This is a genomic window from Collinsella aerofaciens, from assembly GCF_039062365.1.
In the GTDB taxonomy this organism is placed as follows: domain Bacteria; phylum Actinomycetota; class Coriobacteriia; order Coriobacteriales; family Coriobacteriaceae; genus Collinsella.
In genome coordinates this window covers 24,615-199,175 of record NZ_JBCJBI010000003.1, presented here as the reverse complement: position 1 = coordinate 199,175, position 174,561 = coordinate 24,615, and the positions used below count along the sequence as shown (strand labels likewise).

The window sequence follows — 174,561 nt, the reverse complement described above, 5'->3', positions numbered from 1 at the left end:
ACGGGGGCGTAGCTCAGCTGGGAGAGCGCTTGACTGGCAGTCAAGAGGTCAGGGGTTCGATCCCCCTCGTCTCCACCCGAGCATTGAATGAGGCTCCAACGCAAGTTGGGGCCTTTTTTCATATAGGCACACAAGGTCAAAGGCGGCACCATGATCCTCCTGGTCGACAAGATCGTGCGTTGAACGGGTGCCGCGTGCATGGTAGTATTTCACGACGTGGTTCATAACGTTGGAAGTAGTTCTTCCAACCCAACCGCGACAACTACTTTATAAGGGCTCTTGGCGCAACGGTTAGCGCAGGGGACTCATAATCCCTGGGTTCTGGGTTCGAATCCCGGAGGGCCCACCAGGTTTTTCAACAGGCCAGGCAATATGTCTGGTCTGTTTTCTTTTACATCGCAGTGGTTTTCACATACAAATAGCGTGTCTGCTCACTTCCGAGCGCCCTCGGTCGGCTGTGCGCGATGCTGCCGCCACGGAACCGGCCCATCTACTACGTTTAGCCCCGGCCCCTCGACCATACCCCGTATTTCGCGAAAACCGCAGGCCGTCTACCTGCGGTTTTATTTTTACCCGTGACGCCATGGTCGGGGGATGCCGCCCAAACGTAGTAGATGGGCCGCATCCGTGGCGGGAGGTCCCCGGGGGTGCCCGGGCGGGTGCCGGGAAGGAGGGCGACGGCCACGCCGCCGGCCCCTCGTTCTTGGGGCCCGTCCCGCATACGCGCTCGCGCCGCCGAAAGTTTTTCCAAAATTGTCCTTGCATCGGCGGGGGAGTTCCCGTATAGTACTTCTTCGCACGGGGGCGTAGCTCAGCTGGGAGAGCGCTTGACTGGCAGTCAAGAGGTCAGGGGTTCGATCCCCCTCGTCTCCACCCGAGCATTGAATGAGGCTCCAACGCAAGTTGGGGCCTTTTTTCATATAGGCACACAAGGTCAAAGGCGGCACCATGATCCTCCTGGTCGACAAGATCGAAAAAAGCTTCGGCGCACGCGTCCTCTTTAGCGGCGCGTCATTCCAGATCAACCCCGGCGAGCGCTTCGCGCTTGTGGGACCCAACGGCGCCGGCAAAACCACCATGCTCAAGATCATCATGGGTATCGACAGCCCCGATGCCGGCCAGGTCCAGTACGCCAAGGACTGCCAGGTGGGCTACCTGGAACAGGAAACCAACCTGGAGCAAAAGGACACCGCCATCCTTGCCGAGGTCATGGCCGCCGCCAAGGAAATCCGCCGCATGGGCGAGCGCGCCAACGAGCTGCAGGCCCAGATCGCCGAGCTCTCCGAGCAGGGCAAGGACGTCGACGCCCTCCTCAACGAGTACGGCCAGGTCCAGGACCGCTTTGAGCATCTGGGCGGTTACGAACTCGAGAGCAACGCCCGCAAAATCCTATCCGGCCTGGGCTTTAAGGTCACCGACTTTGAGCGCCCTTGCTCCGAGTTCTCGGGCGGCTGGCAGATGCGTATCGCGCTCGCCAAGCTCTTCCTGCGCCACCCCGACCTGCTGCTGCTGGACGAGCCCACCAACCACTTGGACCTCGAAAGCGTCCAGTGGCTGCGCGGCTTTATCGCCAACTACGACGGCGCCGTCCTCATCGTCAGCCACGACCGCGCCTTCATGAACGCCTGCGTCGACCATGTCGCCGCACTCGAAAACCGTCGCGTGACCACCTACACCGGCAACTACAGCAGCTACCTTAAGCAGCGCGAGGACAACCTGGAGCAAATGCGCGCCAAGCGCGCCGCCCAGGAGCGCGACATCGCCCACATGCAGGTCTTCGTCGATAAGTTCCGCTACAAGCCCACCAAGGCCGCCCAGGCCCAGGAGCGCATCCGCAAGATCGAGCAGATCAAAAAGGAGCTTGTCATCCTGCCCGAGGGTCACAAGCACATCGACTTTAAGTTCCCCGACCCACCGCGCTCCGGCGACATGGTCGTAGGGCTCGAGGGCGTGTCCAAGTCCTACGGCGACAAGCACATCTACAGTGACATCGACCTCAAGCTCTACCGCGGCGAGCATGTTGCGCTCGTCGGCCCCAACGGCGCCGGCAAGTCCACGCTCATGAAGATCCTCGCCGGCCTGGAGCCGCCCACCACCGGCACCCGCGACCTGGGCACCAACGTGGGCGTCGCCTACTACGCCCAGCACGCGCTCGAGGGCATGACCGAGTCCAATACCGTCCTCCAAGAGATCGACACCGTCACGCCCAAATGGACCGTGCCGCAGCAGCGCAGCCTGCTGGGTGCCTTCCTGTTTAGCGACAACGATTCCATCGAGAAGCAGGTACGCGTCCTCTCCGGCGGCGAAAAGGCGCGTCTGGCCCTGGCAAAGATGCTCGTGGCCCCCGAGGCGCTCCTGTGCCTGGACGAGCCCACCAACCACCTAGACATCGACTCGGTGGACATGCTCGAGAACGCCCTGCAGAACTTCCCCGGAACCATCGTGCTGATCAGCCACGACGAGCACCTGGTACGCGCCGTTGCCAACCGCGTCATAGACATCCGCGATGGCAAGGTCACGGTCTACGACGGCGACTACGACTACTACCTCTACAAGCGCGAGGACCTCGCAGCCCGCGCCGCCGCCGAGGCGGCAGGGGAGAGTGCACCGGCCACGGCCAAGTCCACCAAAGCCTGCGCCGCCCAGGCCGACACCCCCGCAGCTGCCCCCAAGCCTGCCGAGGGCAAAAAGACCAAGGAGCAAAAGCGCGCCGAGGCCCAGGCCCGCGCTGCGCTCAACAAAAAGCTCAAGGGCGTGCGCAACCATCTCAAGAAGATCGAAGCCGAGCTCGACAAAAAGCGCGCCCGCTATGACGAGCTTATGGAATTGATGGCAAGCGAAGAGCTTTATGCCGATCAGGACAAGTTCAACGCCGCGCTGGGGGAATATAACGGCCTTAAGCAAGAGCTACCCAAGCTGGAGGACGAATGGCTGGAACTTTCCACCCAGATCGAAGAGGAGACCGCGCGTGAACTCTCGTAAGGCCGCTGCCGTGGCGATGAGCATCACCGCCATCGCCTGTCGCATCTGCGGCATCTTCATGAGCGCGATGACCGTGCTGCTGTGCTTCAGCGGCCTGACCGCCAAGCTGCAGATCGTGGGCTTTGTCGTCGAGCTTTCGCGCGCACTGCCGAGCGCCATCGCCGGCTACGGCGTCATCACCTCACCGTTTGGCGGCGTCTTCCGCCTGGATTACGCCATCGTCGCTGTGGTTCTGTTTGTAATTGACTACCTGCTCACGCGCGCCTCGCGCCGCGTCCGCTAGGGGAGTGCCATGTCCAGCAGCTACCTCATGAACCTGCTCGCCAGCGCGGTCGCCGTCATCCTGGGCATCGTGATCCACGAGAGCGCGCACGCCGCCGCGGCCTGGGCACTCGGCGATAAGACGGCTCGCTCGCGCGGCCGCGTCTCGCTCAACCCGATCAACCATATCGACCCGTTTGGCACCATCATCCTGCCGCTGCTCATGCTCGCAGCCGGTGGCCCGGTGTTTGCCTTCGCCAAGCCCGTGCCCGTCTACCTCAACAACCTTAAGCACCCCAAACGCGACGAGGTCCTGGTGAGCGCGGCCGGCCCCGCATCGAACATCGCGCTCGCGTGCCTGGCCGCAGCCCTCATGCACCTGGCCTATGGCAACCTCTATGTCAGCATGTCCTTTACCGTGGCGTCGCAAATCATGAACTTCGGTGCCACGTTTATCGTGGTCAACCTGTCGCTCGCGTTCTTCAACCTCATCCCGATCCCGCCGCTTGACGGCTCGTCGATCATCGTGCCCTTCCTCAAGGGCAAGGCGCTCAACAACTATTACCGTCTGCAACAATACGCTATGCCCATCCTCATCCTTGTGCTGTACCTGCTGCCTATGTGGACCGGCATCGACGTAATCGGCCGCTATTTCGACGTTACCGTGTATCCGCTCGCTGAGCAGCTGCTTAACTTCGCAATCGCCGGCATCTAAGGTAAACTAACAGGTCGACCATGCAAAACGGTCGTAACATGCACCCAAACCGCGCCGCGAAGGCGCCGTCAAAGGAGGTCGAAGATGTCGTATCGCGTGTCGACGCAGGTCTACAGCGGACCGTTCGACCTGCTGCTGCAGCTGGTAACCCGTCAAAAAGTAGACATCGGCGCCATCTCTATCAGCGAGGTGGCCGAGCAGTACCTTGCCGAGGCCGAGCGCATCGAGGCGCTGGACCTAGACGTGGCGAGCGACTTTTTGCTGGTCGCGGCAACCCTTTTGGACATCAAGGCCGCCTCTCTGGTGCCGCAGGAGGCCCCGCACAAAGTCGATGACGACGATGACGAGTTCGACGAAGACCTCGAGGAACTCAGCGCGCTCGACGGCGACGCCTTGCGCGAGGTCCTGATCCAGCGCCTGATTGCCTACAAGCAGTTTAAAGGCGCGGCTGCGGCCCTCGGTGCCCGCATGCAAGCCGAGAGCCGCATGCACCCGCGTGTGGCCGGCCCCGATCCCGAGTTCCTAGGCCTTATGCCCGACTATCTGGCCGGCATTACCCTGCGCGGTCTCGCTGTCATCTGTGCCGACCTGGACGGCAAGCGCCAAACCTTCCTGCTGGAGGCCGAGCATGTGGCACCGCATCGCGTGCCGCTCGACCTGACCGTGGCCTCAGTCGACCGCTTTACCATGGCGCACCAAACCTGCACCTTCCGCGAGCTACTGGACGGCGATGCCACCACCGAGCAGCTCGTCGTCACCTTCCTGGCCATGCTCGAGCTCGCCAAGCGCGGCTCGCTCACGCTGAGCCAGGACGAGATTTTTGGAACCATCCGCATCAACCGCGTCGAGGGCGCCGGGGCCTATGTGCCCGGCGAGGGCCCCGAGCTCACCGAATAGGAGCCGCAACCATGTCAACCCTTTCCACGCTGGAGGCAAACAGCCTCAAAGGCGCCCTCGAGGCACTGCTGGTGGTGTCGAGCGACCCGGTGAGCGCGCCCGCGCTGGCAGGCGCGCTGGATATCGCCCCCGGCGAGTGCGCGTCGCTGCTCGCCGAGCTCAAGGTTGAGTACGAGGAGGCCAACCGCGGCTTTCAGCTGCGCGAGGTCGCCGGCGGCTGGCGCCTGTTTACGCACCCCGCCTACCACGACGTGGTCGAGGCCTATGTGCTGAGCTGGGACACGCAAAAACTTTCGCAGGCGGCACTCGAGACCCTGGCCGTCATCGCATACCACCAACCCGTGACACGCGAGGTGGTGAAGGGCATCCGCGGCGTCAATTCCGACGGCGTCATCGCGTCGCTCGTGGACAAGGGTCTGGTGCGTGAGCTCGGCCGCGATCCCCAGCGCGGTCAAGCCATCATCTACGGCACGACCAACGCCTTCTTGGAAAAGTTCGGCCTGCGCTCAACCCGCGACCTGCCCGACCTGGAGCAGTTTGCCCCCGACGAGCAATCGCGTCAGTTTATCCGCGAGCGCCTGAGCGGCCGCAGTATTCAGTCCACGCTCGAGGAGCAGGCCGAGGACCTGGACGAAGAGCGTGAACTGCTCGATACCGATGTTGAGGCAGTCGAAGATGAGGGCACCCTGGTCGTCGACGAGACCTCGGAGGATTTACATGACGAGGACTAACGAAGCAGGGGAGACGCGCACCGCCGGCGTCCCGGGCGCGCCCGGGACCGACGCCCAGCCCGTCTATCCGCACACTATGCGCCTGCAGCGCTTTTTGGCGCGCGCGGGCGTGGCGAGCCGCCGCGGCTCGGAGGACCTGATGACCGCCGGCCGCGTGACCGTCAACGGCCAGGTCGCGACCGAACTGGGCACCAAGGTCGACGTCGACCGCGACCATATCGAGGTCGACGGCATGCCCGTCAAGCTCAACCAGGGCGCCGTGTACCTGATGCTCTATAAACCGACCGGCTACCTCACCACCATGAGCGACCCGCAGGAGCGCCCTTGCGTGGCCGATCTGGTCCCCCGCGACCGCTTTCCGGGACTTTTCCCGGTGGGTCGTCTGGACCGCGACACCACGGGCCTTTTGCTCTTTACCACCGACGGCGACCTGTCGCAGGACCTGCTGCACCCCAGTAAGCACGTCTACAAGACCTACCAGGCGCTGGTGGACGGGCAGCTGGCCGACCGCGATCTAGACCCGCTCCGCCGTGGCATCGAGCTCGACGACGGCCTATGCCAGCCGGCAATCTGCCGCGTCATCACCGCGCGCGAGGCCGAGGCTGTGGCGCCACAGGGCGTCAAGCCCGACACCACCGCCGTGGAGGTCATTATCCGCGAGGGACGCAAGAACCAGGTCAAGCGCATGCTGAGCAAGATTCATCATCCGGTGATCCGCCTGCATCGCTGCAACTTTGCCGGCCTTGAGCTCGAGGGCGTGGCCAAGGGCTCGTGGCGCGAGCTCACCGACCGCGAGGTGCAGATCCTCAAAAGCGGTGGCATCCTGCCCAAGCAGGCGAGCGCCAAGCGCAACAGCGGCAAGCCCCAAGACACGCCCGCGGCACGCACGCGCCACCATGGTAGCCACGGCTCCGCGCCCAAGCGCAACACCTACCGCGAGCGCTACACGGGCTAGGCGATCCGCCAAGCAGCAGCGCCCGCGTCCCATACCAGCACGTCAACCACCGAAAGGAAGCATTGCATGATCGTCGCCATCGACGGCCCCGCCGGTTCCGGCAAGTCCACTATCGCCAAGGAGATCGCCCGCCAGCTGGGCTTTAACAAGCTCGACACGGGCGCCATGTATCGCGCCGTCACCTTCGCCGCGCTCGACCGCGGCATCGACCTGGATGACGAGGCGGCCATCGACGCCCTCGCCGAGCAGATCGAGATTCGCTTTACCAACGGCACCGGCGAGGACACGCGCCTGACCATCGACGGCCAGGACGCCTCGGCTGCCATCCGCACCCCGCAGGTGGACGCCAACGTCTCCAAGGTCTCGGCCTACCCGGGCGTGCGCGCCGCCATGCTTATCCATCAGCGCCGCGCCGCTGAGGACCGCGACATTGTCGCCGAGGGTCGCGACATCGGCACCGTCGTGTTCCCCAACGCACAGGTCAAGGTCTTCCTGACCGCCGACCCGCGCGAACGTGCCCGCCGTCGCGTGCTGCAGCGCCACCAAAACGACGCCCAGCCCCTCACCGAAGAGCAGCTCGAGGCCGAGGTCGACGAGACCCTCGATGCCCTCAAGCAGCGCGACAAGCTCGACAGCAGCCGCGAGGTCGCACCGCTCGTGCCTGCCGAGGACGCCGTGCACGTCGACTCCACCGCCCACACCATCGACGAGGTCGTCTCGATAATCGAGGACCTCATCAACCAAAGGAGGTAGCCCATGCGCCTGTTTAAGCAGACGCCCGAGGATTACTACAACGCCCCCTACGCCGAGTTCCCAGCGCTCATCCGCGGCACCGTTGCCGTGGTCATGGGCATCCTGTGGGCCTTCTCCAAGCTCATGTGGCGCTGGAAAGTCGAGGACAGCGACTTGCTGTTTGAGCGCCAGGAAGGCCGCGGCAGTGTGGTCATCTGTAACCACACCTCGATGGCTGAACTCTTGGCCGTGGAGACGGCACTGTTCTTTAGCGGCCGCCGCATTCGACCTATCTTTAAATCCGAGTTTGCCACGAGCAAGATCGTGCGCTGGGCCTTTAGCCGTGTGGGCGGTATTCCCGTCGAGCGCGGCACCGCCGACATGAAGTGCCTGCGCGCCGCCCAGCATGCGCTGCAGCGCGGCGAGGACGTCCTGATCTTCCCCGAGGGCACGCGCATCCGCTCGCGCGAGATCAAGCCCGAGGTCCACGGCGGATTTGCGCTCATCGCTCAGATGGGCAAGGCGCCCGTCAACCCGCTCGCCATCTGCGGCTGGTCCGATATCACGCCTGCGGGCAAAAAGCTCATGCGCCCCAAAAAGTGCTGGATCCGCGCCGGCAAGGCCATCTCACTATCCGATGCGCCGGCTGAGCTCAAGCGCAAGGAACGCCTGGCCTGGTTTGAGTCCGAGGCCATGAACCGCGTCTACGCCATGCGAGACGATCTATGCGACGAGCATCCGGGCAGGTTCTAGCCATGAGCGAGAACGTGACGAACACCGCCGCGACTGCGTCCGACCAGGCCACCGCGCCTTCCATCGAGATCGCCGCCCACGCCGGCACTTGCTACGGCGTACAGCGCGCGCTCGACATGGCGCTGGCCGCCGCGCCGCAGGCAGGGGAGAGCACTCAGGTCCATACCTTGGGTCCGCTCATCCATAACCCCATCGTGGTACGCGAGCTCGCTAAGGCAGGCGTTGGCTTGGCCGAGAACCTGGATAATGCCGCAACTGGCACCGTGATCATCCGCGCCCACGGTGTGGTGCCGCAGGTCATCGATGCTGCCCGCAAGCGTAGCCTTAACGTCGTCGACGCCACCTGCCCTTACGTCAAGAAGGTCCACGTGGCCGCCGAGCGGCTGGTGCGCGAGGGCTACCGCGTACTCGTCGTGGGCGAGCCGGGCCATCCCGAGGTGGAGGGCATCCTGGGCCACGCTGGTGATAACGCGCAGGTCGTGAGTTGCGCTGCCGATGCGGACGCGCTGCCGCTCAAGGGCAAGGTGGGCCTGGTTGTGCAGACCACCCAGACCGCGCAGAACCTCGCCGAGGTCGTGGCCGCCATCACCCCGCGCGTGCAGGAGCTGCGTGTGATCAACACGATCTGCGCCGCCACGAGCGAGCGTCAGCAGGCGGCCGCATCACTGGCCAACCGCTGTGATTGCATGGTCGTTGTGGGCGGAAAGAACTCGGGCAACACCCGCCGCTTGGCACAGATCTGCGCCGATGTCTGTGAGCACACGCATCACATCGAGGAGGCAAGTGAGCTCCAGGCCGCGTGGTTTACCGACGCTCACCACATCGGCATCACCGCCGGAGCCTCCACCCCGCAAGAACACATCGAGCGCGCCGTCACGCGCATCAAGGAGCTTTGCCGCTAATCATGGACCAGACCGTACCCGCATACGCCGCCGAGGTGGCCGATTACGGGCGCAGCCGCGACCCCGAGCCGGGTGAGGGCGCGCTCGTAAAGAACGTGCGTCCCGAATCGCCCGCGTGGGATGTGGGTATCGAGCCGGGCATGCGCGTACTTACGGTCAACGGCGAGCAGCTTACCGATATGATCGTGTGGCTCTGGGAGGCAGATGACGACACCGTCGATCTGGAGGTATTCGACCCGCGCGACAACAGCGTCACCCCCGTCGAGCTCGACCGCTTCCCGGGCGAAGACTGGGGGCTAGAGTTCGACGGCCCCATCTTCGATGGCATGCGCACCTGCGTAAACGCCTGCGTGTTCTGCTTTATGACGATGCTCCCCAAGGGCGGCCGTTCAACGCTCTATATTCGCGACGACGACTATCGCCTAAGCTTTTTGCAGGGCAACTTCGTCACGCTCACGAACCTCACCGACGAAGATGTTCAAAACGTCATCCAACGCAACATGAGTCCCATGAACGTGTCGGTCCATGCCGTGAGCCCCGACGTCCGCCGCCGCATGATGGGCCGCAACGCCCAGCGAGGCATGGACGTGCTCGAAGCCATCATGGCCGCCGGCATAGAGATTCATGCGCAGATCGTGTTGTGCCCCGGCATGAACGACGGCGAGGAGCTGGAAAAGACCCTGCGCTTTTGCGAGGAGCACGAGCAAATCACCAGCCTGGGCATTGTGCCGCTCGGTTTTACCAAGCATCAGAACCGTTTTAGCTGGTCCTACAGCGACAAACCCGAGCTGGCGCGCGAGACCATTGCCATGATCCGTCCCTTCCAGGACCGTGCCTTCGAGCGCTTTGGCCGCCACACCTTCCAGATGAGCGACGAGTTCTACTTGGATGCCGGCATCGAGCCGCCCGAGGCGGACTTTTACGACGGCTACCCGCAGTACTACGACGGCATTGGCATGATCCGCTCGTATCTAGACGAGACCGACGACGTGCTTGCCGCCGACGCCGAGCGTCTGGCCCGCGTCCGCGCTGGCATCGCCGAGCGCAACCAGCGCCTTCTATGCCTCTCGGGCGCCAGCGCACGCGACACGGTGGCCCGCTTTGTGGAGTCGCCGCATGGCCTCGGCGGTACCGTCACTGCCATCAAGAACCGCTACTTTGGCGGCAACGTGGACGTGACCGGCCTCATCGTCGCGTGTGACATTCTGGAGCAGCTGCCCCAAGATCTGTCGGGGGTTATGCTCTTTGTGCCTAAGCTCATGTTCAACGCTGACGGCATGACGCTCGACGAGTATCATCGTGACGATTTACTCGCGAGCCTTACCAGTCGCGGCGCCGAGGTTCATGTGGTATCGACCATGCCGCATGAGCTGCTCGATACCCTGGAGCATATCCTTGGCATTGTGCCTGCCGACTCTACTAATTCCACTGACCCTACCCATTAAAGGAGAGCAGATGAAACCTATCGTCGCCGTCGTCGGACGCCCCAACGTGGGCAAGTCCACGCTCGTTAACCGCCTGGCCCAGACCTCGGACGCCATCGTCCACGAGTCCCGCGGCGTCACGCGCGACCGCTCGTATCACACGGCCGATTGGAACGGTCGTGAGTTCACCATCGTCGACACGGGCGGTATCGAGCCGCTCAAGAGCGACGACGTGTTTGCCACGTCCATCCGCGACCAGGCGCTCGCCGCCGCCGAGGAAGCCGCCGTCATCCTGTTTGTGGTCGACGGCCGCACCGGCGTCACCGAGGAGGACGAGTCGGTCGCCCGCATGCTCAAGCGCTGCGACAAGCCGGTCTTTCTGCTGGTGAACAAGCTCGACAACCCCGATCGCGAAAACGACAGCATCTGGGAGTTCTATTCGCTCGGCATCGGCGAGCCCACGCCGCTCTCGGCCCTGCATGGCCACGGCACGGGCGACCTGCTCGATGACATCGTGGCCCTGCTTCCGGAGGAAGAGGACGAGGTCGCCGATGAGTTCCCCGACGCGCTGAACGTCGCCATCATCGGCCGTCCCAACGCCGGTAAGTCGTCGCTGTTCAACCGCATCCTGGGCGCCGACCGCTCTATCGTGTCCAACATTGCCGGCACGACGCGCGACGCCATCGACACCGTCGTGGAGCGCAACGGCAAGCACTACCGCATGGTCGACACCGCGGGCATTCGCAAGAAGAGCACCGTGTACGAGAACATCGAGTACTACTCCATGGTCCGCGGCCTGCGCGCCATCGACCGCGCCGACGTGGCGCTGCTCGTCGTCGACGCCTCCGTGGGCGTTACCGAGCAGGACCAGAAGGTCATGGGTCTTGCCATCGAGCGCGGCTGCGCCATCGTGGTGCTGCTCAACAAGTGGGACCTGCTCGACGATGACCGCAAGCGCGAGGCCTGCATGGAGACCGTCGACCGCCGTCTGGGCGTCATGGCTCCCTGGGCCCAGTACCTGCGCATCTCAGCCCTGACCGGCCGTAGCGTCGAGAAGATCTGGTCGATGGTCGACGCGGCCGAAAAGACGCGCTCGCAAAAGATCAGTACCTCACGCCTCAACACGTTCCTCACCGACCTGCGCGAGTTCGGTCATACCGTGGTGGACGGCAAGCGCCGCCTGCGTATGCACTACGTGACCCAGACGGGCGTCAACCCGCCGACGTTCACGTTCTTCGTCAACCACAGTGACCTGGTCAACGACACCTACCAGCGCTACGTGGAGAACCGCATGCGCTCGACCTTCGACTTTGCCGGCACGCCCATTCGACTCTTCTTTAGGAAGAAGGAGCAAAAGGATGCATAATCCGATTCTTCTGACCGCCATCTGCGCCGTGGTCTCGTTCTTTATCGGGGCGATTCCGTTCGGTCTGATCCTGGGCCGCGTGTTCAACCACACGGACATTCGTAAGGCGGGCTCCGGCAACATCGGCACCACCAACGCCCTGCGCGTGGCCGGCCCCAAGGTGGCCGCGCTCACGCTGCTGCTCGACTGCCTTAAGGGCGCCATCTGCGTCCTTATCGCGCGTCCGCTCATTGCCGACTTGGGCTATGGCTTCCCCGTGAGCATTATGGCCCCCGGTGCCACCGGCGACTGGATGCTCGGCGTCATCTGCCTGGCAGCCGTGTGGGGCCATATCTTCTCGCCCTACCTCAACTTCCATGGCGGCAAGGGCATCGCAGTTGGTCTGGGCGTCATCCTCGCCTGGTACTGGCCCATCGGACTTTCGCTGCTGGGCATGTTTATCGTGGCCGTCGCCATCACCAAGTTTGTGTCGGTGGGCTCGCTTGCCGCTGCCATCGGTCTTCCCATCGCTGCTTGCGCGGTCTTTCCGTATAGCAGCCTGGGACTTAAGTTTTGCATGGCGCTGATCGGCATTACCGTGGTGTGGGCCCATCGTGCGAACATCAAAAAGCTCATGACGGGTAAGGAGTCCAAGCTCTCGTTTACCAAGCGCGTCACCGAGCCCGACGATAAGTAGGAGAGAGTCATGAATGTTGCGCTGATTGGCTCCGGCTCCTGGGGAACGGCCGTCGCCGGCCTTGCCGCCGCGCGAGCCGAGCGCGTGACCATGTGGGCCCATAGCGAGCAGACGGCCGCCGGCATTAACGGCGAGCACCGTAATCCCCGCTATCTTGTGGACTACGTGCTGCCGGAAAACGTTGTCGCCACGACGGACTTGGCCCAGGCGCTCGACGGCGCGGAGGCCATCATCTTTGTCGTGCCTTCGACGCACCTGCGCGATGTCTGCCACCAGGCGGCACCGTTCATCGCGGACGAGACGCCGGTTCTGTGCCTCACCAAGGGCATCGAGCCCGAGTCCGGCCTGCTCATGAGCGAGGTCATTGCCAGCGAAATCGGCAACGAGGCGCGCGTGGCGGCGCTCTCGGGCCCCAACCATGCCGAGGAAATCTGCCGCGGCGGGCTCTCTGCCGCCGTCATCGCCAGTGAAGACCAGCAGGTGGGGGAGACCTTTAAGGAGCTTCTGCTTTCCACGGCCTTCCGCATCTACCTGTCGCAAGACATGACCGGTGTCGAGGTCTGCGGCGCCATGAAAAATGTCATCGCCATCGTGTGCGGCATCTCCGCCGGCACCGGCGCGGGCGACAACACGCTCGCCCTCATCATGACGCGCGGCCTAGTCGAGATCAGCCGTCTGGTGCACGCCCGCGGCGGTCAAGCTATGACCTGCATGGGACTTGCCGGCATGGGCGACCTCATTGCCACCTGCACCTCGGAGCATTCGCGCAACCGCACCTTTGGCTACGAGTTTGCCCACGGCGTGTCGCTCGACGAGTATCAGACGCGCACGCATATGGTGGTCGAAGGCGCCGTCGCGGCCCGCAGCGTCAGCGAGCTCGCCCGTTCACTGGGCGTAGACATTCCGCTCACCTTTGCCGTGGAGCAAACGCTCTACAACGGTGTTACTTTGGATAGGGCACTCGAGATTCTTACCGATCGCGTCCCTTCTCAAGAGTTCTACGGACTCACCGACTAACGCAGAAAGGCTTCTACCATGGGTTCCATTAAAATCGCTCCGTCTGTCCTTTCGGCCGACATGGCCAACCTCAAGGGCGAGCTCGACAAGATCGCCGGCGCCGACTTTGTGCACTTCGACGTCATGGACGGTCATTTTACCGGCAACCTCACCTTTGGCGTCGATATCCTCAAGGCCGTCAAGCGATCCACCGACGTGCCGGTCGACGCGCACCTGATGGTGTCGAACCCCGACGAGACGGTCAATTGGTACGCCGACGCCGGTGCAGACATGATCACCGTGCACTACGAGGCCTCCACGCACCTGCACCGCACGCTCACGCACCTGCAGCAGCGCGGCGTCAAGGCCGGTGTGGTGCTCAACCCCGCCACGCCCGTCTGCGTGCTCGAGAGCATCATCGACGTTGTCGACATGGTGCTGCTCATGAGCGTGAACCCTGGCTTTGGCGGCCAGAGCTTTATCCCGGGCACTCTGCATAAGCTCCACGAGCTCAAGGCCATGTGTGAGCGCCACGGCGTGTCGCCCCTGATCGAGGTTGACGGTGGCATCTCTTCCAAGAACATTGCCGAGGTCGTCAAGGCTGGCGCCAACGTCCTGGTGGCCGGTTCCGCCGTATTTAAGTCCGAAGACCCCGCTGCCGAGGTTGCGCTGCTGCAGAAGCTGGGCAACGAGGCCGCACAGGAGGCATAAACCCTTATGACCGCAGGTCAAAACCGCATACCCGTGAATCTTGACTATGCCGCCTCGACGCCCATGCGCGCCGAGGCGCTCCTTGCGCAGCGCGAGTACGACGACAGCGAGCTTGCCGGCGTCAACCCCAACTCGCTGCACTCGCTTGGACGCAAGGCCGCCGCACGCCTGGAAGTTGCCCGTCGCGAGATCGCCCGAAGCTTTGGCGCACGCGTCCGCCCGTCCGAGATCGTCCTGACCAACGGCGGCACCGAGGCAAACCAGCTGGCGCTCCTCGGACTTGCCGAGGGCGCTCGTCAGCGCGATCGCAAGCGCGACCGCGTGATCGTGTCGGCGATTGAGCACGATTCGATCCTTGACAACCTGCCGCTGCTGTGCGCCGCCGGCTTTACCGTCGATCTGGTGCAGCCCTGCCGTGCGGGCTACATCGAGACCGCCGCGCTGAGCGACTTGCTCGGCGACGACGTCGCGCTCGTGAGTATCATGGCCGCCAACAACGAGACCGGCGTGGTACAGCCTATCCGCGAGCTTGCCGCGGCTGCGCACACCGCAGGCGCCCTGTTCCACACCGATGCCATCCAAGGCTATTTGCATATTCCGCTCGATGTCACCAAGCTGGGCGTCGATGCCATGTCCGTTGCCGCGCATAAGATCGGCGGCCCTGTGGCATCCGGCGCGCTCTACCTTAAGAACCGCACGCCGCTGCGCCCCCGAATCTTTGGCGGTGGACAGGAAGCCGGACGACGTGCCGGCACGCAGGACCTGCGCACGCAGCTCGCCTTTGCCGCTGCCGCCCGCACGCTGACGCCCCATGTGGCCGAGGAGCGCGAGAAGCTGCAAGCCCTTTCCGACAAGCTCTACGCCACGCTTACGGCCCATCCGCGCATTCACGCCACGATGGGCGACTACACGCAGACCGACCGTCTGCCCGGCATGGTATCGATCCACATTGACGGCATGGACTCCGAGGAGCTCATCATCAAGCTCGACGCTGCCGGCTTTGAGGTATCGGCAGGCTCGGCGTGCTCGAGCGGCAGTATGGACCCCAGCCACGTTTTGAGCGCGATGGGCATCGGTCGCGAGCAAGCTCTCGGCGCTCTTCGCATCTCGTTCGATGACCGCGTGAATCCGGACGATCTGGACGAGTTTGCCCAGACGCTGCTCTCGATCGTAGGCGCCGCATGATCGTCGCCGAGCTTGAGCGCGCGCTGCTGGCACGCTATCCCAAGACTGATGCCGAGAGTTGGGACCATGTTGGGCTATCTGTGGGAGATCCGGCCGCGGAGATTACCGGCGTTGTCTGCGCGCTCGATGCGACCGAAGCCAATGTGCACCGCGCCCAGGAGGCCGGCGCCAACGTGCTGCTGACGCATCATCCCATATACATCAAGGCGCCTGAGGCCTTTTGTCCGGCGGATGCCGCACGCCCCCAATGCAGCGCGGCGCTCTACGAGGCAGCGCGTTGCGGCGTGAGCATCATATCGCTCCACACCAACCTGGACCGCTCGCACGAAGCCCGTGTCTTCCTGAGCAAGCTGCTGGGTGCCGCACCCGTGAGCTCACTGGAGCACGTGGACGACCCCGAGGCCACCGGCCTGGGCGCGCTTGCAACGCTCAACGACCCGTGCACACTGCGCGATCTTGCTACCCGTGCTGCCACGGCCTTCGGCAGCGACCCGCGTGTGTGGGGCGAAGCCGAGCACGCATGCCGTACCGTCGCTATTTTGGGCGGCTCCGTGGGCGACTTTGGAGAGCTCGCCATCGACGCGGGCGCAGATGTCATCGTAACCGGCGAGGCGGGCTACCACGTGGCGCAAGACCTTGCCTTGCGCGGGCTGCCGGTGATTTTGCTCGGCCACGACCGCTCCGAAGAGCCGTTCGTTGATATATTGATGAACTCTGCAGTTGACGCCGGGGTCGACCCCCGTCATGCGATTAAAATACTGAACCCTTGCCAATGGTGGACTGTGACAAAAGGAGAGAACTTATGAGCGCCGGCGCTACGCTACTCAAGCTGCAACAGATCGATTTGGAGCTCGCCCGCAACAAGAGCGAACTTGCCAATATGCCGGAGCTCAAGGAGCTCGCTTCCAAGCGTAAGACCTATGTGAAGCTCAAGTCCGAGATGACCAAGCTCTACGCCCAGCGCAAGGATCTGGACATTGAGCTCGACGATCTCAACACCACCGAGATTCAAACCAACAACGCCATCGAGGCTGCCAAGAAGCGCCACGTCGACGGCTCCGACTACCGCGAGGTTCAGGACCTGGAGAATGAACTCGCCACCCTGGCCAAGCGTCTGGACAAGATTGAGCACACCCGCAAGGACGTCGTTGTTGCCCATAAGGAGGCGCTCGACCGCGAGGCCCGCGCGCAGGCAATCATCGCCAAGTTCGAGGAGGGCGTGAAGGCCGATACCAAGGCTGCCCGCGCCAAGGCTGCCGACCTGCAGGCTCAGATTGACGCCGCCACTAAGGAGCGCACCGCGCTTGCCGCCACGCTGCCGACCGTCGTGCTCACCGACTACGAGCGTCTGCTCAAGCAGTTCCGCGGCCTGGCCGTCGAGACCATCCAGGGCAACATCCCCACGGTCTGCCACACAGCGCTGCAGGCATCGTCCATGAGCGACCTCAACCACGACGGTAGTGAGATTACGCACTGCCCGTACTGCCACCGCCTCCTGGTACTCCCGAGCAAGGAAGCCTAGCGATGACGGCGGCATCCAACAATTCAATGCAACTTGAGGGAAAAACGATCCTGCTGGGCATTACCGGCGGGATCGCCGCCTATAAGTCGTGCAATATCGTGCGCCAGCTCCAAAAGCGCGGCGCGCGCGTCAAGGTCGTTATGAGCGAGCATGCCACCGAGTTTGTCGGCCCGCTCACCTTCCGTGCGCTCACCAACGAGCCCGTCGCCGTAGGCCTGTTCGACGACCCCTCCGACCCCATCCACCACATTTCGCTGGCGCAAGAGCCCGATCTGGTGGTCGTGGCGCCCGCGACGGCCAATATCATCGCCAAGATGGCCAACGGCATCGCCGACGACCTCATCTCCACCACGCTACTTGCGACGCCGCGACCCATCGTGATCGCACCCGCTATGAACAACGGCATGTGGAAGGCGCCGGCGACACAGGCCAACATGTCCACGCTGCGCGAGCGCGGTGTCCATGTGGTGGGACCCGGCAGCGGCTACCTTGCCTGCGGCGACGTGGACACGGGACGCATGAGCGAGCCCGAGGACATCGTCGAGGCTGTATGCGAGGTGCTCAACCCCGCGCCTCAGGACCTGGCAGGTAAGCGCATCGTGATTACCGCCGGCCCCACGCACGAGCCGATCGACCCGGTGCGCTTCATTGGCAACCGCTCTTCGGGCAAGATGGGCATCGCCCTATCGGGGGAGGCTGCTCGCCGCGGTGCTGCGGTCACGCTCGTGCTGGGACCGACATCGCTCGATGTTCCCCGCGGCGTGGCGTGCGTACGCGTGCAGACCGCCGCAGAGATGCTCCGGGCGGCGCTGAGCGCCTTCCAGACGGCCGATGCGGCCATTTGCGCGGCCGCCGTCGCCGACTACACCCCCGCCGCTCCTGCCGACCATAAGCTCAAAAAGTCCAACGAGCCCTTGGATCGCATCGAACTGGTCGAAACGGTCGATATTTTGGCCGAGCTCTCGCGCCAGAAGGGCGAGCGATGCGTGATCGGATTTGCGGCCGAGACCGATAACGTTGTCGGGTACGCCGAGCGCAAATTGGCCCGCAAGGGTTGCGATGCCATTATCGCCAACGATGTCTCGCGCGCCGATTCAGGCTTTGGTACCGACACTAACAAGGCCTGGATTGTGAGCACAGCGGGTACACAGGAACTTCCCGTGCTAACAAAACCCCAGCTCGCAGATACAATTTTGGACTTGCTTCAAAAATTGTAAAAAAGTTCTTGCACAAGTCTAAAGTTTCGGGTTAATATACTCCCTGTTGCGAGCGAGAGCAGAGCAACAAACAAAAGCTTCGGGACGTGGCGCAGCTTGGTAGCGCACTTGACTGGGGGTCAAGGGGTCGCTGGTTCGAATCCAGTCGTCCCGACCAGAAGTTTGCAGGTCAGGCACCTAGTGCCTGACCTTTTTTGTTTTAAGCAATTGCTTAATTTTGTTTAAGCAACAGGGTGCCAAAAATCTACCTGCGCGACAATCGCCTTTTGCGGCTACTTGCGCGTTTTGCACGCGCTTGAGCCGATTTATTAACGCGATATGAATCTACATACGCGTAGCTGGTATACAGTCGAGTACGGGCTGTATCTATCGCGGCGATTTACACAGATATAGCGACTGTAACGAACAAGCGTGTCGCTGTATTTATTCCAGTACTTCACTTGATCGGTGGACAAGTGAGCGGTTGCAACGAAACACCAAGCAGGATGGACGCCATACGAGGACATCGCAGGGGTAATGGCGGGGGAGTGCGGCAGGCGCTCTGAGAGCCGCTGTGTGACCCCATGTCTCCTTAACTCGATTATTTGGTTTCAAGCCACGAATCGGTCGAGCAATTGCCAAAAGAAAGGCCCATGCAGGATTGCACGGGCCTTACATAAGATCAAATTTGAGCTAGAAGCACCAAACGGGGCAGACGCAACACCATCTCGTCGCGGCCTCGGCGAGCGACATATCGCAGTCGAGGAAGACATCGAGGAAGTCGTCAGACCCTGCACAGGGGGACCGCGATGGTGGCCACCGCGCCGCCCGAAGGGCCGTTGGCGAGCGAGACGGAGCCCCCGTGGGCGCTCGCGGCCTCGGAGGCGACGTGGAGGCCGAGCCCGTAGTGGCGGCCTCCGTCGCGCGAGGAGCGGGAGGAGTCGTCTGTGAAGAGGCGCTCGCAGCCGCGTTCGAGGGCGGCGGGAGAAAAGCCCGGTCCGTCATCGGCGACCTCGATGACGAGGTATCCACCAGCGACGTCGCAGGAGACCACCACGCGCGAGCGCGCGTGCTCGGCGGCGTTGGCCACGAGGTTCGCGGCGGCTCGCGCCAGGGTGGTTCGGTCGAGTGGGGCCTCGGGCGCGCCCGCGACAGCGGGGCCCGTGGCTGCGTCGAGCGTCACGCCTCGCGCCCGGGCGATCTGGGCGGCCTCGGCGAGGACCTGCTCGCAGAGCTCGGCCGGCCGCATGGGGGCCCTCTCCGCCCCGCCGGACCCGCGCGAGGCCTCGATGAGCAGACGTACGTAGCCGTCAAGCCTTTCGACACTGCCGGCTATGTCGCGCGCGGCGGCCGCGAGGTCGGCGTCTTTCTCGTCTTCCAGCTCCTCCGCCACGAAGTCGGCGTTGGCGCGCAGCACGGTGAGCGGCGTCTTGAGATCGTGGGCGAGCGACGCCATCTGCTCCCGTTGCCCCCGCTCCGCGGCCCAGCGGGCCTCGAGCGACTCGGCGAGGGAGGCCCGCATGGCGTCCATCGCGGCGAGGACGTCGTTCACCTCGCGCACGTTGGTGCTGCCGACCGCGAAGTCGAGCTCCCCCGCGCCGACGCGCCCCGCCGCCTCCGCGAGCGGCGCCATCTTGCGCGAGATCACGCGGCTCGCGCGGCGCGCCACGAGCGCGAGCGCGAGCGCGCTTCCCGCCGTGGCGCCGACGAGCATGAGGCTCTGCGGGTTGGGAAGCAGGCCGGCGAGATCGCGCGAGACCCACTGCGGCAGGTACTCGCTGACAAGTGCGCAGGCCCCGCCGCCCTTGAGCGGAAACGCGGCGTAGGTGAGGCCCGAACCCCCGCCCTCGATCTCCACTGTGCCCGGATCCGCGGCGAGTGCCGTACGGGCCATTTCCGTCGCGTCCTCGAGCCGCGTGCCCTCGAGGTCTGTCATCAGCACGTATCCGTCCTTGTTCAGGATAAGGTAGCGGTACGCCGTCGGCACGTCCTGCTGCCCGCAGACGCCGTCGCGTGCCAGGCCCTCCGCGACCTCGCGCGCATTGGCCGGCCCCCAGCTTGCCTCGTAGACGAAGCCCGCATTGATCGCCGCGGAGAGCGCCATGAACGAGGCGAGCCACGCCGTAGCAACCGCAGCGAACGCGTAGGCGAAGTAGCGTGCGATGACGAAGGAGAGCGGCATGCCCCCGCGACCTCGCGCTCCTGTCCTCAGAGCTGCCACTTGTACCCCATCCCCCAGACGGTCGCGATCGGATCGGCGCCGGCCTCGGAGAGTTTCCTCCGGGCGCGGCTGACCTGCATGGATATGGCCGCGTCGTCGGCGTCGCTCTCCCAGCCGAGCACCGCCTCGCGTATCTGCGCGCGGCTCATGACCTGCCCGGGGTGGCGGGCGAGGTACTCGCAGATGGCATACTCGGTGGGCGTGAGCGGCACGGCCTCGCCGCCCACGGCGAGACCGCGCGCCCCGAGGTCGATCCGCACCTCCCCGAAGGAGAGGGCGTGCGAGCGCGGCCGGCGCTCACGGCGCAGATGGGCCGCGACCTTGGCGCGCAGTTCCGCGGCCCCGAAGGGCTTGCGGACGTAGTCGTCGGCGCCCAGGCCGTAGGCGGCCACGGCATCCTCCTCGGCCACGCGCGCGGTCAGGAAGACGATGGGCCCGTCGAAGTCCGGGCGGATCTGCCGCACGAGCTCGAAGCCGTCGAGCCCCGGCATCATGACGTCGCAGAGCACGAGGTCGAAGCGCGAGAGGTCCATCCCCGGGACCGACGTCGGGTCCGTCGCCCTGACGACCTCATGGCCGTCGCGGCCGAGGACGCGCGCGAGCGCGTCGAGGATCGCCCGTTCATCATCCACTGCCAGTATCCTCGCCATGTTCGACCTCCTGAAATTCTCGTCGGAATTGTACTAGCGCCGCGCTCAGCGGTCCAGAGCCCTGCGCGCAGCGCCGACCCCCAGCCGGCGTCGAGCAGGGCATTCCCGCCTAGGACGAGCGCTGCGGAGAGGAGGACGAGCATGGCGGCGAGCGGCCTCCTACGCATCTGCCCTCCCGTCCTCGAAGCGGCAGAACCAGGCAAGAAGGACGGCGTCGGCTGCCAGGGTGAGCACGAGGCTAGCGAGCGCAGTCGTGAGGAGAGGGCCCGCCGCGCGTGCGGCGTCGATGAAGGCCTCCACCCCGAGCGACCCCAGGCGCGCGGGCCAGGCGAGCGGCACCCAGCTCAGGGGCGTCGCCAAGGCACCGGTGAGCTCGCCGGTCATGAGGCCGTGCGCAAGTCCGCCCACTGAGAAGAACGCGAGGAGCATACCCGCCGCGCCGGCGCCGATGGCGGCGTTGCGGCCGAGGCGCAGGGCCACGCCGAGCCCCAGCGCGTAGAGGGGCAGGCTGCCCAGCACGATGCCCGCCCAAGCGGCCGCAAGCGGAGCGGGCCCGAGCGGCAGGCGCCCGGCAACGGCGAGCACGGCCCCGAACACGCCGAGCGCCACGGCCAGCGCGCCCGCGCCGAGCGCCGCAAGGGCGAGTAGCTTCGCCGCGACGGCGCGCCCGCGCGAGGGGACCGCCGTGAGGTTGGCGAGACGCCCGGCAGCGCGCTCATCGTCCACGGCGAGCCCGCAGACGATGGCGGACATGAGCGGCATGAGGGCGCCGAGGAACTGGACGTAGGCGTCCGCGCCCAGCGCCGGGTCCCATCGGGCTATGGAGAAGTACTCGCCGCAGGCAAGACCGGCCGCCAGGCCGCAGACGAGGTGCACCACTGCGAGCGGGGAGCGCGCAAGGCGCAGGGCCTCGGAGAGCAGGGCCCGCGAGAGAGTCATGCGCGGCGTCGGGTCGGAGAGTCGTGTCACGGCCATCACCTCTCCTCGGAGCGCGCGAACCAGGCCGCGCCCGCCGCCGTGAGCGCGGCGAACGCGAGCGCGCTGACCGCAAGGCCCGCCAGCGTGAGCATGCCATCCGCCGCGAGCGCCCCGCCGAGCGCCATGTCCGCCGCGAGTGGCTCGCCGCTCGGCAGCACGGGGATGAAGCTCGTGGGGATGACCATGCTCGCCGACGGCGGAAAGAGCTGCGGCAGCGGCACCAACGACCAGGCGAACCCACCCACGAGCTGCGCGGCGAGCGGGCAGAAGATGCCCGCGAGCAATCCGAGCCGCGCCGTGAGAAAGAGCCCTGCGGGGATCATCCACGCCGCGGTCACCGTGTTGGCGAGCGCGCAGAGGAGCATCGTGAGCGTGCCCGCGGCCGTGAGGCCCTGCGAGGAGAACGCCGATCCCGCGAGGTAGATGCCGAAGACCACGAGGTTCGAGAGCGTGCAGAGCGCGAGGCACCAGAGTGCCTTGGCCCACCAGGCGCGCCCGAGCGGGAAGCCCAGGCCCAGAAGCCCCCGCATCCGCGCGCGAGCGTCCGCCCGCGCGACGCACGCCACCACGAGCGAGAGAGACACGGGCAGGAAGAGCGCGTACCAGTAGTTCCACGCGCTGAAGATCTGCACGCCCCGATAGGGCATCGCGCCGAGCAGCGGCATCGGCAGCGCCATGAGCACGGCCAGGCGAACCGGTGCCGCGTGGCGCGACTTCAGGGCCTCGGCGCGCAGGCCCGCGAGCAGGCCGCCTTTCTCGCCCGTCATGCCGCCACCTCCCCGCGTGCTCGTCGCCCTTCCCGACAGAAGCTCATGAAGAGTTCCTCGAGGTCCTGCCCGGGCCGAAGCGCATCCTCGTAGGCGAGGCGCCCCCCGCAGATGATGCCGATGGTGTCCGCCATCTGCTGCACCTCGGAGAGGATGTGGCTCGAGACGATCACCGTCGTACCCGCCGCTGCGAAGCCGCGGATCTGGTCGCGCAGCTCCTCGATGCCGATGGGGTCGAGGCCGTTGGTGGGCTCGTCGAGCACGAGCAGGCGTGGCCGGGCGATCAGCGCCAGCGCGAGCCCCAGGCGCTGCCGCATGCCCATCGAGAAGCGCCCGGCGCGCTTCTTCCCGGTGTCCGCGAGGTCCACGGCGGCGAGTACCTCATCTATGCGGCTCTCGGGAAGGCCCAGCAGCGTGGTGCGCACGCGCAGGTTCTCGCGCGCGGTGAGGTTGGGGTAGAGTGGCGCCTCCTCGATGAGGCTGCCGATTGCGTAGAGGTCCTCGCGGCGCCAGGCGTGCCCGGCAAAGAGGATCTCCCCGGCCGTCGGCCGCAGCATCCCGCAGATCATCTTGAGCGTTGTCGACTTGCCGGCGCCGTTGGGACCGAGCAGCCCGTACACCTCGCCCTCGCGGATATGAAGGCTCACGTCGGCCACGGCATCCTGCGCCTGGTCGCCGCGGCCGAAGCGCTTGGTGAGCCCGCGCGTCTCGAGCATGTAACCCATGGGTTTATCCTTTCTCTTCCGGGCGCGCGGGCCGATTCACCGTGCCCGCGCGTCTTACCTTTCGGGTTCACCATCCATGGTGGGGCGCGTTTCTAACGAAGCCGTAACGGCCGTTGGGCTCTTTTGGCGCCAGCCAATCTCGACCCGCACGCATTTGCTTAAAGCAACAACTTTCCCGATCGATATAATCACCGAATCAAAACGTGTACACCAGCCACCAAAGATGCCGAAAAATGTCGCTTTTGGAGGCTGATGTACACAAATGCAGAATCCAGCGCAGCCCAGAGGCGCCCTCCACATGTCTGGACTCTCTATGCTTACGCTGGATAGACATCGCCGGAACGGGTATAGTATCGAAAGTTTTGTCGTTAACCAGCGGGGGAGTCCTGTGGGCATCAAAAAGAAGATCAAAAAGGAGCTTATCGGCACTTCCGATTACCCGTCGAATAAGATCTTTACGATCTCCAATTTCATCACCTTTACGCGCCTGATCCTCACCCTGGTATTTCTGTACCTGTTTGTGACGGATAACAACCGTATCATCGCCATCGTTATCTACGCCGTCGCCGCCTCCACCGACTGGATGGACGGTCAGATCGCCCGTATGACTAAGACGGTCTCGTGGCTCGGCAAGGTCATGGATCCCATTTGCGACCGCGCGCTGCTGTTCACCGGCGTACTGGGACTGGTGGTCCGCGGAGAGCTGCCCATCTGGGTCTGCGTGCTCATTATTGGCCGCGACATCTATCTGGGCATCGGCACGCTTATCGTGCGTCATTATCACCGTCGCCCCATCGATGTCGTCTTCCCCGGAAAGATTGCCACAGCGCTGCTCATGACCGGCTTCTCGCTCATGCTGCTCGGTTTCCCCGTTATTGACGGCCTGCATCTTTTACCTTCAACCCTTAAGGCCTTCCCGGGCCTCAACGGAAGCTCGGTGCCCCTCGGCATCTTCTTTGTGTACGGCGGCGTGATCTTCTCCATGCTCACGGCTGTCATCTACTCCATTAAGGGCGGAGTGGCCATTAAACAGGCTCTCGCGCATCCCGAGGACGAGGACATCGACTTTCTGAACCCTGAAATCGAAGACTGATTCGTTGGGGTATGATTACGTACGGTTCATTATTTGCGGCACGTCCGCGATAAGTTAGGGGTTGTCATGGACAACATGGTTAACAATATGCCTCAGAATGATAAGACTGCTGACGCTACCTGCGTATTCCGCGTGCCTTCAAGCGACGTCACCGTTCCCGACCTCATGGCCAACGTGCGCATCACCGCCCCCGTTCTGTCCATCGTCAAGGGTCCGCAGACTGGTGCCGCTTTTGAGCTCGAGGACGATGTGACCACCATCGGCCGCGATCCCGCGAACGGAATCTTCCTCAATGACATGACCGTTTCGCGCAGCCATGCGCGCATTATTCGCGAGGGCCTCGGCGCTCGCATCGAGGACTTGGGCTCGCTCAATGGCACCTGGGTCGACGGTGCCATCGTCAATGCAGCCCCGCTGCACGACGGTTCTTCCGTGCAGATCGGTACGTTTACGCTCATCTACCACGAGAGCACGCCGGAGCGCATCGAAACCGGTGAGTAGGGCATGGCCGAACGCAACTATCTGAGTATCGGCCAAGTCGTCAACCTACTTCGAGGCGCATACCCCGATCTTTCGAACTCAAAAATTAGATTTCTAGAGGATGAGGGGCTCATTACCCCTCATCGTACGCCTAAGGGATACCGTCAGTACTCCAAGGAGGACGTTGATCGCCTAGAGGTCATTCTGCACTTGCAGAAGACCCGCTACATGCCGCTCAACGTGATTAAGCAGCGCTTGGAAAACGCCACGGACCTGTCAACGCTCGCCTACGAGGTGGGCTTGCTGTCCGATGTTCCGCTCAAGACGGAGCCCAAGGAGACTAAACAAAAGCTGCATCCCATCGAGACCATTCCCGATATGCTGGGCGTCGAGATTTCGTTTATCCGCTCGCTCGCCGAGAACGACCTCATTCGCATCATCAAGAGTCCGCAGAATCGCGAGCTTGTCGATGGCCGCGATTTTCCGATCATCCGCTACTGCTCCGAGCTGTCACGCTTCCATATCGAGCCGCGCAACCTGCGTCAGTACGTGTCTTCCGCCAACCGCGAGTCCTCGATGTTTGAGCAGGTGCTCGTGAGCATGCTCGGCATGGATACCTCCGATGACGAGCGCGATGCCAAGCTCGAGCGTGCGTTTAAGAAGCTTCACGACCTGACGGAAGGTGTGCACACCGCGCTGCTCAAGAACCGCGTTTTTGAGTCGCTCAACGCCGTGGTCGAGGACGCCGACATCGATGCACTCGATGAGGAAATCACTCGCTCCGAGTCCACCAAGGCCAAAAACGAAGAGACAGCCGCTCCGGCTTCGCACGAGGATTCTCTCGTAAAACCGCTCAAGGTCGTCGCCCCTTCGCAATCCGGCACCGCCACCGCGGGCAAATAACCGCTGCCGAAGTTTCGGCAACCCATTGAAAGGTCATGTAATGTACGACTTCGAATCTCAAATCGTCGACATCCCCGACTATCCCGAGCCCGGAGTCATCTTTAAAGACATCACGCCGCTCTTCGGCAATCCCGAGGCGCTCAAAGCCATGACCGATGCCCTCGCCGAGCACTTTGCCGGCATGGGAATCACCAAGGTCGTGGGTCCCGAGGCTCGCGGCTTTATGGTTGGTGTACCGGTGGCCGTAGCCCTTGGCGCCGGCTTTGTTCCCGCACGTAAACCGGGCAAGCTGCCGCGCGAGACCGTAAGCCAGAGCTACGAGCTCGAGTACGGCACCGATTCAATAGAGATCCATGCCGACGCTATCAGCTCTAAAGATACCGTGTTGATTCTGGACGACTTGGTCGCGACGGGCGGAACCGTCGAGGCAACAGGTAAACTGGTGCGAGATATGGGCGCAAAGCTTGTCGGTTACGGTTGTATCCTTGAGCTTGCGTTTCTCAACCCGCGCGAGAAGCTCACGCCGTCTAATGACGATGTGGAGCTCTTTAGCCTGGTGACGGTGGACTAGCCGTTACCCTTAGTTACTGGAAAGGAAGCTACATGCGCACAGCAAACACGCACAAAAACATGGCACGCTGCGCTGCTACGGCAACCCTCGCTTGTGTTTTGGGCTTGGGCCTCGCGGCTCCTGCCTACGCCGATACCGCATCCGACCTTGCCGCTGCTCGTACGAAGCTCGAGCAGATCGGTACCCAAACTCAGCAGATTTACGATGAGCTCGCCACGCAGACGCAGGCGCTCGATCAGACTGCCGGCGAGATCACGCAAAAGCAGCAGGAGATCGCCGATGGTCAGGCCAAGCTCTCGACCTATGTCGCCGGCGAGTACAAAACCGGCGGTCTGAGCCTGCTTCAGGTTCTGACGGGTGTCGATGATCTGAGCGATATGCTCAACCGTCTGTTCTACTACGGCAAAGTTTCTGATAAGCAAGCTCAGACCATTCAAGAGGTCAAGGAGCTTAAGCAGCAGCTCACCGATAAGCAGTCCGAGCAGGAAAAGAACGTCGCCGCCACGCAAAAGAAGGTCGACGAGCTTAACGCCCAGCAGGCTGAAGCCCAGAACGTCGTAAACTCCCTGGATTCGCAGCTGCAGGCCGAGCTTGCCGCAGAGGCCGAGGCCAACGCCGCGCTGCAGGCCGGCATCAACGCCAGTACTGCCGAGAAGGCCACGGTGAGCAACGAGACTGCCGGTACGACCGAGAACACCAACAACGGTGGTCAGACCAACAATAACAACAACCAGGGCGGCAACACTCCGGCTCCTACGCCGACACCTGCTCCAACGCCGCAGCCCTCCACGCCTCCTCCGGCTCCGACGCCTTCTGCTCCGAGCCAGTCCGTCGATGGCGGTTCTGTTGTCTCGCGTGCATACAGCAAGCTTGGCTGCGCCTATTCCTGGGGCGGAATTGGCCCGAACAGTTTCGACTGCTCTGGTTTTGTTAGCTATTGCCTCACTGGTCGCTATTGCCGCCTGGGCACCACGGGTACCTTTATGGGCTGGACGCGTGTGTCCGATCCGCAGCCCGGTGACGTTGTGGTCAATTCGTACCACACCGGCATTTACATCGGTGGTGGTCAGATGATTCATGCTTCCGACTACAACACGGGTGTTATCATCAGCTCCGTTGCCGCCGGCATGAACAACAACTATATCTTCGTTCGCTACTAAGTATTCAGATAAAGCAAACGGATATGGACCTCGTGACTTTGAGTCATGGGGTCCATTCTTTTGCCTTTAGTGCAGGCCGCTATCTAGTTTTGAATACTAGATAGCGGCCCAATCGGTCAGCAATAAGGCTATAATTGTTAGGGAACAATTAGAAAGGACCCTCTATGAGCTGGGCACTTATCTCCGATTCAAGCTGTAACCTCCGCGATTGGCAACCGACCGCACCCCATGCCACCTTTGCATTTGCGCCCCTCAAAATTCGAGTGGGGGAGCGTGAATTCATCGATGACCTTTCGCTCGATGTACATGAGCTCAACTGCGCTGTTCAGGCGGAGACGAACGCTTCTTCGAGCGCTTGTCCCAGCGTAGGGGAGTGGGCCGAGCTCTTCAAATTGGCAGACAAGACCATCTGCATGCCGATCTCTGAGGGCGTGTCGGGCAGCTACAACGCGGCAGCCACGGCTCGCGATATGGTTCTTGCCGAGGAGCCCGACCGGCAGATTCATCTAGTCAATTCACGCGCAGCTGGCGGCAAAATGGACCTCATTTTCATGCTGTTCGACCGCTATCTTGCAAGCAATCCGGATGTCACATTCGAGGACGCTTGCGCATACTTCGATAGCCTTGAACAGAACAGCAAAATCCTCTTCAGCTTGTGCAATTACGAAAACCTCGCCAAAGCCGGACGTATCCCTAAGGCAGCCGGCGTCATTGCCAACAAGCTCAATATCCGCATTTTGGGCACAGCGAGTGAGGCCGGTAAAATCGAACTCGTCGGGCACACGCGTGGCGAAAAGAAGATGCTCAACAAGATCATCGACACCATGGAAGCCGAGGGTTTTACGGGCGGCGAGGTCATCATCGATCACGTTGAGAACAAAGCTGGAGCCCAGGCGCTTGCTGACCGCATAGTCGAGCATTGGCCCGGCTCCAAGACCATCATCATGCCCTGCAACGGCCTAGATTCCTATTACGCCGAGATGCACGGCCTCATCATCGGCTACGGTATGGGCGTAGCTTCGGGCAAATAAAGTCCAACCAAGCAATAAAACGGGCGGGACAAAGCGACAGATGGCTCTTTGTCCCGCCCGTTTTATACGTCGGCTAGCTATTAAACCCGTTGAACTTGAGATAGCTCATCAAGTAAGCCTTCGAAACAAAGGATGAAACCGCGCTGCGCACAAGCAGCGACTCACGCGTTACCTGATGCGCCGTATCAGGAACCGGCGTCTGCTCGACAGAAAACGCCGAACGAATCGATGCCTCGAGCTGATCGACCACATAATCAAAGGCCGTCGGGGCATCGTAGCTCAAACGCTGAATGTTAAAGAGTGCCTGCACCGCAGCAATAGGCAGCACCTGCTTAAAGGTGCAGATAGCGATCAGGCGGGCAATCTGCTCGCGGCCATATTGCTTTCTGACCGGAGCAGGCACCAAGCCGACCTTCACGTAGTTATTGATCATCGATGGCGTAATGACAGGCTGCTCAACGCAAATGGACAGCGGCTCCATCCACAGTGCAACATACTCAATAACCTGGTCGCGATAGAGCGTCACATTGGGCAACTGGTTATAGCGCGGCAGACTCAACGTATTGAGTTTGCGAACGATATCGGACTGAATAAATGCATCGGGCAGCACAGTGGGCTGAATATCCTCAGGCTTAATGCTGACCGACGAATCGGACATCGGAATAACGTGTTTAACGTGGTTCATAAAGGTCCTCCGTTCATTATCTATATTGTATTCTAGATTATCTAGTTTTGCATACCACATAGCCGACAAGAAAATTGGCGGGACAGCGCACAGATGCATCGTCCCGCCATTTAGTTAATTGATAACAACCTTACATAAGATATATTATCGTACTTATCCGCGGAGAAATGCATATGCGCTTGTTGCCGCTATGGCTCCATCAGAAACAGCGGTCACAACCTGGCGTAAACGTTTGGAACGGATATCGCCAGCGGCAAATAGACCTGGCGTGCGGGTCGCCATGGATTCATCAGTCAGAATGCCGCCATCAGGCGCCAGATCAACTAGATGCTCAACAATCTCGGTATGGGGCTGCGTTCCGGTAAAGACAAAGATGCCAAACGAGCCGGGCTCAAATGACTCGGTATGAGTCTCGCCGGATGCATTGTCCTTAAAGGTAATCGTCGTTGGCATGGCTTCGCCCGATAGCTCCACAATACTAGTTTGGTACCTAACTGTAATATTGTCCTTTGCGAGTACTTTCTGAACAACACCATCGGGCGCACGGAACTGGTCGCGGCGCAGCACGATGGTCACACTGCTGGCGATTTCTGACAAGAACAGGGCTTCCTCGCAGGCGGCATTGCCGCCACCGATGACAAAGACCTGTTTACCGCGAAAGAACATGCCATCGCACGTCGCGCAATACGAAACACCGCGACCGCGATACGTATCCTCGCCAACAAAACCAGCAGATCGCGGCGTAGCACCCATGCAAGCGATAACACTCGAGGCCAGCGTATCGCCCATATCATGATGCACCGTAAACAGCGCTGTATCGGCATCGTAATCGATACCCGTAACCATGCTCCATGCAACCTGCGCTCCCATGCCCTCTGCATGTTGCTGAAAACGCTCGCCGAGTTCGACACCACTCAAGAGCGGAATGCCCGGATAGTTCTCGACCTCATTGGTTGTGGCGATCTGCCCTCCCGACATGCCCTGTTCAATCACGGTCGTCGTTAGGTTGGAGCGCGCAGCGTAAATGGCGGCAGCATAGCCCGCGGGGCCGCCACCGATAATAGCAACATCGATCGGCTGATGGGTAGTCATGAAGAGACCTCCTGTCGAAAGATTGGCGTTCTTTGCGCTCATACCCAAATTTACGTGAACATGACACTCATGCACTACAATGATAAATCGCGTAACAAGGCTGAAGGGGAGTTATCGATGGATCAAACGCAGACGAGCAATAGCGCTCCCCTGCCCATGCAAGCCACTCCCCAACCGGAGCAAATGACCGTTTCACCTGCACAAAAACCCTTGGTAACCATCGTGCACGCCTCCGTCGGCTCGGGCCACAAAGCCGCCGCAAATGCGATTGCGCAGGCATTCGACCTCATCCGCGGCACCAAGGGAATCCCTGAGGATGTTGAGATCGAAGTCCTGGATATCCTCGATTTTGGACGCATTAGGTTCGATGGTAATAAAACAGCAGCTTCGTTTACCGGCGCCACGCGTCCCATATATGACCTAACCTGGCGATACACGTTTACGGGACATCTGCTCTGGGGCGGAGGCACGGCATGGTCACGTATTATGTTCCCTGCCTTCAACGAATATGTCCGCACCCGCAGGCCCATAGCCGTGGTCGCAACACACATCACGGCGGCCAACGTCGCTGTGGGTGCCCGCGTCATCACGGGTATCGATTATCCGGTCATCTGCGTACCAACAGACTATGAAGTCGAAGGCTTTTGGCCCCACAAGGACACCGACCTGTTCTGCGTAGCCAACGAATTTATGGCCGAGACACTTCGCCCCCGTAAAGTTCCCGAGACCAAAATCCGCATTACAGGCATCCCCATTCGCGCCGGGTTTGATACGGACTACAATCGCGGGGAAGAACTCGAGAAGTTCAATCTCCCCGCTGACAAGACCGTTGTGCTGGTGATGGCCGGTGCCAGTTTGCCTCAACCGTACGTTCGCTTTCGCGCGGAGATGGACCGCACACTCCCCTTCCTGCGCAGCTTCGAGGACATGCACTTTGTCTTTTTGCCGGGCAAGGATGAGGAATACGCCACCCGCCTCAAGACGCTCTTCGACGCCATGAAGCTCGAAAACGTCACGGTTCTGGACTACGTGGACGACATGGCAGCCCTCATGCACGGCTGCGACCTGGCAATCCTCAAATCGGGCGGGCTCACCGTCACCGAGTGCCTGTGCGCTCATCTGCCGATGATCCTGCTGGGCAAATCATACGGCCAGGAAAAGGCCAACACCACGATGCTCACCGGCATGGGCGCCAGCATGCACGTCACCACCGCACGAGAACTCATCGTAACCCTACGTCACTTGCACGACCATCCCGAATCACTCAAAGCCCTACTCATCAACGGCGAAGTGCTACGCCGCCCCCGCGCAGCCGAGGACATCGCCATCGCAGCCATGGAGCTCGTAGACAAACCCCAGAAAAGAAAACGCGCATTCTGCCGCTTCTACTGGGGCGGAAAACCCGCGCATATCAGGTAGCGTCTTAATTTCCGCTTACCTGTGGGAGGCCCCTATATATCATCCCGTGCTCAAACATTCTCGCTTCGCTGCGAAACTGCGCGCGGGACGATATATAGGGGCCTCCCACAGGTAAGCTGCGTTAACGTACTAGCGGCTATACCAGATTCCCCACCAGTAGAAACTGCGAAGGGAAACCAGAAAATATAAATACAGTAAGCCGATGCGACAAAGGAGGCGTCCCTTTATCGCATCGGCTTACTAGAAGAGTAAGTATTTTTTCAAGCGAGTAGCCGCCCGCCTCTCTCACATATCGTTCCACGCGCAGTTTCGCAGCGAGCGAAGCGAAGCGAGAATGTTTGAGCATGGAATGATATGTGTGAGAGGCGGGCGGGAGGGATACGAGCGCCCCTAGGCGACGCCGGAGGAGCCGAAGCCTCCGTTGCCTCGGTCGGTTTTATCCAGTTCGTCTACCTCTATGAGGTTGACCGTGGGGACTTCTTGGATGACGAGTTGGGCTATGCGGTCGCCTTTGTTGATTTGGATGTTGTTGGAGGGATCCAGGTTGATGAGGATAACCTTGAGTTCTCCTCGGTAGTGGGCGTCGATGAGGCCCGGCGTGTTGACTATAGACAGGCCCTGCTTGATGGCCAAGCCGCTGCGGGGCTGGACGAAGCCGGCGTAGCCATCGGGCAGGGCGATGGCCAGCCCAGTGGAGACCAGACGGCGTTCAAAGGGCTTCAGGACGCAGTCCTCGTTGGAGCGCAAATCCAAGCCGGCATCGGTGGGATGGGCGTATTTGGGAAGCTCGACGGTGGGGTCGAGACGCTTTATGTTGACGGTAATGTTGGACATGGAATCACCTTAGCTTGTCGAGCTCTTGCAGAAACTCATCGACGTCTTTGAAATCGCGGTAGACCGAGGCAAAGCGGATGTACGCCACCTTGTCGATCTTGGCCAAGCGCTTGAGCACCATGTCACCCAACTCATGCGACGTGACGGCCGTCAGCGTGCGGGAGCGCAACTCGACCTCGATGTCATCGATAATCTCATTGAGCTTCTTAGTGTCGATATCGCGTTTGATGGTGGCGCGCATCAAGCCGACGAGCAGCTTATTGCGATCGAACCGCTGCTTGGTTCCGTCTGACTTAATGACCTCGATTGGGTCTTCGCATCGCTCGAACGTTGTAAAGCGGTAGTTACACGAGCAACATTCGCGACGGCGCTTGATGGTGTTATTTGACTCCTGCATACGGGAATCAACGACGCGGGTATGTGCCTTGCCGCATTTGGGACAGCGCATGGTACCTCCTCTTAAACGATAACAAGGGTACCATGCGCAGCGCGATAATGATTACGAACGAGCAGGAACCTTAAGATGCGCACCGGCGGCGAGCGAACCATGCTCCAGATGATTGACGTTACGGATCATGTCGGAAGTCTCTTGCGTGGAAAGGCCTTCGATTGGATATTCCTCGGCAAGCGACCAAAGAGAATCGCCAGGCTGAACGCGAATAGTCTCGTAGGTAATGTTGGAAACGGACTCGGCATACGCGGCGTGACGAGCGCTAAAGACCGACATAGCGAGGACAAAGAAGAGCGTAAGCGCAACGGCAACGGCGACAATCGTCGGAACCTTCAGGGCAACGCGAGCCGGCGCGACTACAGCCTGCTGATTGCGAGCAGGCTTTACGGTCAAAGGCTGAAAGCCGGAGCGGCCACCCTGAACAACCGTAAAAGTGGGTTCTGCAGGCGTCTCGAGCTTAAGGGCGAGGTTTCCCTGGACCATATTCGTTGCGTTCATCATGTTCTCCTCTCGCGTGTTTTGCTGAGAACAGTTTTATCAAGCCGCGCGGACAAAAATGTCTAGCGCGAGAACGAATGTTCGGTTATTATTATCTTCGAACAGTTGTTCCTGTCAAGCAAAATTCGAACATTTGTTTGACATGGGTAGAGAGGATGCCCTGATGGCTCGCAAAATTACCAAGCGTCAGCAGCAAATTTACGACTTCATCAAGGAATATCAGCAGGAGAAGGGTTATCCGCCCAGCGTGCGCGAGATGGCTTCTGCCGTGGGCCTTTCCTCCCCCAGCACCGTGCACGCCCATCTATCTGCCCTGGAGGCGCGCGGGCTACTCAAGCGCGATGCAACCAAACCGCGCGCCCTGGAACTCTTTAACGAGGACGGTTCCTCTGTCTCAATTTCTAAATCTGACGAGCCCACCGCACCTCGCGGAACGGTCTCGCTACCGCTCGTTGGTCGCGTCGCGGCTGGGATTCCCATTCTGGCCGAGCAGAATATCGAAGACACTTTTACTATCCCGACCGAAATCGCCACTGATCAGGGTTCCTTTATCCTTGAGGTACATGGGAGCTCAATGATCAATGTCGGCATCTTCAATGGCGATTACATCATCGTCCGTGAACAAAAGAGTGCCATGAACGGCGAAATTGTCGTGGCCATGATTGATGGTTCAGCGACCGTCAAGACGTTCTACAAGGAGCAGGGACGCGTACGCCTGCAGCCTGAGAATGACACCATGGAGCCTATCTATGCAACGAATCCCGTTATCCTGGGCAAAGTCGTCGGCTTGATGCGCCGGTTCTCGTAATGCAAAAACGCATCACCATCTTTGACACCGTCCGCGGGTTTACGATGATTTCAATGGCAGGTTTTCACGCTTGCTACGATCTCGCCTACCTGTACGGTTGGGATATGCCCTGGTTTACACAGACCGTCTTTCAAGACATCTGGCGTGCCAGCATCAGCTGGGTATTCTTGTTTATCGCGGGGTGGATGTGCACGCTCTCACGCAACAATATCAAACGTGCCGCCAAATACGCCTTAGCAGCACTCGTCGTCTGGTTGGCAACAACACTTGTCTCAGTAGACGATTCGGTTAATTTTGGCATCATCTACTGCATGGCCGCATGTACCGGCATCGTGGCGTTGACCGATCCCGTCCTTAAGAAGATATCGGCGAGATGGGGCATGTCCCTATGCCTTGTGTTGTTCGCCCTCACCTGGAGTATCCCCAAAACGATCTATCCTGTCCCCTACCTGGCGTGGCTGGGATTTCCGAGCCCTGGGTTTGTTTCAGGTGATTACTACCCCATCATCCCGTTTATCTTTATGTATCTTGCAGGATACTTCGCCGCACATATAGCGCAGGGAATCGATAAGACCGCCCCAATCTGGGCCTACGCCAACCCCCTGCCGGCGCTCGCCAGGCTTGGACGTCATGCACTCCCCTTTTATCTGCTGCATCAGCCCATCATTCTGGGCATTTTGGAGCTCGTCTACTCGGTGCGATAACGCTCGAGCCGCGGCGCGATACGGGCCGGCAGCTTCGCCACAATACGAACGCCGTCCTCAAGATATTCCTCGTGCAAAAGGGTTCCCTGCTCATGCACCAGCGTGATGAGGGCACCCTCGCGATACGGGATATCAGCAGAGAGCAACACATCGGTAGCAGCCGCCTCACGAGCAATACGGTCGACGAGATCGTCGAGTCCCTCGCCCGTCTGGGCCGAGAACAACACGGCCTCGGGATAGCGACGCCGGAAGCTCAGTCGATCAACGCTATCGAGAAGATCGATTTTATTGAATACGGTCAGCGTTAAACGCTCTCCAGCGCCGATCTCATCAAGCACGCGGTCGACAGCCTCCAGCTGTCGCTCATAGTCCTCGTCAGACGCATCTACGACTTTGAGAATTAGATCGGCACCCAACACCTCGGACAGCGTCGATTTAAAGGCATCGACCAAACCATGCGGCAGCTTTTGAATAAAGCCGACGGTGTCGGTGATCGTCATGCCGCGACCGCCGGGCAGGCGATACGAACGCGTCGTCGGGTCGAGCGTAGCAAACAGCTTGTCCTGCGAAAGTACCGTAGAGCCGGTCAGACGATTGAGCAACGTCGATTTACCGGCATTAGTATAACCGGCTAACGCGACGCGAAACGCCGGTGACTCAATGCGACTCTTGGATTGAACATCGCGACGCTGTTCAACCTGCTTGAGCTCACGACGAAGCGCGGCAATCTTGTTGCGAATCAAGCGACGGTCGACCTCGAGCTGACTTTCACCCTGTCCAAAGCGCGAACCGATGCCGCCGCGCGTCTGCTCCTTGGCAAGATGGCTCCACATGCCACGCAGGCGAGGTAACAGATATTGAAGCTGTGCCAGCTGTACCTGCAGGCGTCCCTCACGCGTCTGAGCATGCAGGCCAAAGATATCAAGGATCAGTGCCGTACGATCGATAATCTTTACCGGCTCGCCCACGGCTTTCTCCAAATAAGATTGTTGCGAGGGCGTAAGGTCATCGTCAAAAATAACGACATCGGCATCCATGCGATGCACCAGGCCGCACAACTCTTCAACCTTACCGGAACCGATAAACGATTTAGGATACGGCTTTACCAAACGCTGTGACAAGCGTGCAACGCACTGGGCACCAGCCGTATGGGCAAGACGCTCCAGCTCATCGAGCGAGCGATCGAGCGGCCATGCATTGTCGCGCCATTCAACACCAACCAAAATGGCACGCTCGGGCTCGGGTGCCGTGGGAACAAGGGGAAAACGGGCCATTAGACAGCCTCAATACGATGCAGGATATCCTCAACGACATCATCGATCGTAAATTCATCCATATCAAACCACACGATGCGATCATCGCGTTTAAACCACGAAAGCTGACGTTTGGCATAGCGACGCGAACGCATCTTGATGAGTTCGCGAGCCTCATCCATAGAAATCACGCCATTGAAAGCATCGATGATCTCTTTATAGCCAATTGCCTGCATCGAAGTCAGGGCATCTCCCAGCCCCTGGTCCATAAGACCGCGAACCTCATCAACAAGACCCTGCTCAAACATCAGATCGACGCGCAGGTTAATGCGCTCATAGAGCACCTCGCGATTACGCGTCAGACCAAACCACAGAGCGTGATAATGCTCGCGCGGAACACTAAACTGCGACTTTTGCTGCGCATAGGAGACGCCATCATCGTGCATTTCGAGCGCACGAATCACGCGGCGAACATTATGGGGGTGGATGACCGCAGCGGACTCGGGGTCACGCTCGGCAAGCAGGGCATGCAGTTCTTCATCACCAATACGCTCGGCAAGCTCCTGATAGCCCGCACGGCGATCGTCCTCAAGTTCGCCCGAGGGAAAGTCCATCTCATCGAGGGCGGCCTTGAGATACAGCCCCGTACCTCCGCAAAAAACCGGCAGGCAACCCGAACCAAGGAGACGTCCAACATGCGCGCGAGCGTCAGCCTGATAAAGCGCAGCAGAATATGCCACACCCGGATCTACAATGTCGACGAGACGCAGCGGCGCCGTACACTCATCGGGCGTCATCTTTGCGGTACCGATGTCCATGCCGCGATAGATTTGCATCGCATCGCACGACAGCACTTCGGACGAAAGACGAGCGGCCAAACGGTCGGCAACATCACTCTTACCAACCGCCGTCGGACCGACGATCGCAACGGCGGAAAGACCTGCCCCGGAAGAAACCATTAGCGCGGCTCGCCCACAACGGAGCCGGACAAATACCAGGTCTTGGCAACATCAACGTCAATATCAACGATCTTGCCAACAAGCTGATCGATGCTGTAACCCTCGGGGATAGGCGCATGAACGGTCTGATTCTTAGGACTCTTGCCCAGCAGGACCGCATCGTTCTTCTTGCTCGTGCCCTCAATGAGCGCCGGCACCACAGTATGAAGCTCACCCTGGTTATACTCATGTGCCGTGGTCTCGATAACCTTAACCAGGCGGTTGAAACGCTCGAGAATAACCTCATGCGGCGTAGGATCGTCAATCTCGGCGGCCGGGGTACCGGCGCGCTTGGAATAGATGAAGGTATAGGCCTGAGCATAGCGGACCGTCTCGGCAAGTGAGAGCGTCTGCTCAAAGTCTTCTTCAGTCTCGCCCGGAAAGCCAACGATAATGTCAGTCGAGAGCGCGATATCGGGCATGCGATTGCGGATGCGATCGACCAGACCCAGATAGTCCTCGCGTGTATAACGGCGATTCATCTCTTTGAGGATCCGTGTCGAACCTGACTGGACGGCCAGGTGCAGCTGCGGCATAACGGCAGGCGTCTCGGCCATGGCGTCGATGGTCTCGGGCAGCAGATCCTTGGGATGCGAAGACGTAAAGAAGATGCGCTCCACACCCGTATCGCCCACGGCACGCAGCAGATCGGCAAAACGCGGCTTGCCAAACAGATCGCGACCATATGAGTTAACGTTTTGGCCCAGCAGCGTAATCTCACGCACGCCCTGGCGCACCAAACCGGTCACCTCGTCGACAATCTCCTCGAAGGGGCGGCTCTTTTCGCGACCGCGCACGTACGGCACGATGCAATAGGTGCAGAAATTATTGCAGCCCGTCATGATGGGCACCCAGGCGTGATACTGGGTCTCGCGATGCCACGGCATACTCATGGCATCCGTATCCTCATGCTCATTGGTGCGGATATGACGCTTGCCGTCAAGGAACGCCTCGGCAATGAGCTCGGCCACATGTGCGATAGAATGCGTGCCAAAGATGACATTGACGTTATCGACGTTGGTGAGCAGGCCCTCGCCATCACGCTGCGCAATGCAGCCGCCCACGGCAACCACACGCTTGCCCGAAGGCGAAGGCGGCAGGCTTTTGCAGGAATTGCACTGACCGTACAGGCGAGTATCGGCGGCCTCACGCACACAGCATGTCATGAAGACAACGATATCGGCATGCTCGGGATCTAGCGCCATGAGACAGCCATACGAATCAAGCAGACCGCTCACGCGCTCGGAATCGTGCTGATTCATCTGGCAGCCAAAGGTGCGGATAAAGTAGGTTTTACCGGCAAGAATATCGCGTACGGAACGCTGGTCCATGTGCATAAGTCCTAACGATGGAAGGGAGGCGAATCGAGGCAAGCAGAAGCTATGCCACAGGCTTAACATCATCCATGACGACGTTATCCATAGCAGCTCGATTGATCTGGTGAACGTAGATAGAAAGGCGGATGGCCGTGCGCGACTCCCCGTTAATGAGGATGTCGGAGAACACGGGCGCGCAGGAAATATCAAAACCGGTTGGAATCAAAAAACCGCGCGCGATAGCCACGGCCTTAATGGCCTGGTTGACAGCACCGGCGCCGACACACTGGATGTTGACGGGTACACCATCCTTGACCATGCCGGCGATGGCGCCGGCAACGGACGCGGGCGATGATTTGCTTGATACCTTCAGGCAATCCATGAAGAAACTCCTGCGTTTAAAAGTACGTTTTAACTGCAATAACTGTATCGTACCGAGTGGACTCGGTAAAGGCACTATTCCTCTTTGGCAAGATCGAAAGTCACAGTGATTCGATCACGCGAAACACGAATCTTTGGGTCGCCGCAAAGGTTGAGATAGTACCGGGCGGCAAGGTCATTAAAGTCACGCTCCACAGCACGCGAAAACTGTGCCATATCATCCTTGGCAATACGTAGCCCGCGACGATCCTTCGCAAGATCGACAGGAGCCGGCGCATGCGAGGACGAATCACGCTCGCGCAGCAGACGCGCGGTCACACCGCGAACGGGCTTAATCTGCCCTGCCAAAATGCGATGGGCCGTGCGCTCGGACATCTCAAGACCCAAACCCGAACAAATACGGATAAAGTCCTCGGCATCAGAGGCAAGGCCTAAACGGTCGACAACCGGAAGCTCGCTCTCGTCATCAATAAACAGGAGACGAGACGTATCGAGCCTACTTGACGCCTGAGCATAAAGGGTCGCGGCAATCTCAGACGGAGAACCAAGATAGACATCGCAACCACGCAACTCCTCGAGCGCAAACTCACAAGCAGCGCGAATAATATTATGCGGGCCGCGAGCACAGACATAACGTCCGTCCTCATCCTTGACGGCCTGGGGCCAGCTGGACTGATCGGCACGCTCACTGAGGCGATCGGCCGCAACGCTCACCTTAAAGGCCGAGCCAAGGTCGACACCTGACGTGACCACACGGGCATCGTCGGTGTTCTGCTTGATCGAAAACAATGCCATGCCACGACCGTGAACACCCCAACGGTCCATCTTCATGCTCTCGAGCTTGGAGGTAACGCGGGCATCGAAGATTCGCTCTTGCATATCCTGCGGAACGCCCGAACCGTTATCCAGAAAGACAAGCGTGCGGACGCCATCTTCCTTAGTCGTGGCGAGATAGACTTTGTCGGCGCCGGCATCGCGAGCATTACGGAGCATTTCGATGACGATATCCTCGACATGCTGAATGTCGTGCTTTGCCTGGCGCCGCTCGGCCTCCGAAACGCGGAGGCGGAAATACCCCTCGCCAAGGTTCTCCTCGACGCGAAGGTTGCCCTCCCCCGACATCGACGCGATAAATGAGATGAGCTCGTTCGCGTCGCTCATGTTATTTAGCGATATCGACAGCGCGGCTCTCGCGAATCACGACGACGCGCACCTGACCGGGATACTCCATCTCTTCCTCGATCTGATGGGCGATATCGTGAGCCAGGACCGTGGACTGGGCATCGGAGATCTTGTCCGGCTGAACCATGACGTGGACCTCACGACCAGCCTGCATGGCATAGGTACGCTCGACACCGTCATGGGAGTTGGCGATCTCCTCGAGCTTCTCAAGACGCTTGATGTAGTTCTCGGCAGACTCGCGACGGGCACCGGGGCGAGAGGCGGAGACGGCATCGGCGGCCTGTACCAGGACATCGAGCACCGTGTTGGGGTCGACATCGGCATGGTGAGCCTCGATAGCGTGAACGATAACGGGCTTCTCGCCATAACGTCGGGCAAGCTCGGCGCCGATGACGGCATGCGGGCCCTCGACGTCGTGGTCGATTGCCTTGCCCAGGTCGTGCAGCAGGCCGGCGCGCTTAGCGGTCACAACGTCCAGGCCAAGCTCGGAAGCCATCACGCCGCACAGATCGGAAACCTCGAGGGAGTGCTGAAGCACATTCTGACCAAACGAGGTACGGTAGCGCAGGGCACCAAGGGTCTTGACGATCTCGGGGTGCAGGTCGTGGATACCGGTATCAAAGGCAGCCTGCTCGCCAGCCTCGCGCACGCGCTGCTGAACCAGACCGGCAGCCTTGTGATACATCTCCTCAATACGGGCGGGGTGAATGCGGCCGTCGGCGATGAGGTTCTCGAGGGCGACACGGGCGGTCTCACGACGGACCGGGTCGAAGCTCGAAAGAACGACGGTCTCAGGCGTGTCGTCGATCACGAGGTTGACGCCGGAAACCTGCTCGAAGGTCCGGATGTTGCGACCCTCGCGACCGATGATACGGCCCTTGAGGTCATCAGAGGGAATGTGCACGGAGGTAACGGTGACCTCGGCTGTGTGGTCGGCAGCGCAGCGCTGAATCGCCAGGGACAGAATCTCCTGGGCGGTCTTGTGGCACTCGGCGCGAACCTGCTGCTCGGACTCGCGAATGATCGTGGCAGCCTCGTGGGTGACCTCGCCGCGAACCTTATCGAGGAGCTCCTTGTGGGCGTCCTCACGGGTCAGGTCGGCGATACGCTCGAGCTCGGAGGTCTGCTTGGCGCAGAGCTCCTCAAGCTCGCGGGAGCGCTTCTCGACCTGACCGGCCTGGCTGGACAGCTGGTGCTCACGCTTGTCGAGAGCGTCGTTTCGGCGATCAAGGGACTCCTCGCGCTGCATCACACGGTTCTCGAGCGTACGAATCTCGCTCTTACGCTGCTTGTCCTCGGCCTCGGCGGCCTGCTTGTTCTTGATGATCTCCTCTTTAGCCTCGAGCAGAGCCTCTTTTTTGAGGGTCTCGGCCTGACGCTTAGCATCACCGATCAGGGACTCAGCCTGTGCGTGTGCCGACTGGATCTTTTCGTCGGCCTCGTGAAGACTACCCTGCTTGGCGGTGCGCATGTAGGCAATGGCGGCGATGGCACCCAAAACGATGCCAACGAGCGCTGCGATGATAGGCATGCTCACTCCTTTTTATGGATTCGTTACACAACAAAGCGAACCGTCCTTACGAACGGCTCGCGACATTTGAGTAATATGGGCGCAGCTTATGCGGGTCGGATACAGATAAACATATAAACAAACTCATCACAGATGAGCACATATCACAAAGCAAATGACAGTGTTTATCGTACGTTGAACCACAACAACTGTCAAATAAATGGCCCCGGCACGGCGGCTAAAACGCGGTGAACGGCAGGGCCACAAAACGCATACGCCTAAACCGCACATTCCTCGCGTTCGGCATCGAGACGTGCCTTAACGGCATCGGCGGCGATGTGATACGAGAAGCCCTTGCCCATCAAAAACCGAACCAGTTTTTCGAATCCGCGCGTCTCTGGAACACGCCGCTTGGCGAGCAGGGCTGACGCACGCGCCAAATCATCTTCGACGGCAAAATAATCCTCGGGATAACCGGGAATGTCATCGAGCACGACATGACGGCGCTTGAGCTCGGTCTCGATTTTGCGCTGTCCCCAACCGCGCCGCTTGCGCTCCTCGATAAAGTACGAGCAAAAGCGGTTCTCGTCTAAAAAGTGATACTCGGTGGCGCGCTCGACGGCGAAATCGATCGCGGGCTGGTGAAAGCCGTAGCGAGCCAGCTTGTCACGGACCTCACCCGTCGCATGGTCGCGGCGCGATAACATCTCGGTCACCATGGTAAGCGCACATTTACGCTCGAGGAGCTGCACCGCCTCACGAAAGTTATCCCAATCGCAGGGCAGATCGGGGCGATTTTTGACATACAGGCGCGCGACCCGCACGGGAATCCAAATGGACCGCTCAAAACCGCCCTCAAGCTCACAATCGAAATGTGCGCAAGGCTTTTTGGACGCATACCCGCTCGAGAACGAGGAGGCCGCCTTCTTATCGGGAAAGACGACCGTGGCCTCGGTCACCGTATACGACATGAGCGTAACCGCTACTCGTCGTCATCATCGAGCATGGCGGAACCATCGATGGCGTAAAGCTCGTCAAACTCCTCAGGCGCAGGCTGATCGGTCAGCTCGACCTCGGACGGAGCATCGTCATCAAACTCAAGTCCGCAGGCAAGGCGGACCTTATGCTCAATCTCGTCAGCGCAATCGGGGTGTTCGCGCAGGAACGCCTTGGCGGCCTCGCGACCGTTGCCGAGCTTGTCCTCGCCATAGGCAAACCAGGAGCCCATCTTCTTGCAGATGCCGCACTCGACAGCCATGTCCAGAATCGAGCCCTCCTTAGAGATGCCCGTACCGTACATGATGTCGAACTCAGCAGAACGGAACGGAGCTGCCACCTTGTTCTTAACGACCTTGGCGCGCACGCGGTTACCGATAACCTCGTCCTTAAGCTTAATGCTGTCGATACGGCGAATGTCGATACGCACCGAAGAGAAGAACTTAAGGGCGCGGCCGCCCGTCGTAGTCTCGGGGTTGCCGAACATGACGCCGATCTTCTCACGCAGCTGGTTAATGAAGATGCACGTCGTGTTGGACTTGGACAGCGAGCCGGCGAGCTTGCGGAGCGCCTGGCTCATCAGGCGAGCCTGAAGACCGACCGTAGTGTCGCCGATTTCTCCCTCGATCTCGGCACGCGGGGTCAGCGCGGCGACGGAGTCGACGACGATGGCATCGATGGCGCCGGAACGCACGAGCATGTCAACAATCTCGAGCGCCTGCTCGCCCGTATCGGGCTGGGAAATGAGCACCTCGTCGATATCCACGCCGATGCGCGCGGCATACGTGGGATCAAGCGCGTGCTCGGCATCGATAAATGCCACAACGCCACCCATTGCCTGGGCCTCGGCCAGGATCTCGAGCGAAAGCGTCGTCTTACCGGAGGACTCAGGACCGTAAATCTCGACGATACGGCCGCGCGGCACGCCGCCGATACCCAGCGCGGCATCGAGGGCCAGGGCGCCCGTGGGAATGGCCTCGACCTCGAGCTCGGGACCACCGTCGCCGTACCTCATGATGGAACCCTGGCCGAATTTCTTCTCGATCTCGGCCTTGGTGGTGGCGATCATCTCATCGCGCTCTTTACCCGTCGTGCGAGCATGAACGGTACGTACGGGACCTGAATTCTTGGCCATGAATAGCCCTCCTCTTAACAACCTGCATCGATAATAAACGAACGGCTGTTCGTGGTCAACCGTTCAGGCCAATCATATGCAGGCGGTCTTTCCAAAACCCAACCAAACGCCGACCAAACACTGACCAAATGCTTGACCACAAAGGACCAAATATGAACAAGGCAGGCAAAAATACATCTACAACCAGCACAAACGCCAAATGAGCCTAAGGTCCCTATCTCCACAATTAAGGGGCTCGGAGGCCCCTTAAAACACGTCTATTCCATAGAGTTGAGCACAAGGGCAATGCGACCCAATGCCTCCGTGACCGCATGGGCACGAACACACGAACGGTCACCCTCATAGTGGCAGCGCACAGAGTCCACGACCGGCACGCCCCCATCGGCGGAACGATGCGCCCAGCCAATATAGAAAGTGCCCGCCGGATCGTCCTCAGTGCCACCGCCGGGGCCGGCATAACCCGTTGCGCTCACTGCAATATCGCTCTGGTACAGCTCCAGCGAACCCACCGCCATCTCGCGCGCGGTCTGATGCGACACCGCGGTATAGCGGTCGAGCGTCTCCTGCTCAACACCAAGAACACGATGCTTAATCTCATCGCAATAGGTCACCGCACCGCCACGCAGCACCGCCGAGGCGCCCGGGATATCGGCAATCGTCGAGGCGATCATACCCGCCGTCAGCGACTCAGCCGTCGAAACAGTCACGCCCCGAGCGCTCGCGCGCTCGACAATATCACGCGCCAGCTCCTCGTTATGTGCGGAAATCTGCTCAAAAGAGTCCGTCATACCCACCAGGACCTAGACCGAAAAGACGATCTTGCGGCAGTTCCAGAAGTACTGGGCGCCCGAGATAACGGTCAGGACAACGGCAACGGCGTACAGGAAGCGCGACACCGAGTAGATGCCGAGCGTCAGCGCCACCGGGCCAAGGTGCAAGCCGGCCATAGCAAAAACGCACAGGTAACCGCAAATGGAGACCATCGTGGTTGCCGTCTTATACTTGCCGAGCTTATCGGCCGCAACGACCACACCGGCCGCACTCGCGACCATGCGAAGGGCGCTCACCAGAAGCTCACGGAACAGGATAATGAACACGGACCACACGGTCACCGCGCCAAAATCCAAGAACAGCAGCAGGGCCGAGAACACGAGCAGCTTATCGGCGATGGGGTCCAAGAACTTACCGAAGTCGGTGATCTCGTTGCGCGAACGCGCCAGATAACCGTCGACCTTATCGGTGCACGACAGGATCACATACAGAATGAAGGCAGCAGCGGCGAGCGGGCCGTCGAAGGTGCTCCAATCCGTACCGGCAACACTCGTGTGAGAAAGCGCCGACACAATCATGAACACCGGGATAAAGACGATGCGAACGCACGTCACGATGTTGGCGGGCGTCCAGACACTCGTCAGTTCCTTATTACTCTCGTTAGCCACGACGCTCTCCTACTCCACAACATGACCGATAAGCTCATAGCAGAAGCTATCGGTAAACTCGACGGTCAGAATATCGCCCACGGACGCCTCGCTGGCGTCCAGATGCACCGCGCCATCGGAATCGGGCGCCTGGAACCAGGCATGGCCGATCAGCTCGGCGCCATCCTCGGTCTCTTCGATACCGTCGACGATTACCTGGGCGCGCTCGCCCACATGTGCGGCGGTGGCGGCAAAACCGAGCGACTCGGCCAGGTCCATGGCCTCCTGGGCGCGCTCGAGCTTGACCTCTTCGTCGACCTGACCCTCCATCTTAGCGGCCAGGCTGCCCTCCTCCTGCGAGTAGGCAAAGACACTCGTGTAGTCAAAGCCGACGGTGTCCATAAAGTCGATAAGATCGCGGAACTCGTCGTCGGTCTCGGTCGGGAAGCCGACCATGGCCGTGGAACGAATCACGATGCCGGGGATGCGCTCGCGAAGGTCGCGGAACAGATCCTCGAGCTCCTGGCGCGAACCGGAGCGACGCATGGCCTTAAGGATGCGCGCGTCGCAGTGCTGCACGGGGATATCGATATAGGGCAGCACCTCGGGCGTATCGCGAATCGTCTCGATGAGTTCGTCAGTCATGCCCTCGGGCTGCAGATAGAGCACGCGGACCCAGACGTTGTGCGGGCGCACGGCCTCGGCGACGGCACGCAGCAGCTGCGCCAGATTGCGCGGCGAGCCATCGGCGACGTCCTCGTCGGCAAAGTCGGTACCCCAGATGCCCGTGTCCTGGCCGATCAGCACGATCTCGCGCACACCGCCGGCAACCAGGTCGCGCACCTCGGAGATGATGCTCTCGGAATTGCGCGAATGATAGCGGCCGCGGATGTAGGGAATCATGCAGAAGCTGCAGAAGCGGTTGCAGCCATCGGAAATCTTGACGTAGGCGACAGCACCCTCGACGGTACGTTTGACCTGCGGGATATAGGCTGCAATCTCACGCTCGACACCCAGCACGCCATCGATGACCGCCACGATGCCGTCCTCCTCGTCGGCCTTCACAAAGGCAGCGACCTCGGGCAGCTCGTCAGGCAGGTCATCGCCATAGCGCGACGGCACGCAGCCGCACATGACGATGGGGCAAGAACGAACGCCGTCCTGAACCTCGTTGGCGAGCTCGAGCGTGGTCTCGATGCTCTCGGACGTTGCGGAGGCGAGGAACGAGCAAGTATTGACGATGGCGATATCGGCATCCTGCGGGTCGAATGCCTCCTCGTAGCCCGCGGCGGTCAAAAGAGAACGCATGCGGTCGGTGTCAACCTCGTTCTTAGCGCACCCGAGGGTGATGTAGAGCACGGAGCCCAACGGTGTATCCATGTTGGAGAGCAGTCCTTTCGATTGATATTAGCGGTAGTTGGTGAACTGCAGCGGCTGGCCGTAGTCCTGGTCGCGCAGGAACTGGATCACGGTCTGCAACGCGTCCTTCGAAGCAGAGGAAACACGCAGCTTGTCGGCCTCGATGGTCACCTTGACTTTGAGCTTTTGGTCCTTGATGTCCTTGTTGATCTTCTTGGCGGTCGCCTGGTCGATACCCTCGACGATATGGCCGAGCACGCGCACGGTACCGCCCGATGCCGCCTGCGGAGCATCCCACGAGACAGCCTTGAGGTCAATGCCGCGCTTGATGAGCTTGGAGCTCAGCACGTCGATAATCTGCTTGGAGACAAAGTCGGCCGGGGCGTTGATCGTAAAGAGCTTGTCGCCCTTCGAAAGCTCGATCGTGGCGCCGGAATCCTTAAGGTCATAGCGCTGGGAAATCTCGCGCGTGGTCTGCTGGAAGGCGTTGTCGACCTCTTGCATGTTGACCTCGGACACGACGTCGAAGCTGGAATCTTTAGCCATGATGTTTCCTTTCGCGTACGAGCGGCTTAGTAGCTATCGTACGAATAGTCGGTAGAATCGGTGGGCGTCTGACCGTCAGGTGCGGTATCGGCGCCATCCGTGGACTGGGCATCGGTGCCGTCGGTGGTGTCGGTACCATCGGCGGTGTCGGCACTATCAGAACTTTCACCATTCTCGGAATCAGTCGTCTTCTTCTTGGGAACGGTGATCGTCACACGCGCCACGCCCGAGGTCTTGGTATCGTAACGGACCTTTTCGCCGTTCTTGGTAACGGTGACATCGGAAGGCTTGGACGTGGTGATCTCGATCGAGGACTCGGGCGTGTACTCCTGCTCAAAGGGGCCAGTCGCCTGGGCGCCATAGACCGACTTTCCGTCGACCTTGACCTCAATCCACGCGGTCTTTCCCTTGGCAACGGAGACTTTGACCTTCGTGACCTCGTTCTCTTCCTTCTTTGCCGTCGTCTTGGTAGCGTCCGAATCAGTCGACTCATCCGTCGCCTCATCGGTGTCTTCGTCCTCGTCGACCGTTTCGGTCTTCTTAGAAGACTTCTTGGTCGTAGTCTTGGTAGCAGTGGGCGTCTCGGGCGTGGTCTCGGGCGCCGAAGATGCGCAGCCGCGCAGAAGCACCACGATGAGCACGATCAGCAGCAACGCCACGGCACCGATGCCGGCGTAGACGATACGCGGATCGAGCCCGTTGTTTTGAGGAGTACGGGATCCGCCGCGTCCACGACTGGAACTGCTGCGGCCGCCTCCCTGAGGCATACGACCACGATTGCTATCGGAACGGCCGCGATAGCCGCCCTGGCCCTGAAGGCTGCGCTGACCCGAGCGAGGCGCAAGTTCACCGCGGCCTTGATAGCCACGCTGGCCCGAACGCGGAGCCGAAGAGCGCTGGCCATACGGCTGTGATTGAGAGCGAAGACGCGGCGTCACCTGCGTGGTATCGGCATCCGCATAGCCACCGCGAGAGCGTCCCGTAGAGACACCACGGTAACCGCGATCGGAATAGCCGCCGTCGCCGTAGCCGGCACGAGGGTCACGCGCCACGCCGCGAGCAGCGGGAAGTGCACGGTCCTCGGGCATCGGTGTGCTGCGGAACCGGTCACGCTGTGAGCGAATCTCCTCGCCCGAACCCGTCTCGGTGATATAACCGGCCTGCTGAGGACGCTGTCCATAGCGGGTCGAACGACCGCCCTGAACCATCAGGAAGCGCCCGTTATCGACCGAGGAACGCGAATTGACGTAGCCGGCGGCGTCCTGAAAACGACCGCCCTGCTGCGACGTCTCGCGTTCGTATGCCATCAGGTCGTCAAAGTAGGCATTGACGACCTCGCGCGGATTGAGGCCCAAAAAGCGAGCATAGCTCGAAATCATGCCCTGCGCATAGCCGCGCGGCGGCATCGAAGCAAAGTTACCGGTCTCGAAAAACTCGATGATCTGCGGCCTGATTTTGATGGTGTTGGCGACCTGCTGAATGGAAAGGCCCATTCGGCGACGCTGCTCGAGCAGCATGTCACCAAAGCGTGCAGCCATCAGAATCCTCCAAACTCACGATCTTCACGTGCCATCTCGGCGTCGACAGATTCCAGCGCGGCAAGCCCCTCCTCGTCCAACAGGACCTCGCGCGGCTTGGAACCGTCGGGCGGGCCGACGACACCCTTTTCTTCCAGCATGTCCATAATACGCCCGGCACGCGCATAGCCAACCTTCAGACGACGTTGCAGGCCAGATGTGGAGCCAAGCTGCGATTCCACCACAATATGAGCAGCTTCCCAGATAAGCGGGTCGTCGTCCTGAGGCTCGGCAACGCCGGTACGGACAATGCCGCCGCCACCCGCCATGGACATGGAAGCGGGCGCCACGGCAGACAGGATCTCCTCGTGGTAGTCGGGCTCGCTCTGCGACTTGACGAAATCGACAATCTCATTGATTTCATCGTCCGAGACAAAGCAGCCCTGAATACGGCGAGGCTTACCCCAGTCGACCTTGGAGAACAGCATGTCGCCCAAACCGGTGAGCTTTTCGGCACCCATCTGGTCGATGATGACGCGCGAGTCGATGCCCGTGGCGACGTTAAAGGCGATGCGGTTGGTAATGTTGGCCTTGATAAGGCCCGTCACCACATTGGAACTGGGTCGCTGCGTGGCCACGATAAGGTGGATACCGGCGGCACGGCCCAGCTGTGCAATACGCACGATCGAGGCCTCGACATCCTTACCGGCGACCATCATCAGGTCCGAGAGCTCGTCAATGATGATGACCAGATAGGGCATCTTTTGCGGCGGATTGTCGTAATGCTCAAACTCGCCGGCGGCCTGCTTTTCGTTGTAGGTCGAAATCTTACGCACGTTAAGGCGCTCGAAGACCTTCAGGCGACGCTCCATCTCGGACACGGCCCATTGCAGGGCGCTCGCAGCCTGCTTGGGTTCGGTAACGACCGGTACGTAAAGATGCGGCAGGCCGTTATAGCCCGCGAGCTCGACGCGCTTGGGGTCGACCATGATCAGGCGAACGTCCTCGGGAAGCGCGCGCATGAGCAGGGTCGTGATGATGGAGTTGATCATGACCGACTTACCGGAACCGGTCGTACCGGCAATCAACAGGTGAGGCATCTTGGCAAGGTCGGCGACAACCGGCGTGCCCTCGGCATCGCGGCCGATGGCGAGCTCGAGCGGACCGCCCTTCACATAGGGCAGCACGTCGCCCAGATTGACGTTTTGGCGCTTGCGATTGGGAATCTCGATGCCCACGAGCGAGGTGCCGGGGATCGGGGCAAAGATACGTACCGACTGGGCAGCGAGCGAAAGCGCGATATCGTCCTCGAGGCTCGAAATCTTGCTCACGCGCTCGCCCTCACCAGGCTGCAGCTTAAAGGTCGTCACCGTGGGGCCGGCGATCCAGCCGACCACACGGGCACTGCGGCCAAACTCAAGCAAGGTGGATTGCAGTGACTCAGCGGTCTGCTCCAGCTCCTTGTCCGAAGACGCGGCGGAAGCCGACTGAGGGTTGGCATGCAGGATTTCGAGCGGCGGAAGCTTGAGGCCGTCCTCTTCTTCGCCCTCGTTATCTGCGGCGCCACCGTCTGCTCCCCCATCGCTAGAAGTAGACACCTCGACAGCGCCCGCGACAGCCGTATCGGCAACCTTGGGATGCTTCAGGAAATCGGGGATCTGCGGAGCTGCCGAGACAGGATTAACGGCAAACGGCGGCTCGGACTCGTCGATCTTATCGGGGTCGTCTTCCATCGAAAGCTGGCCGGTTACCTGGTCGCGCTTTGCATGGCAACGCGACAGCAAAGTTGTCTTTGCGGTCTCAATCGGAGCCTCGTCGTCCCCGTCATCGCCCTCGGTGAGCTCAATCTCGCTATCGGACCAGGACGGGTCGGGCTCACTCGTATTGAGCTTAGGCGCAGCCTTGCCCTTCTTGGCATGGCGGCGCGGTAACAATGTGGTCTTGGCCCGCTCAGCTTCCACTGCCTCGGACACGTCGACAAACGGATCCTCGTCCTCGTCGTCATCGTCCAAAACCGGGTCCACATCGTTGCCCATGACTGTGGTCACGGCAGCATCGGAGCCCTTTTGACGAAGAATGCTCAGGTGCGGACGGGCAACGCCGGGCACCGACAGGGCTTCGTCGTCACCCCACGGACTCGCGTTAACATCGGCACGACGGCGCTCGGCAAAATCGGCCGCGCGGTCGCGAGCAGAGCGCAAAACGCCGCCAACCGAAAAGCCGATGATGACCAAGCCCACGACGACAAGGCCCAACAGGACTACCATCGCGATAGGCTTACCCAGGGCATTCTGCAGCGCACTCGCAATAAACGCACCGATGTAGCCACCCGAGGCGGACAGATTTTGCGGCGTAAACATGAGGTCGCACGAATCGCTCGTGCCCGGCACCATCAGCGAAAGAATGGAGACGACGGCGATAAAGACCACGGCGCCGCCCGCAACAGAGCGCACGTTGAGCGGCGAGTCCTCGCCTAAAAAGAGCGTGGCGGCAAACAGCAAGATGACGATCGGCAGCACGTAGGCGCCCAGACCAAAGCCCAGGTGGTAGAAACCGGCAACCGCAGCCGTCACGGGCGCTGTTGCCGGAGAGATCACGGCAATGAAGGACGCAATCGCCAAAACGGCGATGACCACGCCGGCGATATCGCGGTTGGCCGAAGGCTCGACCAGGGGCTCGAACTCATCGAAGTCCGCCTCGTGGCCCTTATTGGCACGCAGATGGGAACCGGCACCCTTAGCAGATGCCGGTTGGTTATTGGCCTTATTGCCTTTGGCGTTTTGTGCAGATCCGCGCGCCAAACTAAACCTCCATGACGACCGGGATGATCATCGGACGGGTGCGCGTACGGCTCCAGATAAAGTTAGAGAGCGAATCGCGCACGGCCTTGCGAATGGCATCGGAACCGCTGCTCGTAAAGCTGAACTTGCCCTTCTCGATCGTCTTCATGATGGACGCGGAGGCATCCTCGGAGAACTGGTCGTCGATGGCAAACGAGACGCCACGGCCCGAGAACTCGATGGCCTCAATCTTCTTGTGCTTGAGCGAGACGATGGCAACGGCCGTGACCATACCGTCGTTGGCGAGCTTCTGACGATCGCGCAGGACGATGGGGTCGGTATCGCCGATACGCAGGCCGTCGACGTAGACGACGCCGGACTCGACGGGCGTACCGCGCTTGACGATACCGCCGCGCATCTCGAGCGTGTCGCCGTTATCGAGGATAAAGATATGATCGTCCTTGATGCCCATCTTGCGGGCCAGCTGGGCATGGGCGCGCAGATGCACGGCCTCACCGTGAACCGGCATAAAGTACGTGGGCTTGGCCATGGCCATCAGGAGCTTGAGTTCCTCCTGGCTACCGTGACCGGAGACGTGGACGAGAGCGCGGTTCTTATCCCACACGTCGCAGCCGAGCTTGGCCAGGCTGTTGACGACCTGCTGGACGGCCTTCTCGTTACCAGGAACGGGAGTTGCCGAGAGGATGACGGTATCGCCCTCGTGGATAGAGAGCGTCTTGTGCTCGCCGTTGGCCATGCGAGACAGGGCCGACAGCGGCTCGCCCTGCGAACCGGTGCACATGACAACGATCTTGTCGTCAGGCAGGTTATCGATATCGAAGGCATCGATGATATCGGCATCGTCGATGTTGAGGTAGCCCAGCTCGCGCGCGACGCGGGTGTTCGTGAGCATGGAGCGACCGGTCACAACGACCTTACGGCCGCACTTGCGGGCAGCATCGCAGATCTGCTGCAAACGATGAATGTGGCTCGAGAACGACGCGACGAACACGCGACCCGGGGCGTTCTTGATGGCGTGCAGCAAGTTGGGACCGACCTCGGCCTCGGACTTGGTAAAGCCGGGAACCGTGGCGTTGGTGGAGTCGGACAGCAGCAGGTCGATGCCCTGCTTGGCAAAGCGGCTGATAGCGGCATAGTCAGGCGTGACACCATCGATGGGCGTCTGGTCGAGCTTAAAGTCGCCGGTGTGCATAACGGTGCCCTGGTTGGTACGAATGAACACGCCCAGAGCGCCGGGGATGGAGTGCGTCATAGAGAAGAAGTCGAGCGAGATGCCGCCGAGGTTGACATGGCTGCCGCCCTTGACCTCGCGGAACTTGGGTGCGCGGATGCGGAACTCGGAGAGCTTGCCCTCGATAAAGCCAAGCGTCAGCTTGCTCGAGAAGATGGGCACCTTATTGTTGAGGTCCTGCAGCAGATACGGAAGCGAACCGGTGTGGTCCTCGTGGCCGTGGGTGACGACGATACCGCGGAGCTTCTCCTCGTTCTCCAGGACATAGGTGTAGTCAGGAAGCACCAGGTCGATACCGGGCTGGGAGTCATCCGGGAACATGAGACCAGCGTCGACGAGCACCATGTCGTCGCCGCACTCGAAGACCGTCATGTTCTTGCCGATGCCGTCAAGGCCGCCGAGCGGAATGATCTTCAAGGGAGATGATTTTTTAGCTGCCATAGGTTAGTGTGGTTTCCTTTCTTCGAAACGGGTCTGGAACAACCGACGGGGCGCTTCTGGCAAACCGACCGCCGGGAACGTACAAACATGCATCACAGAGTCGACGCAGTAACCACAGTATGATACCCATTTGCCCACCAACAGACCACCCATGCATCAAAGCCCCATCTGAACCCGTCTATCCCGCCGGTTTCCCGTGGGGCGGGCACTGATGAAGTTTCCTGCTCTACAGTCCTGCTCACGACGGAGGCCACATTAAGTGGCCTCCTGTTCGTGCGGAACTCGCGATAAACTTCATCAGTGCCCGCCCCACGGGAAACCTGTAAAAAAGGGACAGGTTTATTTTGGTCGGTTTTATCTGGGAAGATGCTGCTGCGGCTATCTACAGATCTGAAATCTGACTACTAAATAGACTGTCTAACTCAATAGCGAGCGGCACTAACCAGCCCTTTTGCTTGCGCCCGGGAGGGCCGCATGTGAAGTTTATCGCGAGTTCCGCACGCAAAGGAAAGCACTTAATGTGCTTTCCGTCTTGCGCAGGACTGTAGAGCAGGAAACTTCATATGCGGCCCTTCCGGGCGCAAGCAAAAGGGCGACCCCTGTCCGGAGTCGCCCTTGTTGAGCTGCTTATGTGTAGCTGTTACTCGGCGTCGTGGTGACGGCGGGGCTTGCGGCCTCCGTTGTCGCCGGGACGGCGCGGACGGTCGCTGCGCTCGGAGCGCTCGCGACGCGGACGCTCACGGCGCTGGAAGTGCTCGCCGTCGCCCTCAGAGGCACCCTCGGCGCGAGCCGGGGCCTCGGGCTTGTCAAGACGATCGAGCGAGATCTTGCCGCGATCGTCGACCTCGATGACGACGACCTTGACCTCGTCACCCACGTTGAGGACGTCCTCGACCTTCTCCACGCGGCCCTTGGCAACGCGGGAGATGTGCAGCAGGCCGTCCTTGCCGGGCAGCAGGTTAACGAAGGCGCCGAAGGGCTGGATGGAGACCACGCGACCGGTGTACTCCTCGCCCGGCTCGGGAACCTTGATGATGAGCTTGATGCGCTCGACAGCCTGGTCGACGGACTCGCCGGTGCCGCCGACAAAGACGGTGCCGTCCTCCTGGATGTCGACCGAAGCGCCGGTCTCATCCTGGATACCACGGATGACCTTGCCGCCGGAACCGATGACGTCGCGGATCTTGTCGGTCGGAACCTGGATGGAAACGATGCGCGGAGCGGTGCTGCGCGTGGTGCGGCGCGGCTCGGGGATAACATCGAGCATCTTCTGCAGGATGAAGGCGCGACCCTCCTTGGCCTGCTGCAGAGCGCGGGCCAGGATATCGAAGGTGAGGCCGGTGGCCTTGTTGTCCATCTGCAGGGCGGTGATACCCTCGGTGGTGCCGGTGACCTTAAAGTCCATGTCGCCCAGGAAGTCCTCGAGACCCTGGATGTCGGACAGGACCACGGTCTTGCCCTCCTCCTGGATCAGGCCCATGGCGATACCGGAGACCGGGCGCTTAATGGGCACGCCGCCGTCCATAAGGGCGAGCGTGGAGCCGCAGGTCGAAGCCATCGAAGAGGAACCGTTGGACTCCATGACCTCGGAGACGACGCGGATGGCATAAGGGAACTCGTTCTCGTCGGGGAGCACCGGAAGCAGGGCGCGCTCGGCCAGGTTGCCATGGCCGATCTCGCGGCGCTTGGGGCTGCCCATACGGCCGGTCTCGCCGGTGCAGAAAGGCGGGAAGTTGTAGTGGTGCATGTAGCGCTTGCCCTCAGTGGGCTCAATGGTATCCAGACGCTGGCCCTCGTTGAGCATACCGAGCGACAGGACGGAGAGCACCTGGGTCTGGCCGCGCTGGAACAGGCCGGAGCCGTGAACGAGCGGCAGGTAGTTATCCTTCACCATGATGGGACGGATCTCGTCGGCGGCACGGCCGTCGACGCGCTCACCAGTCTCGACGACCATGGTGCGCATGGCCTTCTTCTCGAGCTTCTTGAGCGCCACGGGGATCTCGCGCTCCCAAGCATCCTGCTCCTCCTCGGTGAACTCGGCGCGGATGGACTCCTTCAGAGCCTCGACCTTGCCGATACGGGAGAGCTTGTCGGCGTCGCGAAGGGCGGCTGCCATCTCGTCGTAGTGGGCGAAGATGCGCTCCTGGACCTCCTCGACGGGCTGGTCGAGCGGGTACTCCTTCTTGACGATGGCGCCGTTGACCTGCTCCCACTCGGCGACGAACTCGTCCTGAGCCTGGCAGAAGGCAGCAAGGGCCTCCTGGCCAAACTTCATAGCGGCGAGCATGTCGTCCTCGGAGATCTCCTCGGCGCCGGCCTCGACCATCGAGATGAAGTCGGCAGAGCCGCCCAGCTCCAGGTCCAGATCGGAGTTCTCGCGCTCCTCATAGGTGGGGTTGACGATAAACTCGCCGGTCTCCACGTTGCGGCCGATGCGCACACAGGCAAGCGGGCCCTCGAAGGGCACGCCGCCGAGCGTCATGGCCAAGGAGGCGCCCATGACGTTGATGACGTCGAAGGGGTTGACCTGGTCAGCGACGAGTGAGGTAGCGACGATGTGCACCTCGTTACGGAAGCCGTCCGGGAAGCTCGGGCGGATCGGGCGGTCGATCATGCGCGCAGTGAGCGTGGCCTTCTCGCTGGGACGGCCCTCGCGCTTGAGGTAACCACCCGGGATGCGGCCGGCGGCGTACATCTTCTCGTTGAAGTCGACGGTCAGCGGGAAGAAGTCGTAGTTCTTGCGCTCCTTGGAGACGACCACGGTGTCGAGCATCGTGGTGTCGCCCTGCTTGACCAGGCACGCGCCGGTGGCCTGCTTGGCAAGCTCGCCCGACTCAAAGGTGTAGGTCTTGCCGTACAGCTCAAAGGTCTTGGATACGAGTGTCATTGTTCTCCTTTACCCCGCAGACCCCTTGCCTGCGGGCTTCTCATGTGACGCGAGCCCCCTGCCCCCGCCACGCTTCAGAGCGTGATTGTTCACGCCCTTACACAAAAAGAGCGCCCCGCTGCGCAGGACGCTCTTAGCATGTACAAATCCTTACTGGATGTTGTCGCGGATGCCCAGAGCCTTGATGAGCTCACGGTACTCGACGATGTCGTTCTTCTTGATGTAGGAGAGAAGACGACGACGACGGCCGACGAGCATGAGCAGGCCACGACGGGTGTGGAAGTCCTTCTGGTGGGACTTCATGTGCTCGGTCAGCTCCTTGATGCGCTCGGTCAGGATGGCGACCTGAACCTTGGGGTTGCCGGTGTCGACCGGGGTGTTACCGAACTGGGCAGTCAGCTCCGCCTTGCGCTCTTTGGAAACAGTCATTGTTTCACCTTTCATTTTACGTCGCCCGCGGGCGACTCGATTCGCCTCGGACTGGGAAGCCGCCGGTGGAGCGAGCATCCAAGGTCGAGGTACCAACAGGTCGGTATGTTACCACAAGCAGCCCGCGCCTGCGCATCATCACCGACCCAACATGAATTCCATCGCACGGAGGCGCTGATCGGTGTGCGTCGCCGCCCACACATGCGAAAGCCCGAGCAAGAACGCCGCCGTATGCGGGTCGATTCGCTCGGCCATGAGTGCATCGAAGGTCATGGACATGAGGGCGCGCAGCCATGCGACCTCGCCGGTCGACACCAGCTCGGCACCCGGAACGCTCGACGCGCACGACCCGCACATGAGCCCGCCCGCCTGTGGTGAAAAATACGACAGCATGGGGTCTCCGCACAGCACGCAGGCCGAAAAATCGGGTCGATAGCCAACGTGCGACAACAGCTTAAAGACATATGCCGCCACGAGCAGGTCCATATGTGCCGAGTCGAGCCCGCTGCCGACAAGTGTGAGCGCCCGCTGCGTGATGGCAAAGGTAAACGGGTCCTCGGCGTCCTCGAACGAGCACACGCGCGCGACCTCGGCAATCGCGCTTGCGGCGCAAGTCGTCTCGTAATCGGGCGCAGCGCCGAGCGGCGCTTCCATAAGCTCGGCCTGAGAAACCACGTCGAGCGAGCGTCCATGTGCGAGCAGCATATCGACGGTACAGAACAGCTCGCAGCGCGCCGCCAACCGCCCGCCGGGTTTGCGGGCACCCTTAGCCACGGCACGAACCTGCCGACCCCGCTCGTCAAGCATCGTCAGGATCAGGTCGGTCTCTTTGAGCTTCGTCTTGTCGAGGACGAGCACCTTGGTGCGATATGTCCGGGAGCCTGCCATGCGTGCCGCGCGCCCTTAGTCCTCGGCGTTGTAGCCGAAGCGGCGAATCTGGGCCTCGTCGTCACGCCAGCCGGCCTTGACCTTCACGTCCAGCTCCAAAAAGACCTGCGTGCCAAAGATGCGTTCAAGGTCGCGACGGGCGTCGATGCCGATATGTTTGATCATCTCGCCGCCCTTTCCAATGATGATGCCCTTTTGGCCCTCACGCTCGACGTAAATGGTGGCGTGCACGCGCAGCACCTTCTTGGTCTGCTCGAGCGCATCGCAGATCACGCCCACGGAGTGCGGGATCTCGTCACGGGTGCGGCGCAAGACCTTCTCGCGCACAAACTCGGCAACGAGCGTCTCGTCGGAAGCGTCGGTACCCATGTCCTCGGGGAACCAACGCGGACCTTCGGGCAAAAAGTGCGCAACGGTCTCGATAAAGGCATCGACGTTGAAGTTCTTGACCGACGACGTCACGATCTCGTCGTCATACTCCATGAGCTCGTGGGCGGCCTTGAGCTGTTCCATAACCTGTGCGGGGTCGGCCTCATCGGCCTTAGTGAGTACCAGAACCTTCTTGGAACGAGCGTTCTTGACGCGCTCGGCAACCCAAGCGTCTCCCCTGCCGATCGGTTTGGTGGCATCAATCAAAAACGCGACGACATCGACATCGTTCAGCTCGAACAACGCGCTCTTGTTGAGCTCGGATCCCAGACCGTCCTTGGGCTTATGAATGCCCGGGGTATCGACAAAGACCAGCTGGTAGCCGGGACGGTTGACGACGGCGCGCATGCGGCGGCGGGTCGTCTGGGCCACCGGCGAGGTGATGGCGACCTTTTTGCCATAGCAGGCGTTGAGCAGCGTGGACTTACCGGCGTTGGGACGACCGACCAGGGCCACGAAGCCGCTGCGGAAACCAGGCTCAACGTCGCCAAAGCCCGCGAGGCTGTCGTCCTCGTCGCACAGGGCGTCGAGCTCCTCATCGCTCATGCCCTCAAACGGGTCGAACTCCTCGGCCTCGTCAAACGAATCGGCACCTTCAGCCTCGTCCAGGACCTCGTCATCCAAAACTTCATCGGCAGACTGCATATTGTCGGACATGGGAATCCCTTTCTAAATAAAGCCGAGCGCGTGGGCAAATACCAGCAAGCCCACAATCGCGGCGGTGATGGAAAGAACGTATACAGAGGCGGCGGCGATGTCCTTCGCACGCTTGGCCAGCGGATGGAGCTCCTGGGTCGCTAGGTCGACGATAGCCTCCATAGCGGTGTTGCACAGCTCGCCGTGAATCACCAGGCCACAACAGATGATAATCGTGGCCCACTCGGCAATGTCGAGGCCCACGATACAGCCGGCAATGACGGTGCACACGCCCGCCACGAGCATGACCTTAATGTTGCGCTCGGTCTTGACGGCGGTGACGAAGCCCTCCATGGCGTAGGAAAACGACTTTAAGAAGGACGGATGGTCCTTGTTCGATCCGGGAATCATAGACGGCTCCTAGTCGTGGGCGTGGTTGGTGATGGGGCCGACGTGGACTAGCTTGGGGTCCTCGCCGCGCTCGAGCGCCAGATCGCGCAGGATGGCGTCCTCGCGGGCCTCCATGACCTCGGCCTCGTCGTCCTCGATATGGTCATAGCCCAGCAGGTGCAGCATGCCGTGTACGAGCATCAGACGACACTCGTCAGCGGGGCTATTGCCAAAACCGGGGGCCTGACGGGCAATAACCTGCGGGGCCAAGATGATATCGCCGAGCTCGAGCGTCTCGTCGGCGGGAATATCCTCGTCAAAGGCCGAGTCGCATTCAAACGAGAGCACATCGGTGGTGCGGTCGATACCGCGCCACTCGTGGTTGAGCTCGTGCATCTCGTCCTCGTCGACATACGAAAGGGAAATCTCGACTTCACGCTCAACGCCCTCGGCGGCAAGCACAACCTCGCAGATGTGCTCCACCTCATGCGCGTCGAGCAGCGTATCGAGCTCGGCATCGTTGCTGATCAATACACTCAACGGGACTCCTTTCGGTCACGTACGCGCTTCTCGCGCACATCATCATAAGTATCGTATGCCTCGACGATACGTCCCACCAAGGCATGGCGCACCACGTCGGCACGCTCGAGGTGCGAAAATGCGACATCATCGACACGGCCCAAAATCTTCTCGACATCCGCCAAGCCACCACGACGACCCACCAGGTCACGCTGGCTCAGGTCGCCGGTAATCACGAACTTGGAGTTGAAGCCCAGGCGCGTCAGGAACATCTTCATCTGCTCGGGCGTGGTATTTTGCGCCTCGTCGAGCACCACGAAGGCATCACTCAGCGTGCGGCCGCGCATGTAGGCAAGCGGGGCGATCTCGATCACGCCGCGCTCCATAAGCTCATCGGTGCGCTCGCGATCCATCATGTCAAAAAGGGCGTCGTAAAGCGGACGCATGTAGGGATCGATCTTTTCCTCGAGGGTGCCGGGCAAAAAGCCCAGATTCTCCCCCGCCTCGACAACCGGACGCGTCAAGATCAGACGGCCCACCTCGTGACGCTTGAGCGCGGCAAGGGCGAGCGCCATGGCCAGATAGGTCTTACCGGTGCCGGCAGGACCCAGGCCAAACGTGATGGTATGCGTGCGGATGGCATCCACATAGCGCTTTTGGCCGAGCGTCTTGGGGCGAATGACGCGGCCGCGATACGAAAGCAGCACGTCATCGCGAAGCGACGTAGCCTCGTGCTCACCGTCGCGCAAGACGGCCAGGCAGCGAGAGACATCGTCGGCAGACAGAGTGCGCCCGGCGGCCGCCTCGCGAAAAGCGTGCTCGAAAAAGCGCGCCACGAGTTCGACCTCGTCCGGGTCGCCGCTCACGGAGATGCTATCGCCACGGGCGACCACATGAGCGCGAACCAAGCTCTCGAGCGCACGAAGGACGCCGTCGCCGGCGCCCAAAACGCGCGAGGGATCAATCCCCTCGGGAACGGTAAGTCTAATCTTCGAGGCTTCCATGAACCTCCCTGCGTGCATGGACCAAGCCGGAATCATCGACTCCGATGATAGCAACATCGAGCAGGCACGGAGCTGTAAGTCCACAGGTATCGTCAAGACGGGCATGATGGAACGAGCCGAGCGTCAGGTTGTCACCATACTCGAGCACGGCACGCTCGACCGTGCCCACGCGAAGACGAGCGTCGGCAATGGCGAGCTCCTGTGCGGCGGCCCGCATACGGCGGCTGCGCTCGGCCATAACCTCGGGCGGCACCTGGTCGGGCATCTCGGCAGCAAGGGTGCCGGGACGCTTGCTGTAGCGGAACACGTGCATACGCGAGAAACCCACACGGCGGCACAGCGCCAGCGACTCCTCGAACTCCTCGTCCGTCTCGCCAGGGAAGCCGACAATAACGTCGCAAGAAAGTGACGCCTGTGGCAGATTGGCGCGAATCATACGCACCGTGTCCTCAAAGGCCTCGGCACTATAGGGACGGCCCATGCGATGCAGGGTCGCCGTGCAGCCGGACTGCACGGGCAGGTGCAAAAACGGGGCGACACGCTGCGGGTAGCGCGCCATAACCTTAAGCAGGCGCTCGGAGATATCCATAGGCTCGACCGAGGAAATGCGCACATGCGGAATAGACGTGCGCTCCATGATGGCCTCGAGCAGCTCATCGATTTCGACGTGCTCGTCGGTCGCGCTCTTGCCATCGTAGGCACCCAAGTTCACACCGGTCAGCACCACCTCGGGCACGCCGGCCTCCTGGGCCTCGCGAACTTGCTCGAGCACGGACTCGACGGGCACGGAGCGCTCGGGGCCGCGTGCCTTCCACACAATGCAATAGGTGCAGCGATGGTTGCAGCCGTCCTGAATCTTCACGCCCAGGCGAGAGCGACCAAGCACATCGACCACCTCGCCATCGCTGCAGGCGGGAACGTTATCGGACTCAACGCCCAGCACCTCGCAGACACGTTCGGCGACATCGATCTTGGACGGCTCGGCGATCACGCGATCCGAAAGCTCCAGCAGCTCCTCAGGATGCAAATTGACCACGCATCCGGTCACGACCACATAGGGCTCGTTTGGATAGGCCAGCGCATGACGGACGGCCTTACGGGTCTTGGCCTCGGCCTCGCCCGTAACGGCACAGGTGTTAATGACGATCAGGTCGGCATCCTGGGGCTCCACCATAGCAAAGCCCAGACGCATAAGATCGGCAGTGATACGGTCAGATTCAACCCGGTTGACACGGCAGCCGAGGTTGACGACGGAAATATGGGGTGCGAGCACGCGGGCTCCTTAATCGAGGATATCGTCGAGGGCACTCTTGATACGGTCGGTCACCGACTTCTTACCGGAAGCGACGTCATCGCCCATCTCATCGGCAAAAGCACGGAGCAGCTCGCGCTGCTTATTGGAAAGATTGGTGGGAACGACCACGCGCAGTTGCACGATCAGGCGGCCACGCGAACCGCCACCGCCAATGCGCGGCATGCCGTAATTATTGACGCTCACGGTGTCGCCGTACTGGGCACCGGCGGGGACGAACACCTTAACGACCTCGTCCGGCATAATGCCCTCGACCTCGATCTCGCAGCCGAGCGCAGCCTGCGCAATCGAGATATCGCTCACCAGGTACAGATCGTCACCGTTGCGCTTAAAGCGCTCATGGTCGGCAACGCGCACGTTGACAATCAGGTCGCCCGAAGGCTCGCCGCGAAGGCCGGCCTCGCCAAAGCCGCTCACACGCAGCTGGCGACCGGTCGAAACGCCGGCGGGAATGTCGATGTCGATCTTTTCGTGCGAAGGCGTGCGGCCCTGACCGTCGCAGGTCTCGCAGGGATGGTCGACAACCGTACCCTCGCCATGGCAGTCGGGGCAAGGAGAGGAAGACTGAACCTGGCCCAGGAACGAACGCTGGACCGTCGTGACATAGCCCGTACCGTGGCAGCGGCCGCACTGCATTTCCTGTGCGCCCTCTGCCCTACCGGTGCCATTGCAGTCCTCGCAAGGAGCGAGGCGGTCATAACTAATCGTCTTTTTGCAACCGAGCGCCGCCTCCTCAAGGGTCACCGAAAGAGAGATGGCCATATCGCGGCCGCGACGACGCTCACGACGGCTGCGGGCGCCACCGCCGGCACCGCCGCCAAAGAACGACGAGAACAAGTCGTCCATGCCCATGCCGCCAAAGATATCGTTGATATCGACGTAACCCGAACCACCAGGGCCGTCAGCAGTGCCGTAACGGTCGTAGTTAGCACGCTTCTGCTCATCGGAAAGAACGGAATAGGCCTCGTTGAGCTCCTTGAACTTGGCCTCGGCCTCGGGGTCGTCCGAAACATCCGGATGTACGGTACGGGCCTTCTTTAGAAACGCACGCTTAATCGTCCGCGCGTCGGCATCCTTGTCGACGCCAAGCACCTCGTAGTAATCCCTATTTTCCGACACGACCGAATCCTTCCGACTTTCATTATTGTCACAGTGCGTCCTATACCCAAGCTGGGCCGACCGCAAACAGAGGGTTTGATGTTATTGCATTGCGTAGGGCGAAAGCATGGCACGTTGCGAGCAGCTCGCAAACCAAACCGACACGAGCGCAAACATAAATCCGTTGGCAAAACCATTGGCAAACTGCATCGCGCCGCGCTTCCACCACAGCAGGCTGCGATGCAGTACGCCGTCCGAGAGCACCATGAACAGGCCCATGGCAAACGGAATAAAGCACATCACAGCAAAGGCCGAGAACACACCTGAGATGGCCGACAGCACCAAAAACGGCGCCACAATGCCCATCAGGTAAAAACCGGTACGGGCCTTGCCTTCCAGGCGCTCAGCCTCGACATGGGCGCGACCGACCAGATCGCCACCCGAGGCACCGTTGGTGCCGGCATGACCCATGCCGGCAATACGGACCTCGTCGCCATCGTGCGTGCCGGCAGGAAACTCAATTGTCTGCTCGGAGGTCACACGAGTCCGCCCGCTGCCGCCGCAATCGGGGCAGGGGTCGGCGACAACCTTACCGGAACCGCCGCACTCGGGGCAGACCGACTGGAACGTGCCGGCACCAAACAGGAAGGACAGGTCGACATCGATATGACCGCGACCGCCGCAGCTCGGACAGGTATGTGCATGCTCGGACGAAACAGATCCCGAGCCGCCGCAATGTCCGCACGTATCGAAACGCGTGTAGCGGACGGTCTTGCGGGCGCCGCCCTTGGCCTCCTTGGCGTCGAGTTTGATATCGACGACCACGTTGGCACCGTTCTCGGGATTGTAGGCAGCCTGCCCACGACGCTGCTGGCCCCAGGCACCGCCAAAAGGAAAGCCGCCCTCAAAGGGATTGCCATAGCCCGTGTTGCCGGCATAGCCGCCACCATAGGGCGAAGCCGTAGGGGCACCGGCAAAGGGATTGCCAGAACGCATGGCATCGTAGCGCGCACGTTTTTGCTCATCCGATAGCACGGCATAGGCCTCGGAAACCTCTTTAAACTTATCCTCGGCATCCGGCTCTTTGTTGACGTCCGGATGGAGCTTACGGGCCTTTTGCTGGAAGGCCTTTTGAATATCACGCGAGGTGGCATCCTTGGAGACACCTAGAATCTCGTAGTAATCTTTTTCATTCATCGTCGCCATGCGCGGCAACCTCCTGCTCACAGCAGCGTATATATTTCGGTAATTCTACCCGAGCGGCCTAAGCTAGATCCCAAAACAGCTCGAACAGAACATTTCCATCGAGCCAGCCCAGGTGTGTCGGTGCTAAACGAGCTCGAACATGGGCCGCGACGACATCTGCCGAAGTGAAGGGTCCCTCATGGACCCCGAGCGTCTCGGGCACCCAAGTGGCAAGACCCAATTCGAGCGCGCGATCGCAAGCGGCTGTCAGCCCATCGGCCGGGATGACACGGGCCGCGCGAACCAACAGGTCGGACGCGACACCGCGCGTCATGCGACAAGCAAGCATCAGGTCTTCGGCCGCAGCCTCGCGCTGCGAGAGATATTCGGCCTCGAACGCCGTCGCGTCATCGTCACGTTGCACCAGACGCACGCGGTACGCATCGCCTCGAGAAGACACGCTGGGGAACAAACCTGCAAGACGGTCGAAATCCTCGGCGTCGAGCATGCCCGCGGCAGAACGGCCCAGGCCCAGGTAGCCCCGTCCGGTCCAGTAGGCAATGTTATGGGCGCACTCATGGCCGTCGAGTGCGTAGCTCGCCACCTCATACGGGTGATAGCCGGCGGCGCCCAGGAGCTTGCGCGCCACGTCCATGCAGGCGGCTTGGAAATCCTCATCGGGCTCGAGCGACTCGTCACGGCACGCCATGCGATAAAGGGGCGTCCCCTCCTCGAGCGTGAGCGGGTACACCGAAACATGGTGTGGAGCCACCGCGAGCACGCCATCGAGCGTGCGCTGCCAACTCGCCGCCGTCTGCCCGGGGAGGCCACACATAAGGTCGCACGACACATCGAGGCCAGCGTCCTTCACCGTCGCGATGGCAGCGAGCGCCCGATCGGCATCGTGAATACGGCCAATAGCAGCCAGTTCGGTGTTATCGAGCGTCTGCACGCCCAGAGAGATGCGCGTGACACCCGCCTCGGCAAGCGCGGTGGCGAGCTCGGCGGTCAGCGACTCGGGATTGGCTTCGCAAGTAAATTCAACGGGCTTGCACCACATGGAGATACGACGGGCAAGTTTCACCAGGCGCTCCCCTGCCAGCGACGGCGTGCCGCCGCCTACGTAGACGGTGCGGATCCGCCCGAGTGCCCCGGCGCTGCCAAAGGCATCGAGCCGCGCATACAGTTGCTCAAAATAGGCATCGAGCGCAGCGTCCAGATCGCACGGGGCAAAGCTGTGCGAGTCGAAGTCGCAGTAGCGGCACTTTTGGGCACAGAACGGCACGTGCACGTACAGCGCGGTAACGGCCACCCTTAAGCCTCCAGCGGATGAGCGGGCACCGACTCACCGGCGGCAAGCGCGGCCTCGCAGGCCACCACATCGTGCTCGATATCATCGACCAGCGACATGAACTCCTCGTACGTAGAGCAACGCACCACCTGAGCGCGCCAGGCGGCGGCATGGGGCATGCCTTTTAAGTACCAGCTTGCGTACGTGCGGGCGCGCGACATGAGCGGCAGAAGCTCGTGCGTCAACGTCAGGTGCTCGCGCAGAGCCTCCAGGCGCTCGACCGAGGAGCGAGAAGGAACCGGCGTGCCATCGAGTGCAAGGGCTCGGGCATCGCCGAACACCCACGGATTGCCGTAGATGCCGCGCGCGATAAACACCGCGCTGGCACCCGAGCCGTGCAGATGCTCAGCAGCGTCCTCGGCCGAGAACACATCGCCCGAACCAATAACGGGAATCTCGACAGCGTCGGCAACCTCATCGACGACCGACCAATCGGCCTGGCCCGTGTAGAGCTGCGTGGCGCAACGACCATGCACGGCGACTGCGGCAGCCCCTGCGCCCTCAAGCATCTGGGCAAACGTCGCGGCATTACGGTCCTCGGCATAAAAGCCCTTGCGGATCTTGACGGTCACGGGCACGTGCGCCGCGCCCACCGTGGCCTCGACGATCTTCTCCGCCAGATCGGGCGTGCGCATGAGCGCCGATCCCTCGCCCTTGGTAACGACCTTGCGGGCGGGGCATGCCATATTGATGTCGATGAGCGACAGGCGATCGCCAACGCGCTCCTCGACGGCGGCGACGGCGCTCGCAAACTGATCAGGTTTGGAGCCAAAGAGCTGCACGCAAATCTGCTGCTCCTCGTCGGCCGGCAGCACCAGGCGCCACGTTTTGTTGCTGGCATAGGCAAGGCCTGCCACGCTCACCATCTCGCTGTAGGCAAGGTTGGCACCGCGGCGGCGACACATGATGCGATAGGCGGGGTCGGTAACGCCCGCCATGGGAGCCATAAGGAACGGCTGCTCGGCATAGGCACCCAGCAGCCGCTTGCTGTATTCAGAAAGCGCCATAGACCTACTCGTCCACCTTGAGGATCGCCATAAACGCCTCCTGCGGGACCTCGACCGAGCCGATAGCCTTCATGCGCTTCTTGCCCTCTTTCTGCTTCTCAAGCAGTTTGCGCTTACGCGAGATATCGCCGCCGTAGCACTTGGCAAGAACGTCCTTGCGACGCGCCTTGACGGTGGAACGGGCGATGATCTTGTTGCCGATAGCACCCTGGATGGGCACCTCGAACAGCTGACGCGGGATGATCTCCTTGAGCTTGTCGCACAGGCCACGGGCCAGGCCATATGCCTTGTCCTTATGGACGATAAACGACAGCGCGTCCACCTCGTCGCCCGAAAGCAGGATGTCGAGCTTGACGAGCTCGGAGGGGCGATATTCGTTGAACTCGTAGTCCAACGAGGCGTAACCCTTGGTGCGACTCTTGAGCTGGTCAAAGAAGTCCAAGATGAGTTCGGCGAGCGGCATATCGAAGCGCATCTCGACCGATTTGCTCGTCAGGTGGATCATGTCGGTTGTGACGCCGCGGTGCTCGATGGCGAGCTGCATGACGGCACCCGTGTACTCAGGCGGGCAGATGATCTTTGCCTTGAGGTAGGGTTCCTCGATACGATCGATGCGTGTGGCCTCGGGAAGGTCCTGCGGACTGCGGACATCGATCATTTCGCCGTCGGTCTTGTAGACGTGATAGTCAACCGAGGGACTCGTGGCAATGAGGTCCAGGTTGAACTCGCGCTCCAGGCGTTCCTTGACGACTTCCATGTGCAGCAGGCCCAGGAAGCCCACGCGGAAACCAAAGCCAAGCGCCACCGAGGTCTCGGGCTCCCACACCAACGACGGGTCGTTAACGTGCAGTTTATCGAGCGCGTCGCGCAGGTTCTCGTAGTCCTTGTTGTCGATCGGGAACAGGCCCGTATAGACCATGGGCTTGGCCTCGCGATAACCGGGAAGCGGCTCGGGGCAGGGGTTCGACGCCCACGTAAGGGTATCGCCCACGCGAACGGCCTCGGGGTCCTTCAAGCCCGTGACCACGTAGCCGACCTCGCCGACCGTCAGCGCGTCGACCGGGGTCTCGGCAGGACGCTTGACGCCCACGCCGTCGACCAAAAAGTCGCCCTTGGCCTGCATCATAAGCAGGGTATCGCCCTTTTTGATGGAACCATCGAAGACGCGCACCGTAGCCACCACACCGCGATACTCGTCAAAGTACGAATCCAAAATGAGCGCTTTGAGCGGAGCGTTTGCATCGCCCTTAGGCGGAGAGATCAAAAAGACAATGGACTCCAGCAGATCGTGGATGCCCTCGCCGGTCTTGCCCGATACGCACACAGCATCATCGGCAGGGATCGCCAGGTCATCCTCGATCTCGGTCTTAACCTCATCGGGATGGGCCGAGGGCAGGTCGATCTTGTTGATGGCCGGCACAATGTCCAGATTGGCGTTCATGGCGAGCGTCGCGTTGGAAACGGTCTGCGCCTCGACGCCCTGCGTGGCGTCGACGACGAGCACAGCGCCCTCACAGGCTGCCAGCGAGCGCGAGACCTCATAGGTAAAGTCCACGTGGCCCGGCGTATCGATCAGATTGAACTGATACGTCTCACCATCGTCGGCGTCATAGGAAACGCGGACGGCATTGGACTTGATCGTAATGCCGCGCTCGCGCTCGATATCCATGGTGTCGAGCAGCTGCGACTCCATGTCGCGTTCGTCGACGGTATGGGTGAGCTCGAGGATGCGGTCACTGATCGTGGACTTGCCATGGTCGATGTGCGCAACGATCGAGAAGTTGCGGATGTGGGAAATGTCAATTGAAGTATTCATGCGGACTATCTTACCCGAGCGGTACAAAAAATGGAGCCTGTTCCATAAAACAGGCTCCATTTATGCGCGTAATCTGTGTGGTGTGAAATTTACAACTTAGGCGTTGATGCTGTTCACGAGCTTGGCAAGACCGGACTTGCGGTTGGAAGCCTGGTTCTTGTGGATAACATGCTTGGCGGCAGCCATGTCGAGACGCTTGGTGACGGTCTTGAGGGCAGCCTGGGCCTTCTCGGCGTCGCCCTCGGCGACGGCGGACTGGACGTGCTTGGTCAGCGTCTTGAGCTCGGACTTGACAGCCTTGTTACGCATGCGAGCTGCCTCATTGGTGCGGATACGCTTCTTCTGAGACTTGATGTTTGCCACTTCTGGAGTTCCTTTCGAGTTCCTTGCAAAAAATGTATGACACCTCTGAGACACGGTGAGGTCATGCAAGCGCCTACTATAGCACGCTCCCACTCAAAGGGATAGAACGAATTTGTCAAATAGGCAGGTATCATCACGATTTTCTCAAGATGTTCGTAATCCAGAGCAAAAGCGCCGTCTGAGAATCGGCCGAACCCTTGAGCGCAAGCTCCACATCGACCGCACCCTCGAGCGCCGCAATGAGCTCTGCCATCGAAAAGCGACGTGCCCAGGTCAGGTGATTCTTGACCTGCCAGGACTGGAGCTTGAGCGTTGCGGCCAGCTCACGACCCTGTCCGCGCGCATCGAGCGCCTTGGCAACGATCAGCTCGCGGATGCGGCCGCACAGCAATGTGTAAGTCCACACGTAGCTCTTGGAGGGCAAAAGCTTAAAGAGCTCGAGCGATCGCCGCATATCGCGAGCCGAGACGGCGTTGAGGAAGTCCCAGGGCTGAACCTCGGCCGTACGTACAATCCAGCGCTCAACGTCGGCAAGCTCAATCTGGGGTGCCTCGACCATCTGGGCAAGCTTAGCCAAGTCGTTATCGAGCATGCGAGTGTTTTCACCCGAACGCGAGACGAGCTCCTCGGCGGCCGCCGTCGAGATCGACTTGCCGTGCTGCGTCGCCATCTGCTGCACGCGGCGCGGAAGCTCCCAGCGCTTGGTGCCGGAGCAATCGATCACGGCCTTCTTGTCGATCTTGGCGATCGCCTTATACAGGCGCGTGTTCTTGGCAAGCGAGTCAGCAATGATGAGGCAGACCGTTGTGGGGCTGGGACTCGCCAAATACTCGACAAGCGGCTCCGAGACCGCCTTGGCGAGCTTTGAGCAGCCGTCAAGGATTACCAGGCGAAACTCGCTGCCCATCGGAAAGGTGTTAAGCGATCCGATAATGGACTCGATATCGGGGTCCTTGGTCATGTCGCGCTCGTCGAGGTTGAACTCGACCATGCCCGTCTTTTCCAGACGCGCTTTCATACGCGAGACGGCGTGATCGCGCTTGACTCCGTCGGTACCGACGATCAGATATGCCGGCAGCAGACCGATTTCGGACATTGCGCTCCCCTCCCGCAGGTCTTCGTATTCGTTCCGTGCCATTCTAGCCCAGGGGCCCACCACACGCCAACGACGTCGTCACGGTCGCTGGCATCGCATCGCAAAGCCATTCTCAGTCGGCGTAACGGTAATGTCGCCGTGTTCGATGGTGCACGCGAACACGCCGCCCGCTTCCTTCACGGCATCGATGCAGGCATCGGACGGATGACCGTATCGATTCCCCTCGCCCGCGCTCGCGAGGGAAAGATCGGGCTTCAGGACGTCCAGCAACTCACCATCAACTGAAACCTTGGAGCCGTGATGCCCAAGTTTAAGTACATCGATATCCCCCACCTCCTGCACGAATTCCCGTTCTTGGTCGAGCTCGGCATCGCCGGTGAGGAGCATACGCAGGCCCTTGCCTTCCTGAACATAAGAGAGTAGCAGGACAAGCGAGTCCTCATTTCCCTCGCCATCCACGGACTCGAATGGCCACATCACGCGAGCGCAAAATGAGCCGATGTCAACCGTATCCCCACGGCGCACCTGCCGATACTCCACGCCAGGTCGGTTCAATACTTCGGCAGGAGCATCCTCCAGCGCATCAGCCGCCACGGCAATCGTTCCAACCGAAAACTGTTCGAGCACGGCAGGCAGACCACCCCAGTGGTCCTCATCCCAATGCGTAACAAAGACGGCATCGATATGGTGCACGTTATTGCGAACCAACGCTGCCACCACGCGCTCGTCGAGCCCGCAGTCGACGAGCGCTACTACGCCGCCCTGGCGGATAAGAATCGCATCCGCCTGGCCCACATCGAGCACCGTCACCGAAGGCGGAGCGAATCGATCCCAGTAGACGTACGGAATCGCAGCCAAGAGCACCAGGCATGCAAGCCCCACCGCCATAGGACGTGCACGGGGACGCGGCCACCAGACCAGCAGAACCGCCAGCAAACACGGCACTAGGTAAATCCACATGCTATCGGGCGGCACGCTCACGGATGCACCCGGCACGGCGGCAAACAGCTGCTCGAAAAACAGCGCGCAACGGGCGGCAATCATGGGCACAACGAGCGCCCAAGTCCGCAACGGTGCCACGAGCGAAAAGGGAACCAGCACGATGGACACAGCAAGCAGTACGCTCACCACCGGACCGATGACCGCATTTGCCAACGGAGCAATGAGCGAGAACGTACCGAAGGCGGGAATGGTAATGGGAAGAGTCGCCAGTTGCGAGCACAGCGTGACGGAAAGCATGCTTGCAACGCCCGATGGCACACTCAGCTCACCCAAAGCGAAGGTCGCATAGGGGCAAAAGCACAGAATGGCAAAGACGCTGGCACATGAAAGCTGAAAGCCCATCTCGAACAGCACCGTCGGCCGCAGTAGCACAAAGATGGACATGGTTACGAAGAGTGCCGATGCGCCGTGCCGGCGACGCCCCGCGCCGTTTACGACAAGCGTCGCGAACACCATGCAGCACGCGCGCACGGCCGAGGGAGACGCGCCCGTAAAGACAGCGTAGCCCACAAGCGTTATCGCCAATATCGCCCGCTGAAGACCACGTGAGCAGCGAGTCTTTTGCAATACACCCTCGATTACAAACCCCACGATAGCCAAATGGCTGCCGGAGACGGCTATAAGATGCGCCGTTCCCGTCACCGAAAACCAATCGCCCGCCGACTGGGCGCGCAGCTCGGCCGAACGACCGCAGACGACACCGGCTATGAGTGCACGCGCCGGGTCGGTCGCAGGCGCGATGGACGCAAGCAGCCCATTTCGCAGCCGAAGCAGCGGCCCCGGAGAGCCCTCATCGACCGACACAATCCGAACGGCTTTTACCTTGCATACCTCGCCTCGGAGCACGCGCGATCGTCCATACGCATCGTTCTCAAAACGTGAAACGCGACCGATAACACGCACGTGCGCCCCGACCTTGAGCTCGCGGTCGCACGATAGGCGAACCGTTGCCAAGTTCTTACCGTCCGCGCGTGCCTCGCAGGTATAGGAATACACGTCGTCGTTTATGGATGGATCGCCCTGCACGATAAACTCGAGGCCGCTTGCCGCTCGACCGTCGAGCGCCTTCGAGGCGCTGAGCGCACCCACAGCCCACCACGCCGAGACGACCGCTCCCGCCACGAGACCGACGGACGCGGCATACAACCACCACTTCAAAGGGGCAAGCCGCGCACAAGATTGAGCCAGCACAACGAATACCGCCGCCGCAACGGGAATGGCCCATAGCAGCCCGACCGCCGGCGCCCGCTCCCTCAGCAGCGCATCAGCGGCCACGTTGAGCACCGAGGCGCAGCTCATGCACATGCCGGCACACAGGGCCATCGTCCACGGCATCAGGGGCCGCGGAGGCATCACATGATCGCGCTCGGTCGCACTCATACGCAGATGCAATCTTTGATTTTGGCAAGCTTCTTCTCGCCGATTCCCGACACACGCATCAGATCGTCAACCGAGGCAAAAGCACCGTTCTTTGTCCGCTCATCGATAATCGACTGTGCCATGGAGGGACCGATGCCCGAGAGCGTCTGCAGCTCTGCCGCGCTTGCCGTATTGATGTTGACTAGGCCCGTTGCGCCACTCACGCCCAATGATGCGGAAGCCCCACCATCAACACCGGCTTCCGCAATGGACGCCTGCTGCTCCCCCACCGTTGGAACGTTGATTTTTTGTCCATCAGTGACCTTGGATGCCCGGTTAAGCCCCGTAACGTCTGCCTCGGGCGTAAGCCCGCCGGCGGCATCAATCGCCTGAGCCACCCGCGCGCCGTCCTTGAGACGATATACACCGGGCGACACAACGGCGCCGTCGACATCGACATAGACCTCTGCCGCGGCAGAAGCCTTAGCCGAAGAACCTTCGGATGTCTTTCCGCTCGAGGCATCACCGGATCCCGGCTCCACCAACGAGCCTGAACCGTCAGTGCGCTCAAACGACACGCCACCGGCACCGCCGCCAAGGTTCGCCATCGCCAGTCCACTCGCCATCGCAATGACGACCAGTATCGCCATCACCACTGCCTTATGACCGAACAGCTTGTCCGCCAAGCGGTCCATCCGTTTGACTCGTTCGTGTTGTTCGCGCTGCGCCATAGCAAAACCTCCCAACACCATCGTGTCAGGAAAGGAGCTCCACAACAGCCACGCTCCAAAACCGGTTTTAACGGTCAAACCAAAAACCGACCAAAACCTTGCACAAATCTGTCCATTTATTCAGGCACACGTCAGCAAATGAACACTTAGCCGCAAAATGCCCAGATAGCAAAAGGCCGACGATGCAGGCGCATCGTCGGTCTATGCACAAATTTACTCGTGATCTTGGTAAATCTCACGCGGAGCAAGCTCCGAATGTTTGCGTTTTAAGGTCTTAGGGGCCTTATACGTGTTGCTGGAGAAGTCAATGTACTCGGTCTGCTTAAGCAGACGCTCGATCATCTCCTCGTGGTCGAACAGCTCCCAGGCCTCGTGCACGGCATCGAGTTTGGCGTGCGTCTCGGGACGACGCGGCATAAACAGCGTGCAGCAGTCGGGCGCCGCCTCGGTGGAAATATCGAACGTGCCGATCTCCTGAGCGCGCGCAATGATCTCCTGCTTGTCGGACCCGATGAGCGGACGGAACACGGGAATCTTCACGGCCTCGTTGACGGCCATGATATTCTCGAGCGTCTGGGAGGCAACCTGACCGAGCGACTCGCCGGTCACGATGGCCTTGGCGCCCTCGATATGCGCGATACGCTCGGCAACCGAATACATGATGCGGCGATACATGATCACGCGCAGGTTGCTGGGACAGGTGACCGAAATCTCACGCTGGCAGTCGCCAAACGGCACCACGTACAGGCGGCCGATCTGGACACCCGGCTCAAGCGCACGAATGATGTCCTGCACCAAATACTCGCTCGTGTCGGGCGTCTGCGGACGACCTGAGAAATGTACCGGCACGCACACCGCGCCGCGACGCGCGAGCATCCAGGTTGCCACCGGAGAATCAATACCCGACGACAGCAGCGTCACGACCTTGCCGGCAGAACCCACCGGCAGACCGCCCACGCCGCGCTCGGAGCGCGCGTACACATAAACGCTACCCTGGACCACCAGTACGTGCACCATCGCATCGGGGTCGTGCATTTGAACCTTTTTATCGGGGAAGGCCTCGCACAGCACCTCGCCCACCTGACGATTGATGTCAATCGAGGTGAGCTCATAATCGGTATTGGAGCGCTTGGCGTGCACCTTAAACGAATCGAAGGAACCAAACTCGCGCAGCGCCTTCACGGCGGCGGCGCAGTACTCCTGAGGGTCGCGATTGGTGTGATACGCCAAAGACACACGAGCAACGCCGGGAACGGTGCGAATGACACGCGCCGCCTCGTCGGCCTGATGCTCGTTAAAGGTCACGAGGATATAACCGGAAATTCGAGACACGGCATTCACGGAAAAGGCGGCCAAGGCCGCCTTGATGTTATCCATGAGGATATGCTCAAAATGTGCGCGGTTCTTACCCTTCAGTCCAACCTCGTGATAGTGGACCAGGCAGACGCGAGCCGCCATTTAGGCTTCAGCAACCTTGTGGCCGAGCGCCTTCTCGTAACGGGCCTCGTCGTAAGAGATGTCGCCGTCGACAATCTCGTCCATAGCCATCGAAATGGTATCGGCACCGGAAAGCCCGATGGTGATGTCATCGACATCCTGGACGGCAAGCACGCGGTTGTGCTGGCCACGCAGCATGCTGTTAATATCGCAGGCGCGCTTGGAGGCAAGCGAAGCGAGCAGGAAGCGGTTGTGATCGGTCTTCTCCAGAAGATCGTCAATGCAAGGCTTTACAACGGACACGGACCTCAGATCCTTTCATGCATATCGAGAACGCGAACGAGCTCATCGGTCGCGCGGTCGAGATCGTCATTAACCACGACGTCGTCGTAGCGGTCGGCAAGGGCAAGCTCATCGGCGGCGTTTGCCATACGCAGCTCAATCGTCTCGGGCGTCTCGGTACCGCGACCGACTAGACGCTCGCGGAGTACCTCAAGCGAAGGCGGCTTGATAAAGATCAGCACGGCCTCGGGAAAACGTTCCTTCACCTGCAGGGCGCCCTGGACATCGATCTCCAAAATCAGAGACGCGCCCGAGGCGAGCTTGGATGTGACCTCGCTCACCAACGTGCCGTAGCAGTTACCGTGGACCTCGGCCCACTCAACAAACTCACCGTTTGCCACGCGGCGGTCGAACTCCTCGCGCGTCAGAAAAAAGTAGTTGACGCCGTCGACCTCACCTTTTCGTGGTGCTCGCGTGGTAGCCGAAACCGTCAGGCCCAGGTTCGAGCGGCGCTCGCGCACACGAGTGACGAGCGTACCCTTGCCTGCGCCTGACGGTCCAGAAATCACAAAGAGCTTGGAATCCTGAGCGCTCACTTATTTGGTCAGCTGCTCGAGGAGCTGCTCGCGCTGACGGACGCCGAGGCCCTGGACGCGACGGGTAGCGGAGATGCCGAGCTCCTCCATGATCTTGGCGGCCTTGGCCTTGCCATAACCAGGGAGAGACTCGATGAGGGTGGAAACCTTCATGCGGGAAGCGATGGGGTCATCGGAGTTGAGCACGGACTCGAGGGACTTCTCGCCCTTCTTGATCTGCTCGCGAAGCTCAGCGCGGGCGTGACGTGCGGCAGCAGCCTTCTCAAGAGCCTGCTTGCGCTGCTCATCGGTAAGCTGAGGGAGTGCCATTCGTACCTCCAAATAGTTGGGTTATATCTGATTCAATAATTGGCATTTTAGCACGTAGAACGTACAAAATGCCCAATCGCGGCTCCATAGGTTAGACGATACCCGCAAAAAGTGCAATATACTGCGCCCAAAGTTAAGCCCCTGACCTGCGATTCCACACAAAGGATGGGAAAGTTTACGCAGGCACAGGGGCTATTTTGTGCTAATGAAACCCAAAAGTGGTGACTTAGGGGAATCTTTTACGCGACGTTTTCGACCAGCTCGGCGACAATGGCGTCAAAGGCGGCAACCGGATCGTCGGCACCGGTGATGGGACGGCCCACCACAATGTGGCTTGCGCCACGCTCGATAGCCTGGGAAGGCGTCGCCACGCGGGACTGGTCACCAAGGGCGGCACCCACCGGACGCACACCCGGAGTCACGATCAGGGCATCAGGGCCCAGCAGCTCACGCATGTCGTGAGCCTCCATCGGCGAGCACACGATGCCATCGATGCCGTTGGCCTGAGCGAGCTTTGCCAGGCGGGCGGCCTCCTCGGCCACGGGCGACTCGACGCCGATCTCGCTCAAGGCATCCTGATTCATGCTCGTGAGCACGGTGATGGCGACGAGCTTGGCGCGGTCCTCGCGCGCCTCCTCGGCACCCTCGCGGCAGGCAGCGAGCATGGCGCCCGAACCCAAGCCGTGAACCGAGAGCAGGTCGGCACCGGCAAGCGAGGCCGAACGGGCGGCACCGCGAACCTGATGCGGAATATCATGGAACTTAAGGTCAAGGAAGACCTTAAAGCCCAGGTCCTTAAAGGTCTTGACGATCTCGGGGCCCTCAGCGTAATAGAGCGTCATGCCAACCTTAAGCCAGGCGGCATGGCCCGAAAGCTCGTGGGCGAGCTCGAGCGCACGCTCGCGGTCGCAGTCGAGAGCGACGATTACGCGGTCGCGGGCATCGGTCTCTAGCATTCGAAAGCACCTACCAGTTCGTTGATGTCCTTCACGCCTTGGGACTCAGCCCAGGCCTCGAGCTCGTGCGCGATCTTGAGCGAAGCGCACGGATCGACGAAGTTGGCCATGCCGACCGACACGCAGGTGGCGCCGGCCAGGATAAACTCGGCCGCATCCTCGCCGGTCATGACACCGCCGACGCCGTTGATGGGGATATCGACGGCCTGGGCAACCTCCCAGACCATGCGCACGGCGATGTGGTGGCACAGCGGGCCCGAAAGGCCGCCCTTGGGCTTGGCCACGCGGGACTTGCGGGTATGGACGTCGATGGCCATGCCCTGAATGGAGTTGATGACCGAAAGGCCGTCGGCGCCGGCAGCCTCGAGGGCCTTGGCAATCTCGGCGACGTTGACCGGCGCCATCTTCACGAACAGCGGCTTATCGGTCACCTTGCGGCAGGCAGCCATAACGGATGAGGCGCCCTCGGGCGTAGAGCCCATGGCGGCACCGCCGGCGGCGATATTAGGGCAGCTCACGTTGATCTCGTAGCCGGCAGCCCAGGGACACAGCTCGACATACATCTCGAGCGCGCGGACAAACTCGTCAACGGAGTGGCCGCCAACCTGACAGATGACCTGGCAGCCGTCCTTGGACAGCTGTTCGAGCCACGGACCGGACTCGCGGGCAAAGGCGGCCACGCCGGGGTTCTGAAGGCCCACGGAGTTGATCATACCGCCGGGGATCTCGGCCATGCGGGGCGCGGGGTTGCCGGGCCAGGGCTCGGCAGCGCAACCCTTGGTGGTGATGGCGCCCAGCTGGGAAACATCAAAGAAGTTCTGGAACTGCCAACCGTAACCAAAAGTACCGGCTGCGGTGTTGATGGGGTTCTGCATCTTGACGCCGCCGAAATCGACGGCCATGTTCACGGTACCCACTAGAAGACCACCACCTTGGAAGCATCGAACACGGGGCCGCACATGCAAGCACCCTTCATACCGTCGACCGTCTCGACATTGCAGGTGTTGCAGGCGCCAAAGCCACAGCTCATCATGCGCTCAAGCGACACCTCGCAGTACGCACCGGCCTCGGCGGCAGCGGCGGCGACTTTCTTCATCATGACAGCGGGGCCGCAGCTGGCGACGTAGTCGTAGCCGCCCTCGCCGAGCAGCTCGGCGGCAGGATCGGTGCAAAAACCGTGCGTGCCGAGCGAGCCGTCGTCGGTGCAAACGTTGACCGTGGCGCCCAGCGCGCGAAACTCATCGACACCCACGGCCTTGGAAGCGGTGCCAAAGCCCAGGCACACGTCAACATCCACGCCCTGCTCGGCAAGCATACCGGCAAGACACAGCACAGGCGGAACGCCGATGCCACCGGCGACGAGCAGGGCCTTCCTGGTGCCCTCGGGAACAAGCCAGCCGCGGCCGCCAGGGCCCAACAGGTTGGACTTGGAGCCGGGGGCCATCTGCGACAGACGACGGGTGTCGTCACCCACGACGGCGTACCACAGCTCGACGGTACCGGCCTGGGCGTCGGCGCGATAGAAGCTCAGGGGCACGCGAAGCAGCGAGGACGCATCGCCGGGCACGGCAATGTTCACAAACTGACCGGGCTTGAGCGCACTTGCAAGCTTGGGGGCCGAGATGACGAGCGAGAAGATGCCGTCGGCGATCTCCTGGTTCGAGACGACCTCGAAGTCGTGCATGCGTGCAGTGGAAGGTGTGGGCATAGACGCTCCAATCCCCCATGCGGTTGCATGGTCAAAACGAACAGAAAGCGCGGCACCGCAAGGGCACCGCGCACAAAAGCGATAAGGCTATGCTAGCAGATGCAGCCGTCGGCGAGCGTCTGCTTACCGCCGACAAACACATCGGTGGCACGACCGGTAAGCGTGCGGCCGGCAAAACCGGAGTTCTCGGCGCGCGACTCGTAACCGTCCTCGCCGACCGTCCAGGTGGCAGAGGGGTCGAACACGGTCAGGTCGGCAACGGAGCCCGCCTTGACCTGAACCTGGTCGAGGCCCAGGATCTCACGCGGCTTGATGGCCATGAGCTCGACCATACGGCCCATGCTCATCTTGCCCGTGTTGACCAGCTCGGTGAGCACGAGCGACAGCGAGGTCTCGAGACCGATCATGCCAAAGGGCGCAAGCTCGAACTCGCGGGCCTTCTCCCACGGGGTGTGGGGAGCGTGATCGGTGACGATAACGTCGACGGTGCCGTCGATGACGCCCTGACGGATGGCCTCGGCATCCTCCTCGGTACGCAGCGGCGGATTGACCTTGAGCGAGGTGTTGTAGGTCTCGTCCAGGTCGTTCTCGGTCAGGAACATGTGATGCGGGGTGGCCTCACAGGTAACCTGAACGCCAGCGGCCTTACCGGCACGCACGATCTCCAGGCCATGGGCGGTGGAGATGTGCTGAATGTGCAGCTTGGCACCAGTCAGCTTGGCGATCTCGATGTCGCGGGCGATCTGGAGCTCCTCGCCGGCAGCCGGCCAACCCTCGAGAGCCAGACGGGTCGAGACCTTGCCCTCGTTGATCTGGCCGTGGCCGACCAGATCCTCGTCCTGGCAGTGGCTCATAAAGACCTTGCCGAACATCTTGCCGTAGTCCATGCAGCGACGGAGCATGCCCGCACCCTGCACGCCGCGACCGTCGTCGGTGAAGGCGACGGCGCCGTGGGCGACCATATCGCCCATCTCGGACATGGCCTCGCCCTTAAGACCGCGGGTCATGGCACCCGACGGATAGACGCGGCAGTGACCGACCTCGGCAGCACGGGACTTGACGAACTCCACGACGGTGCCGTTATCGGTGACGGGATCGGTGTTGGGCATGGAGCACACACCGGTAAAGCCGCCCTTGGCAGCTGCGCGGGTACCGCTCTCGATGTCCTCTTTGACCTCGTAGCCGGGCTCGCGAAGGTGAACGTGCATATCCACCAGGCCGGGGACGAGGTACTTGCCGGAAAGGTCGCGGACCTCGGCTCCCTCGACGGCGAGATTCTCGCCGACCTCGGCGATCTTGTCGCCGTCAATCAGGACGTCAACGACACCGTCAAGCTCGACGGACGGGTCGACGACGTGGGCATTCTTAAGAAGCAAGGCCATTATCGGCACCTCCAAGCAGCAGATACAGGATAGCCATACGCACGCAGATACCGGCGTAGACCTGCTCCAGGATGACGGAGCGTTGCGGGTGGTCGGCCATATAGGAGTCGAACTCGACGCCGCGGTTGATGGGGCCCGGGTGGCAGATGATTGCGTCGGGCTTCATGAGCTTCTCGCGGTCCTTGGTCAGACCGAAGAGCTTGTGGTACTCACGAATGGTCGGGAACGGGGCACCCTCGAGGCGCTCCTGCTGCACGCGCAGCATGTAGACAACGTCCAGCTCGGGCAGGACAGAATCGAGATCGCTCGTCACGTGGTCGCAGCCCAGAACCTCGGGCGCCGGCGGCAGCAGCGTGCCGGGGGCGACGGCGTAGGTCTCGCAGCCCATGATCTTAAGGGCGGGAATCAGCGAGCCGCAGACACGGGAGTGTGAGATATCGCCGACGACGGCGACCTTCAGACCGTGGAAGTCACCCTTATGCTCCCAGATGGTGTACAGGTCGAGAAGGGCCTGCGTGGGGTGGTTGTGCTTGCCGTCACCGGCGCAGATGACGCTCGCGGGCGAGTTCTGCGTGACGATGTAGGGAGCACCGGCGTGCTTATCGCGCACGACGATGCAGTCGATCTTGTAGGCGTTGAGGGTCTCGACGGTGTCGACGAGGCTCTCACCCTTGACCGTGGAGGTCGAGGAGCCGCCAAAGTTAAGGCTATCGGCCGAAAGACGCTTCTCGGCGAGCTCGAAGGAGCTGCGGGTGCGCGTCGAGGGCTCGTTGAACATGTTGACGATGGTCTTGCCCTTGAGCGTGGGGACCTTCTTGATCGCACGCTCGTTGACCTCGGAGAACGCCTTGGCGGTCTCGAGGATGAGCTTGATGTCCTCTTCGGAGTACTCGGTAATGTCGATCAGGTGCTTATGGTTGAACGCCACGGTACTACTCACCTCCCAGCGGCGCGGAGCCCACGTGGGAACCCGGCGCGACGTCGTTAATCTCGACGGCGGTGTGGCCGTCGACTTCCTTCATATATAGGTGCACGTTCTCCTCATGCGACGAGGGAACGTTCTTGCCGACAAAGTCCGGCGAGATGGGGAGCTCGCGGTGACCGCGGTCAACGAGAACTGCCAGCTCAATGCGGCTCGGACGGCCCAGGTCCATGACGGCGTCGAGAGCGGCGCGGATGGTACGGCCCGTATACAGGATGTCGTCCACCAGCACGACGCGCTTGCCGTCGACGCTAAAGGGAATGTTGGTGGCGTGGATCGCGGGAGCGAAATTGGTCGCATAGTCATCGCGGTAGAAGCTGATGTCCAGGCTGCCGAGCGGAACTTCGACGCCCTCGATCTCCTTGATCTCCTCGGCGAGCTTCTTTGCCAGAAGGTCGCCGCGCGTGACGATGCCGACCAGAGCGAGGTCTTCACAGCCCTCGTTGCGCTCGAGAATCTCGTGCGCGATGCGGGTCATCGCTCGATTGACGGCGGTCTCGTCCATGATGACCGCCTTGGGGGAAGTCGTGCCCATCGATCTCCTTCCTCACATGTCTTGACTGCTGACACAGTCAAAAAAATAGATGCCCGACCGCTTAAAGCGGACCAGACACCCACAGGAAAGGCTGCTCTTTGGCAGCTATGTAATTCCATGTGGGTATCTCGTACCCCTTTAATGGTCAAGGGATAGTGTAGCCAACCTCGAGCTCAATTGCGAGCATTAATACAAAGCAATCCGTAAACGGAGCCCAATGCTCCATAAACCTATATATATTTGTGGGACGAACTTGAAAACGCACGCACGAGCTGGCATAATCCCCTCTGCTGCACGCAAATCGGATCTACGTCCAGGGCCGTAGCGTGGGCACTATCGCCAAAAGAGAAATATCTCTGTGTAGATTGCGCACAGGGAGCGACTTCTGTGCTATAGTTCAGGCTTGTTTGTTAACGCGACATGTTCGTTTGTCGCCCAAGGAGGGTCAGTTATGTCCAAAGTTTGCGAAGTTTGCGGTAAGCACCCCGTTGCCGGTCGCTCCATCAGCCACTCTCACCGCGTCACCAACCGTAAGTTCCGCCCCAACATCCAGCGCGTCTACGTCGTCGTCGACGGTCACCGTCGCAAGATGAACGTTTGCTCCACCTGCCTCAAGTCTGGCAAGGTTGCGCGCTCCTAAATAAGGTCTTACCAACAAGTACCTCGGACTCTCCGGGTCAAAGACCTCGCGTTCACATAGAACTTACCAAAGGCGCCCTCCCCTACGGAGGGCGCCTTTTTGCACTCATTGGGGGCAAGGCGATGCACTGGCAGATAGTTTGGTTAAAACGCTTCAGTTTATTGAAGCGTTTTAGTGTGCCTTTTAGAGGAATCTTACCGTTCGCCGAATAATTTCTTGCTATCATGCAAGGCGTAGGGTAAATCTCCGATCGCAAGGAGACACAAATGGTGAAAAAGTCACCGGAAAACACTACTCCCGCAATTGTGGACAACGTAGAGGCGCTTGAGGCCAAGCTCGCTCAGATGCGAGAGGCCCAGGCGCTTTTTGCTACGTACACGCAGGAGCAGGTCGACAAGATCTTCTATGAGGCCGCCATGGCCGCCAACAAGGCTCGTATCCCGTTGGCGAAGATGGCCATCGAGGAGACCGGCCGCGGCGTTCTTGAGGACAAGGTCATCAAGAACCACTACGCCGCAGAGTACATCTACAACGCTTACAAGAACACCAAGACCTGTGGTGTCCTGGAGCGCGACGAGGCTTACGGCATCACCAAGATCGCCGAGCCCATCGGCATCGTGGGCGCCGTCATCCCGACGACCAACCCCACCTCCACCGCGATCTTCAAGACGCTGATCTGCCTGAAGACCCGCAACGCCATCATCATCTCCCCGCACCCGGCTGCCGCCAAGTGCACCATCGCCGCCGCCAAGCTCGTGCTTGACGCCGCCGTCAAGGCCGGCGCCCCCGAGGGCATCATCGGCTGGGTCGATGTCCCCTCCATCGAGCTGACCAACATGGTCATGCGCGACGTCGACATCATCCTCGCCACCGGTGGCCCGGGCATGGTCAAGGCCGCTTACTCCTCGGGCAAGCCCGCCCTGGGCGTTGGCGCCGGTAACACCCCGGTCGTCATCGACGACACCGCCGACGTGCTGCTCGCCGTCAACTCCATCATTCACTCCAAGACCTTCGACAACGGCATGATCTGCGCTTCCGAGCAGTCCGTGACCGTCATCGACACCATCTATGACCAGGTTAAGGCCGAGTTCCAGAAGCGCGGCTGCTACTTCGTCAAGCAGGGTGCCGAGATGGAGGCCCTGCGTGCCGCCATGTTCAAGAACGGCGCTCTCGATCACCGCATCCCCGGCATGGCCGCTGCCAAGATCGCCGAGCTCGCCGGCATCGAGGTTCCCGCCAAGACCAAGATCCTGATCGCCGAGGTCACCTCCACCGACCCCGCCAAGGAGGAGTTCTCCCACGAGAAGCTCTCCCCGGTCCTGGCCATGTACCACGCCAAGGACTTCCAGGAGGCCGTCGACAAGGCCGAGCACCTGGTGCTCGCCGGTGGCCCGGGCCACACCGCCTCTCTGTACGTGCACCCCGCTCAGGCCGAGAAGATCAGCCTGTTCGAGCACGTCATGAAGGCCTGCCGTATCGTCATCAACACCCCGTCCTCGCACGGCGGCATCGGTGACCTGTACAACTTTGGCATGAAGCCGTCTCTGACCCTGGGCTGCGGCTCCTGGGGCGGCAACTCCGTCTCCGAGAACGTTGGGGTGAAGCACTTGATCAACGTTAAGACTGTGGCCGAGCGCCGTGAGAACATGCTGTGGTTCCGCGCTCCCGAGAAGGTCTACTTCAAGAAGGGTTCCACGCCCGTCGCCCTCGACGAGCTGGGCAACGTCATGGGCAAGAAGCGTGCCTTCATCGTCACCGACCAGTTCCTCTTCAAGAATGGCAACACCCGCGCCATCGAGGCCAAGCTCGACGAGATGGGCATCGCCCACGACTGCTTCTACGACGTCGAGCCCGATCCGTCGCTGCAGTGCGCACGTCGCGGCGCCAAGCAGATGGCTCTCTTTGAGCCGGACGTCATCATCGCCGTCGGCGGTGGCTCCGCTATGGACGCCGGCAAGATCATGTGGATGATGTACGAGCACCCCGAGTGCAAGTTTGAGGACATGGCCATGGACTTCATGGACATCCGCAAGCGTATCTTCACCTTCCCCGAGATGGGCAAGAAGGCCTACTTCGTCGCCGTCCCGACCTCTTCGGGTACCGGCTCCGAGTGCACGCCGTTCGCCATCATCACCGACAAGGAGACCGGCATCAAGTGGCCGCTCGCCGACTACGCGCTGCTCCCCAACATGGCTATCGTCGACGCCGACAACTGCATGACCGCCCCGCGCGGCCTGACCGCTGCCTCCGGCATCGACGTCATGACCCACGCCATCGAGTCCTACGTCTCCATCATGGCTTCCGACTACACCAAGGGCCTCTCCGAGCGCGCTGCTAAGCTCGTCTTCGAGAACCTGCCCTCCAGCTTCACGAACGGCGCCAAAGATCCGCATGCCCGCGAGGAGATGCACAACGCCTCCTGCATGGCCGGTATGGCCTTCGCCAACGCCTTCCTGGGCCTCAACCACTCCATGGCCCACAAGCTCGGCGCCTTCCATCACCTGCCCCACGGCCTCGCCAACGCCGTCATCCTGACTCGCGTCATGCGCTACAACGCCGCCGAGGCCCCCGTCAAGATGGGCACCTTCTCCCAGTATCCTTACCCCAACGCGCTGCACAACTACGCCGAGATGGCCAAGTACTGCGGCATCGAGGGCAAGGACGACAAGGAGGTCTTCGAGAACTTCATCACGAAGCTCGAGGAGCTCAAGGACTTCATCGGCGTCAAGAAGACCATCGCCGACTACGGTGTTGACGAGCAGTACTTCCTCGACACCCTCGACGAGATGACCGAGCAGGCATTCAACGACCAGTGCACCGGCGCTAACCCGCGCTACCCGCTCATGAGCGAGATCAAGGAGCTCTACCTGGACGCCTACTACGGCCGCGAGCCCCAGGACTACGCCGTCTGCTAGTTTTAGCACGGTTTTTAACGGCGGGGGTGCACGGGTGTTTCACACACCCCCGCCGTCGCTTCTATCGCATCGTTGAAAGGATGCAACCATGCTGCTACCCGATTCCAAGACCGAGCTCGTCCGCCGTGGCAACAAGGTCGTTTACGACCTGGGCGACAAGATCGTTAAGGTCTTTAACGAGACCAAGCCTGTCTCCGACGTGTTCAACGAGGCTTTGAATCTTGCCCGCATCAATGAGTGCGGCATCCGCAGCCCCAAGGCTCTCGAGGTTTCCCAGCTCGAGAACGCCAACGGCTGGGCGCTCGTGACCGAGAAGGTTCCGGGCACCACCCTTGCCGAGAAGATGACTGCCGAGCCCCAGCGCTTTGGTGAGTACCTCGAGATGTTCGTCGACCTCCAGATCGAGATCCACGGCTACACCTCCCCGCTGCTCAACCGTCAGCGCGACAAGTACGCCCGCATGATCGACAGCCTTGATCAGCTCAATGCCACCACGCGCTACAACCTTCAGGAGCGTCTGGACGGCATGACCAAGGAGTTCAAGGTCTGCCACGGCGACTTCAACCCCTCCAACGTCATCGTCGGCGACGACGGCCAGCTCTATGTGTGCGACTGGGCACACGCCACCCAGGGCTCCCCTGCTGCCGACGTTGCCACCACCTACCTGCTCTTTGCCCTCAACAGCAAGGATCAGGCCGAGGCCTACCTGGAGCTCTACTGCGACCGCGCCGACATGCCCATGCAGGTCGTGCGTCAGTGGACGAGCATCGTCGCCGCTTCCGAGCTCGCTCGTAAGCGCAACGTGAACGATGAGTTCCTGAAGAACTGGATCGACGTCGTCGATTATCAGTAATATCTGAGCGATTTATTTCGCATCGGAGGCACAAGGAAAACCCCGCAGCTCTCATGGGCTATGGGGTTTTCCTTTTAGATATCGAGGATGCCACAAGATAAAAGGACGGCCCCGCATCTCCCCGATCTGGAGAAATGCGGGGCCGTCCCGTCTATCGAACTACAAGCGAAATCGTCGATTAACGGCGTGCTGCCTTCACAAGCTCGGCGACCTTGGCGACGACCTCGTCGATCGCCACATCCTCGCGCTCACCCGTGGCACGGTCCTTGAGCTCAACGGTGCCATTCTTAAGGCCACGCTTACCCAGAACGACCTGATACGGGAAGCCCATAAGGTCGTTGTCGGCAAACTTAAAGCCGGGACGCTCGTCGCGGTCGTCGACGACGACCTCGATACCCTCGGCGCACAGGCCATCAACGATCTGCTCGCAGACGGTAGCGCACTCCTCCTTCTTGGGATCGAGCGGAATCACCGCGACCTCGTACGGGGCAACGGAGACCGGCCAGACAATGCCATGCTCGTCGTTGTGCTGCTCCACGACCGCAGCGAGCGAGCGGGACACGCCCACGCCATAGCAACCCATGATGAGCGGCTTCTCCTTGCCGTCCTCGTCCATAAAGGTGGCACCCATGGCCTCGGAATACTTGGTGCCCAGCTGGAAGACCTGAGAGACCTCGATGCCGCGGGCTGCGGAGAGCGGCTTGCCGCAGTGCGGGCAGGGATCGCCGGCGACAACGGTAACCAGGTCGGCCCACTCGTCAACGGTAAAGTCGCGCTCGGGGCAGGCACCGGTAAAGTGATAGTCGACCTCATTGGCGCCGCAGGCCCACTGCTTGGACTCACGCAGGCTCTCGTCGCAGACCAGACGAATGCCCTCGGGCAGATTAACCGGCCCGATAAAGCCCTTGTGCAGACCGTTCGCCTGAAGCTCCTCGTCGGTCATCATGCGATAACCCTTGCCAAAGACATGCTCGGCCTTGCAATCGTTGAGCTCGTGGTCGCCCGGAACAATGGCCACGACGGGCTTACCCTCGGCGTCGATGAGTGCCAGCGACTTGCGCGTACCGTTCTCGGGGAAGCCGAAGAACTTTGCAACGGCCTCGATGGTACCCATGCCCGGAGTCTCGACCTTGGTAAGCGTACCGTCGCCAGGACCCTCGGTCACAACGACCTTGGTGCTTGCGGCCTCATCGTCGGCAGCGAAGCCGCAATCGTCGCAGTAGACGAGCGAAGCCTCGCCGGCGTCAGCCAAAGCCATGTACTCGACGGAGGTATCGCCACCGATCTCACCGGAGTCGGCAACAACGGGCAGGGCCTTGATATAGCAGCGCTCGCAGATGTTAGCGTAGGCCTGCTTCATCTTGTCGTACTCCTCCTGCAGGCTCTCCTGCGTGGCGGAGAAGCTGTAGGCGTCCTTCATGATGAACTCGCGACCGCGCATCAGGCCAAAGCGGGGGCGGAACTCGTCGCGGAACTTGTCCTGAATGTGGTACAGGTTGACGGGCAGCTGCTTATAGGAGCGCAGCTCGTTGCGCACCAAGGCCGTGACGGTCTCCTCGTGCGTGGGGCCCAGGACGAACTCGCGACCATGACGGTCGTCAAAGCGCACAAGCTCCTTACCATAGGCGTCGATGCGGCCGGACTCGCGCCACAACTCGGCGTCGACCATGATAGGCATCATAAGCTCCTGGGCGCCGGCGGCGTCCATCTCGTCGCGCACGATGTTCTCGATCTTGCGAATCGAGCGCCAAGCAAGCGGCAGGTAGGAATATAGACCGGCGGCCTCCTTGCGGATCATGCCGGCACGGAGCAGCAGACGGTGGCTGGCGAGCTCAGCGTCCGCCGGATCCTCTTTAAGCGTCGGCGCATAAAGCTTAGACATATACATTGCTCGGGTCATTTATTTCTCCTCAATAAGCTTGTCGACCTCGGCCATAAGCGCGTCGACAATTTGGTCCTCAGCTACTTTACCAATGATCTGGCCATGCGAAAAGAGCAAGGCCTGACCACGTCCGCAAGCAACGCCCAGATCGGCATCAGAAGCCTCGCCGGGGCCATTAACGGCACATCCCATCACAGCGATCGAAAGCGGCGCGGAGTAGTTCTTAAGCCGCTCGGTAACCTCCTCGGCAATGGGAATAAGGTTAACCTGGCAGCGGGCGCATGTGGGGCACGAGACAATCTCGGGGCCACGGCGACGCAGGCCCAACGACTGCAGAATACCCCAGGCAACCGGCGGCTCCTCAACCGGATCGGCTGTGAGCGACACACGCATGGTGTCGCCAATGCCTTCGGAAAGCAAGATACCCAAGCCTACAGAGCTCTTGATGGTGCCCTGGAGCTTGGTCCCCGCCTCCGTCACGCCCAGGTGAAGCGGAACGTGGGGAATCTCACGCGACAGGGCTCGATAGGTATCGAGCGTCGTCTGTACGCTATGGGCCTTGGCGGAAAGCACTATGTTGGTAAACCCACGATCCTCAAAGTGCCGCACAAAGCGCTCGCTCGACATCACGAGCTTTTCGGGCTGCGTGAGGTCATCGCGCTCGGCGATATCCTGCTCAAGCGAACCGGCATTGACGCCGATACGAATCGCACAGCCCGCAGCACCCGCAGCATCAATCACCGCGTCGACCTTAGCCCAATCGCCGATATTGCCGGGATTGATGCGAAGCTTGGCGGCACCAGCCTCGACGGCGCCGATGGCGAGCTTATGGTTAAAGTGAATATCGGCGACGATCGGCACCGGAGACTCGGCACAGATGATGCGGAAACCCTCAAGCGCGGCCTCGGTGGGCACGCTCACACGCACGATATCGCAGCCAGCCTGCGCCAACGCGCACACTTGCGCAAGCGTTGCCTGGGCGTCAGCGGTATCGGTGCAGGTCATGGATTGGACCACCACCGGCGCGCCGCCACCGATCTGCACACCGCCCACATGCACGGGGCGCGTCAACTCGCGAGGCAAAGGATGGGATAAAGACAATCCAAACACTCCCCTACAGGATAAATCGAAGGACGTCGGTACGAAGCATATAGACAAACAGCAGCGCAAAGAGCGCGATGCCCACATAGCTCACAATCGTCTGGACCTTGAGCGGAAGCTCGCGGCCAGCAATCTTTTGAATGATCTCGATGACCAGCTTGCCGCCATCGAGTGGTGGGATGGGCAGCAGGTTCATAAAGCCAAGCGAGAACGAAATGAGGGCGGCAAACGAAAGGAACGTGGCAGGGCCGGCAGCAGCAGCCTGTGAGGACATAACGCTAATGCCCACGATCGAAGAAGACTGATCGAGAATCTCCATCGTATGCTGCGGCTGGAGCAGGCGCATCACGCCCTCCGCTGTCTGCACGACATAGGAGAACGAAAGGCGAGCCGACGTGATGGGGTCTAAACGGACCACCTGCGTAGAGGCATACACACCTAGGCGCTCGTCCTCTTTGAGCGCAACCGAGGTCGAATGCTGCTTGCCGTCGCGCTCATACTCAATGGCGATATCGTCCTTACCGGCGGCCTTGCCGATGGCATCGTAAACGTCCATCCAGGTAGAGCACGATACTCCGTCAACCGAAAGGATCGCGTCGCCGCCCTCGATACCCGCCTTGGCGGCAATAGACCCCTCGTCAACCTGACCGATCACGTTGGTATCCATCGGCACGGTGACACCCGCAATAGAGTAGATGCTCATAAGCAGCAAAAAGCCCGTCAGGATATTGACGAGAATGCCCGCGAGCAGCATAAAGGCGCGCTTGAGAAAACCCTGGCCCAGATAGGTATGCGAACGCTCTTGCGCAAGGAACTCGGCTTCGCCGCACGGCAGCTCCCACACATCGCCCTCGGTAGTCGCATGCTCTCGATCGAAACGGCGGCCGTCAAAGGTGGTGTAACCCGCCGCATCTCGTGGCAGCGTCTGATACTTGGCGGGATAGTAGCTCGGCGAGGGCTTCTCCCCTTCCTCATACCAAGGCGCGATAGAGCCCCAACCCAAGAGCAAGGCGCATGCCTCGAGCACAACCTCCTCGGATAGCTCGAGCTCGGCGGCAAGGTCGGCCACGGTCACGCGACCATGACGATAGATAGCCGCGAGCACGCGATCGGCGCACGAGACGTCGGTCGGATCCATACCGCAGATGGCAGCGTAGCCACCCAGCAGCAGCGGGGTCACGCCAAACTTGGTTCCAATGCGACGTGACGTGTAATGGATGTCAAAGCGACACGGCAGGCCCAAAAAGAACTCGGTCACGCGGACGCCGCAGGCACGCGCCGCCAAAAAGTGGCCGCCCTCGTGCAAAAACACAAGGACGGAAAGCATCAGCAGGCCCCAAAAGACCGATGAGAGAACGCTCAGAACAGTATCCATAAAACGAAAAAGCAATCCTTATGGGTTAGGAACGGGTTGCGGCGAGCACCTGCGCAGCCTTTTCACGCGCCCATGCATCGATGTCGCGAAGCTGCTCAAACGAATCGACCGCCTGCATATCGTGGGAATCCATGCAGGATTCCACAATGCGATCGATATCGGTAAAGCTGCAGCCATCGTTCAGGAAGGCATCGACGGCGACCTCGTTGGCGGCATTGAGCACGCACGGCATGGTGCCACCCGTCTTGCCGGCACGTTCGGCCAGTGCCAGACAGCGGAAGGTATCCATGTCGGCAGCATCAAACGTGAGCTGCCCCAGCTCGCGGAAATCGATACGAGGCGCCGGGGTATCCCAACGCTCGGGATACGAGAACGCGAACTGGATGGGAATACGCATGTCGGAAGCACCGAGATGCGCCATCACGGAGCCGTCGGCGAACTCGACCATAGAGTGAATCTTGGACTGACGCTGCACGACCACGTTAATGAAATCGAGGTCGCAGTTAAACAGATGCATGGCCTCAATGCGCTCCAGGCCCTTGTTCATGAGGGTGGCGGAGTCGATGGTGATCTTGGCACCCATGGCCCACGTGGGATGTGCGAGGGCATCGGCACGCGTCACGCGGTCGAGCTCGTCGCGGGTGCGGCCAAAGAACGGACCGCCCGAGCAGGTGAGCCAAATACAATGAGCCTCGCGTGGGTTCTCCCCCAGATAGCACTGGTAGATGGCGGAGTGCTCAGAGTCGACTGGAATAAGCTGGCCCGGTTGCGCCAACGGCATAAGCAAGTCGCCGCCGACGACGAGGGACTCCTTGTTGGCAAGGGCAAGACGCTTATTCGAGGTCAAGGCCGCATGGCTCGCCTCGAGACCGGCGGCGCCCACAATAGCGACGAGCACGCAGTCGACATCGTCGCGACGCGCGAGCTCGCAAACCGCCTGCGCGCCAACGCCGAGCTTCGTTCCCTCGGGCAACTCCTGCAGCACGGCGTCATCGCCATGAGCGACATCGGCCACGGCAACCGCTGGAACCGAGAACTCGCGGGCAGCGGCAACGAGCTCGGAGGTACTGGAGTTAACGGACAGCGCCGTCACCTGCAGGCGATCGGCATGCTGGCGGCACACATCGAGCGCCTGGGTGCCGATAGAGCCCGTACAACCCAGGATGGCAACACGGAGACGTCCATCGGGGCCATACGTCGTCTGGAAGGACATTACAGCACGCCTCCGATCATCAAAAGCAGCTGCGCGGTAACGCAGCCAAAGATAAGCGAATCGCTACGATCGAGCATGCCGCCGTGGCCCGGGATAAGGTTACCGGAATCCTTAACGCCCACACCGCGCTTGATGCGCGACTCGATGAGGTCTCCGATAACGCCCAGGACGGACACGACCACGCCGCACAGCAGCGCATAGGGCAGGCTGAGCTTGTAGAAGTGCGTCGCCCACAGGATGAGCCAAATCAAAACCGAGCCCAGGATGCCGCCGACAAACCCCTCCCAGCTCTTTTTGGGAGAGATCTTGGGAACCATCTTGTGCTTGCCGATACGGCTACCCACGATGTAGGCAAACGAATCGGAGACCCAAAGGGACGCGCAAACGCCCACCGAAAGCAGGGCGCCGGCAAAACCGGGCACGGCATCGCGCAGCAGCACGATAGCCGACAGCATAAAGCCAGTGTAGATGGGACCCATGAGCGTCACGGCCACATCAGAGATGCGGGTACGCGGCGACCAAACATACCAAATGCCCACAGCGAGCATCAGGGCAAAAAGCAGGGCATTCAGCAACATCGAATCGCCCAACGCCGACAGCGGAAAGAGTACGGCGGCAGCGATACCCATGCGCTCGTTAGCCATCTTGCCATCGAGCCTTGTCATACGGAAAAACTCATAGCAGCACAGGCCGCTCATGACAGAAACAAAGATGGCCGTGGGCACAATACCCAAAACCAGGCACAGGATAAAGACAACGGCATAGACGATACCGGCGGCGGCACGGGTGATAAAGCCGGCAAGCCACGAACCGGTGCCATTCTTCGCTGCGGGCGCTCCCGCAGCGACAGCCTTGCGCTCAGATGTCTTGGGAGCAATTGCCTTGGGACGATCGGACACGATTAAGCCTCCTCGGTCTTGCTCAGACCACCAAACCTACGGTCACGGCCCTGATAGGCCAAAATGGCGTCGACAAGGCCCCAACGATCAAAGTCGGGCCAATAGGTATCGGTGACGTAGAACTCGGAATAAGCCACCTGCCACAGCAGATAGTTCGAAAGGCGCAGCTCACCAGAGGTGCGAATCACAAGCTCAGGATCGGGAAGACCGGCGGTATAAAGGTGAGAAGCCACCATGTCGTCATCAATTGCGGCAGGATCAATCTTACCGGCGGCAACGTCGAGCGCGATCTGACGGACAGCGCGGGTAATCTCGGCACGCGCGCCGTAGTTGACAGCAAGCGCCAGCGTCATACCGGTGTGATCGGCGCACTCGGCAAGACCGCGTTCAAAAACGTCGCGGGTCTTCTTGGGCAGCGCGGAAATATCACCCAAAAAGACAACGCGCACGTTTTCGCGCTTCAGAAGCGGCAACTCGTCGATGAACGTCTTGGCAAACAGGTGCATCAAGACGTTGACCTCATGCTGCGGGCGGTTCCAGTTTTCGGTAGAAAACGCATAGGCCGAAAGCACGTCGACGCCCAGGCGCACGCAGGCGGTAATGATCTCGCGCAGCGAGACGATACCCGCCTTGTGGCCCTCGGTGCGTGCAAGACCGCGCGACGTGGCCCAACGACCGTTGCCGTCCATGATGCACGAGATATGGTGCGGAATGTTATTGAGGTCAAGGTCGGAAAAACCGACGCCCGCAGGGGCGTCGGCAAAGTACTCGACCAGTTTATGCTCGTCGTATTGCACCTTAGATCTCCATGACCTCGGCTTCTTTTTCCTTCAGAAGCTCCTCGACCTTGGCGACATACTCATCGGTGTGCTTCTGGACCTTAGCCTGCTCGCGACGGACATCGTCCTCGGTGAGCTCCTCATCGCGCTCGAGCTTGTTGTTGAAGTCGCGACGGATGTTACGGATAGACACCTTGGCCTGCTCGGCGTACTCGCGGCACTCCTTGACGAGCTCGCGACGGCGCTCCTCGGTGGGAGCCGGGAACGGCAGACGAACGACGGTGCCATCGGAGTTGGGGGTAATACCCAGATCGGAAGCGCCGATGGCCTTGACGATAGCGTTGATGAGCGCCTTGTCCCATGGCTCGATGAGCAGCATGTGGGCCTCGGGGGTCTTGACGGCGGCAACCTGCGTGACCGGCGTGGGAACACCGTAATAATCGACGGTGATGTCGGACAGAATGTTGGCATTGGCGCGGCCGGTACGGACCTTGGAGAAGTTATGCTTGAGGGACTCGAGCGACTTGTCCATATGGGCGGTGATGTTCTCTGCCATGCTTAATCCTCCTGATAGACGAGCGTGCCGACGGGCTCACCCGAAAGCGCGCGCTTGACGGTGTCCTCGCCATCGATGTTGAGGACCAAAATCGGCATACGGTTGTCCTGGCACAGTGCCGTAGCCGTGGAATCCATAACCTGCAGACCGCGGACGAGAACCTCGTGATAGGTAATCTTGTCAAAACGGACGGCGTCGGCGCACTTGACGGGATCCTTATCGTAGATGCCGTCAACCTTGGTGGCTTTAATCAGAATCTCGGCGCCGATCTCGCACGCACGAAGAGCCGCGGCGGTGTCGGTCGTAAAGTACGGATTGCCCGAACCGGCGGCAAAAATAACGACGTTGCCCTTGGAAAGGTGGTTGATGGCGCGACGGCGAATATAGGGCTCGCAGATCTCGTTCATCTGGATAGCGCTCATCACGCGGCAGGGAACATCGTTATGCTCGAAGGCATCCTGCAGGGCGAGCGCGTTCATAACGGTTGCCAGCATGCCCATGTAGTCGGCCTGAGCACGCTCCATGCCACCGGCAGCGCCAGCCATGCCGCGGAAAATATTGCCGCCGCCGACAACGACGCCGACCTCATGGCCAACGGCGAGCAGCTCCTTGACCTGCTTAGCAAGATGGTCGGTAACCTTGGGGTCGATGCCATATTGGCCGTCGCCCATCAGCGCTTCGCCGGAAAGCTTAAGAAGCACGCGTTTATATCGGATGTCGGACAAAGCGATCCTCCTTTAGATTGAACTCTCAACATTCTATCAAAGGCTCTGATAAGAGCCATGAAAAAGCAGGCTGCGAGTAAAACCCACAGCCTGCTCATTACCAGCTACAAGAGCTTATTTATTCGCCACGGACCAGACGGTCAAAGGCAACGACGGTAATGGTGTCGCCGAGCTCCTTGGAGACCTGCTCAGCGTACTTCTTGATGGTGAGGGAGCTGTCCTTGATGAACTCCTGCTCGGTGAGCACGGACTGCTTGTAGAACTTCTCCAGACGGCCGACAGCCATCTTCTCCTGAATAGCCTCGGGCTTGCCGGACTCGGCAGCCTGGGCCATGTAGATCTGCTTCTCGTGCTCGACGGTCTCGGCCGGAACCTGATCGCGGGTAGCGCAGATCGGGGCGACGGCGGCAACCTGAAGGGCAACGTCGTGAGCGAAGGTCTTGAAGGACTCAGCCTGAGCGGTCTCGGCCTTCTCGAAGGCGAACTCGACGAGGACGCCGATCTTACCACCCATGTGGATGTAAGAAGCGAGCGCGCCGTTCTCGGCCTTGCGGGCAGCGAAGCGGGAGATCTTCATGTTCTCGCCCATGATGTGAATCATCTCGGTGAGCTCGGAGGAAACGGTCTCCTCGCCCATCGGCTTCTCGAGCAGAGCGTCGACGTCAGCAGGCTCGGTGGTAGCGACAACCTCAGCGACCTTGGAAGCAAAGCCAGTGAACTTGGCGTTGGAGCCAACGAAGTCGGTCTCGCAGGAGAGCTCGAGCAGAGCGCCGGTCTTGCCATCCTCGGAGACGAACGCGGCGACAGCGCCCTCGTTGGTCTCACGGCCAGCCTTCTTGGCAGCCTTGGCAAGGCCGTTCTTACGCAGAACGTCGACAGCGGCGTCCATGTCGCCGTCAGCCTCGACGAGAGCCTTCTTGCACTCCATCATCGGGGAGTCGGTCATCTCGCGGAGCTGCTTGACCATAGCGGCGGTAATCTGGGCCATTGTGGTTCCTTTCAAAGAGATGAAAAAGAATTAACTAAGACTGATTTACTCGGCCTTGGGCTCAGCGGCCATCTCGGCCTCGGAGACCTGCTCCTTGCCGGAGCCAGCGAGGCAGGCGTCAGCCATGAGCTCGCACATAAGGGTGACAGCGGAGATAGCGTCATCGTTGCAGGGGATGCCGTACTCGACCTCGTCGGGATCGGAGTTGGTGTCGATCAGAGCGACGACGGGGATGTTCAGGCGCTGAGCCTCCTTGATGGCGTTCTCCTCGCGCTTGGTGTCGATGACGAAGAGAGCCTGGGGCAGACCCTTCATGTCGCGGGCGCCACCGAGGTTGGTCTGGAGCTTGGTGAGCTCCTTGCCGAGAACAGCCTGCTCCTTCTTGGGCAGAACAGCCATGCGGCCGTCCTCGACCATGGCCTCGAGCTCCTCCATGCGGTTGATGCGGGAGCGGATGGTGACGAAGTTGGTCAGCATACCGCCGAGCCAACGCTGGTTGATGTAAGGCATGTTGGCGCGCTCAGCAGCGTTCTTGACGGCCTCCTGAGCCTGCTTCTTGGTGCCGACGAACAGCACGTTGCCACCCTTGGCGACGTTCTTGACGAAGGTGTAGGCCTGGTCGGCGTCGAGGATGGTCTGCTTGAGGTCGAGGATGTAGATGCCGTTGCGCTCACCGAAGATGAACGGCTTCATCTTGGGGTTCCAGCGACGGGTCTGGTGACCGAAGTGGCAGCCGGCCTCGAGCAGGGTGCGGATATTAATCTTGGTAGCCATGTTAAACCTCCTGTGGTTTGCCTCCGCGCGGGGTCATCCTCCAAAACCAACCCGGACATGTGCTACCAAAGCCCGGGCACCACGGTATGAAGTAGCCGCGCGTGCGTGATAAAAACATGTTGCCGTGAAGCAACCCGATGAATGATAGCAGGAATGCCTCTTCCTGCCAACCCGCAATCAAAACCACACACCTGAGTGCGGCGCGGGACGTCCCAGCCACTATTCGCCGCGGGGATGGGCTTGAGCCACAGCCCGCTTAAGCCGATCGGGTGTGAGATGCGTGTAGATCTGCGTCGTGGACAGGCTCGCATGACCTAGCAGCTCTTGAACCGAGCGCAGGTCCGCACCGCCCTCGAGCAAGTCGGTCGCAAAGGTATGGCGCATCGCATGCGGGGCGATGTCAGCCGGAATGCCGGCGAGCGTCGCCAGCGTATGGAACCGCCGCCGGAGCATCGCGGCGCTCATGCGATTGCCGCGCGCCGATATAAGCAGCGGATGCGGCCCGGTAGCGAGGTCGCGGCGCTTTGCCCGAGCGAGCAACTCCGGCCTCCCCTCTTCAATATAGAGACGCGTCACATCGAGCGCACGACGATACAGAGGAACGATGCGCTCCTTGCTTCCCTTGCCCCACAGGCGCAGCGTGCGCTCGGACCATGAGATGGATTCCACATTGAGCGCCGCAAGCTCTGAGATGCGGGCACCCGAGGCATAGAGCAACTCAAGCATCGCCGCATCGCGCAGTCCCGCGGGCGTCGAGGTATCAGGCGTCTTGAGCAGCGCCTCAACCTGCTGGGTCGTAAGGACACCCGGCAGGTCACGCGGCAGCTTGGGCGATGCGATCGCCGAGACCGCATCGCCCTCGACAATCCCCTCGGCAGCCATCCAGCGATAGAGAGATCGAATAGCCGACAGGTGCGCCGCAAGCGTTCGGGGAGCCACCTGCTCACGCGAAAGCTCGGCAAGATAGCGACGAATGGTGCGCACGTCGGCAGCGAAAGCATCGATATCCTCGCGCTCGCACCAGGCAGCGAAGCGCTCCAGCCTCGAGCCATAGGCCGTCACCGTGTTGGGAGAAAGTCCCTCGACGCGTGCGATATAGGCGATAAACGAGTCGACGGTGTCGTACAGGTCAAAGGCTATGACCGGTCGCCTCCAAACAAGTCGGAACGCGTGGCCAAGTAGGCATCGAGGGCCTCGAGCGCACGGTCCGCATAGGCCTGATAGCGGTCGCGCTTGCTGCGGCGCTTACCGTCCTCGAGCGGCGGCACCAGGCCAAAGTTGACATGTATAGGCTGATAGCCCACGGTGGCAGGATCGGTCGCGTAGCCCACGAGCGCACCCAGGGCACCCACACGCGGCAACTCGACGCCCGCGGCACCGATAGCCTCGGCATAGGTGTTGAGCGCCGCGAGCAGACCTGTCGCCACGGCTTCCATGTATCCCTCGGTACCGGTGATCTGACCGGCCAGACGCACGCCGGTACCGGGCACGGCAAAGGTGCCATCGAGCACGTGCGGGGCGTCGACAAAGGTATTGCGGTGCATGACACCGTAGCGGAAGAACTCAGCGTTCTCCAGGCCCGGCACCATATGGAAGACGCGCTTCTGCTCGCCAAAGGTCAAGTTGGTCTGGAAGCCCACCAGGTTATAGGCGGTCTTCTCCTTGTTCTCGGCACGCAGCTGAATCGCCGCCCAGGGGCGACGTCCGGTACGCGGGTCGGTGAGGCCGACGGGCTTCATGGCGCCAAAGCGAATGGCGTCCTTGCCGGTGCGCGCAACTTCCTCGGCAGGCTGGCAGGCCTGGAACAGATCGCCGCCCTCAAAGTCTTTGAGCACCACGCGGTCGGCCGTGGTAAGCGCCTCGATAAAGGCCTCGTACTCCTCCTTGTTGAGCGGAGCGTTGAGATAGTCGCCGCTCCCCTGCTCCTCGTAGCGCGACTGCGAGAACAGCACGTCCATATCGAGCGTGGAGGCATCGACGATCGGCGCCGCGGCATCGAAGAACGCAAGGGCGTCGCCACCGACGAGCTTCATGACCTCTTCGCTCAGCGCCGGTGAACACAGCGGGCCCGCGGCAATGACCACGTGACCCTCGGGAATCTGCGTGACCTCGCCGTGCACGACCTCGATATTGGGACGAGCGGCAACCTCGGCCTCGACAAGCTCGGAAAACTTGACGCGGTCGACCGCCAAGGCGCCACCGGCGGGAACAGCCGCGCGATGGGCGCAATCGAGCAGGACTGAACCCATGCGCTCAAGCTCAGCTTTCAGCAAACCAGCCGCGGAATCCGGACGGGTCGACTTAAACGAATTGGAGCAGACGAGCTCTGCCAGATGATCGGTATGGTGGGCCGGGGAGCTCACCTGGGGGCGCATCTCGCACAGCTTTACGGCAAACCCGCGGTCTGCAAGCTGGATCGCGCACTCCGAACCCGCCAGACCGCCACCGATAACCGTCACCTGATCGAACTGCATCTGCAAACACCTTTCTAATTGACACGTTTTCCATTGTGACCGAAGGGTGTCTGGGCGTGAAGGGCAAACTTGGAGGGCGCATACCTTCCATCCATCATGCGCTCGATAAGGCCCTCGAGTTCAAGCGAACCCAAGAGTTTGAGTACGCCGACAGCATCGAGCGAGACGAGCGCCGCAATGTCGTCGACCTTGAGTGGAGAGGCGATGAGCGCATGCATCACGGTCTGCTGCGTTGGATTCAGGTCGGCAATGCCGGGAGCATCGGGGCGCGAGTAGCGCAGGGTGCCGTAGATGCGTGAGATAGCCATCTCGATAGATTCCTCGTCGATGATGCAGCAGGCACCGTTCGCAATGAGGTAATTCGTGCCACGCGACTCGGGCGATAGGATCGACCCCGGCACGGCAAGAAGTTCGCGCCCCAAATCCATAGCAGCCTCGGCTGTGGAAAACGTCCCAGAAGGCATACCCGCCTCGGATACAAAGAGGGCTTGCGACAGGGCCGCGATTACGCGATTGCGGCGCGGAAAGGCGAACTTGCGCGGACCCATGCCCCACGGAGAGATCGACACGACCGCGCCACCCGTATCAAGCGTGCGCGTAATCAGCCCCGCGCTCGAACGCGGGTAGACCACGTCGGCGCCCGTCCCCAGCACCACAACGTGTTTGCCGCCGGCGTTGACCGCAGCCCAACCCGAGGCCTGGTCACAACCGACCGCACCGCCCGAAACTACCGTCACTCCCGCCTCAACCGCCACCTTCGCCGCAAGCTCTGCCACGGCAAGACCATACGGCGAGGCCTTTCGCGCACCGATGATGGAGAGCGCGGGCGTCGAAAGCGCCTCGGGGTTGCCGCGCACATAGAGCGTCTGAGGTACATCAGAAAGCTCCAAAACGGTCTCGGGATACAACGCGTCACCTGGATGCAGCTCGAAGGTCCCCTCAACCATCATTGGTCCCTCCTTCCCTGGTACATCGCCGCCTCGAGCACGTGGTCCTGCGTCACCTGCTCGCTCTCGGCGACATCTGCGATCGTGCGCGCAATGCGAACAAGGCGCACGATGCCACGCCCTGTGAGATGCGTGCGCTTCGACAGGCCGAGCACACACTTCTCCGCCGCATCATCGAGCTCAAAGGTCGAAACGACGCCGTCAATGGACCGTGTCTCGTCATCCTCGGCCTCGGCATCCGCATCGTCCATGCGGGATTCGCGCCAAGCGCGAAAGGCGCGACCGCGCACAACGTAGTCACGTAACTCGGCCGACGACATGCCCTCCGCACCCTCGATAATCACTTGAGGGTCGGGACGGGTCACATCAATCATCATGTCGATACGGTCGGCCAAAGGACCGCGCAGTTTAGACCGATAGCGCTCGACCATCGCCGCCGAGCAGCGACACGGCACCTCGCGATCGCCCAAAAAGCCGCAGGGGCAGGGATTGCTCGCAGCCAGCAGCTGAAAGCGCGACGGGAAGGAAAAAGCCCCGTCGACGCGTACGATCCTCACGTAGCCGCGCTCGATGGGCTGACGCAGCGTCTGCAGCACGCCCGTGGGAAACTCGGCAAGCTCGTCCAAAAAGAGCACGCCGCCATGAGCAAGGCTGATCTCACCCGGGTGCACCGGGCGCCCACCGCCGATAAGGCCTGCGGTCGAAATACTGTGGTGGGGACTGCGGAAGGGGCGGTGCCCCGCCAACAAGCCATCAATGTTCTCACCCAAAACCGAATGGATGCACAGTGCCTCCTGCTGATCCTCAACGGAAAGCTCGGGTAGGATGCCGGTCATACGGCGTGCGAGCATCGTCTTGCCCGATCCCGGAGACCCGATCATGAGCAAGCCGAGTTCTCCTGCCGCCGCAAGCGCCATGCCGCGTTTAGCGACTTCCTGCCCCAGCACGTCGGCATAGTCGAGCTCTGGCTCAAAGGTCGCCTCGACGCCCTCGGAATCCAAGTAGTGCCGCGCGGCATCGCCCATACCATGAGCAAGCTGAGACAAATGATCGATAAAGCCGCAATCCACGCCCGCGAGTGGCACATGCTGGTCGGACCTGCCGGCGATAAAAGACAGCCCCATGTCGCGAGCCAATAGCTGAAACGCTACCTCGCCCTTGACAGGAAGCACCGTACCGTCCAAGCCAAGCTCACCAGCGATAAGACAACGATCGAGGTTGTCGCAGGGAATCTGACCATCGGCCGCCAGAACCGCGATGGCGATGGGCAGATCAAAGCCACTTCCAGTCTTGCGAATATCGCCGGGCGCCAGATTGACCGTAATGCCCGAGCGTGGGATCTCAAAGCCGGCCGAGCGCATCGCGCAGCGAATACGACCGCGTGACTCCATCACCTCCATACTCGGAATACCGAGCATCTGAATGCCCGGAACGCCACCGGCAAGCGAGACCTCGACCGTGACGTGAATCGCCTCGACGCCACGAATGCAGGCCGCGTGAACGGCAAACGTCTCGAACGCCATCACGAAACCTGCCAATCGAACGCGTTGTACTGATGCTCGATCTCGGCGATATGCCCGCCGCGAATTGTGACACCCACGGCATCGAAGCGAATCGCCTTGAGCGGATAATGCTCCATAAGATAGCAGCTTGCGATGCGGCGGTAGCGGCGTTGCTTTTGGGCGTCCACGGCCTCCTCGGGAAAGACCCGCGTGTTGCAATCCAGTGCGACGCGTCTGGTCTTGACCTCGGCCATCACCACGACATCGTCGAGCTCATCGAGCAGCACCAGATCGGCCTCGCCCTCGGTGCAACGATAACCCTGCTCCAGCAAGGTGTAGCCGCGCTCGTTAAAGTAGTCGATGGTGATCAGCTCGCCCAGCATGCCCAGCTCGCGGGGACTGAGTCCCTTGATAAACTCGGGCGTCATCGCCCCGCAGTCGAGCTCGCCGTTTTCCCAACGCTCCTTGAGCTGCTGCGTCTTGCTCTTTTTGCTTGCGGCACTCATGGGGTCTCCTTTCCCGCACACTGCATTGCCCCGATGATGAGGGCACCTTTCATGCGGGTAAGTACCGGAAGCAAACCAAAAGCTGACCAAATGCCGACAAAAAACGGGCCGTACGCAGCAATGCTGTTGCATACGGCCCGCTACCAGCAGGTTTATAAAACCCCAGAGGTCCCTGTCTCCACAATTGACCTAGAAAAGGCGCTCAGTCTGCAGAAAGTTTCCGCAAAAGCTCACGCGGTGCAGCGGACAAAGTCCATGTTTGCGAATGGCCTCGATGTGCACGGGGCTCGCATAGCCCTTCGACTCGGCCAGATGGTACTCGGGGTACTCGGCGTCGTACTCGACCATCATCTCGTCACGCGTGACCTTGGCCATGATGGACGCCGCGGCGATGCAGGCGATCTTGGCATCGCCCTTCACCACATCGCGCTCGTTGGGAACGGCGCCCAAGGGGTTGCCATCCATGAGGACGCAGTCGGGCTCGAGCCCCGTATCGGCCACGGCGCCCGCAACGGCGGTACGGATAGCACGGGCCATGCCCATCTCATCGATATCCTTAGGCGCGATATGGCAAAAACCGATCGCCGTCGCCACCTCGGCGATCTTCACAGAGAGCAGCTCGCGGCGCGCGGGCGTGAGCTTTTTGGAATCGTTGATGCCCCAGACGCGCGGCTCCATAGGAAGGCAAACGGCGCATACCGTCAAAGGACCGGCCACCGAGCCGCGACCCACCTCGTCGACGCCCACGACCACGCCATCCCCACCGAGCTCGCGCATCAGCTCGTACATGCCGTTGACGCGCTCGCGCTCGGCAAGTTCCTTGGCATGGCGCTTAAGAGCACGCTCACAAGCCTTGATCACCTGCTGACGCGGGTCCTCGCGATAATGCTCCACGAGGGCGGGAATCTCCTCAAACGTGGCGCTCGCCAGCTCGCCGGCAACCTGCGAAGCCGAAACCGAGCTCGTCATGTTGGCCATATCGGGGCCTCCTTGCATGCAAATCAGATAAAAAGAAGGGCCACCCGAAGGTGACCCTTGTGTCCAAACGAGTGGACAGACGCTGCGATCTTCTTAGCGCTTCTCGGGGATGCGAGCAGCCTTGCCCACCTTGTCGCGGAGGTAGTACAGCTTGGCGCGACGGACGCGACCATGACGAACGACCTCGAGCTTGGCGATCTTGGGGCTGTGAAGCGGGAAGGTACGCTCAACACCGACACCGAAGGACATCTTGCGGACGGTGAAGGTCTCGCGGGCACCGGCGCCGGCCATGCGGATGACGTCGCCCTGGAAGACCTGGATGCGCTCGCGGTCGCCTTCCTTAATGCGGTAGTGAACCTTGACGTTGTCGGCGACGCGAACCTGAGGAATGTCCTCGCGGATCTGCTGACGCTCGATTGCGCGGATGTAATCCATGTGCAATTCCTTACTCTTCTAGAGGTGCCGTACCACCTTGGCCGGCACGTAGTTGAACAAACGTATTCGAGTATACACGCGCGGGTTTCTGCTGCAAGAACAATTTTTTACGCAGACAAAAAGACAAAACCCGCACATGATAGCCGCCCGCCTCACGAATGAGACGGACGGCATGAGGGGGGCTACGCTAGGCGTCTAAACCCAAAACGTTAGGCGAAACGCTTGGTCTCGAGCTTGGCCTGAGCGGCAGCCAGGCGTGCAAGGGGCACGCGATAGGGCGAGCAGGACACGTAGTCCACGTCGGCCACGTTAAACAGGCCCTTGATGGACTTGGGGTCGCCACCGTGCTCGCCGCACACGCCAAAGTGCATGTCGGGGTTGGTGGCGCGGCCCTTCTCGACAGCCATGCGCACCAGTTCGAGTACTGCCGTGTCGATGGTCTCGAAGGGATTGTCCTTCAAGATCTTCTTGTGCATGTACAGCGGGATGAACTTGGCCTCGGCATCGTCACGCGAGAAACCGAAGGTCGTCTGCGTGAGGTCGTTGGTGCCAAAGCAGAAGAAGTCTGCGTGATGGGCGATCTCGTCAGCGACCATGCAGGCGCGCGGCAGCTCGAGCATCGTGCCCACGGGAATGTTGAGCTCGACGCCTTCCTCGGCGGAAACCTCGGCGATCACGCGCTCGATAACCTCGCGGGTCTGAACATGCTCGGCCGTGATGGAGACGAGCGGAACCATGATCTCGGGACGCGGATCGACGCCCTCCTTGATGAGGCGAGCGGCAGCCGTGGCGACGGCGCGGACCTGCATGAGCGGCAGATCGCTAAAGACGACGGACAGGCGCACGCCGCGTAGGCCGAGCATCGGGTTGGACTCGACCATGCCGTCGATACGACGCAGGCGGGCGCGCATGGCTGCAAGCTCTTCCTCGCTGGCGCCGGCGGCTTCCTTCTTGGTGACGGCGACCTCGAGGTCGCGAGGATTATCCAGGAACTCATGAAGCGGCGGATCGAGCAGGCGGACGACCACATCGCGACCGGACATGGTCTTGAACATCGCCAGGAAGTCCTCGGTCTGAACCTTGAGCAGGTCGGCCAGGGCCTGCTGCTTCACGGCTTCATCATCGGACAGGATAAAGCTCTGGATGATGTTCTTGCGGTCGCCCAGGAACATGTGCTCGGTGCGGCACAGGCCGATGGCCTCGGCGCCAAACTCGAGCGCGAGCGCGGCATCCTCGGGGTTGTCGGCATTAACGCGCACATGGTTGGCATGGCCACCGGTCTCGTCCAGGCGAATCTCGTCGGCCCAGGACAGGATGGTGTCCAGGTCGCCAGTAAGCTCGGCGGAGACCAGGTCGACGGGACCGTCGACGACGATGCCCTGGGTGCCGTCGATGGAGATGACATCGCCCTCGTGCAATACGCGGTCGCTGCCCTCGATGCGCACGACCTTCTCGGCGGCGTCGATGTGGAAGCGCTCAACGCCGCAGACGCAGGGCGTACCCATGCCGCGGGCGATAACGGCGGCATGGCTCGTCTTGCCACCGTGGCTGGTCAGGATGCCCTCGGCGGCGACCATGCCCTTCAGGTCGTCGGGGTTGGTCTCCCAACGAACCAGAATGACCTTGTGACCCTCGGCGGAACGCGCGACAGCGTCGTCGCTCGAGAACACGACCTCGCCCACGGCGGCACCGGGGCTGGCATTAAGACCACTGGCGAGAGCCTCGTACTTCTTGGAGGCGTCAAACTGCGGGTGAAGGAGCTGGTCGAGTTGCGCGGGATCGATGCGGCTCACGGCCTCTTCGCGGGTGATCAGGCCTTCCTCGACCATTTCGATGGCGATGCGCAGGGCGGCGGTGGCGGTACGCTTGCCCACGCGGGTCTGGAGCATCCAGAGCTTGCCCTGCTCGATGGTGAACTCGATATCGCACATATCGCGGTAATGATCCTCGAGCGTCAGGAACACGCGCTCGAGCTCCTCACCTGCAGACTCGAGGCCCGGGGTGGTCTTGAGGTCGGCGATAGGCTCGGTGTTGCGGATACCGGCGACGACGTCCTCGCCCTGGGCATTAACCAAAAAGTCACCGTAGAACTCCTTGGTGCCGTCGGCCGGATTACGCGTAAAGGCGACGCCCGTCGCAGAGGTCTCGCCCTTGTTGCCAAAGGCCATGGCCTGCACGTTGACGGCGGTGCCGAGGTCGTCGGAAATGCCATGCTGCTTGCGGTAGATGCAGGCGCGCTCGTTCATCCAGCTGCCAAAGACGGCCTGGATTGCAAGGCGTAGCTGAAGCTCCGGGTCGTGCGGGAAAACGGGCTTGCCGTCAGCGACCTCGAGCTCGGGATACAGGGAGGCATCGACGTTCTCGGAGAAGATGCCCTTAAAGGTCTCGACGAGTTCCTGCAGGTCCTCGGCCGAAAGCTCGGAGTCGATGCGGACGCCAGCGACCAGGCGTGCCTGGGTCAGCGCGTTCTCGAACAGGTCGGCGTCGACGCCCATAACGACGTTGGAGAACATCTGGATAAAGCGGCGGTAGCTATCCCAGGCAAAACGCGGGTTTTGCGTCTGGGCGATGAGACCCTGAACGGAGTCGTCGTTGAGACCCAAGTTGAGGACCGTGTCCATCATGCCGGGCATGGAGAACGGAGCGCCCGAACGAACCGACACGAGCAGCGGGTCGGAGGCGTCGCCGAGCTTTTTGCCGCAGCGGGCCTCGAGATCGGCCTCGGCGGCAACGATCTCATCGAGTGCGCCCTCGGGCCACACGTTGCCGGCACCGGAGTACTCGACGCAAGTCTGGCAGGTAATAGTAAAGCCACCGGGAACCGGCAGGCCGATACGGCTCATCTCGGCAAGGTTAGCGCCCTTGCCGCCAAGCACGAAGTTCATGGACTTGTCGCCCTCGGTGACACAGGCGCCCTGGGCGTCGGTTCCAAAACGGTAAACCCTCTTGCAATCGCTCACGATACTTCCCCTTCCATGCACTCTCGCGCACGACCGTGGTGACGAATCGACCCGCCGGATGCGGGCCGTGAGGGTACTATACGGCGGGCATTGAGCGGGCTTGCGTAGAGGGCGCGGGGTTTGGTAAACGTGGTAAATGTGGCGGTAAACGGTAGGTAAAGGTGGTTACCTTATGAAGATACCAATGCAGGAAGCTTAGAGGTCAAATGCCAGTTTCTTGCTAAATCGCTTTACCAATATCGTGCATTATTTTTAGCTAGTCTTATATAGACGGGCATTTTAGCTACCCCAATGAGCTAGCTTTGCTGGGCTCGGCGGGCGGCGCGGCGGGCGCGGACTTCTTGGATTTCCTCCAAGTGGCTAATGATCTCGGAGGCACTCTCCTCGATCGCCTTGCCATCGGTACGCACCACAAAGCAGCCTAGGCGCTTCATGAGGGCACGGGCTTCCTCGAGCTCGCTGCGCACACTCTCGGGCTCGGCATAGGAGCCGGCAACGGCACGGGCGTAATCATCGCCCAAGCGGCTATCGCGAATCTCAGAAATAACGTCGACGGTCGAAATCAGGCCGAACAGGCGCGTCGGGTCAACCTCGTAAATCGACTTCGGCGGCTCCATGCCATGGGCCAACGGAACATTGGCAACCTTGTAACCCTGATAGGCCAAATACATCGACAGCGGCGTCTTGGACGTGCGGGATACGCCCAGCAGCACGATATCGGCTCCCGAAAGGTCGTCGCAGCCGCGTCCATCATCGTGCTCAACGAAATACTCCATGGCCTCGATACGATGGAAATAGCGGTCATCAGTCTTGTGAATCACGCCCGCGACGCCCTTTGGCGACACACCGATGAGCGACGACAGCACGGCGAGCGTCGGGCCGATCAGGTCGACCGAACGGATATGCAGCATACCCAGGTAATCGAGCACGCGGGCGCGAAGCGCCGGATCGACAATGGTGTGGAACACGGCGATATCGCGATGGTCCGCATCGACACGCGGCCCCACAAATGACTTGACCTGCTCCACGGAGGTCACCTTGGGCAGGCGCAAAACGCGAAAAGCCCCTTCATCAAATTGCCCGGACGCCGCAAGCACCACCTCACAAGCGGTATCACCGAGCGAGTCGGAGATAACGATGACGGTGGGACGAGCGGTGACCGGGCAATCCATGCGGGGCTCCTTTTGCGCTTATGCGCAGGCTGGCTTACTTTTTGCGGGCAAGCTCACCGATGTTGGCGATGCCGGAGAAAACGGCCTCGAAGCGGTTGAGCAGCTTAAGGCGATTATCGCGGAGCTGCTCGTCCTTGTCCATGACCATAACCTCGTCGAAGAAGCGGTCAATGGGAGCACGCAGGGCGGCGAGGGCGGCAAATGCGGCCGGGTAGTCCTCGGCAGCAAGGGCGGCATCTACAGCGGTCTGAGCAGCCTCGGAGGCGTCGGCAAGCGCGAGCTCGGCCTCGCCCATCAGGCTGCGGTCGTACTTCGCACCCAGCTCGGGCTTGGAGATGTGCGCGGCGCGGGCATAGGCGGTCGCCAGGTTGTCGAACGTCTCAGCGTCGTTCTTGCGGGCCTCGTCGAGGGCGGCGCAGCGGGCGAAGAAGACGGACGGGGCGATGATGTGCACTGCAGAGACGGCGGCAACGGTATCGGCCGGGATCTTTTCGTCGCGGGCCATGCTCACCAGGCGGCCATGGAAGAAGTCACGAACCTGCTGGGCGACCTCGGCGGCGTCGAACTCAATGCCCTGCTCGCCATAGAGCTCGAGGGCGAAGTCGATAAGCGACGTGGGGTCGATCGGCAGACGGTCGCGCAGGATATTGATGATGCCGATAGCGGCACGACGCAGCGCGTAGGGGTCCGAAGAGCCGGTCGGGGGCTCGCCGATGGCAAAAATACCGGCGATGGTATCGAGCTTGTCGGCACAGGCCACGATGCAGCCAGCGGTGCCCTCGGGCAGCTCATCGCCGGCGAAGCGGGGACGATAATGATCGCGAATGGCGTGGGCGACCTCGTCGTTCTCCCCCATCGCGGAGGCGTAATAACCGCCCATCACGCCCTGCTGGCTCGTGAACTCAACGACGGCGTTCGATACCAGGTCGGCCTTGCACAGGTGAGCGGCGCGAGCGGCATCGGCGGCAAGGTGGGCACCCAGATGGGCCTCGCGGGCGATGGCGAGCGCGAGCTGCTCAATACGCTCGGACTTGGCGAGCACGCTACCGAGCTTCTCCTGGAAGGCGACCTTGGCCAGACGCTCGCGGAACTCGTCGAGGGAGATCTTCAGGTCCTCCTCGTAGAAGAACTTGGCGTCGTCCAGACGGGCGCGCACGACGCGCTCGTTGCCGTCAATCACGCGCTCGGCATTCTCGGGCTTGCTGTTGGAAACGACCACGAACTCACGCGTGAGCTTGCCCTCGCCGTCATAGATCGGGAAGTAGCGCTGGTTGGTGAGCATGGACTCGCAGATAATCTCGTGCGGGACATTGAGAAACTCCTCATCGAAGGTACCGACGAGCACCGTCGGCCACTCGCAGAGGTTAATGACCTCCTCAAAGACCTTCTTGGGCGTATCGACATGGCAGCCGGGACGGGCAGCCTCGACCTCGGCGATACCGGCGAGGATGGCCTCACGACGACGCTCGGCAGAAAGCACACCGGCGTCCTCGAGCACCTGCTCGTAAACAGCGGGGCTGGCAACCACATGGTCGCCAGGGCCAAGTACGCGATGACCGCGCGTGATGTTGCCACTCGTCACGTCAGCAAACGACACGGGCACAACATCCTCGCCCAAAAGGCAGCAGATCCAGCGGACAGGACGCACGAACGTCGCGTGCTCGTGGCCCCAGCGCTGGGAGCGGTAGTTGGGCCACTGCAGGCCGGCGATGGTCTTCTCGCACAGGGCCGTCAGGATCGGGGTAGCCGGTGCGGAGGGAATGTTCTTCTCGGCGAACACATACTCGCGACCGTCGGTGTCCTCGCGACGGACCAGATCCTCGGCAGCCACACCGCACTTGCGGGCAAAGCCCTGGGCGGCCTTAGTGGCGTTGCCGTCGGCATCAAAGGCAATGTTTGCCGCGGGACCGCGCTTGACCTCGTGAACCTCATCGGTCGCGGTGGCGACATTAGCCACGAGCGCGGCAAGACGACGCGGGCTCGAGATCACGCGGACCTCGCCGTGAGCCAGACCGGCCTCGTCGAGACCCTTGGCGATCATGGTGCCAAGCTGCTTGACGGCATTGTTCAGCGGTGCGGAGGGCATTTCCTCCGTACCGATCTCAAACAGGAAATCCTTAGCGTCTGCCATGGCTTACGCCACCTCGCCTTCCTGGTCGGCATTCTCGTTGACTCCGGCGACCTCGGCCATGTAGGCCTCGCAGCACGCCTTGGCGACGGCGCGGACGCGCAGGATGTAGTTGGCACGCTCGACCGCGGACAGGGCGCCGCGGGCATCGAGCAGGTTGAAAGCGTGGCTGCACTTCATGACGCAGTCATATGCCGGCAGCGGCAGCTTGCGCTCCAGGCAGGAATGGCACTCGGCCTCGTAGTCATCAAACTTCTGACGCATCATCTCGACGTTTGCGACCTCAAAGTTATAGGCACTGAACTCGCGCTCGTTCTCGAGGAACACGTCGCCATAGGTCATGGGCGTGCCGTCGGGCAGGTAGCTCCACACCAAGTCGTAGACCGAGTTAACGCCCTGCGCATACATGGCAATGCGCTCTAGGCCATAGGTGATCTCGACGGGTACGGGGTCGACCTCGATGCCGCCTACCTGCTGGAAGTACGTAAACTGCGTGACCTCCATGCCGTTGAGCCAGACCTCCCAGCCAAGGCCCCAGGCGCCGAGCGTCGGGCTCTCCCAGTCGTCCTCGACAAAGCGGACGTCATGGTCGTTGGGGTCCAGACCGATAGCGGCAAGAGACCCCAGGTAAAGCTCCTGGGCGTTGACCGGTGAGGGCTTGATGAGCACCTGGAACTGATAGTAGTGCTGCATGCGGTTGGGGTTCTCGCCGTAGCGGCCGTCGGCGGGACGGCGGCAAGGCTGCGCATAGCAGGTGCGCCACTCGGCGGGACCGAGCGAGCGCAGCGTGGTCGCGGTATGGAAGGTACCGGCACCGACCTCGGAGTCATAGGGCTGCATAATGACGCAGCCCTGCTCGCCCCAGTACTGCTGGAGGCGCAGGATGATGTCTTGGAAGGAAAGCGATGAAGCGTTCATGCCTCTAATATCCCCTCGTCGAAACGATTACACGGTTAGGTACTGTACTATAGCGGTTTTTAGTCGATAGCGCCGATGCGGTTGAGCGGCCAGTAGCGAACGAGTGCCACAGCGATCAATTCGGAGCGGTCGACGGGACCAAAGTAGCGTGAGTCGGCAGAGTTTTCGCGGTTGTCGCCCATCACCCACACGCACCCGTCGGGAACGGTGTAGGGATAGCTCACCTGAGCACCGGGCGCTTGGACCGAAAGCGGCCAGCTCATGCCCGTCGTATAGTCCTCGTCGAGCGCTTGGCCGTCAACGACCACCTTGCCATCCTGCAGGTCGACCGTCTGGCCGGCCGTGGCAATAACACGCTTGACAAGAACATCATGCTCGGAGGTGCCATCGGGGTTGTGAAACACCACGATATCGCCCTGCTTGACGGGCTGACCGAGCTCGAGGCTCACCTTTTGTGCCAGGATCTGGTCGCCAATCTCGATCGTGGACTCCATGGAGCCGGTGGGCACCACAAAGGGCTCGACCACAAAGGTACGGATCAGGAACGTGGCCACAAGCGCGATCGCGATGACCGCGATCCACTCAAAAGCGCCCCTCAACGCGGAATGCTGCGATGGAACCATTCTCACTCCTCGCTCTGCGAATACGAAGCGTCCAAAATCTCCTGCGCGTAAGCGCGCTCCTCGGGCGTGAGCCGCGCTGTCTCGATCAGATCGGGACGCCAGCGGCAGGTGCGCTCGATGGCGTTCTTGCGACGCCAGGCATCGACCTTGGCGTGATCGCCGCTCACAAGCACCGGCGGCACGCCCTCGCCGTTGAACTCGGCGGGACGGGTGTACTGCGCGTACTCGAGCAGGCCTCCGTCCTCGGCGGTCGAGAACGACTCGTCGACGTTGCTCATCTCGTCGCCCAGGGCGCCGGGAATCAGGCGTACGACGGCATCGGTAACGACCATAGCGGGAAGTTCGCCGCCCGTGAGCACATAGTCGCCGATCGACAGACGCTCATCGGCATACGCATACGCGCGCTCGTCGACGCCCTCGTAGCGACTGCACACAAACAGCAGGCGCTCACTTTTGAGCAGGCGCTCGGCCACATGCTGCGTAAAAGGCTCGCCACAGGGGGTAAAGAACACCACAGTGGGCTTGGGACCCTCTGCGCTAATGGCCTCGATGGCCTCGGCGATAGGCTCGACCTTCATGAGCATGCCCTGCCCGCCGCCGTACGGCTCGTCATCGACGGTACGATGGCGGTCGTGCGTCCAGTCGCGCAGGTTATACGCCTTAAAATCAAAAAGGCCGGCCTTGCGGGCGCGGCCCAAAATCGACGTGGACATGACGGGCTCAAACATCTCGGGAAAGACCGAAAGGGTCTCAATCAGCATGTTGTCCTCCCTACTTGTCCATATCGATCAGGCCGTCCATCACGTGGACGGAAATTGTTCCTGTGTCGGGAAGATCGAGCACAACCTGCTCGATCACGGGAATCAGTACCTCGCCGTACCGATCACCCTCGACAACCCAAACATCGTTAGCGGGCGTCGACATGATCTCAACGATCGTGCCGAGCGAACCGAAGCGCTCGTCGACCACCTCGCGACCCATCAGGTCGGTATAGGCAGCGTCGAGCGAATCGACCTCAAAATCGTCACGATTTGCCAGCACGTAGCATCCCGTGATGCCCTCGGCGGCCGTCAAGTCGTCAATGCCCTCAAACGAGACCAGATCGCCATCGCCCGTATCGGTGACGGACACGACCGTGCAAAAGCGGTCGCGCTTGAGCGCCGGCGGCGTCAGGGCGACGCGCATACCCGGCTCTAATACAGAAGGAAGCCCCCGCAGCGGCTGCGCGAGGACCTCCCCCTTCCTTCCGTGCGGCTTGACCACACGGGCGATGTTTTTGTACTGGGACCTCAAGGTCCTAGCCCAGAACCTCTACCTCGACAGCAGTGTCGAGGCGAGCGGCCAGTGCACGGGCGAGCGTGCGAATGGCCTTAATGGTACGGCCACGACGGCCGATGACCAAAGCGACGTCATCCTCGGCGACCGAAACCTCAATCGTAGAGGCGTCGTCACCATCGATGACCTCAAGGCTCACGGAATCCGGGTCGTCGACGATCTGAACAACGAGATATTCGACGAGATCGGCGATGCGATCTGAGAGCATTGCCTCACCCTCGAGCTGTGCAGCGTCAACCTCAGGCACGATTTACTCCTCGGCGCCCTCAGCGGCCTCAGCGGCAGCCTTAGCGGCCTCGGCCTCTTTGGCGAGCTGCTTCTTGGACTTCTTGACGACGGTCTCGGTCTTCTCGCCCTCGTTGGCGGCCTTGACCAGAGCGGCGACGGCGTCGGTGAGCTGAGCGCCCTTGGACTGCCAGTCGGCGATCTTCTCGAGGTCGAGGTTGATGGTCTTGGGGGCGGTCATCGGGTTGTAGCGGCCAACCTCCTCGATGATACGACCGTCACGCGGGGCGCGGGAATCGGCGACGACGACACGGTAGTACGGACGCTTCTTAGCGCCGTGACGAGCAAGGCGAATCTTGACTGCCAAAGGAAACTCCTCCAACCAAGCAGCTTTAGGCTGCAACTACAAACAAACAGTTGAACATAATACGCCATCGACGCGGGCAGGTGAAGTCCGTGAGACCAACTTCTTCGGTGTAGTCGAGGGCAAATCCATATCTTAGACAAGAATTCGGGATTTGCAAGCACATACACGCACCCCACATGAGCTGCGCGGTATACTCATGACATGGAAAGACGCGAACATACATACGGTTATGAGGATGCCATGGGCGTCACGCCGCCTCCCTGGACGGGTCCAGCGGTGGGCCTGATGGACCTCGATGCGTTTTTTGCGAGCGTGGAAATGCTCGATCATCCCGAATGGCGCGGAAAGCCGCTCATCGTGGGCGGAGACGCCGATTCGCGCGGCGTCGTGTCCACGTGTTCGTATGAGGCACGTCGCTTTGGCGTGCACTCTGCCATGGCCTCGGCCGAGGCGCGGCGCTTGTGCCCGCAAGCCATTTGGACGCATGGGCATTTTGATCGCTACCGCGAGGTGAGCGCGCAGGTCATGGCGATTCTTGCCGAGGAGACGCCGCGCGTGGAGCGCGTATCCATCGACGAAGCCTTTATCGATATCACACCGGGTCGCTTTGCGCCCGAAGACCCGCTGCTGGTTGCGCGACGTATAAGCGACCGCGTGGCAGGGCTGGGAGTGACCTGTTCCATTGGCGTGGGCTGCAACAAGACGGTCGCAAAGATCGCAAGCGAGCGGGATAAGCCGTTCGGGCTGACCATCGTGCGCCCCGGAACCGAGCAGCGCTTTTTGGCCGCGCTGCCGGTATCTGCCATGAGCGGCATCGGGCGCTCGGCCGAGGAGCGACTGCGCCGCATGCGCATCTACACCCTCGGCGAGCTATCACGTGCACCAGAATCCACCTTGGCCTCTATTTTTGGCGTCAACGGCGAACGCATGCGCAAGCGTGCGTTGGGACTCGAAATCTCCGAAGTCACGAGTCTCGATGAGGAGCGCGAGGTCAAGTCGGTCAGCAATGAACGCACCTTTGCTAAAGATTTGACTGAGCGTGGGGATATTGAGGCGGCGATTGCGCTGTTGGGAGAGTCAGTGGGACGCCGCCTGCGCCGTCAGGGGCTGACGGGTGCCACGGTAACGCTCAAGCTTAAGTATTCGTATGGCAGCGGACGTACGGCACAGCGCCGGCTGCCTCATCCGACCGACGATGAGAACATCTTCGTGGCGGTTGCACTCGACCTTCTCGACAACATCTGGCAGGAAGGCATGCATGTTCGCTTAGCGGGCATCGGCATGAGCGACTTCGACCACCAAGGCGGCATCCAGACCGACCTGTTCTGCGAGATCGATGACCGCGGAGCCCAATCCAGCGACCGCCGCGACCTCTCCGTCGCCATCGACGCCGTCCGAGACAAATTCGGCGACACCGCCCTTTCCTTCGGCCGCCAATCCCGCTTCAACGATTAACCGCCTTTGGGCAAAAAGAAAGCCGGGCAGGTGCGGAAAACCGCACCTGCCCGGCGATATGCGTGAGGGTAGCTAACCCCGTCTCAAATGAGCTACTAGAGGAGGTTGAGGGGGAGCTGGGGGGCGTCGCCCCAGAGCTTTTCTAGGCGGTAGAAGTCGCGGGCTTCAGGAGTGAAGACGTGGACGACAACCGAACCGTAGTCCATGAGCATCCAGGTCTTCTGCTCGCGGCCCTCGATGGAGAACGGATGCTCGCCGCAAGCCTCGGCGACCTTCTCCTCGATCTCGTCGACGATAGAATCGACCTGGCGGTTGTTGGTACCGGTGGCAAGCACAAAGTAGTCGCATACGTCGGAAAGCTCGGTCAGGTCGAGCACCTGAACGTCCTCGCCCTTCTTGTCGTAGGCGGCCTGCGCGGCGGCGCGGGCGACATTCTCGGCGGCGACACCGCTCACGGACAGCGAGGCGGCAGTGCGGTCGGACGTGGCGGCGAAGCTCTTGTGCTCCACACCTTCAAGAATCTGCTCGTCGGTCATGGTCTCGTCGGCCATGGAATACCTCTTTCTAGACAGCCCGAGCTAGCGCAGCTGGGCGTAATGGTTGTAAATCGTAATAGCCGTGGGATAAAGATAGCGCCCGGACTGGATCACATAGACCAGACCCTGCGCAAAACAGGAGAAGAACAACTCATCGAGCGTCGACTCCCCCACCATCTTGCGCAGCGCATGCGCATAGTCGCCGTGGCGGTTGGGCTCGATGGCATCGGCCACAAAGACCACCATATCGAGCGGCGTCATATCGCAGGCACCCACGGTGTGACGGTCGACAGCCTGGAAAACGGCCGGCGACAACTCGGGAAAAAGCTGCGGAAGCTCATAGGCGGCAACAGGGCCATGCAAAAGCGGCGTCGCGGCAGAAGGAGAGCCGGCAATCTTAATGCCGTAATGCAGAGCGCGCGTGACCAGCTCGTCATCGGAAAGCACCTTGTCCCAGTCGTGGATCAAGCCGGCGGCAGCGGCATCAAAGCGGTCGACGCCGTAGACCTCGGCCAGATGAAGTGCGGTCTCGGCAACACCCAGCGAATGCACATAGCGCTTGCGCTTATCCTTCATGCGAACATCGAGCAGCTCTTGAATGCGCTTGAGCAGCGCGCGCTCATCGCCCTCAAACTGATCCTCTACCGACAACGTAGACCCCCATCACTCAAAATCCTCTTGGCCCAAATCGGCATATAGCCTGCGCTTGCGAATGTAGCCGAGCACGGACTCGCTCGTAAGATAGCGCACGCTCATGCCGCGGGCAACTCGCTTACGAATGTTCGTCGAGCTGATCGCCAGCGCCGGAATCTGAATATAGCGCACGTCGAACGGCAGCCCCGACTCTTTGATTCGGGCACGCGCCGTATCGATATCAAAGCCCGGTCGCGTCGCCGCAATAAAGGTAGCAAGCTCAGCGATTCGTTCGGCATCATGCCAGGTCACGATATCGATAATCGCGTCGGCGCCCGTAATAAAGTAAAGCTTTACCTGCGGCGGGTAAAAGTCGCGAAGGGCATGAAGCGTATCGGCCGTATAGGTTACGCCCGGACGGTCGATCTCGAACCGGCTCGCCAAAAAGGCCGGGTTCGCGGCGGTGGCGAGGACCGTCATGGCATAACGGTCCTCGGCAGGCGTCACCGGCTTGTCAAGCTTAAAGGCAGGAGAGCCCGCCGGCATAAAGAGCACAGCGTCCAAGTCGAGCGACTCGCGCGCCTGCTCGGCAGTCACCAAGTGCCCGTAATGAATCGGGTCGAATGTGCCGCCCATAATGCCGAGCCTAAACTCCCGCCCGTCCTCTAGAGGAAGCTCGGGCAGACCGATTCCACCGCGCAGCGACATGGCTTACTCGCCCTCCGAGGTCTCGGCATCGCCCGCGGCATCCGCCGCATCGACAACCTCGACGCCCTCATCCGCAGCATCGGCCACGTCAATGGCCTCAACGGCAACGTCCTCGCCAGCATCATCGAGCTCCTCGTATTCCGAGAAGTCCTCGGCGCCCTCAAAGTCAAAGGCGCGCTGGCAAATGCGGACCTCGTCGCCCGCACGGCAGCCGGCCTTCTCGAGCGCATCGTCGACACCCATGCGCGCAAACTTATGCTGCAGGTAGATGACGGCTTCCTCGTTTTCCCAGTCGGTCTGGATGACCATGCGCTCGATGGCGCGACCGACAACGCGGAAGGCACCGGGCTCTTCCTGGACAATGCGGAACCGCTTCTCGCGCTGCAGACGGCGGCGCTCCCACTCATCGTCGCGCAGATCGACCGGCTCATCAGAGACCGCCAGCTCGGCGCGAAGCTTAGCTACCTGCTCGCCCACGGCAAGCATCAGCGTGTTGAGACCGGCACCCGTCACGGCGGACACGGCAAAGAACATATGGCCGTCGTCGAGCGCCGCACGCTTAAGGTCGGCAATCTTGTCAGCCGTGCCCGGCGCATCGCACTTGTTGGCGACAACGATCTGCGGGCGCTCCGAGAGCTCTGCGCCATACTGTTCGAGCTCGCGGTTGATGATGTGGTAATCCTCAACCGGATCGCGATCCTCAAAACCGCCCGTCATGTCGACGACATGCATGATAAGAGCCGTGCGCTCAATGTGGCGAAGGAACTGATGGCCCAGGCCCTTGCCCTCGCTCGCGCCCTCGATGAGACCGGGGACGTCGGCAACGACGTAAGAATATTCACCGGCACGCACCATGCCCAGATTGGGCACGAGCGTGGTGAACGGGTAGTCGGCGATCTTGGGGCGGGCGGCACTCATGCGTGCAATGAGCGAAGACTTACCCACCGAGGGAAAGCCCACGAGCGCGGCATCGGCCATAAGCTTCATCTCGAGCTCAATCCAGTGCTCCTCGGCCGGTTCGCCCAGCTGAGCGAACGCGGGCGCGCGGCGCACCGATGTCACAAAGTGGGTATTGCCCAGGCCACCAGCACCGCCGGGCGCCACGACAACGCGCTCGCCATCGTGCACCAGGTCGGCAATCTCGAACATCGGGGTCTGCGTCTCGGGGTCGAGCTCGCGCACCACGGTACCCATAGGGACCTTAAGAATCAGGTCCTCGCCGCTCTTGCCATTGCGACGAGCGCCCTGGCCATGCGTGCCGCGCTCGGCGCGGAAGTGATGCTTAAAGCGGTAATCGATCAGCGAAGACAGCTGAGCATCGGCCTGGATGACGACATTGCCGCCACGACCGCCGTCGCCGCCATCGGGGCCGCCCTTGGGAACAAATGCCTCGCGCCTAAACGACATGCATCCGGCTCCGCCGTCGCCGCCGCACACGTTAATGCGGCTGATATCGGTGAACTGTGACAACAGAATCGCCTCCTACAAAAAAGAGGGAGACCCTTGAATCCTAAAACTCAAGTGCCTCCCACATATGTGCTCTATGAAGGGTGAATTACGCGTTCGCGAGCGGGCGTACGCTGACCCTGTGCTTGATACCCTTGTGGAACTCAACGGTACCGTCGACCAGCGCGAACAGCGTGTCGTCCTTGCCACGGCCAACGTTCTCACCCGGGTGGATGTGCGTGCCGTGCTGACGGACGAGAATCGTGCCCGTGGTTACCGTCTGGCCGGCGAAGCGCTTCGTGCCAAGGCGCTGACCGCGGGAGTCACGGCCATTACGGGAGGAACCGAGTCCTTTTTTGTGTGCCATTGTGTATACCTACTCTTTCGTTACGAGTGTAATCTACTCGGCGACGGGAGCCTCGGCAACAGCCTCGGCCTCTGCCTTGACAGCCTTCTTGGCGCGGGACGTAGCCTGGACCTTCACGATCTTCAGCTTGGTGAGCTGCTGACGGTGACCCTTCAGACGACGATAGCGCTTACGCTTGTGGAACTTGAAGACCAGCTGCTTCTCGCCCTTGAACTGCTCAACAATCTGAGCGGTAACTTTGGCCTTGGCCAGCTTGTCGGGATCGGTGACGATCTTCTTACCATCGTTGAGGAAGATAACCGGCAGGGTGACCTTGTCGCCCTCATTGCCCTCGATCTTCTCGACGGTGATGACATCGTCGGTGGCGACCTTGTACTGCTTGCCGCCCGTGTTAACGATTGCGTACATGTTTACTTGCCCTTCATGCATCAGTTAGTGCAACAGCCGAATATAGTAGCAGGCGATAATACCCCCGTCAACGAGTATGTGGAGCAAATCCACAAGTTCGCACAGGTATGGGGCTGACGAGTCGGCCCTCGTCGTCCTCGCATGCTTGATTCTGACGCTCGACATCGTAGGAGCAGATGGTCACGAGGTCTTGCATACCGGTGGAAACAATAGGTGCATCCACGCCCGGGGTCAAGCCCTGCAACAAAACATCAGCAGCGGAAAGCAAAATTTCCGGACGCATGGAGCCCTCGTTGTCGGCATGGGTGTCGAGCATAAGCACCAGATGGTCCGGGCGCTCCCCCGCCGTGAGCTCATAGCCCACGAGCGTGTGATCCAAATCCAAGCGCTTGCTCTTTTTGCCGCGCGCGTAGTCGATGCCATGTTCCGCGCGCAGCGTGTCGATCGCACGACGCACCTCGTCGGCGCGTACGGGCGCCTCGGGATCCAAGTGCAGGTCGATGCGGTACGACAGGCGCGTGAGCTGCGCCGTCAACGCCGGTGTGCGCACGTCGATGTACGCCGCCTCGATGGGCGCCAGATCGGCCGGAGACGCCGCAGCCAGGCGCCCAAACGCCTCGTCGAGCGCCACAAACTCGGTCATAAACAGGTCATACCACTCGCGGGTCGACGACGTACCCACCGGTAGCGCCGAAGAGAAGCCCACGCGCATGTGCGGAGAGAAGCCCTGCGTAACGGCATAGGGAAGTCCCGCACGGCGCACGATGCGCTCAATGGTGTGGATTACTTCGAGATGGCCCAGGTACTTAAGGCGATCGCGCTTGCCATAGCGAACACGAAGCCTAAAGAGCGTGGGGTTGTCGGTCAGGCGCTCACTCATGCGCGATCACCTATCAATACATTCTTGGCGTGGAGCGTGGGGCAGATCCCACAGCCGGTACACGACGTGCGGGTGCAGTCGGGAGTCGTGACGCCCTCGAGCGAGCGACGGTACTCGCGCTCGAGGAAACCGCGCGTGCAGCCGGGGCTCACGTGCTCCCACGGCAGGCGCCAGTCCAACTCGTAGGGCAGGTGTACGAGCTCATTGAGGTCGATGCCGTTTTTGGCAGCAGCCTCCTTCCAGTTATCGAGCGAGAAATGCTCTACCCAGGCGTCAAAGCGAGAGCCCGAGCGCCAAGCGTCGATGATGACGGGCGTCATGTCACGACCGGCGCGGGACAGTGCGGCCTCAATGAGCGAGGTCTCGGCATCGTGGTAATGCACACGGACGGCACGGTTGCGAACGCTCGTGATAAGCAGCTTCTGGCGACGCTTGACGTCGTCGTAGTCGAGCTGCGGGCACCACTGGAACGGCGTGGCAGCCTTAGGGATAAAGACCGAAACCGAAATGGACACCGAGATCGAGCCGCGACGAGCCTTGGGCACCACGGAACGACCGAGCTCCAGCACGTGATCGGCCAGATTGGCGATGGCCACGATGTCCTCGTCGCGCTCGCCGGGAAGGCCCATCATAAAGTAGAGCTTCATGCGGTTCCAGCCGGCCTCGAAGGCCGCCTTGGCCGCACGGTCCAGGTCCTCCTCGGTCACGTTCTTGTTAATGATGTCGCGCATGCGCTGGCTGCCGGCCTCGGGCGCGAACGTCAGGCCGCCCTTCTTTTCGCCGGCGACCGACTCGGCCATATCCACGCCAAACGAATCCAGGCGCTGCGACGGAATAGATACGCGAATACCCGTATCCTCCAGGCGACGATTGAGCCTGCCGAGCACGTCGCGAATACAGGAGTGGTCAGTCGTGGAGAGCGAGGTCAGCGACACCTCGTCATAGCCGGTCTTTTCCAGACCCTGAATCACCGACGAGACGATCTGGTCGGCCGAGCGCTCGCGCACCGGGCGATACGTCATGCCGGCCTGGCAAAAACGACAGCCGCGGGCACAGCCGCGCAGGATCTCGATAGACAGGCGGTCGTGGACCAGCTGCGCATAGGGCACGCACGACTGCGACAGCGGATTCGTGGCGCCGAAATCCTTGACGACGCGCTTGTAGACCACGGTCGGCGCATCCTTGCCCTCACGCGGCACGGTGTAGCCATGCGGTGAGCAGGGCTCGTCGTGACGAACCTCATAGAGCGACGGCACGTAGTTGCCGGCAATGGATGCAAGCTGCTCAACAATCTGCGCGCGCGGGACCCCTTCGTCACGCAGGCGGCGATGCAGCTGGCAGGTCTCGAGCAGCGATTCCTCGCCCTCGCCGATGAGGATGGCATCGAAGAAGGCCGCGTACGGCTCGGGGTTGTACACCGAAGGACCACCGGCGATGATAATGGGGTCGTCCTCGGTGCGGTCGGCCGCCAACAGCGGAATGCCAGCGAGGTCGAGAGCCTCGAGGAAGTTCGTCACCGCCATCTCGTGCGGCACATGCAGGCCGACCATATCAAACGAAGCGACGGGGGCAGCACCTTCGAGCGACAGCAGCGGAATACCCGCCTCGCGCATGGCGTCACCCATATCGGGCCACGGCACATAGCCGCGTTCGCAGGAGATGCCCTCGGCCTGGTTAAGAATGTTGTAGAGGATGGCGATACCCTGGTTGGGCAGACCGACCTCGTATACGTCCGGATAGATCAGGCAACAACGGTAATCGGCATCGGCCTTGGAAAGCGTGCCCCACTCGTGATCGATATAGCGGCTCGGCTTCTCGACCTTGGCGAGCAGCGGCTCAATTAAATGAAAACAGTCTTGGTATGCAACGCGCAACGGAAAACCCCTAAGCTGCGAGATCGGATGCGTCTTGGTAGGACGCCATAGGACGGGTAGCGCCCGCGACGGTGGTCACCAGATCGCGAACACGGGAGAACGTGGCAGTGACCACCTCGTTGGCACGGCTGTAGTCGACATCGCGCTCGTAGAGCGAAACGAGCGCACGGCCCATGCCATAGGTGCCCGCGGCAGCAGTGAGCGCCTTGACGGCAAACCCAATATGCGGCGTCTGCTTGACGAGCGCGCGGGTGACCGCGCGGATCAAAAGACCGCCGGCAAGCACGCCCGCGACCTCGTAGCCGCGCTCAGGCTTAATGCCGCGTCCAAAGACGGCAGCGAGCTCAAAGAGCATGCCCACCTGCGCCAGCGCCATAACGGGATAATCGGCGCCCGGCAAAAACACCAGCGCACCGGTCGCCATATTGGTGAGCGCGCACGAGGTGATAATACGATTGGCCGCCGCGATGCGCATGAAGGCAAAATTCGCCGCAAAAGCCGTTTCCTTGTCGGTGCGATCGAGAATCCAGCGGGCAAGCGTCTCGAGCAGATACGTCTTATCGGTTGCCGCTACCACGCCGAGCATGGGCGTGGACTCCTCGATAAACGGCACCTCCACAGCAGACTCGGCAAGCACGCACACGGGCGCGCCGGCGATCACGAGCTCCTGCACGGCACTCTCCAAGCGGTCGGAACCACACGAGAGCACCAGCACCACATCGGTATCGGTCTTTGGAGCAATTCGCTCCTCCCCCAGACGCTCGACGCGCACAATACCCGAGGTCGTCTGCGGCACAAAGGCGTCACGCACCGTCTCGGCCAGAAAGCGCGAGGCGGACGAATCCAGATAGACCGAGACGCGCACCGGCGTATCGGAATCCTTCTTAACGGACGCGCCCATCTTAAAAGCGCGGGTCAGCTTATCTACGGGAATTTTCATAGCAAACCCCTCCAGCGGTTACGCGGCGCCCGAACGATGCCGCCATATGGATTGTACGATACCCACCGTCAGCAGCTGAATCATCATCGAAGACGAACCAAAGCTAATAAACGGTAGCGGAATACCGGTAATCGGCATCATGCCGATGCACATGCCGATGTTTTCGAAGGTCTGGAACGCCCACATGCCGACGATACCTACGCATGATAAGCGTAGGAACAGAGACTCGCACTTAAAGGCAACGCGGATCGTCGAGAAGATGAGCAGTACATACAAGCACAGCAGCAAAAAGGAGCCGCAGAAGCCAAAGGTCTCGGACAAAAAGGCGAAGACGAAGTCGGTATGGAACTCGGGTAGGAAGCCGCCGGCCGACTGCGTCGCATGCCCCAGGCCCTTACCAAAGAAACCGCCCGAGCCGACCGCGATCAACGACTGCTGCAGATTGTACGCATCGTCCGAATCGGCATTATCGGGGTCGATAAAGACCGTCAGACGGTTCATCTGATACTGCTTGATGAGCACATCGTGGCCGAGCAACGAATCAAAGACCGAATCGAGCGCCAGGACGAGGGCCACCAAGCCCACGAGCAGGGCCAGGGTCGACAGCACCCATTCGCGGCGTGCACCGCTCATACAAATGACGATGGCGCCCGAAACCAGCACGACCAGGCCCGAGCCCAGGTCGCCCATGGCAACGACGGCCAAAAACGGAATGGACAGCATGCCGCAGAGCTTGACGTAGTCGCGAACGGTATCGATGCGACCGTTATACTGCGAGCCAAGCGTAGCAATAAAGAAGATGGTGATGAGCTTGGCAAGCTCAACCGGCTGGAATGTCAAGCCGATACCGGGAATCTTGATCCAGCCCGTCATGCCCAGACCGCCCGTATAGGACAGACCCGGAATCTTGGGCGAGAAAATCACGATCAGGTCAATGACGAGCAACGCCGTCGAGAAATTGGAAATACCGCGCAGGTCGGTACGCCAGACCAGCACCGCCAGCACCGCTCCGATGCCAATTCCCAGCAGATGGCGTGAGAACGAGGCATCGGCCTTAAACTGCGAAGCCGACCAGATAATGATGGCACCGTAGGCGACAAGCGCCACAGTAGCCACGAGCACACCGATATGCACCTTTTGGCGAAACGTGCCGCGCGAGGCCGAAAGTTGCTTGTTGACACGGTCCAGGCTGCTGCGAGAGCCGGTCTTGGTTGAACGGAACAGATCCGCCGGAGAAAAATCCATCGCAACCTCCTATCGAACCGAAGAATCGCCCGAGGCCGAAGAGGTATCGGGCTCGCCATAAATCACGCCGAGCACGTCGCGCACGACATGCATCGCGGTATCTGAGCCGCCGCCGCCCTGCTCCAGGACAGTAGCGATGACATACTTGGGGTCATCGGCCGGTGCATAGGCGCAGAACCACGCGTATTCGTCCTCGCCGCTTTTCTCGCCCGTGCCCGACTTGCCGTATACCTGCGGCGTCAGGGTGCCAAAGTGAGCCGCTAGGGACGTCGATGCCGTGTAAATCACGTCGTGCATGCCGTTGCGAACAAGAGCCAAATCCGAATCGCTGTTGATCTTGGCCTCCAGGCGCTTCTTCTTGCCCTTTCCGTTGTACTTATAGGCATCGCCGTCACCATCGCGCGATACGGCAGACAAAAACACGTGAGGCACGTACTGTTTGCCGCCGTTGGCAAGACCCATATAGGCGCACGCCATCTGCAGGGGCGTCACCAGGATGTCGCCCTGGCCGATGGCAATGTTGGTCATATCGCCGGCATTCCACTTGCGGTCCTCGGCAGAGGCGTCGGTGAAGTACGACTCTTTCCACTCGGCATCGGGAATACGGCCCGAGCCCTCACTCGGCAGATCGATACCGCAGGTCTTGCCTAGACCCCAGCGACGAAAGACCTCCTGCAGGCCCTCGGGATGTTGCTCGTCATAAAAGAACGCCTTGCCCATGTCGTAGAAGACAGGGTCGCACGAGTTGGCGATACCCGACTGCAGCGTCATGGTGCCGTGGCCAGACGTCAGCCAGCAGCGCTTGCCCCAAGCCTTGCCCAGGCCCGTCCAATAGCCCGTGCAGTTGGTTGTCTGCGTTGAAGTGTAGGTTCCAAACTCAAGACCGGCCAGCGCCGAGAGCGGCTTGATGGTCGAGGCCGACATGTACTGTCCGCTAATGGCGCGGTTGAGCAGCGGGTGCGAACCCTTGTCATCATTGAGCTCGGTCCACACGTCGTTTGAGACGCCACCGATAAAGACGGACGGATCGAACTTGGGCTCGCTCGCCATGCCCAAGATCTCGCCATTGTTGGGATCGAGACACACCACAGCGCCGTTGCCGGCATTGCTGTAGCCAGTGGTCTTGGCAAGCTCGATAGCGCTCGCCAGCGCCGTCTCACAGGCCTGCTGGATCTTAAGGTCGAGCGTGAGCTTAATGTCGGAGCCGGCCTTCGCGGGCACGGCGCCGGCCTGACCGGTCACATTGCCCGAAGCATCGACCTTGACGGTCTGCTCGCCACGAATACCCTGCAGCAGGTTTTCGTAGTAGCTCTCAACGCCCGCCTGGCCCACGATATCGCCCGACTGGTACGTAATCTTGCCAGCAGAAGCATCATCATCGCCAGAGGTTTTCTTATTCTGGGCCTCGAGCTGCTCGGAGGTAATGGTGCCGGTATAGCCCAAGATATGACATGCCGTCTCGCCATATGGATACTGGCGCTCGGTACGCTCGGCAATCTTGACGCCCGGGAACTCGCCGGCATGCTCCTGAATATAGGCAACCGTGGAGCGACGGACGTCCGTCGCGATGGTATGCAGGCTCTGGGCGCCCTCTGTATTGTCCTGAATATTGCGAAGGACCGCCACGTAAGGCATTCCAAGCACGTTGGCAAGATGGCGAACCAGAACCTCATCCTCGGCAAGGTCGCGGTAGGCCACGACAGCAAGTGAGGGACGGTTCTGGACAAGCGCCACGCCATTGCGGTCGAGGATGCGACCGCGCACAGCGGGTGTGGTAACGGTGCGAGTCTGATTACTATTGGCCTGCTTCTCGTAATAGTCCGACGAGACCATCTGCATGCCCCACAGCTTGACGGCAAGTGCCGCAAACATTGCGCCCACACCCGTGGTGAGGATGGAAAAGCGGCCCTTAAAGGCGGTCGCCGCGGTATTGCCTTCGCCCTCGGTGGCGCGCGGGGCCGTTCCATGCTGTGTATCGTAGGTAAAACGGGAATCGCCACGACGCATGATGACCAGCGCGACCACGATGGCCACAACCAGCACGATACCGGCGATAATAACCGTCATCTGGGAAGACATCTACGGGCCTCCCCTATTTGAACTTGCGGGTCTTGGGCTTAAAGCGCATACCCGTCTGGCGTCCGCCACGTGCGGAGAATCCATAGCCGGACTGCGGCACGACGCCGGACATCAAAAACGGAATGGCAACCAGACCCGTCAGGATCGAGGACGGCAGCGCATGGCCGAAGATCGCCACGACAAAGCTCGTCTCCAAACCCATAAACAGCAAGATGATGCTGTAGATCACATTAATGACGAGCGCAAAGGCGCCCACGGTGACGCCGCGCGCACTCGGGGTACCGCCCGTCTGACCGACGGCGCTGTGCACCAGGGCAAAAGAACCCACGGTCAGCAGGAGCGACATAACGCCCACCGGCACGGCAGCGGACAGGTCATAGAACAACCCGCTGCAAAAACCGCACACGACGGCACGGGTCGGGTCGCCCGAGAACACGCTTAGGCACACCAAGATAATCATGAAGTTGACGCGACCGCCCGCAATGGAGATCTGCGGTGCCAGGCCTGCCTGCAGCAGCACGCACACAATGGCGGCGATCACAAACGTGCGGGAGCTCATCCCCTGCTCGTGTAGATCCATGGACATGCCCCCTATTCGCTCGAGCCGGAATCGGTCGTCTCGGACGTGTCGGAACTGTCATCCGAGCTCCCGTCCTTCGTCTTGGTCGCAGCATCGCGCGACGTTCCCTGCGGCGTGCTGTTGGCCGTGCTCACGTCCTCATCCGAGGCCGACTGTTCGTCGGTCAGCGAGGTGATGACCAGCACTTCCTCGTTGTTCTCGGCCGTGGTCTGAGCGCGCACCACAATGGTGTAGTACACGTCGTTTGCCGATTTCTCAACCGACGAGACGGTGCCGAGCGGTAGACCCTTGGGGAACACACCGCCAATGCCCGAGGTCACGATGATGTCGCCAACCTTAACATCGGAGTCGACGCTCACGTACTCAAGACGCAGCGTGCCGTCAGCCTGACCCTGCAGCATACCCTGGGCGCGCGTGTCCTGCACCATGGCGGACACGCCCGAGTTCTCGTCGCCAATCAGGCGCACGGTCGACGTTTTGGCCGATACCTCGATAATCTGGCCGATAACACCGGCCGAACTCGTTACGGGCATGTTGATGGTAAGCCCGTCGGCAGAACCCTTATCGATCGTGACGGTCGAGGTCCAGGCATCGCCCGAGGCACCGACGATACGAGCTGCGGTCGATTTAAGGTTGTAGGTCGACTGCAGGCCGACCAGCCCCTCCAGACGCTCAGCGGTCTTTTGAGCCTCGGAGAGCTCAGCAACCTTAGAGGTCAGTTCCTCGTTTTGCTTCTTAAGCTCATCAAGCGTGTCCTGCGACGCCGTAAGGTTAGAGAACACGTTGCCGATCGCATTGAAGGGAGCCGCCACAGCCGAACCCACAAAGCGCACCGGCGAGGTAATCGTCGTTACGCCCGAACGCACGGCATGAATCGGTCCTGCCTCGCCCTCGCGGATGTAAAACGTGAGCAGCAACACCGAAATCAGGCTGAAAACAATCAACGGGCGCATACCCGTTGATTGTCGCTTGGTATTCAGATTTGTGGAGAAACCCGAAGATCGTGCCAAATGGAATCCACCTTTTGGAAATTAAGCATTGGTCTGGACGAAGCCGCCATCAAACGCATTGGCCTCGAGCACGCGGGCACAGCCGTTAACGACGTTATCGAGCGCCGTGGGGCTGACGTTGACCGAAACGCCGGTCTCATCGCGCAGGCGCACGTCGAGACCGCGCAGCAGCGCGCCGCCACCGGTCAGCAATATGCCATAGTACATAAGGTCCGAGGCAAGATCGGGCGGCGTGGCATCGAGTGCGTCCTTGACGGCCTTAGCCATCTCGTCGAGCGGCTTGTTGAGCGCGCGACGAATCTCCTCGCTCTCGATGCGCACGGTCTTGGGCAGACCGGTAATCACGTCGCGGCCGTTGACCTCGACGTCGAGCTCGTCCTTGAGCGGCACGGCGGAGCCGACCTTGATCTTGATGTCCTCTGCCGTACGCTCGCCGATGGCCAGGTTGTAGGCATCACGAACGTGCGTAAGGATAGCCTGATCGAACTCGTCACCGGCAATACGGATGGACTGCGAGACGACGATACCGCCCATGGCGATAACAGCGACCTCGGTGGTACCGCCGCCGATGTCGATGACCATGGAACCGGTGGGTTCCTCGACGGGCAGGTCGGCGCCGATAGCGGCGGCCATGGGCTCTTCGATCAGATAGGCCTGGCGGGCGCCGGCCTGGATCGTGGCCTCAAAGACGGCACGCTTCTCGACCGACGTGACACCGGAGGGAACGCAGACGACAACGCGCGGACGCGGGGTCCACGGATAGCGCTTCTCAGACGCCTTGTCGATAAAGTAACGGAGCATGGCCTCGGTAACATCGAAGTCGGCGATGACACCGTCCTTCAGGGGACGAACGGCCACGATGTTGCCGGGCGTACGGCCGAGCATGCGCTTTGCCTCGATACCGACCGCGAGGATGCGCTCGTCGTTCTTGTCGATGGCGACAACAGAGGGCTCGCGAATGACGATGCCCTTGCCACGCACGGAGACAAGCGTATTTGCGGTGCCGAGGTCGATGGCAAGATCGCCCGCATAGCTACCGAAGAACATATCCATCAAAGAAAACAACGCAACTCCTGATGTGTTGGATGATTGCTGGAAAACTACTAGCTCATCATACTAGCGCAAGCCCGGCACCTCACTTGCGGTGAAGCACCGGGCAAAGCTAAATCCCATAAGGTCACTACTGGTTGTCAGCAGCCGAGAAATCCATATCGAGCGAGGAAACGGCCCAGCCGATATGGTTGTCGGAGCGCACGAATTTGACGGTGTACTCCTGCTCGCCGCCCTTGGACAGCGATGCCTTCACCTTGGCGGTCGTCTCGGTCATGGACTGATCCATGCCCTCGACGGACACGGTGGCACCCTGCGGAATCGAGGAGATGATCATAGACTTGGCGTCCTCGGACAGGCTCGATGCCAGACAAGACTCGGCCTTTGCGGTGTCACCGTCGCCGGCAGCCTGGAACAGATCGGTGATAACCGACTCCTGCGAGGGGAAGCCAAAGCCGCGCGTGTAGGCAAAGCCCAGACCGCCCGCGGCGATCAAAATGAGCAGAAGCAGCACGATGAAGACTTTGAGACCCGTGTGGCGATGGCGACGACGGACCTTGGCCTGCTTACGATCCTGACGGTCCTGCTGGACCATCTCGGACTCGGACAGTGTAAAGAAGCCGGTGTCCGAGGGATCGGGCATAAACTGGCCGGTCGCGCCCGTAGGATCGAGCGGATCGACGGCAGGAGCGTCCATCGCGGGCGCCGGAGCCGTGGCCATAGCCGTCTGGGCAGACAGTGCGGCAAGCGAATCGTGTACGCGGGCAAGCTCATCGGCCTGCTCGGAGGTGAGCTGGTAGATGCCATCGGCAGTAGCGGCGTTAAAGGCGTCGAGTGCGTCGGAGGGGCGGCCGGCGGCAGAAAGCGCCTGACCCATGCCGGCGTTGAGCGCACGCGTGTCGTCGCGGGGGCCGGCAAAGTCGATAGCCGTGCGGTAGGTCTCCACGGCATCCGCCGGACGGCCGAGCTTAATGAAGCAACGACCGAGCTCGCCGAGTGCGGCGGCAGGAGCCGGATTGGCGCCGTCGATGGCAGCCTGACGGAAGGCAGTACCCGCGTTGGCATAGTCGCCCGACTGGAACAGCGCGTTACCCAGGCCCAGATAGGCCTTGAACGGCGTGGCATAGGAAGCATCCTGCGTAGCAGCAGAGAACGTCTGGGCGGCCGTCGTGTAGTCGCCCACGGCGGCGAGTGCCTTGCCGCGGTTGGTGAGCAGCGCGCCGCGCTTGCCGTAGGTGCCGTCATTGAGGGCAGCGGCGTAGGCCTCGGCGGCCTCGGCATACATGCCCAGGTGCATCAAGGCGTTGCCGCGAAGGTGATCGGCCTCGCCCATAATCTCATCGGGAGTCTTTGCCGCCCCAAGCATCTGGGCTGCAGCGGAAAAATCACCCGCGCGGTAAGCGGCGCGGCCCTGTTGGATCAGCTGGCTATTCAAGGAAGTCCCCTTTACTCGTGAACGATCTCGACATGGACGATCTCGTCGCCGGCACGCAGCTGCGAAATCACATCGAGACCCTCGACCGTGGTACCAAAGACGGTGTAACCGGAATCGAGGTTATGCTGGGCGCCCAGGCAGAAGTAGAACTGCGAACCCGCGGAATCGGGGTCCATGGAGCGTGCCATGGCAAGGGCACCATCGACATGGCTGTTGCGCGGATTGGTGGCAAACTCGCCCTTGATGCAGTAGCCGGGGCCACCGGTACCGGGCATGCCGTCGGGGCCCTCAAGGCCGGCAGCGACGTCGGCGCCGGACATGTCGCGGGTATTGGGGTCGCCGCCCTGAATGACAAAGCCGGGCACATAGCGATGGAACTTAAGGCCATCATAGAAACCCATCGTGGAAAGCTCGCAGAAGTTCGCGACATGAATGGGAGCGCCCTCGCCGTCAAACTTGACCTTGATGGTACCCTTCGACGTCTCGATAACGGCGCACTCGTCGCCGGCAAGCTGATACTCGGGCGTATAGAGCTCTTTCTTAAACCCAAACATGTGGTTCCTTCCTCGTGCGTTTAAAGCATATTTGTACGAATTGTAGCAATAAGCATGCGCTTACATCAATTGCGCACGTAGGTTATGCCGACTATGGCGAACTAATTTTAGGAACGCTGCTGCGGCTTCCAGGAGCCCACGTTGGCGTCGTACTGATTCAGCGCGCTGTTGCCGCCCTGTGCGATGGGCGCCAGGATCTCGCTTTGGTGGGAACTCATCGACTCGCCATCGGGAATGGCCAGCGAGATATCCCAGCTCTGGCAGATCACGTCGACGCGCTCGTACATCCACTCGGCAAGCTGCTTTAAGTGGGCGATGTCGTCCGCATAGACCGTATCGTCCTGATACTTAAGGTTGTTGAGCTCATCTTGCGTCTTTTTAATCTGGTCGCGCAGGGCGTAGGCACTCTGCGACAGCTCCTGACGGGTGGACAGCGGCGTTCGGAGATAGCCGTTGTTAAAGGAATCGATGACCTCGCCGATCTGGCCCTCGTCACCGTAGGACACGATGGTCTGATACAGACCGTCGAGCCTGGTATAGAGCTGATCATCGGTCAGCACGGTTTCTTCCTGGACCACCTCGGCAGAATCGTCCTGCTTGGTATCGTCCTCAGTCGCCTCGCCCTTTTGGCGCGTGGGGAAGGTGGTTTGTGCAGCTTGGCCAAACTGGTCGTAGAAGCCAGGCATGACACCCATGGGATCGGCCGTCACGAACCAATAGGCACCGCCACAAACAACGGCAAGGACCGCGATGATAATGAGCGGCTTGGGAATATGACGCTTGTGCTTGTGATAGGCGTCCTCGTCGGGATGCACCTTGCGCTTGGGTTTTTGAGCATCGTCGTGCAGGGAAACCGGCGTGGGAATATCGACCTTGGGAATACCGAAATCCTTATCGAAAGCCGGCAGCACGCAGGTCTCGTTAGGATCGGCGGCGTCCGAAAGCACCGCAGCGGCAGAGGCCGGCGCATGCGGCACCTCGGTATCGATCTGCTCTTGCGTTAGGCGCGGAAAACCCGCCGTGCGGCCCGCAGCCAAGTCGGATGCGGCCGCGTCCTCGGAGAGGATACCCGGAGCGGGGCGTCCGCATTTGGGGCACGTACGATCATGCGGAGAAAGACGGGCACCGCAGCCCTCACAGAACACGAACTCGGTGTGCTCGGGGCCATCGCCCGGACCCACATAGGCGTTGCAGTAGGGGCAGAACGAGGCGCCGTCCTCGATAGTCTTAAGGCAATGCGGGCAGATCACGGCATCCTCTTTTCGAAGCAATTCAAACAATCGAGGTTAGAGCATAACATCGCCACGGCCCCACAGGAGCAAGGCACCAATTCAACATCGCCAGGGCGCGTAGTTACTTCTTCTTTTTGCTTGGCATCGAAACTTTGATGCCTTGGGCGGACTTGGTCACGCGAGAGCGCTTGGCTCCGGTACTCTTCTTTTTCTTGGGCTGGGCCTGGGCCACGCCCTCGAGTGCGCGGGCCTCGGCCTCGCGAGCGGTGCGATCTTCGCGGCGCTGCGCCATGTCGGCGGCGAAGCGCTTGGCAAAACGCTCGGCCGTCGAACCCGTCGAGCTCACCTTGCCGCCACCGCGACCCAGGTGGACGCGCACACCGCGGCCAAAACCAGTTGCAGCATGACGACGACGCGGCTTGAGCGAATCCATCATCGTGGCGAGCTTAAAGAACACCGAGCAGGTAAAGACCACGATGACAGCCAAGATAACCATCTGGCCCATCGACAGGTTGGCAATAGACAGCAGCTCTGGGAATCCAATAACGCCCACCAGGATGCCGGCGACTACAAACACAAAGAGCACCACACGTAAGGGCGTGAGAGGCTGCGAGATGCGCCAGATCAGGCTGACGCTCGCCGCGCACGACGTAAGCAGGCACATCGTAGACAGCGTGAGCTGGTTAAAGCCAAACACGCGCGCCACAAAGATATCGAGCGCCGCAGCCAAAATGACCGCAATCGACGCCGGCAGTGCACGCTTGAGTACGTTCGTCAAAAACGCACCCTTCACGCGAGCATTGTTGGGCTCCAGGCCCAACACAAAGCCCGGCGCGCCGATGCAGAAGAAGTTGATGAGCGTCATCTGGATGGGCTCGAAGGGGTACGGCGGCAGCGCGATGCACAGCGCCGCCAGGCCCATCGAGAACAGCGTCTTGGTCAGGAACAGTGAGGCCGAACGCTGCAGGTTGTTGATGGAGCGACGGCCCTCGGCCACCACGGCGGGCATCGAGGCAAAATCGTTGTCGACGAGTACGATCTCGGCCACGTTGCGCGCGGCATCGGAGCCGGCCGCCATGGCCACGGAGCAGTCGGCCTCCTTGAGCGCCAGCACGTCGTTGACGCCGTCGCCCGTCATGGCCACGGTGTGCTCGCGGCGCTTGAGCGCCTGCACGAGCTCGCGCTTCTGCTGCGGGGTCACACGACCAAAGACATGGTAGCGGTCCACTGCGGCATCGAGCTTGGCCGGCGTATCGAGCGTCGTGGCGTCCACATAAGCGTCCGCCCCCGGCACGCCCACCACGCGTGCGATCGACGACACCGTACGCGGGTCGTCGCCACTGATCACGTTGAGGGTCACGCCCTGCTCGTTAAAGTAGCCGATGGTCTCGGCCGCCGAGGCACGAATCTCGTCGCGGATGGTCACAAAGCCCACGGGCTCGGCCTCGCCCACCATATCGCCATCGGGCGTAAAGCCGTCCACGCGCGCCACCACGAGCACGCGGCAGGTATCGGCAAGCTCGGCGACACGGTTCTCGACCTGAGAAAACACACGATCAGAAAGCACAAACTGCGCCGCACCCATTACGTAGGAGCCCTGCGCAAACGAAGCGCCACTCCATTTTTTAGACGACGAGAACGGAATGACCGACAGCGGCTCAGACACCTCGACCGGGCGATCGGCGTAATAGTTGAGCAGCGCCTGGCAGGTCTCGTTGGCATCGGCCGAAGTCGCACGCGCGACGTTAGCCAGCGCAAAATCGAGCACCGTGGAATCGACGGGAACAGCCGCCTCGTCCGAGCCGGCGCCTAGGCTCACGCCCTCAACCGGCAGCGGATACGTGCCCTCGACCTCCATGCGGCCCGATGTGATGGTGCCCGTCTTGTCCAGGCACAGTACATCGACGCGAGCGAGCGTCTCGATGCAGTAGAGCTGCTGCGCCAGCACCTTGCGGCGGGCCAGGCGCACCGTGGCGATGGCGAGCACCGACGAGGTCAGCAGCACCAGGCCTTGCGGGATCATGCCCAGCAGGGCGCCCACCGTGGACAGCAGCGCCGACGAAGGCACATGACCAGCCAGCAGCTCGGAGAAGCACCAGGAAAGCGCGCTATCGCCTGGAGTTCCCGCGGCATCCCACAGCTCGCTCACACTCGAGGCAAACAACGCCAAACCGAGCGGGATCATGATGATGCTCGCAAAGCGCACGATGGCGTTAAGCGCGTTCATGATCTCGGAATTGACCTTTTTGACGTACTTGGCCTCGTTATTAATTTTGGCCACGTAGTTGTCGGCGCCGACATGAATCACGCGGGCGCGCAGCAAGCCCGAGTCGATAAAGCTGCCGCTCATTAGCTCGGAACCGGGCTGTTTCTTAATAAGGTCGCTCTCGCCCGTCAGCAGGCTCTCATTCACGAGCGCCTCGCCCGAAACCACCACGGCATCAGCGGGAATCTGGTCGCCGCGCCCCAGGCGGATGATGTCGTCGAGCACGATCTGGTCCAAGTCGAGCTCCACCTCGGCGCCGTCGCGCACCGCGATGGCCTTCTTGGAGGTCAGCAGCGTGAGCTTATCGACCATCTTCTTGGAACGCATGGATTGAATGACGCCAATAGCGGTATTGAGGAACACCACGAACAGGAACGTCAGATTCTTAAACGAACCGGTCAAAATGACCAGGAACGCCAAGATCACGTTAATCAAATTGAACAGCGTGCAGAGGTTCTCGATGATGAGCTCTTTGACCGACTTGGTCTTGAGTTCCATGTTGCGGTTGATTTTACCGGCGGCGATACGCTCCTCGACCTCGGCGGTTGAGAGTCCGCGCTCGATATCCGTTGCTGCCATACCACGTCCCATCACGTCGCGTCGGTATAAGAAAAACCGCCCGGACCATGCGAGGTTCGGACGGTCTTACGTTCGATGGTGCCCCATGTTGGATTCGAACCAACGGCCTTCTGCTCCGGAGGCAGACGCTCTAATCCCCTGAGCTAATAGGGCCAACGTTTGGCATTATACCCAAGTGCGCCACGGGCTATCAAAATAAAAGAAAAAGCTTTGCAATTCCGAGGAAGACGCGGCGCAACGGCCCACTTTAGAAGGCAAAAGCGAGTCAGATAGTATAAACTCTCATGCACCATATATACACGGCTCGCGATGCGGGCCGTTTTTGCAAAAGTTATCCATCGAGGTGAGAGGCACACCATGATTGCAATTTTAAAGCAGAGCGCCAGCGACGAGGCCGTCGGCCATATCGTCAGCTGGATTGAGAAAAAGGGCCTGAAGACCGATGTCTCGCGCGGCGAGAATGAGACGATTATCGGCCTGGTGGGCGATACGACCAAGATCGACCCGTTCCTGCTCGAGTCCATGGATGTCGTCGAGCGCGTGCAGCGCGTCTCCGAGCCGTTCAAGCGCGCCAACCGCAAGTTCCACCCCGAGGACTCCGTCATCGACTGCGGCCATGGCGTCAAGATCGGCGGCGACCAGTTCCAGGTCATCGCCGGCCCCTGCTCCGTCGAGGGCGAGAACCTCATCCGCATCGCACGCCGCGTGAAGGCCGCCGGCGCCACGATGCTGCGCGGTGGCGCCTACAAGCCCCGCACCTCCCCCTACGCCTACCAGGGCATGGGCCCCGCCGGCCTCGACCTGCTGTGCGAGGCGTCTGCCGAGCTCGACATGCCGATCGTCACCGAGATCATGGATCCACGCGACGTGCAGGTCTTCTTGGACAAGAAGATTGACGTCATGCAGATCGGCGCCCGCAACGCCCAGAACTTCCCCCTGCTCAAGGAGGTCGGCAAGACCCAGACCCCGATTCTGCTCAAGCGCGGCATGTCCGGCACGATCGACGAGCTGCTTATGGCAGCCGAGTACATCATGAGCGAGGGCAACGACAACGTCATCCTGTGCGAGCGCGGTATCCGCACCTTCGAGACCCGCACCCGCAATACCTTCGACCTCAACGCCGTGCCGGTTCTGCACCACCTGTCGCACCTGCCCGTCGTCGCCGACCCCAGCCACGCCACCGGCTACACCCGCTACGTTGAGCCCATGGCGCTCGCCGCGACCGCCTGCGGCGCCAACGGCCTGGAGATCGAGGTCCACGACGAGCCCAGCCGCGCATGGTCCGACGGCGCTCAGGCCCTCACCCCCGACCAGTTCGACGACACCATGCGCCGCATTCGCGCCATCCGCGAGGTCGTCTGCCAAGAGACCATGGAGTAGCCCATGGGTACGGTGAGAAACGCGCGCGTTAACCAGGGCGGCCCCAAGTGCGCCGGTATCGTCGGCCTTGGCCTCATCGGCGGTAGCTTTGCCCGCGGCTATGCCCAGGCGGGCGTCCGCGTGCTGGCCTGGGACCCCGATGACGATGTCATGACGGCCGCCAGCATGGGCACTGTCGCCGGAGAGCTCAACGACGAGACACTCGGCGAATGCGACATCATCGTCCTGGCTTGCTACCCCGAGGCCTGCATCGAGTGGCTCGAGGCGCATGCCCAGGCCCTCGCCGACGCCACCGACACCGAGGCCATCATGGGTCCCGTGGTGATCGACACCGTGGGCGTCAAGGGCATCGTGTGCGAACGTGCCTTTGAGCTTGCCCGTGAGCACGGCTTTTACTTTGTGGGCGCACACCCCATGGCGGGCACGCAGTACTCGGGCTACGCACACTCCCGCGCCGACCTGTTCCAGGGCGCGCCACTCGTGCTCGTGCCGCCCGCGGTGGACGATGCGCTCAAACTGGAGCTTTTGGGCCAGGTGCGCGAGATGGTGCGCCCCTTGGGCTTTGGCAAGTTCAGCGTGACCAGCGCCGCCGAGCACGACCGCGTCATCGCCTTCACGAGCCAGCTTGCGCACGTGGTGTCCAACGCCTACGTCAAAAGCCCCACCGCCCAGGTCCACCACGGCTTTTCGGCCGGTAGCTACCGCGATCTCACCCGCGTGGCGCACCTCAACCCGCAAATGTGGTCCGAGCTCATGATCGACGACGCCGACGCGCTCGCCTTCGAGATCGACCATCTGATCGACTCGCTTGGCGCCTACAGCCGCGCCCTTAAGGACCGCGACCAGCGCTATCTGGAGAATCTCCTTGCCGAGGGCGACCGCATTAAGCGCGCACTCGACGACGAGGCCTCCCACTAGACCACCTATCACGCCAGGTCGAAAGGACCGAAGCTTATGGCGATTACCATCGATATCGACACTGCACGCCCCTACCGGGTGCATGTTGGCACGTTTTTGCTGGAGCAGGCGGGACCGCTCGTGCGCGCCACTGCCGGCGGCACCAAGGCCGTCATCGTGACGGACACCAACGTGGGCCCGCTCTACCAGATGCCCGTTAAGCAGAGCCTGGAGGCGTCAGGCTACGAAGTGAGCATCTGCACCTTCGAGGCCGGCGAGGCCCATAAGCGCGCCGAAACCTATGTTGCCATTTTGGAGTTTGTGGCCGAACACGAGCTTTCGCGCTCCGATGTGATCGTGGCACTCGGCGGCGGCGTCGTAGGCGACGTGGCGGGCTTTGTGGCCGCCACCTACATGCGCGGCTGCAAGTTTATGCAGATCCCGACGAGCCTGCTAGCTATGGTGGATTCGTCGGTGGGCGGCAAGACCGCCATCGACCTGGCTGCCGGCAAGAACTTGGCCGGCGCCTTTTGGCAGCCGAGCGTGGTTATCGCCGACGTGGGGTGCCTAGCCACCCTCACGCCCGAGCAGTTCGCCGACGGCTGCGGCGAGGTCATCAAGCACGCCGTGATCGCCGACCCGGAGCTTTTCGCCGAGCTGGAGAAGACCCCGCTCACGCTGGAGCTGCTCAACCGCGATGTGGCCCGCGTAGCGCTCATCATCGCCCGCAATATCGACATCAAGCGCGCCGTGGTCGTTGCCGACGAGCGCGAGACCAACCAGCGCAAGCTCCTCAACTTTGGACACAGCGCCGGACACGCCGTCGAGGCCTGCGAGCACTTTGAGCTCGGACACGGCAACTGCGTGTCGATCGGCATGGGCATCATCACGCGCGCCGCGGCTCTGCACGGCATTTGCGATGCTGCACTGCCCGGTCGTATCGAGGAGCTCTGCGCCCGCCATGGCCTCAAGACCCGCTGCGACCTAGATGCCGATGCCGTTTTTGCCGAGGCGCTCCACGACAAGAAGCGCGCGGGCGACACCATCGACCTGGTGATTCCGCACGGCATCGGCCGCTGCAGCATCGACCGCACGCCGCTTTCCACTTTCCACGAACTCATTGCCGAGGGCCTCGGCCAGAAGGGAGACGCATTCGCATGCTAGCCCGCATCACCCCGTCCCCGCTTAAGGGCACCGTTCCCGCCATCGCGTCCAAGTCGATGGCGCATCGCCTGATCATCTGCGCCGCGCTTGCCAACGGCGAGACGCACGTTACCTGCAACACCACCTGCGCCGACATCGAGGCTACGGTGCGTTGCCTTACGGCACTGGGCGCTCGCATCGAGACCGTCGAGGATGGCTTCCAGGTCCATCCCACTATGAAGAGTATTGAGTTTGGCCTGCTCAAGGCACTTGCCGGCGGAACGCTTGACTGCGGCGAAAGCGGCTCCACGCTCCGCTTTATGTTGCCCGTCGCCTGCGCGCTGGGCGCAGAAGCAACTTTTGTGGGCCAGGGACGCCTGGGCGCACGCCCCCTCTCCCCGCTCTCGGACGAGATCATCGCCGCCGGCTGCGACCTACAGGGTCTGGGCGGTTTTCCGCTCAAGACGAGCGGCCGCATGCGCCCGGGCACCTTTGTGCTGCCGGGCAACGTAAGCTCGCAGTACATCTCGGGCCTGCTGCTGGCAGCCCCGCTGCTGGCCCAGCCCTCCTGCGTGCAGGTGACCGGCCTCATTGAGAGCCGCCCCTACATCAACCTGACGATCCAGGCCATGAAGGCCTTCGGCGTCGAGGTCAACGTCGAGCGCATTCCCGCCAAGGACGGTCAGCCCGAGGTCACAAACTTCCGCGTGAGCAGTGGCTCGTACCGCACGCCCGGCAGCGTGGCCGTCGAGGGCGACTGGTCCAACGCCGCCTTTTGGTTGTGTGCTGGCGCCATCGGCACCGATCCCATCACCGTGGAGGGCGTGTCGCTGAGCTCTGCGCAGGGCGACCGCAACGTGCTTGCCGCGCTTTCGCGCTTTGGCGCCCGCATCGTGCGCTCCACCAACGCCGCCACCGTGCAGTCCGACAAGCTCGCCGGCTTTGAGATGAGCGCCCACGACATCCCCGACCTGGTGCCCGTTATCTCGGCCGTGGCCTCGCTGGCACAGGGCCGCACCTTTATCCGCGATTGCGCCCGTCTGCGCATCAAGGAATCCGACCGCCTGGTCACCACCACCCGCGAGCTCACCGCGCTGGGCGCGCAGGTGCGTATTGCCGGCGACGACCTCATCATCAAGGGTGTCGATGCCTTTACCGGCGGCGAGGTCGATTCGCACAACGACCATCGCATCGCCATGATGGCCGCCATCGCCGCGAGCCGTGCCACCGGCGAGGTCGTGATCCACGGCGCCGAGGCCGTCAACAAGTCCTATCCCGATTTCTTCGACCACTACCGCCTGCTGGGCGGCAAGGTCACACTCGAGGAGGAATAGCATGTCCTCGACCTTTGGCAACGTCTTGCACTTAAGCATCTTCGGCCAATCGCACTCCCCCGCTATCGGCTGCTCGCTCGATGGCATCCCGGCGGGCATCGCCGTGGACCAGGAGAAGCTGCAGGCCTTCCTCGACCGTCGCGCCCCCGGTCGCGACGAGACCGCGACCAAACGCCGCGAGGCCGACGCCGCTCACATCATCGCCGGTGTTGTCGATGGACATACCACCGGCGCGCCCATCGCCGCGATTATCGAGAACACCAACACGCGCTCCAAGGATTACTCCGAGTTGCGCCGCAAGCCCCGTCCAGGACATGCCGATTACCCGGCGCGTGTGAAGTACCACAACATGCACGATGTCGCCGGCGGCGGGCATTTCTCCGGCCGCCTAACGGCCCCCTTATGCATCGCCGGCGGCATCGCCCTGCAGGCACTCGAGGCCCGCGGTATCAAGGTCATGGCGCACGTCGCGCAGATCGGCGGCATCTCCGACCTGCCCATGGACGACACTGTCTATCGCGAGGCCGACCGCAAGGCGATCCTTACGAACGACCTGCCCTGCATTGACGCCGCCGCTGCCGGTCGCATGCGCGAGGAAATTCTGGCCGCGCGCGATGAACTCGACAGCATCGGCGGCATCGTGGAGTGCGGCATCTATGGGCTTCCCGCGGGCATTGGTGACCCCATGTTCGACGGCATCGAGAACCGCATCGCGCAAATCGCGTTTGGCATTCCCGCCGTAAAGGGCGTGGAGTTTGGCATGGGCTTTGCCGTGGCCGCCATGCGCGGCAGCGAGAACAACGATCCGTATCGCATCGACGCCGAGACCGGCGAGATCGAGGTTGAGTCCAACAACGCCGGCGGCATCCTGGGCGGTATTTCGACCGGCGCGCCCGTCATGTGGCGCATGGCCGTAAAGCCGACGCCCTCAATTGGCCGCGAGCAGCAGACGGTGGACATGGACGCCATGGAAAATGCCGAGCTCTCGGTCCACGGCCGTCACGATCCCTGTATCGTCCCCCGAGCCGTCCCCGTAGCCGAAGCAGCAGCTGCCCTCGCGATTTGGGACGCCCTCCTAGAGGACGCCGCCCAGCGCTAAAAATCTCCGGGGGCCAGCTCCGGCCCCCACGCCCACCCAGTGATTTTTCTGGGACGGGGATTAAAAAATCATTAGGTACACAATGATTTTTTAATCCCCGTCCCAGAAAAATCACCGACACGTGAAAGGGGTCCCTATGGACCTTGCTGACATCCGCCAGGCCATCGATGGCATAGACACCACGCTCCTCAACAGCTTTGTCGAGCGCATGGACATTGCCACCGAGGTCGCCAAGTCAAAAATCGAGATGGGCAAGGCCGTCTTCGACCCCGCCCGCGAGCGCTCCAAGCTCAACAACCTCGCCAGCCGCGCGCCCGAGCGCTACGAGGCCCAAACCATCACCCTGTTCCGTCTCCTCATGAGCATGAGCAAGGCCGAGCAGCAGCGCTACATCAACGAACTCAAGGGCATCACTGTCTCGAAAAAGGCCCACGCCACGGCTGCAGCCTCCGACACGCCCTTCCCTCAAACTGCCACCGTCGCTTGCCAGGGCGTTGAGGGCGCTTACAGTCAAATCGCCGCGTGCAAGCTCTTCGACGTGCCCGATATCGCGTTTTTCGAGACCTTCGAGGGCGTCATGCGCGCTGTGCGCGACGGCTTCTGCGAGTTTGGCGTGCTGCCCATCGAGAACTCCACCGCCGGCTCGGTCAACGCCGTCTACGACCTGCTCGCCCAGTTCGATTTTCACATCGTGCGCTCGCTTCGCCTCAAGATCGACCACAACTTGCTCGTCAAGCCCGGCACCAAGCTCGCGGACATACGCGAGGTCTACAGCCACGGTCAGGCCATCGCGCAGTGCGCTAGCTTTATAGAGTCCCACGACCTGCACGCCACCAAGTACCCCAACACGGCCATGTCGGCCGAAATGGTCGCCAACTCCGGGCGCACCGATGTTGCCGCCATCGCATCGCGCAGCTGCGCAGCACTCTATGGCCTGGAGGTGCTGGAGTCCAACATTCAGGACTCGGACAACAACTACACGCGCTTTGTCGTCATCAGCCGCGAGCCGCGCGTCTACCCCGGCGCCAACCGCACCTCGCTCATGATTACCACGGCCAACGAGCCGGGCACACTCTATCGCGTACTCGAGCGCTTCTACGCGCTCAATATCAACCTCATCAAGCTCGAGAGCCGCCCCATCCCCGGCCGCGACTTTGAATTTATGTTCTACTTTGATCTGGACTGCCCCTTTGGCAGCAAGGCCCTCGACGACCTGCTCGATTCCATCGACGACGTGTGCGAAAGCTTCACCTACTTTGGCAGCTACACGGAGGTGCTCTAGATGACCGATACCGCCGCAACCCGCCCCTACGGCGTACTGGGCCGCGTGCTGGGCCACAGCTACACCCCGACCATCTACAAAGAGCTCGCTGGGCTCGAGTACGTGCGATTTGAGCGCGAGCCCGAGGACCTCGCGGCCTTTATGACCGGCAACGAGTGGGAAGGCACCAACGTGACCATCCCCTACAAACGCGCCGTCATGAACTACCTGGACGAGCTGAGCCCGCTCGCCGAGCGCATGGGCAACGTCAACACCATCACGCGCCTGCCCGACGGGCGCCTGCGCGGCGACAACACCGACTACTTTGGTTTTCAGTGCCTGGTCGAGGAGCTGGGGGTTGAGGTTACCGGCAAGAAGGTCCTCGTGCTTGGCGCTACCGGTGGTGCCGGCACCACGGCAAGCATGGTGCTCGGCGACCTTGGCGCCACCGTGGTGCCCGTGGGCCGCACGAGCGAGGTCAACTACGGCAACATCGCGCAGCAGTCCGACGCCGCCCTACTCGTCAACTGCACGCCCTCCGGCATGTTCCCCCATTGCCCCGACGCGCCTTGCACGCTCGAAGGGCTCGATGCGCTCGAAGGCGTTATCGACATTGTCTACAACCCCGCCCGCACGGGCCTGATGCTCGAGGCCGAGCGCCGCGGTATCCCTTGCATCGGCGGCCTGCTGATGCTCGTGGCCCAAGCGGCACAGGCCGTCGAGCGCTACACCGGCCAGGTCACCCTGCGCGAGCGCATCCTGGATGTAACGGAGCGCTTGTCACGCCGCGAACAGAACATCGCGCTGATCGGCATGCCGGGCTCGGGCAAGACCCGCGTGGGTGAGCAGATTGCCCTGCTCACGGGTCGCGAGCACATCGACCTGGACCGCGCCCTCGAGGAACGCCTCGGCATGCCCTGCGCCGACTTTATCGTCAAGCGCGGCGAGGCCGCCTTCCGCAAGCAGGAGACGGCGGAACTGTCCGACATCTCCAAGCGCAGCGGCCTGGTGCTCTCCACCGGCGGCGGCGTGGTCACACGCGACGAAAACTATCCGCTGCTGCACCAAAACAGCCAGATCGTGATGCTCAACCGCAAGCTCGACGAACTCGCCCACAAGGGCCGCCCCATCACCGCGCGCGACGGCATCGATAAGCTGGCCGAACAGCGTATGCCGCGCTACCGCGCCTGGGCCGACTACATCATCGACTCACGCGACTGCGCCGCCAACACCGCCCAAGCCCTCCTCGACACCCTCCCACCCGCTCTCTAACCAAAACCACCACAAAGGGGACAGGCACCTTTGTGGTGGTTTTCCAATCGCAAAGGAAGCAACCATGAAAGCACTCGTCATCAACGGACCCAACCTCAACATGCTCGGCATTCGCGAGCCGGGCATCTATGGCAGCGACAACTACGGCCGCCTGGTCCAGATCTGCCAGAAAGCGGGCGCCGCACAGGGCTTCGACGAGGTCGAGGTCTTCCAGTCTAACCACGAGGGCAGCATCGTCGACAAGATCCAGGAGGCCTACGGCAAGGTCGACGGCATCGTCATCAACCCGGCCGCCTACACGCATACGAGCGTGGCCATCCTGGACGCGCTCAAAGCCGTCGCCATCCCTGCCGTCGAGGTTCACATCAGTGCCGTCGAAACACGCGAAGACTTCCGCCAGGTGAGCTATGCACGCCTAGCCTGCTTCGCCACCATCACCGGCGAGGGCCTGCAGGGCTACGCACATGCACTGGAGCTGCTGAAAGAGCATCTGCTACACTAATCTTATGGGCAAATGAGTCAGATGCGTTTGTCCCTAAACTAAAGTAACTGTCCAATTGACATACAAAGGAGCATATCCATGTCCCAGTTCGATTACCTTGTCGTCGGTGCCGGCCTTTCGGGCGCCGTCTTTGCCAATGCCGCCAAGCGTGCCGGCAAGTCGGTCCTGGTCATCGATCGCCGCGACCACATCGCCGGCAACATCTACACCGAGGACGTCGAGGGCATCCAGGTCCACCGCTACGGCGCTCATATCTTCCACACCTCCATGAAGGACGTCTGGGACTACGTCAACCGCTTCGCCGAGTTCAACAACTACGTCAACTCGCCGGTCGCCAACTTCCACGGCAGCATGTACAACATGCCCTTCAACATGAACACCTTCGCCAAGATGTGGCCGGGCGTCGTCACGCCGGCAGACGCCAAGGCCAAGATCGCCGAGCAGGTGGCCGCCGAGAACATCGGCGAGCCGCAGAACCTGGAAGAACAGGCGCTGTCCCTCGTGGGCCGCGACATCTTCGAGACGCTTGTGAAGGGCTACACCGAGAAGCAGTGGGGCCGCGACTGCCGCGACCTGCCCGCGAGCATCATCAAGCGCCTCCCCTGCCGCTTCACGTACGACAACAACTACTTCAACGACCGCTACCAGGGCATCCCCATGGGCGGCTACACCAAGATGGTCGCCAACATGCTCGAGGGCGTCGAGGTGCGCTGCGGCGTGGAGTACAAGGAGCTGGTCGCCGCCGAGCCCGATATCGCCGCCAAGACGATCTACTGCGGCCCCATCGACGCGTTCTACGACTTCAAGCTGGGCACGCTCGAGTACCGCAGCCTGCGCTTCGAGACCGAGACGCTCGACGAGGCCGACCACCAAGGCGTGGCCGTGGTCAACTACACCGAGCGCGAGGTCCCCTACACGCGCATCATCGAGCACAAGCACTTCGAGTTCGGCACGCAGGAGAAGACCGTCATCACGCGCGAGTACCCGGCGGACTGGAAGCCCGGCGACGAGCCCTACTACCCCATCAACGACGCCAAGAACGAGGCCCTCTACAAGCAGTACGAGGAGCTGGCGGCGCAGGAAGGCGACGTGATCTTTGCCGGACGCCTGGGCGGCTACAAGTACTACGACATGGACAAGGCCATCGCCGCGGCCTTCGAGCTTGTCCGCAACGAGCTGGGTGTGGAGCCGACTGAGGCGTAGAGACAAAGGCGCATTAGCTAGCCACCATAAGCAAACAGATTGCCCGGCGCAGCGCGAATGCTGCACCGGGCTGGCTTTGGGCATCCCCATCATTATGGAACTCTTAGCCACCGGACTAGTTCCGCTCTTCCACACCGCCATGCTTTCAGCAGCGTTTATGTTCCTGTGCGGACTCTCGCTCACTACGGGCTTTATCCTGGACTCCGTAGCCAAAGTGGACAGCAAGCAGTGGGAACTGAGGGTAAATGCGGAGAGCACCGATTAATACCCTTGCATGAAATCACAAAGTTATAGTTTTGAATTAAAAAATAGGAGTAATGCTGATTTTGATATCAGTTCAACTGAGTCCATTCATACAGAACCTGGTTCCGTAGGTAAGACGCAGGCGGCCTTTCAATCATTTCATTAGCTTGATTTTCTATTCTGGTCAACCGAATGCGACCTTCATTTGAAATACCATAATAGTCAAAATATGCCGTAGCTGTTTTATATAGATCTACGTTCTTTTTCTGCATATCAATTAGTTCAAGAAGACATTCTTCCGCATCATCTCTCATATCCATGCAATATAAGGAACCAATCTTTAATAGCTGTAACTCAGAAGTTACACTTCGCAAGCGTAAAGAATCAGCAGTATCCACAACACTGGCATATTCGCCCTCGTCACATAATCTGAGCAAATAATTCTCAGTCACTTCGGGGTCTTTTTCAAAACACGAAGGACCTCTATCTCCCACTTCAATCAAATAGCTTCTATAACATGTAATGATCGTAAGGCCGAAGATTATCGAAAGACATAAGAGGAGGCAGCCTTTATTAGCCCAGTTAGTAAATCCGAAGGATAATTCTTTTATAGAATATTTTTCATTTCCGCGAGACAAAAACAGAACTAACAGTAAATCAATGAAACCGAATTGGATGTCAATATCAACCATAAAATGAAGCAGCATTAAAACAATGCCAGCAACCACGAATGAGCTATGGGGAATATTGCTACGCTCCTTAAATATGCAGATTATACGCGTGATACAGAACCATAAAAATGCAGTAAGCGCGAAAATGCCGCCGTCAAGCAGAATTTGAAGATAGCCACAATGGATGACATTGGCAGAGTATTGCGCACTTTGAACGAATCGATACGATTGTCGCCAAGCACCAGGGCCGATTCCGATAAAAGGGCTAGACCCAGCCAATCTAAGTCCATCGTATATTTGAATAATTCGCTCAATAAATGTCTGCACCGACTCCACAATACGTCCCGACATCATGTCATAAATACACAATATGAGGACAAGCCCGAACACGGCGAGCAAAAATGAGGCCATAGACCGCTTTTCCAATATCAAATAAATCATAAGGCCAAAAACGAACAATATGGCAACGGCGACCGAACGCGTCAGGACAAGCGCAATAAATGGCACTAGACAATCAATTTTTGTAAACAAAGGACTATCGAGCAGCAATAAAAATGAAAGCGCAAACCAAACGGCAGCGGTATTAGCGTATTGAAAAAACGCCTGAAGACGACCAGCGCTAACATAACCAAAAAAAGAAGGGAAAACAAAAAAAAGTAAAATAGCAGCTGCAGAAGAAATGAAACAGATGTAGCGTAATCCCCCAATCAGGTAATTGAAATCAAAATCATCAACCGAAGTAAAAACAAATGACGAAGACAGGAACATGCAATAAGGGGCAAGATGAGCAAGCGAGTAAGAGCCATAACCGCATGCAAAAGAAGATATAAGCCCAAGAAATACCACGGCAGCCATGCTTATATTTCTTTGGAAATTTAGAATTTCGAATTTTGAGCGATCAATAACGATAATAAACAACAGAAAAAAAGAAGCAATAAAAGAAATGCTAGAATTATAGCCCCCCTGGAGTAAAAGAATAGCCCCGAGTAAACACAATAGCGTCCATTGAGTTCTTTTATTCAATTCAATTACCTCGTCGTATATAAATAAAAAACGGAGACCCCTGATGGAGTCTCCGTTCAACCCAATCAGCAAGGTTTACACGAGACCATTTGCATCCATACGATGCAAGAAGGCGGCCATATCCTGCCTAACAACATCCGACATTCCGCGGAAGGTTCGAGAACCGTTGGCCTCAGCCCAACCCTCTGATACGCCATTCTCCGAAAGCCAAAGGACTTCCTCATAGTGAGGAGTGGACTCGTTAACGTCGGAAAACGGGTTCGAACTCGAAGAGACACCGCCCTTGTTCAAATAATCCGAAAGACGCTTAAGGAAAGCCGCCATGTCCTGACGCTTAACGCTATCCATGCCCCTAAATTCATAACCAGAGGACACCTTCCATCCGGTAGAGATCCCGGTCTGCGCTAACCAGCAAATCTCCTTATAGTGGGGCGTGGAAGAAGTCACATCGATAAATGGTGAAGTTGCAGGTGCAACAAATTCGGGAGATCCGGCTAGACGATAGAGAAAAGCCGCCATATCCTGACGCTTAACGCTATCCATTCCGCGGAAAGTACGCGAACCGTTCTGTTCAAGCCACCCTTCAGATATTCCACTGTTAGCAAGCCAATGAATATCCTCTGAATGAGGAGTTGAACTATCAACATCAGCAAACTTGATATTTCCCTCAGAACCCTGTTCGGTCTTTTCTGAAGTATCGAAGAACCACCAAAGCCCATCTTTCTTTACAAGCACGAGATTTTCATTTTCAAAATCAAGGTCTTCGTAAGCATCATATTCAAACGGAACAATGACGGTACCATCGGTCTTGATTAGACCCCATTTACCATTATTATCCTTAGCCCACCAAGCGGCGCAAGAAGAATGGTATAAGGCGCCTGGAGAAATATAATGCCTTGATGGATCAACGGTCTGCAAGCAAATGGAAACGGCATGGTTTCCAATCATAAAGCGATCGAGCCCATTAGACGATAACAAGTAAACTGGTGAAGAGGGGGACATTTCGCCAGCAACCAACTTGCCGCCACACAATTGCATACCAGCATAAGAATCAAGTGTACCGACAGTCTTTTTATGGGTTAAATCGATAAATGTCGTTGGCTTCGCGCTGCTTGATTTACTTAGTTTATTAATCGAAATGAAACCATCATGGTAAGTAGGATAAACTCCATATGTAATCACATCTTCACAATCGTTCTTACTGCAACGATCTTCATACAGAATGTCGCCATCTGAATTCAGCAATCTGACAACCCAATCTCCAGACTGAGCATCATTTGAAGTAATGGCAATCGCGGGGACGGAGTCGTAGCCACTAGGAGATGAACAATCGTATGCATTGCCAAAATAAGCATATGAATTAGCACTAAAAACAGGAACAAGTTGATCTTTTATCACTCTACCGTCCACGTCAAACAACGTACTCTTGGACGTCTTAGTATCAAAGAAAACATAGCGTTGCGACCCGTCAAAAGAGTCAAAGCCCTCTGTGTTCGAATAAAGTGAATCAAAATTATTGCTGAATAAAGATTCGACCCATTCTGCACGATCACCATTGCAGGAGTAAACCTCCAGCTTCGATCCTGATTGATCATTTTTTGAAACAAAAACGAACTCACCAACGATTTTGAAAGAGCCGCAATCATATAGATGTTTTACAGCTCCCTTGTATTCAATTTCTACACACTGCTCGTGACCGCCAGAAGAATATCCCTGAGGGATATAATTAACGGAAAATGCGATTCCATTTCGGTCGAAACCAGTTTGATAATAATTGTTCGATGCGGGAGATGAACCAGCTACAAACTCACCCAAAACTCCGTCATTAATCTCAAAATGGCCTTGTTTCCAAGTCACTTTTTCAGGACCCTCTTTGTCAACGGAGTAATAAACGTCAAGACAAGAGTTGTCTGAATTAAAAAGAAAATAACATTGATTACATAAAGTGGGTATTACCGAAGAACTCAGCTTGGTACCAGAATCAGTGTTATATAAGCTAATTATAGTAGATTGATTTTGAACCGTCGCTTTAGCAAATAACATTGCATCCTGTGAAAATTCACCATTCACATCACTAGCTTCAGCAGAGGCAACAATCTTCTTTTTATTAATGTCATAATATCCACAGTTCTGGGATTTTTGCTCGTCGTTTCCATAAGACAACGGAACGAGGCCTTTGTCGAAGTGATAGCCGGCACCGTAGACGCTATTTGAAATATAAGTATCAACACCAGATACAGTATCCAAGAGAAGATTTCCAAGTGAGTCGACCAAATCGATATGATCGCCCTTACGCATGATAGCAGCGCCGTTCGACACACCATAGACATCGTCATACACAAGACCCTTTGAATTGGTAATGCCCTTGGCGGTATATGCTTCAGATGCTGCGGGTGCCAAGAAAAGTGCGATGAGGCCAACGAGAAGGCCATATACGCCCATTCTCAAACGAATTTTCATAGGAACTCCTTTTCACTTTCCCCCACCAATAAAACAAATCTAGAGTAACAAATATATTAGGAATATGAACTCCCGATTAGGCAATTTTCGGCAAGCGTGTCAAGCAACCGAAATAAGCTACAGCAAACCGCGCAAATTATAGAAGCTCGCGAAGGCTCATTCGATGCATAAATGCAGCCATATCTTGCCTCTTCACGGAATCCATGCCACGAAATGTGCGAGTTCCGTCAGCCTCAATCCATCCCTGAGTAATTTCATATTGAGATAACCACAGCACTTCATGACGATGCGGGGTGTCAGCCACAACATCAATGAATGGGTTTACGCCCTCTCCGTAATACGGATGCCCGAGATAGACGGACAAGCGCTTCAAAAACGCAGCCATATCCTGTCTTTTTACTGAATCCATTCCGCGAAAAGTTCTTGAGCCATCCGCCTCCGTCCACCCGCTAGAAATGCCCGAACTTGCCAACCAAGTGATTTCCTTATAATGCGGGGTTGACTTGTCTACGTCCGAGAAAATGCAACTTGCATTATTTGAAGTTGCCGAAAAAACAGGGCTACCGGCAAGACGATACAAAAAAGCAGCCATATCTTGACGTTTCACACTATCCATGCCTCGAAACGAATAAGTCCCATTTCCTTCGTCCCAACCAGTCGAAATACCTGTTTGATAGAGCCATAAAATATCTTCAGCATGTGGAGTAGAAGGATTTACATCTGAAAAATGATAAGACGGGGTTGACGGGACATCAGGATTTTCAGAAGCATCGTGCACGCAATTCGAGCAAGGCGTTCTACCTTCGCTCCGTGCTTCGCCAAGAGACATTGATATGGGGTTTTTCATACCAGAACAGTCGATTACATAATGATATTTCGTACCAGTTCTTGAACAATATACCGTTCGGTTTAAATCAACAGCAAACGCTGTTTTTGGCGCCAGTGCTAAGGACGTTGCTATAGCAATGGTAATAATTAGCACGAAAATTGACGGTAATAATAAAACCCGACAATACTCTCGTTCTGCATTGAAATCAATTTCATACATAGGGAACCTCCTTAAACAAATAATTTAACAATCTAAAATTCGTTTATAGAAATCAGAAACACTACTTCGAATTCGATCTCTATATCTATCGCGACTGTCAAGATCTTCAAAACCAAAACCGGGAACCTCGGGGATGCTCTCGAGAGAAATTTGATTCCATCGGGAGCCCATCCTTAAAACAGCGTTTTGCTTAATTGGGTAGTATTCTTTGTCAACATTAATAAACGCACCCGAACAGCCAAAAGAAGAAGCAACGAGATGCGGATGATACCGAGATGAAATCCACTTCTGATCACACCGCACCGGCAGACCTTCCGAAAGCAACTCAAGGGTAGGGTAAAAACGAAGGCTGTATCCTCGATCAATCAAATAGTCATATATGTATCTGTCTATAATGGGATTACACTCGACTACTCCGACAAGGTCGATACCAGGTTTAACCCCCCATGCTTTAAGCGTACGATCAACCGCATCAAATACCAAACTCGAATCACAACAAAATTCATGCTGGACACAAACCATATATTCTGGCAACAATTCAATTGCGTCGGTTTGAATGCAATCATCCAAGCCGTTGACAAAGCAGTCATCTACATCCAAGTGTAGATTCCTGACCCCATTAAGGGCTTCATAAGTATCCGCATCACGAACCCCAACATAATCGAAGCGTTCAAAAACAGCATTAATATATGCTAGATCGTCTTTCGAAAGTGGCATCAGCCCCAAACCTGTCGCAATAGCTGGAATTCCATGATCTGTAGCCCAGCGGCCAAGTTCCAAACGCGCCAAGTTAGGCTTCCAGGTCCCATTTAAATACCCTCCACCCAAGAAATGAACGCCGGCAAGAGCGTCCTCAAGCAATTTGACCCCACTGGCGTAGTGTGGATTTCCTCCTTGCCAGTCCAGCGCTTGCCTAACAGCAGACGATATCTCGGAAACTGATTCGAGAGTATGATCGCCTTTAACAAATTCATTTTCAAAAGTAAGACGCGCGATAGTGTCGACACAGACTAAATTCTTATGTATACCGTACAAAATAGCTGCAGCGGACCCTGGCCTATTACAGTCAAGAATGACCGGAAGATCAGGATCGATACTCGAAATATACCGAAGCCATTCTCGGGCAATAAGTTCATCTCCGTAATTCGGCCATCCAGGCTCGCAAATTAAATATAAAGCCTTGCGTCGGGGTTGAGGATGGCGACTGTGGTCAAAAGAAATAAGTTTTTGGCCAATCGAACCTAATATACCCATCGAACCTCCGCTTCTATTTTAATAGATGTACAGTATTTTAAATCAGATTACGGATCAGAAACGTCAATGATCCTTATACAAAAATAAGGCTGAGCAATGCCCAGCCTTACCAAATTTCGAACTACCTAACACTTCAGCAAATGGGTACTAAACCAGCGAGGCGCTGCTCATCCTGTGAAGAAAAGCAGCCATATCCTGCCTAACAACATCCGACATTCCGCGGAAGGTTCGAGAACCGTTGGCCTCAGCCCAGCCCTCTGATACGCCATTTTCCGAAAGCCAAAGGACTTCCTCATAGTGAGGAGTGGATTCGTTAACGTCGGAAAACGGGTTCGAGCTCGAAGCGACACCGCCCTTGTTCAAATAATCCGAAAGACGCTTAAGGAAAGCCGCCATGTCCTGACGCTTAACGCTATCCATGCCCCTAAATTCATAACCAGAGGATACCTTCCATCCAGTAGAGATTCCGGTCTGCGCTAACCAGCAAATCTCCTTATAGTGGGGGGTATTCTCATTGACATCAACAAAGGGCGATTGAGAAGGAGCCTCAAAAGAAGGCGAACCCGCCAATCGATATAAGAAAGCAGCCATATCTTGACGATAAACCGGGGTCATGCCCTGAAAACTACCATCATTATAACCGCGCGTTATGCCCTGTCTGGCAAGCCATTTAATGTCTTCCGAGTGAGGGGTGGTTGAATCCACATCAGTGAACACATCTCTCTGCCAAACACCCTGCTCGTTAAAATAATACATTCCGCTCGGCATGTAGTCTAAACCAACGTTGATGTCATAAGGCACATAATGCCAGCCATCAACGAAAGCCGCGCCACCCTCTGGTGCACAAACGCCGTTATTTAAGCCGGGCCCGAAATACCGCCACTCTGCATCAAGCGGCGCATGCTCGTTTGACACATAGTTATATGAATGCCCACTCTGTGAATGCCCACTCTGCCAAATCCATGTATCAATTACTTTCCAGCCAGGAAGATAATTTCCCTTACCGAGCCACTCCGACGGCGCAAACCAATAATACTTACCATCGATCTTTTTGAGACCAACTTCATAATCGAAATGATCATTATGCTTAACGGAATAAAGACGATTCATTGGAAAATAGAAATTACCATCAGGAAACTGGTCCGGACTAACCTGTTCTCCATGTGAAAAAGCCCAACCCTCATATGAAAGTGGAGATAAAGGTTTTCCGCTATCTGGACAATATCGACCGTTAAACGGATCGTAGACGTCTTGATCTGAACACGCAGCAACAGAATCAGATTCAGGCGTGATGCCCGTATCAACAAAAGAGACCCCAACGCCACCGACACTCCCTGAAGCGGTCATAGCGAAAGACAGAGTCGGGCCAGCAAATACCAAAAGAAGACCAGTGGGAACAACAAGATTTTTAATCAATGATTGCCTGAATAACATACGCACCCTTTCTCAAGCAATTTACTTTATGATTATTATATGTTATTAACTTGTATTTTTTGTTGCGCAACAGGTACCGTCATGATTATTTCGCAAATTGATTTAACTGTCCTCGGCCCCGTCCTCTTCTAGCCCTACACTTCTCCCTTCAGCTCGCCCATCTCCTCCAGCTTGGACATGTCCAGGTGCCTCCTCTACCCCCACTCGTGCTCCACTATGTGCTTCAACCTTGCCGTCACCAGCATAAGGGCCGAGTTACCGTCCTGGAAGGTCCCGACAACTCTCGTCCTCCTCCTGATCTCGCGGGGGGGCACCGGCACCCCTAGAGGAACCCGGAGACGTCCTCGATCCTCCTGGTAGAGACGCCCGCGAGGTACATCTCGACGATGGCCTCCTCGTTGAGCAGCGCGTCGAGCGTCTCCTCGACGGTCTTCTCCACCAGATCCTTAAGTCCTTGCGAAGCGACTCCTCGTCGACTGATACGATGTTCGCAGACGCGGTCCGTGCCAGCGCAGAGTGTGAAGGCACATATTGCCCCTTACACCTCGCATCTATTCACGTAACACGCACCAGAGGAGCGATGGATAATAGCTCTGAGCACGCTCGGGCTTCACTTAATCTCATCCGATGTTCCCCGCTAGACTCCAGTTTCGGCTTTACGACAGTACTCAGCCGAAGCTGGATGTCATCTACTCCATCCGCGTTAGCGCGGCTGCCATGGAGGGCGCGACGAGGAAAATGCACAGGCTGATGCCCGGTGAGTACCCCAGCGCGGCGCAGTGAGGCAACCAATTTAATGCAAAAGGCCGGGCAAGCGACCCGGCCTACTCTTCTCTGGTGCTCCATGGCGGATTCGAACCGTCGACCTTGGGATTAGAAGTCCCCTGCTCTATCCAACTGAGCTAATGGAGCCTGAATGTATACTAACAAAAGTACTATATGGCGATAAATATAAAAAGCGAATCAACCATGAAAAATAGTACGAATCAAACGGAGTTATTATCCCGTTACGCCACCGAACGAAATTGAATCATGAAAAATCCTCAGCAAATGAGCAGCTTCTTCGCGCGACAAACGAGCAGAATTCACTCCATAATCAATAAGCTCACCGAAACCAAAATGCCGTTGCAATAAACTCAGCCATTCTATGGCATCAGAGCTCGACATGAGCTCATCGCCATAAAAGGAATCCCGTTTAGCATCGAACTCAGGCAAATAGCCTTCATTCTTAAGCCAATAAATCGCAAATGATCCAGGCGAAGAAATGTCAACGTCCAAGAAGGGATTTACAAACTGATTTTTATCCCCGTCTCTTACATTGGGATCCAGTTCTTTGACAAGTCTAAAGACAAAAGTAGCAAAATCCTGCCGTTTAATCTTTTCCTTTCCCCTAAATTCTCGATGAGTATTATCTATAGCCCATCCCCTTGTAATTCTCTTTTCTACCATCCAATTAATATCCTGAGCGTATTTCGAATTCCGATCAACATCAATAAAATCAAAGCTGAATTGATCATGATAAGCGGAACATACAGTACGAACAGGGCCATCCATACGCAACTCGCCTTTTTCAATCCATATCGCACGCTGACAAATGCGTTCAACTTGCTCCATAGAGTGAGACACGAATAGAACCGTCACGTCACCACTCTCAATGAAATGCTGAATTCGACGCTCGCACTTCTCTTGAAAAAAGACATCTCCGACCGAGAGTGTTTCATCGACAATCAAAATGTCAGGTTCAGTTATAGTGGCAATCGCAAACGCGATGCGTGCAATCATGCCCGACGAGAAATTCTTCAGAGGCATGTCGACGAAATTATCGAGTTCAGCAAAATCAATAATTCCATCAAAGTGTGCATCGATAAACTCCTTGGTGTACCCAAGCAGCGCACCGTTCAGATATATGTTCTCACGAGCAGTAAGCTCAGGATCAAAGCCAGCACCAAGCTCAATCAGAGGCGCGATATTACCGTGGACCTTAACCTCGCCCTCACTGGGCTCCAAAACGCCAGCGATAATCTTGAGCATCGTAGACTTGCCGGAACCGTTGGTACCAACAAGGCCAACGACCTCACCGCGATGCACATCAAACGAAATGTGCTTAAGCGCACGAAACTCCTCAAAGAACAGCTCATGCTTTGCGAGCTTAATAAAGTACTCCTTGAGGTTTGTAAGCGACTCAGACGCCATATTAAAAATCATGGTAACGTCTTTAACCTCAACAGCAAGGGGCTGCTTGCTGTAATCAATAGCAGATTCAGTCATAAACAGCACTCCTTAGATGTAGAGAATAAACTTGTGCTCAGTCTTATGAAACACGGTGCAGCCAATAGCAAGAGCAAGAACAGCCCAAACAACACACAGCCCAAAGGTAAACGCAGAAGGCACGGTATTAAACAGGAAGATATCACGCATAAACTGGAGGTAGTTGTACATGGGGTTCACAACCACAAGGACCTGGATCCAATGTGCCATTTGGCTGATAAAGTCTGTCGTCCAGAAAATCGGCGTCAAATACATCCAAGCAGTAATAACAACGCTCCACAGATGCATAACGTCACGGAAGAAGACTGCCAATGCTGACAGCATCATTCCCAAACCCATACAGAAGCACATGAGCAACAGCAGGCAAACCGGCAGAAGAATTAAATGCCAAGTAGGAGCCACTCGGAAAAAGAGCATAACAAGGGCGACGGCAACCAAAGAGAAGGAAAAGTTGACGAGCGAGAACAACACCTTCTGCACCGGGAACACCCAACGATGCACTTTGACCTTCTTCAGCAACGAGGACGCCCAAATGATAGACATCAGCGCCTGGTTCGTCGATTCGGACATGACGGAGAACGTTACGTTACCGACAATCAGGTAAAGCGGATACAACTCGGGGGTAACAGAGCCATTACGGCCTTGCGCGAAGATTGTCGAAAACACGATCGACATAACAATCATCATCAGCAGCGGGTTAAGCACGGACCATGCCACACCCAGAACACTGCGACGATATTTAATCTTAAAATCTTTGGTGACAAGCTGCTTAAGAATGAACTTGTCCTTTTCAAAATCATTTTTAGCGTGAGAGGCCGGTTTAGCCACCGCTTTCTGACTCTCTACGTTGTCAGCCACGGACCATCTCCTTGTCTCGTAAAACATAACAGTGGAAAGTATAGCCCTACCACGTAGACGATAACTCACCGCAACAAATCTGGAGAACTAACCCATATCTAATCAAAGGGGCAGGCGATAGGTATACTTTCGACCAGATGAGTCATTAAAGGAGGTCCTACATGGACTATTCGAGTACCGCCGTCATAATCCCCTGTTACAACGAAGCGTTGACGATTGGCAAAGTTGTCGACGATTTCCATCGAGAGCTGCCCGGCGCAACTGTCTATGTTTATGACAACAACTCGTCCGATGACACTTCACAAGTCGCCAAGCAGCACGGGGCTACGGTGCGCCACGAGCCTAGGCAGGGCAAAGGCAACGTGTGCCGCCAAATGTTCCGTGATGTCGACGCCGAATGCTATCTTATGGTTGATGGAGACGACACTTACCCCGCCGAGGCGGCAAAGGCGCTTTGCGAGCCCATCCTTAACGGCGAAGCCGATATGACCGTTGGCGATCGCCTGTCAAACGGCACCTATGCCGAAGAGAACAAGAGGGCCTTCCACGGCTTTGGCAACAATCTTGTTCGCGCCATGATCAAGTGGATTTACGGCTACAGCTTCGACGATGTGATGACCGGCTACCGAGCCATGAGCAAACCCTTCGTCAAGACCTTCCCCGTTTTGAGCGAGGGCTTCCAGATTGAGACCGAGCTCTCCATCCACGCTGTCGATCACCGCTGGCGCATTAAAGACGTGCCGGTGGAGTATCGCGATAGGCCCGCAGGCTCCGAGTCCAAACTCAACACTGTAAGTGATGGCATTAAAGTTATCGCAATGATCGGAACGCTCTTTAAAGACTACCGTCCGCTCAAGTTCTTTACACTTATAGCGCTCATCTTCGCCATCATAGGCCTTGCCCTCGGAATTCCAATTGTTATGGAGTACTTCCAAACCGGCTTAGTCCCACGTTTCCCCACGGCCATACTTGCGGCCTCATTCATGTTCCTGTGTGGGTTGAGCCTAGCAACGGGGCTAATCCTCGACTCAGTAGCAAAAGTCGAAAGAAAACAATGGGAGTTACAAGCCTATAAAACCTATTCAAAATAAGAAGAGGTCCGGACTTAATCCGGACCTCTTCTTATTTCAGACCTAAATACTGTTCCCAGAACTCTCGCGAAGTCATGTACGGCATGGCATCTTTCCATGCCCCCCTGGCGCTCTTGCCCTCTTTACGATATCGCGCCATCAGCTCGTGCTCTCGGCGGCGAATACTCTTGAACCGCGCTCGATCCATCGTGCGGACCGACCCCTTCTCGCGGGTCGGATCAAGAAATACCAGCGTCTTGCAACGCGTTGAATTGCCTTCAAGCGTACAGCTGCCATTCTTAACTGCATAGCCGGGCTTTCCGCGCAACAGCGCATCGGGAAGATAGTGCTTGTCGTAAGGAATAGATCTCCAATACTTCATAAATTTCGAAGGATGGAATTCCAGATTAACATTAGCGAGCACTTGCTCCGTAACCCCAGCCTTGCGAAGAAGCTCTGGATCCATTTCGGAAACAGGAATCAGCTTTTCGTTTAACCTACCCTTACAGATCATCGTCGCGGCGCCATCAAGCTTCTGGAGATACTCAGGGCCGCGCAGATAGTCCTCAAAGCCATCAAGGATAAACTCAGCAGCCTGATAATCCATATCGCGCAAGTTCTGACGTACCCCTCGCTGAATACGAAGGACAAACATCTTCTCATCAGCACAATCATCGAGTGAAATCATGGCAAAGAAGTTGCGGAAGTACTGGTAGCAGTCAACCGAAGCGCGGAAACGTCCCTCAAAGCTTGCATGCCACACGCAAATGCAATTCATGGTCATGTAGACAGGCTTATTGCGCATGCCAAACTCAACGTCGTCGCAGCGGATAAAGAAAGGCATGGGAAGGCCGTTCTTTTCGATAGCCTTCACCGGAATGCAGCTATACCACCAAGCCCCATAGGCCTGATCAACTTCAACGTTCGTGCGTTCATTTTCGAGGATGTCGGACAGCTTGCCAACATTCAAGTCCTCTTTTACGCGACGATAGGCACCAGTGGTCGCCACATACGAGACATCCTCGAACTGACGAGTAGGGTCCTCCATTGAGAGCATGGCGCCGTTAATAAAGGCATCCTTATACTTGCCTTTAGCAAGAGAGAGGAGATTGAACGTGCGGATCAAACTCTCGGGCATAATAGAGACATCGTCATCCATCAAAATGATGTGAGTGTACTGATCAGGAGTTTCAGTAGCCGCCATCATTCCACGTGCGAATCCTCCCGAACCGCCCGTGTTGGGGTTCGGGAGCACGGTGACCAGATCATCGGAAAGCGATGCAGAATCGAGCGTCTGCCCATTGTCGACGACAAACATGTGGAAGTGGTCGCGAATCGGACCGTCCTCTTTAGAGATGCCCTCTTTAACAAGATCGATGTTGGGAATGATATATCTCTCATTTTTAAACGTTGTCGTAGACAAAGCGAGGTCAACACGATTTACCTCGTCCCCATCCACAGTTGCGGTATAACAGCCCTTAACCAAAGTCGCGGTAGTCGATTCCTCGGAGGATATAGAGAACCCAATAAGGTCAAAATTCTCCAGACAGACACTAATGGCCAACGAGCCCAATCCAGTCTCAAGAGAAAAAGGAACCTGTTTAATTTGCACTGGATCGAGTGACCCATGTTCTACGCCATAAATGTGCACAAGCCCCGATCCATCAAGAACCAAATTCAGACAGACCTCATCGAGCTGCGCGTATTGACTCCATTTCAAAGCGGAAAATCCGTTGACATACGTCATAAAGTCAACGGTTCCGTTAATCTGCAAGCGATTCCCGGGAAGGGAACGCACAATACTGCCACGTTCAATCCGATAATAGAGCTCCGAGTGGGAAATCGCATGGTCATCAACGCAGCACACTATGTTGGCTAACTTATAATTAAGTTTCAAAATAAACTCCCATACTTACCTTCGAGAAGATACAAGCAATAACATTATCGCCTAAATTGACTGTAAGTCGCGCACCTCTGCAGGCATCTACAGCACCTTATGAATAATGTGAAACATCGTGTATATCTATATAATGAATCAAGATTCTTTACAAGAAATGGAGATTTAAATGCCCCTGATGAAGTTCGCAAATGTACTCTTGGAGCACAGCGCACGCGCGGTCAATTATCCCTCTTTGTATTGTCGTTCAACTGAACCCGTTGTCTTTCTTCCCGATAGTGATGCCTGGGAACTCAACGGCGAAGGCGAATTTGACTTCAGCACTTATTTCAACGCGCTTTCGATTAATAAACTTAATACTTATACAAACGCACAAAAGTATTATCTTCACCTCGAACTAAAGGGTGCTTCGTGCGAGGTGGTGCAAACAACCTCTGATAGATTTTCATCATGTCCAATTGTTCTTGATGCCACGAAAAGATGCATAGAGCAATCCGACTCCTTTGTTGTTCTAGATACCGAACTGGTAACGAGCGATGACACAATTCTGGTCGGTTTTATCATTCGTACTACAGGACCCGTACAAATTCGAAACAGCTACTACTCAGTCTTGACGGATCAGCCCCTAAAAGACGTTGAGCTTGTTTTGGCTACTACAACCTTCAAAAAAGAACAGTACATTAAGTCCAATATCGAGCTCGTCAAAACGGCAATCCTTGATAGCGCCGACCCAATCGCCGACCACTTTAATATGCACGTAATAGATAATGGCAGAACGCTCGATTCATCAGCTCTGAAAAACGGTCATGTCCATATTCATCCTAACCAGAACGTTGGCGGCGCAGGCGGCTTCACTTACGGGATGATTCTTGCCAAAGAGCAGAAACCGAAAGCAACGCACATTCTGCTTATGGACGACGACGTAGCTGTATCTCCAGAGAGCATCAAAAGAACTTATAACCTGCTAAGGATAGTAAACAAAGACTATAACGAAGCGATGATTAGCGGCGCAATGCTAAATTACGGCATTGCTGATCAACAGTGGGAAGACACTGGCTATATGACCCCTCTCGGCTCTTTCTCCCCCGCTAAACCGCCCTTATACCTATCCCGTTTTGAAGACATTGTTTATAACGAGACGTTTAGAATCCCTAAAAACATTCGTGACACCAACGCCCGCTACGCGGCATGGTGGTATTGCTGTATACCGATGAGCAGTATAGAAGAAAACGGATTGCCTCTTCCCTATTTTGTTAGGTGCGATGATGCGGAATACGGCGTTCGATGCAATAAACCTTTTATGACGATGAACAGCATCTGCATCTGGCACGAAAGTTTTCATGTTAGATACAACGCGGCGGTCGAGCGCTACCAAACAACGAGGAACACGCTTGTTGCCAAATTCACCACTGGATTCGGAGCAAACTCTGATTTCATGTACGAATTAAAAAATAACGTTCGACTCGAGCTCAAAAAGTATGGTTATAAAAATGCCAGCTTAGTTCTTGATGCATTCGAGGACTTCATGAAAGGACCCGATTTCTATAGCGAAATCGGAATTGCCGAGAAAACGTTCATGGAGGCAAATAAGAAGAAGGAAGCAATGGTTCCATTCAGCGAGCTAGAGAGACAAGCTCGCAAGATAGGAATTGAAGGCTTTTCCATTGATAATATTGATAGACAATTAATTGCTGGAGACAAGCCGAGATCGATTTCACAAAGACTGGTCGATTTTATTACCGACAATAAGCAAAGATTTCTAACAGGAAATGGTTCTGGATTTGCAGTCATCCCCGTACACGGTTGGGAATATCCCGCCGGAGCAATCCGAGGGAAAAGGTACATTATTGTTATAGACTGGTACAACCGAATGGGCTGTATTAGGACAAAAGATACCGAGGAGTACGCCAAGCTCCTAAAGCGTTACAAAGCCGATGTTAAACAATATAAGAGATGTGAGAAAGAACTCTCTGAAGCCTATTCACGGAGTAGGTCGATTGTTACATCAGACGAATTTTGGAAAAGATACCTAGGAATCTAGATTTGTCATCTATGCTATTCCTTTAGCTGATTGGACTTTCGTGGCTATCGCTATTGCTTTAATTACAATTACTTTTTCCATATTCGCACCTGGTTGTTTATTAACCAAATGCCTCGGATACGACAATGCAAAATCGATAGCGATAGCACCTCCTGTTAGTTGCTGCATTCTCCTAACTTTAGGAATAGTTCTTCATATTCTTAATATTAATGCAGGCGTAATATCGATGCTCCTGATTCCAACGGCCGTTCTGCTTATAATCTATTCACTCATAAAACATAGATACGGTTCCTCTAACAACAAAGCGGATCAACTTTTCATCCTGAGTTTTTACGTGTTTATTGGTATTCTATTAGTACTATTAGTTCTATTTATGCACCAACATGGCTTTGACGCATTTCAACCAGACAATGACAATGCGACTCATTTAGCCATAATTAAGAACATGGCATCGAGTAAAATCTTGTCAGTTTTATCCACAAGCGCTTATTTTGACACTTCGGTCAGCCCGGATATTAACACTGCAGGCACCTTTTACCCTTCTGTATTTCATTTACTCGCAGCACTTTCGATTTTCACCTCAGGCGTAGCTGTCCAGGCGGCTGAAAATATAACAGCCGCAGTAATCATCGCAATGGTATATACGTCGGGTTGTTATGCGCTGTTCAGAGCAATTGAACCCAACAATAGAAACTTAACAATCGCTGGCGCCGTGGGCTGTCTTTTAATCGTGGGATTTCCATGGAGGTTCATTGTATGGGGTCCATTATATCCCAATTTATTATCCCTTTCACTAATTCCCGCAGCGCTCTCAGTGGAAATTGAAATCTGCTATGCAATTAAAGATAAAAAACTGGATTTATCTCAAGTTCTTTTGTTTTTACTGACGATAATTGCGATATGCGGATCACACCCAAATGGACTCTTTACACTTGGTGTACTTAGTATTGGATTATTGTCTGATACCCTTTTTAATAAAGTAAGAGCTACTACTAAAAAGGGGAAGTTCATTCCAGTATTTGCCACGCTTGGCTTCCTTGTCTGCGTCATAGCCATATGGACCATCTGTTTTCTGCTTCCAGCATTTCAAGGCGTTGTAAACTACAAATGGCCAGCAAATCAGACCTTACACAAGGCGGTCATTTCCCTTTTATTTTTTGGGTTTACCCGAGATTCTAGAGATCCAATTTTGCTAATTCTGCTCTGCATCGGAATAGTATGCATAATGCGAAGAAAAGAATTTCGCTGGATAGTTGCGTCTTATCTGCTTACCGCATTCATGTTTATTGTTGCAGTAAGCAGTGATGGAGTAGTAAAACAATATCTTTGTGGTTTTTGGTACTGCGATCATAATAGGATTGCGGCCTGCACATCTTTAGCCGCTATGCCCTTAATCTGCATTGGACTAGCTTCATTATTTTCATTATTGGAAAATAAGGTATCGAATTGGCATAGCATAAAAGCCATAGGAACGCCAATAATAAAACTGAGCGCATCGGTTTTGATTATCCTGGTAGTCTGCTTCCCGTTTTTCATTGAAAATTATCTGGGCTATCCAGCATCTTTTCAAGACTACACGAGGCTTCTTGATTACAAGTTTGATAAAAAGTCCCCAAGTGTATATTCATCTGATGAAATAGACTTCGTTGAGAATGCAGGCAAGCTCATTGAACCTGAAACAAAAGTCATCAACATTCCATTTGATGGGAGCTGCTTTGCTTATGACATTCAAGATCTGAATATATATTATCGAGATCCACACGTCAGCGGCGCAAAGAGTACTTCGGAGACAGAACATAGCTGGCTCTATAGAAATCAGTTATCAAATTATCTGAACTGCCAGCAAATCAAAGATGCACTTAAGAATGACCATATTGAATATGTCCTGATGCTTGATGACGGAGATTCTAAAGATGAACCAGAAAGATTCTTTATAGGCTATAACGAAAGTGATTGGAGCGGCATAACATCGATTAACGAAAATACACCCGGTTTTAGCCTTGTCTTAGCAAAAGACGATATGAAACTATATAAGATTGATTTTTAATAGCCTATACTGAGTATTCAATCGCCTGAACACTATCGAATATCGCAAAACAGCACCATCGTTATTACACTTGGGCACCGGGACCGACATTGGCCCCGGTGCCTTTTATTGCTAGCGGTCGATCTCGCAGTGCCGTCTCATCTTTGCATCGCCTATGCAACCCAGACCGCGCTCTACACGATCATTTTATAGCACAGAAGCCAGAGAAGATGGACAGCATGAAGGTCGAATAGGGAATCTGGGAATCGCACGGAGCCGGAACCGGGTCGACCAATCTACGACAGATTCATGATAGTACCGGCTATTTAACAGCTTGGGCTTTAGACATCAGAAACTGAATCAAACGTTGCAATAGCACGGCAATGCAGACGTCAGCAAGAATTCGAACAACAAGTACACCAAGCCACGCCAACCCTTGGCTACGTGCGCCAACCGCTTCTACGATTTGCCCCCACCTTAATATGTCATCTTCTGCAACATGAATCATCAGTACATACAGCGTAAGAGAGCCCAACCGGCTAAGGGTCTGCCAAAATTTGGAGGAATTATATCCCCCCCCCCCGTTCGATCAACGCCAAAAACAAAATGAGGCACAGAGAGCTTACGATTGCGCCAACGATATTGCGAACGCAATCAACAACTGACCTACCGTAATCACACATGGCCATCGAGAATCCATTAAATCCAACAACAGCCCAGAGCCAGACGGCAAACAACGCAGGAATTACGAATTCGGTACCGTTTTTTTCCGTAAACCAGCCACGTTTATTTGCATAAGTTCCCAAAATTACAAAGGGAACGGCGCACAATCCACTTTGAATATCGAAAGGAAGGAAGATTACGCGAGCAGAAAGTAGTCCCAAAAAGAAACGCAGAATGGAAAGCAATATTGGTCTTTTTGTCTTAAACAGTTTGACTGCAATCATTCTCGCCCAGAATAGCGCAAGAAGGAACCATGTTCCACCAATACGCACGTGCAAAGGCCAAACTGCAAGTTCAACCGAGGGGACATCGCCCGCGCCATACACACTAGCAGAGAGCCAATCCTTGAAGAGTTGCTTCGTTGATCCCATATCATGCAGAAAGAGGTTTGATGCGCACAAAAAAGTGATTATGAGGATTGAAGAAAGCATATAAGGAATGACCAGCGCCCTGACCTCCTTCGCAAGATCATAACGTCTATCGACATGTAAGAAATACCCGCTCGTCACGAAGAAGACTGGTAGGTGAAAAGTAAACGCCAAAGCGAAAATGAACTGTGCTCCGGCACCTAAGCCCAAAAAGCGAATCGCGGTATGACCTGCGATGACCGCGATAATTGCAAGTGCCTTGGCAACGTCAATAAACTCGACCCTGTGCTTAATTTCTTGATCCGAAATACTTGATGCCAATTGAATCCCATCTATCGAAGCACGCATGGCGCGCGGGAGTGTGAACAGCCAAAATGACTTGCGTGAGCGCAGTCTACGGCCAGTCAAATTAACATAACAAAACAAGCAGTATGGTAGAGAATGCTCCAATATCAAACAGCAGATGCTATTTATCTAAAGCAACCGCCTGAACGAGAGAATTCAATCTTTCCTCTAGCCTGGCCAACCTAAGTGAATTGCAGAAATCGCGAACAACGAGAACGGCAATAACATACAAAAACACTAAGTTTGAAGGCGAAACAAAACCAAATAGCGCCGAACAATCGATTGCTATTTCAGGAAAAATGCCAAGTATCACAAAGCTCAAACTAAACAACAGCCAAAAAAGCGAATCCAGAACTTGTATCTGAGACTTCTTAAGCTTTCGGACTACAAATAACAAAACAACAGCAGCGCTGACAATCAACAACGCGCGAAGTGATATAGACACAGTCATCACCTAAACCACTGAACAATAAGAAGCGTTACGAATACCCGAAGCATGTACTGCATGGACTTAACCGGATTTAAGTAACTCTCTCCGCCTTGGCGTTCACGCATCGATACCTGGACTTCGGAGACCGAGTATCCCTGTTTTAAAAACAAAGCAATTGATTCTGGCTCAGGATTAAGGGTGTTGTCGAAATAGTATCGTTCGAGCACAGATCGGCTAAACAGTCTGAAGCCTGATGTGGGATCGCTAATACGACGACCAGTCAGCATCTTAATCAAAACGGTAATCATTCGTGAACCAACCATGCGCATCGATTTATCTTTGCGGACAGTCAAAAACCTAGAACCGATAACAATGTCGGAACCAGTATTTACCGCTTTCTCAACAAGAGCAGCCAGATAATCCGGACGATGTTGTCCGTCTGCATCAAACTGAATCATATATTCGTAGTCATGGTTAACGGCGTATCGAGCCGCAGTCTGAAAACCAACAGTCAAGCCGCAGTTTATTGGCATAGTGATGACATTACAGCCCAATGAATCGCAAATCTCCCCCGTTCGATCGTGTGAACCATCATTAATAATAATGAAGTCAAACTCTGGAGCAATCGAACGGAGCTCTTTTACGGTGCCTTCAATGCATTCCTCTTCGTTGTACGCAGGAATCGCAACAAGCACATTCGACCTAGACGACAATCGAACACCATTCTCTCGTGACACATCAGTAGAACCTGAACAACCATTCAATATATCCTATGAGCAGTTGAATCATACTATTATTATATATATGCTCTTTCTATTGGCTTGCAGGATAGGAAACGCACGAGCATATCCCCTTACATACACCCGGCAATACTTACCATGGCGATAAGGAACTCAAATGAAAGCGACGGTCATTGTCCCTGTTTACAACGTTGAAAAATATCTCGGTCGCTGTCTTGACAGCCTCATTAATCAAACTATCTCTGATTATGAGGTGATCTGCGTAAATGACTGCAGTCCCGACAACAGTAATCTCGTTCTCGCGGAATACCAGAAGAAATACCCTTCTAAAATTCGGGTCCTAGATAACGAAATTAATTTAGGTCTTGGCCGCACGAGAGAAAGAGCCCTCAAGTATGTTCATAGTGAATATGTCCTCTTTGTAGATAGCGACGACTATGTCGCTCCCGATTATATCGAAACTTATCTTCAAGCAGCCGAAGATGGCGACTACGACATCATCGCAGGAGGTTTCATAAGGGATATTGATGGCAAGCTGAAAAGGCATCGCATATCAAACAGCGTATGGAGTACGACAACTTATGCAATTGCATGCGCAAAACTCTTTAAAAAGTCCTTTATCGAAGAAAACAAACTGGGCTTTACCGGTGTCCCTTGCGGTGAGGATATCTACTTTAGCCTCTGCGCCTTTTACCGCAACGCAAAAGTGAAAATCATTCCATACGAGGGCTATTATTATTATTTCAATCGCCAATCCATCACCGGTTCAATGAACTATAAGAAAAATCATGAGCAAATCATGGCGGAAATGTTTGATCTTTTCCTTCAGAGCCACGATCTCTCAAAACTTCCGAAAAGCAGATTCGATGTTATTGAATACACCTATTTAGCAAACATGATCAATGCCTTGGTTGTTTTTAATAGGGGTTGCGGACCAAAGCTAATGAAAGCAAAGTATGATTTTGTGTTTTCACATGCACGAGAGAATTTCCCGAACTATCTAAAAAATCCTCACATAGGAATTCTAAAACCAAAAGGCCAGACATTAAAAATTCGCCTAGGTGTAGGGGTGATGCTGGGATTGCAGAAGTTACACCTTGACTGGCCTGCATACTACATTATTTCTAAGCTGTAATTCCCCTAAGAACACCAGCCACTTAACACAAAGGATAACTATGCGACGAATATTAATTGTCAGCGCATACTACTCCCCTCACATGGGAGGAGTAGAAAGGTACACCGAAAATCTCGGCAAAAAATTAGCTGAGCTTGGCAACGAAGTTGTTATACTCACTTCTTCCAATTCTGAGCGGAGTTACGGAATCACTAGTGACAACGGCGTCACTTTAATCGAGGTACCCTCGTTGTCTCTAATGAATGACAGATTTCCTGTTATCAAACCTATACCAAGCACGTACAGGATTTTTAATCAGGTAATGAAACTGTCCATTAGCGACATCATTATCAACACTCGCTATTATCCAATCTGTCTCCTTGCATGCAGGATTGCTGTAAAGAAGCACATACGGCCGGTTTTGATTGACCATAGCTCCGGATACTTGTCTACAGAAAAAAGTCCAATGGGTTATCTCATGCGATTGTATGAAGGACTGTCAACAAAAATCATTTCAAGAAGCAAACCGGTTGCATGTGCAGTTTCGAATCGAAGTTTACAGTGGATAAAAAGCTTGGGGTTTTCACCCCATTCCGTAATACCCAACTCGATTGATGCTGCCGCATATTGCTCATCTGCATCAAAAAGAAACTGGTATTCTGAACTTAATATATCTCCTGACGCATTTGTCGTCGCATATGCCGGTCGCCTGATTGAGGAAAAAGGCGTTATGAAGGCAATAGAAGCAATTGACGGCATTCATGACAAAAACATTCATTTGATTATTGCGGGCAGTGGCCCATTAAATACAGCGGTGTCCAACGCGCAAAATGAAAGAATCCATTTTGTCGGAAGATTAAATGAATCTGATATGTCATCGTTGCTACGCTATGCTAGCTGTTTTCTAATGCCTAGTGAATATCCAGAGGGCATGCCAACCGTTCTTCTTGAGGCCGCAGCTCAAAAATGCGCAATCGTGGTTAGTAATTGCGCAGGCGCATCCGATATCATCCCTGAAAGCAATTTCGGTACAGTTTTGCAAGACTGCGCAATCGACTCTATTCAAAAGGCTGTCCTAGTATATTCCGAAAACCCAGATTTACTTTTTGAGCACTCTAAAAATGCTCATGATCTAGTATGTTCGCGATTCACATGGAGTCAGACTGCCTTGACTCTATGCACGAATGTCCTAGACACGCCATCTGCCAACAATAATTAAGGGCAACAGGCGGCTATTTTATCCCCCGCTTCCCTCCACCATCAAAGCCATGATTCTTTAAGGCCCGCTACTGCCCCCGTGCCCTGTAGCGGGCCTCGGTAGCCTCCTTGGCAGGGCGCCACCAGGACTCGTTGGCCACGTACCAGTCGATCGTCTGCTTCAGGCCCTCGGCGAAGTCGGTGTGGGCCGGCCTCCAGCCGAGCTCGCGCTGGAGCTTCGTGCTGTCGATAGCGTAGCGGCGGTCGTGCCCTGGGCGGTCGGCGACCCAGTCGAAGTCCTCGGGGTCGCGGCCCATCGCCTCGAGGATCATGCGCAGCACAGTGATGTTGTTCTTCTCGCCATTAGCTCCGATGAGGTAGGTCTCCCCCATGCGGCCCTTGGTGAGGATGTCCCAGACGGCCGAGGAGTGGTCCTCGGTGTGGATCCAGTCGCGGACGTTCTCGCCGCGGCCGTAGAGCTTGGGGCGCACGCCGTCGATGATGTTCGTGATCTGCCTGGGGATGAACTTCTCCACGTGCTGGTAGGGGCCGTAGTTGTTGGAGCAGTTGGAGATCGTGGCGCGAAGGCCGTAGGTGCGCGTCCAGGCGCGGACCAGCATGTCGGAGCTGGCCTTGGTGGAGCTGTAGGGGCTCGACGGGTGGTACGGCGTCTCCTCGGTGAACTTGGCCGGGTCGTCGAGCGCCAGGTCGCCGTAGACCTCGTCGGTGGAGACGTGATGGTAGCGGATGCCATACTTGCGGACGGCCTCCAGGAGGCAGAAGGTGCCCTCGACGTTGGTGCGCAGGAACGGCTCGGGGTCTACGATGGAGTTGTCGTTGTGGCTCTCGGCGGCGTAGTGCACGATCGCGTCGTGGCCGGGGACCAGCTCGTCGAGCAGAACGGCGTCGCAGATGTCGCCCACGACGAGCTCCACGCGGTCCGACGGCAGGCCCGCGATGTTCTCGGGGTTGCCGGCGTAGGTCAGCTTGTCCAGGACGGTGACGTGGACGCCCGGGTGGTTGTTCACGACGTAGTGGACGAAGTTGCTGCCGATGAAGCCGCAGCCGCCCGTGACGATGATATTCTTAATCATGGAATCTGCATTATTCAACACATATCACTTTGAACCAGCCAACATCAAACGATAACTCGAAATCATTTAATAATTAATCAACGATTTTCCAGCACATTCGCAATATATTCACTCGCATGACCATCACCGTAGGGGTTAGACGCATTGCTCATTGCCGCGTATTCTGTTTCATCAGAAAGCAGGCGACTAAACTCGCGATAAATGACATCTTCCTTTGTTCCAACAAGTTTTAAAGTTCCGGCCTCTATACCCTCAGGACGCTCAGTGGTGTCTCGCATGACAAGAACGGGCTTGCCAAGACCAGGCGCTTCTTCCTGAATACCGCCAGAATCGGTAAGGATAAGATAACTTGCCGCCATGAAGTTATGAAAATCAAGCACTTCAAGCGGATCAATAATATGGAGTCTTTCAAAACCATCGAGCTCTTCGTGTGCAGCCTTACGCACAAGAGGATTCATATGAATCGGATAGATAGCCTTAGTATCTGGATACTCTTCCATCACACGACGTATTGCGCGAAACATCCTATGCATGGGTTCGCCCAGATTCTCACGACGGTGTGCAGTAATTAGTATTAGACGAGATCCATTCGCCCAATCTAGTTCGGGATGGGAATATGTACCGCAGACAGTCGTTCTCAGGGCATCAATACCAGTATTACCTGTGACCCAAATCTTTTGCGTCGACTTCCCTTCATCAATCAGATTCTGCTTACTCTTCTCCGTAGGCGCAAAGTAATATTCACTTATGATGTCAACTGCCTGTCGATTAAATTCCTCAGGCCAAGGACTATAGATATCATGCGTACGAAGACCAGCTTCTACATGTCCGATAGGAATCTGCAAGTAGAAACAAGCAAGCGCGGCAGCAAAACTAGTAGAAGTATCTCCGTGAACAAGCACGACATCAGGTTTTTCATTCTCAAGAATAGCCTTAAGTCTCAATAAAACATCACTTGTCACATCAAACAGAGTCTGTCCCGGTCTCATAATAGCAAGGTCATAATCAGGCTTGACATTGAAAACGCGCAGGACCTGATCAAGCATCTCACGATGCTGCCCCGTAACAACGACGGTAGCATCAAATTTGTCGAAACGACGCTTAAGCTCGTTGACAAGTGGGCACATCTTGATTGCCTCTGGGCGCGTTCCAAAAACTAACAGAACCCTTTTCTTACGTATCATTTATTCCCCCTGTCTAACTCGATCAATAGCAATGACACCCAAATCAAACTGTAAATTAGTAGATAATTTACGCCACAAGTAAGAAAGAAAAATTGCAAGAAACGCAATCGCCCGTAGACCTTACAGTACCCCAATCCAACAAATCGGCTTGACCGTCTTGATCGGATTCGCGGTAAATGAATTCACGAAATAATCCTTAGCGCTTAGAAAAACTAAATATTACGAATAATTGGGCCCACAAATCTTCTAGCGAACTCTCTTTCATAAGCATCAAAGCAAAAACCAATAGAAACAACCGCATAAAGAAGTGAATAGATCAATCCTCCAGTAACCAGTGCCGACCAACCATGCCAATCAAAATAAGTCCAAATTGCATTAAACCCAAAAGAGGCAATTAGAAGAGGGACTAAAATCGATAGAATATTCTTCCAAAACTGAAGAATGTCCATATCTAGCTTTCTTGCATAATACCAGTTCATAATAAGGCCATTTCCTATGGCAATTGAAACAGCTGTTGATATGGCTGAACCAATTACTCCGAACAACCTGCATAGTAATATAGAAATAAATACGTTAATTACAGCAATTGCGGCATTCATGTAGCCTCGAAATTGGTATACATCCTTGACCTGCATAATTGTAAGACCCAGATTTTGAATGATATCAACTGTAAATGGCACCATAACTATCATGGCAACCCAATAAGCATCAGCGAACTCGTGCCCCGCCCAGAGGGTAATAAAATCCTGACCAAAAACCGCAAAACCGCTGAGGACGAGAAATGCAACATAAAAGGAAATTCTTCCAACTTTGATGAAAAGCCGAGAAAGATCAGCAGCTGAATCAACCGAATGAAGAACAATATCAGTAACCTTTGGAAGAAATACAGTAGATATAGATGTTCCTAAAACCATGTAAACAGAGTAAATTTGTGCACCTATCGCAAATACAGCAATTAAGTCGGCACCATAAAAGTATCCTAGAATCAGTTGGCCCGATTTCCAGAAAACTTGATCGGAAAAGGCAACCAATATTACGGCCGAAGAAAACAGCAGCATCTCCTTAGCGAGCTTCCAATCCATCCCATGAAAAGTAAACTTTGCCTTCAAAACATTAGATACGAATATGCGCTGGATTAGAGCACAGAGAAGATTTGTAAGAAAAGTCATGCAAGTAACCAACAACGCGGAAGGCCAGAGCCGCATGAACACAACCACGAGCAGGGGCTGAAGAATTGCAGTAACCAATTGAGACAGACGCAGAAAAACAAAATTCTCATGAGCGGTGATAACCGCAATACTAATGATGTTATTCATAACCACAACCATATCTGCGGCCAAAACAACAAACATTAATGACATTTCATAGAGCTGAGCCGTGCTAAACGAATTTGAGTATGAATAGACGACAATTATCCCCACAAATAGTATTACGACAACCGCAACGAACGAGATAATCCAAAACAGTCTTTTCGCAATTGCAAGAGTGTTTTCCATCAATTCAGAATCGTCTTGAAGATATGCCTTGCTATAAAACTTAGTCACGCTCGAAGCAAGAACGGTATTGATTACCGTAAGATAAGCCATAATGGAGCCAACAAATTGGTAGAGACCGTATTCGGCTTGGCCGATACCCCTTAATAAGATGGGAACATATAGCAACTGAACAAGAATCTGAACAATTGAATAGGCATAAGATATAATTACGCCAGCTTTTCTACTGGATTCAATCTTCACACGGGAACCTTTCAAACTCATATTTGAGATACGTAAATCTGAATTAACATAGAGGCATAGAAGTGAAACAGCTTTGTATTTTTACACCTACATATAATAGAGAACATACCTTGAAGCGATTGTATGAAAGCTTGAAAAAACAAACTGACTCTCGTTTTTATTGGCTTGTAGTCGATGATGGCTCGACGGATGGAACACAGAGCTTATTTGATTCATTTGCAAAGGAATCAGCTATCGAAATCGAATATATAAAGGTAGCAAATGGCGGAAAACAACGAGCCTGCAATTTAGCTGCAGAAAAATGCACTTCAGAACTGTTCATGTGTGTTGATTCCGACGATTATCTCACACCTGATGCGGTCCACTTCATATTAACGGCGTGGAAAAATGCAGGTGATGCCATTGGAATTGCTACGCCCAGATCCGCTCGTAACAATCAATTTCCCAGTAACACCACTGCAAAGCTATCATCCCTCTACAGCCAATATGGCTATAAAGGGGAGACTTGCATTGCAACGTTAACGAGCGCTATCAGATCACATCCTTTTTACATAGCCGAAGGAGAGAGCTTCATTCCTGAAGTATTTCAGTTTGATCAAATTGACCACGAGTATTGCCACCTGCTATGCAACCGGGAAATATGTAAAGGGGAATACTTAACAGACGGTTATACAGCCAACTATAAACGCTTATTGTTAAATAATCCACGAAGTTATGCCGTATATAAAAAGCAATGCATAGAGTACAGTGCGACCCTAATGCAACAGTTCAAAGAGACTATTCTGTATCTAATATGGTCCAGAATTGCCGGAGATAGCATCCTTTTTGCATTCAAAAAAGCAAAGCCCGTTGGTGCACTCTCCCCCGCAATACCGTTTGCCGCAGTATTAGAGCCATTGTTTAAGAAATACATGACTAGGATCTAATCATTAATTAGATCCTAGTTTGAGATTATTAAATTTAATGCCGATTTGCAAAATAGGATTTCAATGCTGATGTCAAGGGCCTGAAGTCATTTGTTTTAAATCCATACTGGAGCCGTACTATTAATCCGGCCAGCATTGGGTTGAGCCAAGAATGACGGGTGAGGAAACGACGCCTTTCTTTCAACAAACCCCGCTCAACCTCATCAATCCAAGACCCGTTAAAATGATGTATGGTAACAGAATTATCAGTAAGATGAATATCACCAGATTCATGGCTTTTGGGGCAAAACCAATCGCTTGGGTACAGCGTGAATCCATCAACTGTCTGCATTGTATTATCAAGCTTTAGCCCGAGGGCCTTACAAGCTTTTGTAATCACTACAACATTTGTCGTCAGGTCGTACGATCCATCGCTTAAAATAAAAGAACGCACATCGTAATCATCCAATAGCTTTCGGAACAACGGGAAGCCTTTTTCGCAAGCCATAATACCAGTTGGCACAGAAGAATCCGATTCAAAACCTGAAAAAGCACGGTTGGTCAAAAAGGGATCAAGAGATTTGAGGACCTCGACGTCGGTATCCATATAAATACCACCCTCATTTACGAGAATCCATAGACGGGCATAATCACTGACAAACGCCCACTTCTTAGCTTCATATGCCTGTTTAACATAATTGTTAGAAGATAAATCGAAGTTCGATTCGTCCCAACGCTTTATCTCATAATCTGGGCAAAACTTCTTCCAGGACTCGATGCACGCGACCGCCTCTTCAGGCAAATCGTTATTTCCGAACCAAATATAGTGAATTACCTTTGGAATATGCTTTTCGTTCAACTGAGGCTCCAAAAAATTTCGATTACTTAGATTACTTAATCAAAACAACGCTCTGGTTGTATTCACTTTTATTTGCATTGTTAAAGCAGGGACCAATTAAATTGCCCGGAAGAATCTGGTGCCACATCTTATTCTCATAAGGAGTATCACCCCAGAAAAAGCCTATATGACAATCGATTGCCCCATTAGTCTTAAAGAAAATAATATCGCCTTTCTGCGCATAGCCGCTATTCAGCATATCTCGAACAGTTCTAAACTCATACATTTTGCAACCAGAGTCACAAGCATAACCATACCAACGCCAGGCATTAATATAGCCTCCCCCACCAGGCCCGCCGGCCCATGGCGAATGTGCGTTATTCCTGCCTATCGCTGCAACATCCCCGCCAACAGCAGCATAAGCATGAGCAACAAATCCGGTGCAGTTCATACCCGTATAGCCATCCCATCTTGGACTTCCGTTGGGGTAAAGACATGTGTCATATGAGAAGCCGCCGGAATAACGCGTGCCCAAATAATAAGAATCATACTGATGCGAAGTAAGCCATGTAAGCAGGCTGATTCTACTAACCCCAAGAACGGTCGAACTTCCGATTGGATTGTAATAAACCTGCGTAGACTTGGAATGAACCGATCCGTCAGGATAGGTCACATCACAGTACAAAACATAATAGCCCGAACTCAAGCCCAAATCGGAAGGGTTAAAGTAGGCATCATTAGTAGTTGATTTCGCCCTCAGGACGCCCCATTGACTCCAATCCGGTTTCGCCCAGACAAATTTAAATTCAAATTGACCGGATTTCTCCGCATCAAGAGTTCCCATGTCAGCGCGAACGCCCCATGAGTAATCTCCGTCAGTAGATATAGCTGTAATTCTCGAATAATCCCAAACACCGATATGAATCCTGCAAGTAGTAACCTTACCGTCAGAGCCGCTCACATCACAATAAATTTCATACTCACCGGGTTTGTCAGGAGTCCAAGATAGGGAAGCATCGGAACCATTCTGAGCAATGCCCCAATTTGACCAATTGTTCCTACTCCAAACATATTTATAGTTTAGGAAGCGAGTATCCCCTGCGCACTCCGTTTTAACGGAAACCTCATCGCCAGGCCTGATAAATGTATTGGAAACAGAAATACCGTCATAAGACCAGTCTTCAGGCGCAAAGTAGCAGTCTTTTTTACATGTAAGCGTTTGACCAGTTGATGTATCAATTACATCAACATAGATTGAGATGTCTCCTGTTCGCGAAACAACCCAATTTAATGAAGATTTATCCTCTCCAGATTCTATAACGCCCCATTCATTCCAATTGTTTCTCATCCAAACGTACTTATATTTAACGCCTCTATTATTACGAACAATCAGATTGGGAGTAATAGCAACTGTATCCCCAGCGGAAACTGATCCATCAGAGGGCTCCACGGAAATCGAAGTGAAGTTAGACAAGTTATTGTCCACATGCACGGGGAACTTGCGCGTGGTGACGCGGCCGGCCGAATCGATGGCGTCCACCCAAATGTTGACGTCGCCGGTAACCTCGGGGGTCCAGGAGCAAGACGCGGAGGGATCGCCCTGGCGAATCGAGCCCCAGCGAGACCAGCCGCCCTGCTCCCAGACGAACTTGTACCTGACCGAGCCCGCATTGCCGGAGACGGACAAGGCAAGCTCGCACTCATCGCCTAGAAGGGGCGACCCACCGTCGGTGGCCTCTGCGGCGAGGCCGTCGAGGGAGAAGTCCTCGGTTATGCTGACGGGGAGTACGGTGGTCGCCGAGAAGCCGCCGACGGAGACGTCGACGTAGACCTTGTACGAACCGGACGACGTGGGCTCCCAAGCGCAAGATGTCGCCTCAGACGGCCCCTGCGCAACCCCCCATTCGGCCCAGGAGTCCTTCTCCCAGACGAACTTGAGCTTCGCGCCGGGCGCGGCCGCCGCACGAATGGCGACCTTCATGCCGGGAGACCACTCCAAGTCGGGCCCTCCGTCAACCGAGAGACGGCAGGCGTCCACATGCACGGGGAACTTGCGCGTGGTGACGCGGCCGGCCGAATCGATGGCGTCCACCCAAATGTTGACGTCGC

157 protein-coding genes, 6 tRNA genes and 1 pseudogene are annotated in these 174,561 nt (G+C 58.4%); 50 read left to right on the top strand and 114 right to left on the bottom strand.

Annotated elements, in window-relative coordinates:
- Positions 1-2: 2 nt before the first annotated feature.
- The 22 genes from ABCN01_RS03040 to ABCN01_RS02935 all read left to right on the top strand — a co-directional run bounded on the left by ABCN01_RS03040 (position 3) and on the right by ABCN01_RS02935 (position 18,182).
- Positions 3-75 (top strand) — tRNA-Ala (locus tag ABCN01_RS03040).
- Between the two features lie 198 nt (positions 76-273).
- Positions 274-349 (top strand) — tRNA-Ile (locus ABCN01_RS03035).
- Between the two features lie 451 nt (positions 350-800).
- Positions 801-873, top strand: a tRNA-Ala gene (locus tag ABCN01_RS03030).
- A 75-nt stretch (positions 874-948) separates the two neighbouring features.
- Positions 949-2,982 (top strand): ABC-F family ATP-binding cassette domain-containing protein, encoded by a 2,034-nt coding sequence (locus ABCN01_RS03025; protein ID WP_342996819.1) that lies wholly within the window; start codon positions 949-951, stop codon positions 2,980-2,982.
- On the top strand, positions 2,969-3,265 hold the full coding sequence (locus ABCN01_RS03020) for a hypothetical protein (protein ID WP_342996818.1): 297 nt from the start codon (positions 2,969-2,971) through the stop codon (positions 3,263-3,265). Before ABCN01_RS03025 ends, ABCN01_RS03020 begins: the two co-directional genes overlap by 14 nt.
- Positions 3,266-3,274: 9 nt before the next feature.
- A complete protein-coding gene (locus tag ABCN01_RS03015; protein ID WP_342996817.1) occupies positions 3,275-3,958 on the top strand; it encodes a site-2 protease family protein in 684 nt (227 codons plus the stop codon).
- Positions 3,959-4,042: 84 nt separating this feature from the next.
- Positions 4,043-4,855 carry a segregation and condensation protein A gene (locus ABCN01_RS03010; protein WP_342996816.1) on the top strand — a complete coding sequence of 271 codons (813 nt, stop codon included), beginning with the start codon at positions 4,043-4,045 and terminating at the stop codon, positions 4,853-4,855.
- An 11-nt stretch (positions 4,856-4,866) separates the two neighbouring features.
- The gene (gene scpB / locus ABCN01_RS03005) at positions 4,867-5,586 is read left to right on the top strand and encodes an SMC-Scp complex subunit ScpB (RefSeq protein WP_342996815.1); all 720 of its coding nucleotides are present in this window, start codon (positions 4,867-4,869) and stop codon (positions 5,584-5,586) included.
- Positions 5,573-6,541 (top strand): pseudouridine synthase, encoded by a 969-nt coding sequence (locus ABCN01_RS03000; RefSeq protein WP_342996814.1) that lies wholly within the window; start codon positions 5,573-5,575, stop codon positions 6,539-6,541. Before scpB ends, ABCN01_RS03000 begins: the two co-directional genes overlap by 14 nt.
- Positions 6,542-6,607: 66 nt before the next feature.
- Positions 6,608-7,294 carry a (d)CMP kinase gene (gene cmk, locus ABCN01_RS02995; protein ID WP_342996813.1) on the top strand — a complete coding sequence of 229 codons (687 nt, stop codon included), beginning with the start codon at positions 6,608-6,610 and terminating at the stop codon, positions 7,292-7,294.
- A gap of 3 nt (positions 7,295-7,297) precedes the next feature.
- Positions 7,298-8,026 carry a lysophospholipid acyltransferase family protein gene (locus ABCN01_RS02990; RefSeq protein WP_342996812.1) on the top strand — a complete coding sequence of 243 codons (729 nt, stop codon included), beginning with the start codon at positions 7,298-7,300 and terminating at the stop codon, positions 8,024-8,026.
- Between the two features lie 2 nt (positions 8,027-8,028).
- Positions 8,029-8,928, top strand: coding sequence for a 4-hydroxy-3-methylbut-2-enyl diphosphate reductase (locus ABCN01_RS02985; protein ID WP_342996811.1), 900 nt, complete (start codon positions 8,029-8,031; stop codon positions 8,926-8,928).
- A gap of 2 nt (positions 8,929-8,930) precedes the next feature.
- A complete protein-coding gene (locus ABCN01_RS02980) occupies positions 8,931-10,373 on the top strand; it encodes a DUF512 domain-containing protein (RefSeq protein ID WP_342996810.1) in 1,443 nt (480 codons plus the stop codon).
- A gap of 10 nt (positions 10,374-10,383) precedes the next feature.
- Positions 10,384-11,718, top strand: a complete 1,335-nt coding sequence (gene der, locus ABCN01_RS02975) for a ribosome biogenesis GTPase Der (RefSeq protein WP_117769693.1) — start codon at positions 10,384-10,386, stop codon at positions 11,716-11,718.
- Positions 11,711-12,394 (top strand): glycerol-3-phosphate 1-O-acyltransferase PlsY, encoded by a 684-nt coding sequence (gene plsY, locus ABCN01_RS02970; RefSeq protein ID WP_342996809.1) that lies wholly within the window; start codon positions 11,711-11,713, stop codon positions 12,392-12,394. Before der ends, plsY begins: the two co-directional genes overlap by 8 nt.
- 9 nt (positions 12,395-12,403) lie before the next feature.
- A complete protein-coding gene (locus tag ABCN01_RS02965) occupies positions 12,404-13,411 on the top strand; it encodes an NAD(P)H-dependent glycerol-3-phosphate dehydrogenase (RefSeq protein WP_342996808.1) in 1,008 nt (335 codons plus the stop codon).
- Positions 13,412-13,429: 18 nt separating this feature from the next.
- On the top strand, positions 13,430-14,101 hold the full coding sequence (gene rpe, locus ABCN01_RS02960) for a ribulose-phosphate 3-epimerase (RefSeq protein ID WP_342996807.1): 672 nt from the start codon (positions 13,430-13,432) through the stop codon (positions 14,099-14,101).
- Between the two features lie 6 nt (positions 14,102-14,107).
- On the top strand, positions 14,108-15,286 hold the full coding sequence (locus ABCN01_RS02955; protein WP_342996806.1) for a cysteine desulfurase family protein: 1,179 nt from the start codon (positions 14,108-14,110) through the stop codon (positions 15,284-15,286).
- Positions 15,283-16,092, top strand: coding sequence for a Nif3-like dinuclear metal center hexameric protein (locus tag ABCN01_RS02950; RefSeq protein ID WP_342996805.1), 810 nt, complete (start codon positions 15,283-15,285; stop codon positions 16,090-16,092). Before ABCN01_RS02955 ends, ABCN01_RS02950 begins: the two co-directional genes overlap by 4 nt.
- On the top strand, positions 16,089-16,808 hold the full coding sequence (locus tag ABCN01_RS02945) for a zinc ribbon domain-containing protein (RefSeq protein ID WP_342996804.1): 720 nt from the start codon (positions 16,089-16,091) through the stop codon (positions 16,806-16,808). Before ABCN01_RS02950 ends, ABCN01_RS02945 begins: the two co-directional genes overlap by 4 nt.
- A gap of 2 nt (positions 16,809-16,810) precedes the next feature.
- Complete coding sequence (gene coaBC, locus ABCN01_RS02940) at positions 16,811-18,025, top strand: bifunctional phosphopantothenoylcysteine decarboxylase/phosphopantothenate--cysteine ligase CoaBC (protein ID WP_343014182.1); 1,215 nt, start codon at positions 16,811-16,813, stop codon at positions 18,023-18,025.
- Between the two features lie 80 nt (positions 18,026-18,105).
- Positions 18,106-18,182: transfer RNA gene (locus ABCN01_RS02935), tRNA-Pro, on the top strand.
- A gap of 606 nt (positions 18,183-18,788) precedes the next feature.
- Here ABCN01_RS02935 and ABCN01_RS02930 read toward each other — a convergent pair.
- The 5 genes from ABCN01_RS02930 to ABCN01_RS02910 form a co-directional block, all read right to left on the bottom strand.
- On the bottom strand, positions 18,789-20,186 hold the full coding sequence (locus tag ABCN01_RS02930; RefSeq protein WP_342996802.1) for a sensor histidine kinase: 1,398 nt from the start codon (positions 20,184-20,186) through the stop codon (positions 18,789-18,791).
- Positions 20,187-20,212: 26 nt separating this feature from the next.
- The gene (locus ABCN01_RS02925) at positions 20,213-20,875 is read right to left on the bottom strand and encodes a response regulator transcription factor (protein WP_342996801.1); all 663 of its coding nucleotides are present in this window, start codon (positions 20,873-20,875) and stop codon (positions 20,213-20,215) included.
- A gap of 159 nt (positions 20,876-21,034) precedes the next feature.
- Complete coding sequence (locus tag ABCN01_RS02920) at positions 21,035-21,850, bottom strand: ABC-2 family transporter permease (protein ID WP_342996800.1); 816 nt, start codon at positions 21,848-21,850, stop codon at positions 21,035-21,037.
- Positions 21,850-22,620, bottom strand: a complete 771-nt coding sequence (locus ABCN01_RS02915; protein WP_342996799.1) for an ABC-2 family transporter permease — start codon at positions 22,618-22,620, stop codon at positions 21,850-21,852. The genes ABCN01_RS02920 and ABCN01_RS02915 overlap by 1 nt, the downstream gene beginning before the upstream one ends.
- A complete protein-coding gene (locus ABCN01_RS02910; protein WP_055250122.1) occupies positions 22,617-23,345 on the bottom strand; it encodes a lantibiotic protection ABC transporter ATP-binding protein in 729 nt (242 codons plus the stop codon). Before ABCN01_RS02910 ends, ABCN01_RS02915 begins: the two co-directional genes overlap by 4 nt.
- Before the next feature lie 388 nt (positions 23,346-23,733).
- Here ABCN01_RS02910 and ABCN01_RS02905 point away from each other — a divergent pair, with 388 nt between their 5' ends.
- From ABCN01_RS02905 to ABCN01_RS02880, 6 genes are all read left to right on the top strand, one after another.
- Positions 23,734-24,438 carry a CDP-alcohol phosphatidyltransferase family protein gene (locus ABCN01_RS02905; RefSeq protein WP_342996798.1) on the top strand — a complete coding sequence of 235 codons (705 nt, stop codon included), beginning with the start codon at positions 23,734-23,736 and terminating at the stop codon, positions 24,436-24,438.
- Between the two features lie 66 nt (positions 24,439-24,504).
- Entirely contained in the window at positions 24,505-24,939 is a 435-nt protein-coding gene (locus ABCN01_RS02900; RefSeq protein ID WP_006236002.1) for an FHA domain-containing protein, read from the top strand.
- A 3-nt stretch (positions 24,940-24,942) separates the two neighbouring features.
- The gene (gene ftsR / locus ABCN01_RS02895) at positions 24,943-25,821 is read left to right on the top strand and encodes a transcriptional regulator FtsR (protein WP_118227236.1); all 879 of its coding nucleotides are present in this window, start codon (positions 24,943-24,945) and stop codon (positions 25,819-25,821) included.
- Positions 25,822-25,861: 40 nt separating this feature from the next.
- Entirely contained in the window at positions 25,862-26,392 is a 531-nt protein-coding gene (locus ABCN01_RS02890; protein ID WP_118227237.1) for an adenine phosphoribosyltransferase, read from the top strand.
- Between the two features lie 32 nt (positions 26,393-26,424).
- Positions 26,425-27,552: a coiled-coil domain-containing protein gene (locus ABCN01_RS02885; protein WP_342996797.1), complete on the top strand. Its 1,128-nt coding sequence runs from the start codon at positions 26,425-26,427 to the stop codon at positions 27,550-27,552.
- Between the two features lie 164 nt (positions 27,553-27,716).
- Positions 27,717-28,583 carry a DegV family protein gene (locus tag ABCN01_RS02880; protein ID WP_342996796.1) on the top strand — a complete coding sequence of 289 codons (867 nt, stop codon included), beginning with the start codon at positions 27,717-27,719 and terminating at the stop codon, positions 28,581-28,583.
- Between the two features lie 73 nt (positions 28,584-28,656).
- Here ABCN01_RS02880 and ABCN01_RS02875 read toward each other — a convergent pair whose 3' ends face one another.
- Both ABCN01_RS02875 and ABCN01_RS02870 read right to left on the bottom strand, forming a co-directional pair.
- Positions 28,657-29,268, bottom strand: a complete 612-nt coding sequence (locus ABCN01_RS02875) for a DUF1836 domain-containing protein (protein ID WP_342996795.1) — start codon at positions 29,266-29,268, stop codon at positions 28,657-28,659.
- 153 nt (positions 29,269-29,421) lie between these two features.
- A complete protein-coding gene (locus ABCN01_RS02870) occupies positions 29,422-30,360 on the bottom strand; it encodes an NAD(P)/FAD-dependent oxidoreductase (RefSeq protein ID WP_342996794.1) in 939 nt (312 codons plus the stop codon).
- A 117-nt stretch (positions 30,361-30,477) separates the two neighbouring features.
- Between ABCN01_RS02870 and ABCN01_RS02865 the strand changes: the two genes are divergently transcribed.
- Complete coding sequence (locus ABCN01_RS02865; RefSeq protein ID WP_343014181.1) at positions 30,478-31,779, top strand: MGDG synthase family glycosyltransferase; 1,302 nt, start codon at positions 30,478-30,480, stop codon at positions 31,777-31,779.
- A gap of 390 nt (positions 31,780-32,169) precedes the next feature.
- Here the strand turns inward: ABCN01_RS02865 and dut are convergent, their stop codons facing one another.
- From dut to ABCN01_RS02850, 3 genes are read right to left on the bottom strand one after another with little or no spacing between them, the layout of a single operon-like run.
- Positions 32,170-32,613 carry a dUTP diphosphatase gene (gene dut, locus ABCN01_RS02860; protein ID WP_195404081.1) on the bottom strand — a complete coding sequence of 148 codons (444 nt, stop codon included), beginning with the start codon at positions 32,611-32,613 and terminating at the stop codon, positions 32,170-32,172.
- 4 nt (positions 32,614-32,617) lie between these two features.
- Positions 32,618-33,061, bottom strand: a complete 444-nt coding sequence (gene nrdR, locus ABCN01_RS02855) for a transcriptional regulator NrdR (protein ID WP_022093781.1) — start codon at positions 33,059-33,061, stop codon at positions 32,618-32,620.
- Positions 33,062-33,112: 51 nt separating this feature from the next.
- Positions 33,113-33,562: a LysM peptidoglycan-binding domain-containing protein gene (locus ABCN01_RS02850; protein ID WP_195644928.1), complete on the bottom strand. Its 450-nt coding sequence runs from the start codon at positions 33,560-33,562 to the stop codon at positions 33,113-33,115.
- A gap of 163 nt (positions 33,563-33,725) precedes the next feature.
- Between ABCN01_RS02850 and lexA the strand changes: the two genes are divergently transcribed.
- Entirely contained in the window at positions 33,726-34,370 is a 645-nt protein-coding gene (lexA, locus tag ABCN01_RS02845) for a transcriptional repressor LexA (RefSeq protein ID WP_040359862.1), read from the top strand.
- Positions 34,370-35,074, top strand: coding sequence for a heparan-alpha-glucosaminide N-acetyltransferase (locus ABCN01_RS02840; RefSeq protein WP_342996792.1), 705 nt, complete (start codon positions 34,370-34,372; stop codon positions 35,072-35,074). The genes lexA and ABCN01_RS02840 overlap by 1 nt, the downstream gene beginning before the upstream one ends.
- On the opposite strand, the gene hflX is transcribed toward ABCN01_RS02840, so the two are convergent.
- The 42 genes from hflX to pyrR all read right to left on the bottom strand — a co-directional run bounded on the left by hflX (position 35,059) and on the right by pyrR (position 80,847).
- Positions 35,059-36,348, bottom strand: coding sequence for a GTPase HflX (gene hflX, locus ABCN01_RS02835; protein WP_117654789.1), 1,290 nt, complete (start codon positions 36,346-36,348; stop codon positions 35,059-35,061). The genes ABCN01_RS02840 and hflX overlap by 16 nt on opposite strands.
- Positions 36,348-37,286: a tRNA (adenosine(37)-N6)-dimethylallyltransferase MiaA gene (gene miaA, locus ABCN01_RS02830; protein WP_342996791.1), complete on the bottom strand. Its 939-nt coding sequence runs from the start codon at positions 37,284-37,286 to the stop codon at positions 36,348-36,350. Before miaA ends, hflX begins: the two co-directional genes overlap by 1 nt.
- Positions 37,286-38,656 carry a tRNA (N6-isopentenyl adenosine(37)-C2)-methylthiotransferase MiaB gene (gene miaB, locus ABCN01_RS02825; protein ID WP_342996790.1) on the bottom strand — a complete coding sequence of 457 codons (1,371 nt, stop codon included), beginning with the start codon at positions 38,654-38,656 and terminating at the stop codon, positions 37,286-37,288. Before miaB ends, miaA begins: the two co-directional genes overlap by 1 nt.
- Before the next feature lie 49 nt (positions 38,657-38,705).
- A complete protein-coding gene (locus ABCN01_RS02820) occupies positions 38,706-39,023 on the bottom strand; it encodes a stage V sporulation protein S (protein ID WP_006235982.1) in 318 nt (105 codons plus the stop codon).
- 74 nt (positions 39,024-39,097) lie between these two features.
- The gene (locus tag ABCN01_RS02815) at positions 39,098-40,183 is read right to left on the bottom strand and encodes an ATP-binding protein (RefSeq protein ID WP_342996789.1); all 1,086 of its coding nucleotides are present in this window, start codon (positions 40,181-40,183) and stop codon (positions 39,098-39,100) included.
- A 1-nt stretch (position 40,184) separates the two neighbouring features.
- On the bottom strand, positions 40,185-41,735 hold the full coding sequence (rny, locus tag ABCN01_RS02810; RefSeq protein ID WP_342996788.1) for a ribonuclease Y: 1,551 nt from the start codon (positions 41,733-41,735) through the stop codon (positions 40,185-40,187).
- 257 nt (positions 41,736-41,992) lie between these two features.
- Positions 41,993-42,685, bottom strand: a complete 693-nt coding sequence (locus ABCN01_RS02805) for a regulatory protein RecX (RefSeq protein WP_342996787.1) — start codon at positions 42,683-42,685, stop codon at positions 41,993-41,995.
- A gap of 11 nt (positions 42,686-42,696) precedes the next feature.
- Positions 42,697-43,845: a recombinase RecA gene (gene recA, locus ABCN01_RS02800; RefSeq protein ID WP_022094695.1), complete on the bottom strand. Its 1,149-nt coding sequence runs from the start codon at positions 43,843-43,845 to the stop codon at positions 42,697-42,699.
- 257 nt (positions 43,846-44,102) lie between these two features.
- On the bottom strand, positions 44,103-44,633 hold the full coding sequence (locus ABCN01_RS02795) for a CinA family protein (RefSeq protein WP_055309901.1): 531 nt from the start codon (positions 44,631-44,633) through the stop codon (positions 44,103-44,105).
- 12 nt (positions 44,634-44,645) lie between these two features.
- On the bottom strand, positions 44,646-45,194 hold the full coding sequence (gene pgsA, locus ABCN01_RS02790; RefSeq protein WP_006235973.1) for a CDP-diacylglycerol--glycerol-3-phosphate 3-phosphatidyltransferase: 549 nt from the start codon (positions 45,192-45,194) through the stop codon (positions 44,646-44,648).
- 99 nt (positions 45,195-45,293) lie between these two features.
- Entirely contained in the window at positions 45,294-46,643 is a 1,350-nt protein-coding gene (rimO, locus tag ABCN01_RS02785; RefSeq protein WP_342996786.1) for a 30S ribosomal protein S12 methylthiotransferase RimO, read from the bottom strand.
- 27 nt (positions 46,644-46,670) lie between these two features.
- Entirely contained in the window at positions 46,671-47,168 is a 498-nt protein-coding gene (locus ABCN01_RS02780) for a YajQ family cyclic di-GMP-binding protein (RefSeq protein WP_022094699.1), read from the bottom strand.
- Positions 47,169-47,194: 26 nt separating this feature from the next.
- Positions 47,195-48,706 carry a RodZ domain-containing protein gene (locus tag ABCN01_RS02775; protein WP_342996785.1) on the bottom strand — a complete coding sequence of 504 codons (1,512 nt, stop codon included), beginning with the start codon at positions 48,704-48,706 and terminating at the stop codon, positions 47,195-47,197.
- Positions 48,706-51,486: an FtsK/SpoIIIE family DNA translocase gene (locus tag ABCN01_RS02770; RefSeq protein WP_342996784.1), complete on the bottom strand. Its 2,781-nt coding sequence runs from the start codon at positions 51,484-51,486 to the stop codon at positions 48,706-48,708. The genes ABCN01_RS02775 and ABCN01_RS02770 overlap by 1 nt, the downstream gene beginning before the upstream one ends.
- A 1-nt stretch (position 51,487) precedes the next feature.
- Positions 51,488-53,158: a ribonuclease J gene (locus ABCN01_RS02765; protein WP_006235967.1), complete on the bottom strand. Its 1,671-nt coding sequence runs from the start codon at positions 53,156-53,158 to the stop codon at positions 51,488-51,490.
- 640 nt (positions 53,159-53,798) lie between these two features.
- Positions 53,799-56,045 carry a polyribonucleotide nucleotidyltransferase gene (locus ABCN01_RS02760; RefSeq protein WP_342996311.1) on the bottom strand — a complete coding sequence of 749 codons (2,247 nt, stop codon included), beginning with the start codon at positions 56,043-56,045 and terminating at the stop codon, positions 53,799-53,801.
- Between the two features lie 150 nt (positions 56,046-56,195).
- A complete protein-coding gene (rpsO, locus tag ABCN01_RS02755) occupies positions 56,196-56,474 on the bottom strand; it encodes a 30S ribosomal protein S15 (RefSeq protein ID WP_099431792.1) in 279 nt (92 codons plus the stop codon).
- A 138-nt stretch (positions 56,475-56,612) separates the two neighbouring features.
- The gene (recO, locus tag ABCN01_RS02750) at positions 56,613-57,362 is read right to left on the bottom strand and encodes a DNA repair protein RecO (RefSeq protein ID WP_342996312.1); all 750 of its coding nucleotides are present in this window, start codon (positions 57,360-57,362) and stop codon (positions 56,613-56,615) included.
- Between the two features lie 15 nt (positions 57,363-57,377).
- Positions 57,378-58,448 carry a GTPase Era gene (gene era, locus ABCN01_RS02745; protein ID WP_342996313.1) on the bottom strand — a complete coding sequence of 357 codons (1,071 nt, stop codon included), beginning with the start codon at positions 58,446-58,448 and terminating at the stop codon, positions 57,378-57,380.
- A gap of 12 nt (positions 58,449-58,460) precedes the next feature.
- Positions 58,461-58,838, bottom strand: coding sequence for a diacylglycerol kinase family protein (locus ABCN01_RS02740; RefSeq protein ID WP_099431794.1), 378 nt, complete (start codon positions 58,836-58,838; stop codon positions 58,461-58,463).
- A 9-nt stretch (positions 58,839-58,847) separates the two neighbouring features.
- Entirely contained in the window at positions 58,848-59,357 is a 510-nt protein-coding gene (ybeY, locus tag ABCN01_RS02735; RefSeq protein WP_342996314.1) for an rRNA maturation RNase YbeY, read from the bottom strand.
- The gene (locus tag ABCN01_RS02730; protein WP_342996315.1) at positions 59,354-60,340 is read right to left on the bottom strand and encodes a PhoH family protein; all 987 of its coding nucleotides are present in this window, start codon (positions 60,338-60,340) and stop codon (positions 59,354-59,356) included. Before ABCN01_RS02730 ends, ybeY begins: the two co-directional genes overlap by 4 nt.
- On the bottom strand, positions 60,321-61,613 hold the full coding sequence (locus ABCN01_RS02725) for a MiaB/RimO family radical SAM methylthiotransferase (protein WP_342996316.1): 1,293 nt from the start codon (positions 61,611-61,613) through the stop codon (positions 60,321-60,323). Before ABCN01_RS02725 ends, ABCN01_RS02730 begins: the two co-directional genes overlap by 20 nt.
- A gap of 9 nt (positions 61,614-61,622) precedes the next feature.
- Positions 61,623-62,771 carry a molecular chaperone DnaJ gene (gene dnaJ / locus ABCN01_RS02720; protein WP_342996317.1) on the bottom strand — a complete coding sequence of 383 codons (1,149 nt, stop codon included), beginning with the start codon at positions 62,769-62,771 and terminating at the stop codon, positions 61,623-61,625.
- A gap of 81 nt (positions 62,772-62,852) precedes the next feature.
- On the bottom strand, positions 62,853-63,956 hold the full coding sequence (locus ABCN01_RS02715; protein ID WP_342996318.1) for a DnaJ domain-containing protein: 1,104 nt from the start codon (positions 63,954-63,956) through the stop codon (positions 62,853-62,855).
- A gap of 58 nt (positions 63,957-64,014) precedes the next feature.
- A complete protein-coding gene (gene hemW, locus ABCN01_RS02710) occupies positions 64,015-65,247 on the bottom strand; it encodes a radical SAM family heme chaperone HemW (protein ID WP_342996319.1) in 1,233 nt (410 codons plus the stop codon).
- Positions 65,248-65,249: 2 nt separating this feature from the next.
- Entirely contained in the window at positions 65,250-66,293 is a 1,044-nt protein-coding gene (gene dusB, locus ABCN01_RS02705; RefSeq protein WP_342996320.1) for a tRNA dihydrouridine synthase DusB, read from the bottom strand.
- Positions 66,294-66,297: 4 nt separating this feature from the next.
- On the bottom strand, positions 66,298-68,109 hold the full coding sequence (lepA, locus tag ABCN01_RS02700) for a translation elongation factor 4 (RefSeq protein ID WP_117776228.1): 1,812 nt from the start codon (positions 68,107-68,109) through the stop codon (positions 66,298-66,300).
- Between the two features lie 96 nt (positions 68,110-68,205).
- Positions 68,206-68,472 (bottom strand): 30S ribosomal protein S20, encoded by a 267-nt coding sequence (gene rpsT, locus ABCN01_RS02695; RefSeq protein WP_022094714.1) that lies wholly within the window; start codon positions 68,470-68,472, stop codon positions 68,206-68,208.
- A 133-nt stretch (positions 68,473-68,605) separates the two neighbouring features.
- On the bottom strand, positions 68,606-69,568 hold the full coding sequence (holA, locus tag ABCN01_RS02690; RefSeq protein WP_342996322.1) for a DNA polymerase III subunit delta: 963 nt from the start codon (positions 69,566-69,568) through the stop codon (positions 68,606-68,608).
- A gap of 78 nt (positions 69,569-69,646) precedes the next feature.
- A complete protein-coding gene (locus tag ABCN01_RS02685; protein ID WP_342996323.1) occupies positions 69,647-71,950 on the bottom strand; it encodes a DNA internalization-related competence protein ComEC/Rec2 in 2,304 nt (767 codons plus the stop codon).
- Positions 71,947-72,624 (bottom strand): helix-hairpin-helix domain-containing protein, encoded by a 678-nt coding sequence (locus tag ABCN01_RS02680; protein ID WP_343014180.1) that lies wholly within the window; start codon positions 72,622-72,624, stop codon positions 71,947-71,949. The genes ABCN01_RS02685 and ABCN01_RS02680 overlap by 4 nt, the downstream gene beginning before the upstream one ends.
- A gap of 249 nt (positions 72,625-72,873) precedes the next feature.
- The gene (thiI, locus tag ABCN01_RS02675) at positions 72,874-74,118 is read right to left on the bottom strand and encodes a tRNA uracil 4-sulfurtransferase ThiI (RefSeq protein WP_342996325.1); all 1,245 of its coding nucleotides are present in this window, start codon (positions 74,116-74,118) and stop codon (positions 72,874-72,876) included.
- Positions 74,119-74,400, bottom strand: a complete 282-nt coding sequence (locus ABCN01_RS02670) for a DNA-directed RNA polymerase subunit omega (RefSeq protein ID WP_035138532.1) — start codon at positions 74,398-74,400, stop codon at positions 74,119-74,121.
- A 5-nt stretch (positions 74,401-74,405) separates the two neighbouring features.
- Complete coding sequence (gene gmk, locus ABCN01_RS02665) at positions 74,406-74,975, bottom strand: guanylate kinase (RefSeq protein ID WP_006236131.1); 570 nt, start codon at positions 74,973-74,975, stop codon at positions 74,406-74,408.
- A complete protein-coding gene (mihF, locus tag ABCN01_RS02660; protein WP_006236130.1) occupies positions 74,976-75,284 on the bottom strand; it encodes an integration host factor, actinobacterial type in 309 nt (102 codons plus the stop codon).
- A 239-nt stretch (positions 75,285-75,523) separates the two neighbouring features.
- Positions 75,524-76,240: an orotidine-5'-phosphate decarboxylase gene (pyrF, locus tag ABCN01_RS02655; RefSeq protein WP_035138533.1), complete on the bottom strand. Its 717-nt coding sequence runs from the start codon at positions 76,238-76,240 to the stop codon at positions 75,524-75,526.
- A complete protein-coding gene (locus ABCN01_RS02650) occupies positions 76,234-77,142 on the bottom strand; it encodes a dihydroorotate dehydrogenase (RefSeq protein WP_342996395.1) in 909 nt (302 codons plus the stop codon). Before ABCN01_RS02650 ends, pyrF begins: the two co-directional genes overlap by 7 nt.
- 14 nt (positions 77,143-77,156) lie before the next feature.
- The gene (locus ABCN01_RS02645; protein ID WP_260699310.1) at positions 77,157-77,924 is read right to left on the bottom strand and encodes a dihydroorotate dehydrogenase electron transfer subunit; all 768 of its coding nucleotides are present in this window, start codon (positions 77,922-77,924) and stop codon (positions 77,157-77,159) included.
- A 116-nt stretch (positions 77,925-78,040) separates the two neighbouring features.
- On the bottom strand, positions 78,041-79,330 hold the full coding sequence (locus ABCN01_RS02640) for a dihydroorotase (protein ID WP_118273339.1): 1,290 nt from the start codon (positions 79,328-79,330) through the stop codon (positions 78,041-78,043).
- A complete protein-coding gene (locus tag ABCN01_RS02635) occupies positions 79,314-80,258 on the bottom strand; it encodes an aspartate carbamoyltransferase catalytic subunit (RefSeq protein WP_055285144.1) in 945 nt (314 codons plus the stop codon). Before ABCN01_RS02635 ends, ABCN01_RS02640 begins: the two co-directional genes overlap by 17 nt.
- A 4-nt stretch (positions 80,259-80,262) precedes the next feature.
- Positions 80,263-80,847: a bifunctional pyr operon transcriptional regulator/uracil phosphoribosyltransferase PyrR gene (gene pyrR / locus ABCN01_RS02630; RefSeq protein WP_117770320.1), complete on the bottom strand. Its 585-nt coding sequence runs from the start codon at positions 80,845-80,847 to the stop codon at positions 80,263-80,265.
- Between the two features lie 451 nt (positions 80,848-81,298).
- Between pyrR and rpmB the strand changes: the two genes are divergently transcribed.
- The 3 genes from rpmB to ABCN01_RS02615 all read left to right on the top strand — a co-directional run bounded on the left by rpmB (position 81,299) and on the right by ABCN01_RS02615 (position 85,255).
- Positions 81,299-81,487 carry a 50S ribosomal protein L28 gene (gene rpmB, locus ABCN01_RS02625; protein WP_022094725.1) on the top strand — a complete coding sequence of 63 codons (189 nt, stop codon included), beginning with the start codon at positions 81,299-81,301 and terminating at the stop codon, positions 81,485-81,487.
- Positions 81,488-81,753: 266 nt separating this feature from the next.
- Entirely contained in the window at positions 81,754-84,402 is a 2,649-nt protein-coding gene (gene adhE, locus ABCN01_RS02620; RefSeq protein ID WP_117770319.1) for a bifunctional acetaldehyde-CoA/alcohol dehydrogenase, read from the top strand.
- Between the two features lie 88 nt (positions 84,403-84,490).
- Positions 84,491-85,255: an aminoglycoside phosphotransferase family protein gene (locus tag ABCN01_RS02615; protein ID WP_035138543.1), complete on the top strand. Its 765-nt coding sequence runs from the start codon at positions 84,491-84,493 to the stop codon at positions 85,253-85,255.
- A 178-nt stretch (positions 85,256-85,433) separates the two neighbouring features.
- Here the strand turns inward: ABCN01_RS02615 and ABCN01_RS02610 are convergent, their stop codons facing one another.
- From ABCN01_RS02610 to rpsP, 26 genes are all read right to left on the bottom strand, one after another.
- Complete coding sequence (locus ABCN01_RS02610) at positions 85,434-87,143, bottom strand: proline--tRNA ligase (protein ID WP_342996397.1); 1,710 nt, start codon at positions 87,141-87,143, stop codon at positions 85,434-85,436.
- A gap of 12 nt (positions 87,144-87,155) precedes the next feature.
- On the bottom strand, positions 87,156-88,238 hold the full coding sequence (gene ispG / locus ABCN01_RS02605; RefSeq protein WP_343014178.1) for a flavodoxin-dependent (E)-4-hydroxy-3-methylbut-2-enyl-diphosphate synthase: 1,083 nt from the start codon (positions 88,236-88,238) through the stop codon (positions 87,156-87,158).
- Between the two features lie 13 nt (positions 88,239-88,251).
- Positions 88,252-89,613 (bottom strand): M50 family metallopeptidase, encoded by a 1,362-nt coding sequence (locus ABCN01_RS02600; protein WP_342996331.1) that lies wholly within the window; start codon positions 89,611-89,613, stop codon positions 88,252-88,254.
- A gap of 25 nt (positions 89,614-89,638) precedes the next feature.
- Positions 89,639-90,826, bottom strand: a complete 1,188-nt coding sequence (gene dxr, locus ABCN01_RS02595; RefSeq protein WP_161115623.1) for a 1-deoxy-D-xylulose-5-phosphate reductoisomerase — start codon at positions 90,824-90,826, stop codon at positions 89,639-89,641.
- Positions 90,826-91,725 carry a phosphatidate cytidylyltransferase gene (locus ABCN01_RS02590; RefSeq protein WP_342996332.1) on the bottom strand — a complete coding sequence of 300 codons (900 nt, stop codon included), beginning with the start codon at positions 91,723-91,725 and terminating at the stop codon, positions 90,826-90,828. Before ABCN01_RS02590 ends, dxr begins: the two co-directional genes overlap by 1 nt.
- A 2-nt stretch (positions 91,726-91,727) precedes the next feature.
- Positions 91,728-92,522: an undecaprenyl pyrophosphate synthase gene (locus ABCN01_RS02585; RefSeq protein WP_055285137.1), complete on the bottom strand. Its 795-nt coding sequence runs from the start codon at positions 92,520-92,522 to the stop codon at positions 91,728-91,730.
- Between the two features lies 1 nt (position 92,523).
- Positions 92,524-93,060, bottom strand: a complete 537-nt coding sequence (frr, locus tag ABCN01_RS02580; RefSeq protein ID WP_006236112.1) for a ribosome recycling factor — start codon at positions 93,058-93,060, stop codon at positions 92,524-92,526.
- 2 nt (positions 93,061-93,062) lie between these two features.
- Positions 93,063-93,785, bottom strand: coding sequence for a UMP kinase (gene pyrH / locus ABCN01_RS02575; RefSeq protein ID WP_035138557.1), 723 nt, complete (start codon positions 93,783-93,785; stop codon positions 93,063-93,065).
- A 118-nt stretch (positions 93,786-93,903) separates the two neighbouring features.
- Positions 93,904-94,773 carry a translation elongation factor Ts gene (tsf, locus tag ABCN01_RS02570; RefSeq protein ID WP_022094736.1) on the bottom strand — a complete coding sequence of 290 codons (870 nt, stop codon included), beginning with the start codon at positions 94,771-94,773 and terminating at the stop codon, positions 93,904-93,906.
- A gap of 45 nt (positions 94,774-94,818) precedes the next feature.
- Positions 94,819-95,547, bottom strand: coding sequence for a 30S ribosomal protein S2 (gene rpsB, locus ABCN01_RS02565; RefSeq protein ID WP_006236109.1), 729 nt, complete (start codon positions 95,545-95,547; stop codon positions 94,819-94,821).
- Positions 95,548-95,766: 219 nt separating this feature from the next.
- Positions 95,767-96,675 carry a tyrosine recombinase gene (locus tag ABCN01_RS02560; RefSeq protein ID WP_192934391.1) on the bottom strand — a complete coding sequence of 303 codons (909 nt, stop codon included), beginning with the start codon at positions 96,673-96,675 and terminating at the stop codon, positions 95,767-95,769.
- Positions 96,676-96,683: 8 nt separating this feature from the next.
- Positions 96,684-98,021 (bottom strand): methylenetetrahydrofolate--tRNA-(uracil(54)-C(5))-methyltransferase (FADH(2)-oxidizing) TrmFO, encoded by a 1,338-nt coding sequence (gene trmFO / locus ABCN01_RS02555; RefSeq protein ID WP_342996334.1) that lies wholly within the window; start codon positions 98,019-98,021, stop codon positions 96,684-96,686.
- A gap of 14 nt (positions 98,022-98,035) precedes the next feature.
- Positions 98,036-98,971 (bottom strand): DNA-processing protein DprA, encoded by a 936-nt coding sequence (locus ABCN01_RS02550; RefSeq protein WP_342996335.1) that lies wholly within the window; start codon positions 98,969-98,971, stop codon positions 98,036-98,038.
- Positions 98,968-100,491, bottom strand: coding sequence for a YifB family Mg chelatase-like AAA ATPase (locus ABCN01_RS02545; RefSeq protein WP_342996336.1), 1,524 nt, complete (start codon positions 100,489-100,491; stop codon positions 98,968-98,970). The genes ABCN01_RS02550 and ABCN01_RS02545 overlap by 4 nt, the downstream gene beginning before the upstream one ends.
- A complete protein-coding gene (locus ABCN01_RS02540; RefSeq protein ID WP_006236100.1) occupies positions 100,491-100,976 on the bottom strand; it encodes a YraN family protein in 486 nt (161 codons plus the stop codon). The genes ABCN01_RS02545 and ABCN01_RS02540 overlap by 1 nt, the downstream gene beginning before the upstream one ends.
- Positions 100,977-101,165: 189 nt before the next feature.
- A complete protein-coding gene (locus ABCN01_RS02535) occupies positions 101,166-101,954 on the bottom strand; it encodes a ribonuclease HII (protein WP_342996337.1) in 789 nt (262 codons plus the stop codon).
- 93 nt (positions 101,955-102,047) lie between these two features.
- Positions 102,048-102,389 carry a 50S ribosomal protein L19 gene (gene rplS, locus ABCN01_RS02530; RefSeq protein ID WP_006236098.1) on the bottom strand — a complete coding sequence of 114 codons (342 nt, stop codon included), beginning with the start codon at positions 102,387-102,389 and terminating at the stop codon, positions 102,048-102,050.
- A 209-nt stretch (positions 102,390-102,598) separates the two neighbouring features.
- The gene (ppdK, locus tag ABCN01_RS02525; protein ID WP_342996338.1) at positions 102,599-105,349 is read right to left on the bottom strand and encodes a pyruvate, phosphate dikinase; all 2,751 of its coding nucleotides are present in this window, start codon (positions 105,347-105,349) and stop codon (positions 102,599-102,601) included.
- Between the two features lie 296 nt (positions 105,350-105,645).
- Positions 105,646-106,521, bottom strand: coding sequence for a pyruvate, water dikinase regulatory protein (locus ABCN01_RS02520; RefSeq protein ID WP_342996340.1), 876 nt, complete (start codon positions 106,519-106,521; stop codon positions 105,646-105,648).
- 34 nt (positions 106,522-106,555) lie between these two features.
- Complete coding sequence (gene glyS, locus ABCN01_RS02515) at positions 106,556-108,652, bottom strand: glycine--tRNA ligase subunit beta (protein ID WP_342996342.1); 2,097 nt, start codon at positions 108,650-108,652, stop codon at positions 106,556-106,558.
- Between the two features lie 3 nt (positions 108,653-108,655).
- On the bottom strand, positions 108,656-109,567 hold the full coding sequence (locus ABCN01_RS02510) for a glycine--tRNA ligase subunit alpha (protein WP_006236091.1): 912 nt from the start codon (positions 109,565-109,567) through the stop codon (positions 108,656-108,658).
- Positions 109,568-109,626: 59 nt separating this feature from the next.
- Positions 109,627-110,190, bottom strand: coding sequence for a signal peptidase I (gene lepB, locus ABCN01_RS02505; protein WP_342996343.1), 564 nt, complete (start codon positions 110,188-110,190; stop codon positions 109,627-109,629).
- 2 nt (positions 110,191-110,192) lie between these two features.
- Entirely contained in the window at positions 110,193-110,951 is a 759-nt protein-coding gene (gene trmD / locus ABCN01_RS02500) for a tRNA (guanosine(37)-N1)-methyltransferase TrmD (RefSeq protein ID WP_342996344.1), read from the bottom strand.
- 10 nt (positions 110,952-110,961) lie between these two features.
- Positions 110,962-111,483, bottom strand: coding sequence for a ribosome maturation factor RimM (rimM, locus tag ABCN01_RS02495; protein WP_342996345.1), 522 nt, complete (start codon positions 111,481-111,483; stop codon positions 110,962-110,964).
- Positions 111,484-111,487: 4 nt separating this feature from the next.
- Positions 111,488-111,733, bottom strand: coding sequence for a KH domain-containing protein (locus ABCN01_RS02490; protein WP_425458732.1), 246 nt, complete (start codon positions 111,731-111,733; stop codon positions 111,488-111,490).
- A 42-nt stretch (positions 111,734-111,775) separates the two neighbouring features.
- Positions 111,776-112,117 (bottom strand): 30S ribosomal protein S16, encoded by a 342-nt coding sequence (rpsP, locus tag ABCN01_RS02485; protein ID WP_022094749.1) that lies wholly within the window; start codon positions 112,115-112,117, stop codon positions 111,776-111,778.
- 201 nt (positions 112,118-112,318) lie between these two features.
- Between rpsP and dinB the strand changes: the two genes are divergently transcribed.
- A complete protein-coding gene (dinB, locus tag ABCN01_RS02480) occupies positions 112,319-113,572 on the top strand; it encodes a DNA polymerase IV (RefSeq protein ID WP_342996347.1) in 1,254 nt (417 codons plus the stop codon).
- A gap of 95 nt (positions 113,573-113,667) precedes the next feature.
- Here the strand turns inward: dinB and rsfS are convergent, their stop codons facing one another.
- The 19 genes from rsfS to ABCN01_RS02385 form a co-directional block, all read right to left on the bottom strand.
- Positions 113,668-114,123, bottom strand: a complete 456-nt coding sequence (rsfS, locus tag ABCN01_RS02475) for a ribosome silencing factor (protein WP_342996348.1) — start codon at positions 114,121-114,123, stop codon at positions 113,668-113,670.
- Between the two features lie 27 nt (positions 114,124-114,150).
- Complete coding sequence (yqeK, locus tag ABCN01_RS02470) at positions 114,151-114,684, bottom strand: bis(5'-nucleosyl)-tetraphosphatase (symmetrical) YqeK (RefSeq protein ID WP_193221482.1); 534 nt, start codon at positions 114,682-114,684, stop codon at positions 114,151-114,153.
- Positions 114,685-114,771: 87 nt separating this feature from the next.
- Positions 114,772-115,449 (bottom strand): nicotinate-nucleotide adenylyltransferase, encoded by a 678-nt coding sequence (gene nadD, locus ABCN01_RS02465; RefSeq protein ID WP_035138584.1) that lies wholly within the window; start codon positions 115,447-115,449, stop codon positions 114,772-114,774.
- 3 nt (positions 115,450-115,452) lie between these two features.
- Positions 115,453-116,919: a GTPase ObgE gene (obgE, locus tag ABCN01_RS02460; RefSeq protein WP_342996349.1), complete on the bottom strand. Its 1,467-nt coding sequence runs from the start codon at positions 116,917-116,919 to the stop codon at positions 115,453-115,455.
- Between the two features lie 85 nt (positions 116,920-117,004).
- Positions 117,005-117,262: a 50S ribosomal protein L27 gene (gene rpmA, locus ABCN01_RS02455; protein WP_089573443.1), complete on the bottom strand. Its 258-nt coding sequence runs from the start codon at positions 117,260-117,262 to the stop codon at positions 117,005-117,007.
- Between the two features lie 33 nt (positions 117,263-117,295).
- On the bottom strand, positions 117,296-117,670 hold the full coding sequence (gene rplU, locus ABCN01_RS02450) for a 50S ribosomal protein L21 (RefSeq protein ID WP_035138585.1): 375 nt from the start codon (positions 117,668-117,670) through the stop codon (positions 117,296-117,298).
- 67 nt (positions 117,671-117,737) lie between these two features.
- Positions 117,738-118,550: a TIGR03936 family radical SAM-associated protein gene (locus tag ABCN01_RS02445; RefSeq protein ID WP_342996350.1), complete on the bottom strand. Its 813-nt coding sequence runs from the start codon at positions 118,548-118,550 to the stop codon at positions 117,738-117,740.
- A complete protein-coding gene (locus ABCN01_RS02440; protein WP_342996351.1) occupies positions 118,547-120,424 on the bottom strand; it encodes a TIGR03960 family B12-binding radical SAM protein in 1,878 nt (625 codons plus the stop codon). The genes ABCN01_RS02445 and ABCN01_RS02440 overlap by 4 nt, the downstream gene beginning before the upstream one ends.
- A 10-nt stretch (positions 120,425-120,434) precedes the next feature.
- The gene (locus ABCN01_RS02435) at positions 120,435-121,364 is read right to left on the bottom strand and encodes a YcjF family protein (protein ID WP_342996352.1); all 930 of its coding nucleotides are present in this window, start codon (positions 121,362-121,364) and stop codon (positions 120,435-120,437) included.
- A gap of 18 nt (positions 121,365-121,382) precedes the next feature.
- Positions 121,383-122,609, bottom strand: coding sequence for an FtsW/RodA/SpoVE family cell cycle protein (locus ABCN01_RS02430; RefSeq protein WP_022094759.1), 1,227 nt, complete (start codon positions 122,607-122,609; stop codon positions 121,383-121,385).
- A 9-nt stretch (positions 122,610-122,618) separates the two neighbouring features.
- Positions 122,619-124,688, bottom strand: coding sequence for a penicillin-binding protein 2 (gene mrdA, locus ABCN01_RS02425; RefSeq protein WP_342996353.1), 2,070 nt, complete (start codon positions 124,686-124,688; stop codon positions 122,619-122,621).
- Between the two features lie 13 nt (positions 124,689-124,701).
- A complete protein-coding gene (locus ABCN01_RS02420; protein ID WP_342996354.1) occupies positions 124,702-125,268 on the bottom strand; it encodes a rod shape-determining protein MreD in 567 nt (188 codons plus the stop codon).
- A gap of 11 nt (positions 125,269-125,279) precedes the next feature.
- Positions 125,280-126,221 carry a rod shape-determining protein MreC gene (gene mreC / locus ABCN01_RS02415; RefSeq protein ID WP_342996355.1) on the bottom strand — a complete coding sequence of 314 codons (942 nt, stop codon included), beginning with the start codon at positions 126,219-126,221 and terminating at the stop codon, positions 125,280-125,282.
- 78 nt (positions 126,222-126,299) lie between these two features.
- On the bottom strand, positions 126,300-127,331 hold the full coding sequence (mreB, locus tag ABCN01_RS02410) for a rod shape-determining protein (RefSeq protein WP_006236061.1): 1,032 nt from the start codon (positions 127,329-127,331) through the stop codon (positions 126,300-126,302).
- 127 nt (positions 127,332-127,458) lie between these two features.
- Positions 127,459-128,763, bottom strand: a complete 1,305-nt coding sequence (locus tag ABCN01_RS02405) for a tetratricopeptide repeat protein (protein WP_342996357.1) — start codon at positions 128,761-128,763, stop codon at positions 127,459-127,461.
- An 11-nt stretch (positions 128,764-128,774) separates the two neighbouring features.
- A complete protein-coding gene (locus ABCN01_RS02400) occupies positions 128,775-129,317 on the bottom strand; it encodes a peptidylprolyl isomerase (protein WP_006236059.1) in 543 nt (180 codons plus the stop codon).
- A 107-nt stretch (positions 129,318-129,424) separates the two neighbouring features.
- On the bottom strand, positions 129,425-130,567 hold the full coding sequence (locus tag ABCN01_RS02395) for a zinc ribbon domain-containing protein (protein ID WP_342996358.1): 1,143 nt from the start codon (positions 130,565-130,567) through the stop codon (positions 129,425-129,427).
- 103 nt (positions 130,568-130,670) lie between these two features.
- Positions 130,671-133,394, bottom strand: coding sequence for an HAD-IC family P-type ATPase (locus tag ABCN01_RS02390; RefSeq protein WP_342996359.1), 2,724 nt, complete (start codon positions 133,392-133,394; stop codon positions 130,671-130,673).
- A 76-nt stretch (positions 133,395-133,470) separates the two neighbouring features.
- Positions 133,471-133,547 (bottom strand) — tRNA-Arg (locus tag ABCN01_RS02385).
- Between the two features lie 204 nt (positions 133,548-133,751).
- Between ABCN01_RS02385 and aroF the strand changes: the two genes are divergently transcribed.
- The 9 genes from aroF to glf all read left to right on the top strand — a co-directional run bounded on the left by aroF (position 133,752) and on the right by glf (position 143,485).
- Positions 133,752-134,774 carry a 3-deoxy-7-phosphoheptulonate synthase gene (gene aroF / locus ABCN01_RS02380; RefSeq protein WP_035138595.1) on the top strand — a complete coding sequence of 341 codons (1,023 nt, stop codon included), beginning with the start codon at positions 133,752-133,754 and terminating at the stop codon, positions 134,772-134,774.
- Between the two features lie 3 nt (positions 134,775-134,777).
- Positions 134,778-135,692: a prephenate dehydrogenase gene (locus tag ABCN01_RS02375; RefSeq protein ID WP_342996360.1), complete on the top strand. Its 915-nt coding sequence runs from the start codon at positions 134,778-134,780 to the stop codon at positions 135,690-135,692.
- Between the two features lie 36 nt (positions 135,693-135,728).
- Positions 135,729-136,835 carry a 3-dehydroquinate synthase gene (gene aroB, locus ABCN01_RS02370; protein ID WP_342996361.1) on the top strand — a complete coding sequence of 369 codons (1,107 nt, stop codon included), beginning with the start codon at positions 135,729-135,731 and terminating at the stop codon, positions 136,833-136,835.
- The gene (gene aroA, locus ABCN01_RS02365) at positions 136,829-138,148 is read left to right on the top strand and encodes a 3-phosphoshikimate 1-carboxyvinyltransferase (protein WP_117861955.1); all 1,320 of its coding nucleotides are present in this window, start codon (positions 136,829-136,831) and stop codon (positions 138,146-138,148) included. Before aroB ends, aroA begins: the two co-directional genes overlap by 7 nt.
- A gap of 1 nt (position 138,149) precedes the next feature.
- Positions 138,150-139,247, top strand: coding sequence for a chorismate synthase (aroC, locus tag ABCN01_RS02360; protein ID WP_342996362.1), 1,098 nt, complete (start codon positions 138,150-138,152; stop codon positions 139,245-139,247).
- A 136-nt stretch (positions 139,248-139,383) separates the two neighbouring features.
- The gene (gene pheA / locus ABCN01_RS02355) at positions 139,384-140,529 is read left to right on the top strand and encodes a prephenate dehydratase (protein ID WP_342996363.1); all 1,146 of its coding nucleotides are present in this window, start codon (positions 139,384-139,386) and stop codon (positions 140,527-140,529) included.
- Complete coding sequence (locus ABCN01_RS02350; RefSeq protein WP_342996364.1) at positions 140,530-141,780, top strand: shikimate kinase; 1,251 nt, start codon at positions 140,530-140,532, stop codon at positions 141,778-141,780. It abuts the gene before it with no gap.
- 64 nt (positions 141,781-141,844) lie between these two features.
- Positions 141,845-142,282: a type II 3-dehydroquinate dehydratase gene (aroQ, locus tag ABCN01_RS02345; protein ID WP_342996365.1), complete on the top strand. Its 438-nt coding sequence runs from the start codon at positions 141,845-141,847 to the stop codon at positions 142,280-142,282.
- 78 nt (positions 142,283-142,360) lie between these two features.
- Entirely contained in the window at positions 142,361-143,485 is a 1,125-nt protein-coding gene (glf, locus tag ABCN01_RS02340) for a UDP-galactopyranose mutase (RefSeq protein ID WP_342996366.1), read from the top strand.
- A gap of 332 nt (positions 143,486-143,817) precedes the next feature.
- Here glf and ABCN01_RS02335 read toward each other — a convergent pair whose 3' ends face one another.
- The 8 genes and pseudogenes from ABCN01_RS02335 to ABCN01_RS02300 all read right to left on the bottom strand — a co-directional run bounded on the left by ABCN01_RS02335 (position 143,818) and on the right by ABCN01_RS02300 (position 154,744).
- A complete protein-coding gene (locus tag ABCN01_RS02335; RefSeq protein ID WP_342996369.1) occupies positions 143,818-145,254 on the bottom strand; it encodes an O-antigen ligase family protein in 1,437 nt (478 codons plus the stop codon).
- Between the two features lie 243 nt (positions 145,255-145,497).
- Positions 145,498-147,882: a WG repeat-containing protein gene (locus ABCN01_RS02330; protein WP_342996370.1), complete on the bottom strand. Its 2,385-nt coding sequence runs from the start codon at positions 147,880-147,882 to the stop codon at positions 145,498-145,500.
- Positions 147,883-148,018: 136 nt separating this feature from the next.
- Positions 148,019-148,930, bottom strand: a complete 912-nt coding sequence (locus tag ABCN01_RS02325; protein ID WP_342996372.1) for an S-layer homology domain-containing protein — start codon at positions 148,928-148,930, stop codon at positions 148,019-148,021.
- A gap of 24 nt (positions 148,931-148,954) precedes the next feature.
- Complete coding sequence (locus ABCN01_RS02320; RefSeq protein WP_342996373.1) at positions 148,955-150,184, bottom strand: polysaccharide pyruvyl transferase family protein; 1,230 nt, start codon at positions 150,182-150,184, stop codon at positions 148,955-148,957.
- 147 nt (positions 150,185-150,331) lie between these two features.
- Positions 150,332-151,618: an S-layer homology domain-containing protein gene (locus ABCN01_RS02315; RefSeq protein ID WP_342996374.1), complete on the bottom strand. Its 1,287-nt coding sequence runs from the start codon at positions 151,616-151,618 to the stop codon at positions 150,332-150,334.
- 835 nt (positions 151,619-152,453) lie between these two features.
- Positions 152,454-152,530, bottom strand: a tRNA-Arg gene (locus tag ABCN01_RS02310).
- 591 nt (positions 152,531-153,121) lie between these two features.
- Positions 153,122-153,886: pseudogene (locus tag ABCN01_RS02305) on the bottom strand (ABC transporter ATP-binding protein); the annotation flags it as partial.
- Between the two features lie 12 nt (positions 153,887-153,898).
- A complete protein-coding gene (locus tag ABCN01_RS02300) occupies positions 153,899-154,744 on the bottom strand; it encodes an ABC transporter permease (RefSeq protein ID WP_342996375.1) in 846 nt (281 codons plus the stop codon).
- Between the two features lie 161 nt (positions 154,745-154,905).
- Here ABCN01_RS02300 and ABCN01_RS02295 point away from each other — a divergent pair, with 161 nt between their 5' ends.
- Complete coding sequence (locus ABCN01_RS02295; RefSeq protein ID WP_342996376.1) at positions 154,906-155,835, top strand: glycosyltransferase family 2 protein; 930 nt, start codon at positions 154,906-154,908, stop codon at positions 155,833-155,835.
- Positions 155,836-155,866: 31 nt separating this feature from the next.
- Here the strand turns inward: ABCN01_RS02295 and ABCN01_RS02290 are convergent, their stop codons facing one another.
- Complete coding sequence (locus ABCN01_RS02290; RefSeq protein ID WP_342996377.1) at positions 155,867-157,711, bottom strand: glycosyltransferase; 1,845 nt, start codon at positions 157,709-157,711, stop codon at positions 155,867-155,869.
- 169 nt (positions 157,712-157,880) lie between these two features.
- On the opposite strand from ABCN01_RS02290, the gene ABCN01_RS02285 reads away from it, so the two are divergent.
- Together ABCN01_RS02285 and ABCN01_RS02280 are read left to right on the top strand one after the other, a co-directional pair.
- The gene (locus tag ABCN01_RS02285) at positions 157,881-159,752 is read left to right on the top strand and encodes a glycosyltransferase family protein (RefSeq protein WP_342996378.1); all 1,872 of its coding nucleotides are present in this window, start codon (positions 157,881-157,883) and stop codon (positions 159,750-159,752) included.
- A 40-nt stretch (positions 159,753-159,792) separates the two neighbouring features.
- Positions 159,793-161,799, top strand: coding sequence for a DUF6541 family protein (locus tag ABCN01_RS02280; protein ID WP_342996379.1), 2,007 nt, complete (start codon positions 159,793-159,795; stop codon positions 161,797-161,799).
- A gap of 545 nt (positions 161,800-162,344) precedes the next feature.
- Here the strand turns inward: ABCN01_RS02280 and ABCN01_RS02275 are convergent.
- The 3 genes from ABCN01_RS02275 to ABCN01_RS02265 all read right to left on the bottom strand — a co-directional run bounded on the left by ABCN01_RS02275 (position 162,345) and on the right by ABCN01_RS02265 (position 164,339).
- Positions 162,345-163,190 (bottom strand): acyltransferase family protein, encoded by an 846-nt coding sequence (locus ABCN01_RS02275; protein WP_343014175.1) that lies wholly within the window; start codon positions 163,188-163,190, stop codon positions 162,345-162,347.
- A gap of 145 nt (positions 163,191-163,335) precedes the next feature.
- Positions 163,336-163,659, bottom strand: coding sequence for a DUF2304 domain-containing protein (locus ABCN01_RS02270; RefSeq protein ID WP_342996381.1), 324 nt, complete (start codon positions 163,657-163,659; stop codon positions 163,336-163,338).
- Between the two features lie 5 nt (positions 163,660-163,664).
- Complete coding sequence (locus tag ABCN01_RS02265; protein ID WP_342996382.1) at positions 163,665-164,339, bottom strand: glycosyltransferase family 2 protein; 675 nt, start codon at positions 164,337-164,339, stop codon at positions 163,665-163,667.
- 202 nt (positions 164,340-164,541) lie between these two features.
- Here ABCN01_RS02265 and ABCN01_RS02260 point away from each other — a divergent pair, with 202 nt between their 5' ends.
- Entirely contained in the window at positions 164,542-165,519 is a 978-nt protein-coding gene (locus ABCN01_RS02260; RefSeq protein WP_342996383.1) for a glycosyltransferase family 2 protein, read from the top strand.
- A 40-nt stretch (positions 165,520-165,559) separates the two neighbouring features.
- The gene (locus ABCN01_RS02255; RefSeq protein ID WP_343014173.1) at positions 165,560-166,717 is read left to right on the top strand and encodes a glycosyltransferase family 4 protein; all 1,158 of its coding nucleotides are present in this window, start codon (positions 165,560-165,562) and stop codon (positions 166,715-166,717) included.
- 67 nt (positions 166,718-166,784) lie between these two features.
- Here ABCN01_RS02255 and rfbB read toward each other — a convergent pair whose 3' ends face one another.
- The 3 genes from rfbB to ABCN01_RS02240 all read right to left on the bottom strand — a co-directional run bounded on the left by rfbB (position 166,785) and on the right by ABCN01_RS02240 (position 170,709).
- Complete coding sequence (gene rfbB, locus ABCN01_RS02250; protein WP_342996385.1) at positions 166,785-167,789, bottom strand: dTDP-glucose 4,6-dehydratase; 1,005 nt, start codon at positions 167,787-167,789, stop codon at positions 166,785-166,787.
- A gap of 77 nt (positions 167,790-167,866) precedes the next feature.
- Entirely contained in the window at positions 167,867-168,973 is a 1,107-nt protein-coding gene (gene wecB / locus ABCN01_RS02245; RefSeq protein WP_342996386.1) for a non-hydrolyzing UDP-N-acetylglucosamine 2-epimerase, read from the bottom strand.
- Between the two features lie 212 nt (positions 168,974-169,185).
- The gene (locus ABCN01_RS02240) at positions 169,186-170,709 is read right to left on the bottom strand and encodes an oligosaccharide flippase family protein (RefSeq protein ID WP_342996387.1); all 1,524 of its coding nucleotides are present in this window, start codon (positions 170,707-170,709) and stop codon (positions 169,186-169,188) included.
- Positions 170,710-170,771: 62 nt separating this feature from the next.
- Between ABCN01_RS02240 and ABCN01_RS02235 the strand changes: the two genes are divergently transcribed.
- Positions 170,772-171,635, top strand: coding sequence for a glycosyltransferase family 2 protein (locus ABCN01_RS02235; RefSeq protein WP_342996388.1), 864 nt, complete (start codon positions 170,772-170,774; stop codon positions 171,633-171,635).
- A 34-nt stretch (positions 171,636-171,669) separates the two neighbouring features.
- Here the strand turns inward: ABCN01_RS02235 and ABCN01_RS02230 are convergent, their stop codons facing one another.
- A complete protein-coding gene (locus ABCN01_RS02230) occupies positions 171,670-172,473 on the bottom strand; it encodes a glycosyltransferase family 32 protein (RefSeq protein WP_342996390.1) in 804 nt (267 codons plus the stop codon).
- Between the two features lie 31 nt (positions 172,474-172,504).
- Positions 172,505-174,561 (bottom strand): hypothetical protein (locus tag ABCN01_RS02225; RefSeq protein WP_343014171.1); only part of this gene is annotated, 2,057 nt, incomplete at its 5' end.

Coding starts and splice junctions, on each gene's coding strand:
- ABCN01_RS03025 (WP_342996819.1), top strand. CDS start 949: ATGATCCTCCTGGTCGACAAGATCGAAAAAAGCTTCGGCGCACGCGTC.
- ABCN01_RS03015 (WP_342996817.1), top strand. CDS start 3,275: ATGTCCAGCAGCTACCTCATGAACCTGCTCGCCAGCGCGGTCGCCGTC.
- ABCN01_RS03010 (WP_342996816.1), top strand. CDS start 4,043: ATGTCGTATCGCGTGTCGACGCAGGTCTACAGCGGACCGTTCGACCTG.
- scpB (WP_342996815.1), top strand. CDS start 4,867: ATGTCAACCCTTTCCACGCTGGAGGCAAACAGCCTCAAAGGCGCCCTC.
- ABCN01_RS03000 (WP_342996814.1), top strand. CDS start 5,573: ATGACGAGGACTAACGAAGCAGGGGAGACGCGCACCGCCGGCGTCCCG.
- cmk (WP_342996813.1), top strand. CDS start 6,608: ATGATCGTCGCCATCGACGGCCCCGCCGGTTCCGGCAAGTCCACTATC.
- ABCN01_RS02990 (WP_342996812.1), top strand. CDS start 7,298: ATGCGCCTGTTTAAGCAGACGCCCGAGGATTACTACAACGCCCCCTAC.
- ABCN01_RS02985 (WP_342996811.1), top strand. CDS start 8,029: ATGAGCGAGAACGTGACGAACACCGCCGCGACTGCGTCCGACCAGGCC.
- ABCN01_RS02980 (WP_342996810.1), top strand. CDS start 8,931: ATGGACCAGACCGTACCCGCATACGCCGCCGAGGTGGCCGATTACGGG.
- der (WP_117769693.1), top strand. CDS start 10,384: ATGAAACCTATCGTCGCCGTCGTCGGACGCCCCAACGTGGGCAAGTCC.
- plsY (WP_342996809.1), top strand. CDS start 11,711: ATGCATAATCCGATTCTTCTGACCGCCATCTGCGCCGTGGTCTCGTTC.
- ABCN01_RS02965 (WP_342996808.1), top strand. CDS start 12,404: ATGAATGTTGCGCTGATTGGCTCCGGCTCCTGGGGAACGGCCGTCGCC.
- rpe (WP_342996807.1), top strand. CDS start 13,430: ATGGGTTCCATTAAAATCGCTCCGTCTGTCCTTTCGGCCGACATGGCC.
- ABCN01_RS02955 (WP_342996806.1), top strand. CDS start 14,108: ATGACCGCAGGTCAAAACCGCATACCCGTGAATCTTGACTATGCCGCC.
- ABCN01_RS02950 (WP_342996805.1), top strand. CDS start 15,283: ATGATCGTCGCCGAGCTTGAGCGCGCGCTGCTGGCACGCTATCCCAAG.
- ABCN01_RS02945 (WP_342996804.1), top strand. CDS start 16,089: ATGAGCGCCGGCGCTACGCTACTCAAGCTGCAACAGATCGATTTGGAG.
- coaBC (WP_343014182.1), top strand. CDS start 16,811: ATGACGGCGGCATCCAACAATTCAATGCAACTTGAGGGAAAAACGATC.
- ABCN01_RS02930 (WP_342996802.1), bottom strand. CDS start 20,186: ATGCCGCTCTCCTTCGTCATCGCACGCTACTTCGCCTACGCGTTCGCT.
- ABCN01_RS02925 (WP_342996801.1), bottom strand. CDS start 20,875: ATGGCGAGGATACTGGCAGTGGATGATGAACGGGCGATCCTCGACGCG.
- ABCN01_RS02920 (WP_342996800.1), bottom strand. CDS start 21,850: ATGGCCGTGACACGACTCTCCGACCCGACGCCGCGCATGACTCTCTCG.
- ABCN01_RS02915 (WP_342996799.1), bottom strand. CDS start 22,620: ATGACGGGCGAGAAAGGCGGCCTGCTCGCGGGCCTGCGCGCCGAGGCC.
- ABCN01_RS02910 (WP_055250122.1), bottom strand. CDS start 23,345: ATGGGTTACATGCTCGAGACGCGCGGGCTCACCAAGCGCTTCGGCCGC.
- ABCN01_RS02900 (WP_006236002.1), top strand. CDS start 24,505: ATGGACAACATGGTTAACAATATGCCTCAGAATGATAAGACTGCTGAC.
- ftsR (WP_118227236.1), top strand. CDS start 24,943: ATGGCCGAACGCAACTATCTGAGTATCGGCCAAGTCGTCAACCTACTT.
- ABCN01_RS02890 (WP_118227237.1), top strand. CDS start 25,862: ATGTACGACTTCGAATCTCAAATCGTCGACATCCCCGACTATCCCGAG.
- ABCN01_RS02885 (WP_342996797.1), top strand. CDS start 26,425: ATGCGCACAGCAAACACGCACAAAAACATGGCACGCTGCGCTGCTACG.
- ABCN01_RS02880 (WP_342996796.1), top strand. CDS start 27,717: ATGAGCTGGGCACTTATCTCCGATTCAAGCTGTAACCTCCGCGATTGG.
- ABCN01_RS02875 (WP_342996795.1), bottom strand. CDS start 29,268: ATGAACCACGTTAAACACGTTATTCCGATGTCCGATTCGTCGGTCAGC.
- ABCN01_RS02870 (WP_342996794.1), bottom strand. CDS start 30,360: ATGACTACCCATCAGCCGATCGATGTTGCTATTATCGGTGGCGGCCCC.
- ABCN01_RS02865 (WP_343014181.1), top strand. CDS start 30,478: ATGGATCAAACGCAGACGAGCAATAGCGCTCCCCTGCCCATGCAAGCC.
- dut (WP_195404081.1), bottom strand. CDS start 32,613: ATGTCCAACATTACCGTCAACATAAAGCGTCTCGACCCCACCGTCGAG.
- nrdR (WP_022093781.1), bottom strand. CDS start 33,061: ATGCGCTGTCCCAAATGCGGCAAGGCACATACCCGCGTCGTTGATTCC.
- ABCN01_RS02850 (WP_195644928.1), bottom strand. CDS start 33,562: ATGAACGCAACGAATATGGTCCAGGGAAACCTCGCCCTTAAGCTCGAG.
- lexA (WP_040359862.1), top strand. CDS start 33,726: ATGGCTCGCAAAATTACCAAGCGTCAGCAGCAAATTTACGACTTCATC.
- ABCN01_RS02840 (WP_342996792.1), top strand. CDS start 34,370: ATGCAAAAACGCATCACCATCTTTGACACCGTCCGCGGGTTTACGATG.
- hflX (WP_117654789.1), bottom strand. CDS start 36,348: ATGGCCCGTTTTCCCCTTGTTCCCACGGCACCCGAGCCCGAGCGTGCC.
- miaA (WP_342996791.1), bottom strand. CDS start 37,286: ATGGTTTCTTCCGGGGCAGGTCTTTCCGCCGTTGCGATCGTCGGTCCG.
- miaB (WP_342996790.1), bottom strand. CDS start 38,656: ATGGACCAGCGTTCCGTACGCGATATTCTTGCCGGTAAAACCTACTTT.
- ABCN01_RS02820 (WP_006235982.1), bottom strand. CDS start 39,023: ATGGATTGCCTGAAGGTATCAAGCAAATCATCGCCCGCGTCCGTTGCC.
- ABCN01_RS02815 (WP_342996789.1), bottom strand. CDS start 40,183: ATGAGCGACGCGAACGAGCTCATCTCATTTATCGCGTCGATGTCGGGG.
- rny (WP_342996788.1), bottom strand. CDS start 41,735: ATGCCTATCATCGCAGCGCTCGTTGGCATCGTTTTGGGTGCCATCGCC.
- ABCN01_RS02805 (WP_342996787.1), bottom strand. CDS start 42,685: ATGTCGTATACGGTGACCGAGGCCACGGTCGTCTTTCCCGATAAGAAG.
- recA (WP_022094695.1), bottom strand. CDS start 43,845: ATGGCCAAGAATTCAGGTCCCGTACGTACCGTTCATGCTCGCACGACG.
- ABCN01_RS02795 (WP_055309901.1), bottom strand. CDS start 44,633: ATGACGGACTCTTTTGAGCAGATTTCCGCACATAACGAGGAGCTGGCG.
- pgsA (WP_006235973.1), bottom strand. CDS start 45,194: ATGATTGTGTCGGCGCTTTCTCACACGAGTGTTGCCGGTACGGATTGG.
- rimO (WP_342996786.1), bottom strand. CDS start 46,643: ATGGATACACCGTTGGGCTCCGTGCTCTACATCACCCTCGGGTGCGCT.
- ABCN01_RS02780 (WP_022094699.1), bottom strand. CDS start 47,168: ATGGCTAAAGATTCCAGCTTCGACGTCGTGTCCGAGGTCAACATGCAA.
- ABCN01_RS02775 (WP_342996785.1), bottom strand. CDS start 48,706: ATGGCTGCACGCTTTGGTGACATGCTGCTCGAGCAGCGTCGCCGAATG.
- ABCN01_RS02765 (WP_006235967.1), bottom strand. CDS start 53,158: ATGGCAGCTAAAAAATCATCTCCCTTGAAGATCATTCCGCTCGGCGGC.
- ABCN01_RS02760 (WP_342996311.1), bottom strand. CDS start 56,045: ATGACACTCGTATCCAAGACCTTTGAGCTGTACGGCAAGACCTACACC.
- rpsO (WP_099431792.1), bottom strand. CDS start 56,474: ATGACTGTTTCCAAAGAGCGCAAGGCGGAGCTGACTGCCCAGTTCGGT.
- recO (WP_342996312.1), bottom strand. CDS start 57,362: ATGGCAGGCTCCCGGACATATCGCACCAAGGTGCTCGTCCTCGACAAG.
- era (WP_342996313.1), bottom strand. CDS start 58,448: ATGTCCGACAATATGCAGTCTGCCGATGAAGTTTTGGATGACGAGGTC.
- ABCN01_RS02740 (WP_099431794.1), bottom strand. CDS start 58,838: ATGATTCCCGGATCGAACAAGGACCATCCGTCCTTCTTAAAGTCGTTT.
- ABCN01_RS02730 (WP_342996315.1), bottom strand. CDS start 60,340: ATGGAAGCCTCGAAGATTAGACTTACCGTTCCCGAGGGGATTGATCCC.
- ABCN01_RS02715 (WP_342996318.1), bottom strand. CDS start 63,956: ATGGCGACGATGAATGAAAAAGATTACTACGAGATTCTAGGTGTCTCC.
- dusB (WP_342996320.1), bottom strand. CDS start 66,293: ATGGCGCTTTCTGAATACAGCAAGCGGCTGCTGGGTGCCTATGCCGAG.
- lepA (WP_117776228.1), bottom strand. CDS start 68,109: ATGAATACTTCAATTGACATTTCCCACATCCGCAACTTCTCGATCGTT.
- holA (WP_342996322.1), bottom strand. CDS start 69,568: ATGTCCGAAATCGGTCTGCTGCCGGCATATCTGATCGTCGGTACCGAC.
- ABCN01_RS02685 (WP_342996323.1), bottom strand. CDS start 71,950: ATGAGTGCGACCGAGCGCGATCATGTGATGCCTCCGCGGCCCCTGATG.
- ABCN01_RS02680 (WP_343014180.1), bottom strand. CDS start 72,624: ATGGACCGCTTGGCGGACAAGCTGTTCGGTCATAAGGCAGTGGTGATG.
- thiI (WP_342996325.1), bottom strand. CDS start 74,118: ATGGCGGCTCGCGTCTGCCTGGTCCACTATCACGAGGTTGGACTGAAG.
- mihF (WP_006236130.1), bottom strand. CDS start 75,284: ATGGCACTCCCTCAGCTTACCGATGAGCAGCGCAAGCAGGCTCTTGAG.
- pyrF (WP_035138533.1), bottom strand. CDS start 76,240: ATGCTAGAGACCGATGCCCGCGACCGCGTAATCGTCGCTCTCGACTGC.
- ABCN01_RS02650 (WP_342996395.1), bottom strand. CDS start 77,142: ATGGCCGTCGATTTCGGCGGCGTCAAGATGCAGAACCCCATCAACACC.
- ABCN01_RS02645 (WP_260699310.1), bottom strand. CDS start 77,924: ATGCACGACTTCGAGGTCGTCTCGAACCAGGAGATCGCCGACGGCATC.
- ABCN01_RS02640 (WP_118273339.1), bottom strand. CDS start 79,330: ATGGCCTTGCTTCTTAAGAATGCCCACGTCGTCGACCCGTCCGTCGAG.
- pyrR (WP_117770320.1), bottom strand. CDS start 80,847: ATGGGCACGACTTCCCCCAAGGCGGTCATCATGGACGAGACCGCCGTC.
- rpmB (WP_022094725.1), top strand. CDS start 81,299: ATGTCCAAAGTTTGCGAAGTTTGCGGTAAGCACCCCGTTGCCGGTCGC.
- adhE (WP_117770319.1), top strand. CDS start 81,754: ATGGTGAAAAAGTCACCGGAAAACACTACTCCCGCAATTGTGGACAAC.
- ABCN01_RS02615 (WP_035138543.1), top strand. CDS start 84,491: ATGCTGCTACCCGATTCCAAGACCGAGCTCGTCCGCCGTGGCAACAAG.
- ABCN01_RS02610 (WP_342996397.1), bottom strand. CDS start 87,143: ATGTATATGTCTAAGCTTTATGCGCCGACGCTTAAAGAGGATCCGGCG.
- ABCN01_RS02600 (WP_342996331.1), bottom strand. CDS start 89,613: ATGGATACTGTTCTGAGCGTTCTCTCATCGGTCTTTTGGGGCCTGCTG.
- dxr (WP_161115623.1), bottom strand. CDS start 90,826: ATGTCCTTCCAGACGACGTATGGCCCCGATGGACGTCTCCGTGTTGCC.
- frr (WP_006236112.1), bottom strand. CDS start 93,060: ATGGCAGAGAACATCACCGCCCATATGGACAAGTCGCTCGAGTCCCTC.
- tsf (WP_022094736.1), bottom strand. CDS start 94,773: ATGGCCCAGATTACCGCCGCTATGGTCAAGCAGCTCCGCGAGATGACC.
- rpsB (WP_006236109.1), bottom strand. CDS start 95,547: ATGGCTACCAAGATTAATATCCGCACCCTGCTCGAGGCCGGCTGCCAC.
- trmFO (WP_342996334.1), bottom strand. CDS start 98,021: ATGCAGTTCGATCAGGTGACGGTTATCGGTGGCGGTCTGGCGGGTTCG.
- ABCN01_RS02550 (WP_342996335.1), bottom strand. CDS start 98,971: ATGATGGTTGAGGGGACCTTCGAGCTGCATCCAGGTGACGCGTTGTAT.
- ABCN01_RS02545 (WP_342996336.1), bottom strand. CDS start 100,491: ATGGCGTTCGAGACGTTTGCCGTTCACGCGGCCTGCATTCGTGGCGTC.
- ABCN01_RS02540 (WP_006236100.1), bottom strand. CDS start 100,976: ATGAGTGCCGCAAGCAAAAAGAGCAAGACGCAGCAGCTCAAGGAGCGT.
- ABCN01_RS02535 (WP_342996337.1), bottom strand. CDS start 101,954: ATGGCCAACATGACGAGCTCGGTTTCGGCTTCGCAGGTTGCCGGCGAG.
- rplS (WP_006236098.1), bottom strand. CDS start 102,389: ATGGATTACATCCGCGCAATCGAGCGTCAGCAGATCCGCGAGGACATT.
- ABCN01_RS02520 (WP_342996340.1), bottom strand. CDS start 106,521: ATGGATTGCCCGGTCACCGCTCGTCCCACCGTCATCGTTATCTCCGAC.
- glyS (WP_342996342.1), bottom strand. CDS start 108,652: ATGGCAGACGCTAAGGATTTCCTGTTTGAGATCGGTACGGAGGAAATG.
- ABCN01_RS02510 (WP_006236091.1), bottom strand. CDS start 109,567: ATGAACGCTTCATCGCTTTCCTTCCAAGACATCATCCTGCGCCTCCAG.
- lepB (WP_342996343.1), bottom strand. CDS start 110,190: ATGGTTCCATCGCAGCATTCCGCGTTGAGGGGCGCTTTTGAGTGGATC.
- trmD (WP_342996344.1), bottom strand. CDS start 110,951: ATGCTGATTGAGACCCTTTCGGTCTTTCCCGAGATGTTTGAGCCCGTC.
- ABCN01_RS02490 (WP_425458732.1), bottom strand. CDS start 111,733: ATGCTCTCAGATCGCATCGCCGATCTCGTCGAATATCTCGTTGTTCAG.
- dinB (WP_342996347.1), top strand. CDS start 112,319: ATGGAAAGACGCGAACATACATACGGTTATGAGGATGCCATGGGCGTC.
- rsfS (WP_342996348.1), bottom strand. CDS start 114,123: ATGGCCGACGAGACCATGACCGACGAGCAGATTCTTGAAGGTGTGGAG.
- yqeK (WP_193221482.1), bottom strand. CDS start 114,684: ATGAAGGATAAGCGCAAGCGCTATGTGCATTCGCTGGGTGTTGCCGAG.
- nadD (WP_035138584.1), bottom strand. CDS start 115,449: ATGTCGCTGCGCGGTGGAATCGGTCTGCCCGAGCTTCCTCTAGAGGAC.
- rpmA (WP_089573443.1), bottom strand. CDS start 117,262: ATGGCACACAAAAAAGGACTCGGTTCCTCCCGTAATGGCCGTGACTCC.
- rplU (WP_035138585.1), bottom strand. CDS start 117,670: ATGTACGCAATCGTTAACACGGGCGGCAAGCAGTACAAGGTCGCCACC.
- ABCN01_RS02445 (WP_342996350.1), bottom strand. CDS start 118,550: ATGAGTGAGCGCCTGACCGACAACCCCACGCTCTTTAGGCTTCGTGTT.
- ABCN01_RS02435 (WP_342996352.1), bottom strand. CDS start 121,364: ATGAAAATTCCCGTAGATAAGCTGACCCGCGCTTTTAAGATGGGCGCG.
- ABCN01_RS02430 (WP_022094759.1), bottom strand. CDS start 122,609: ATGGATTTTTCTCCGGCGGATCTGTTCCGTTCAACCAAGACCGGCTCT.
- mrdA (WP_342996353.1), bottom strand. CDS start 124,688: ATGTCTTCCCAGATGACGGTTATTATCGCCGGTATCGTGCTGGTTGTG.
- ABCN01_RS02420 (WP_342996354.1), bottom strand. CDS start 125,268: ATGGATCTACACGAGCAGGGGATGAGCTCCCGCACGTTTGTGATCGCC.
- mreC (WP_342996355.1), bottom strand. CDS start 126,221: ATGCGCCCGTTGATTGTTTTCAGCCTGATTTCGGTGTTGCTGCTCACG.
- mreB (WP_006236061.1), bottom strand. CDS start 127,331: ATGGATATGTTCTTCGGTAGCTATGCGGGCGATCTTGCCATCGACCTC.
- ABCN01_RS02400 (WP_006236059.1), bottom strand. CDS start 129,317: ATGTTTGGGTTTAAGAAAGAGCTCTATACGCCCGAGTATCAGCTTGCC.
- ABCN01_RS02390 (WP_342996359.1), bottom strand. CDS start 133,394: ATGGCAGCAACGGATATCGAGCGCGGACTCTCAACCGCCGAGGTCGAG.
- aroF (WP_035138595.1), top strand. CDS start 133,752: ATGATTGCAATTTTAAAGCAGAGCGCCAGCGACGAGGCCGTCGGCCAT.
- ABCN01_RS02375 (WP_342996360.1), top strand. CDS start 134,778: ATGGGTACGGTGAGAAACGCGCGCGTTAACCAGGGCGGCCCCAAGTGC.
- aroB (WP_342996361.1), top strand. CDS start 135,729: ATGGCGATTACCATCGATATCGACACTGCACGCCCCTACCGGGTGCAT.
- aroA (WP_117861955.1), top strand. CDS start 136,829: ATGCTAGCCCGCATCACCCCGTCCCCGCTTAAGGGCACCGTTCCCGCC.
- aroC (WP_342996362.1), top strand. CDS start 138,150: ATGTCCTCGACCTTTGGCAACGTCTTGCACTTAAGCATCTTCGGCCAA.
- pheA (WP_342996363.1), top strand. CDS start 139,384: ATGGACCTTGCTGACATCCGCCAGGCCATCGATGGCATAGACACCACG.
- ABCN01_RS02350 (WP_342996364.1), top strand. CDS start 140,530: ATGACCGATACCGCCGCAACCCGCCCCTACGGCGTACTGGGCCGCGTG.
- aroQ (WP_342996365.1), top strand. CDS start 141,845: ATGAAAGCACTCGTCATCAACGGACCCAACCTCAACATGCTCGGCATT.
- glf (WP_342996366.1), top strand. CDS start 142,361: ATGTCCCAGTTCGATTACCTTGTCGTCGGTGCCGGCCTTTCGGGCGCC.
- ABCN01_RS02335 (WP_342996369.1), bottom strand. CDS start 145,254: ATGGCTGCCGTGGTATTTCTTGGGCTTATATCTTCTTTTGCATGCGGT.
- ABCN01_RS02330 (WP_342996370.1), bottom strand. CDS start 147,882: ATGAAAATTCGTTTGAGAATGGGCGTATATGGCCTTCTCGTTGGCCTC.
- ABCN01_RS02325 (WP_342996372.1), bottom strand. CDS start 148,930: ATGTATGAAATTGATTTCAATGCAGAACGAGAGTATTGTCGGGTTTTA.
- ABCN01_RS02320 (WP_342996373.1), bottom strand. CDS start 150,184: ATGGGTATATTAGGTTCGATTGGCCAAAAACTTATTTCTTTTGACCAC.
- ABCN01_RS02315 (WP_342996374.1), bottom strand. CDS start 151,618: ATGTTATTCAGGCAATCATTGATTAAAAATCTTGTTGTTCCCACTGGT.
- ABCN01_RS02295 (WP_342996376.1), top strand. CDS start 154,906: ATGGACTATTCGAGTACCGCCGTCATAATCCCCTGTTACAACGAAGCG.
- ABCN01_RS02285 (WP_342996378.1), top strand. CDS start 157,881: ATGCCCCTGATGAAGTTCGCAAATGTACTCTTGGAGCACAGCGCACGC.
- ABCN01_RS02260 (WP_342996383.1), top strand. CDS start 164,542: ATGAAAGCGACGGTCATTGTCCCTGTTTACAACGTTGAAAAATATCTC.
- ABCN01_RS02255 (WP_343014173.1), top strand. CDS start 165,560: ATGCGACGAATATTAATTGTCAGCGCATACTACTCCCCTCACATGGGA.
- rfbB (WP_342996385.1), bottom strand. CDS start 167,789: ATGATTAAGAATATCATCGTCACGGGCGGCTGCGGCTTCATCGGCAGC.
- wecB (WP_342996386.1), bottom strand. CDS start 168,973: ATGATACGTAAGAAAAGGGTTCTGTTAGTTTTTGGAACGCGCCCAGAG.